This is a genomic window from Edaphobacillus lindanitolerans (genome assembly GCF_900156305.1).
Lineage (GTDB): Bacteria > Bacillota > Bacilli > Bacillales_A > Planococcaceae > Bhargavaea > Bhargavaea lindanitolerans.
The window spans coordinates 172,773-403,458 of the sequence record NZ_FTPL01000002.1 but is presented as its reverse complement, the minus strand read 5'-3'; the positions used below and the strand labels follow the sequence as shown (position 1 = coordinate 403,458).

General features: G+C 57.9%; 234 protein-coding genes, 1 tRNA gene, 1 other RNA gene, 1 pseudogene, 1 riboswitch and 3 other annotated features (2 of these 241 only partly in view). Of the genes and pseudogenes, 210 read left to right on the top strand and 27 right to left on the bottom strand.

Annotated features, from left to right (window positions below; genetic code table 11):
• From polX to B0B07_RS08080, 3 genes are all read left to right on the top strand, one after another.
• Positions 1-211 carry the 3' portion of a DNA polymerase/3'-5' exonuclease PolX gene (gene polX, locus B0B07_RS08090; RefSeq protein ID WP_076757942.1) on the top strand. 1,493 nt of this gene lie to the left of the window's left edge, so 211 of the gene's 1,704 nt are visible here — the last part of the coding sequence; its start codon lies beyond the left edge, outside the window; the stop codon is at positions 209-211.
• Between the two features lie 31 nt (positions 212-242).
• Positions 243-2,603, top strand: a complete 2,361-nt coding sequence (locus B0B07_RS08085) for an endonuclease MutS2 (protein WP_076757940.1) — start codon at positions 243-245, stop codon at positions 2,601-2,603.
• A 99-nt stretch (positions 2,604-2,702) separates the two neighbouring features.
• A complete protein-coding gene (locus B0B07_RS08080; RefSeq protein ID WP_076757939.1) occupies positions 2,703-3,116 on the top strand; it encodes a DUF350 domain-containing protein in 414 nt (137 codons plus the stop codon).
• Here B0B07_RS08080 and B0B07_RS15250 read toward each other — a convergent pair.
• A complete protein-coding gene (locus tag B0B07_RS15250) occupies positions 3,109-3,282 on the bottom strand; it encodes a hypothetical protein (RefSeq protein WP_159438434.1) in 174 nt (57 codons plus the stop codon). The two genes, B0B07_RS08080 and B0B07_RS15250, sit on opposite strands and share 8 nt — an antisense overlap.
• Positions 3,283-3,357: 75 nt before the next feature.
• Between B0B07_RS15250 and B0B07_RS08075 the strand changes: the two genes are divergently transcribed.
• From B0B07_RS08075 to B0B07_RS08040, 8 genes are all read left to right on the top strand, one after another.
• Complete coding sequence (locus B0B07_RS08075; RefSeq protein ID WP_076758422.1) at positions 3,358-5,070, top strand: AMP-binding protein; 1,713 nt, start codon at positions 3,358-3,360, stop codon at positions 5,068-5,070.
• 88 nt (positions 5,071-5,158) lie between these two features.
• The gene (locus B0B07_RS08070; protein ID WP_076757937.1) at positions 5,159-5,743 is read left to right on the top strand and encodes a TetR/AcrR family transcriptional regulator; all 585 of its coding nucleotides are present in this window, start codon (positions 5,159-5,161) and stop codon (positions 5,741-5,743) included.
• 16 nt (positions 5,744-5,759) lie between these two features.
• A complete protein-coding gene (locus B0B07_RS08065; RefSeq protein WP_076757936.1) occupies positions 5,760-6,533 on the top strand; it encodes an enoyl-CoA hydratase in 774 nt (257 codons plus the stop codon).
• Positions 6,534-6,555: 22 nt separating this feature from the next.
• Complete coding sequence (locus tag B0B07_RS08060; protein WP_076757934.1) at positions 6,556-7,329, top strand: electron transfer flavoprotein subunit beta/FixA family protein; 774 nt, start codon at positions 6,556-6,558, stop codon at positions 7,327-7,329.
• Between the two features lie 34 nt (positions 7,330-7,363).
• On the top strand, positions 7,364-8,341 hold the full coding sequence (locus tag B0B07_RS08055) for an electron transfer flavoprotein subunit alpha/FixB family protein (protein ID WP_076757932.1): 978 nt from the start codon (positions 7,364-7,366) through the stop codon (positions 8,339-8,341).
• Between the two features lie 285 nt (positions 8,342-8,626).
• Positions 8,627-8,941, top strand: coding sequence for a thioredoxin (gene trxA, locus B0B07_RS08050; RefSeq protein ID WP_076757930.1), 315 nt, complete (start codon positions 8,627-8,629; stop codon positions 8,939-8,941).
• 62 nt (positions 8,942-9,003) lie between these two features.
• The gene (uvrC, locus tag B0B07_RS08045) at positions 9,004-10,794 is read left to right on the top strand and encodes an excinuclease ABC subunit UvrC (RefSeq protein WP_076758421.1); all 1,791 of its coding nucleotides are present in this window, start codon (positions 9,004-9,006) and stop codon (positions 10,792-10,794) included.
• 15 nt (positions 10,795-10,809) lie between these two features.
• Complete coding sequence (locus tag B0B07_RS08040) at positions 10,810-11,178, top strand: DnaJ family domain-containing protein (RefSeq protein WP_076757929.1); 369 nt, start codon at positions 10,810-10,812, stop codon at positions 11,176-11,178.
• Between the two features lie 74 nt (positions 11,179-11,252).
• Here the strand turns inward: B0B07_RS08040 and B0B07_RS08035 are convergent, their stop codons facing one another.
• Complete coding sequence (locus tag B0B07_RS08035) at positions 11,253-11,669, bottom strand: DUF2507 domain-containing protein (RefSeq protein WP_076757927.1); 417 nt, start codon at positions 11,667-11,669, stop codon at positions 11,253-11,255.
• 240 nt (positions 11,670-11,909) lie between these two features.
• On the opposite strand from B0B07_RS08035, the gene B0B07_RS08030 reads away from it, so the two are divergent.
• The 21 genes from B0B07_RS08030 to B0B07_RS07930 all read left to right on the top strand — a co-directional run bounded on the left by B0B07_RS08030 (position 11,910) and on the right by B0B07_RS07930 (position 32,796).
• Positions 11,910-12,515, top strand: coding sequence for a succinate dehydrogenase cytochrome b558 subunit (locus tag B0B07_RS08030; protein ID WP_076757925.1), 606 nt, complete (start codon positions 11,910-11,912; stop codon positions 12,513-12,515).
• Between the two features lie 53 nt (positions 12,516-12,568).
• On the top strand, positions 12,569-14,317 hold the full coding sequence (gene sdhA, locus B0B07_RS08025) for a succinate dehydrogenase flavoprotein subunit (protein WP_076757924.1): 1,749 nt from the start codon (positions 12,569-12,571) through the stop codon (positions 14,315-14,317).
• A gap of 24 nt (positions 14,318-14,341) precedes the next feature.
• Positions 14,342-15,145: a succinate dehydrogenase iron-sulfur subunit gene (gene sdhB / locus B0B07_RS08020; protein ID WP_076757922.1), complete on the top strand. Its 804-nt coding sequence runs from the start codon at positions 14,342-14,344 to the stop codon at positions 15,143-15,145.
• Between the two features lie 150 nt (positions 15,146-15,295).
• Positions 15,296-15,769, top strand: coding sequence for an acyl-CoA thioesterase (locus B0B07_RS08015; protein WP_076757920.1), 474 nt, complete (start codon positions 15,296-15,298; stop codon positions 15,767-15,769).
• 98 nt (positions 15,770-15,867) lie between these two features.
• Positions 15,868-16,092, top strand: coding sequence for a helix-turn-helix domain-containing protein (locus B0B07_RS08010; RefSeq protein WP_040228984.1), 225 nt, complete (start codon positions 15,868-15,870; stop codon positions 16,090-16,092).
• 72 nt (positions 16,093-16,164) lie between these two features.
• Positions 16,165-16,665 (top strand): MarR family winged helix-turn-helix transcriptional regulator, encoded by a 501-nt coding sequence (locus tag B0B07_RS08005; RefSeq protein ID WP_076757918.1) that lies wholly within the window; start codon positions 16,165-16,167, stop codon positions 16,663-16,665.
• Between the two features lie 108 nt (positions 16,666-16,773).
• Positions 16,774-17,385: an XTP/dITP diphosphatase gene (locus tag B0B07_RS08000; protein ID WP_076757916.1), complete on the top strand. Its 612-nt coding sequence runs from the start codon at positions 16,774-16,776 to the stop codon at positions 17,383-17,385.
• Positions 17,382-17,906 (top strand): metallophosphoesterase, encoded by a 525-nt coding sequence (locus B0B07_RS07995; RefSeq protein WP_076757914.1) that lies wholly within the window; start codon positions 17,382-17,384, stop codon positions 17,904-17,906. The genes B0B07_RS08000 and B0B07_RS07995 overlap by 4 nt, the downstream gene beginning before the upstream one ends.
• Positions 17,907-17,967: 61 nt before the next feature.
• A tRNA-Arg gene (locus tag B0B07_RS07990) sits at positions 17,968-18,041 on the top strand.
• Positions 18,042-18,298: 257 nt separating this feature from the next.
• Complete coding sequence (locus B0B07_RS07985; protein WP_076757913.1) at positions 18,299-19,285, top strand: tetratricopeptide repeat protein; 987 nt, start codon at positions 18,299-18,301, stop codon at positions 19,283-19,285.
• A gap of 100 nt (positions 19,286-19,385) precedes the next feature.
• A complete protein-coding gene (gene tig / locus B0B07_RS07980) occupies positions 19,386-20,672 on the top strand; it encodes a trigger factor (protein ID WP_076757911.1) in 1,287 nt (428 codons plus the stop codon).
• Between the two features lie 191 nt (positions 20,673-20,863).
• Entirely contained in the window at positions 20,864-22,141 is a 1,278-nt protein-coding gene (gene clpX / locus B0B07_RS07975) for an ATP-dependent protease ATP-binding subunit ClpX (protein WP_076757909.1), read from the top strand.
• Between the two features lie 125 nt (positions 22,142-22,266).
• Positions 22,267-24,585 carry an endopeptidase La gene (lon, locus tag B0B07_RS07970; RefSeq protein WP_076757907.1) on the top strand — a complete coding sequence of 773 codons (2,319 nt, stop codon included), beginning with the start codon at positions 22,267-22,269 and terminating at the stop codon, positions 24,583-24,585.
• Between the two features lie 2 nt (positions 24,586-24,587).
• Entirely contained in the window at positions 24,588-25,172 is a 585-nt protein-coding gene (gene yihA / locus B0B07_RS07965; RefSeq protein ID WP_076757905.1) for a ribosome biogenesis GTP-binding protein YihA/YsxC, read from the top strand.
• Positions 25,173-25,573: 401 nt separating this feature from the next.
• Positions 25,574-26,935 carry a glutamyl-tRNA reductase gene (gene hemA, locus B0B07_RS07960; protein WP_076757903.1) on the top strand — a complete coding sequence of 454 codons (1,362 nt, stop codon included), beginning with the start codon at positions 25,574-25,576 and terminating at the stop codon, positions 26,933-26,935.
• 82 nt (positions 26,936-27,017) lie between these two features.
• Entirely contained in the window at positions 27,018-27,848 is an 831-nt protein-coding gene (locus tag B0B07_RS07955; RefSeq protein WP_076757901.1) for a cytochrome C assembly family protein, read from the top strand.
• A 23-nt stretch (positions 27,849-27,871) separates the two neighbouring features.
• Entirely contained in the window at positions 27,872-28,801 is a 930-nt protein-coding gene (gene hemC, locus B0B07_RS07950; protein WP_076757899.1) for a hydroxymethylbilane synthase, read from the top strand.
• On the top strand, positions 28,794-29,561 hold the full coding sequence (locus B0B07_RS07945) for a uroporphyrinogen-III synthase (protein WP_076757898.1): 768 nt from the start codon (positions 28,794-28,796) through the stop codon (positions 29,559-29,561). Before hemC ends, B0B07_RS07945 begins: the two co-directional genes overlap by 8 nt.
• The gene (gene hemB, locus B0B07_RS07940) at positions 29,558-30,538 is read left to right on the top strand and encodes a porphobilinogen synthase (protein WP_076757896.1); all 981 of its coding nucleotides are present in this window, start codon (positions 29,558-29,560) and stop codon (positions 30,536-30,538) included. Before B0B07_RS07945 ends, hemB begins: the two co-directional genes overlap by 4 nt.
• 1 nt (position 30,539) lies before the next feature.
• Positions 30,540-31,832: a glutamate-1-semialdehyde 2,1-aminomutase gene (gene hemL / locus B0B07_RS07935; RefSeq protein WP_076757894.1), complete on the top strand. Its 1,293-nt coding sequence runs from the start codon at positions 30,540-30,542 to the stop codon at positions 31,830-31,832.
• 208 nt (positions 31,833-32,040) lie between these two features.
• Positions 32,041-32,796, top strand: a complete 756-nt coding sequence (locus B0B07_RS07930) for a prolipoprotein diacylglyceryl transferase (protein ID WP_076757892.1) — start codon at positions 32,041-32,043, stop codon at positions 32,794-32,796.
• Here the strand turns inward: B0B07_RS07930 and B0B07_RS07925 are convergent.
• Complete coding sequence (locus B0B07_RS07925) at positions 32,755-32,946, bottom strand: hypothetical protein (RefSeq protein ID WP_076757891.1); 192 nt, start codon at positions 32,944-32,946, stop codon at positions 32,755-32,757. The genes B0B07_RS07930 and B0B07_RS07925 overlap by 42 nt on opposite strands.
• Before the next feature lie 63 nt (positions 32,947-33,009).
• Positions 33,010-33,232, top strand: a binding site (T-box leader).
• A 51-nt stretch (positions 33,233-33,283) separates the two neighbouring features.
• Here B0B07_RS07925 and B0B07_RS07920 point away from each other — a divergent pair.
• Both B0B07_RS07920 and B0B07_RS07915 read left to right on the top strand, forming a co-directional pair.
• On the top strand, positions 33,284-35,935 hold the full coding sequence (locus tag B0B07_RS07920; protein ID WP_076757889.1) for a valine--tRNA ligase: 2,652 nt from the start codon (positions 33,284-33,286) through the stop codon (positions 35,933-35,935).
• 221 nt (positions 35,936-36,156) lie between these two features.
• Positions 36,157-37,155: a nuclease-related domain-containing protein gene (locus B0B07_RS07915; RefSeq protein WP_159438433.1), complete on the top strand. Its 999-nt coding sequence runs from the start codon at positions 36,157-36,159 to the stop codon at positions 37,153-37,155.
• 190 nt (positions 37,156-37,345) lie between these two features.
• Here the strand turns inward: B0B07_RS07915 and B0B07_RS07910 are convergent, their stop codons facing one another.
• Both B0B07_RS07910 and B0B07_RS07905 read right to left on the bottom strand, forming a co-directional pair.
• Entirely contained in the window at positions 37,346-38,137 is a 792-nt protein-coding gene (locus tag B0B07_RS07910; protein ID WP_076757885.1) for an ATP-grasp domain-containing protein, read from the bottom strand.
• Positions 38,134-39,006 (bottom strand): ATP-grasp domain-containing protein, encoded by an 873-nt coding sequence (locus B0B07_RS07905; RefSeq protein ID WP_076757884.1) that lies wholly within the window; start codon positions 39,004-39,006, stop codon positions 38,134-38,136. Before B0B07_RS07905 ends, B0B07_RS07910 begins: the two co-directional genes overlap by 4 nt.
• A gap of 76 nt (positions 39,007-39,082) precedes the next feature.
• Between B0B07_RS07905 and B0B07_RS07900 the strand changes: the two genes are divergently transcribed.
• The 34 genes from B0B07_RS07900 to pheA all read left to right on the top strand — a co-directional run bounded on the left by B0B07_RS07900 (position 39,083) and on the right by pheA (position 70,192).
• A complete protein-coding gene (locus B0B07_RS07900) occupies positions 39,083-40,312 on the top strand; it encodes a bifunctional folylpolyglutamate synthase/dihydrofolate synthase (protein WP_076757882.1) in 1,230 nt (409 codons plus the stop codon).
• 93 nt (positions 40,313-40,405) lie between these two features.
• The gene (locus tag B0B07_RS07895; protein WP_076757880.1) at positions 40,406-42,103 is read left to right on the top strand and encodes a GGDEF domain-containing protein; all 1,698 of its coding nucleotides are present in this window, start codon (positions 40,406-40,408) and stop codon (positions 42,101-42,103) included.
• 18 nt (positions 42,104-42,121) lie between these two features.
• Positions 42,122-43,831, top strand: a complete 1,710-nt coding sequence (locus B0B07_RS07890) for a GGDEF domain-containing protein (protein WP_076757879.1) — start codon at positions 42,122-42,124, stop codon at positions 43,829-43,831.
• 112 nt (positions 43,832-43,943) lie between these two features.
• The gene (locus tag B0B07_RS07885) at positions 43,944-44,372 is read left to right on the top strand and encodes a prepilin-type N-terminal cleavage/methylation domain-containing protein (RefSeq protein WP_076757877.1); all 429 of its coding nucleotides are present in this window, start codon (positions 43,944-43,946) and stop codon (positions 44,370-44,372) included.
• Positions 44,369-44,866 (top strand): prepilin-type N-terminal cleavage/methylation domain-containing protein, encoded by a 498-nt coding sequence (locus B0B07_RS07880; protein ID WP_159438432.1) that lies wholly within the window; start codon positions 44,369-44,371, stop codon positions 44,864-44,866. The genes B0B07_RS07885 and B0B07_RS07880 overlap by 4 nt, the downstream gene beginning before the upstream one ends.
• 8 nt (positions 44,867-44,874) lie before the next feature.
• Positions 44,875-46,326, top strand: coding sequence for a DUF7305 domain-containing protein (locus B0B07_RS07875; RefSeq protein WP_076757873.1), 1,452 nt, complete (start codon positions 44,875-44,877; stop codon positions 46,324-46,326).
• 31 nt (positions 46,327-46,357) lie between these two features.
• Entirely contained in the window at positions 46,358-47,269 is a 912-nt protein-coding gene (locus B0B07_RS07870; protein ID WP_076757871.1) for an MFS transporter, read from the top strand.
• Positions 47,256-48,773: a VanW family protein gene (locus B0B07_RS07865; RefSeq protein WP_159438431.1), complete on the top strand. Its 1,518-nt coding sequence runs from the start codon at positions 47,256-47,258 to the stop codon at positions 48,771-48,773. The genes B0B07_RS07870 and B0B07_RS07865 overlap by 14 nt, the downstream gene beginning before the upstream one ends.
• Before the next feature lie 29 nt (positions 48,774-48,802).
• On the top strand, positions 48,803-50,458 hold the full coding sequence (locus B0B07_RS07860; protein ID WP_076757868.1) for a GspE/PulE family protein: 1,656 nt from the start codon (positions 48,803-48,805) through the stop codon (positions 50,456-50,458).
• An 11-nt stretch (positions 50,459-50,469) separates the two neighbouring features.
• A complete protein-coding gene (locus B0B07_RS07855) occupies positions 50,470-51,510 on the top strand; it encodes a type IV pilus twitching motility protein PilT (RefSeq protein WP_076757867.1) in 1,041 nt (346 codons plus the stop codon).
• Positions 51,510-52,715: a type II secretion system F family protein gene (locus B0B07_RS07850; RefSeq protein ID WP_076757865.1), complete on the top strand. Its 1,206-nt coding sequence runs from the start codon at positions 51,510-51,512 to the stop codon at positions 52,713-52,715. Before B0B07_RS07855 ends, B0B07_RS07850 begins: the two co-directional genes overlap by 1 nt.
• A 129-nt stretch (positions 52,716-52,844) precedes the next feature.
• Positions 52,845-53,306 (top strand): prepilin-type N-terminal cleavage/methylation domain-containing protein, encoded by a 462-nt coding sequence (locus tag B0B07_RS07845; protein WP_076757862.1) that lies wholly within the window; start codon positions 52,845-52,847, stop codon positions 53,304-53,306.
• Positions 53,307-53,344: 38 nt separating this feature from the next.
• A complete protein-coding gene (pilM, locus tag B0B07_RS07840) occupies positions 53,345-54,262 on the top strand; it encodes a type IV pilus biogenesis protein PilM (protein ID WP_076757860.1) in 918 nt (305 codons plus the stop codon).
• A gap of 2 nt (positions 54,263-54,264) precedes the next feature.
• Positions 54,265-55,080 carry a PilN domain-containing protein gene (locus B0B07_RS07835; protein WP_076757858.1) on the top strand — a complete coding sequence of 272 codons (816 nt, stop codon included), beginning with the start codon at positions 54,265-54,267 and terminating at the stop codon, positions 55,078-55,080.
• A complete protein-coding gene (locus B0B07_RS07830) occupies positions 55,077-55,760 on the top strand; it encodes a hypothetical protein (protein WP_076757856.1) in 684 nt (227 codons plus the stop codon). The genes B0B07_RS07835 and B0B07_RS07830 overlap by 4 nt, the downstream gene beginning before the upstream one ends.
• On the top strand, positions 55,757-56,512 hold the full coding sequence (locus B0B07_RS07825; RefSeq protein WP_076757854.1) for a prepilin peptidase: 756 nt from the start codon (positions 55,757-55,759) through the stop codon (positions 56,510-56,512). The genes B0B07_RS07830 and B0B07_RS07825 overlap by 4 nt, the downstream gene beginning before the upstream one ends.
• Positions 56,513-56,598: 86 nt before the next feature.
• On the top strand, positions 56,599-57,264 hold the full coding sequence (locus B0B07_RS07820) for a hypothetical protein (protein ID WP_076757852.1): 666 nt from the start codon (positions 56,599-56,601) through the stop codon (positions 57,262-57,264).
• Positions 57,265-57,358: 94 nt separating this feature from the next.
• Positions 57,359-57,967, top strand: a complete 609-nt coding sequence (locus B0B07_RS07815) for a Maf family protein (RefSeq protein WP_076757851.1) — start codon at positions 57,359-57,361, stop codon at positions 57,965-57,967.
• On the top strand, positions 57,964-58,659 hold the full coding sequence (radC, locus tag B0B07_RS07810) for a RadC family protein (RefSeq protein ID WP_076757849.1): 696 nt from the start codon (positions 57,964-57,966) through the stop codon (positions 58,657-58,659). Before B0B07_RS07815 ends, radC begins: the two co-directional genes overlap by 4 nt.
• A gap of 90 nt (positions 58,660-58,749) precedes the next feature.
• Positions 58,750-59,766, top strand: coding sequence for a rod shape-determining protein (locus B0B07_RS07805; protein ID WP_076757847.1), 1,017 nt, complete (start codon positions 58,750-58,752; stop codon positions 59,764-59,766).
• A gap of 18 nt (positions 59,767-59,784) precedes the next feature.
• Entirely contained in the window at positions 59,785-60,702 is a 918-nt protein-coding gene (mreC, locus tag B0B07_RS07800; protein WP_076757846.1) for a rod shape-determining protein MreC, read from the top strand.
• Complete coding sequence (mreD, locus tag B0B07_RS07795; protein WP_076757844.1) at positions 60,699-61,223, top strand: rod shape-determining protein MreD; 525 nt, start codon at positions 60,699-60,701, stop codon at positions 61,221-61,223. The genes mreC and mreD overlap by 4 nt, the downstream gene beginning before the upstream one ends.
• Positions 61,224-61,251: 28 nt before the next feature.
• Positions 61,252-61,923, top strand: a complete 672-nt coding sequence (minC, locus tag B0B07_RS07790) for a septum site-determining protein MinC (RefSeq protein ID WP_076757842.1) — start codon at positions 61,252-61,254, stop codon at positions 61,921-61,923.
• A 1-nt stretch (position 61,924) separates the two neighbouring features.
• A complete protein-coding gene (gene minD, locus B0B07_RS07785) occupies positions 61,925-62,725 on the top strand; it encodes a septum site-determining protein MinD (protein WP_076757839.1) in 801 nt (266 codons plus the stop codon).
• Positions 62,726-62,978: 253 nt separating this feature from the next.
• Entirely contained in the window at positions 62,979-63,974 is a 996-nt protein-coding gene (locus tag B0B07_RS07780; protein ID WP_076757837.1) for a nuclease-related domain-containing protein, read from the top strand.
• Positions 63,975-64,446: 472 nt separating this feature from the next.
• Entirely contained in the window at positions 64,447-65,013 is a 567-nt protein-coding gene (locus B0B07_RS07775; RefSeq protein ID WP_076757836.1) for a peptidoglycan DD-metalloendopeptidase family protein, read from the top strand.
• On the top strand, positions 64,974-65,684 hold the full coding sequence (locus tag B0B07_RS07770) for a site-2 protease family protein (RefSeq protein ID WP_084186611.1): 711 nt from the start codon (positions 64,974-64,976) through the stop codon (positions 65,682-65,684). The genes B0B07_RS07775 and B0B07_RS07770 overlap by 40 nt, the downstream gene beginning before the upstream one ends.
• Positions 65,685-65,743: 59 nt before the next feature.
• Positions 65,744-65,819: a sequence feature (ribosomal protein L21 leader region), on the top strand.
• 12 nt (positions 65,820-65,831) lie between these two features.
• Positions 65,832-66,140 (top strand): 50S ribosomal protein L21, encoded by a 309-nt coding sequence (rplU, locus tag B0B07_RS07765; RefSeq protein ID WP_008299799.1) that lies wholly within the window; start codon positions 65,832-65,834, stop codon positions 66,138-66,140.
• Positions 66,141-66,149: 9 nt separating this feature from the next.
• The gene (locus B0B07_RS07760) at positions 66,150-66,476 is read left to right on the top strand and encodes a ribosomal-processing cysteine protease Prp (protein ID WP_076757834.1); all 327 of its coding nucleotides are present in this window, start codon (positions 66,150-66,152) and stop codon (positions 66,474-66,476) included.
• A 12-nt stretch (positions 66,477-66,488) separates the two neighbouring features.
• Positions 66,489-66,779 (top strand): 50S ribosomal protein L27, encoded by a 291-nt coding sequence (gene rpmA / locus B0B07_RS07755; protein WP_076757832.1) that lies wholly within the window; start codon positions 66,489-66,491, stop codon positions 66,777-66,779.
• 153 nt (positions 66,780-66,932) lie between these two features.
• Positions 66,933-67,466 (top strand): Spo0B domain-containing protein, encoded by a 534-nt coding sequence (locus B0B07_RS07750; protein WP_159438430.1) that lies wholly within the window; start codon positions 66,933-66,935, stop codon positions 67,464-67,466.
• Positions 67,466-68,755, top strand: a complete 1,290-nt coding sequence (gene obgE, locus B0B07_RS07745; protein ID WP_076757829.1) for a GTPase ObgE — start codon at positions 67,466-67,468, stop codon at positions 68,753-68,755. Before B0B07_RS07750 ends, obgE begins: the two co-directional genes overlap by 1 nt.
• A gap of 72 nt (positions 68,756-68,827) precedes the next feature.
• Positions 68,828-69,283 carry an ACT domain-containing protein gene (locus tag B0B07_RS07740; protein WP_076758417.1) on the top strand — a complete coding sequence of 152 codons (456 nt, stop codon included), beginning with the start codon at positions 68,828-68,830 and terminating at the stop codon, positions 69,281-69,283.
• A 21-nt stretch (positions 69,284-69,304) separates the two neighbouring features.
• Positions 69,305-70,192, top strand: coding sequence for a prephenate dehydratase (gene pheA / locus B0B07_RS07735; protein WP_076757827.1), 888 nt, complete (start codon positions 69,305-69,307; stop codon positions 70,190-70,192).
• Positions 70,193-70,311: 119 nt separating this feature from the next.
• On the opposite strand, the gene B0B07_RS07730 is transcribed toward pheA, so the two are convergent.
• Positions 70,312-70,875 carry a transcription repressor NadR gene (locus B0B07_RS07730; RefSeq protein ID WP_234982305.1) on the bottom strand — a complete coding sequence of 188 codons (564 nt, stop codon included), beginning with the start codon at positions 70,873-70,875 and terminating at the stop codon, positions 70,312-70,314.
• 116 nt (positions 70,876-70,991) lie between these two features.
• Here B0B07_RS07730 and B0B07_RS15490 point away from each other — a divergent pair, with 116 nt between their 5' ends.
• The 8 genes from B0B07_RS15490 (at position 70,992) to B0B07_RS07695 (ending at position 78,581) form a co-directional block, all read left to right on the top strand.
• Positions 70,992-72,185, top strand: a complete 1,194-nt coding sequence (locus B0B07_RS15490) for a LysM peptidoglycan-binding domain-containing protein (protein WP_076757826.1) — start codon at positions 70,992-70,994, stop codon at positions 72,183-72,185.
• Between the two features lie 6 nt (positions 72,186-72,191).
• Positions 72,192-73,061, top strand: a complete 870-nt coding sequence (locus tag B0B07_RS07720) for a phosphotransferase (RefSeq protein WP_084186608.1) — start codon at positions 72,192-72,194, stop codon at positions 73,059-73,061.
• Positions 73,062-73,484: 423 nt separating this feature from the next.
• Entirely contained in the window at positions 73,485-74,090 is a 606-nt protein-coding gene (ruvA, locus tag B0B07_RS07715; protein ID WP_076757824.1) for a Holliday junction branch migration protein RuvA, read from the top strand.
• 137 nt (positions 74,091-74,227) lie between these two features.
• Positions 74,228-75,241, top strand: a complete 1,014-nt coding sequence (gene ruvB / locus B0B07_RS15040; protein ID WP_084186607.1) for a Holliday junction branch migration DNA helicase RuvB — start codon at positions 74,228-74,230, stop codon at positions 75,239-75,241.
• A 3-nt stretch (positions 75,242-75,244) separates the two neighbouring features.
• Positions 75,245-76,300: a tRNA preQ1(34) S-adenosylmethionine ribosyltransferase-isomerase QueA gene (queA, locus tag B0B07_RS15035; protein ID WP_084186606.1), complete on the top strand. Its 1,056-nt coding sequence runs from the start codon at positions 75,245-75,247 to the stop codon at positions 76,298-76,300.
• Positions 76,297-77,439, top strand: coding sequence for a tRNA guanosine(34) transglycosylase Tgt (tgt, locus tag B0B07_RS07705; protein WP_076757822.1), 1,143 nt, complete (start codon positions 76,297-76,299; stop codon positions 77,437-77,439). The genes queA and tgt overlap by 4 nt, the downstream gene beginning before the upstream one ends.
• 40 nt (positions 77,440-77,479) lie before the next feature.
• Positions 77,480-77,740: a preprotein translocase subunit YajC gene (gene yajC / locus B0B07_RS07700; protein WP_076757820.1), complete on the top strand. Its 261-nt coding sequence runs from the start codon at positions 77,480-77,482 to the stop codon at positions 77,738-77,740.
• 202 nt (positions 77,741-77,942) lie between these two features.
• Positions 77,943-78,581, top strand: a complete 639-nt coding sequence (locus B0B07_RS07695) for a DUF421 domain-containing protein (protein WP_076757818.1) — start codon at positions 77,943-77,945, stop codon at positions 78,579-78,581.
• A gap of 16 nt (positions 78,582-78,597) precedes the next feature.
• Here the strand turns inward: B0B07_RS07695 and B0B07_RS07690 are convergent, their stop codons facing one another.
• A complete protein-coding gene (locus B0B07_RS07690; RefSeq protein ID WP_076757816.1) occupies positions 78,598-80,109 on the bottom strand; it encodes a putative polysaccharide biosynthesis protein in 1,512 nt (503 codons plus the stop codon).
• A 91-nt stretch (positions 80,110-80,200) separates the two neighbouring features.
• Here B0B07_RS07690 and B0B07_RS07685 point away from each other — a divergent pair, with 91 nt between their 5' ends.
• The 7 genes from B0B07_RS07685 to dtd all read left to right on the top strand — a co-directional run bounded on the left by B0B07_RS07685 (position 80,201) and on the right by dtd (position 89,200).
• Entirely contained in the window at positions 80,201-80,530 is a 330-nt protein-coding gene (locus B0B07_RS07685; RefSeq protein WP_076757815.1) for a post-transcriptional regulator, read from the top strand.
• A gap of 133 nt (positions 80,531-80,663) precedes the next feature.
• Complete coding sequence (gene secDF, locus B0B07_RS07680) at positions 80,664-82,931, top strand: protein translocase subunit SecDF (protein WP_076757813.1); 2,268 nt, start codon at positions 80,664-80,666, stop codon at positions 82,929-82,931.
• 79 nt (positions 82,932-83,010) lie between these two features.
• Entirely contained in the window at positions 83,011-83,385 is a 375-nt protein-coding gene (locus B0B07_RS07675; RefSeq protein WP_076757812.1) for a LapA family protein, read from the top strand.
• 173 nt (positions 83,386-83,558) lie between these two features.
• Positions 83,559-85,907: a single-stranded-DNA-specific exonuclease RecJ gene (gene recJ, locus B0B07_RS07670; RefSeq protein WP_076757810.1), complete on the top strand. Its 2,349-nt coding sequence runs from the start codon at positions 83,559-83,561 to the stop codon at positions 85,905-85,907.
• Positions 85,898-86,410, top strand: coding sequence for an adenine phosphoribosyltransferase (locus B0B07_RS07665; protein ID WP_076757809.1), 513 nt, complete (start codon positions 85,898-85,900; stop codon positions 86,408-86,410). Before recJ ends, B0B07_RS07665 begins: the two co-directional genes overlap by 10 nt.
• Positions 86,411-86,539: 129 nt before the next feature.
• On the top strand, positions 86,540-88,735 hold the full coding sequence (locus B0B07_RS07660; protein ID WP_076757807.1) for a RelA/SpoT family protein: 2,196 nt from the start codon (positions 86,540-86,542) through the stop codon (positions 88,733-88,735).
• A 15-nt stretch (positions 88,736-88,750) separates the two neighbouring features.
• Positions 88,751-89,200 (top strand): D-aminoacyl-tRNA deacylase, encoded by a 450-nt coding sequence (gene dtd / locus B0B07_RS07655; protein WP_076757805.1) that lies wholly within the window; start codon positions 88,751-88,753, stop codon positions 89,198-89,200.
• Between the two features lie 262 nt (positions 89,201-89,462).
• Here the strand turns inward: dtd and B0B07_RS07650 are convergent, their stop codons facing one another.
• A complete protein-coding gene (locus B0B07_RS07650) occupies positions 89,463-91,019 on the bottom strand; it encodes an N-acetylmuramoyl-L-alanine amidase family protein (RefSeq protein WP_076757804.1) in 1,557 nt (518 codons plus the stop codon).
• Between the two features lie 117 nt (positions 91,020-91,136).
• Positions 91,137-91,370, top strand: a binding site (T-box leader).
• Between the two features lie 49 nt (positions 91,371-91,419).
• Here B0B07_RS07650 and hisS point away from each other — a divergent pair.
• The 4 genes from hisS to B0B07_RS07630 all read left to right on the top strand — a co-directional run bounded on the left by hisS (position 91,420) and on the right by B0B07_RS07630 (position 95,564).
• Positions 91,420-92,688 carry a histidine--tRNA ligase gene (hisS, locus tag B0B07_RS07645; RefSeq protein ID WP_076757802.1) on the top strand — a complete coding sequence of 423 codons (1,269 nt, stop codon included), beginning with the start codon at positions 91,420-91,422 and terminating at the stop codon, positions 92,686-92,688.
• 20 nt (positions 92,689-92,708) lie between these two features.
• A complete protein-coding gene (aspS, locus tag B0B07_RS07640) occupies positions 92,709-94,502 on the top strand; it encodes an aspartate--tRNA ligase (RefSeq protein WP_076757800.1) in 1,794 nt (597 codons plus the stop codon).
• A 35-nt stretch (positions 94,503-94,537) separates the two neighbouring features.
• Positions 94,538-94,717, top strand: a non-coding RNA gene (gene ssrS, locus B0B07_RS07635) — 6S RNA.
• 85 nt (positions 94,718-94,802) lie between these two features.
• Positions 94,803-95,564, top strand: a complete 762-nt coding sequence (locus B0B07_RS07630) for a tRNA threonylcarbamoyladenosine dehydratase (RefSeq protein ID WP_076758411.1) — start codon at positions 94,803-94,805, stop codon at positions 95,562-95,564.
• A 137-nt stretch (positions 95,565-95,701) separates the two neighbouring features.
• Here the strand turns inward: B0B07_RS07630 and B0B07_RS07625 are convergent, their stop codons facing one another.
• Positions 95,702-96,988, bottom strand: coding sequence for a replication-associated recombination protein A (locus tag B0B07_RS07625; RefSeq protein WP_076757799.1), 1,287 nt, complete (start codon positions 96,986-96,988; stop codon positions 95,702-95,704).
• 125 nt (positions 96,989-97,113) lie between these two features.
• Between B0B07_RS07625 and cymR the strand changes: the two genes are divergently transcribed.
• The 15 genes from cymR (at position 97,114) to mtnN (ending at position 111,910) form a co-directional block, all read left to right on the top strand.
• Positions 97,114-97,533 (top strand): cysteine metabolism transcriptional regulator CymR, encoded by a 420-nt coding sequence (gene cymR / locus B0B07_RS07620; protein ID WP_076757797.1) that lies wholly within the window; start codon positions 97,114-97,116, stop codon positions 97,531-97,533.
• 12 nt (positions 97,534-97,545) lie between these two features.
• Positions 97,546-98,709, top strand: a complete 1,164-nt coding sequence (locus tag B0B07_RS07615; RefSeq protein ID WP_076757795.1) for a cysteine desulfurase family protein — start codon at positions 97,546-97,548, stop codon at positions 98,707-98,709.
• Complete coding sequence (gene mnmA / locus B0B07_RS07610) at positions 98,706-99,827, top strand: tRNA 2-thiouridine(34) synthase MnmA (protein ID WP_076757794.1); 1,122 nt, start codon at positions 98,706-98,708, stop codon at positions 99,825-99,827. Before B0B07_RS07615 ends, mnmA begins: the two co-directional genes overlap by 4 nt.
• A gap of 11 nt (positions 99,828-99,838) precedes the next feature.
• The gene (locus tag B0B07_RS07605; protein ID WP_076757792.1) at positions 99,839-100,507 is read left to right on the top strand and encodes a tetratricopeptide repeat protein; all 669 of its coding nucleotides are present in this window, start codon (positions 99,839-99,841) and stop codon (positions 100,505-100,507) included.
• A gap of 19 nt (positions 100,508-100,526) precedes the next feature.
• Complete coding sequence (gene recD2, locus B0B07_RS07600; RefSeq protein WP_076757791.1) at positions 100,527-103,046, top strand: SF1B family DNA helicase RecD2; 2,520 nt, start codon at positions 100,527-100,529, stop codon at positions 103,044-103,046.
• A gap of 308 nt (positions 103,047-103,354) precedes the next feature.
• Positions 103,355-105,988, top strand: a complete 2,634-nt coding sequence (gene alaS / locus B0B07_RS07595) for an alanine--tRNA ligase (protein WP_076757790.1) — start codon at positions 103,355-103,357, stop codon at positions 105,986-105,988.
• 76 nt (positions 105,989-106,064) lie between these two features.
• A complete protein-coding gene (locus tag B0B07_RS07590) occupies positions 106,065-106,337 on the top strand; it encodes an IreB family regulatory phosphoprotein (protein ID WP_076758409.1) in 273 nt (90 codons plus the stop codon).
• The gene (gene ruvX / locus B0B07_RS07585; RefSeq protein WP_076757789.1) at positions 106,334-106,753 is read left to right on the top strand and encodes a Holliday junction resolvase RuvX; all 420 of its coding nucleotides are present in this window, start codon (positions 106,334-106,336) and stop codon (positions 106,751-106,753) included. Before B0B07_RS07590 ends, ruvX begins: the two co-directional genes overlap by 4 nt.
• Before the next feature lie 11 nt (positions 106,754-106,764).
• Positions 106,765-107,070 (top strand): DUF1292 domain-containing protein, encoded by a 306-nt coding sequence (locus B0B07_RS07580; protein ID WP_076757788.1) that lies wholly within the window; start codon positions 106,765-106,767, stop codon positions 107,068-107,070.
• Positions 107,071-107,180: 110 nt separating this feature from the next.
• Complete coding sequence (gene mltG / locus B0B07_RS07575) at positions 107,181-108,308, top strand: endolytic transglycosylase MltG (RefSeq protein ID WP_144264323.1); 1,128 nt, start codon at positions 107,181-107,183, stop codon at positions 108,306-108,308.
• An 89-nt stretch (positions 108,309-108,397) separates the two neighbouring features.
• Entirely contained in the window at positions 108,398-109,060 is a 663-nt protein-coding gene (locus B0B07_RS07570) for an O-methyltransferase (protein WP_076758404.1), read from the top strand.
• Positions 109,057-109,695, top strand: a complete 639-nt coding sequence (gene udk / locus B0B07_RS07565; protein ID WP_076757787.1) for a uridine kinase — start codon at positions 109,057-109,059, stop codon at positions 109,693-109,695. Before B0B07_RS07570 ends, udk begins: the two co-directional genes overlap by 4 nt.
• Before the next feature lie 108 nt (positions 109,696-109,803).
• Complete coding sequence (gene greA, locus B0B07_RS07560; protein ID WP_076757786.1) at positions 109,804-110,277, top strand: transcription elongation factor GreA; 474 nt, start codon at positions 109,804-109,806, stop codon at positions 110,275-110,277.
• Between the two features lie 184 nt (positions 110,278-110,461).
• On the top strand, positions 110,462-111,163 hold the full coding sequence (locus B0B07_RS07555) for a YrrS family protein (RefSeq protein WP_076757785.1): 702 nt from the start codon (positions 110,462-110,464) through the stop codon (positions 111,161-111,163).
• A 33-nt stretch (positions 111,164-111,196) separates the two neighbouring features.
• Positions 111,197-111,910: a 5'-methylthioadenosine/S-adenosylhomocysteine nucleosidase gene (mtnN, locus tag B0B07_RS07550; protein ID WP_076757784.1), complete on the top strand. Its 714-nt coding sequence runs from the start codon at positions 111,197-111,199 to the stop codon at positions 111,908-111,910.
• A gap of 134 nt (positions 111,911-112,044) precedes the next feature.
• Here mtnN and sigK read toward each other — a convergent pair whose 3' ends face one another.
• A complete protein-coding gene (gene sigK / locus B0B07_RS07545; RefSeq protein WP_076757783.1) occupies positions 112,045-112,776 on the bottom strand; it encodes an RNA polymerase sporulation sigma factor SigK in 732 nt (243 codons plus the stop codon).
• Positions 112,777-112,927: 151 nt separating this feature from the next.
• Here sigK and B0B07_RS07540 point away from each other — a divergent pair, with 151 nt between their 5' ends.
• From B0B07_RS07540 to B0B07_RS07490, 11 genes are all read left to right on the top strand, one after another.
• Positions 112,928-113,449, top strand: a complete 522-nt coding sequence (locus B0B07_RS07540; protein ID WP_076757782.1) for a YqeG family HAD IIIA-type phosphatase — start codon at positions 112,928-112,930, stop codon at positions 113,447-113,449.
• Complete coding sequence (gene yqeH / locus B0B07_RS07535) at positions 113,446-114,549, top strand: ribosome biogenesis GTPase YqeH (protein ID WP_076757781.1); 1,104 nt, start codon at positions 113,446-113,448, stop codon at positions 114,547-114,549. Before B0B07_RS07540 ends, yqeH begins: the two co-directional genes overlap by 4 nt.
• A 14-nt stretch (positions 114,550-114,563) precedes the next feature.
• Positions 114,564-115,427, top strand: a complete 864-nt coding sequence (aroE, locus tag B0B07_RS07530; protein ID WP_076757780.1) for a shikimate dehydrogenase — start codon at positions 114,564-114,566, stop codon at positions 115,425-115,427.
• A complete protein-coding gene (yhbY, locus tag B0B07_RS07525) occupies positions 115,390-115,686 on the top strand; it encodes a ribosome assembly RNA-binding protein YhbY (protein WP_076757779.1) in 297 nt (98 codons plus the stop codon). The genes aroE and yhbY overlap by 38 nt, the downstream gene beginning before the upstream one ends.
• Positions 115,679-116,275: a nicotinate-nucleotide adenylyltransferase gene (locus B0B07_RS07520; RefSeq protein ID WP_076757778.1), complete on the top strand. Its 597-nt coding sequence runs from the start codon at positions 115,679-115,681 to the stop codon at positions 116,273-116,275. Before yhbY ends, B0B07_RS07520 begins: the two co-directional genes overlap by 8 nt.
• A complete protein-coding gene (gene yqeK, locus B0B07_RS07515) occupies positions 116,250-116,822 on the top strand; it encodes a bis(5'-nucleosyl)-tetraphosphatase (symmetrical) YqeK (protein WP_076757777.1) in 573 nt (190 codons plus the stop codon). The genes B0B07_RS07520 and yqeK overlap by 26 nt, the downstream gene beginning before the upstream one ends.
• Positions 116,819-117,169, top strand: a complete 351-nt coding sequence (gene rsfS / locus B0B07_RS07510) for a ribosome silencing factor (protein ID WP_076757776.1) — start codon at positions 116,819-116,821, stop codon at positions 117,167-117,169. The genes yqeK and rsfS overlap by 4 nt, the downstream gene beginning before the upstream one ends.
• The gene (locus tag B0B07_RS07505; RefSeq protein ID WP_076757775.1) at positions 117,166-117,909 is read left to right on the top strand and encodes a class I SAM-dependent DNA methyltransferase; all 744 of its coding nucleotides are present in this window, start codon (positions 117,166-117,168) and stop codon (positions 117,907-117,909) included. Before rsfS ends, B0B07_RS07505 begins: the two co-directional genes overlap by 4 nt.
• Before the next feature lie 97 nt (positions 117,910-118,006).
• Positions 118,007-118,627 carry a helix-hairpin-helix domain-containing protein gene (locus B0B07_RS07500; protein ID WP_084186605.1) on the top strand — a complete coding sequence of 207 codons (621 nt, stop codon included), beginning with the start codon at positions 118,007-118,009 and terminating at the stop codon, positions 118,625-118,627.
• 68 nt (positions 118,628-118,695) lie between these two features.
• Positions 118,696-119,256, top strand: a complete 561-nt coding sequence (locus tag B0B07_RS07495; RefSeq protein ID WP_076757773.1) for a ComE operon protein 2 — start codon at positions 118,696-118,698, stop codon at positions 119,254-119,256.
• An 80-nt stretch (positions 119,257-119,336) separates the two neighbouring features.
• Positions 119,337-121,562, top strand: coding sequence for a DNA internalization-related competence protein ComEC/Rec2 (locus B0B07_RS07490; RefSeq protein WP_084186604.1), 2,226 nt, complete (start codon positions 119,337-119,339; stop codon positions 121,560-121,562).
• A 49-nt stretch (positions 121,563-121,611) separates the two neighbouring features.
• Here the strand turns inward: B0B07_RS07490 and B0B07_RS07485 are convergent, their stop codons facing one another.
• Positions 121,612-121,746: a YqzM family protein gene (locus B0B07_RS07485; RefSeq protein ID WP_076757772.1), complete on the bottom strand. Its 135-nt coding sequence runs from the start codon at positions 121,744-121,746 to the stop codon at positions 121,612-121,614.
• A 171-nt stretch (positions 121,747-121,917) separates the two neighbouring features.
• On the opposite strand from B0B07_RS07485, the gene holA reads away from it, so the two are divergent.
• The gene (gene holA / locus B0B07_RS07480) at positions 121,918-122,934 is read left to right on the top strand and encodes a DNA polymerase III subunit delta (protein WP_076757771.1); all 1,017 of its coding nucleotides are present in this window, start codon (positions 121,918-121,920) and stop codon (positions 122,932-122,934) included.
• Between the two features lie 265 nt (positions 122,935-123,199).
• Here holA and rpsT read toward each other — a convergent pair whose 3' ends face one another.
• Entirely contained in the window at positions 123,200-123,451 is a 252-nt protein-coding gene (gene rpsT, locus B0B07_RS07475; protein ID WP_076757770.1) for a 30S ribosomal protein S20, read from the bottom strand.
• A 161-nt stretch (positions 123,452-123,612) separates the two neighbouring features.
• Between rpsT and gpr the strand changes: the two genes are divergently transcribed.
• The 25 genes from gpr to recO all read left to right on the top strand — a co-directional run bounded on the left by gpr (position 123,613) and on the right by recO (position 149,193).
• Complete coding sequence (gene gpr / locus B0B07_RS07470) at positions 123,613-124,671, top strand: GPR endopeptidase (protein ID WP_076757769.1); 1,059 nt, start codon at positions 123,613-123,615, stop codon at positions 124,669-124,671.
• A 20-nt stretch (positions 124,672-124,691) separates the two neighbouring features.
• The gene (spoIIP, locus tag B0B07_RS07465) at positions 124,692-125,510 is read left to right on the top strand and encodes a stage II sporulation protein P (protein WP_084186603.1); all 819 of its coding nucleotides are present in this window, start codon (positions 124,692-124,694) and stop codon (positions 125,508-125,510) included.
• A 668-nt stretch (positions 125,511-126,178) separates the two neighbouring features.
• Complete coding sequence (gene lepA / locus B0B07_RS07460) at positions 126,179-128,005, top strand: translation elongation factor 4 (protein WP_076757768.1); 1,827 nt, start codon at positions 126,179-126,181, stop codon at positions 128,003-128,005.
• 169 nt (positions 128,006-128,174) lie between these two features.
• Positions 128,175-129,311, top strand: coding sequence for a radical SAM family heme chaperone HemW (gene hemW, locus B0B07_RS07455; protein ID WP_076757767.1), 1,137 nt, complete (start codon positions 128,175-128,177; stop codon positions 129,309-129,311).
• Between the two features lie 95 nt (positions 129,312-129,406).
• Entirely contained in the window at positions 129,407-130,429 is a 1,023-nt protein-coding gene (gene hrcA / locus B0B07_RS07450) for a heat-inducible transcriptional repressor HrcA (RefSeq protein ID WP_076757766.1), read from the top strand.
• Between the two features lie 26 nt (positions 130,430-130,455).
• Positions 130,456-131,061: a nucleotide exchange factor GrpE gene (grpE, locus tag B0B07_RS07445; protein WP_076757765.1), complete on the top strand. Its 606-nt coding sequence runs from the start codon at positions 130,456-130,458 to the stop codon at positions 131,059-131,061.
• A 52-nt stretch (positions 131,062-131,113) separates the two neighbouring features.
• Positions 131,114-132,934 (top strand): molecular chaperone DnaK, encoded by a 1,821-nt coding sequence (gene dnaK, locus B0B07_RS07440; RefSeq protein ID WP_076757764.1) that lies wholly within the window; start codon positions 131,114-131,116, stop codon positions 132,932-132,934.
• 116 nt (positions 132,935-133,050) lie between these two features.
• On the top strand, positions 133,051-134,196 hold the full coding sequence (gene dnaJ / locus B0B07_RS07435) for a molecular chaperone DnaJ (RefSeq protein ID WP_076757763.1): 1,146 nt from the start codon (positions 133,051-133,053) through the stop codon (positions 134,194-134,196).
• Between the two features lie 14 nt (positions 134,197-134,210).
• Positions 134,211-135,182, top strand: coding sequence for a 50S ribosomal protein L11 methyltransferase (gene prmA / locus B0B07_RS07430; protein WP_076757762.1), 972 nt, complete (start codon positions 134,211-134,213; stop codon positions 135,180-135,182).
• Positions 135,163-135,912: a 16S rRNA (uracil(1498)-N(3))-methyltransferase gene (locus tag B0B07_RS07425; protein ID WP_076757761.1), complete on the top strand. Its 750-nt coding sequence runs from the start codon at positions 135,163-135,165 to the stop codon at positions 135,910-135,912. The genes prmA and B0B07_RS07425 overlap by 20 nt, the downstream gene beginning before the upstream one ends.
• Positions 135,913-135,917: 5 nt before the next feature.
• Positions 135,918-137,261 carry a tRNA (N(6)-L-threonylcarbamoyladenosine(37)-C(2))-methylthiotransferase MtaB gene (gene mtaB, locus B0B07_RS07420; RefSeq protein WP_076757760.1) on the top strand — a complete coding sequence of 448 codons (1,344 nt, stop codon included), beginning with the start codon at positions 135,918-135,920 and terminating at the stop codon, positions 137,259-137,261.
• Between the two features lie 108 nt (positions 137,262-137,369).
• Complete coding sequence (gene deoC, locus B0B07_RS07415; RefSeq protein WP_076757759.1) at positions 137,370-138,041, top strand: deoxyribose-phosphate aldolase; 672 nt, start codon at positions 137,370-137,372, stop codon at positions 138,039-138,041.
• Positions 138,042-138,142: 101 nt separating this feature from the next.
• Complete coding sequence (rpsU, locus tag B0B07_RS07410) at positions 138,143-138,316, top strand: 30S ribosomal protein S21 (RefSeq protein WP_076757758.1); 174 nt, start codon at positions 138,143-138,145, stop codon at positions 138,314-138,316.
• 172 nt (positions 138,317-138,488) lie between these two features.
• A complete protein-coding gene (locus tag B0B07_RS07405; RefSeq protein WP_234982303.1) occupies positions 138,489-139,811 on the top strand; it encodes an NfeD family protein in 1,323 nt (440 codons plus the stop codon).
• Between the two features lie 11 nt (positions 139,812-139,822).
• Positions 139,823-140,824: a flotillin-like protein FloA gene (gene floA, locus B0B07_RS07400; protein WP_076757757.1), complete on the top strand. Its 1,002-nt coding sequence runs from the start codon at positions 139,823-139,825 to the stop codon at positions 140,822-140,824.
• A gap of 34 nt (positions 140,825-140,858) precedes the next feature.
• Positions 140,859-141,365, top strand: a complete 507-nt coding sequence (locus tag B0B07_RS07395) for a hypothetical protein (protein ID WP_076757756.1) — start codon at positions 140,859-140,861, stop codon at positions 141,363-141,365.
• A gap of 50 nt (positions 141,366-141,415) precedes the next feature.
• Positions 141,416-141,661, top strand: a complete 246-nt coding sequence (locus B0B07_RS07390) for a hypothetical protein (RefSeq protein ID WP_076757755.1) — start codon at positions 141,416-141,418, stop codon at positions 141,659-141,661.
• Positions 141,651-142,778 (top strand): sporulation protein YqfD, encoded by a 1,128-nt coding sequence (locus B0B07_RS07385; protein ID WP_076757754.1) that lies wholly within the window; start codon positions 141,651-141,653, stop codon positions 142,776-142,778. Before B0B07_RS07390 ends, B0B07_RS07385 begins: the two co-directional genes overlap by 11 nt.
• A gap of 55 nt (positions 142,779-142,833) precedes the next feature.
• Complete coding sequence (locus B0B07_RS07380) at positions 142,834-143,742, top strand: PhoH family protein (RefSeq protein WP_076758396.1); 909 nt, start codon at positions 142,834-142,836, stop codon at positions 143,740-143,742.
• A 272-nt stretch (positions 143,743-144,014) separates the two neighbouring features.
• Positions 144,015-146,132 (top strand): HD family phosphohydrolase, encoded by a 2,118-nt coding sequence (locus tag B0B07_RS07375; RefSeq protein WP_076757753.1) that lies wholly within the window; start codon positions 144,015-144,017, stop codon positions 146,130-146,132.
• A gap of 12 nt (positions 146,133-146,144) precedes the next feature.
• Entirely contained in the window at positions 146,145-146,636 is a 492-nt protein-coding gene (gene ybeY, locus B0B07_RS07370) for an rRNA maturation RNase YbeY (RefSeq protein WP_076757752.1), read from the top strand.
• Complete coding sequence (locus B0B07_RS07365) at positions 146,623-146,988, top strand: diacylglycerol kinase family protein (protein WP_076758394.1); 366 nt, start codon at positions 146,623-146,625, stop codon at positions 146,986-146,988. Before ybeY ends, B0B07_RS07365 begins: the two co-directional genes overlap by 14 nt.
• A gap of 14 nt (positions 146,989-147,002) precedes the next feature.
• A complete protein-coding gene (locus B0B07_RS07360) occupies positions 147,003-147,410 on the top strand; it encodes a cytidine deaminase (RefSeq protein WP_076757751.1) in 408 nt (135 codons plus the stop codon).
• Positions 147,397-148,308, top strand: coding sequence for a GTPase Era (gene era, locus B0B07_RS07355; RefSeq protein ID WP_076757750.1), 912 nt, complete (start codon positions 147,397-147,399; stop codon positions 148,306-148,308). The genes B0B07_RS07360 and era overlap by 14 nt, the downstream gene beginning before the upstream one ends.
• Before the next feature lie 60 nt (positions 148,309-148,368).
• Positions 148,369-149,193 carry a DNA repair protein RecO gene (recO, locus tag B0B07_RS07350; protein WP_076757749.1) on the top strand — a complete coding sequence of 275 codons (825 nt, stop codon included), beginning with the start codon at positions 148,369-148,371 and terminating at the stop codon, positions 149,191-149,193.
• 117 nt (positions 149,194-149,310) lie between these two features.
• Here recO and B0B07_RS07345 read toward each other — a convergent pair whose 3' ends face one another.
• Positions 149,311-150,690, bottom strand: coding sequence for a glycine--tRNA ligase (locus B0B07_RS07345; protein WP_076757748.1), 1,380 nt, complete (start codon positions 150,688-150,690; stop codon positions 149,311-149,313).
• 383 nt (positions 150,691-151,073) lie between these two features.
• On the opposite strand from B0B07_RS07345, the gene B0B07_RS07340 reads away from it, so the two are divergent.
• From B0B07_RS07340 to B0B07_RS07305, 8 genes are all read left to right on the top strand, one after another.
• On the top strand, positions 151,074-151,712 hold the full coding sequence (locus tag B0B07_RS07340; RefSeq protein ID WP_076758392.1) for a transcriptional regulator CcpN: 639 nt from the start codon (positions 151,074-151,076) through the stop codon (positions 151,710-151,712).
• Between the two features lie 12 nt (positions 151,713-151,724).
• Complete coding sequence (locus tag B0B07_RS07335; protein ID WP_076757747.1) at positions 151,725-152,537, top strand: pyruvate, water dikinase regulatory protein; 813 nt, start codon at positions 151,725-151,727, stop codon at positions 152,535-152,537.
• A 225-nt stretch (positions 152,538-152,762) separates the two neighbouring features.
• Positions 152,763-154,595: a DNA primase gene (gene dnaG / locus B0B07_RS07330; protein ID WP_327078177.1), complete on the top strand. Its 1,833-nt coding sequence runs from the start codon at positions 152,763-152,765 to the stop codon at positions 154,593-154,595.
• A gap of 29 nt (positions 154,596-154,624) precedes the next feature.
• The gene (gene rpoD, locus B0B07_RS07325) at positions 154,625-155,803 is read left to right on the top strand and encodes an RNA polymerase sigma factor RpoD (RefSeq protein ID WP_076757746.1); all 1,179 of its coding nucleotides are present in this window, start codon (positions 154,625-154,627) and stop codon (positions 155,801-155,803) included.
• Between the two features lie 263 nt (positions 155,804-156,066).
• The gene (locus B0B07_RS07320; protein WP_076757745.1) at positions 156,067-157,206 is read left to right on the top strand and encodes an acyl-CoA dehydrogenase family protein; all 1,140 of its coding nucleotides are present in this window, start codon (positions 156,067-156,069) and stop codon (positions 157,204-157,206) included.
• A 136-nt stretch (positions 157,207-157,342) separates the two neighbouring features.
• Complete coding sequence (cccA, locus tag B0B07_RS07315) at positions 157,343-157,738, top strand: cytochrome c550 (RefSeq protein WP_076757744.1); 396 nt, start codon at positions 157,343-157,345, stop codon at positions 157,736-157,738.
• 108 nt (positions 157,739-157,846) lie between these two features.
• On the top strand, positions 157,847-158,563 hold the full coding sequence (locus tag B0B07_RS07310) for a tRNA (adenine(22)-N(1))-methyltransferase (RefSeq protein ID WP_076758387.1): 717 nt from the start codon (positions 157,847-157,849) through the stop codon (positions 158,561-158,563).
• Entirely contained in the window at positions 158,541-159,659 is a 1,119-nt protein-coding gene (locus B0B07_RS07305) for a Nif3-like dinuclear metal center hexameric protein (protein ID WP_076757743.1), read from the top strand. The genes B0B07_RS07310 and B0B07_RS07305 overlap by 23 nt, the downstream gene beginning before the upstream one ends.
• Before the next feature lie 132 nt (positions 159,660-159,791).
• On the opposite strand, the gene B0B07_RS07300 is transcribed toward B0B07_RS07305, so the two are convergent.
• Both B0B07_RS07300 and vrrA read right to left on the bottom strand, forming a co-directional pair.
• Positions 159,792-160,769: a 4-hydroxy-3-methylbut-2-enyl diphosphate reductase gene (locus B0B07_RS07300; RefSeq protein WP_076757742.1), complete on the bottom strand. Its 978-nt coding sequence runs from the start codon at positions 160,767-160,769 to the stop codon at positions 159,792-159,794.
• A gap of 65 nt (positions 160,770-160,834) precedes the next feature.
• Positions 160,835-161,311 (bottom strand): VrrA/YqfQ family protein, encoded by a 477-nt coding sequence (vrrA, locus tag B0B07_RS15320; RefSeq protein WP_200805794.1) that lies wholly within the window; start codon positions 161,309-161,311, stop codon positions 160,835-160,837.
• A 209-nt stretch (positions 161,312-161,520) separates the two neighbouring features.
• On the opposite strand from vrrA, the gene B0B07_RS07290 reads away from it, so the two are divergent.
• Positions 161,521-162,825, top strand: a complete 1,305-nt coding sequence (locus tag B0B07_RS07290) for a DEAD/DEAH box helicase (RefSeq protein WP_076757740.1) — start codon at positions 161,521-161,523, stop codon at positions 162,823-162,825.
• Between the two features lie 2 nt (positions 162,826-162,827).
• Positions 162,828-163,715, top strand: a complete 888-nt coding sequence (locus B0B07_RS07285) for a deoxyribonuclease IV (protein ID WP_076757739.1) — start codon at positions 162,828-162,830, stop codon at positions 163,713-163,715.
• Positions 163,716-163,849: 134 nt separating this feature from the next.
• On the opposite strand, the gene B0B07_RS07280 is transcribed toward B0B07_RS07285, so the two are convergent.
• Positions 163,850-164,116: a hypothetical protein gene (locus B0B07_RS07280; RefSeq protein WP_234982301.1), complete on the bottom strand. Its 267-nt coding sequence runs from the start codon at positions 164,114-164,116 to the stop codon at positions 163,850-163,852.
• A gap of 74 nt (positions 164,117-164,190) precedes the next feature.
• Between B0B07_RS07280 and B0B07_RS07275 the strand changes: the two genes are divergently transcribed.
• From B0B07_RS07275 to B0B07_RS07265, 3 genes are read left to right on the top strand one after another with little or no spacing between them, the layout of a single operon-like run.
• Positions 164,191-164,961 carry a metal ABC transporter ATP-binding protein gene (locus tag B0B07_RS07275; protein WP_076757738.1) on the top strand — a complete coding sequence of 257 codons (771 nt, stop codon included), beginning with the start codon at positions 164,191-164,193 and terminating at the stop codon, positions 164,959-164,961.
• The gene (locus B0B07_RS07270) at positions 164,958-165,824 is read left to right on the top strand and encodes a metal ABC transporter permease (protein ID WP_076757737.1); all 867 of its coding nucleotides are present in this window, start codon (positions 164,958-164,960) and stop codon (positions 165,822-165,824) included. The genes B0B07_RS07275 and B0B07_RS07270 overlap by 4 nt, the downstream gene beginning before the upstream one ends.
• Positions 165,821-166,276 (top strand): Fur family transcriptional regulator, encoded by a 456-nt coding sequence (locus B0B07_RS07265; protein ID WP_076757736.1) that lies wholly within the window; start codon positions 165,821-165,823, stop codon positions 166,274-166,276. The genes B0B07_RS07270 and B0B07_RS07265 overlap by 4 nt, the downstream gene beginning before the upstream one ends.
• A 16-nt stretch (positions 166,277-166,292) precedes the next feature.
• On the opposite strand, the gene B0B07_RS07260 is transcribed toward B0B07_RS07265, so the two are convergent.
• The 4 genes from B0B07_RS07260 to B0B07_RS07245 all read right to left on the bottom strand — a co-directional run bounded on the left by B0B07_RS07260 (position 166,293) and on the right by B0B07_RS07245 (position 168,992).
• Positions 166,293-166,874: a hypothetical protein gene (locus tag B0B07_RS07260; RefSeq protein ID WP_076757735.1), complete on the bottom strand. Its 582-nt coding sequence runs from the start codon at positions 166,872-166,874 to the stop codon at positions 166,293-166,295.
• Positions 166,871-167,989, bottom strand: coding sequence for a flavodoxin-dependent (E)-4-hydroxy-3-methylbut-2-enyl-diphosphate synthase (gene ispG, locus B0B07_RS07255; protein ID WP_076757734.1), 1,119 nt, complete (start codon positions 167,987-167,989; stop codon positions 166,871-166,873). Before ispG ends, B0B07_RS07260 begins: the two co-directional genes overlap by 4 nt.
• An 83-nt stretch (positions 167,990-168,072) precedes the next feature.
• Positions 168,073-168,429 carry a hypothetical protein gene (locus tag B0B07_RS07250; RefSeq protein ID WP_076757733.1) on the bottom strand — a complete coding sequence of 119 codons (357 nt, stop codon included), beginning with the start codon at positions 168,427-168,429 and terminating at the stop codon, positions 168,073-168,075.
• A 23-nt stretch (positions 168,430-168,452) separates the two neighbouring features.
• Positions 168,453-168,992 carry a DUF1189 family protein gene (locus B0B07_RS07245; protein ID WP_076757732.1) on the bottom strand — a complete coding sequence of 180 codons (540 nt, stop codon included), beginning with the start codon at positions 168,990-168,992 and terminating at the stop codon, positions 168,453-168,455.
• A 196-nt stretch (positions 168,993-169,188) separates the two neighbouring features.
• On the opposite strand from B0B07_RS07245, the gene B0B07_RS07240 reads away from it, so the two are divergent.
• The 8 genes from B0B07_RS07240 to B0B07_RS07205 all read left to right on the top strand — a co-directional run bounded on the left by B0B07_RS07240 (position 169,189) and on the right by B0B07_RS07205 (position 177,578).
• Positions 169,189-170,820, top strand: a complete 1,632-nt coding sequence (locus B0B07_RS07240; protein ID WP_076757731.1) for a Na/Pi cotransporter family protein — start codon at positions 169,189-169,191, stop codon at positions 170,818-170,820.
• A 28-nt stretch (positions 170,821-170,848) separates the two neighbouring features.
• Positions 170,849-171,331: a DUF456 domain-containing protein gene (locus B0B07_RS07235; protein WP_076757730.1), complete on the top strand. Its 483-nt coding sequence runs from the start codon at positions 170,849-170,851 to the stop codon at positions 171,329-171,331.
• Between the two features lie 135 nt (positions 171,332-171,466).
• Positions 171,467-172,072, top strand: coding sequence for a superoxide dismutase (locus B0B07_RS07230; protein ID WP_076757729.1), 606 nt, complete (start codon positions 171,467-171,469; stop codon positions 172,070-172,072).
• Positions 172,073-172,184: 112 nt separating this feature from the next.
• A complete protein-coding gene (locus B0B07_RS07225; RefSeq protein ID WP_076757728.1) occupies positions 172,185-174,377 on the top strand; it encodes a peptidoglycan D,D-transpeptidase FtsI family protein in 2,193 nt (730 codons plus the stop codon).
• A gap of 156 nt (positions 174,378-174,533) precedes the next feature.
• A complete protein-coding gene (rpmG, locus tag B0B07_RS07220; RefSeq protein ID WP_040228798.1) occupies positions 174,534-174,683 on the top strand; it encodes a 50S ribosomal protein L33 in 150 nt (49 codons plus the stop codon).
• 58 nt (positions 174,684-174,741) lie between these two features.
• Positions 174,742-175,332, top strand: coding sequence for a 5-formyltetrahydrofolate cyclo-ligase (locus B0B07_RS07215; RefSeq protein WP_076757727.1), 591 nt, complete (start codon positions 174,742-174,744; stop codon positions 175,330-175,332).
• The gene (locus B0B07_RS07210; RefSeq protein ID WP_076757726.1) at positions 175,316-175,495 is read left to right on the top strand and encodes a YqgQ family protein; all 180 of its coding nucleotides are present in this window, start codon (positions 175,316-175,318) and stop codon (positions 175,493-175,495) included. Before B0B07_RS07215 ends, B0B07_RS07210 begins: the two co-directional genes overlap by 17 nt.
• A gap of 178 nt (positions 175,496-175,673) precedes the next feature.
• Positions 175,674-177,578, top strand: a complete 1,905-nt coding sequence (locus tag B0B07_RS07205; RefSeq protein ID WP_076757725.1) for an LTA synthase family protein — start codon at positions 175,674-175,676, stop codon at positions 177,576-177,578.
• Between the two features lie 111 nt (positions 177,579-177,689).
• On the opposite strand, the gene B0B07_RS07200 is transcribed toward B0B07_RS07205, so the two are convergent.
• Positions 177,690-177,869: a DUF2759 family protein gene (locus B0B07_RS07200; protein ID WP_076758382.1), complete on the bottom strand. Its 180-nt coding sequence runs from the start codon at positions 177,867-177,869 to the stop codon at positions 177,690-177,692.
• A 160-nt stretch (positions 177,870-178,029) separates the two neighbouring features.
• On the opposite strand from B0B07_RS07200, the gene B0B07_RS07195 reads away from it, so the two are divergent.
• Complete coding sequence (locus B0B07_RS07195; protein WP_076757724.1) at positions 178,030-178,671, top strand: MBL fold metallo-hydrolase; 642 nt, start codon at positions 178,030-178,032, stop codon at positions 178,669-178,671.
• Positions 178,672-178,776: 105 nt separating this feature from the next.
• On the opposite strand, the gene B0B07_RS07190 is transcribed toward B0B07_RS07195, so the two are convergent.
• On the bottom strand, positions 178,777-179,010 hold the full coding sequence (locus tag B0B07_RS07190; RefSeq protein WP_373604626.1) for a DUF2626 family protein: 234 nt from the start codon (positions 179,008-179,010) through the stop codon (positions 178,777-178,779).
• Between the two features lie 306 nt (positions 179,011-179,316).
• Between B0B07_RS07190 and comGA the strand changes: the two genes are divergently transcribed.
• The 10 genes from comGA (at position 179,317) to gcvPB (ending at position 187,913) form a co-directional block, all read left to right on the top strand.
• A complete protein-coding gene (gene comGA, locus B0B07_RS07185) occupies positions 179,317-180,324 on the top strand; it encodes a competence type IV pilus ATPase ComGA (RefSeq protein WP_076757723.1) in 1,008 nt (335 codons plus the stop codon).
• A gap of 16 nt (positions 180,325-180,340) precedes the next feature.
• On the top strand, positions 180,341-181,351 hold the full coding sequence (gene comGB / locus B0B07_RS07180) for a competence type IV pilus assembly protein ComGB (RefSeq protein WP_076757722.1): 1,011 nt from the start codon (positions 180,341-180,343) through the stop codon (positions 181,349-181,351).
• 12 nt (positions 181,352-181,363) lie between these two features.
• Complete coding sequence (gene comGC / locus B0B07_RS07175; protein WP_076757721.1) at positions 181,364-181,693, top strand: competence type IV pilus major pilin ComGC; 330 nt, start codon at positions 181,364-181,366, stop codon at positions 181,691-181,693.
• On the top strand, positions 181,668-182,117 hold the full coding sequence (locus B0B07_RS07170) for a hypothetical protein (RefSeq protein WP_076757720.1): 450 nt from the start codon (positions 181,668-181,670) through the stop codon (positions 182,115-182,117). Before comGC ends, B0B07_RS07170 begins: the two co-directional genes overlap by 26 nt.
• Positions 182,107-182,412, top strand: a complete 306-nt coding sequence (locus B0B07_RS07165; RefSeq protein WP_076757719.1) for a hypothetical protein — start codon at positions 182,107-182,109, stop codon at positions 182,410-182,412. Before B0B07_RS07170 ends, B0B07_RS07165 begins: the two co-directional genes overlap by 11 nt.
• On the top strand, positions 182,357-182,845 hold the full coding sequence (comGF, locus tag B0B07_RS07160; protein WP_159438429.1) for a competence type IV pilus minor pilin ComGF: 489 nt from the start codon (positions 182,357-182,359) through the stop codon (positions 182,843-182,845). Before B0B07_RS07165 ends, comGF begins: the two co-directional genes overlap by 56 nt.
• Before the next feature lie 191 nt (positions 182,846-183,036).
• The gene (locus B0B07_RS07155) at positions 183,037-183,558 is read left to right on the top strand and encodes a shikimate kinase (protein WP_076757717.1); all 522 of its coding nucleotides are present in this window, start codon (positions 183,037-183,039) and stop codon (positions 183,556-183,558) included.
• A gap of 172 nt (positions 183,559-183,730) precedes the next feature.
• Positions 183,731-183,822, top strand: a riboswitch (glycine riboswitch).
• 146 nt (positions 183,823-183,968) lie between these two features.
• Positions 183,969-185,066 carry a glycine cleavage system aminomethyltransferase GcvT gene (gene gcvT / locus B0B07_RS07150; protein ID WP_076758379.1) on the top strand — a complete coding sequence of 366 codons (1,098 nt, stop codon included), beginning with the start codon at positions 183,969-183,971 and terminating at the stop codon, positions 185,064-185,066.
• Between the two features lie 20 nt (positions 185,067-185,086).
• Positions 185,087-186,433: an aminomethyl-transferring glycine dehydrogenase subunit GcvPA gene (gene gcvPA, locus B0B07_RS07145; protein ID WP_076757716.1), complete on the top strand. Its 1,347-nt coding sequence runs from the start codon at positions 185,087-185,089 to the stop codon at positions 186,431-186,433.
• The gene (gene gcvPB, locus B0B07_RS07140; protein ID WP_076757715.1) at positions 186,426-187,913 is read left to right on the top strand and encodes an aminomethyl-transferring glycine dehydrogenase subunit GcvPB; all 1,488 of its coding nucleotides are present in this window, start codon (positions 186,426-186,428) and stop codon (positions 187,911-187,913) included. The genes gcvPA and gcvPB overlap by 8 nt, the downstream gene beginning before the upstream one ends.
• 1 nt (position 187,914) lies before the next feature.
• Here gcvPB and B0B07_RS15245 read toward each other — a convergent pair whose 3' ends face one another.
• Positions 187,915-188,088, bottom strand: a complete 174-nt coding sequence (locus tag B0B07_RS15245) for a hypothetical protein (RefSeq protein WP_159438428.1) — start codon at positions 188,086-188,088, stop codon at positions 187,915-187,917.
• Positions 188,061-188,441 carry a rhodanese-like domain-containing protein gene (locus B0B07_RS07135; RefSeq protein WP_076757714.1) on the bottom strand — a complete coding sequence of 127 codons (381 nt, stop codon included), beginning with the start codon at positions 188,439-188,441 and terminating at the stop codon, positions 188,061-188,063. Before B0B07_RS07135 ends, B0B07_RS15245 begins: the two co-directional genes overlap by 28 nt.
• Before the next feature lie 151 nt (positions 188,442-188,592).
• Here B0B07_RS07135 and B0B07_RS07130 point away from each other — a divergent pair, with 151 nt between their 5' ends.
• From B0B07_RS07130 to B0B07_RS07075, 13 genes are all read left to right on the top strand, one after another.
• The gene (locus tag B0B07_RS07130) at positions 188,593-189,426 is read left to right on the top strand and encodes a lipoate--protein ligase family protein (protein WP_076757713.1); all 834 of its coding nucleotides are present in this window, start codon (positions 188,593-188,595) and stop codon (positions 189,424-189,426) included.
• A gap of 204 nt (positions 189,427-189,630) precedes the next feature.
• Positions 189,631-192,192: a vitamin B12-dependent ribonucleotide reductase gene (locus B0B07_RS07125; RefSeq protein ID WP_076757712.1), complete on the top strand. Its 2,562-nt coding sequence runs from the start codon at positions 189,631-189,633 to the stop codon at positions 192,190-192,192.
• Positions 192,193-192,331: 139 nt separating this feature from the next.
• On the top strand, positions 192,332-192,757 hold the full coding sequence (locus B0B07_RS07120) for a hypothetical protein (RefSeq protein ID WP_076757711.1): 426 nt from the start codon (positions 192,332-192,334) through the stop codon (positions 192,755-192,757).
• A gap of 59 nt (positions 192,758-192,816) precedes the next feature.
• Positions 192,817-193,257, top strand: a complete 441-nt coding sequence (aroQ, locus tag B0B07_RS07115; RefSeq protein WP_076757710.1) for a type II 3-dehydroquinate dehydratase — start codon at positions 192,817-192,819, stop codon at positions 193,255-193,257.
• A 2-nt stretch (positions 193,258-193,259) separates the two neighbouring features.
• Entirely contained in the window at positions 193,260-194,324 is a 1,065-nt protein-coding gene (locus B0B07_RS07110) for a M24 family metallopeptidase (RefSeq protein WP_076757709.1), read from the top strand.
• Positions 194,325-194,343: 19 nt separating this feature from the next.
• Positions 194,344-194,901 (top strand): elongation factor P, encoded by a 558-nt coding sequence (gene efp, locus B0B07_RS07105; protein WP_076757708.1) that lies wholly within the window; start codon positions 194,344-194,346, stop codon positions 194,899-194,901.
• 202 nt (positions 194,902-195,103) lie between these two features.
• Positions 195,104-195,307, top strand: a complete 204-nt coding sequence (locus B0B07_RS07100) for a SpoIIIAC/SpoIIIAD family protein (RefSeq protein ID WP_076758377.1) — start codon at positions 195,104-195,106, stop codon at positions 195,305-195,307.
• A gap of 9 nt (positions 195,308-195,316) precedes the next feature.
• Positions 195,317-195,688 (top strand): hypothetical protein, encoded by a 372-nt coding sequence (locus tag B0B07_RS07095; RefSeq protein WP_076757707.1) that lies wholly within the window; start codon positions 195,317-195,319, stop codon positions 195,686-195,688.
• A 27-nt stretch (positions 195,689-195,715) separates the two neighbouring features.
• Positions 195,716-196,615 carry a stage III sporulation protein AE gene (locus B0B07_RS07090; RefSeq protein WP_076757706.1) on the top strand — a complete coding sequence of 300 codons (900 nt, stop codon included), beginning with the start codon at positions 195,716-195,718 and terminating at the stop codon, positions 196,613-196,615.
• A gap of 6 nt (positions 196,616-196,621) precedes the next feature.
• Positions 196,622-196,786 (top strand): hypothetical protein, encoded by a 165-nt coding sequence (locus B0B07_RS15240; RefSeq protein WP_159438427.1) that lies wholly within the window; start codon positions 196,622-196,624, stop codon positions 196,784-196,786.
• A 79-nt stretch (positions 196,787-196,865) separates the two neighbouring features.
• A complete protein-coding gene (locus B0B07_RS07085) occupies positions 196,866-197,279 on the top strand; it encodes a hypothetical protein (protein WP_076757705.1) in 414 nt (137 codons plus the stop codon).
• Positions 197,276-197,812: a SpoIIIAH-like family protein gene (locus B0B07_RS07080; RefSeq protein ID WP_076757704.1), complete on the top strand. Its 537-nt coding sequence runs from the start codon at positions 197,276-197,278 to the stop codon at positions 197,810-197,812. The genes B0B07_RS07085 and B0B07_RS07080 overlap by 4 nt, the downstream gene beginning before the upstream one ends.
• A 202-nt stretch (positions 197,813-198,014) precedes the next feature.
• On the top strand, positions 198,015-198,584 hold the full coding sequence (locus tag B0B07_RS07075) for a tetratricopeptide repeat protein (protein ID WP_234982299.1): 570 nt from the start codon (positions 198,015-198,017) through the stop codon (positions 198,582-198,584).
• 277 nt (positions 198,585-198,861) lie between these two features.
• On the opposite strand, the gene B0B07_RS07070 is transcribed toward B0B07_RS07075, so the two are convergent.
• Positions 198,862-199,203 (bottom strand): L,D-transpeptidase, encoded by a 342-nt coding sequence (locus B0B07_RS07070; protein ID WP_076758375.1) that lies wholly within the window; start codon positions 199,201-199,203, stop codon positions 198,862-198,864.
• A 215-nt stretch (positions 199,204-199,418) separates the two neighbouring features.
• Between B0B07_RS07070 and accB the strand changes: the two genes are divergently transcribed.
• From accB to B0B07_RS06995, 15 genes are all read left to right on the top strand, one after another.
• The gene (accB, locus tag B0B07_RS07065) at positions 199,419-199,937 is read left to right on the top strand and encodes an acetyl-CoA carboxylase biotin carboxyl carrier protein (protein WP_076757702.1); all 519 of its coding nucleotides are present in this window, start codon (positions 199,419-199,421) and stop codon (positions 199,935-199,937) included.
• Positions 199,938-199,949: 12 nt separating this feature from the next.
• Positions 199,950-201,308 (top strand): acetyl-CoA carboxylase biotin carboxylase subunit, encoded by a 1,359-nt coding sequence (accC, locus tag B0B07_RS07060; RefSeq protein WP_076757701.1) that lies wholly within the window; start codon positions 199,950-199,952, stop codon positions 201,306-201,308.
• 45 nt (positions 201,309-201,353) lie between these two features.
• On the top strand, positions 201,354-201,752 hold the full coding sequence (locus B0B07_RS07055; RefSeq protein WP_076757700.1) for an Asp23/Gls24 family envelope stress response protein: 399 nt from the start codon (positions 201,354-201,356) through the stop codon (positions 201,750-201,752).
• 354 nt (positions 201,753-202,106) lie between these two features.
• A complete protein-coding gene (gene nusB, locus B0B07_RS07050; protein ID WP_076758374.1) occupies positions 202,107-202,484 on the top strand; it encodes a transcription antitermination factor NusB in 378 nt (125 codons plus the stop codon).
• A 25-nt stretch (positions 202,485-202,509) separates the two neighbouring features.
• The gene (folD, locus tag B0B07_RS07045) at positions 202,510-203,370 is read left to right on the top strand and encodes a bifunctional methylenetetrahydrofolate dehydrogenase/methenyltetrahydrofolate cyclohydrolase FolD (protein WP_076757699.1); all 861 of its coding nucleotides are present in this window, start codon (positions 202,510-202,512) and stop codon (positions 203,368-203,370) included.
• A gap of 200 nt (positions 203,371-203,570) precedes the next feature.
• Entirely contained in the window at positions 203,571-204,941 is a 1,371-nt protein-coding gene (gene xseA, locus B0B07_RS07040; RefSeq protein ID WP_076757698.1) for an exodeoxyribonuclease VII large subunit, read from the top strand.
• Positions 204,941-205,189: an exodeoxyribonuclease VII small subunit gene (locus B0B07_RS07035; protein WP_076757697.1), complete on the top strand. Its 249-nt coding sequence runs from the start codon at positions 204,941-204,943 to the stop codon at positions 205,187-205,189. The genes xseA and B0B07_RS07035 overlap by 1 nt, the downstream gene beginning before the upstream one ends.
• The gene (locus B0B07_RS07030) at positions 205,182-206,066 is read left to right on the top strand and encodes a polyprenyl synthetase family protein (RefSeq protein WP_076757696.1); all 885 of its coding nucleotides are present in this window, start codon (positions 205,182-205,184) and stop codon (positions 206,064-206,066) included. The genes B0B07_RS07035 and B0B07_RS07030 overlap by 8 nt, the downstream gene beginning before the upstream one ends.
• A 106-nt stretch (positions 206,067-206,172) precedes the next feature.
• Entirely contained in the window at positions 206,173-208,077 is a 1,905-nt protein-coding gene (dxs, locus tag B0B07_RS07025) for a 1-deoxy-D-xylulose-5-phosphate synthase (protein WP_076758371.1), read from the top strand.
• Positions 208,074-208,898 (top strand): TlyA family RNA methyltransferase, encoded by an 825-nt coding sequence (locus B0B07_RS07020; RefSeq protein WP_076757695.1) that lies wholly within the window; start codon positions 208,074-208,076, stop codon positions 208,896-208,898. The genes dxs and B0B07_RS07020 overlap by 4 nt, the downstream gene beginning before the upstream one ends.
• Positions 208,899-209,168: 270 nt before the next feature.
• On the top strand, positions 209,169-209,618 hold the full coding sequence (ahrC, locus tag B0B07_RS07015) for a transcriptional regulator AhrC/ArgR (protein WP_076757694.1): 450 nt from the start codon (positions 209,169-209,171) through the stop codon (positions 209,616-209,618).
• A gap of 14 nt (positions 209,619-209,632) precedes the next feature.
• Positions 209,633-211,336: a DNA repair protein RecN gene (gene recN / locus B0B07_RS07010; RefSeq protein WP_076757693.1), complete on the top strand. Its 1,704-nt coding sequence runs from the start codon at positions 209,633-209,635 to the stop codon at positions 211,334-211,336.
• 736 nt (positions 211,337-212,072) lie between these two features.
• On the top strand, positions 212,073-213,035 hold the full coding sequence (locus B0B07_RS07005) for a SpoIVB peptidase S55 domain-containing protein (protein ID WP_084186598.1): 963 nt from the start codon (positions 212,073-212,075) through the stop codon (positions 213,033-213,035).
• Positions 213,036-213,260: 225 nt separating this feature from the next.
• Positions 213,261-214,049 carry a sporulation transcription factor Spo0A gene (gene spo0A, locus B0B07_RS07000; RefSeq protein ID WP_076757692.1) on the top strand — a complete coding sequence of 263 codons (789 nt, stop codon included), beginning with the start codon at positions 213,261-213,263 and terminating at the stop codon, positions 214,047-214,049.
• Between the two features lie 101 nt (positions 214,050-214,150).
• Positions 214,151-214,867: a glycerophosphodiester phosphodiesterase gene (locus B0B07_RS06995; protein ID WP_076757691.1), complete on the top strand. Its 717-nt coding sequence runs from the start codon at positions 214,151-214,153 to the stop codon at positions 214,865-214,867.
• 9 nt (positions 214,868-214,876) lie between these two features.
• Here B0B07_RS06995 and B0B07_RS06990 read toward each other — a convergent pair whose 3' ends face one another.
• The gene (locus B0B07_RS06990; protein ID WP_076757690.1) at positions 214,877-215,128 is read right to left on the bottom strand and encodes a DUF2627 domain-containing protein; all 252 of its coding nucleotides are present in this window, start codon (positions 215,126-215,128) and stop codon (positions 214,877-214,879) included.
• A 131-nt stretch (positions 215,129-215,259) separates the two neighbouring features.
• On the opposite strand from B0B07_RS06990, the gene B0B07_RS06985 reads away from it, so the two are divergent.
• Genes B0B07_RS06985 through B0B07_RS06960 form a run of 6 tightly spaced genes read left to right on the top strand, consistent with a single transcriptional unit; the run spans position 215,260 to position 223,238 of the window.
• Entirely contained in the window at positions 215,260-217,254 is a 1,995-nt protein-coding gene (locus B0B07_RS06985; protein WP_076757689.1) for a sigma 54-interacting transcriptional regulator, read from the top strand.
• A gap of 46 nt (positions 217,255-217,300) precedes the next feature.
• Entirely contained in the window at positions 217,301-218,398 is a 1,098-nt protein-coding gene (locus B0B07_RS06980; protein ID WP_076757688.1) for a Leu/Phe/Val dehydrogenase, read from the top strand.
• 35 nt (positions 218,399-218,433) lie between these two features.
• Positions 218,434-219,861, top strand: a complete 1,428-nt coding sequence (gene lpdA, locus B0B07_RS06975) for a dihydrolipoyl dehydrogenase (RefSeq protein ID WP_076757687.1) — start codon at positions 218,434-218,436, stop codon at positions 219,859-219,861.
• Positions 219,862-219,878: 17 nt separating this feature from the next.
• Positions 219,879-220,886, top strand: coding sequence for a thiamine pyrophosphate-dependent dehydrogenase E1 component subunit alpha (locus B0B07_RS06970; RefSeq protein ID WP_144264322.1), 1,008 nt, complete (start codon positions 219,879-219,881; stop codon positions 220,884-220,886).
• On the top strand, positions 220,886-221,869 hold the full coding sequence (locus B0B07_RS06965; protein WP_076757685.1) for an alpha-ketoacid dehydrogenase subunit beta: 984 nt from the start codon (positions 220,886-220,888) through the stop codon (positions 221,867-221,869). Before B0B07_RS06970 ends, B0B07_RS06965 begins: the two co-directional genes overlap by 1 nt.
• A 19-nt stretch (positions 221,870-221,888) precedes the next feature.
• Complete coding sequence (locus tag B0B07_RS06960; protein WP_076757684.1) at positions 221,889-223,238, top strand: dihydrolipoamide acetyltransferase family protein; 1,350 nt, start codon at positions 221,889-221,891, stop codon at positions 223,236-223,238.
• Between the two features lie 165 nt (positions 223,239-223,403).
• Here B0B07_RS06960 and B0B07_RS06955 read toward each other — a convergent pair.
• A pseudogene (locus B0B07_RS06955) lies at positions 223,404-223,610 on the bottom strand (tyrosine-type recombinase/integrase); the annotation flags it as partial.
• A 168-nt stretch (positions 223,611-223,778) separates the two neighbouring features.
• On the opposite strand from B0B07_RS06955, the gene B0B07_RS06950 reads away from it, so the two are divergent.
• The 5 genes from B0B07_RS06950 to B0B07_RS06930 all read left to right on the top strand — a co-directional run.
• Positions 223,779-224,735, top strand: a complete 957-nt coding sequence (locus B0B07_RS06950) for a DUF6602 domain-containing protein (RefSeq protein WP_234982291.1) — start codon at positions 223,779-223,781, stop codon at positions 224,733-224,735.
• Between the two features lie 640 nt (positions 224,736-225,375).
• Positions 225,376-227,070: a methylmalonyl-CoA mutase family protein gene (locus B0B07_RS06945; RefSeq protein WP_159438426.1), complete on the top strand. Its 1,695-nt coding sequence runs from the start codon at positions 225,376-225,378 to the stop codon at positions 227,068-227,070.
• Positions 227,057-229,213, top strand: a complete 2,157-nt coding sequence (gene scpA, locus B0B07_RS06940) for a methylmalonyl-CoA mutase (protein WP_076757682.1) — start codon at positions 227,057-227,059, stop codon at positions 229,211-229,213. The genes B0B07_RS06945 and scpA overlap by 14 nt, the downstream gene beginning before the upstream one ends.
• A 59-nt stretch (positions 229,214-229,272) precedes the next feature.
• On the top strand, positions 229,273-230,280 hold the full coding sequence (gene meaB, locus B0B07_RS06935) for a methylmalonyl Co-A mutase-associated GTPase MeaB (protein ID WP_076758363.1): 1,008 nt from the start codon (positions 229,273-229,275) through the stop codon (positions 230,278-230,280).
• A 71-nt stretch (positions 230,281-230,351) separates the two neighbouring features.
• On the top strand, positions 230,352-230,686 hold the 5' portion of the coding sequence (locus tag B0B07_RS06930) for a BrxA/BrxB family bacilliredoxin (RefSeq protein ID WP_076757681.1). It continues 106 nt past the right edge of the window; 335 of the gene's 441 nt are visible here — the first part of the coding sequence; its start codon is at positions 230,352-230,354; its stop codon lies beyond the right edge, outside the window.

Here is a 230,686-nt window from a genome sequence, read left to right as displayed (position 1 = left end):
GAATCCGTACCGGCTCGACATGGCGGAAGAATGGCTGGAGCTCGCACAGAAGAAAGGGGTTCCGATCGCCATCAACACCGATGCGCATAGCGTCGGACAACTCGGTTATATGGAAACCGGCGTCCGGTATGCCCAGCGTGCCTGGCTGAACCGGGACCTTATTGTCAATACATGGAGTCTGGAGCGGTTTCTCGGTCACTTGAAGGGCTGAGGGCCGCGATGCAAGAAAGGAAGTGGAGCAGATGGACCCCAGAGTCCTGAAAACTCTCGAATTCGATAAAATCCGTGACGGGGTGACGGCGCATTGCACGTCTGTTCTCGGGAGGAGCCGCATCTCCGAACTGGTCCCGTCCGGCGACATGGCGGAAGTGAAGGCGCTCCTGGAAGAGACGGACGAGGCACTCGCCATCTACCGGATCCGGGGCAATGTGCCGATGGGCGGCCTGTTCGACATCCGTCCGTATGCGAAGCGGGCTCAGGCAGGCGGCGTGCTTGGCGCCGTTGAACTGATGGAAACGGCAAGCTCGATACGCGCGGGCCGGATCCTGAGACAGTTTCTGGAGGCGATCGGGGAAGACGGCGAGATCGACATCCCGCTGTTCCTCGCGAAAAAAGAGGAAATGCCGGTCCTGACCGCGCTGGAGCATGAGATCAACGCCTGCATCGATGACAACGGAAAGGTCGTCGACAGCGCCTCATCCGCGCTCCGGTCCATCCGGCAGCAGCTGAGGGCCCAGGAAGGCCGGGTCCGGGACAAGCTCGAACAGTACACACGCAACAATGCAAAAATGCTGTCCGACTCGATCGTGACGATCCGGAACGACCGGTATGTCATCCCGGTGAAGCAGGAGTACCGGACGCATTTCGGCGGCATTGTCCATGATCAGTCATCATCGGGCCAGACGCTGTTCATCGAACCGGATGCCGTCGTCCAGGCGAACAATGAAATCCGCCGGCTGAAGATGAAAGAGCATGAGGAGATCGAGCGGATCCTCCGCATGCTGTCCGAACAGGTGCAGGGGCATTCACATGAATTGTTCATCCTCATCCGGATTCTCGGAGACATGGATGCGGTACTGGCAAAGGCAAAATACGGCATGGCCGAAAAAGCGACCATCCCGTCCGTGAACAACGACGGATACATCCGGCTCGTGAAGGCTCGGCACCCGCTGATCCCGAGGGAAGAAGCGGTGACGAATACGATCGAGTTCGGACGGGAAACGACGGCGATCGTCATCACCGGGCCGAACACGGGCGGAAAGACCGTCACGCTCAAGACCGTCGGGCTCTGCATGCTCATGGCACAGGCGGGCCTTCCGATCCCGGTGCTGGAGGGGTCGGAGACGGCCGTGTTCGACAAGGTGTTCGCGGATATCGGCGACGAGCAGTCGATCGAGCAGAGCCTGAGTACCTTCTCTTCCCATATGGTGAATATCGTCGGAATCCTCGAACGGTTCGACGAGCGGTCGCTCGTGCTGTTTGACGAGCTCGGTTCGGGCACCGACCCGCAGGAAGGGGCGGCGCTGGCCATCTCGATCCTCGACGAAGTGCATGGCCGGGGCGCCCGTGTCATGGCGACGACCCACTATCCGGAACTGAAGGCGTACGGCTACAACCGGCCGGGCGTCGTGAATGCGAGCGTCGAATTCGATGTGGAAACGCTCAGCCCGACCTACCGGCTCCTGATCGGGGTGCCGGGACGGAGCAACGCTTTTGAAATCTCGCAGCGGCTCGGACTGCCGGAACACATCATCCGCCATGCGAAAACATTCACGGGCGAAAACCGCCATGAAGTCGAAACGATGATCACCTCGCTTGAAGCGAGCCGGGTCCAGGCGGAGAAGGATGCTGAAGAAACGGCGAGGGTGCGGCGCGAGTCCGAGGCACTTAGGTCCGATCTTGAAACGCGTCTGTCCCAGTACGAAACAAAAAAAGAGTCGCTCGAAGAAAAGGCAAGGGAAAAAGCGAAGAAAATTGTTGAGGATGCACGCCGGGAAGCGGAGTCCGTCATTTCCGAGCTGCGCGCCATGCGCCTCAACGCCGGCGCGCAGGTGAAGGAGCACGAACTCATCGAGGCGAAAAAGCGTCTGGAGGGGGCTTCACCGGCAGAACCTCTTCATAAAAAGGCAAAAGGGAAGGCCAAGTCTCCGAAGCACGAGCTCCAGTCCGGCGACGAGGTGAAGGTGATCAGCTACGGCCAGAAGGGGACCCTCATCGAGAAGGCGGCGGACGGGGAGTGGCTTGTCCAGATCGGCATCCTGAAAATGCGGATCCATGAAACCGACCTCCAGTGGGTGAAGCCGGAAAAGGCCAAAGAGACGGTCACCGTCACGAACGTCCGCGGCCGGTCCGGAGACGGGGTCAAACTCGAACTCGACCTCCGCGGAGAGCGGTATGAAGAAGCGATCCGGCGGACAGAGAAATACATCGACGACGCACTCCTTTCAAACTACCCCCGCGTCTCGATCATCCACGGCAAAGGCACCGGTGCCCTGCGCGAAGGCATCCAGAAATACCTTCGGCGCCATCCGCGCGTCAAAAGCTATCGGTTCGGAGAAGCCGGCGAAGGCGGGTTCGGCGTCACGATCGTGGAATTGAAGTAAGCGCGGGCCGCTTGATCCGGACATGCTTTTAATTTAATCTGAAACCTTACCGGCGGTTCCGACGTATAGAAAGACTAAAACGGCAAAGGAGCCAACTGTATGCTGCTATCCGGCTTTTGGACACATCCGCTCGTTGAGTCGGCGGGCTACTTCAGCGTCACAGTTCTCTGCCTCATCGTGGCGATGGTGATATTTGAACTTGTGACGAAGTATAAGAACTGGGAAGAGATCCAGAACGGCAATCTCGCAGTGGCACTCGCGACCGGCGGCAAGATCTTCGGCGTCGCCAACATATTCCGCCACTCGATCCAGCAGCATTCCAGCCTGCCGGAAATGCTGCTCTGGGGGCTGTTCGGGTTCGGACTCCTCATCATGGCCTACTGGCTGTTTGAATTCCTCACCCCGAAGTTTCATATAGATAAGGAAATCGGCGAAGACAATCGGGCCGTCGGATTCATTTCGTTCATCATCTCGGTCGGCCTCAGCTTCGTCATCGGGGCGAGCATCACTTGATCACCCGATCTGCCGGTGAACGATCGAAAGGGCGGTAAATTGAATTGGATATGGTTAAACTTGCAAAACTGCTGCTTCTGATCTGTGCCGGATTCATCATCGTCGGCATCTGGTGGCTGTTCTTCAAATAAAAGCGCGGATTTCCGCGCTTTTCATTTTTGAGCATTGAAAGCGCCTTCAGACTTGTGTATTCTTAAAATAGGAATATTCTAACGATTGAAGAGGAGAAAGGAGATTGATCATGACGGCCAAACCATGGCTTAAGCACTACCCGCAGGAAGTTCCGCCGGTTGTCGATATTCCCGAAGAGCCGCTTCAGGCGGGCCTCACCCGATCGGCAGAACGTCACCCCGACAAAGTCGCCATCCATTTCCTCGGCAGGGAAGTGACATTCCGGGAGCTGTATGAGTCTGCGCTTCAATTCGGCAACTATTTGAGGAATCTCGGCGTGCGCGAAGGGGACCGGGTCGCCATCATGCTCCCGAACTGTCCGCAGAATGTCATGGCGTTCTACGGGATTCTCTATGCGGGCGGCATTGTGGTCCAGACGAATCCGCTGTACACGGAAAAGGAACTGGCCTATCAGATGAAGGATTCGGGCGCGAAGGTGATTGTCGGGCTGGACATTCTTTATCCGAGGATCGCCCGGATCATCGGAGAGACGGATCTGGAGCAGGTCATCATCACCGGCATCAAGGACTACCTCCCGTTTCCGAAGAATCTTCTGTATCCGTTCGTCCAGCGGAAAGAGTACGGCATGACCGTCAAGGTCGAGCACCGCGGCAGGAACCATCTGTTCACGGAAGCCGTCAAACGGTCGGAGCCGGAGCCGATCGCGCTCGACGGCCCTCAGCCGGATGATGTGGCGCTCCTGCAGTACACGGGCGGGACGACGGGATCGCCGAAGGGCGTCATGCTGACGCACCGGAATCTGACGGCGAACGCCAAGATGTGTGATGCGTGGATGTACAAGTGCACACCCGGAGAAGAGACCATCCTCGGAATCCTCCCGTTCTTCCATGTATACGGGATGACTACCGTCCTCGTCCTTGCCGTCTCCCAGGCCAACAAGATGGTGCTCGTCCCGAAATTCGATCCGGAAACGGTGCTGAAGCTTATCGACAAGCAGTCGCCGACGTTGTTCCCGGGTGCCCCGACGATCTATATCGGACTTCTGAACCATCCCGATCTCGGAAAATACGATATGTCTTCGATCAAGGCCTGTCTGAGCGGTTCGGCCCCGCTGCCGGTCGATGTCCAGGAGAAATTCGAAACGATCACGAAAGGGAAGCTCGTCGAAGGATACGGGCTGTCGGAAACGTCACCGGTCACGCACGCCAACCTGATCTGGGAAGACGGGGAGCGCAGGAAAGGGTCGATCGGCGTCCCTTGGCCGAACACGGAGGCCGCCGTGTTCCGGAACGGCACGACGGAACCGCTCGCTCCGGGAGAAATCGGAGAAATTGCGGTGAAGGGTCCCCAGGTGATGAAGGGCTACTGGAACCGTCCGGAAGAGACAGCAGCCACACTCAAGGACGGGTGGCTGCTCACCGGCGATCTGGGCTATATGAACGAGGACGGCTATTTCTACATCGTCGACCGGAAAAAGGACATGATCATCGCGAGCGGGTATAATGTTTATCCGAGAGACATAGAGGAAGTGCTCTATGAACATCCGGCCATCATGGAGTGTGTGGTGGCAGGCGTCCCGGATCCTTACAGGGGAGAGACCGTGAAGGCCTATATCGTCCTCAAGAAGGGACAGGAAGCAACGGAAGACGAACTCAATCAGTTCTGCCGGAAGCATCTCGCATCCTATAAAGTCCCGAGGCTGTATGAATTCCGTGAGGAGCTGCCGAAGACGGCGGTCGGAAAGATCCTCAGGCGCAAGCTCGTGGATGAGGAGAAAAAGAAGCTGGATCAAGAGCCGGACCCTGAAAAAGTCGGATCCTGAGATGGCTTGACACACACCTATATGCAGTCTAATATAGAAATATGAATGAATAGTCATTCATATTTCTTTTTCTTTGGTGGTGGAATCTTTGAAACGGAACAAACCGAAATACAAACAGATTGTGGACGCTGCGGTCATTGTGATTGCGGAGAACGGGTATCACCAGGCACAAGTTTCCAAGATTGCAAAACAGGCGGGCGTCGCAGATGGGACCATCTATCTTTACTTTAAGAACAAAGAAGATATCCTCGTTTCGGTGTTCCGCGAGAAGATGTCGATCTTCGTGGAAAACCTTCAGAAAATCCTCGAGGAGGATGTGTCTTCCGAGGAGAAGCTGTTCCGGATGATCGAGAACCATTTCCGTGTCCTCTATTCGGACCATCATCTTGCGATCGTCACGCAGCTTGAGCTCCGCCAGTCCAACAAAGATCTTCGGCATAAGATCAACAACGTGCTCAAGGACTATCTTGCACTACTGGACCGGATCCTTGCGGAAGGAATCGAGCGCGGGGAATTTGAAGAAGAGATGGATATCCGCCTGGCACGGCAGATGGTTTTTGGCACCATGGATGAAATTATCACCTCATGGGTGATGAATGAGCAGAAATATGATTTAATGAAACTGGCGCCGAATGTACATAGGCTGCTCATGAAAGGCATGAAAGCCGACTGAAGGGGATGAAGTTCGGATGGAATTCCTGAATGTGGAGAAGAAGGACGGACTGGCGATAGCCGCCATTTCGCGGCCTCCCGCGAATGCGCTTTCACAAGGGCTGATCCGCGAAATCGGGGAACTGCTCGACAGCGTTGAAAACGATTCCGAAGTACGGGTCATTGTCCTGCACGGGGAAGGACGTTTCTTCTCAGCGGGTGCAGACATCAAAGAATTCACGGAAGTCGAAACAGGCGAGGGGTTCAGCCGGCTGGCCGAAGGGGGCCAGCAAGTGTTCGAAAGGCTCGAGAACTTCCCGAAGCCGGTGATTGCGGCGATTCACGGTGCGGCGCTCGGCGGCGGCCTGGAACTGGCCATGGCCTGCCATATGCGGTTCGTCACGAACGGCGCAAAGATGGGCCTGCCGGAACTTTCACTGGGTCTGATCCCGGGGTTTGCCGGGACGCAGCGGCTGCCGAGGTATGTCGGCCCTGCAAAAGCGGCGGAGATGATGCTGACGGCCGAGCCGATCACCGGCGAGGAAGCCGTCAGCTGGGGACTCGCCAACCGGGCGTTCGGCGAAGAAGAGCTGCTTGACGAAACGCTTAAGACCGCACGCAAAATCGCCGGCATGAGCCCGGTGTCCGTGCGCGCGGCACTCCGCATGCTCCAGTATGGAAAACATGCTGGATTCCACGAGGGCGTGAAGGCGGAAGCCGGATCGTTCGGGGAAGTCTTCGTATCCGAAGACGCCAAGGAAGGCATCGCCGCCTTCATCGAAAAGCGGAAGCCTGAATTTAAAGGGAAATAACATTCGAAGGGGAGGATGGAATATGAACATCTATGCACTGGTGAAACGGACGTTCGACACGGAAGAGAAGATTTCCGTACAGAATGGTGAAATTGCAGAAGACGGGGCGGAATTCATCATCAACCCGTATGACGAATATGCAGTCGAGGAAGCGATCCGCGTGCGCGACGAGCACGGCGGGGAAGTGACGGTGCTTACGCTCGGGGGAGAGGATGCCGAAAAGCAGCTCCGCACGGCACTCGCGATGGGCGCAGACAAAGCAGTCCTGATCAACACGGAGGACGACCTGGATGACATCGATGAGTACACGGCTGCGGCGATCATCGCCGAGTACCTGAAAGACAAGGAAGCAGACCTGATCCTTGCCGGGAACGTGGCCATCGACGGCGGCTCCGGCCAGGTCGGTCCGCGCATCGCCGAACTCCTCGACATCAATTACGTGACCACGATCACCGAACTGAAGATCGACGGGGATAAAGCGAACATCGTCCGCGATGTCGAAGGCGACTCGGAAACGATCGAAGCGCAGCTCCCGCTGCTTGCAACGGCTCAGCAGGGCCTCAATGACCCGCGCTATCCGTCTCTTCCGGGCATCATGAAAGCGAAAAAGAAGCCTCTCGAAGAACTGGAGCTCGACGATCTCGATCTCGACGAAGATGATGTCGAAGCGAAGACGGAGCGAGTTGAGATCTTCCTCCCGCCTGAAAAGGCTGCGGGACGGATTCTGGAAGGGGATCTTCAGGACCAGGTGAAAGAGCTGGTCGGACTTCTCCGCACCGAAGCGAAAGTCATCTGATCTGAGCGGAATATTCGAACCAGGAGGGGTAATTATGTCCAATAAAGTGATCGTACTAGGAGAAGTGCGCGACGGCGCACTGCGGAATGTTTCTTTTGAAGCCATTGCAGCAGCGAAGAAAGTTGCCGGCGACGGCGAAATTGTCGGTGTTCTGATCGGCGACGACGTCCAGGGATCTGCACCGGAAATGATTGCTTACGGAGCGGACCGGGTTGTCACGGTCGAGCATCCGCATCTTAAACACTACACGTCCGACGGCTTCGGCCAGGCGTTCATGGCCGTCTATGAGCAGGAACAGCCGGAAGTGATCGTTTTCGGCCACACGGCGCAGGGCAAGGACCTGTCTCCGAAGATTGCGGCCAAGCTTCAGAGCGGCCTCGTCTCCGACGTGACCGAAATCGAAGGCGAAGGGGACGATGCCGTCTTCATCCGTCCGATCTACTCCGGGAAAGCTTTTGAAAAGGTCAAAATCAATGAAGGCCCGGTGTTCTTTACGATCCGCCCGAACAACATCCAGGCAGCCGAAAAAGACGGCAGCCGCTCCGGCGATGTTTCATCCGTGACGGCAGACATCCAGAACCTCCGCTCTGTCGTGAAAGAGGTCGTGACGAAAGCCACGGACGGAGTCGACATGTCCGAAGCGAAAGTGATCGTCGCGGGCGGCCGCGGCGTCAAGGGCCCTGAAGGCTTCGAGCCTCTGAAAGAGCTTGCGAACCTTCTCGGCGGCGCGATCGGCGCTTCCCGCGGTGCATGCGACGCCGATTACTGCGACTATTCCCTGCAGATCGGCCAGACCGGGAAAGTCGTCACGCCGGATCTGTACATCGCGGCCGGCATTTCCGGAGCCATCCAGCACCTTGCCGGAATGTCGAACTCGAAAGTCATCGTCGCGATCAACAAAGATCCTGAAGCCAACATCTTCAAGGTGGCGGACTACGGCATCGTCGGCGATCTGTTCGAAGTCGTGCCGATGATGATCGAAGAGATCAAAAACACCAAAGTGAATGCTTAATCCTTCCGGCCTCCGGGTATTTGACTACTCCGGGGGCCCCTTTTGTTCCGGTGATTCCGATCATTGGATGGTATGAAACGCACTGCCGCAAGTGCGGCAAGGGGAGCACGGCAACCGTGGGCAGAACATTCGCCCCGTCTTCGGGCCGCATGATATACTGTTTTCAGCGCTACTAAAAAGAGGCAGCTTTCCGCAACCGGCGGGAAGGGCGGCCGGATGCCGCAGACGCACCGGCATGACCTGATCGGTTGTGATCTTGCCTGATTAATAAGGAGGATCTCCAAATTGGCTATTCAACATGCAACAGACCAGGATTTCCAAAGCAAAGTTTCTGACGGGCTCGTCCTCGTCGACTTCTGGGCAACATGGTGCGGACCGTGCAAGATGATCGCGCCTGTGCTTGAAGAAGTGGATGCCGAAATCGGCAACAAAGTCCAGATCGTCAAAGTGGACGTCGATGAAAACCAGGAAACAGCCGGCAAGTACGGCATCATGTCCATCCCGACGCTCGTCCTCTTCAAAGACGGCGAAATCGTGGACAAAGTGGTCGGGTTCAATCCGAAAGAGAAGCTTGTCCAGTTCATTGAACAACACGCGTAACAGAAACGACGGAAACCGGGACCTTTTTGAGGGGCCCGGTTTTTTTGGCAGGTGATCAAATGATGAACGAACGCATTCAGCAAAAGCTGGCAATCTTGCCGGATCAGCCCGGCTGCTACCTCATGAAGGACCGGCAGGGGACGATCATCTACGTCGGCAAGGCGAAAGTCCTGAAAAACCGGGTCCGCTCCTATTTCACGGGATCCCATGACGCCAAAACCCAGCGGCTCGTCTCCGAAATCGAGGATTTCGAATACATTGTCACATCTTCGGATATCGAAGCGCTCATACTGGAACTGAACCTGATCAAGAAGCATGATCCGAAATACAACATCATGCTGAAGGATGACAAGACGTATCCGTATATTAAAATCACCGCCGAGCGCCATCCCCGGCTCATCATCACCCGCAAGGTGAAGAAAGACAAGGGGAAATACTTCGGCCCCTATCCGAATGCCTATGCGGCAAGCGAGACGAAAAAACTGCTCGACCGGCTTTATCCACTGCGCAAATGCCAAACTCTCCCGGACCGGGTCTGCCTGTATTATCACCTCGGGCAGTGCCTTGCCCCCTGCGTCAACGAAGTGTCCGCCGACACATACAAAGAACTGACGGACGGGATTGCGAAATTCCTGAACGGCGGCTACAAGGACGTCAAGCGTGAACTGACCGATAAGATGAACAAGGCCGCGGAGGAGCTGGAGTTTGAGCGGGCGAAGGAATACCGTGACCAGATCACCCATATCGAGACGGTCATGGAGAAGCAGAAGATGACGACGACCGACATGACGGACCGGGACGTTTTCGGCTATGCGGTAGACAAGGGATGGATGTGCGTCCAGGTGTTCTTCATCCGCCAGGGGAAGCTGATCGAACGGGATGTTTCGCTGTTCCCGATCTACCGGGATCCGGAAGAGGAGTTCCTTACGTACATCGGCCAGTTTTACAGCAAGTCCGAACACCTGCTGCCGAAGGAGATCTTCCTGCCTGAACGGACGGAAGTGGAGATCGTCCAGACTCTACTCGGCGTGAAAGTGAGCGTGCCCCAGCGCGGGAAGAAAAAAGACCTCGTCCGGCTTGCCTCCAAAAATGCCAGCATCGCGCTGTCCGAAAAGTTCCAGCTCATCGAGCGCCAGGAACAGCGGACGGTCGGGGCATGCGAAGAACTCGGGGAGGCGATGGGGATTGCCGTGCCTCTCCGCATCGAAGCCTTCGATAATTCCCATACTTACGGGGCGGAAGCGGTGTCCGCGATGGTGACGTTCGTCGATGGCCGCCCCGAGAAGAAAAACTACCGGAAGTACAAGACGAAGGCCGCTGCCCGGCATGACGACTACGGAGCGATGAGGGAAGTGGTCCGAAGACGATACGTCCGCGTATTGAAGGACGGCCTGCCGCTGCCCGACCTGATCCTCATCGACGGCGGAAAAGGGCAGATCAGCGCCGCCAGGGAAGTGGTGGAGGATGAACTCGGGCTCGATATCCCGATTGCCGGACTCGCGAAAGACGACAAGCACCAGACGGCACTGCTGCTTTACGGCGACCCGCCCGAAGTCGTGCCGCTGAAGCGGACGAGTGAAGGGTTCTATCTGTTGCAGCGGATCCAGGACGAGGTCCACCGGTTTGCCATCACCTTCCACCGTCAGCGCAGGGGAGCGAAGTCGCTCAGTTCCTCGCTCGACGGCATCCCGGGCGTCGGACCGAAGCGCAAAACCCAGCTGCTCCGGCATTTCGGATCGGTGAAGAAGATCCGGGAAGCGACGCCGGAACAATTGACCGAGGCCGGACTCCCGCAGACGGTTGCCGAAACGGTTGCCGGTTACTTCAGGGAACAGGATGCTGCAAAAGAGTGAACGGGAGGAAAGGGCATGAATTGGATCCTCATCGAAGACGCGATCCGGAAAGCAAGGGAAGAAGGCAAATTCGAACATCTGCCCGGGCGCGGCAAGCCGCTCCCGAAAGACGAGTTCGAACATCTGCCAGCGGACATCCGGATGGCGGTCCGGATCCTGAAAAACAGCGGATATGATGACGAAGCGATGTTTGTCCAGAAGGAAATGACCGAGCTGGGCAGCCGGATCAACCATGCGCCGGCAGACACCAAGACCGAACTGGAAGCGGCATACAACAAGCAGATGAAAAAGATGAACTCACTGCTTTCGAAAAAAGGCGTAAGTACGAACAGCAGCGCATTCAAAGAGTACAACCGCCAGATCCAGGACAAGCTGAAATGGTGACCGGAGACAGATGAAAAGAGGCCGTGCAGGGGAATCCCCCTGCACGGCCTTTTTGAATGTCATTCGTTAATGGGTCATTCCCAGACGAGCAGGAGCCGGACCCGGCCTGTTTTCCTGTCCGTTTCGGGCCGGCACTCGCAGACGCATTCATGGATCTTGCCGAACTGCCCGGACAGGAAACCGGCCTCGAGCATGTACGAACGGTTGCCGCGCCTGACATATTCCGGATCCGTGTCAAGCAGCCATTCGGCTTCTTTTCTGCTTTGCTGCCGGAGTGACAGCCCGCCCCATCCCGCTTCGCGGAAGAAGTCGGGTGCCTCGTCCATCTGGAACAGCGGGAAAGAACGTGAAAGTTCCTTCCCGGCCCAGTAAAGGATATCCTCCTCATGCTTGCCCAGCACGGACGGGAGCACATGGTCCCTGATCAGTTCATATCCGAAGCGGGGAACCCCGCCTTGTTCAGTCGTCCCGTTTTCCGAAGTCACTCTCATCGCCTCTTCCGTATTGATCCAAAAAACTCCCCCGGCACGGCTTTCTGCTGCCCCGGAGCCGGTTTGGCGGCTCTTGTCGAATTTGTGTCGGTCGCCTTGATTTCCCTAAGGGGGAGGAGTACAATGGTCATGTCCTAATATTGTAATCATGATGAAATAAGCAGTCAACGTCCGCTTCCGTCGACAGGCGGAGGCGTCGTCGCCTGCCTGTTTGTCACTATTAAGGGGGGTAAAGAATTCATGAGAGATTATGATTTTGGCCTGCGCCGGCTGCACTCGCTGCTCGGGATCATACCGATCGGCCTGTTCGTGACCCAGCACCTGATCGTCAACCACTTTGCCACCGGCGGTGAGGAAGCGTTCAACAAGGCGTCGGGCTTCATGGGCAATCTTCCGTTCGTCAACTGGCTTGAGTGGTTCATCATCTACATTCCGCTCATGTTCCACGCGTTTTTCGGCTTGTACATAGCGTTCACCTCGAAGCCGAACGTGAACCGATACAGCACGTACCGGAACTGGATGTTCCTGCTGCAGCGGATCACGGGTGTGTTCCTGGTCATCTTCATCGCATGGCACATCTGGCAGACGCGCATCCAGAAGGCGCTCGGCACGGAAGTGGACTTCGATATGATGGCGGACATCTTCTCCAGCCCATTGATGGTTGCGTTCTACGTGGTCGGCGTCGTCTCGGCGACATTCCACTTCGCGAACGGTTTCTGGTCGTTCCTCGTCACTTGGGGCGTCACCCAGTCGCAGCGTTCGCAGCGCATCTCGACATATGTCATGACAGTGCTGTTCATCGCCCTGTCCGTGATCGGCATCCGCGCAATCTTTGCATTCGTGTGAGCCGTTCCATAATTGTTGCTTAGTATTGAACGAACTGAGGAGTGAACTAAGAAATGGCGAAAAGCAAATTGATCGTCGTCGGCGGCGGTCTTGCCGGCCTGATGGCGACGATTAAGGCTGCCGAAGCTGGCACGCCGGTTGAATTGTTTTCATTGGTTCCCGTTAAACGTTCGCACTCCGTCTGCGCACAGGGCGGCATCAACGGTGCGGTCAACACGAAAGGGGAAGGAGACTCCCCGTGGATCCACTTCGATGACACCGTGTACGGCGGTGACTTCCTGGCCAACCAGCCTCCGGTCCTGAAAATGGCCGAAGCTGCACCTGGAATCATTCACCTGATGGACCGGATGGGCGTCATGTTCAGCCGGACGCCGGAAGGTCTTCTCGACTTCCGCCGTTTCGGCGGCACGATGCACCACCGCACGGCATTTGCCGGTGCAACGACGGGGCAGCAGCTCCTCTATGCACTTGACGAGCAGGTACGCCGCTATGAAGTCGAAGGGCTCGTCAAGAAATACGAGAACTGGGAGTTCCTCGGCATCGTAACGGACGACGAGGGTGTCTGCCGCGGGATCATGGCACAGAACCTCAAGACGATGGAAATCGTCTCCTTCCGTTCTGACGCCGTCATCATGGCGACGGGCGGACCGGGGATCATCTTCGGAAAGTCGACCAACTCAGTCATCAACACCGGTTCCGCTGCTTCCATCGTGTATCAGCAGGGTGCGACCTACGCGAACGGCGAGTTCATCCAGATCCACCCGACGGCAATCCCGGGGGATGACAAGCTTCGCCTCATGTCCGAATCGGCACGCGGTGAAGGCGGCCGGATCTGGACTTACAAAGACGGCAAGCCTTGGTACTTCCTCGAGGAGAAATACCCGGCATACGGGAACCTCGTGCCGCGTGACATCGCGACGCGTGAAATCTTCGACGTCTGCGTGAACCAGAAACTCGGCATCAATGGCGAAAACATGGTCTATCTCGACCTGTCCCATAAAGATCCGCATGAGCTGGACGTCAAGCTCGGCGGCATCATCGAAATCTATGAGAAGTTCACCGGCGATGACCCTCACAAAGTGCCGATGAAGATCTTCCCTGCAGTTCACTATTCGATGGGCGGCCTCTGGGTCGACTACGATCAGATGACCGATATTCCGGGACTCTTCGCTGCCGGCGAATGCGACTATTCGCAGCACGGCGGAAACCGCCTCGGTGCCAACTCCCTGCTTTCCGCGATCTACGGCGGCATGGTTGCCGGCCCGAATGCGGTCAAGTACATGGAAGGCCTGGACAAGCACGCCGAAGACATGTCTTCGACCCTCTTCGACGGCGCCGTCCAGCAGGAGCAGGACAAGTGGGAGAACATCCTGGGCATGGACGGCACGGAGAACGCATACGTCCTCCACAAAGAGCTCGGCGAGATCATGACGAAGAACGTAACGGTTGTGCGCTACAACGACCAGCTCCAGGAAACAGACTACAAGATCCAGGAACTGCTCGAACGCTACAACAACATCAACGTCAACGACACGCAGCGCTGGTCCAACCAGGGTGCGGCATTCACGCGCCAGCTCAAGAACATGCTCTACCTGGCACGCGTCATCACGCTCGGCGCCCTCAACCGGGACGAAAGCCGCGGCGCGCACTACAAGCCGGACTTCCCGAAACGGAACGACGAAGAATGGCTCAAGACGACGATGGCCAAGTTCGACGGCGTCTCCGCCCCGAACTTCAGCTACGAAGATGTCGATGTATCGCTCATCCCACCGCGTGAGCGCGACTATACGAAGAAGCATTGATCACGAAGAAAGGAGAGAGACAAGATGGCTGAACAAACTGCCGTTAAGGAACAGAACACGGCAACTGCAAAGAAAACAGTGCGTTTTGACATCCAGCGTCAGGACACACCGGATTCGAAGCCGTACTGGGAATCATTCGAGGTGGAATACCGCCCGAATATGAACGTCATTTCCGCCCTCATGGAAATCCGGCGCAACCCCGTCAACACGGACGGCGGCAAAACGACGCCGATCAACTGGGAAATGAACTGTCTCGAGGAAGTCTGCGGCGCCTGCTCGATGATCATCAACGGCCGTCCGCGACAGGCCTGCACAGCCCTCATCGACAACCTCGCGCAGCCGATCAAACTCGAGCCGATGCGCACATTCCCGGTCGTCCGCGACCTGGTTGTCGACCGCGAAGTCATGTTTGACTCGCTCAAGCGCGTCAAAGCATGGATTCCGATCGACGGCACATACGATCTCGGTGAAGGACCGCGCATGCCTGAGCGCAAGCGCCAATGGGCATACGAACTGTCGAAGTGCATGACATGCGGCGTCTGCCTGGAAGCCTGCCCGAACGTGAACGACAAGACGGACTTCATCGGCCCGGCCCTCATCTCACAAGTACGCCTGTTCAACACGCACCCGACCGGAGCGATGAACAAGGACGAGCGTCTGGACGCCCTTCTTCAGGACGGCGGCCTCCAAGAGTGCGGGAACTCGCAAAACTGTGTAGTTGCCTGCCCGAAAGGCATTCCGCTCACGACGTCAATCGCGGCGATGAACCGCTCTGCGACGATCCACTCGTTCAAGAACTTCTTCGGTTCCGACCACCTGGTCGACTGACCGATTCAAAACCCGCCATGCGGCCCGATTCCGGGCTGGGGCGGGTTTTTCTTTGTCCGGACGCTTTCCGGCTCTCTTTCAAACCGGTGCCCCATCTGCTATGATAGAGAAATGAATGGTTATTCATTTTAAGGGAAGCGGGGGAATGGCATGAAGGCACAGTATATAGGGGATTTCGACGAATGGAAAATAGGGTTCCGGTTTTCCGTTCCGGTGACCGTCCGGTTTTCCGAGACGGACATGTACGGCCATCTGAACAACACGGTCAATTTTGCATACTTTGAATATGCGAGGATTGAATTCCTGAAGCATATCGGACTGATGAACGACTGGCTGAGCCCGGATGGACAGAATATCCCGGTCGTGGCCGATCTTCAATGCGATTATCTGAAACAAGTCTTTTTCGATCAGTCCATCGACATCCATGTGAAGGCGGAAAAAATCGGAAGTTCATCGGTCGATCTCCATTACCTCGCGACGGATGAAAAAGGCGAACCGCTGTTTACGGGCCGGGGGACGATGGTGCAGATCAGCCGGAGAACAGGCAAGGGTTCGCCGTGGACGGACGGGGACCGGGAGGCATTTGTTGCCGTCCCTGCCGCCCATCAGGGGGAGCATCGATAAATGAATCGCGTCCCGCCCGTTTTGACCGGGCGAAAGCCCTCACCCGGAAGCAGTTTCCGACATACTCTGTGATGAAGAGTTGAGGGGAGGGGCGCTAAGTGGCGGATGAGCTGCATCATCGTTCATTGCTGACGAAAAGGGAGAGGGAAATCTTCCAATTGCTCGTGAAGGACAAGACGACAAAGGAAATTGCGGCCGGGCTCGGAATCAGTGAAAAGACCGTCCGGAACCATATTTCAAATACAATCCAGAAACTAGGGGTATCCGGGCGCGCTCAGGCGATTGTCGAGCTTCTTCGGCTGTCGGAACTCTCGCTTGACTAAAAGCCCCTTGCCATTCCGGGAGAAACTTGTCACAATATAGATATGCAAACGGTTTCGGGGAGTGGTAAGCAAATGGCTGGTTCCAACAGGGAACAAAAGCGGCACAATCCAGATGAGATCGCCTTCGTGGAAAAAGAGCTGCGTTATATCTCGGCGCTGATCAAGCAAAGCGGCCGTGAAATACTAGATAACTATCCGATCACGCCGCCCCAGTTCGTTGCGCTCCAGTGGCTGCTGGAGCACGGCGATATGACGATCGGAGATTTGTCGAATAAAATGTATTTGGCTTTTTCGACGACCACCGATCTAGTGGACCGCATGGAAAAGAATGAACTTGTAAAGCGTGTCCGCGACGAGCAGGACCGTCGGGTTGTCCGGATTCATCTTCTCGAGGACGGGGAGCGGATCATCGAGGAAGTGATCGAGAAGCGCCAGAACGACCTTCACGAAGTACTTTCCGATTTTACGTCCGACGAGGTGACCAACCTCTCCTCCATGCTGATCAAGCTCCATGAAGGGATGAAGGAAGGCAGGAAGCGGAGAAAACAGAACAAAGAAAATCAGTCCGGCTGATTAGAAGGCCCGGGGGCGGATGCCTCCGGGTTTTGGCGTTCTCTGGGCGGGATATGATACGATGGATGAACAGAATCCGGCAAAGCACCGAACAGGGAGGACGAGCAGATGAAAGACGTGATCATTGCAACGAAAAACCGGGGAAAGGCGAAGGATTTCGAGACCCTTCTCGCCCCATACGGAGTCCGCGTGCTCACGCTGCATGATGTGGCGGAAGACCTCGATGTGGAAGAGACGGGAACGACATTCCGTGAAAATGCCCGGCTGAAGGCCGAAACGGTCGCGGAGCGTCTCGGGAAGATCGTCATTGCGGACGACAGCGGGCTCGCCGTCGATGCACTGGACGGGAGACCCGGCGTTTATTCGGCCCGTTTCAGCGGAGAGGGAGCGACCGATGAGCGGAACATCGAAAAACTGCTCGGCGAGCTGAAAAAAGTGCCGGACGAAGAACGGACGGCCCGCTTCATCTGCGTGCTTGCCGTGGCAGGTCCGGGACTTGAAACGCGCTTCTTCGAAGGCGCCTGCGAAGGACGGATCATGCGGGCCCCCGCAGGGGACAACGGCTTTGGCTATGACCCCGTTTTCTATGTGCCCAATGAAGAGCGGACGATGGCCCAGCTGTCTCCCGAGGAAAAGGCTGCAGTCTCACACAGGGGAGCGGCGATCCGTCAGCTGGAAGAGGAAGCGCGCGGACTGTTTGGCACGGAAGAAGACCGATGAGCTGGAAAGTTGCGGTGCTGAGTGATACCCACGGCTACAGGGATGCGATCCGCCGTTTCCGGGGGGCGGAGGAGGGCTCCGCGGATCTGCTGATCCACTGCGGGGACAGCGAATTCGGCAAGGAAGATCCGGACATGGACGGGTTCCTTGCCGTCCAGGGCAACTGCGACCCGCCGGGTGCCTTTCCGGAAAGTCTGGAGGCGGAGGCGGGAGGCCTCCGGATCCTGGCCGTCCATGGCCATCTTGAAGGAGTGAAGGGGGGCATGCTCTCCCTCCGCTACAAGGCTTCAGAACTCGGCGCCGATATCGTTCTGTTCGGCCATACGCACGGTTACGGCGCCGAGGTGGACGGGGGCATCCTGTTCATCAACCCGGGAAGCCCCGTCCGGCCGTGGCCGGGCAGACCGCCGACATGGGCGAGGATCGAAGGAACCGGCGAAGGCGTGACCGTCCGCTTCGTGAATCCGGACGGCGGAGAAGCGGATGCAAGGAAATTCCCCGATTTTCCCGGGAGGCGTTGACTTTCCTCTGCGCGAATCATATAATAGTTTTTGTCTTGCGCAACTTTTCCGGTTGCCGCATGTCCCAGTAGCTCAGCAGGATAGAGCAACAGCCTTCTAAGCTGTCGGTCGCAGGTTCGAATCCTGCCTGGGACGTTTTCACAGCCAGTCTGCCGGCTAAGTGCCCGCAGGCTGGTTTTTTTGTTGATATAGAGACCGGCAGGATTTCCGATTGCATATTTCGAAGCTGTCGGTCGCAGGTTCGGATCCTGCCCGGGACGTTTTGCGGCCAGTCTGCCGGCTCCGTGCCCGCAGGCTGATTTTTGTTGAATTAAGACCGGCCGGATTTCCCGATTGCATATTTCAAACCAATCTCCGGCTATGCTATGATGAACAGACAAGAGGCGGAAGGGGTGGCATCGTTGCGCAGGAAAAAGAGAAATTTGAGGAAGCGGGGCAATGTCATCTATCTGCCCGGAACTTTCGAACGGCTGTATGCCGAAGGGATGCGCCTCGTGGCGGAAGAGCGCTTCGCCGATGCAACCCCGCTCATCCGCCAGGCGCTCGGGTACGAACCGGCCAACCCGAGGCTGCTCGGAGCGCTGGCCGTCTGCCTTTACGAACTCCGTGAATACGAGGATGCCAAGGAAGCGGCTGCACGGTACCTCCAGGCGGGCCCGGCCAAGTATGTGGAGGCGATGGAGATGTACCTGTCCATCTGCATTCAGCTCCGAGAATACCTGGAAGTGGAGGAGACGATCGGCGCACTTCTCGATGAGGGGGCGATCCCTCCGGAACGGCGCGAGAAATTCCTTTATCTCCAGGGGCTGAACCGCCGTCTGAAGGACCGGTACGAAAAGATGGAGGAATCTGAAATGGAGCCTCCGGAACTGGACGGATTCCTGGAGCTGCCGGAAGTCGAGCAGCACAGCCTCCTCTCGACTGCTCCGGAAGGGGAGATCGGCCGGTGGACACCGTTTCTTACGGAGCTGTGCGGCCGGCAGGATGCCTCTCCGCTTGTCATCACCTATGCGTTGATCCTTCTGTCCGGCGCCGGTTTCGCCCGCCCGGTGACAGTCCGGAAACTCGGCATGGAAGATTCGTTCGTCCCGGACCGGCTCCCCGGTCCCGACCAGCTGGAAAAGACCGGCGAAGTGGAGCGGCTGCTGCTTGACCGGTTTGCAAAGGACCCGTCGAAAGAGCAGATCGCCCTCCAGCTGATGAAGACCTACCGGTTCACCGCCTATCCGTTCGAGTGGCCGGGGCTTCCGGCCGAGGAAGTGGCCGATGCCTACCATACATATATCGAATGCTTATTTGAAGGCACTGACGCCGGAGCCCATCCCGTCATCGATCTGATCAACCGGATCGAGCTTGCCCACAGCGGGCGGCAGCTATGAAAGTGTTGAAACTGAGTGCATCTGTGCTATACTGAAAAAGTTGTCAAACAAGTGAACACAAGCGCAACCATGCGAATGATCATGTCTGGAGGTTACTAATATGACAGTTAATTGGGAAAAACAAGAAGGGAACCAAGGCGTCCTCACCGTCGAAGTTCCTGCTGAAAAAGTCAAGGAAGGCATCGACAAGGCGTTCAAGAAAGTCGTCAAGCAAGTGAACGTCCCTGGTTTCCGCAAAGGGAAAGTGCCGCGCAAGATGTTCGAGAACATGTTCGGCGTGGAATCGCTCTATCAGGATGCAGTGGATGAAATCCTTCCTGAAGCGTACTCCAATGCAATCGAAGAAGCCGGCATCGACCCGGTTGACCGCCCGGAAATCGAGATCGAGCAAATCGAACAGGGCCAGCCGATGATCTTCAAGGCAACGGTCACTGTGAAGCCGGAAGTGAAACTCGGCGACTACAAAGGCATCGAGGTTGAACGTCAGGACACGGAAGTGACCGACGAAGAGATCGAAGAGCAGCTGAATGACCGCCGCCAGGCAAACGTAGAATTCGTCATCAAAGAAGACGAGCCTGCAGCAAAGGGCGACACGGTCGTCATCGATTTCGAAGGCTTCTCGGACGGCGAAGCATTTGAGGGCGGCAAAGCGGAGGGCTATGAGCTCGAAATCGGCTCCGGCAGCTTCATCCCGGGCTTCGAAGAGCAGCTCGAAGGCGTGAAAGCCGGAGAAGAGAAAGAAGTCGAAGTGACATTCCCGGAAGAATATCATGCAGCTGAACTCGCAGGTAAGCCGGCCACATTCAAAGTGACGGTCCACGAAGTGAAATCGCCCGAAGTTCCTGAACTCGACGATGAGCTGGCGAAAGAGATCGACAGCGAAGTGGAAACACTCGACGAACTCCGCAGCAAGCTGAAAGAACGCACGGCTTCCGAGAAGAAGGACGCGGCTGAAGTCGCACTTCGCGACGAACTCGTCGAAACGGCTGCAAAGAACGCGGAAATCGACATTCCTGAAGTGATGGTCGAATCCGAAGTGGACCGCATGGTTCAAGAATTCGGCCAGCGGCTCCAGCAGCAGGGCATGACGCTTGACCTGTACTTCCAGTTCTCCGGCCAGGACGAAGCCGCCCTCCGCGCCCAGATGCACGATGATGCAGAAATGCGCGTACGCGTTTCGCTCGTTCTCGAGGCAATTGCCAACGCCGAGAACATCGAAGTGAACGAGGAAGACGTCCAGGAAGAACTGAAGACGATGTCCGAACAGTTCGGAATGGACACGGAGCAGATCAAATCCGTCCTCGGCGGAACAGATATGCTTGAAAATGACATCCGTTTCAAAAAGACGATCGAGTTCCTCGTCGACAACGCATCGATCAAAGAATAATCCAGCTGGCTGGAGACATAGACATAGCAGAACGAATAAGGCGCCGGGAATCCCAGCGCCTTATTTTCTACATAATGGGCTTCTCCTGCCGCCGGAAAACGGTTCCGCCGGCGACAGCAGGCAGAGGGCGAATTATTTGCCATCATATAGGCAATCTTGTAAGATTGTCACTTGATAAGGGGTGAACCACTTTGTTTAAATTCAATGATGAAAATGAAAACCTGAACTGCTCCTTCTGCGGCAAGCCTCAGGAACAGGTACGCAAGCTGGTAGCCGGACCGGGTGTATATATTTGTGATGAATGCATCGAGCTCTGCTCTGAAATCGTTGAGGAAGAAGTCGGCACCGAGGAAGGTTTCGAACTGAAGGATGTACCGAAACCACGTGACATCCAGTCCATCCTGGACGAGTATGTCATCGGGCAGGACCGTGCCAAAAAAGCGCTGTCCGTCGCCGTCTACAACCACTATAAGCGGGTCAATTCAGACAGCAAGATCGATGACGTCGAGCTGGCGAAGTCGAACATCGTGCTCATCGGGCCGACGGGCAGCGGGAAAACCCTCCTCGCCCAGACGCTTGCACGCATCCTCGATGTGCCGTTCGCCATGGCCGATGCGACTTCCCTGACGGAAGCGGGCTATGTCGGCGAAGACGTCGAGAACATTCTTCTCAAACTCATCCAGGCTGCCGACTATGACGTGGAGCGCGCGGAAAAAGGGATCATCTACATCGATGAGATCGACAAGGTTGCCCGCAAGTCCGAGAACCCGTCGATCACCCGCGATGTCTCCGGGGAAGGCGTCCAGCAGGCGCTCCTGAAAATCCTCGAAGGCACGGTTGCAAGCGTACCTCCGCAGGGCGGCCGGAAGCACCCGCATCAGGAATTCATCCAGATCGACACGACGAATGTGCTCTTCATCGTCGGCGGTGCATTTGACGGCATTGAGGACATCATCAAGCGCCGGGTCGGCCAGAAGGTCATCGGATTCGGTTCCGATCCGAACGAAAAGCCGGAAGAAGAGGAAACCCTCCTGTCGAAGCTGATTCCGGAGGACCTTCTCCGCTTCGGCCTCATTCCGGAATTCATCGGCCGGCTTCCGGTCTTGGCGAGCCTCGAGTCGCTTGACGAGGACACGCTCGTCCAGATTCTGACGGCGCCGAAAAATGCAATCGCGAAACAATACCAGAAAATGCTTGAACTGGACGGCGTCCGCCTGACGTTCGAGGACGAAGCCCTTCATGCCATTGCGGCCGAAGCGATCGAGCGGAAGACCGGTGCACGCGGCCTGCGGTCGATCATCGAAAAGATCATGCTCGATGTCATGTATGATCTCCCGTCGAGGGAAGATGTCGTCGACTGCATCATCACGAAAGCATCTGTCACCGAAGGGGCCGAGCCGATTCTCCTTGACAAGGACGGCAGCCCGATCAAGGACGACGATCCAAACAACGAAAAGACATCGGCTTGATTGAGTTGAAATGAGCCGGCATCCGCCCAGCCGCCGGACGGCAGGAGCGGACGCCGGCTTTTTCGCAACCGAAGATGTTTAAACTGACTTTAATCGGACATGAATACATGGAGGTGACTCCGGATATGCCCATAATCAAACAAACAGACATCCCATTCCTGCCGCTTAGGGGGATGCTCGTCTTCCCCAAAATGGTGCTCCATATCGATGTCGGCCGTGAACGGTCGATGGCCGCGCTGGAACAGTCATTGCTCGAAGACAGCAAGGTATTCCTCGGCAGCCAGCGGGATATTGCCGTCGAAAAGCCGGAGCGGGAAGATCTCTACGACATCGGAACGCTCGCCGAAGTGAAGCAGACGGTGAAACTGCCGAACGGAACGATGCGCGTCCTGATCGAGGGCATCGGCCGGGCCCGGCTTGAAGCGCTGCATGAAGGCACCGGCTACGATACGGTGGACATCGAAGTGCTCGATGAAGAGGAAGAGAAGGACCTGGAGCAGGAAGCGCTCATGCGTACGCTCCTGGAGCAGTTCAAAAAATACTCGAAGCTGTCCAAGAAAGTGACGGCCGAGACGTTCGAGTCGGTGTCCGATATTACGGAAGCCGGCCGGCTGGCCGACATGGTCGCCGCCAACCTGCCGCTCAAAGTGGCGGGCAAGCAGGAAGTCCTTGAAATTCTGGACGTGAACGAACGGCTTGAGTGGCTGATCAGCCGCCTGCTGAATGAGCAGGAAGTGCTCGGCCTCGAGAAGAAGATCAACGAGCGCGTCAAGGAAGCGATGGAACGGACACAGAAAGAGTTCTACCTGAGAGAGCAGATGAAGGCCATCCAGACGGAACTCGGGGATTCGGACGGAAAAGGCGGGGAGGTCGCGGAACTGCGCGAGCAGATCCTGGAAGCGGACATGCCGAACCACATCATGTCCGTCGCCCTGCGCGAACTTGACCGGTACGAGCGTCTTCCGGCCGCAGCCGCCGAAAGCGGGGTCATCCGCAGCTACATCGACTGGCTGCTCGTCCTCCCTTGGACGGATGCAACCGAGGACCGGCTCGACATCAACCGTGCCGAGCGCATCCTCGACCGCGACCATACCGGTCTGGAGTCGGTGAAGGAGCGGGTGCTTGAATACCTTGCCGTCCGGCAGATGACCAAATCACTGCGCGGACCGATACTCTGCCTGTCCGGGCCGCCCGGTGTCGGCAAGACATCGCTGGCCCGTTCCATTGCAGAATCCCTCGGCCGGAAGTTCGTCCGCATTTCGCTCGGCGGGGTGCGGGATGAATCGGAGATCCGCGGACACCGGCGGACTTACGTCGGGGCGATGCCGGGCCGGATCATCCAGGGGATGAAGAAAGCCGGCACGATCAATCCGGTATTCCTGCTGGATGAAATCGACAAGATGTCGAATGACTTCAGGGGCGATCCGTCTTCGGCGATGCTCGAAGTGCTCGACCCGGAACAGAACCACGATTTCAGCGACCACTACATCGAGGAACCGTACGACCTGTCGAATGTCCTATTCATCGCCACGGCGAACGACCTCGGCTCGATCCCCGGCCCGCTTCGCGATCGGATGGAAATCATCACGATCGCAGGCTATACCGAGCTCGAGAAGCAGGAGATTGCCCGCAACCATCTGTATCCGAAACAGCTGGAGGAGCACGGGCTGACGAAGAGCCAGCTCCGGATCACGGACGAGGCCATCCTTCATATCATCCGATTCTATACGAGGGAAGCGGGTGTCCGTTCACTGGAGCGGCAGTTCGCTTCCATCGCCCGGAAGGCAGTGAAGCGGATCGTCTCCGGCAAAAACAAGCGGGTGACGGTCAATCCGAAAACCGTGGAGGAGATGCTCGGAAAACCGAAATTCCGATACGGGATGGCCGAGCGTGAGAACCAGATCGGGGTCGCGACGGGCCTTGCCTACACGACAGTCGGCGGCGACACGCTGCAGATCGAAGTCGCCCTGTCCGAAGGGAAGGGCAAGCTGATCCTGACCGGGAAACTCGGCGACGTGATGAAGGAATCGGCTCAGACGGCGCTCTCCTATGTCCGCTCGCACGCCGGTGAACTCGGGATCGACCCGGCGTTCATCGATGAAACGGACATCCATATCCACGTACCTGAAGGAGCGGTTCCGAAAGACGGTCCGTCGGCGGGCATCACGATCGCCACTGCACTCGTCTCCGCCCTGACGAAAAAACCGGTCCGCCGGGAAGTCGGCATGACCGGGGAAATCACACTCCGCGGCCGCGTCCTCCCGATCGGCGGACTGAAAGAAAAGACGCTGAGCGCACACCGTGCGGGACTGACGACGCTGATCATCCCGGCAGACAACGAGCGGGACATTGATGACATTCCGGACAGTGTCCGGGAAGACTTGACTTTCCACCTTGTTCATTCGGCCGCCGAAGTGCTAGCCCATGCGCTGAAGGAGGCCTGACCATGAAAGTCAACCAAGCAGAAATCACAATCAGTGCCGTCAAGCCGGAACAGTATCCGGAAGACGGCTATCCGGAATTTGCCCTCGCCGGCCGTTCCAACGTCGGGAAATCGTCGTTCATCAACAAGATGATCGGCCGCAAGAGCCTGGCGCGGACGTCATCCAAGCCGGGCAAGACACAGACGCTGAACTTCTACAAGATCGAAGACCAGTTCTTCTTCGTCGATGTCCCGGGATACGGCTATGCAAAAGTTTCCAAGTCCGAGCGCGAGGCCTGGGGCAAGATGATCGAACGGTATATAACGGGACGCGAACAGCTCCGTGCCGTCATCCAGCTCGTCGACCTGCGCCATCCGCCAAGCCAGGATGACATCCTTATGTATGACTTCCTGAAGCACTACAACCTGCCGTGCGTCATCGTGGCCACGAAAGCCGACAAGATTCCGAAGAGCCGGCTGCAGAAACACCGGAAGATCATCAAGGAAACCTTGGATCTGGACCCGTCCGATCCGCTTATCCTGTTTTCATCGGAAACTGGACAGGGGAAGGAAGAGGCCTGGGCCGAGCTGGAAAAACGAATGAAGTAGTGCTCAAAGGGGCTGCCGCGTGCAGTCCCTTTTTATATGGACGGGGAATGGAGCGGAGAAGGCGGACGGCGGGGGATGGAAAGTGACAGCCAGCCCGTGCGCACCCGGTACCGGCACCGCTTCCCGGGTTCCCGAAGCTTCCGCAATTCGGACCGTGCCCATGCATAAGATACGAGACGCGGGGCAGATTATCCGTCAGGCGGGAAGGGTATGAGAACCCAAAGACGGTTGCTTTGATTTCGGGCGGCCGCTTTGCTATACTTAATTAGAATCATTACAAACAAGAGTTTTCAGGGAGCGCTGTGCGGTTCATTGCCTGTTCACAATTGGCAGGGAATCCGCGTGGCCTTCCGTGTTATAATGAGATACGTGAATCAGAACGTGAGAGGCGTGACATCCTTATGCATACGATTGTCGTCGGAGTCAACTACCGGACGGCGCCTGTGGAATTGCGGGAAAAGCTGAGCTTCCTTGAGTCGGAACTGCCGGCCGCGATGCAGGCACTTCAACAAGAGAAGAGCATTCTCGAGAACATCATCGTGTCCACCTGCAACCGGACCGAGCTTTATGTCGTCGGTGATCAGCTCCATACGGCACGCTACTACGTGAAGCGGTTCCTTGCCCGGTGGTTCGATATCCCGCTGGAGGAACTCGAGCCATACTTGATCATCGAAGAGCAGGACCAGGCCGCGGAGCATCTGTTCCGTGTCGCCTCGGGCATCGATTCGATGGTGCTCGGAGAGACCCAGATCCTCGGCCAGGTCAGGACGAGTTTCCTGCTTGCGCAGGAAAACTCGACGAGCGGGACGATCTTCAACGAGCTGTTCAAGCGGGCGATCACGACCGCAAAGAAGGCCCATGCCGAAACGGAGATCGGCAGCAATGCCGTATCCGTGTCCTATGCTGCCGTAGAGCTCGGCAAGAAGATTTTCGGGACGCTGGACAAGAAGCACGTCGTCATCCTCGGTGCGGGCAAGATGGGCGAACTCGCCATCAAGAACCTGCACGGGAGCGGCGCCGGAAAAGTGACGGTCCTGAACCGGACGTTCAGCAAGGCGGAGGCGATGGCGGCGGAGTTCGACGGCACGGCCAAGCCGATGAGCGAGCTCCAATGCACACTGCTCGAGGCGGACATCCTCATCAGCTCGACGGGAGCAAAGGATTATGTGATCGACCTGGAGCTTATGCAGTATGTCGAAAAGCTGCGCAAGGGCAAGCCGCTGTTCATGGTGGATATTGCGGTGCCGCGCGACCTCGATCCGCGCATCGGGGACCTGCCGAACGTCTTCCTTTATGACATCGATGACCTGCAGGGGATCGTCGAGGCGAACCTTGCGGAGCGGCGCCGCGCCGCCGACGAGATCATGGGCATGATTGCATCCGAACTCGATGCCTACAACGACTGGGTGGCGACGCTCGGTGTGGTGCCGGTCATTTCGGCGCTCCGCAAAAAGGCGCTCGCCATCCAGGCCGAGACGATGGACAGCATCCTGAACAAGATTCCGGATCTTGACGAGCGGGAGAAGAAAGTCCTCAGCAAACATACAAAATCAATCATCAACCAGATGCTGAAAGAGCCGATCCTTCAAGCGAAGGAAATCGCCGGTTCCCCGGATGCCGCCCGCCAGCTGGAACTGTTCCAGAAGATCTTCGGCATCGAGGAGAAAGTGGCCGAGGAGATCGCCATTTCCGCTGCGCAGGAACGGGAAAAGAGGGCGGCCGCCTCAACGGCCGCCAAGCTCGAACCAACAGCCGCACATTGAGTCTTAATAGGGGCGTTTGCGCATCTATGTGATACACTATAGACGCGGAAACGCCTTTTTCATATGAAAGCAGAGGAGTTCTATGACCGATATTGGGACGATGAGGCTGCATGAGGTGATGGTCGTCGTCTATGCGGTGAGCCTCGTCTTTTATTTCATCGATTTTCTAAATAGCAATGTGCGGCTCAGAAGGATTGCCGAATGGACGCTTATCCTGGTCTGGATTCTTCAGTCTGTCTTTTTGGGCATGGAGTTTCTTGAGGACCGGCGGCTTCCGGTGCTGAGCCTGTTTGAGGGCGTGAACTTCTATGCCTGGCTCATCATTTCCCTGTCGCTCGTCATCCACCTGTTCCGCAGGGCGGATTTTGCAGTCTTCTTCCTGAACGGGATCGGATTCGTGGCAGTCGTCATCGCCACGTTCGGTGCGGCTGGAGAGAAGGGTTCTGCGGTGGGGGACGCGCTCATCTCGGAATTGCTGTTCATCCATATCACGTCTGCGATGCTTGCATACACGGCGTTTTCCTTGTCGTTCGTGTTTGCGATCCTTTATCTGAGACTGTACAGGACGCTGAAGAAGAAGGACTGGAACAGCCAGTGGGGAAGGCTGCCGTCGCTGGAGCAGGCGAAGCGGGCGATGACGTTCTCGGTCATTGCCGGCGTGCCGATCCTGCTCGTCAGCCTCATTCTCGGCCTTCAGTGGGCATTCATTGCAGCCGGAGAGTTTCCGATATGGGATCCGAAGATCATCGGGTCGTTTCTTTTGATCATCATTTATTGTATCCTGCTATATATGCAGAGACGGGGCAGGCTGAACGGGCCGGACGTGGCGTGGGGGCACATCTTTGCCTTCCTCGCCCTCGTGGTCAATTTCCTCCTGATCAGCCGCCTGTCGGTGTTTCATTTCTGGTACTGACGTTTTGAAAGGACGGGGTCAATTTGAGAAAGATAGTCGTGGGATCCAGACGATCCAAGCTTGCGCTTACACAGACAAACTGGTTTATCGAACAGTTGAAAGAAGCGGGCGCACCGTTTGAATTTGAAGTGAAGGAAATCGTGACCAAAGGGGACCAGATCGTCGATGTCATGCTGTCCAAAGTCGGCGGCAAGGGACTCTTTGTCAAAGAGATCGAACAGGCGCTGATCGATAAGGAAATCGACTTTGCCGTCCATTCGATGAAGGACATGCCGGCCGAGCTCCAGGAAGGCCTGACGGTCGGCTGTGTCCCTGAACGCGAGGATGCGCGCGATGCGTTCATTTCGAACGGGAACGTGCGGTTTGAGGACCTGCCTGCCGGAGCGGTGGTCGGGACATCGAGCCTTCGCAGAAGCTCGCAGCTCCTCCTCATGCGTCCGGACATCGAGATTAAATGGATCCGGGGCAACATTGACACCCGGCTGAAAAAGATGCAGGACGGCGAATATGATGCCATTCTGCTTGCGGCAGCCGGCCTCAAGCGAATGGGCTGGAACGAGGAAATCGTCACCCAGTATCTGAGCGAGGAAGACTGCATCCCGGCGGTCGGCCAAGGGGCACTCGGCATCGAATGCCGTGCGGACGACGAGGAGCTCCTCGCCGAGCTCTCGAAGCTGACGGAAGAAACGACGCTTGATGCGGTTACCGCCGAGCGGACGTTCCTTTCGGCAATGGACGGCAGCTGCCAGGTGCCGATCGGCGGCCATGCGGTCGTCGAAGGCGGCCAGGTCCGCTTTACCGGATTCATCGCGAGCCCGGATGCGGAAGATGTTTTCCGTGCCGCTGCCGTGGATTCGGACCCGGTCAAGGCCGGATTGGAGGTAGCGCGCATGCTCAAAGAGCAGGGTGCAGACGAAGTCCTCCTGAAAGTGAAGGCGGAGCTTGATGAGTGATCCGTATCCACTCGCCGGTGAAACGGTCATCTTCACCGGCACGCCGAAAGCGAAGGAAGCGGTCGCGGCCGTGCGGCTCTATGGCGGCCGCCCGCTCATCCTGCCGCTGATCAAGACCGTCGAGCGCGTCGTGCCGACGGATTCCCTGCGGATGCAGACTTGCGTGTCCTATGAGTGGCTCATTTTCACGAGTGCCAATGCGGTCCGGGTGTTCGGCAGCAAGATGGAAGCCGAAGGCATGACTGCCAAAGACATTCCCGTGAAGATTGCGGCCGTCGGCAGCGAAACGGCGAAAGCGCTCGAAACGATCGGCTTCACGGCCGACTTCATCCCGGAAACGTACAGCGCTGACTTCTTCGTGGAGGAGTTTCCGGAAGTGTCATCCGAAGGGGAGCGCTGCCTGTTCGTCAAGGGGGCGCTCGCGGGTGATACGATCAAAGAAGGGCTCCCGAACGAAGTCGATGAATGGACGGTCTATGAGACGGTCCAGGACGATGACGGCATCCGGGAGCTCATCGGAGAGCTCGAAAGGGGGGACGGGAGGATTTCCGTCCTTTTCGCGAGCCCCTCCGCCGTGCGGACATTCGCCGAGCGGGTCGCCCCGGCAACCGGCTGGGACAGCTTCACGATCGGGGCGATCGGCCACGTGACGGAGCAGGCCCTCCATGAGGTGGGCGTCCGGGCGGATGTCACGCCGGCCAAATATACACTGCTCGATCTGGTGCAAGAACTTCGCAACCGAAAGGAAGGAATCTCATGAATCCACTTCAATTCTCACGCCACCGCCGCCTCCGAACTTCGGAAGCGATGCGCTCCATGGTCCGGGAAACGAAACTGCAGAAAGAAGACCTCATCTACCCGCTGTTCATCGCGGAAGGTGAGAACATCCGCCAGGAAGTGAGCTCGATGCCGGGCGTCTTCAATCTTTCGCTCGACCTTCTCGGGGAAGAGCTGGATGAGATCGTCTCGCTCGGAATTCCGGCAATCATCCTGTTCGGCGTTCCTGCCGACAAAGATGCGGAAGGGACGGGGGCCTACCACGACCACGGGATTGTGCAGGAAGCGACCCGCCTCGCGAAGGAGCGCCATCCGGAACTGCTCGTCATTGCCGACACCTGCCTGTGTGAATACACCGATCACGGCCACTGCGGCGTGATCGAGGGCGGCAAGATCCTGAACGATCCGTCGCTCGACCTGCTTGCAAGGACGGCGGTGAGCCAGGCGAAGGCCGGAGCCGACATCATCGCCCCGTCGAACATGATGGACGGATTCGTCTCGGTCATCCGCCATGCACTCGACGAAGCGGGCTTCGAAGACGTTCCGGTCATGTCGTATGCGGTTAAATATGCATCGGCCTATTACGGACCGTTCCGCGAAGCGGCCGGCAGCTCACCGCAGTTCGGCGACCGCAAGACTTACCAGATGGACCCGGCGAACCGCCTGGAGGCCATCCGAGAAGCCAAGTCCGACATCGAAGAAGGCGCAGACATGCTCATCGTGAAGCCATCGCTCGCCTACATGGACATCATGCGAGAGGTGAAGGACTTCTCGGGTCTTCCGCTCGTCGCCTACAACGTCAGCGGCGAGTATGCCATGATCAAGGCCGCCGCGCAGAACGGCTGGGTCGATGAGGAGAGAATCGTCATGGAGACGCTCACCGGCATGAAGCGGGCAGGCGCCGACATGATCATCACGTACTTCGCGAAGGACGCGGTACGCTATATGGAGGGGAACTGATTTGGCTCGTTCATACGAAAAGTCCCAACAGGCCTACAGGGAGGCCGTCAACCTGATGCCGGGCGGCGTCAACTCGCCGGTCCGTGCATTCAAGGCAGTCGACATGGACCCGATCTTCATGTCCGAAGGCAAAGGCGCGATCATCAAAGACATCGACGGCAATGAATACATCGACTACGTCCTGTCCTGGGGTCCGCTCATCCTCGGCCATACCGACGAGGATGTCGTGCGCGCCATCCAGGACCAGGCTACCCGCGGCTCCAGCTTCGGCGCCTCCACACTCGTGGAGAACGAACTGGCCAAGCTCGTCGTGGAACGGGTGCCGTCCATCGAGATGCTCCGCATGGTCTCATCCGGCACGGAAGCGACGATGAGCGCCCTGCGCGTGGCACGCGGTGTCACCGGCCGTGACAAAATCCTCAAATTCGAAGGCTGCTATCACGGCCACGGCGATTCCCTGCTCATCAAGGCAGGCTCCGGCGTCGCCACGCTCGGTCTTCCGGACAGCCCAGGCGTCCCGGCATCGATTGCAGGCAACACGATCACGGTCGCCTACAACGATCTCGAAGCCGTCCGCACGGCGTTCGAAAACTATGGCGAGGACCTCGCCGCAGTCATCGTCGAGCCTGTCGCAGGCAACATGGGCGTCGTCCCGCCGCAGCCGGGCTTCCTCGAGGGGCTCCGTGAACTGACCGAACAGAACGGCACCCTCCTGATCTTCGACGAAGTCATGACCGGTTTCCGCGTCGGCTACAACTCCGGACAGGGTCATTTCGGCGTGACGCCGGACCTGACGTGCCTCGGAAAAGTCATCGGCGGCGGCCTTCCGGTCGGTGCATTCGGCGGCAAGCGCGAAATTATGGAACAGGTCGCCCCGAGCGGTCCGATCTACCAGGCCGGCACACTGTCCGGGAACCCGCTCGCCATGAGCGCGGGGCTTGCCACCCTCAAGAAGCTCACGCCGGAATCGTACGACCATTTCAAGAAACTGGGTGACCAGCTTGAAGCCGGTTTCCGCGAAGCGGCCGAATCGAACAATATTCCGCACACGGTGAACCGTGCAGGCTCGATGATCGGCTATTTCCTGACGAACGAGGACGTTACCGATTTCGACAGCGCCCGGACATCCGATCTGGAGCTGTTCGGCAAATATTACTCACTGATGGCAGAGGAAGGCATCTTCCTCCCGCCGTCCCAGTTCGAAGGCGTCTTCCTGTCGATGGCACACACCGAAGAACATATCGCGCGCACGGTCGAAGCCTTCCATAAGGTGTTCCGCCAGCTGAAGCGATAATAAGATGAAAGCAGGTACGGAGTCCGTTGAGGGTCCGTACCTGTTTTTTGTTTGCGGTCTGATTGTCCGGTTTTTGCATGCCCGCCACCTGCCGTCCCTCCGGCAGTGATGCAATACGGGGTGCCGTCCAAATTAAATGGATTCGCCATAACCTTGCCTGTCCGCGCATATACTCCGGTATGCGGATTTTTTGAAGGAGGAGAGGCAGATGGGGATGTCGACTTGGTCGATGGAGCAGACGTTCCGGTTTCCGCAGTCTTGCGGGGAGCCGGTCCGGGCGGAGTCGGTGAACGTGACGCCGCAGTATTCGGATGAGCGGACGGACAATTCATACCGGCTCACGGGTGTTTACCACATGACGTGCATGACTGTGTTTGAGGGGGAAGAGGCCGCCCAGTTGCCGGAAGGCGCGACGATGGTCGAAGAGATCGAGATGGACGGGGAAACGGGTTACTTTGAATATGCCGTCCCGCTCTACATCGATTTGCCGGCGGACAAAACGGAAGCTGCCTCGCTGAAGGCGCATGACGTCCGGGCGCATGTGATGGATGACGGCGCGTTCTGTGTTTCATGGAAAGTGGACTGCGAGTGGGACGCCGAATCGGAAGAAGACCATGCAGAGGTACGGAAAGAAGAACGTGCAGTGTCACAGGAGGAGAAGCAGCCGGCTCGGGAAGAACTGGCGGCAGCTCCAAAAGAAAAGGCCTCCGCCGTTCCTGAGGAAAAGGCAGAAGCGCCGCTGAAGGCGGTCGTTGCAGAGCAGCCGGCACCGGAGCGGACGGCCTATGCGGCGGAATCTCCTTATGCGGAGTCGCCGACAGGCGCGGCCCGTGCAGACGATGTGTCCATGCCGGATGCACCGGATGAGGCTAAGGCGTTCATCGCCGGGCTGGAAGACACGTATACGGTGTTTTCCTATCCCTCATATAAAATCTTTGTGAAAAGCGAAAGCGATTCCGACTAACACGACAAGGAGGAGGAAGTCGCCCGTCGTCGGTACGATGAGGAGCCGGATGAGCTGGAAGCAGCAGATCGGAATGATGATGGCTTTGCAGTAGAACCGGATCTTCCTCAGGCAGGTCGGCAGAAGATAGGGGTTGTAGTTTCTTCTCATGATGATCACTCCTTTCGGCGGTTGACTTGCCTTCGCCGGTTTTGTACAATGAACGAAATGGATAACGATGCATCGAACGGGAAGAGTAGGCCCGGATGCTGTCTTCAGAGAGGGGGTAAAAGGTGAGAGCCCCCGGCAGCGCCGTCCGAATGTCGCCCGCGAGCAGCCTCCGTGAAGACAGTAGCGGAGCGCCGGTCCCAGACCGTTATCGTATTGAGCGCCGGCCGCTTCCCTTTGCGTGTCGGAACTAAAGGTGGTACCGCGAAATCAGCCCTTCGTCCTTTATCCAGGACGGAGGGTTTTTTGATTTCCCGGAAAGTGAAAAGGAGGAGAACCGATGGAACAGAACAATCAGCAGCCGTCGATGCCGACGAAGTACGACCCGCAGTCGATCGAGCAGGGACGCTATGAGTGGTGGGTGCAGGGCAAATTTTTCGAGGCGCAGCCGGAAAGCGGCAAGGATCCGTATACGATCGTCATCCCGCCGCCGAACGTAACGGGCAAGCTGCACCTCGGGCATGCATGGGATACGACGCTCCAGGACATCCTCATCCGCATGAAGCGGATGCAGGGCTATGACGCGCTCTGGCTCCCGGGCATGGACCACGCGGGCATCGCGACGCAGGCGAAGGTCGAAGGAAAGCTTCGCGAGGAAGGGAAGTCCCGCTACGACCTCGGCCGCGAGAAGTTCGTAGAAGAAACATGGAAATGGAAAGAGGAATACGCCGGCCACATCCGCAAGCAGTGGTCGAAGCTCGGCCTCGGCCTCGACTATTCCCGTGAGCGCTTCACGCTCGATGACGGGCTGTCGGAAGCGGTCCGTACCGTGTTCGTCAAGCTGTACGAAAAGGGCCTGATTTACCGGGGCGAGTACATCATCAACTGGGATCCGAAAACGAAGACCGCCCTGTCCGACATCGAAGTCATTTACAAGGACGTACAGGGTGCCTTCTATCATATGCGATACCCGCTCGCGGATGGCACGGGTTCGATCGAGATTGCGACGACCCGTCCGGAAACGATGCTCGGGGACACGGCCGTCGCCGTCCATCCGGAAGACGAACGCTACAAGCACCTCATCGGGAAGACGGTCACTCTTCCGATTGTGGGCCGTGAAATCCCGATCGTTGCAGATGACTACGTTGACATGGAATTCGGCAGCGGCGCCGTCAAGATCACGCCGGCGCATGACCCGAACGACTTTGAAATCGGCAACCGCCACAATCTCGAGCGCGTGCTCGTCATGAACGAGGACGGCACGATGAACGGCCGTGCCGGCAAGTACGAAGGCATGGACCGGTTCGAATGCCGGAAAGCGATCGTCAAGGACCTGCAGGACATGGGCGTCCTGTTCGAGATCGAAGAGCACCCGCATTCGGTCGGCCATTCCGAGCGGAGCGGCGCGGTCGTCGAGCCGTATTTGTCGACGCAGTGGTTCGTCAAGATGCAGCCGCTCGCAGACGAGGCGATCGAACTGCAGAAGGGCGAAGGGAAAGTCAACTTCGTTCCGGAGCGATTCGAGAAGACGTACCTCAACTGGATGGAGAACATCCGCGACTGGTGCATCTCCCGCCAGCTATGGTGGGGCCACCGGATCCCGGCCTGGTACCACAATGAAACCGGCGAAGTCCATGTCGGCATGGAAGCGCCGGCCGATCCGGAGAACTGGCATCAGGATGAAGACGTGCTCGACACCTGGTTCTCGTCCGCGCTCTGGCCGTTCTCGACGATGGGCTGGCCGGATGAGGACAACGAGGAATTCAAGCGCTACTACCCGACCGACGTGCTGGTCACGGGCTATGACATCATCTTCTTCTGGGTGTCGCGCATGATCTTCCAGGGAATCGAATTCACCGGCAAGCGCCCGTTCGAGGATGTGCTCATCCACGGACTCGTCCGCGCGGAAGACGGACGCAAGATGTCGAAATCGCTCGGCAACGGCGTGGACCCGATGGATGTAATCGACCAGTACGGGGCCGATTCGCTCCGCTACTTCCTCGCGACCGGTTCTTCGCCGGGCCAGGATCTCCGCTTCTCCAATGAGAAAGTCGAGGCGGTCTGGAACTTTGCGAACAAGATCTGGAACGCGTCCCGTTTTGCGCTGATGAACATGGACGGAATGACGTTCGATGAGATTGACCTCGGCGGCAAGAAATCCGCAGCCGATGCTTGGATCCTGACGCGCCTCAACGAAACGATCGAGACGGTCACGAAGCTCGCCGACAAGTATGAGTTCGGCGAAGTCGGACGCGCCCTGTATAACTTCATCTGGGATGACTTCTGTGACTGGTACATCGAAATGGCGAAGCTGCCGCTCTACGGGGAAGACGAAGCGGCGAAGAAAACGACGCGCTCGATTCTCGCCTACGTCCTCGACAACACGATGCGCCTGCTGCACCCGTTCATGCCGTTCCTTACCGAGGAGATCTGGCAGAATCTCCCGCATGAAGGCGAGTCCATCACCGTGGCCAAATGGCCGGTTGCGGATCCTTCTCTTTCCGATGAAGGCCGTGCGGACGACATGAAGCATCTGATGGATGCGATCAAGGCCGTCCGGAACATCCGCGCGGAAGTGAATACGCCGATGAGCAAGAAAGTCGCACTGATCATCCGCACGCACGACGAGGCGACGCAGGCGGCACTCGACGGCAACCGCGACTACCTCGAGCGCTTCTGCAATCCGGAGAAGCTCGAAATCGGACGCGACCTCGAAGCACCGGGCAAATCCATGAGCGCCGTCATCACCGGCGCCGAACTGTTCATGCCGCTGGAAGGCCTCATCAACATTGACGAGGAACTCGCACGGCTGCAAAAAGAACTCGGCAAATGGCAGGGCGAACTCAAACGCGTCGAAGGCAAGCTCTCCAACGAACGCTTCATCTCCAAAGCGCCGGCCAATGTCGTCGATGAAGAACGCGCCAAACAAAAGGACTACCAGGAAAAATACGACGCCGTCCAGAAAAGGATCGCGGAACTGAAAGAACTCTGAGTTGAATGCCCCCGCCGTGCATGACGTACGGCGGGGTTTTGTGTATGCGCTAAGACGGTTCTATCTATTCACGGTTGCTTTCTGTCTATTCAAGGCCTCTTTCTGTCTATTCAATGATGCATCCTATCTATTCACAGTTAAAACTGACTATTCTAATAATGTTAACGAATTTATGCTATGGTTAATAAAACTGGAAAGTGGGGGCTCGGGGGGAGATGACTTTGAATTCATTTGCCATGGAATGGGCGCTGAGGGAGGCCGCACATCGGATTTGGGGCAATGAAAGGAAACGAAATGAACTCGGAAAGCAATTAAGCAACCATCAGGCCGGAATGGCAGGTGAGCGCCGGGTCCTCGGCCTGCTTCATTCAATCCTGTTGCCGGAAGAGTGCCAGATCCTTCATGATCTTAACTTCCGGTTGCCGGGTGGCCAGCAATTCCAGGTGGACATACTGGCGATCTTCAAAAGCGGTGCAATTCTGCTTGAGACCAAGCAAATCGCCGGCAGGCTCAAGTTTTGCACATCGCCGGCGTCGTTGCAGAAACTGAGCGAAAACGGACAGGTCATTGCCTCGATGGAATGTCCGGCTGCCCAGTTGCATGATCAAATAGGGAATATGGCCGAGCTGCTTTACAGAAATAACATTCGTCTTCCGATTTCCGGAAGAGTCGTATTTGCCAATCACCCTATCATTGAGCAAATCCCCTCCAACTTGCCGGTGATCAAAGCAAGAGAACTTCGCAGATATATTCGAACGAAGCTTCAAGAGCCTGCCTGTCTGCAGAAAGGGGAGATTAACACCGTTGCGTCCGTTATACGAAGTCAGCAGGTTCATTATCTTCCTTTTCCGTTTTCCGAAAGGCATGGTTTCACAGACAGAGATTTTTATCTCGGTCCGCTATGCTCAAAATGCCGGGGCAGATTGACGAAGCAAACGGAACGAGCGTGGAATTGCGCAAGTTGCAATGCGGTTCATCGAGAACCATATGCAGAAACGCTTCTTGCCTATTTTGTTCTGATCAGCAACCGAATCACAGTCAAGCAATGTATGAAGCTCCTGCTCTTAAGAAGTTCCACACACGCCCGGAACATCATCAACCGGTTCGCAGTCCGGAAAGTGGGGCAAGGGAAACATACGGAATATGAGTTGGATTATGAGCAACAGTTTAAACGACTCTTCAATGACAAACGGACAGGCCTTCTATTGCTCAATGACTAGGATTATTCGAATAGATAGAATGACCGAATGAATAGATAGAATATCCTCACGAATAGATAGAATGCCCTCATGAACAGATAGAATAGCCGTCCGAATAGATAGAATGGCTGTGCGAACAGACCAAACACGATAACGGATGAAAAATTCGCTTAACGGGAAAACCCCTGTTCCGGCATGACCGGAATAGGGGTTAGTTCATTTGGTCTTTAATTCGCTCCATGATCTTCTCCGCGATGTCCACGTTGCTGGTGTCGTACAGGGAGCGTGAGCCGACGGGGTCTTCGATCTCGTTCAGTAGGAAGCCGCCGTCCGGGAGGAGGAGGAAGTCGACGCCGATGTAGTCGCTTTTCAGGGCCTGCGCGATTTTGGCGGCGGCTTCGGTCATGCCGGCGGACGGCACGAACGGGTCGGCGCGGCCGCCGAGGGTGTAATTGGATTTGAAGCCGTTGCTGCCGGTGCGTTTCACGGCACCGACGGCTTCTTCGCCGATCATGAACACCCGGACGTCAGCGGCGCCGGATTCGATGAACGGCTGTCCGATGATCCGGCGTCCGGCATGGCGCGAGAAGAACCAGCCGGCATCCATTTTGTCGAGGCACCGGCCGACTTCCGTGCCGCCGTGGCCGTCGATCGTCTTCAGGACGGCCGGGTACGAGCGGATTTCTTCGGGATGGGCGACCCGGCGTGTCGGGACGGTCGGGAGGCCGAGCAGGACCGCGAGTTCATATGTTGCGTATTTGTCGTTCGCAATCCGGTTCACCTGTGCGCGGTTGAACAGCCGGTGGCCGGCCGCTTCCAGTTCCTTCGCAAGTTCCGGGTCCCGGTCGCGGAACAGGACGAACTCTGAGGCCTCCGGAATCTCCCCGCGCTCAGTGGCCAGCTCCAGCCGGATTCCGCAACGTTCCGCCGACTTCTTCAGCATTCCGATGAAGCCGGCGTTTCGGACCGCTTCTTCCGGCCGGTAATAGACAAAGCCGTTCATGAAAGTTTCTCCAATATGTAGGCGATCATCCGGTCAGCGACATTCACACCGGTGACAGTCAGGATATTGCGGATATGGGCGGCCGCGTTCACTTCGCAGACGATCGGCTCACCGGTCGGCCCGAACAGCAGGTCAACGCCAGCGAACTCCGCCCCGACCGCTTCTGCAGCGGCGAGGGCGACCGTGCGCTGGTCCTCCGTCAGACCGACCGGCTCCGCAACGCCGCCGTTCGTAATGTTCGCGCGGAAGTCGATCTCGGAATGGCGGTACATCGCCGCCACAATTTCACGTCCGACGACGTTGACCCGGATGTCCCGGCCGCGGCTGGACGCGATAAATTCCTGGAAGACAAAATCCACTCCGCGGAGTGATTCGACCTTCTCGTGGAAGGCCTCTTCGGTCTCGATCAAGTATACCTTTGCGCCGAAGGATCCGTGGCCTTCCTTGATGATGAGCGGGAGTCCGAATTCTTCAAGGACACGCTCGAAATAGCCGGTGCCGGCAATCGTAAACGCCGGGTATACTTTCGGGGCGACGACCGTGCGCGGCATCGGCAATCCGGCCGCCGCAAGCCGGATGTACTGCTTCGCCTTGTTGTCGCAAGTCTCGATGACGTCCGGATCGTTGAATACCGGCACCCCGCATGCCTTCAGCCAGGATGCGAGCAGGATGTCCTTGTCCAGGAACATGACAAAATCCGGCCGTTCCCCTGCGGGCAGGCCCGCCTGCAGATCGACCATCACTTCATAATTCTTCCGGACCGCCGCCCGGATGCCCGCCCGCCGAGCGGCTTCCGCGAAAAGCCTGGCCTGGTCGGCGAATTTATCAGAAACGAGGCTTCCGTTATAAATGATCCAACAGCTGTTCATGGCGCTTCCTCCACCTACTGATGCTATACTAAATAAATCAATTCAAGCTAATCTTACCACATCGGAGGGAACGGCATTGATTCCGAAACTGGATTTGTACAAAGAGAAATATAGCATTGAATCGGCAGACGAAATCAGGCCGGGGCTCGAGGCGATGGAAGAGGCGATGCAGTCGCTCGGCCATCCCGAGAAAACCGGCCGTTTCATCCACGTCGCCGGCACGAACGGCAAAGGATCGACCGTTGCCTTCCTCGATTCGATCGCCCGAGCGCACGGGCTCCGCACCGCCGCGTTCACTTCACCGGCCGTCACCGATCTCCATGACCAGATCACCATCGGAGGCGAGCCGATCAGCGAGTCCGGACTTGATCGTGCGTTCAGCCAGATCCAATCCGCCAACCTGTCGGGCAGGCTGACCGACTTCGAACTGCTGACGACGGCTGCCTTCCTCGCGTTCAGGGAGGCGCAGCCGGATCTCATCCTGCTGGAAGCCGGGATGGGGGGGAGTCTGGACAGCACAAATGTCGTGGATCCGGAAGTGTCCGTCATCACATCCGTCGCCCTGGACCATACAGGATTCCTCGGCGGCACACTGTCGGAGATCGCCGCACACAAATCCGGCATTCTGAAACCGGGAAAGCCGGGTGTGATCGGCCCGCTGCCCGAAGAAGCAATGGAAGCAACGGTTTCATCCGCAAGCAAAATCGGAGTTCCTCTTCATGTATATGGAAGGGACTTCCGCCTTGACTGGCGAACCTTTACTAATAGCCGGACTTTTTGTAACCTCGAACCGGGTCTTGACGGCCCACACCAGCGACAGAATCTAGCGCTCGCCATTGAAGCGCTGCTGTTGGCCGGCATCCGGCTGGAGGAGGCCGCCGTCGTTCAGGGTGCAGGCAGTGCGTCAGTCCCGGGCCGATTTGAAGAGATCGCCCCGAATGTCTTTCTCGACGGTGCACATAACCCGGCAGCGGCTGAAGCACTCGTCCGGACAGTCCGGGAGAAGTTCGGCCGGGAAGCAAAGGTCCACTTCCTCATCGGCATGCTCGCGCGCAAAGATTATCAGACTGTGATCCGCCTCCTGGAACCTGTGGCGGAATCGATGACATTCGTCACGTTTCCCCATGGAGAGGCGGCGACGGCCGACCAACTCGCGGCGGCCGCCTCGCTCCCTTCGCGCCGAATCACGCTCGGGGAAGTCCAGAAAGCGGAAAGGTTCGCCACGTCCGCCCCGACTGTCATCACCGGATCCCTTTACCTGTTATCCGCCATCCGACCCTTATTTCTACAAAATACGAAAGATTAAGCCAAACGCGCAAGACAGAACCTTCAGAGTTTGTTAAAGTTGAATAAGAAGCCTGTCAGTTTTCTTTCATTTTGAATGCAGGGGGCGGGACGGATGGAAGAACGGAAACGTCGGATAAAATCTGTCATATTTATCATCTGGCTCCTGACCGTCCCGCCCGGGTTTGTTTGGCTTGCGGTCAACGGGACGTATGATCTGCCCTCGTTGACCGAATTTGTCAGCGTTACCTTGCTTTCGATGGCCGCGGTGTCGTTTCCGGTCATCCGAAATGGAATTCCGCTCCTGCTTGTCGGCTGGCTGACGATCCCCATGTTCTTCGGACACGGCCTGTTCGTCGAAGCCGCCATCATGCAGCTGGCTCTCCTGGCGGCGATTCCGCTGAACCGTAACGCGCCGGACCCGGTCCACCGGTTCTTCTTCAATTCACTCATGTTTTTCCTCCTCTCGCTGCTGTCCGCAGGTGCTTTCCGGCTTGCGGGCGGCGAGGTCGGAGCAGCCGGACTTTATACGCTTCTTCTGCCTGCCGCCGCCTACATGGCTGTCCATGCAGCCGGCAACACCGTACTTCTCCACGCCTATCAGCTCATCTCCGGCGTCCGGCTGCCGATCTGGTCCCAGATCAACCAACAGGACGCACTGACCGCGCTTGCCGTGTTCCCGCTTGCGCTCGCAAACTATTACCTGTTCCATGCCGTCGGACATTGGAGCCTGCCGCTCCTCGCCGTGCCGTTCTTCACCGTGACGCTGCTCATCCGGATGTATGACGCCTCCGAGCGTGTGAACACTATTTTGCTGGAGACGGTCAGCCTTGGCCATAAGCTGTCGGGCAAGCTCACCCAGCCCGAGGTGCTCGATCTGTTCGCGGAACGGGTGGCCACCTTGCTGCCGGTCGACTATCTGTATATCTTCGATATCCGCAACGGACGCATCGAGCCGCTCAAAATGATGGAGGAAGGCGAATTTGTCGACATCCGTCTGGAAAAAAGCGCTCCGGAAGAAGGGATCGGCGGCATGATCTACGGGTCGGAAAAAGGACGGATGTTCGGCAGCCAATCCGAATGGTCGATCTATGCGAATGACTATTATCCGCCGGAGGCCGAAAGCCTGATCGGCGTCCATATCGTACGGAACAAAAAAGTCGAGGGCATCCTCGGCGTCATGTCGAAGAGAAAAAATGCCTATGAAGAATATCAGCTCCGCATCCTCGAACTGCTCGGCTCCTATCTTGCCGTCGCGCTCGACAAAGCACGGCATGTGCAGCAGACGGTCAAGGAAAGCGAGCGCTGCGGGCTCACGGGGCTTTATAACTATCGTTATATGGAAAGGGCGCTCCGCCAGAACGTCGAGCGGGTGAACAGCGGGGAGCTTGTGCAGCTGTCCGTCATCATGCTCGACATCGACCACTTCAAGCAGATCAATGATGCATACGGCCACCAAGCCGGCAATGAAGTTCTCGTCGGGTTCGCGCGGCTGTTCGAGGCGATGGCAGAACCGGAATGGATCCTGGCGCGCTACGGCGGGGAGGAGTTCGTCGCCATCCTGCCGGAAACATCTAAGGACAGGGCGGTCCGCCGCGCGGAAGAAATCCGCAGGGTGACCGGTGACCATCCGTTCCTCGTTCATCCGGACGGCCAGGAGGGAGTGGAAGTGGGGGTGACCGTCAGCATCGGCATCTCGTCGGCTCCCGATGACGGAGAAGATGCCATGTCGGTCATCCGCAATGCGGACCGGGCGCTCTACACGGGCGCCAAAAGGGAAGGACGCAACAAAGTGGCCGCCTACAGTGGCTGATGGAAAGGAGCGACGGGAGTGGACATCAGCAAGAGAGAGCGCATTCTCGTTCCGGCCGCCTGGGGACTCATCGTTCCGGCCGGCTTCGCATTCATCGTCATGGAAGACGGATTCGGCGTCACTCCGGCGGATTGGCCGGCATTCGCCGGCCTCGCATTTCTCGCCGTGGTCACCGCCCTTTATCCGCTGTCATTCAAAAGCATTACGGTTTCGTTTCAGGGATGGCTGCTGATCCCGATTTTTCTCCAGTTCGGCCTCGGACCGGAAATCGTCGTTTCGCAGCTCATCACGATTACCACGATCATGGCAGCCAAGGGATCGATCCCGGCAATCCACCGGTTTTTGATCAATTCCCTGATTTTCTTTGCCAGTTCGGTCATTGCAGCTGGGGCGTTTTTCCTGGCCGGGGGGTCGATCGGCATGCTGGAACCCCTCCAGGTCCTTCTCCTCACCGGTTTGTACGCAGCCGTTTATATGGTCATCAACCATCTTTGTCTGTACGTCGATTCCCTGCTATCCGGCAGGTTTTACCGATTTCGCTCCATTGAGACATTCTGGGATTTCGGATCGATGCTCGTCATCTACCCGTTCGGGGCCGCCGCCTATTTCCTGGAGATGAAGTACGGCATCGCGGGCGTACTGACGCTAGCCATTCCGTTTTTCGTTGCGCTCGTCTTCGCATCGAAATACAACACGACCGAACTGATCAACCGTCGGCTCGCATCTGCTTCCGAAATCGGCTACGAACTGGCCGACCGTCTTTCGCAAGGGGAACTGATGGAACTGTTCACGGAGCGGCTCTGTGAGATGGAAGGGGCGGATGCGGTCTATGTCGTCGAATCGGCGGGCGGGCGGCTCGTCCCGGTTTGCGCGTATGAAGACGGCCACCATACGTCGGTTCCCCGCTTGTTTTCACTTGACACCGGGGGAGCGAGGGGGGCCGGACTCGACCGGTCCGATGTCCGCCAGTATGGGTTGTCCAAGGACTGGCAGCGGGACTTGCCGATCAGGATGCCCGACTGGATGGAAAGCATCATGACGGCGCCGATCCGTCGTGATGAGGGGCAGACCGGCTGGGTGATTGTCGGTTCCCACCGGCGGAATGCATTCAGCCGGGAGGACCGGCCGATCCTTGAACTCATCTGTACGCACTTTCGTGTTTCGCTCGAGAAGGCGCAGTTCCTCGAGACGGCCCTTACTGAAAGCGAACGCTGTGCGCTAACGGGGCTTTATAATTTCCGGTGGTTTGAAAAAGAACTGAACCGGCGGATGTCCCTCGTGAGCGGAGGCGCGCTCAGCCGGCTCTCGCTCATCATGCTGGACATCGACCACTTCAAGAAACTCAACGACACATACGGCCATCAAAGCGGGAACGACATCCTGAAGGGCCTTGCGGGAATTCTGGAGCGCGAATGCACCGGACAGGGAAGCGTCGCCCGGTTCGGCGGGGAGGAATTCGTGATCCTGTTGCCGGGATGGCTGAAAGATGAAACCAGAAACTTCGCCGAGCATCTGAGGCGGTATATCGAACAGTCGGTCTTCGAAATCAATCCGGATCTCGGGATGGAGAGGAAGCCGGTGTTCGTCAGCATCACCGTTTCGATCGGGGTCGCCACCGCCCCCGAGGATACGGACGAAGCATTGGGTCTTTTGCGCAATGCCGACCGCGCGCTTTATGTCGGCGGGAAGCAGGCAGGCCGGAACCGGGTGGGTGTCTATGGCACCTAAGACCCGTTTCCGGCTTTTTCGTGTTTAGAGGTGCGAAACAGGGAAAAAGGGGAATGACAAAACTTGTCGAAAGATTGATAATGAGTAGAGATTAAGAGAGGCGAGGGGCCGGATGGATAGAAACCGCAAGCATGAAAAAGGTCTGACCCTGGTGGAGGTCATCGCTTCGCTGGCACTGATTTCAATCATTATCATCGGCGTGATGGCCTTCTTCGCCACCGCCGTGAAAACAAATGACGCTTCGGAGACCCTGCTCGATGCCTCCTATGTGAATCAACGCTATATGGAAGAAATCTATCAGCTTGCCGATACATCCTCGGATAACGAACGGGACAACCAGCTGAGGAACGCCGGATGGGCCAAAACGACTGCCGGCCGTTATACACGGCAAGCGTCCGGCTATTATCTTGAGCTTTCGATCACCGATGCCAGGCCCGCCACTACCCTGAAGAACATTTCGCTGAATGTGTACAAGGATCCCGAACACAGGCGGCTCGCTTCGCAGATGGAGACGAAAAGACAATGGGAGCCGAAGTCATGAAACAGCTGAGAGCCAATCGTGAAAAAGGCATGACACTGGTCGAACTCCTCGCTGCGCTCGTGCTCGTTTCACTCGTCGTCATCCTCATCAACAGCGTCTTCCTCTTCACGGAAAAAAACGCGGACTCCTTATCCAAGGAGACGGATGTCCAGCAGAATCTGCTGCTCGGCATGAAAGTCCTGACGAAAGATGTCCGATCAACGGATGGTGAACAGGTCACCGTCGAAAAAAACCGGCTGCTCCTCGGCTCCGACGAGTATGCGGCAAAGAACGGACAGTTGCTGAAAAACGGTCAGCCCGTCGCCGGTGACATTCAGTCATTTGAAGTGTGCCGTCCGCCGAAAGGGGCGGTTTACAGGGAAGACGAGCTCGCTTGCAAACCGCTCATTGCAGGAGAAGCGGATGAAAACAGAATCATCGTCATCCTGGAGGGGACGGCAAACCGGGCGGGCAAATCCCGGCGGCTTTCCGCGATGATCAACATGGAGAGGTAGGGGGAGAAATGGGAAAATACTCGAACGATAAAGGGTACGCACTCGTCCTCGTCCTCCTTTTCGTCATGGTGATCGCCATCACGATGGCCGGACTGTCGCTGAAAATGACGAATGACCTCAAGCAGACCGACCATGAACAGGACTCCCAAGGCGCCTATTATGTCGCAGAAGGCGGGGTGGCCGATGTGATGCAGACGGTTGAAGCGAGGGTACCGGAAATTGCAGCAGGTGAAAAAACGAGCACTGCGTTTTTTACGAAATTTGAAAGTGAATTTTTGAAGACGAGAGAGGTTACAAGCTTCCAACCGAACAACGGGGAAAGCCCGAAAGCCGCTGTGACGATCACCAAAGTGGACAACAAGATTCCGCGGGCCTACAAAATCGAATCCGTCGGGTCGATCGGCAACAGGGTGAGGAAAGTGTCCGGCATCTTTTCTCTGAATTTTGAAGAAGGGAAATCAGGAATCTCATTCCCTCCCGGCATGGGGGTCTTTGCCAAAACGAGCATCAATTTAAACAACGGCCTCATCAAAGGAAACATCCTGATCGACAGTACAGGCAAATCCGTTTACGTCGGCGGAAACCCGACCATCCAAGGCAATATCGTCTTGCCGGTCGGAAGCGGGAATGACATATTCAGTGCACCCGACTGGTGGATCAAACAAAAAGCCCCGACCATCATCAAAAACAACATCAACGGGGACTATCCGCTTCCCGACTTTCCCGATTTTCCGTCCTATCCGCTCCCACCGAACCTGTCGGCAAGCGGTCATGATATTCTCAAAGACGGCAATCTGAACATCAATCATTGGTCCGTTTCCAACTATACGTATAAGCTGACCCAAGATGTTCAATTCAAAAATATCAACCTGTCTTCCAATTACCGCCTGACTTTTGACACCGGCTCCAAAGACCGTTCCATTGTCGTAAATACGATTCAGGGAAGCGGGCATATCGACATCAAAGGCACCGGGAACCTGACGATCTACATAAAAGATAACATCTCGATCAGTGGTTCGTTCAATGAAGCAAACAAAGTCAGGGCGTATCTTTACGTAGGCCCTTCATCCAATCCGTCTTCCCCGAAGACCATCAACAGTACAAGCTACGAGAAATTCAACGCTTCGCTGTATGCCTACGACGCGAACATCAATATCGGAGGGTCTGCCGGCATCAACGGACACATCATCACCGGCGGGAAGAAAGTGAATGTATCAGGGGGGTCATCCGCGTCGGCGGGAAGCGGCGGCAATATTGTCTATGCACCGAATGCCAGCGTTTATCTGGACGGTGGCGGACAGCTGATCGGATCTGTGATTTCGAACTCATTCACGATCAGCGGCGGCGGATCCGTCATTTCGAAGGAGATCAATTACGACGACAGTCCCTTCTTCCCATCTCCAGGCAATGAGCCGGCAGAAGCAAAATTAAACAAGCCCAACTTGAAAGAAGTCGACTGATTGATCGAAGATCGTTTAAAGGAGGTCCGTCATGCTTGCGTACATATTTCTTGTGATCGGCGCCATCATCGTCTTCCCGGTGCTGTATTATCTGATGACAAAGGGAAAGGCGGGGAAATCGGTCGTCGTCATGACGGCCGCCGGGTTTATCATCGCCTTGGTCGGCATCTACCTTCAGGACCATTTCGGCTTTTATTATGCAGGGCTGGCCATGCTCGGCCTGGCGTTCGCCGCCGGCGTCGTCATCGACAAGCGGTTCGCGGACGAAACGGTCGCCGATGGGGTAGAAGAAGTTGTCCGGTCACCGATCCGGCTTGGCCCCGATCCTGAACAGGCAGCGGAACTCGACGAGACCCCGGTCATCACGCCTGCGGATGTGCGTGCGGCGATGCGTGAAGAGAACAGCGGGACGATCAGCCCGCTCGATTCTGAACTTGATTCAGAACTCAATCCCATGGAAAAGAATCACGCTGAACCAGATGTGGCGGACGTGCCGGGCATGGAAGAAATCGTCCTTCCGGGCACGGCGGATATCGTCCACCCGCCCCAGTTCGGAGACGACGGTCCGAAGAAGGCCAATCCTGCCGCAGTCGCCGAGGCAGCCGGTAAGGCCGGACGGTACGACTACAATGATGGACCGGACCTGATCGGTAAGGAAAAGCTGAAGGAGACCCCCGTTGAGGAAACGGAATCCATTTCTCTCGGTGACGATGATTTCATCAATCCGGCCGAGGTTTCAGTGCCCCCTGCTCCTGATAACGAAGACGAGCTCCCGGCAGAGGAGGAGCTGGAGTCATGGCTGTCTGCCCGTCCCGTGATGGAGGAGGAGCCGGACGGCATGTCCGGGGCGGAGCCGGATGATGTGCGGATGGACTATAATCCGTTCGATCTGCTGGATGACGAAGACTTTATCGCAGAGGAGGAAGAGGATGGAAAACAATAAACGAACCTTCACTATGGTTCTCGGCGTGCTTGTTTCAACCGTCTTCTTCTACTTGTTCGCATCCGGCGGCTCCCTTCTGGCGGGGAACTGGCTGTTTCCGTCAAAAGACTTCGGCGACAATACATATATCGGTCCGTACGACGTGTCGGACCTCAAGGAAGCCCAGACGACAAAAGTGCTGAGCGACGGCGTGACCGACCTGGAAGGGCGCTTTGACGTGGATGTCCAATACCAGGACGCTTCATTCAAGCTCCCGCCCGAGGCCGTCTCGTTCGATGTTCAGGGGACCATTGACGGGGCCAATTCAGGAGCGGAAAACCCCCTCGTCGTCCATGTGAAGAACGAATCGATCCGGACGCTGCTTGACCAGAACTTCGGCATGCTCGACTTCACGGATGAGGAAGTGGCTGCCGTTACGCGCGGCATCGAGCGCCGGCTCCGAAACGGGACGATGCCGGCCAACGTGCAGATTTCAGATTTCCTGGACGCTTCCCGTGCAGAGGGAAGCGAGCCGGTGTCAGAAGCCACGTTTGCCGGAATGCCGATGACGGAAGGCTTCCGGGATGCACTTGCTGCGATTGAAGGTTACCGGATCGAAGCCGGCTCATCGGTCTCTTTCCTGCAGATGATGGAAGATGCCCATGCCGGCTCCCTTACGCAAGAAGAGATGACCCGTCTGGCTTCACTGCTTTATGCATCGATCCTCAAGACGAACTTCATCATCGACGAGCGCACGATCAGTGACCGGCTCCCTGAAGGCGTACCGGTCGGATACGAAGCGGCGGTCAATCCGCTGACCGAAGTCGACTTCATGTTCACGAATCCGAACAGCACGTCGTTCACCGTCTCGGCGGGAGCGGATGGGGACGCCGCCACGCTTTCGATCAATGGCCTGCCGTTCTTCTACGAATATGAGATCCGTGTTTCGGGAATGGAAAATTACAAGCCCCGGACAATCAGGCAATACAGTGAAAACGTGAAAACCATCACTCCGCGGATCGAGGAGGCGGGCGCAGCCGGAATCCGCGCGACCGTCCTGAAACAGGTTTACAACGGGCCGTTCGAGGAGCGTATGGAGGAAGTATCGACCGATTTCTATCCGCCTGTCCATCGCATCGAAGTCCACCGTCTGAAGCCGGTGCAGCAGCCGGCGGACGCGGGTGACGGAAATGGCGGAAGCTCATCCGCAGACGGCGGAAACAGCAGCGGCTCGTCCGGCGGAACCGGGGACGGCCAGGACAATGCCGGATCATCCGGTTCCGGTGGCAATCCTGGAACGGGATCCGGGAACGGTTCCGGATCAGGCAATGACGGAACGGGCTCAGGCAGTTCATCAGGGTCAGGAAACGGCTCCGGCGGCAAAAACGGCGGCTCGGGCAATTCCGGCTCCGGAAACGGCTCCGGCCAATCCGGATCAGGAAGCAACAATGGCCAGTCCGATTCCGGAAACGGCAGCAACGATGAAGTCGAATATGACAAGGGCGGGAACCCGATCAAGCCCTGATCGGGGTACGCCGGAGGAAGGTGAGGAAGATGCCTCAGACAAGGAAGCGGCTCGGGGACATCCTCATGGAATCGGGATTGATCACGGCCGAACAGCTTGAAAAAGTGTTGAAAGAAAAGCCGAAGGAGCAGCGGCTCGGAGATGCGCTGCTTGAACGCGGACTCATCACGGAACTGCAGCTTGTCGAGACGCTCGAGATCCAGCTCGGTATCCCGCACGTCAACCTGTACCGGTATCCGTTCGAGCCTCAGATCTTTTCCCTTGTGTCCAAGGAATATGCGAAGCGGAATCTGCTCGTCCCGCTCAAGACGGAAGGGGACAAGCTGTTCGTCGCGATGGTCGACCCGATGGATTACATTGCGATCGAAGACCTGCGACTGTCTACCGGATTCCAGATCGAGCCGGTCATCGCCTCAAAGGACGATATTCTCCGGACGATCGCAAAGTATTACGAGGAGTCGTTCGATGAGCTGTTCCTGGAGACGGAGAAGCTCCAGCGGGCGGAAGAGGAGAACCTGACCGACCTGGATTCCCCGGTCGTCCGCCTTGTGAACCAGCTGTTGTCCGCAGCCGTCATCCAGAAAGCGTCCGATATCCACATCGACCCGCAAGAGCACCAGCTGCTCATCCGGTTCCGGATCGACGGCATGCTTCATGACGAGCGGGTGCTCCCGAAGCATATGCAGCCGATGATCAATGCCCGGATCAAGATCATGTCCAACCTGGACATCACCGAGCACCGGGTCCCGCAGGACGGGCGGATCAAGACGAATGTCGACTTCCGGCCGATCGATTTGCGGGTGTCGACCTTGCCGACGGTCTACGGAGAGAAGATCGTCATGCGGATCCTCGACTTGAGCAGCACGCTCTCGGATCTCGGCCACCTCGGATTCAATCGGATCAACCTTGAACGGTTCATGCGGGAGATCACGAAGCCGAGCGGCATCGTCCTTATCTCCGGACCGACGGGCTCCGGGAAATCGTCCACGCTCTACGCGGCGCTCAACAAGCTGAACCGTGAGGAAGTGAACATCGTGACGGTCGAGGACCCGGTCGAGTATCAGCTGGAGGGCATCAACCAGGTCCAGGTGAATCCGAACGTCGGCATGACGTTTGCGGCAGGACTGCGTTCGATTCTCCGCCAGGATCCCGACATCGTCATGGTCGGGGAGATCCGGGATTCCGAGACGGCGGAAATCGCGGTCCGGGCATCGCTTACGGGCCACGTCGTCCTGAGCACGATCCATACGAATGATTCGATCGCGACGATCACCCGGCTGCTCGACATGGGTGTCGAGCCGTTCCTCGTCACCGCGTCGCTCAACGCGGTCGTTGCCCAGCGGCTCCTTCGCCGCGTGTGCCGCGACTGCAAGGCGGAGGAGCCGGCGACCGAGCGGGAAAAAGAGATCGCCTCAAAACGGGGGATCAAGATCGACACCGTCATGCGGGGCAAAGGCTGCCCGTCCTGCAACATGACCGGCTACCGCGGCCGGATCGCCATCCACGAGGTGCTCGTGATGGACGAGGCGATGCGGGGCGCGATCAACAACGGGGCGAGCGTGGTGAAACTGCGCGAAATCGCCGTCCGGAACAAGACGATCTTCCTGCTTGATGACGGACTGCTGAAAGTAAAACAAGGCATCACGACGACGGAAGAAGTGTTCCGCGTCGCCATGCTCGACTAAGGTGGGATCCCATGAAACAGACGATTGACGCATTGCTGACGGCCGCCTTCCAGCTGAAGGCATCCGACATTCACCTGACGGTCGGCGTACCGCCCGTTTTCCGGATCCACGGAGACCTGAAGCGGTACGGCAAGGAACCGAACACGCCCCAGTTCACGGCGGACGTGGCCAAATCGGTCATCCCCGAAAAGCTGTACGATGATTTTCTCCAAAACGGGGAACTGGACTTTTCCTATTCGGTGCCGGGCGTTTCCCGTTTCCGCGTGAACGCCTATCATCAGCGCGGCTCGGTGTCGCTCGCGTTCCGGACAATCCCGACGAAGATCATGAGCGTCGAGGAGCTCGGCATGCCGGACACGCTGAAGCGCCTCGCCGACACGCCGCAGGGGATGATCCTCGTGACAGGCCCGACCGGCTCGGGGAAGTCCACGACCCTCGCGGCGATGATCCGGCACATCAATGAAACGAGCCGGAAGCACATTATCACGCTGGAGGATCCGATCGAGTTCGTGCACAACCACGGTGCCTCGATCATCGACCAGCGGGAAGTCGGCTTTGACACCGGTTCGTTTGCGAACGGCCTCCGCGCCGCGCTCCGGCAGGACCCCGATGTGATCCTCGTCGGGGAGATGCGCGACCTCGAGACGATCTCAATCGCGATCACGGCGGCGGAGACCGGCCACCTCGTGTTCGGGACGCTGCACACATGGAGCGCCGCCTCGACGATCGACCGGATCATCGACGTGTTCCCGCCTTCCCAGCAGACGCAGATCCGGGTCCAGCTGGCCGGCGTCCTGACGGCGGTCGTCTCGCAGCGCCTGTTCAAGACGGCGGACGGCAAGGGGCGCCGCGCCGCAACGGAGATCATGATCAACAACCCGGCGATCGGCAACCTGATTCGAACCGAGAAGATCCATCAGATTCCGAGCATCATCCAGACGAACCGGGCGGCGGGCATGCACACGATGGAATCGTCGATTCAAAAACTCGTCGATTCCGGCGCGATTTCCTATGATGTGGCCAAGCCGTATCTTGAAGGGGACGAGCACTGATGCCGCGCTTCCAATATGAAGGCCGCGACCGGAAGCGGGTGAGGCGAGGAACGATCCAGGCGGACACGAAAAGGGACGCCGTCATGAAGCTCCGCGATCAGGGGGTCCGGGTGCTGGATCTGACCGAATTGCCGGAAACGACGCTGACGAAGGAAATCTCATTCGGGAAGCCGGTGAAGCGCGCACAGCTCATCATGTTCCTTCAACAGTTTTCGACGCTGCTCCGCGCCGGCGTCACGATCGTCGATGCGATCAACATCCTTTCCCAGCAGGTGGAATCCAAGCCGTTCCGCCGCATCCTGACAGAAATCGATGCCGATCTGCGATCGGGAAGCTCGCTGAGTGACTCGATGGCCAAGCACCCGAAGGCATTCGAGCCGCTTACGCTGAACATGATCGCGGCTGGGGAGGCGTCGGGGAACATCGACGATGCGCTGGACCGGCTTGCGGTCCACTATGAAAAATCGTTTGCCACGAGGCAGAAGGTGACATCGGCTATGGTGTATCCGGTCGTCGTCCTCGTGCTCGCGGCAGGCGTGGTCATCTTCCTCCTGACCACGATCATTCCAATGTTTGTCGACATGTTCGAAAGCCTGGATGCCGAACTGCCGCCGATCACGCTGTTCGTCCTCGGGGCGAGCGACTTCATGCGCCATTACTGGTACATCCTGATCGGATTGGTGTTGCTGATCGTGCTCGGCATTTACATGATGTACCGGAACCCACAGGGCAAGTACATGATGGATACCCTCCTGCTGCGCATCCCGCTCATCGGGGACCTGATGAAAAAGTCCACGCTCGCCACGATGACCCGGACGCTCAGCTCCCTGTTCACGAGCTCCGTCCCGATTATCCAGGCCGTCGCCATGGTCGAACGGGTCGTCGACAACGAAGTGATCAAGCGGGTCCTCCGGCAGTCGAGGGACCAGCTGCAGAAAGGGAACTCGATCGCCGGGCCGATGACGGGCCACTGGGCGTTCCCTCCGCTTATCCCGCATATGATCGCCATCGGGGAGCAGACCGGATCGCTCGACAAGATGCTCGCGAAGGTGGCGGACTTCTATGAGAAGGAAGTGGACGCGTCCACAGAGCGCCTGAAGTCGCTCATCGAGCCGCTCATGATGATTTTCCTCGCCGTCATCGTCGGGACGATCGTGCTCGCCATCATGGTGCCGATGTTCAGCATGTATGAGCAGGTCGGCTGAGTGTGTAATCGTTCTGTAACATTTGAAATCTATTTGAAAATATATTTTCTGGGAATCTATCGCGCTTTTCGGGGTATTGGTATAATAGTATTGTAGAATACTACAAGATTTTCCAAGGAGGAATCATTTATGCGGAAATTCGTCAAATCTAAACTGAAAGAGGAAAAAGGGCTCACCCTCATCGAGCTCCTGGCGGTCATCGTCATCCTCGGCATCATCGCGGCAATTGCCATTCCGGCGATTGGGAACATTATCGAAAATAGTAAGTACAATGCTGTGAAGTCGGATGCATTGAATGCTCTGAGTGCTGCTAATTTGGTTGAAGCTGACGATCCAAAGGCCTTAGAAGCTACAGATGGAGTAACAATTAAGAAATTGGTTGATGATGGGTATTTGGACAATGCTGGTAAACTGGCGGATTCAATGACTGTAAAAAAAGTTAACAAATCATTGGTTATAAACGGAACAACTACAGCGTATTCAGGATCAAAAACAGTAACGTTTAATAATGCAACTGTAAAAATAATTAATGATGACAATCAAAAAGGAAGCGCAGCTAACAACAAAACTATTCCTAAAGCTGCCTCATAATGGTGATCAAAAAATTATACATGAGGAGCTGACACCCCATGAACAATCCATTCCGTCGAAGACAGCGCATCATCTCCATCACGATCGATGAAGACGCGATCCGTTTTGCGGAGCTGCGCTCGGCCGATCCGCTCACTGTTGAGCGGGCAGGCGAGCTGCCGGTTCCGGAGGGGGTCGTGGATGAGGGCAAGGTGATGGATGCAGCGGCGCTTGAGGCGGTTGTGGAGGGGGCGGTTGCGGAGTGGGGGCTGCGGCGCAAGCGCGTCCGGTTCCTCGCGCCCGACCAATATGTCATGATCCGGAAAGTGGATACCCCGGCCGATGTCCCTGAAGATGAGCTGAAAGGCTACTTCTTCATTGAGATCGGCTCTTCTCTTTATCTGCCGTTCGATGACCCGCTGTTTGATGTTGTGCCGTACGACAGTGGAAGAGAAGAGAAGGAATCGATCATCATTGCGTCGAAGGAAGAGATCATCCGACAGTACGAACACGTCCTCGACGAGGCGAAGCTGAAGCCGGTCGAATGCGACATCGCGCCGCTTGCGCTATACCGCCTTGCGTACGTGCTGCATGATATGGATTCGCACGACAATGTGCTCATCGCGGATTTCCGGGGCTCGGAGCTGACCGTATCGATCTTCAACCGTCACCACCCGCTGTTCATGCGCCCGATCGAATTCCACGACGGGGAGGAAGAGGTGACCGGCATCGCCTTCCGGGAAATCGGGAAGCTCATCAATTTTTATACATATAATATGATGGACGGACTTGAGACGGTCGACTGCCTGTTCATCGCCGGTGAGTACGACGGTGCGGAGGAGCTGGCCGGACTGTTCCGCGACCAGATGGGCATCGATGCAAGCCCGCTCATGAAAGAAGCCATCCCGGCTGCGGATGGCCATGAACTGCCCGCCCGGTACGACCGAGTGATCGGCCTGGCGCTGAAAGAGGTGTGAGGATGCTCGTCGATATCAATTTATTGCCCGGACGGGAACGGGAACGGTCGAAGGCGCTCATCGTCTCGATTGCCATCCTCCTGTCGGCGCTGATTTTCTGGCTCGCCCTGTTCCTGATGGCGAACCGGAACGCCGATGAGGCAAAGCTTGCGGATGTCCGGACCGAGGAGCTGAGAGCGGAACAGCAGGCACTCCAGTCCCGCCTTCAGGGGACCGAAACGATGGCCGACCGGCAACAGCTCGAGAAGACGGTCGAGTGGGCGGAGTCCTACCGGTTCAGCACGGCACCGTTGCTCCGCCATCTCGTCTCGCTCCTGCCCGTCAGGGGCTTCATCACGGAATTTACATATACCGGGCCGCACACGGCCGAACTGTCTGTCCAGTTTGATACATATGAACAGGCCGCCCATTATCTGGCGCGGCTGAAGGCTGCCGCCATGGTTGACGCAGCCTCAATGAATGAAGTGACCGCCTCCCATCCCGAAGAAGACACGGACGAGGCGGGGAATCCGGTTGTTTCCGATGAAGTGGTCGTCCCGCGCTACGTTGCCTCGTATACGATCGATTTCACCGATCCGCGGTCCGGGGCCGCAGGCACGGCGGGAGAACCGGGAGACGGAGAAGCCGCGGATGATGCAGACGCAACCGGCGGAACGGATGCCGGCACCGGTACCGAAGAAGATGCGGGTACAGAAGACTCAACGGATACCGGAACGGACGCAACGGACAGCGGAGATACGGACAACGTAGAAAATGGCGATTCCGAATCGACGTCCGTCAATGAGCCCGGCGCCGAGGAAGGGGGCGGGGGGCAATGAACCGGCTGAACCTGAACCGGAAAGAGACGATCCTGCTCGTGCTGTCGATCCTGTTCTTCATCTCACTCCTTCTATATTCGTATTACCTGCTGTTCGAGCCTGCGCGCGAGCAGCTGCAGCAGTCGCAGGACAATATGCAGGCGGAGCGCCAGGTGCTGTCCACCCTCCAGCAGCAGGCAACGCCGGATGAGGATCGCGAGCCTGCGAGCTCCCTTCCGCACCAGCGCAAGGTCCCGGTCGAACCGGTCGAGGAGACCATCCTCCTACGGCTTGGTGAAGCGGAGACTGTTTCCGGTACGGAAATCGAGAATGTCGCCTTCACGACAGGCGAGATGGTCATCGAAAACCCGCCGGAAGGAGTAGAAAACGTGCAGGAACTCCTGACGACCGTCACGATCCTGTCTGCGGATTATGAGGGCATTGCCACGTTCATCGAAGAAGTGGAACGGATGGACCGCATCACGGTGATGGATTCCATCTCCTTCGCCGGTCCTCCGGAAAAGGTCGATGAGGCCCAGGAAGAAGAGCCGATTTCCCTCGAGGTCACGTTCTCGTCGTTCTATCGGCCGGATCTCGAGTCGCTCCGGGGTGAAGTTCCGAAGGTCCCGGCTCCGCCGGCCTCGCAGAAAGAAGATCCGTTCCCATTTGAAGACGATACGGAACAGGGGGCCGGGCAATGACGTGGCTGTGGGCGGTCCTGTTCTTCATCTATGGCCTCGTGTTCGGCTCGTTCTTCAATGTGGTCGGGCTGCGCGTGCCGAAGGGCGAGTCGGTCGTCGCCCCGCCGTCGCACTGTCCGAACTGCGGCAGGCGGCTGACGGCGGCCGACCTCGTCCCCTTTTTTTCATTCGTCTGGCTGAAGGGGCAATGCCGGGAGTGCGGCTCGGCAATTCACTGGACCTATCCGGTGATGGAGCTGTTGACGGGCGTCGCGTTCGCCCTCAGCTATTTGCGGTTCGGCTTTTCCGGTGAATTGATCATCGCGCTGCTCTTCATGTCGCTTCTCGTCATCATCACGGTGTCGGATCTTGCCTACATGCTCATTCCCGACAAAATCCTTCTCCTGTTCGGAATTCCGCTCCTGTTGCTCCGTCTGGTCTTCCCGCTCGAACCGGGGTGGGACAGTGCGGTGGCGGCCGTCGTGCTGCCGGGAGTGCTCCTGCTGACGGCGGTCGTGTCAAAGGGCGGGATGGGCGGAGGGGACATCAAGCTGTATGTCGTGATCGGGCTCGTGCTCGGCACCGTGCACTCGTTCGTGTCGCTGTTCATCGCCGCGCTCGTCGGGGCGATTATGGGATTCCTTCATCTGAGGCGTCAGGGGAAAGGGCGGCGGACGCCGATCCCGTTCGGCCCGTGGATCGCGCTCGGTGCGGCGGTCGCCTATCTGTATGGCGGCCGGATTGTCGGCTCGTATGTAAATCTGTTCTTTTAACCCGATATCTTTTGTGGACAAGACGACAAACGTCTTGTCCTTTTTCATGGGCCGAATGGTATCTTCGCCTATAAAGGGGTGGTCTCATGCGGTTCAAAAAGAAATATACGACGGGCGCACTCGCCATGGCCGTCTTCCACGGGTTCCTCATGGGGATCGGCGGCGTGCTCCTGTTCGGGTTCATCGTCATGTCGGGGGACGGTCAGGGCAGCAAGGCGAAGGGGGATGACACGGTTCCCGTGGATGCGCCGGCGAAACCGGAAAAGGGGGAGGCCGGAAAGAAAGGGGATGCAGCCGGAGAGCCGACCGCGAACCGGCGGACCGCGTTCTTTGCCGTCCAGCACGGCATGTTTTCGACGGGGGAGGCGGCACAGTCGTTCCTGGCGGCCGATGCGAATCTGCGCAATGCGGCGATTTTCCCGGTCGGTGACAAGTTTTACCTGTGGTCATCCGTCCACCTGACCGATTCCGAAGCGAAGGACGCGCTGACTGCCGACACGTTCGTCAAGCCGTTCACACTGGATGCGGCGGCCTGCCCGCCAGAGGGGGAAGGGAAACTGCCGGTTTTGCTGGCTGCGAAGGAACCCGCAAGTTTGAAATTTGAAGACGCCGCACAGGCTGCCGGCCTGCCGAAGGACTGGAATCAGAATATCACCGCCGTTGAGCAGATTTCAGGAGAAATCGGGGTCATCCGGCTGCAGCTGATCAGCCATTATGTGCCGAATTCCGGCTGTCTCAAAATTGAATTTTGAAGCCCTTTTCTTGCCCAAAAATGAAAAATGGACAATTTCCCGTTTTGTTGCTTTCGGCTATGATGGACGCATAGCAACGAAGGGGGAATGAACAATGAAATTCAAGACGACCAAGCCGGTGATCCTCGCATCCGGATCGCCAAGAAGACGTGAACTGCTCGAACTCGCCGGGATCCCGTTCAATGTTTTGGCGACGGATGTGTTCGAACCGCCGATCAGGGAAGGGGAGACGCCGGCTGACTACTCGGTCCGCCTGGCGTCCCTCAAAGCCGAAACCGCCGCTGCAGAGGTTCCGGACGCCGTCGTGATCGGCTCTGACACCGTCGTCCATCTCGGGGGGAGCGTGTATGGAAAGCCGTCCGGACCGGAGGAAGCGCGGGTTTACCTAAAGGAGCTGTCGGGCCGGACACATTCCGTTTCGACGGGCGTCTGCATCATTGACGGAAACGAAGCACGGACTTTCGGCAAAAGCACCGAAGTGGCATTTCGCGAGATTCCGGACCGGCTCATCGATGCCTATGTGTCGTCCGGAGATCCGCTCGACAAGGCGGGGGCGTACGGGATCCAGACGGGCGGCGCGCTGTTCGTGAATGAAATCCGTGGCGACTACCATGCCGTCGTCGGCCTGCCGGTCGCAGACGTATTCCGTGAACTGGACGAAATGGGCATCATCGCGCGGGAACCCGGGAAGGACGAGCCATGACGCTGGATCTGTATGTGCCGAAGATCAGCGAGCTGCACATCGCCGACCGGCCGCGGGAGCGGCTTCTCCGGCAAGGTGCGGAAAGCCTGTCCAACCAGGAACTGATCGCCATCCTCCTCAGGAGCGGCACCCGGTCGGAATCCGTGCTGCAGATTGCCAACCGGGTGATCGGGTTCTACGACAAGATTCAGGACCTGCAGCATGCGACGGTCGAGGAGATGACGTCGGTCAAAGGGGTCGGGGAGGCGAAGGCGGTCCAGCTCCTGGCCGCGGTCGAGCTCGGCAAGCGGCTGGCGAGGAAGCAGTCGAATGACCGGTATGTCATCCGGTCTCCGGAAGACGCGGCGGCCTACCTCATGCCGGACATGGCTTCACTGACCCAGGAGCATTTTGTCGCGCTGTTCCTGAATGTGAAAAACGAAGTTCTGCATAAGAGCACGATTTTCATCGGCAGCCTGAACTCATCGATCGTCCATCCTCGTGAAGTGTTCCGCGAGGCGGTGAAGCGCTCGGCGGCGTCGATCATCTGTGCGCACAACCACCCGAGCGGAAACCCGGCGCCGAGCCCGGAAGACATCGAGGTGACGAAGCGCCTGGCGGAGGCGGGGCGGATCGTCGGGATCGACCTGCTCGACCATTTGATTATCGGCGATCACCAGTTTCTCAGTCTCAAAGAAGGTGACTTCATATAACATTGCCACTTTCGCACGATTTCCGTTATAATGATGTGTATGATTTGAAACCGGCGACATTAGACGGCCGTGCAGAAAGGGAGTAAAACCGTGTTTGGATTGGGATCGAAAGATGTCGGGATCGACCTCGGCACCGCAAATACACTAGTTTTCATCAAGGGTAAGGGAATTGTCCTCAGGGAACCGTCGGTCGTTGCCAAAAATGTTCAGACGGGAGACATCGTTGCCGTTGGTAACGATGCAAAGAACATGATCGGCCGGACGCCGGGCTCGATCGTCGCCACGCGTCCGATGAAAGACGGCGTCATCGCAGACTTTGAAACTACGACGAAAATGATTGAGTACTATTTGAAAGAGGCGCAGAAAGCCTCCGGCGGATCATGGAAAAAGCCGAATGTCATGATCTGTGTGCCGTATGGCATCACGTCTGTCGAACAGCGTGCGGTCATCGATGCTTCCCGCCATGCGGGCGCGAAGGATGCCTTCACGATCGAAGAGCCGTTCGCCGCTGCGATCGGAGCGAATCTGCCGGTGTGGGAACCTACGGGCAGCATGGTCGTCGATATCGGTGGCGGTACAACCGAAGTTGCAGTCATTTCCCTCGGCGGCATCGTGACGAGCGAATCGATCCGCGTCGGCGGCGACGCGATGGACGGGGCGATCATCACGTACATCCGCAAGACGTATAACCTGACGATCGGCGAACGCACCGCAGAGCAGATCAAGATTGAGATCGGTTCGGCGAAAGTGGCGGACAAGCCGGAGAAGATGGAAATCCGCGGCCGCGACTTGCTGACGGGTCTTCCGAAGACGATCGAAATCTCGTCCGAGGAAATCGCGGAAGCGCTCAAGGAAGCCATCACGGCCATCGTGGACGGGGTGAAGAAGACGCTCGAGACGACCCCTCCGGAACTGTCCGCGGACGTCATGGAACGCGGCATCGTCCTGACGGGCGGGGGCGCACTCCTGAGCAACCTGGACAAAGTCATCTCCGAGCAGACGAACATGCCGGTCTTCATCGCGGACGATCCGCTCGACTGCGTGGCCATCGGTACGGGCAAGGCACTCGACAACTTCGACGTCATCAAGAAACAGCAAGCCAGATAATCTAGGAGGGACGGCAACATGCCGCAGTTTTTCACGAACAAACGGCTGATCCTCCTTCTCGTCGGTGTCATCGTCCTCGTGGCATTGATCTTCTTCACGCTGAAAGACCGGGAAAACGCGAGCGTCCCCGAACAGATTGTAAAAGATGCAGTCGGCTTCGGACAGTCCGTCTTTTCGAAGCCGGCGCAATACATAACGGATTTGATCGACGACGTGGACCTCCTCCTGAACACGTACGAGGAGAACAAGCGGCTGAAGTCCCGGCTGGCGGAATATGCCTCTGTCCAGGCGGAGCTGAGTGATGTCCGGCTGGAGAACGACAGGCTCCGCAAGGCCCTCGGCAAAGAAGAAGACCTACGGGACTATGAGCCGGTCCAGGCGACCGTGCTTGCACGGAATCCGGACCAATGGGAAGAAAAAGTCGTCATCGACCGCGGGGAAGTGCACGGCGTGAAAAAGAACATGGCGGTCATGACGGCGGAAGGGCTGATCGGGAAAGTTATCCTGACGACCCCGTTCACGTCCACCGTGCAGCTGCTCGCGACGCAGGACCCGACTTACCGGGTGTCCGCACTCGTCACCGGCAAGCCTGAGGCGTTCGGCCTGATCGAAGGCTACGACACGGAGCGGCACGAGCTCATCATGAAGCGGATCGACTCGACGTTCGACATCAAGCCCGGCCAGAAAGTCATCTCATCGGGACTCGGCGGCATTTTCCCGAAAGGCCTCCTGATCGGAGAGATCACGGAAGTGACGACGGAGGACTACGGGTTGACCAAACAGGCGTACATCAAGCCGGCCGCCGACTTCTCGATGCTCGAGCATGTCATCATCGCCAAGCGCACATCGATGGCGGTCGACGGCTCGGATGCAGGCAATACGGGTGAGGCGATGGACGAAGCGGCGGATGAGGCGGAAGGCGGGAGCGGATCATGATCCGGCTCGCCATTCCGCTCATTGCCGTCGTTTTGTTCTTTTTGGAGCCGGTATTCGGCCTGTTTTCACCGATCGAGATTGGCGGGGAATACTATTATCTCGTTCCGCGCTTTTTGATCATGTTCCTCATTTTCGTCGGCGTCTACTACAGCCGGCAGCGGGCAGTCGTCTACGGGATCGTCTTTGGACTCTTGTACGATATGTTCCACATTGATATTATTGGACTATACGCCTTTCTGTATCCGGTGCTCTGCCTTCTTGCGTGCTGGATCGTGAAGCATATCCACCAGCATGTCGCCGTCGTCACGGTCATCTCGCTTTTGCTTGTGGCACTGCTTGAGACCGCGCTCTACTCGTTCTTCACGCTTATCGGCTTCGTCTCGATCGGCTTCGACGAGTTCCTGAAGACACGGCTGCTGCCGACCATGATCGCGAACGCCGTGTTCCTGGTCATGTTCGGGTGGGTGTTCAAGATGCTGATCGACCGGAGAAGCATCCTGAACAAAGAAGGGATTTCGTAAACATGGAGGAGAATGCGGGGTGACACAAATGACGAAAAAGCAGCTGGTCATGATCAAAGGGACGAAATCGGGCCTGGTACTGCGCCTTGATGACCAATGCTCCTATGCCGAACTGCTCGGCGAAATGGGGCAGAAAGTCGGGGAGGAAGCGCTCGAGGGCATGGCGGAAGTCCAGCTCCACCTCGGCAACCGATACTGCACCGATGACCAGGTGAAGGAGCTGATCGGCATTGTTCAGGAGTCCCCCCATCTCCGTGTGTCGAAAGTGCAGAGTGACGTGATCCGGATGGAGGAATGCAACCGCCGGATCATCGAGAGCCAATCGGAGACCTATGTCGGAATCATCCGCTCCGGACAAATCGTCAAGGCGGACGGCGACCTGGTCATCATCGGGGACATCAACCCGAACGGAAAGGCCATTGCGAACGGCAATATTTTCGTGCTCGGCCGGCTGAAGGGCATTGCCCATGCCGGTGCGGGCGGCAATCATGACGCAGTCATCGCGGCCTCTTGGCTTGAAGCGACCCATTTGATGATTGCCGATAAAATAGAAACGATGACGGACGAACTGACCGTTCTGTCCGAAAGCCCGGAGATGGAATGTGCATACATCCACCAGAACGGCTTCATCGCCATCGACCGCCTGCAGGAACTGCGCAACCTCAGGCCGAACCTATCTACATTCAAGGGAGGAAGCTAATGTGGGAGAAGCCATCGTTGTGACATCAGGGAAGGGGGGCGTCGGCAAAACGACGACGACCGCCAACCTTGGGACTGCATTGGCCCTTCAAGGCAAGAAAGTCTGCCTCATCGACACCGATATCGGCCTGCGCAACCTGGACGTCGTTCTCGGACTCGAGAACCGGATCATCTATGATCTCGTCGACGTCGTCGAAGGCCGCTGCCGGGTCAACCAGGCACTCGTCAAAGACAAGCGGTTCGACGACCGACTCTTCCTTCTGCCTGCCGCGCAGACTACCGACAAACTCGCCGTCTCGCCGGAGCAGATGAAGGAACTGGTCACCGAACTCAAGCGCGAATATGACTTTGTTCTGATTGACTGCCCGGCCGGCATTGAACAAGGATACAAAAACGCCGTAGCCGGTGCTGACCGCGCGATCGTCGTCACGACGCCGGAAATCTCCGCCGTCCGGGACGCCGACCGCATCATCGGACTTCTCGAACAGGAAGAGGGCATCGAGCCGCCGAAGCTCATCATCAACCGGATCCGGCGTCACCTCATGGACACCGGCGAAGCGCTCGATGTGAACGACATTACGACCCACCTGTCGATCGACCTGCTCGGCATCGTCATGGACGACGAAAATGTCATCTCTTCCTCGAACAAAGGCGAACCGGTCGTCATGGACCCGTCCAACCGGGCCGCCATCGGCTACCGCAACATCGCCCGCCGCATCCTCGGCGAATCCGTCCCGCTCATGTCGATGGACGACAAGCAAAAAGGATTCTTCGGCAAGCTGAAATCCCTGTTCTCCAAGTGATTGGCAGGCAGCGGGTTTCCCGGGAAATGATTGCAGTATAATAGATGAGGCAAGGATTGAACAGCGACCCCCATCGCATGCTTTTTGAGCATGCGGCGGGGGTTTTTGTTGTTTAGAGGGAGCGGGGGTGAATGGGGGTTCCATCATAGGGGGAATGGACGCTTCAGTATCGGGTGGAGGAGAGTTTTTGGGCAGGCAGCTTGAACATGGAGTGAATACGAGTTTTGTCATGTAGTGAAAGGGGATGGAGGGAATGAAATCGAGAAGGGAAGTCCCGGAACGGCTCACGGCACTTGCCGTTCTCCAGTCGCGTGTGCCCGCCCGGCATGAACAAAGGGGTCGGATCCGGCAAGATTGCCGGAATCGGCTTGCGGGATATGCCGGCGAAAAGCGGGCGGATTTCTTCATGGCCGAAGCGAGGATGCGCGAAAGGCCGATTGTCTTGAGGGATGTGGAACTGCCTGGTGTCATGACGCCGATCCAAACAGACACTCTCATTCTTCACCCTGCGTTTATTTTGGTTCTTGAAATCAAAAACATTGCGGGGGAGTTATTCTTTGACGAACTGTCCGGGCAATTTTATCGGATGCAATCCGGAAAACGGGAAGGAATGCGAAACCCAGAAGACCAGCTCAACCGAGCCATAGCCGCACTGGAGAATCACTTCGCTTCCATCGGCATCCCTCTTCCAGTTGAGGGCGCCATAGTAATGGCGAGTTACAAAAGTGTATTGCAAAGAGCGCCCATCACTCAACCGGTGATCACGGTTGACAGACTCCCGGTACATCTTGAGAACCTTGAAAAGGCGGGATGCCTAACACTGGATCGCCCCCAACTCATCAAAATGCGGGATAGTCTGTTGGTTAACAGGAAAAAACCTCATGACAAATACCTTAACTGGTATGGCTTAGCGAAAGCAGACATCATGACGGGTGTACGCTGTCCTGGCTGCTTTGTTATTGGCATGCAACGCGGACGAGGCCAGTGGATCTGTAATCTATGCGGAGTTATATCCAAAGATGCCCATTTGGCAACGCTGCAGGAATATCGTTTATTGTTAGGAGAAATGATTTTCAGTAATGAAGTAAGATGGTTTTTAGGGCTTGATAATCTGGCAATGGCCATGCGCATCATTAACGACTATGGAATTTATAATGGTCATTTCAAAAGAAATCGAGCATTTGCCCTTCCTCAGGAGCGTTTCAGGCTGGAATCGTATGTCCATCACTTATTGTATAAGAGTACTTAAAGTCTTTGTTTCAACATTACAACAGCGGTGCATATGGATGGCCTATTAAATTCATTAGGAAAAGTCATAACGACTCTCTAAATGCATAAAACGGATTCGTAATTCACAACGACTGCTCATAATTCATAAAGCGACTCCATAATTCAGAACGGGTCTCCTTAATTCATAACAGGAGTCCATAATTCACAACGGCCTTCCATAATTCATAAGGGAAGTTCATAATTCACAACAGCCTTCCATAATTCATAAGGGGAGTCCATAATTCACAACAGCCCTCCATAATTCACAGGGGGCCTCCATAATTCATAAAGCGGGTCCATAATCCACAGTGCCGGGACTACCGTCATTACCGGGTGCGTCCTATACTAAACTCCAACCACCGTCCGTCATCTTCTTCACCGACTCTACTTCCCACTCATCACTCCGGCCTCGTCCTCATATAGTAGAGAAAACAAATTTCGGGGTGGGTGCGATGAAGTGGCGGGATAAATGGATTGCGGCGATTGTGATCACGGGCGTTCTGTTCGGGGTGGCGAAGCTGGAGGAGCATGAGGTGATGAAGACGCAGGTCACGCACCTCGTGCGGTCGGGCGAGGAGCTGGTCGTCATGAAGCGTTGGGTGATGTCGTTTGTGGAGGACAGGCGGCCGGATCAGACGGTCCCGGTGTCCGCGGACACTGCGGAGCCGGCGATCGCCCGGTTTTCGACGCTGCAGCCGTTCCGTGAGGGCGTGCTGCTGTCGTACGATGCAGCGGTGCCGGTGTCGGCGAAGGGCGACGGCCTCGTCATTTATACAGGGCACACGCGCCAGACCGGAAAGACGGTGACGGTGCTGTATGACGACGGGGACACGGTCACATACGGCTTCGTCGGGAAGTTTCTCACGTTGCCGTATACAGCGGTCGTTGCCGGCCAGCCGATTGCGGAGCTGGAGACGGGCGCGATGTTCCTTGGGGTGGAGCAGGACGGGAAGATGCTGGATGCCGAAGGAGTGAAGGAGTGGCTGTCGCTGCTGCGAAACGCCGAAGAGGAGAATTAAGCTCAGCCGGCACGATCTCCGCGTCCCGTGCATCGGCCGAGTCCGGCGGAAAACGTCCGTTCTGGCGCATCCGGGACCGCTCCCTCCACATCCGGCTTCATCCGGTGATGATCCCGTTTCTGCTCGCGATCATCGCGACCGGCAATGTCTCGGTCTACGCCGTCATCCTCGGGTCGCTGCTCGTGCATGAGGCGGGGCATCTGATCGCCGCCCGGCTCACCGGGACGCGTGTGCAGCGGTGCACGATCACACCGTACGGCGGGGAGATCGACATACCGCTGTTTTCGCGCCTGCCGCAAAAGGACAGGCTGTTCATCGTGGCGGGCGGCCCTGTTGCCACGGGCATCCTGCTGCTGCTCGCCATCGGGTTCCCCGTTCCGGGCCAGCCGCTCATCATCTCGGTCCAGCTCGTCCTGCTCCTGCTCAATCTTCTTCCGGTCCTTCCGCTCGACGGGGGCCGGGCGCTTGCCATTCTCCTGCCGGGCATCCGGTACAGCCTCATCCTCTCATCGATGGTGTTCTCCGCAGCAGCCGGCGCCGCCGCGCTTTTTCATCTTCCGGGGGCAGCCCCGTACGTGTTCTTATCCTTTTTTTTATTTTTCCAGAACGTGCGTCACTGGCGCCTGAGGAAATACGAGCAGGCGGTCGAGCGGCTGCACGGAAAATATTAGCCTGTCCATTGACCGCACCATCCGTCTATGGTAATATTCATATGTTGGTTTGTAGCGCACCCGTGCTACAACCGCACCGACAAGGTGTTAAGCATCCGCAACGGATCGCCTTGAAGGGCGAGTCTTAGTCCAAGAGGAGGTGCAGGCATGTACGCAATCATTGAAACAGGCGGCAAGCAAGTTAAAGTTGAAGCGGGCCAGGAGATCTACATCGAAAAGCTCGCAGGTGACGTTGATGAAACGATCACATTCGACAAAGTATTGTTCGTCGGCGGGGACGACGTGAAAGTCGGAGCTCCATTCGTGGAAGGCGCTACCGTAACAGGGAAGATCGCCAAACACGGCCGCGGCAAGAAAATCGTTGTATTCAAATACAAGCGCCGTAAAAACTACCGTAAAAAACAAGGTCACCGTCAACCGTACACGAAAGTCGTCATCGACGGCATCAACCTGTAAGGGTCGGCCGTGATTGAAGTCAACGTGAATGAGACACCCGGAGGCCGGATCACCTCTTTTGAGATGTCCGGCCATGCGGATTTTGATGAGTACGGAAAAGATCTTGTCTGTGCGGCGGCTTCGGCCGTGTCGTTCGGCGCCGTGAATTCGGTGTTCGAACTGACCGGGACGGAGCCCGGCGTGGAGCAGGGCGAGGACGGCGGCTTTCTGGCCGTCTCCTTCCCCGAATCCGAAGACGACGATGCCGTCCAGCTCATCATGAGATCGATGGTCGTTTCATTGCAGACGATTGAACGGGACTATGGCGAACATATCCGAGTAACGATAAACCGATAGGAGGTGGACTTAATGCTACGTTTGGATCTCCAGTTTTTCGCATCGAAAAAAGGTGTAGGTTCCACGAAGAACGGCCGTGACTCCGAAGCGAAGCGCCTCGGCGCAAAGCGTGCGGACGGCCAGTTCGTTTCCGGCGGTTCCATCCTGTACCGCCAGCGCGGGACGAAAATCCACCCGGGCGAGAATGTCGGCCGCGGCGGTGACGATACCCTTTTCGCAAAAGTTGACGGCGTCGTACGCTTCGAGCGTCTTGGCCGCGACAAGAAAAAAGTGAGCGTTTACCCGGTTGCGCAAGAAGCGTAATCCAGGCTCGGCGGGCTGCATGGCGACATGCGGCCCGCTTTTTTTATTCGGCCGGTGCGATTCCAATCCGTCGATCAGCTTGAAAGCGACGGGGGAGGAAATGGTATACTGTACGTATGGAATGAACACGATCAACAGGACGGGGTGTTGAGCATGGAAAGCAGGATGACGGCCCAGGAGCTGCTGAAGCACGCCAGGCATGATTATATGAACACGCTTCATCTGCTGCAGATGCAGCTGGACCTCGGCATGGATGACAGCGTCCGCGAGACGATTGATGCGGCGGTCGAGAAGGGGCGGCATGAGTCGATGCTCGCCGGACTGGACATGCCGGCGACGGCGGAGTGGCTCCTCACATTCGGCTGGCGGTTTCCCGAGTATGAGCAGGCGATGACGGTGACGGTCGAAAGCCCGGGGAATCCGGACGCGGACCGGTGGACCGAACGCTTTCTGGAAGCACTGTTCGGGACCCTCTCGGACAGGCTGAGCCCGTATGCCGAATACCGGGCCGGCATCCATGTGGAATCCAGGGAACCCGGCTGGCTGATCGAGTTTGATCTGGAGGGGCCGTTCGGGATGGAAGGCGATCTGCCCGAACCGGGCGATGATGCGCCGTTTGAGGTTGAACTGAATTCTTCGGAAGAAGGACTAAAATTGATTGTTGCAGGAAGGAAGGTGGATCGCTGATGTTTGTCGACCACGTCAAGATCTATGTGAAAGGCGGAGACGGAGGCGACGGAATGGTCGCTTTCCGCCGCGAGAAATATGTCCCGAACGGCGGACCGGCCGGCGGGGACGGAGGACACGGGGCCGATGTCATCTTTGAAGTGGATGAAGGCCTGCGCACCCTCATGGACTTCCGCTATCAGAAGCACTTCAAGGGGCCGCGCGGAGAGCACGGCATGAGCAAGAGCAAGCACGGCAAGAACGCACAGGACATGATTGTCCGTGTCCCGCCGGGCACCATCGTGACGGAAGCGGAAAGCGGCGCGATCATCGCCGACCTGACCGAAAACGGACAGCGCGCGGTCATCGCGAAAGGCGGACGGGGCGGACGCGGGAATATCCGGTTTGCGACCCCGGCCAATCCGGCGCCGGAAATCTCCGAAAAAGGCGAGCCGGGCCATGAGCTGGAAGTCGTCCTTGAACTGAAAGTGCTTGCGGATGTCGGACTCGTCGGATATCCGAGCGTCGGAAAATCGACGCTCCTGTCGGTCGTTTCCGCGGCAAAACCGAAAATCGGCGATTATCATTTCACGACGATCGTGCCGAACCTCGGCGTCGTCGACACCGGCGACGGCCGCAGCTTCGTCATGGCCGACCTGCCGGGACTCATCGAGGGTGCACACGAGGGCGTCGGACTCGGCCACCAGTTCCTGCGCCACATCGAACGAACGCGGGTCATCGTCCATGTGATCGACATGTCCGGCATGGAAGGGCGCGACCCGTACGAGGACTGGGTCACGATCAATGAAGAGCTGGAGCAGTACAATCTGCGGCTCACCGAGCGTCCGCAGATCATCGTCGCCAACAAGATGGACATGCCGGACTCCGAGATCAATCTCGCCGAATTCAAAGATCAGGTGCCGGCGGATATGAAGATCTACCCGATTTCCGCGGTCACGCGCCAGGGCCTTTCCGAACTGCTCTATGCAGTGGCGGACCTGCTCGACGAGACTCCGGAATTCCCGCTCCACGACCCTGCCGAAGTGGAAGAATCCCGCCATGTTCTCTATAAGTTCGAAGGGGAGAAGGAAGACTTCACGATCACGCGTGATGACGATGGCGCCTATGTTGTAAAAGGGGCAGGCGTGGAACGACTGTTCAAAATGACCGACTTCAGCCGTGAAGAATCCGTCCGCCGCTTCGCACGCCAACTGCGCGGGATGGGCGTGGATGATGCCCTCCGCCAGCGGGGCGTGACGAACGGAGACGCCGTGCGCATCATGGACTTCGAATTTGAATTCGTGGAATGACGGAATGCTCGGTCCCGGATGCCGGGAAAGGGCATTACCGGACAGATTTCCGCGGAAGGGGAGCTGAGCCACGTGAAAGATGTTTCGGATGAAAGTTATTTCCTCGTCAGGGAAGACGTCCTGACTGAATCCATGCAGAAGACGCTCGAGGCGAAGCGTCTTCTGCAAAACGGCGAGGAATCGACAATCTGGGATGCGGTGAAGCGCGTCGGTCTGTCGAGGAGTGCGTTCTACAAATACCGCGACACTGTTTTTCCGTTCCATTCGGTTGTGCAGGAGAGGATCCTGACGATCTTCCTGCAGCTCGAGGACAGGGAAGGGTCGCTGGCAGAACTGCTCAGGACCGTTGCGGAAGCGAAATGCAATGTGCTGACGATCCACCAGACGATCCCGATCCAGGGCCGTGCGAACGTCACGCTGTCGCTCGACGTGACCGGCATGACCATCGAACTGAATGCATTCCTCCAGAATCTGAAGCGCCTGGCGTTCGTCGAATCGGCGGACGTCGTCAGTTCCGGAGCCTACTGAACGGAAGAGGAGGGAACACCGATGGAGAAACAACCGATCCGCGTGGCCTATCTTGGGCCGGAAGCGTCGTTCACCCATCTCGCGTCGGACGGGATGTTCCACGGGGAATGGCTCGTCCCCCATGCGACCATCCCCGAGGCGATCGAGGCGGTGTCGGAGGGCCGGGCGGATTATGCAGTCGTCCCGATCGAGAATGCGCTGGAAGGAGCCGTCTCCCTGACAGTCGACTATCTGTACCATGAGGCGGAACTTTACATAGCGGCGGAAATCCTGTCGCCGATCGAGCAAAACCTCATGATGCATCCGTCCCAGGCCGACGGGTGGGAACAGGTGGAGTCCATCCATTCGCACCCGCAGGCGCTTGCGCAGTGCCATAAGTATCTCCACTACCGGTTCCGGGGCGTGCCCCTCGTTGAGATGACGTCCACTTCGGGGGCGGCACGCTTCGTTTCGGAAAATCCCGACAGACGGATTGCGGCGATCGGCAACCGGTTTGCGGCGGAGAAATATGGACTTTCAGTCGTCCAGGACAACATCCACGACTTCCATTTCAACCGGACGCGCTTTGTCGTCCTGTCGAAGACGGAAGGGGCGCTCGGGGTGCCGGGCGGCAGCACGAAGCCGAAGACGACACTGATGATCAATCTGCCGAAGGACAACCGGTCCGGCGCTTTGCATCAGGTGCTGTCCGTTTTCACCTGGCGCCGCCTGAACCTGTCGAAGATCGAATCCCGGCCGTTGAAAACGGGTCTTGGCGATTACTTCTTCATCCTGGATGTCGACGAGTCGATGGAGGTGCCGATGATGAGAGGCGCCCTTGAAGAACTTGCCGCACTCGGATGCATCGTCAAATCGCTCGGCACTTACCATACGTACGAAAAAAAACCGGCCCCGCGCGTCATCAGCTGACGCGGCGGACCGGTTTTTTCATTGCTGCAGATGCCGGGTGCCCCAAATTTTGGCGCACTTTTTTGTTGCAGTTTCCCTTCCCCTGCAGCCAAGACGCAAAACAAGACGTCGTTTGGCGATTACGATTCGTCCGTCAAATATCCTCTTTCCCGCAAGGCCTGCTGCGCGCGGTCGAGGATCTCTTCGCTGTCCGCCGTAATCGTGTGGAGGTGAGGGCCGCCGGTCAGCTCAAGCAGGAACGGAGAGTCGGTCTGCTGCACCCGCTTCAGAAATTCCCGGACATCATGCCGGTTGGCAGCGAGGATATTGGCGGTCAGCTCACCGTACACCGGATGTTCGACGGTCACATCCTTTATCGCAGCGCCTGAATCGACGATTGCATGCAGTTCGTCTTCAGCTTCCTCCGGCCTGTGTGTGCAGGCGAGTTTGCGCTCAAACATGCCCCGTCCGGCATCCACGGAAGAAACTTCTTGATAAATGTACCCTGCACTCGTCGCGATGACCGGTTCTCCGCCGGCCTTGAGCAGGTTGATGTCTCCGACGATCACCTGGCGGCTCACGCCGGCATCGCGGGCGAGGTCGGCCCCTTTCACAGGACCCCCGGCTTTCTTCAATAATGCGAGCAGCGCCATGCGCCGCTCGTCCCCCTTGCGTTTTTGCACGTTCTCGTCTCCTTCCGTCATAACACCGGCCTCTTGATTCATAGCTTATTTTGAGGATGAACGGCTACATTGTCAAAGTTTCGGTGTCAATGCCCATGGTGGGCTCATACGATAGACCGATGGAAGGGGGAACACGCATGCATGTGCATATTGTGCAGAAGGGAGACACCCTCTGGAAAATTTCCAGGCAATACGGGGTGCCCTTTGAAGAAGTGAAGCGGCTTAATGCCCATCTGGCAAATCCCGATTATATCGTTCCCGGGATGAAGATTTTCCTGCCGGATCATGCGAAAAAAGGGAAGACGGAAACACCGATGGACCATCCTTACAAGGACGGTAAACCGAAAAAGCCCACCCGGATGCCGCCTGCATCAGAGAAGCCGGGCCATAAACCGGAGCACAAACCCGAACACAAACCGGAGCACAAGCCAGAGCACAAACCAGAACATAAACCAGAGCACAAACCGGAGCACAAACCACAAAAGCCGGTGGCACCGCCACCACCTCCGCCGCCACCGCCTCCTGCAATGAAGCCGCAAGTTCCGCCTAAGCTTCCGGAAATGCCAAGTATTCCTCCGGCTGCGGAAATGCCGATGCCCGCTCCGCCGCCACCGCCTGAAATTCCGGTGCAGGAACTCCCGCCGCCGCCTCCGGAGTTGCCGGTACAGGAAATGCCGGCTCCCCAGCAGCCGGTCCAGATGATGCCGATGCATTACTGCTGGATGCCGGTGTACGACATGGAATGCCATCCATGCCATTGGCCGATGCATCATTATCCGATGCACCAGATGCCGATGCATCAGATGCCGATGTACCAGATGCCAATGGAGCAGATGCCGATGTACCAGATGCCGATGCAGCAAATGCCTGCGGAGCAAATGCCCGCATATTCCGAGTCCCCTGGAGAAATGCCGCCGGCCCCGCCGATAACCGGTTCCGTCCAGATGGAAGAGTCCTCGTCGTTCCCGGGAGCTGAATATCCGGATACTGGATGGCGAATGGGCGAATCCACTTCCCGCGAGTCATCCCTGATGAATTATCCGAACCGTCTGTCCGTGCCGGCCGAGATGCCGATGTACCAGGGCCCGGCCGAAATGCCGATGATGCAACAGGGCAAAGCGGATTGCGGTTGCGGTTGCGGGGATGGAGGCGGCCAGATGCATGTGCCGCATGCAGTCCAGGGCGCTGCATGGCCATATTGGCCATCACACTTCCCGGCAGCCGGCGGCCATTACGGCGGATGGCCTTCCTGTCACGGGTGCGGCATGCCTTATCAACACGGGTGGAACGCATGCATGATGTGCGGGTCCCCTTATCACGGAGGCTACTGACCGGCCATGGCCGCCGGCGGAAACTTCCGGCAGATCAAACCAAATGTTTGGAAATGGGACGTGGCGGGCAAGGGGTATTCATTAAAGAAATATGATTCCTACGAAGTGGCAGCGAAAGTCCGGAGGATCCACACGGAGCTCGGAAAGGTCGGGTTTCCGCACATCCTTCCGGTCGTCGGTGCCGCAGATGAGCGGACGGTGATCCAGCCGTGGCTTGAAAATGCACGGCCTGCGGACTACTCCACGAGGAACGGCAGGGCCCGTACGCTGGCAGTTCTGAAGGCGCTGCATGCGACATCCGCCGTCGTCGACTGGCAGTCCGTCCCGGGACTGAGATCCTATCCGCTCATTGCCAAGTGGGAAGACCGCCTCGACCGTTTCCGGTCTCGGCGGAAGGAACTCGAGCCCTATATCGGCAGCTCCGCGTTCGAAACGACGGTGTTCCATGCGGAAGAAGCCTTGAAGACGATCCGCAAATCATACGAACCCGAGGAAGGGTGCACGCTTCTCCACGGCGATGTCGTCCATCACAATTTCCTGAAAGGGAAGGACGGCCGTTACGTCCTCATCGATTTCGATCTTGCCTGCACCGGACCTCCGGGTACGGAAACCGCCCTCTGGATGCATCGTGTCCTGCCGCACGTCGGCTATGATTTCGATTATCTGGCTGGAGAGCGCCCGTCGCTTGCCCGGCTTTCCCGCTCATCGCTCGACCTGATCCTCTATCCGAACGAAGTGCTGCGGGAATGGCTGTATCTGCTTTCATTGGATGAAGAAAAGCGTCCCATCCTTGCCGGACGGCTCATCCAGTATACGGAAAAGGCCCTTTCCCGCTGGATCCCCCTCTGCTTCCAGGTCACCCAGGCCGGAAAGTAGGGTAGGACCTGGCCATGTACAGAACGGCAACTGCCGTTCTGTTTTTTTGTGTTCAACGGGCATCTGCACAGTGCATAGGGGGAAGCCGGAGTGGGCTTCATAAGGAGGTGTGTACCTTCTGAACGCCTCAGTCTGATGGATAACTATATTTTCGTAAGTCCAGTGTCCATATTTCAAATTCCCGTTCCATATCGCAAATCGGTCGTCCATACTTCAAATTCCCGTCCCACACCACCAACTCGAGTTTCACACGTCACTTTTCTTGAAAGAACCGCACGGCCGGAAGCCGGACGTGCGCCAAGGCGGGGGATTCGCCGCCCTTCTGAATGATTGAATCCTGAGGGCTTCCCTCCATGTCTGTCCGGATGCGGAAAGGCGAACACCTATGCTATAATCAATTAGATGTGACAGGGGGAGAACGGATTGTACGATTACATAAAAGGGCAGATCACGAGAGTGACGCCCGAGTACATCACGGTGGAACAGGGCGGGATCGGCTACCAGATCATGACGCCGAACCCGTATGCATTCCATGCAGGAAGCGGCGAACAGCAGATCTTCACCCATCTGCACGTGAGGGAAGACGTCATGCAGCTGCTGGGATTCCGCACGGCGGAGGACCGGGAGCTGTTCCGCAAGCTGATCACCGTGACCGGCGTCGGACCGAAGGGGGCACTCGCCATCCTCGCCGGCGGGATGACCGCCCAGGTCGTTTCGGCCATCGAGTCGGAAGACGAGAAGTTCCTCGTGAAATTCCCGGGGGTCGGTAAAAAGACCGCACGGCAGATCATCCTCGACCTGAAGGGCAAACTGGAAGGCGTGGCAGAAGGCCCGTCTCTGTTCCGGCCGGATGCCCCGGAGCCGGGGATCGGAGCGAATCAAGATCTTGAAGAGGCGATGCTTGCACTGGCCGCCCTCGGATACTCCGAGCGTGAACTTGCCAAGATCCGTGCGCGTCTTGAACAAGAGGAACACAACACGGAAGGCTATATGAAACGGGCGCTTGCCCTGCTGCTCAAGCAGGGCTGAGCAGACGGCCTGACAATGGCTGGCAGCCGTCCTGACAATCGATGAACGAACAGCCTGACAATGGCTGAACGGACGGAATGAATGGATCACCGGTTCGCCGGAGATGAATGGGAAACCGGAAAAAAGGAGGTGCCGGCATGGATGGACGCGTCATTTCAGGGGAGATTTCCTCGTTCGATGAACGTTTCGAGCAGTCGCTGAGACCGCAGATGCTCGGACAGTATATCGGCCAGGAGCGGATCAAGCACAACCTCGGCATTTTCATCGAGGCGGCAAAAGGCCGGGAGGAATGCCTGGACCATGTGCTGCTCTACGGCCCTCCGGGACTCGGGAAGACGACACTCGCATCGGTGATCGCCAATGAAATGGGCGTCAATTTCCGGACGACGAGCGGGCCGGCGATCGAACGGCCGGGAGACCTGGCGGCGATCGTCTCTTCTCTCGAGCCGGGCGATGTGCTGTTCATTGACGAGATCCACCGCCTGAGCCGCGCGGTCGAGGAAGTCCTCTATCCGGCGATGGAAGATTTTTCGCTTGATATCATCGTCGGAAAAGGTCCGGAAGCCCGCTCGATCCGGCTCGACCTGCCGCCCTTCACGCTTATCGGGGCGACGACACGTGCCGGGTCGCTCTCTGCCCCGCTGCGCGACCGTTTCGGCGTGCCGCTGCGACTGGATTATTATGACCGCGGTTCGCTTGCCGAGATTGTCGTCAGGAGCGCGGAAATCTTCGGCGCCCCGATCGACCGGGATGCGGCGGAGGAGCTCGCGATGCGTTCGAGGGGAACCCCGCGCATCGCGAACCGGCTGCTGAAGCGCGTCCGGGATTACGCACAGGTGCGCGGGAACGGAAGCATCACGCTCGAGAGCGCGCAGGAAGCGCTCGAGATGCTCCAGGTCGACTCGCACGGCCTCGACAGCATCGACCACAAACTGCTGACATCCATGATCGAGCGGTTCCGCGGCGGACCGGTCGGCCTCGACACGATCGCTGCAAGCATCGGGGAAGAATCCGCCACGATCGAGGATGTATACGAGCCCTATCTTCTGCAGATCGGATTCCTGCAGCGGACGCCCCGCGGCCGGGTGGCCACGCACGCCGCTTATGAACACTTCGGCATCGACATGCCAGAAGAACGGAAGAAGGAATGAATCATGAACATCGAAGACTTTGACTTTGACCTCCCGGAAGAGCTGATCGCCCAGACCCCGCTCTTGGACCGGACAGGCTCCCGCCTCATGGTCGTGGACCGCATGACCGGCGGTGTGGAAGACCGGCAGTTTCCGGACATCCTGGATTATCTGGAGCCGGGCGACTGCCTCGTCCTGAACGACACGAAAGTGCTGCCCGCACGGCTTCTCGGCACGAAGGAGGAGACCGGCGCCACGATCGAGGTGCTCCTCCTGACCGATAAGGGCGGCGACGAGTGGGAGACCCTCGCAAAGCCGGCGAAGCGCGTCCGGCCCGGCACCGTCATCGAATTCGGAGACGGGCTGCTGAAAGCCGAATGCACCGGCGTCTCCGATCACGGAGGCCGGACATTCAAGTTCACTTATGACGGGATTTTTTACGAAGTGCTCGACCGGCTCGGAGAAATGCCGCTGCCGCCGTATATCCATGAAAAACTCGATGACCAGGACCGGTACCAGACGGTCTTTGCGAAAGAGCGGGGATCCGCGGCTGCGCCGACCGCCGGCCTTCATTTCACCGAGGAGCTGCTCGAAAAGATCCAGGACAAGGGCATTGAGCTGGTCTTCATCACGCTCCATGTCGGCCTCGGAACATTCCGGCCGGTGAGCGTGGACTCGATCGAAGAGCATGAAATGCACTCCGAGTACTACAGCGTGTCAGAAGAGGCGGCATCGGCCATCCGGCGCGTCAAGGAAAGGGGCGGAAAGGTCATTTCCGTCGGAACGACCTCCACCCGCACGCTCGAGACGATCGCATCCGAAAATGACGGCGAAATCGTCGCTGCGGGCGGATGGACGTCGATCTTCATCTATCCGGGCTATGAATACAAGGCGATCGACGGCCTGATCACCAATTTCCATCTGCCGAAATCGACCCTCATCATGCTCGTCTCCGCACTGGCCGACCGTGAAACGATCCTCAGTGCCTATCGCCACGCAGTCGAGGAACGATACCGATTCTTCAGCTTCGGCGATGCGATGTTCATCAAGCCGCCAAACAGGAAAGGAAGAACCAAATGACTCCAGCAGTCACTTATGAACTGATCAAAAAAGACAAGCAGACCGGCGCCCGCCTCGGCATCGTCCATACGCCGCACGGCTCCTTTGAAACGCCTGCGTTCATGCCGGTCGGCACGCAGGCGACGGTCAAGACGATGTCGCCCGAAGAACTGAAAGAAATCGGTTCGGGCATCATCCTGAGCAACACCTACCATCTCTGGCTTCGCCCCGGCCACGACATCATCGGGGAGGCGGGCGGTCTCCACAAGTTCATGAACTGGGACCGGCCGATCCTCACAGATTCGGGCGGCTTCCAGGTGTTTTCACTGAGCGACATGCGGAAGATCGAGGAGGAGGGCGTGCATTTCCGCCATCATCTCGACGGCAGCAAGCTGTTCCTCAGCCCGGAGAAGTCGATGGAGATCCAGAATGCACTCGGATCGGACATCATGATGGCGTTTGACGAATGCCCGCCTTACCCTGCGTCGCACGACTACATGAAGGCGAGCGTCGAGCGGACGTCCAGGTGGGCGGAACGCTGCCTCGGCGCGCACTCCAGACCGGAAGACCAGGGGCTGTTCGGCATCGTCCAGGGCGGGGAGTACGAGGACCTGCGGAGACAGAGCGCGGCCGACCTCGTCTCGCTCGACTTCCCGGGCTATGCGGTCGGCGGCCTGTCGGTCGGAGAACCGAAGGATGTCATGAACCGGGTGCTTGAGTTCACGACTCCGCTGCTGCCGGAGGGCAAGCCGCGCTATCTCATGGGCGTCGGCTCGCCGGATGCGCTCATCGACGGCTCGATCCGCGGCATCGACATGTTCGACTGCGTCCTGCCGACCCGGATTGCCCGCAACGGCACGCTCATGACGAGCCAGGGCCGGCTCGTCGTGCGGAACGCCAAGTTCGCACGAGACTTCGGCCCGCTCGATCCGAACTGCGACTGCCACGTCTGCAAAAACTACAGCCGTGCCTACATCCGGCACCTCATCAAAGCGGAGGAATCGTTCGGCATCCGGCTCACGTCCTACCACAATCTGTATTTCCTTCTCAACCTGATGGAACAGGTTCGGCAGGCGATCCGTGAAGACCGGCTCGGCGACTTCCGGGAGGAATTTTTCGAGCAGTATGGCTACAACAAACCGAATGCAAAAAACTTCTGAACACTGTATACTTGTACCATGCAGGAAAGGGGGAGAATGAATGGAAACACTAGTAGCACTTGCACCGCTTATCCTCATGTTCGCCGTCATGTGGTTCTTCTTGATCCGCCCGGCGCAGAAGCGGCAGAAATCTACACAGAAAATGCAATCTGAACTGAAACGCGGCGACGAAGTGGTCACGATCGGCGGCCTTCACGGCACCATCGATGCAGTAGACGACTCGACCGTTTTCCTGAAATGCTCGGACGGCTCCCGTCTCCAGTTTGAACGCGCGGCTGTCGGCCGTGTCGTCAACCAGTGATCCGGCACCAGAGAGAAAAAAGATGAAAGCTGCACGGCCACAAGGACTCTTCGTCCAGGCCGTGCAGCTTTTTATTTTTTCAGGTAACCGTTCCCCTGTAATCCCCGTCAGCAAAAAAGGCACAAGCCCCGACCGAACCGGCATCCTTCCGCATGTTTTCCGGCGGCTTCACCCATACTGTGTTAGGAAAGGGGTGGCCGGGATGGAAGACTTTCTGACAATCGTATGGAGAACCATATTCCTTTATGTGCTGATCATCATCGTCCTGCGCCTCATGGGGAAGCGGGAGCTCGGACAGCTCAGTGTCATCGACCTCGTCATTTCGGTGATGATCGCAGAAGTGGCGGCATTCGCGATCGAAGATCCGGATTCAAATCTTGTGCTTTCCGTCACGCCGGTCCTGCTGCTTCTATTCATCCAGGTGACCGCATCGTTCATTTCACTCAAAAGCAAGAAGTTCAGGGACCTCGCGGACGGAGATCCGGCCGTGATCATCCGCCAGGGCGTCATCGATGAACAGGAGATGAGGGAACAGCGATATAACATCGATGACCTGCTCCAGCAGCTGCGCGAACAGCAGATCGGTTCGGTGACGGAAGTGGAGTACGCCATATTGGAGCCGTCCGGGAATCTGTCCGTGTTCAAGAAGGACGGCAGTCCGCCGATCCTTCCGCTCGTCACGGACGGACTCGTCCAAAATACCCATCTGGCGCTCATCGGTAAAGATCCGGAATGGCTGCTGGACGGACTCCGGGAGTACGGATTTGACGGACCGGACGATGTGTTTTTCTGTACGTTCGAAAACGGACGGCTTCACATCCAGCAAAAGCAGTCCGGGTGACCGGACTCAGGAGCCGTCAGAACCGTTTGGCCAGCTTCCGGAGCATCATCAGGTCGGACAGCCGGAAATAGCGGAAGAGGAACAGCAGGATGATGAGGAAGCCGGAGGTGACCACAATGTCCCCGAGCATGCCGAACGGCACTTCCTCGATGAGCAGCGGTCTCCCCGCCGCCGTGATGATAAAGCTCAGATACGGGATGAAAAACATCGAGAAGCCGGCCGAAGCCTCCCGCTTTTTCCGCAGCGTGGCAATGTGGAGGAATGAGGTGACGAGCACACCGAAGCCGATCGCCATCACTGCGCCTGCTTCCTGCAGTCCCGGCTGGGAGGCGAGGATGAACATCACCGCCAGCTTCCCGATACCACCGTAAATCGAGTTCATCATCGCGGCTTTCGCTTCCTGCATCGCCTGCAGGATCGAATGGAGCGGCCCCTGGATATAGTAGAAAAAGAAGATCGGGGCGAGCATCAGCATGTACTTTGCGCCGTCCGATATATGGAACAGCTTGACCGCAAGTTCTTCTCCGTGAAGGAAAAAGACGGCCGCCGCGATGCTGCCCGTGATGGCCGATACACGGAGCGAGAGATGGACCCGTTCCCGCAGAAGCCGGATGTCATTGAGCGCCGCAGCACCGGAGACGGCCGGGACGAGTACGACGGACAGGGCATTCGGGATGAATGCGGGAAAGAGCAGCAGAGGGATGAGCACCCCGGAGATCACCCCGTACAATGAAGTGGCGGCTACCACCCCGACGCCGGCCATGCCGAGTGCCCAGATGAACACGATCGGCTCAAGGAACCAGGTGAACGAACCGAACAGCCGGCTGCCGGATGAAGGCAGTGAGATGGAGAGCAGCGGACGCAGCGGGTAGCCGCCCTTCGGGGCAGCCGGGTTGCGCCGCTTGACTTGTTTATATTTGATCCAGAGGTAGGCGAGTGTCGCCAGCTCTGCCCCGCCGGTAATCGCCATCGCGTAGCCGGCGGTCAATGCAGGGCGTGCAGGATCGGCAATCATTGGAAGAAGCCAGCTGATCAGCGCAATCCGGACCGTCTGTTCCAGGATCTGTGACCAGGCGGTTTCTTCGATTCTGGCGATTCCCTGGAAGTAGCCCCGGATCAGACCCGACGCCATGGCGACCGGAAGTGCGGCCAGAGATATATACAGTACGATGGAGGTTTCGGGGTTGCCGAGGAGCTTGCCGGCGAGCGGCGGGATGAGCAAGATGAAAACAGGCATCAGAACGATGGATGCCGCAACAGACAGGACGACAGACGTCCGCATCACCTGTGACTGGCGGGCGCGCTCCCCCCGTGCATGGAGCTCAGCCACAATCTTGGCGACGCCGATCGGAAGTCCGAGCTGGATCAGGGCCAGGAAGAAGATGAAGGCCGGATAGGCGGTCATGTATGTCCCGACCGCCTCTTCCCCGGCGGTCCTCATGAACTGCATCCTGTAGATGAATCCGAAGAACTTGGAGAGGAACACGGCACCCATCAGAACGAGCGTGCCTCTAAAAAATGACGACAATTGTTCACATCCTTCTCATGATGGCCGAAATCCTATACAATATCCGTATGCGGGCGAACGAGCCCTTACAACTCGGAAAGGCGGGGAAGGGATGGGGGAGGCACTCGACAGGGAACAGTTCAACCGGCTCAAGCCGGCGCTTTCCAGCAAAACAGAAGAGTTCCGCATCTACCATTACGGATCGGTGACGGAAGAGGACCTCTGGGCGTATTGCGTGAAAAAGCTCTGGCGGAAGAAAGACCCGGCAACCATGCCGCTCCACGAAATGGTCGGGGATATCCTTTCCATCTCGCCTGCCCGGTACATGACGTTTTCCCAGGTGGAGGGTCTGAAGACGGCATCGGAACCCGGTGCTTTCGGCGGTCTAGACGCGGATGAATTCAAGGCGCTTCTGGCCCCGAGGGGACCTGCTTCCGGGTGAGGAACGGCATGAAACCAAATTGACACGCTTTGCAACGTGTTCCATAATGAAACTGTTGCTTTTTTTGTGCGTCTTACATATGTGCCCATTTAAAAGACGCGTTTCGTGCCGCAAATGAATAGGGGGAACCAAAATGAAAACAAGAGGGCGCATCGTCGCTTTTCTATTGCTGCTGCTGCTGTTTGCCGGGACGATTGGCGGAACCGCAAAGCAGGTTGCAAAAGATGTCAACCTCGGCCTTGACCTGCAGGGCGGGTTTGAGGTTCTCTATCAGGTCGAGCCTCTGCGCGACGGCCAGAAGATCACGGAAGATGTCGTATCCGACACCGCCCGTGCGCTCACGAACCGGATTGACGTGCTCGGTGTCAGCGAGCCGAGCATCCAGATCGAATCCGGCAACCGGATCCGAGTCCAGCTTGCGGGGATCGAAGATCAGGAATCGGCACGGGAGATGCTCTCCACACAGGCCAACCTGACGTTCCGCGATACGAACGACAAGCTGCTGCTGGACGGGGATGACCTGGTCGCCGGCGGCGCCAAGTCCACATTCAACGACCAGGGCCAGCCGATTGTCACGCTCCAGCTGAAGGATGCGTCGAAATTCGGCGAAGTCACGTCCCAGGTGAAGGACATGTATCCGAACAACCAGCTCGTCATCTGGCTTGATTTCGAGGAAGGCGTCGATTCGTATGCGGAAGAAGCCAAAAAGGCGGAACCGAAGTTCATTTCTGCGCCGAATGTCAGCAAGACGATCATGTCCTCGGATGTGGAGATTTCGGGTTCGTTCACCGTGGATGAGACGAAACACCTTTCCGGCATCCTGAATGCCGGCGCACTTCCGGTGAAGCTGGACGAGATCTATTCGACGTCCGTCGGTGCCCAGTTCGGTGAGCAGGCGCTCAACAAGACCGTCTTCGCCGCGGCGATCGGCATCGGGATCGTCCTCCTGTTCATGCTGCTTTATTACCGGGTGGCCGGATTCGTGGCAGCCATCACGCTGTCCGTCTATGTGTATCTCGTGCTCGTCGTCTTCAATCTGCTGAACGGTACGCTTACGCTTCCGGGCATCGCGGCCGTCGTGCTCGGGGTGGGGATGGCGGTCGACGCGAACATCCTGACCTACGAACGGATCCGTGAAGAGCTCAGGATCGGCGCCACCGTGAAAGAGGCATTCCGTGCAGGGTCCAAGTCATCGTTCACGGCGATCCTGGATGCGAACATCACGACGCTTCTTGCGGCTGTCGTCCTGTTCATCTTCGGGACAAGCTCGGTCAAAGGGTTCGCGACGATGCTCATCCTGTCGATCCTGCTCAGCTTCCTCACGGCAGTGTGGGGTTCGCGGATGCTGCTCGGACTACTCGTCCACAGCAATCTGCTGGACGGCAAACCGGGTGCGTTCGGACTTTCGCGCAAATGGATTCATGCGAAGGATGAGCACGTCGACGTGCTGGAGCTGACCACTCGTTTCGACCGCTTCGACTTTGCCCATAACCGGCGCAAATTCTTCACGTTCTCGATCGTGTTCATCATCGCCGGGGCGATCGTCCTCTCCCTGTTCCGGCTGAATCTCGGCATCGACTTCTCCCAGGGCACACGGGTGGAGATGCTTTCCGACAGCCCGCTGACGAAAGAGGAAGTCGTGTCCACGCTCGATAAGGCCGGACACCCGTCGGATGATGTCCTGATCTCCGGGGACAAGTCCGATATCGCGGTCATCCGCTACAAAGAGGACTTCTCACAGGATGAGATCAACGAGATCAAGGCAGACCTCAGCGCCGAGTACGGCCACGAGCCGAACATCAGCACCGTATCACCGACGGTCGGGCGCGAACTGGCAATGAACGCAATCAAGGCGCTTGCCATCGCGATGATCGGGATCATCATCTATGTGGCATTCCGGTTCGAATGGCGGATGGGCGTGGCCTCGATCGTCTCGCTCCTGCATGACGCATTCTTCATGGTTGCGCTGTTCAGCCTGCTGCGGCTGGAAGTGGACATCACGTTCATCGCGGCCGTCCTGACGATCGTCGGGTACTCGATCAATGATACGATCGTCACGTTTGACCGGATCCGCGAAAACCTGCACAAGATGAAGAAGCTCGAAACGGAAGAGGACCTGGCGAATGTCGTCAACAAGTCCCTCCGGCAGACGCTCGGCCGGTCGGTCAATACGGTATTCACCGTTCTGGTCGTTGTGCTGGCGCTCATGCTGTTCGGAGCCGAGTCGATCCGAAACTTCTCGATTGCACTCTTTGTCGGACTGATCGCGGGTACCTACTCTTCGATCTTCATCGCCGCCCAGCTGTGGCTCGTGCTGAAGAAACGGGAGATCAAGAAAAAAGGTTCGCTCGACGTGAAGAAGAAAGAACGGGAATGGGGCTCGGACGAACCAATCGTCTGACCGGTTTCCGGATAGGGAAAGACAGGGTATACGACATGTATACCCTGTCTTTTTTCTATGGACGGAAAGGAGGGCTTCATTGAAATCCCAATGGGCATTGTTGCTCGGTCTCGTGTTTGCCATCATCGTCGCCTGGTTTGCCATCGTGAACGTAGAAGCGGTCCCGGTCAACTGGGTGTTCGGGACTTCGGACTGGCCGCTGATTCTCGTGATCCTCGCTTCTGCTCTGCTCGGCGCAGCGGCAAGCGGGCTCATCGCGATGTTCCGGGCAGTCGTGATGCAAAGGAAAATCCGGGGGCTTGAAAAAGAAGTGAATGAAAAGGAACTCAAGATTGCAGAGCAACAGAATGAAATCGCCAGCCTGCAACAATACGCTAGTGCTTTTGCCGACACGGAAGCGGAGCGCCGCTCCGCTGCTGGAGATGACGGGCCGGACAAACCGCTTGAGAAGTGACTCATGAACATGGAGCAAACAAGAGAAACCACCAGTGAAAACGGCTCGTGCGCATGCCGCGGTGCAGAATTCAATCTGCGCCGCGGCATGTTTTTAGTTCTGCCCCCTCTCCATGGAAAGGCAAGACGCTTCCAGCCGATGGATGCTATAATAGTTTCCGAGGAAGTGATGGAATGATTGATTCGAAGAAACGCTGGCGGACTCCGGAAACAGATGCCCGCGCCGTGCAGGCATTAACGGATTCGCTCGGCCTGTCACCGATTGCGGCCAAAGTGCTCGCAGCCCGCGGATTCACAGAGCCGGAAGCGGCTGAAGCGTTTATCAATATGGACTTAAGCAGCTGGCACGATCCATTCGGGATGAAGGACATGGACATCGCGGTCGGGCTGATCCAACAACATATCCGGCAGGGGAGCCGCATCGCGGTTTACGGAGACTATGATGCGGACGGCGTGACGAGCACGTCGGTCATGATGAAGGCGCTCCTGTCGCTCGGTGCGGATGCGTTCTATGCGATTCCGAACCGGTTCAGGCACGGCTACGGCCCAAACACCGAGCTGTTTACGGAAGTCTACGAAAAGGGTGCCTCGCTGATCGTGACGGTCGACAACGGGATTTCCGGCGTCGAGCAGATCAAGGCTGCGAAGGCGCTCGGCATGGACGTCATTGTCACCGATCACCACGAACCCGGTGAAATCCTCCCGGATGCGGATGCCATCATCCATCCGCGCCATCCGGACGGAGACTATCCGTTCGGCGATCTTGCCGGAGTCGGAGTCGCACTGAAGGTGGCCCATGCCCTGACCGGGGATTTCCCGGCTGACTCGGTTTACCTGGGCGCAATCGGCACGGTCGCCGACCTCGTGCCGCTACACGGGGAGAACCGGCTCATTGTCAAGATGGGGATCGACCGGCTCCGGCACTCTGCGGAGCCCGCCGTGAAGGCACTCTGCAAAGTGGCGGACGTGCAGCAGCCGAATATCGATGAAGAAACGATCGGCTTCGGCTTTGGCCCGAGGATCAATGCGCTCGGCAGGCTAGGCGATGCGGACCCGGCCGTGCGGATGTTCCTGACGGAGGATCCTGCAGAAGCGGGGATGCTCGCTTCGACGCTCGATGACCGGAACCGGGAGCGGCAGAAAATGGTCGCCTCCATCGCCGACGAAGCGATCGCCTGGGTCGAGGATACATACGGCGACGCGCTGCCCGCCGTGCTGACGGTGGCGGGGGAGGGCTGGAATCCGGGGGTTGTCGGCATTGTGGCCTCCAAGCTCACGGAGCGATATTACCGCCCGTCGCTCGTCCTGTCGCTGGATCCCGAAAAGGGGATTGCAAAAGGGTCTGCCCGCAGTATCGAGGGCTTCCATCTATACAAGGAGCTCGCGAAAAATGCGGAACTGATCCCGCACTTCGGCGGCCACCCGATGGCGGCCGGTCTGACACTTCCGATCGTCAACGTCGGACAGCTCCGCGATAACCTCATCCGCCAAGGTGAGGAGACGCTCTCCGACGAGGACCTGATTCCGGTCATCGACATCGATGTCAGGCTGGCGCTTGACGAAGTGGATCTGGCCTCGATCGAGTCACTCCGCGCGCTTTCCCCGTTCGGATCCGGGTTTGCGAAGCCGGTGTACGGCCTTTCGGATCTTTCGGTTGAATCAAGCCGGAAAATCGGTTCGATGCGGAACCATCTGAAGCTCACCGTGACCGATGGGCGAAGCCAGCTCGATGTCGTCGGATTCGGGCTCGGACACATCGACGATGAACTGACGCCCGATGCAAAAGTGAGCCTGGCCGGCGACCTTCAGATCAATGAATGGAACGGCAGGAAAAAACCGCAGCTCCTCCTGAAAGACCTGAAATCGTCGGGATGGCAGCTGTTCGATGTGCGCGGCGAGCGCGTGCTGTCCCGCTGGCTTCCGGCCATCCCGGAAGACGCACTGTTCGTGGCATTCAAGAAAGAGAATGCCGATAAGTTCCGTGCAGATACCGGGAAGGAGATCCTGCTCACCAGCCAGGTGCAGCCGGAACGGGCTTCGTCGCTCGTCATCCTCGACCTGCCTGATAATATGGGCGAACTGGAAGGGCTTCTCGGTTCTTGCAGTCCTTCCCGCGTCTATACTCATTTCCACGTTCCGGAGTCCCGCTATTTCATGGGGATGCCAGACCGCAAGCAATTCGGCTGGTATTACACGTTCCTGAAGCAGAAGGGCACTTTCCATGTCATGCGTGAGGTGGACGGGCTGGCCAAGCACAGGGGCTGGAGCCGGGACACAATTATCTTCATGACAAAGGTGTTTTTCGAGCTCGGGTTTGTTACAATGGAGAACGGGTTTGCCGTCGCAGTCGGCAATCCGCCCAAGCGGGACCTTTCGGAATCCGGGAGCTACCGGGGGATGGAACGGCAGATTGAGATCGAACAGGCATTGTTATATTCGCCTTATATGGAATTACGGCGGGTCATCGGTGCGATACTGGATGCTCCGGACACCGCCCGGGAGGAGCAGCAACTATGGATTTAAAGCAATACGTGACAATCGTGGACGATTACCCGAAACCGGGAATCAGCTTCAAGGACATCACGACGATCATGGACAATGGTCCGGTCTATAAATATGCCACGGACCAGATTGTGGAATATGCAAAGAAGGTCGGGGCCGAGATCATCGTCGGGCCGGAAGCCCGCGGGTTCATCATCGGCTGTCCGGTCGCCTACGCACTGGAGATCGGCTTTGCGCCTGTCCGCAAGGAAGGGAAGCTACCGCGCGAGACGATCAAAGTCGAGTACGGCCTCGAATACGGCAAGGATGTCCTCACCCTCCACAAGGATGCCATCAAGCCGGGGCAGCGGGTCCTCATCGTCGATGATCTGCTCGCAACCGGCGGGACGGTCGAAGCGACCGTCAAGCTCGTCGAAGAGCTCGGCGGCGTGGTCGCGGGCTGTGCGTTCCTCATCGAACTCGGCTATCTGGACGGCCGCGAGAAGCTAAAAGGCTACGACGTCCATGCGCTCATCCAATATTGATATGAACCATCCCTCCGGCTTTTTGCCGGAGGGATTTTTGCAAAGAGAACGTCTTTTTGCAAACTGACGCTTTTTTGATTAGAATAATCTTATTCGACAAAAAGCGAGATCGGAAGGAAGGTGTACGGAATGGCGAAAAATACGGTAATGACGGTGGAAGACGTTTTCGCTTCTGTCGCTTCCTATATGAATGAAGACCATGTGCGCTTCGTGAAGGAGGCCTATTCGGTCGCCGAAAACGCACACCGCGGCCAGACGAGAAGTTCAGGCGAGCCGTATATCACCCATCCCGTACAGGTCGCAGGCATCCTTGCCGACCTTCAGATGGATCCCGAGACAGTGGCTGCCGGCTTCCTGCACGATGTAGTGGAGGACACGCCTCTCACACGGGAAGAACTGGTCGCCAAATTCGGCGAGGAAGTCGCCGCGCTCGTCGACGGCGTGACGAAACTCGAAAAGCTGAAATACATGTCAAAAGAAGAAAAACAGGCGGAGAACCACCGCAAGATGTTCCTCGCGATGGCCCAGGATATCCGCGTCATCCTCATCAAGCTGGCGGACCGCCTGCATAATATGCGCACGCTGAAATTCACCAGTCCGGAAAAGCAGCGGCGGGTTTCCGCGGAAACGCTTGAAATCTTCGCACCGCTCGCGCACCGGCTCGGGATTTCAAAGATCAAATGGGAACTCGAAGACACCGCGCTCCGGTATCTGAACCCCCAGCAGTACTATCGCATCGTGAACCTCATGAAGCGCAAGCGGACCGAACGTGAGGCCTATCTCGATAAAGTGATGGAGACGATCCGGGAAGAGCTGGGCCAGGTGAACATCAAGGCAGAGTTCTCGGGCCGGCCGAAGCACATTTACAGCATCTACCGCAAAATGGTCATGCAGAACAAACAGTTCAACGAAATCTATGATCTTCTCGCCGTCCGCATCATGGTATCGAGCATCAAGGACTGCTATGCGGTCCTTGGGATCATCCATACGCTGTGGAAGCCGATGCCGGGCAGATTCAAGGATTATATCGCCATGCCGAAGCAGAACCTGTATCAGTCGCTGCACACAACGGTCGTCGGTCCCCAGGGGGATCCGCTCGAGGTGCAGATCCGGACGGAAGAGATGCACCGGATTGCCGAATACGGGGTCGCGGCACACTGGGCTTACAAGGAAGGCAAGAATGTCCAGGACAACAAGGACACCCTCGATTCGAAGCTGACGTGGTTCCGCGAGATCCTCGATTTCCAGAACGAATCGTCCAATGCCGAGGAGTTCATGGAATCGCTGAAATACGATCTGTTCTCGGACATGGTCTACGTCTTCACCCCCCAGGGGGATGTGCTTGAACTGCGTGCGGGCTCCGTGCCGATCGACTTTGCCTACCGGGTCCACTCGGAGGTCGGCAACAAGATGATCGGCGCCAAGGTGAACGGCAAGATCGTCCCGCTCGACACGGAGCTGAACACGGGCGACATCGTCGAGATCCTTACATCCAAGCAGTCATTCGGCCCGAGCCGGGACTGGCTGAAAATCGCGAACACGTCCCAGGCGAAGAACAAGATCAAGCAGTTCTTCAAAAAACAGCTTCGCGACGAAAACATCATCAAGGGCCGCGAAATGATCGAGCAGGAGCTCAAGTCGCGCGGCCTGGACAAGAAAGAAGTGCTGACGGACGAGAACATCCGGCGGGTGTGTGAGAAGTTCAATTTCGCAAGTGAAGAAGATATGCATGCGGCGGTCGGCTTCAACGGCATCACCGCCCAGCAGATCGTCAACCGGCTGACGGACAAGCTCCGCAAAGAGAAAGAAGCCGAGGAGCGGCTTGAGAAGATCACACAGGAGATGGCCGCGCCGCAGCCGAAGAAGGAGACCGAGTCCGGAGTCATCGTGCCGGGAATCGAGAACCTGCTGATCCGGCTGTCCCGCTGCTGCAGCCCCGTACCGGGAGACGAGATCGTCGGCTATATCACAAAAGGCCGGGGCGTCTCCGTGCACCGGGCGGACTGTCCGAACGTGGCGCTCGAGAACGACGAGGGCCGCCTCATTGATGTGGAATGGGCGAACGGCAGCACGGCCAAGCCGAAAGAGTATCAGGTGGACATCGAGATCTCCGGCTTTGACCGGCCGGGCCTCCTGAACGAAGTGATGCACATCATCAACGACCTCAAGACCGTAATCACGGCGGTCAGCGCACGGAGCGACAAAAACAAGATCGCGACGATCAACATGACGCTCCTCATTACGAATATTACGCATCTTCACCGGATCGTTGAGCGCATCAAACAGATCCGGGACATCTATTACGTCCAGCGGGTCACTAACTGAACGGGGGGACCGATCATGAAAGTCATCATCCAGAGAAGCCGGGAAGCCTCCGTCACGGTCGCCGGGGAAGTGACCGGCGAAATCGATCACGGTTATGTGCTCCTCGTCGGCCTCACGCACGGGGACGACGAAGCGGATGTCCGCTGGGTCGCCGACAAGATCGCCAATCTCCGCCTGTTCGAGGACGGGGAAGGGAAGATGAACCGGTCGATCCTCGACACGGGCGGCAGCATCCTGTCGGTGTCCCAGTTCACACTGTATGCGGACACGAGAAAAGGACGCCGTCCCGGCTTTTCCGATGCCGCTCGTCCGGAGAAGGCCGAGCTGCTGTGGAACAGGTTCAACGAAGAACTCCGCACACTCGGCTTGCGGGTGGAGACCGGCGTATTCGGCGCAATGATGGATGTCCGCCTATTGAACGACGGCCCCGTCACCGTGATTGTGGAGTCGAAACCGAAGGAATGAATGAAAAAGGAAAACGGCGGTCCCGGAGTAAAGGGGCTGCCGTTTTTTAGGCAGCCCGGAATGGTTAACATAATATAATTATCAAAAGAATAGTTGCATCCATGTGCAGGCGCCGGATCACCAGGCAATCCAGGGGGGAAATTGGACCAGACGGGGCGGGAAATGCTTTTCCCATCCAGTCATCCAGTTCCCAATCAGACCCGACCGGCACAATTGCCGACCCATTCAAAAATGCCGCCTCCCGTCAGGAAGCGGCACTCGGTCAGTTCTTCAGTTGTGCATCAAAATAATCGATGAGGCCCCGGTAGATCCCGTCAGTCGCTTTTTCGCGGAACGCCGGATCGGCGACCCGGCGTTCTTCCGAGAGATTGCTCAGGAAACCGAGTTCAATCAGGATGGCGGGCTGCCGGTTTTCGCGGAGGACGAGGAAGTTCCCTTTCTGGACGCCCCGGTTCCGGAAGTCCATTTCGCCCGCCAGTCCGGAATGGACGGCTTCTGCCAAATCGAGCTGGTTGCGGTTCAGGTAGTATGTCGTGAAGCCGTCGACCGAGTGGTCGTGGGTTGCATCATAATGGAGGCTGATGAAGGCATCGGCCCCGGTCTGGTTGCTGATGGCCACCCGCTTGCGCAGGCCGACATACCGGTCGTTGTCGCGGCTCATGATGACATCGGCGCCTGCTGCGCTGAGCTTGGCCGCCAGCAGTTCAGCGGTCGGCAGCGTCAGGTCTTTTTCATCGGTTCCTCGGATCCCCGTCGTCCCGCGGTCGTTCCCGCCGTGTCCGGCATCGACGACGATCGTGAGGCCTTTCAGCGTGCCGGGTTTCCGCTTTGCCGGCTTGGCGGTCTTGTCCGTTTTTCCGGAGGAACCGTCGCCCGAGGAGACGACCCAGCCGGCGACGAAGGCTTCCGTCCCGTCTGCCAGGCTGACCCGGTACCAGTCATTCTCGGCGCCGAGCACCGTGAGTGTCTGGCCGGCGGATGCCCGCGCGACGACCTGCCCGGAGGTGGACGGCTGCGAGCGGACATTCGTGCCGTCGTAGAGGACGGTCACCGATCCGCCGCTTCCGCTGCCGGACGGGTTTCCGGCCTTGGCGGTGCCGGTTTGTGCCTGATCTGAAAGGGTCCCGTGGAATGAATAGACCCATCCTTCCTTGCCGCCGCCAAGCGAGAGCAGGACCCAGTTGTGCTCCTGGCCGATCACCGGGTAGGACTCTCCCTTGCGGATGACGCCCGCTTTCCTGGTCGACTGGTCCGGTCCTTTGCGGACGACGAGCGCACCGACGGATACGGTGAACTGTCCGCCTTTCGCGGCGGCCGGTTCAGGTTTTCCGGATTCCTGCTCCGCGCTTTCGGTTATGTATCGGCTAGCAACCCAGCCGCGCTCCCCGTTCCATTCGATCTCTGTCCAGCCGTTTGAAGTGCCGTAGGAGACGGCGCCGTCCCCTTTGTTCATCTTGGACAGAACGGCTGCGGAAGTGGAAGGCTGTGCCCGGACATTCAGCCGGTCGACCTGGGAAATGACGGAGGCTGCCGGCGCCGCGCCTTGCCGGCCGGTCGTCAGCCAGGAAGCGACCCAGCCGTTTCCGGCCCCCGATTCCACCCGAAGCCAGTCGCCTTCGGATCCGGTCACCGTGAGCCGGTCACCCTTCCTGAGCGAACCCGTGATGTCATGGGACAGCCCCGGGCCCGACCGGATGTTCAGCGTTTCCCCGCTGACGACCGCGGTTCCGGAGGCGGCGAGCGGGGCATCGCTTCCCGGACCGGCAACAAAGGCCGCCGCGAGCAAGATGATTATAATGGCAATTGAACGTTTTCTCATGGACTCCCCCCTCAATGAATAGTTTACGGGTGGGGGAATGAAAATTCTATACCTTTTTCGAAAACGGTTGACAGTTGGTTCCTTTGTCATTAACATAATGGGTAATCTATACTGGAATCAACGCCAATGACCGGAAAAGTAATGATGCGCACTCCTGAAAAGAGAGGATGGGACCCCGGCTGAAATCCCGTCTGCAGGAACGCATCATGAAAAACACCCGAGAGGCTTTTCTTCGAAACGGGAAACCGCGTAGGAGAAGACGGAGCCGGCCGTTATCCGGACCGAGTGGGCACCGGCTTTTGGTGCCAATCAGGGTGGAACCGCGGTGGCCAGGAGGCCCTCGTCCCTTGCAGCAATGCAGGGACGAGGGCTTTTTTTATTTGGAAAGGATGGGATTTCATTGATGTTCAAAGTGCCAAGAGGAACGAAGGATCTCCTCCCCGGAGAGACGGGGAACTGGCAGGCGGTCGAGTCGCTCATCCGGGAGACTTGCCGGGTTTACCGGTACGAAGAGATCCGCACGCCGGTTTTCGAGCAGACGGAACTGTTCACTCGCAGCGTCGGCGACACGACGGATATCGTGCAGAAAGAGATGTACACATTCCAAGACAGGGGCGGCCGTTCGCTGACGCTCCGCCCGGAAGGGACTGCTCCGGTCGTCCGGGCGTTCGTCGAACATAAGCTGTTCGGGCAGCCGGACCAGCCGGTGAAGCTGTATTATATGGGACCGATGTTCCGCTATGAGCGCCAGCAGGCCGGACGCTACCGGCAGTTCGTCCAGTTCGGCGTGGAGGCGATCGGCAGTGATTCGCCGGCGATTGACGCCGAAGTGATCTCCCTTGCGATGGATGTGTATCGCCGGGCCGGACTGGAGAACCTGAAGCTTGTGATCAATTCGCTCGGGGACAAAGAAACCCGCAACGCCCACAGGGAAGCGCTCATCCGGCACTTCGAACCGTCCATCGGGGAGTTCTGCAGCGATTGCCAAAAGCGGCTGGAAAAGAATCCGCTGCGCATCCTGGACTGCAAGGTGGACCGCGACCACCCGCTCATGAAGACTGCACCGGCGCTGACCGATTACCTCAATGAGTCGTCCGCGCAATATTTTGCGGAAGTGAAGGAAGCGCTCGACATGCTGGGCATCCCCTATGAGGTCGATCCGAACCTTGTGCGCGGCCTGGATTACTATAATCACACGGCGTTTGAAATCATGAGTACGGCAGACGGCTTCGGTGCCATCACGACACTGTGCGGGGGCGGCCGCTACAATGGACTGTCCGAAGAGATCGGCGGTCCCGAGGCGCCCGGCATCGGATTTGCGATGAGCATCGAGCGCCTGCTCATGGCGCTGGATGCGGAAGGCGTGAAGCTCGGGGACAGCGAAAAACCGGATGCGTTCATCGTCGCGCTCGATGAACCGTCACGGCTTGAGGCGGTCCGCCTGCTCGGCGAGCTACGCTCGGCGGGCATTGCGGCGGACATGGATTATCTGGGGAGGAAGATGAAGGCCCAGATGAAGGCGGCAGACCGCATCGGCGCGAAGTTTGTCATCATGATCGGTGAAAATGAACTTGAGCAGGGGGCAGCCACCGTCAAGAATATGGAAGCCGGCACCCAGGAAGCGGTGCCATTCCGCGAGATCGCAGCAGCAGTGAAACAGCCATCATGACTCGGAAGGACGAGATAGAGATGAAAAGAACGGACTATTGTGGTGAAGTGACGGAACAGCAGGTCGGACAAGAGGTTGTCCTGAAAGGATGGGTGCAGAAGCGACGCGACCTCGGCGGGTTGATCTTTGTCGATCTGCGTGACCGGACGGGCATCGTCCAGGTCGTCTTCAATCCGGACTTTTCCGGAGATGCGATGGAGAAGGCGGACCGGCTCAGAAGCGAATTCGTCGTGGAGATCAGCGGCAAGGTGTGTGCCCGCGAAGAAAATCAGGTGAACCCGAACCTGGCAACCGGCCGGATCGAAATCCAGGCAGGCCAGGTGGACATCATCAATGAATCCAAGACGCCGCCGTTCGTCATCCAGGACGCGACGGATACGAGCGAGGAAATCCGGCTGAAGTACCGTTACCTGGACATGCGACGTCCGGCCCTCTATAAGACGTTCAAAATGCGTTCGGACATCATGAAGACCGTCCGGAACTTCCTGGCGGACGAAGGATTCCTTGAAGTGGAAACTCCGTATCTGACGAAGTCGACGCCGGAAGGGGCGCGTGATTATCTCGTTCCGAGCCGGGTTCATGAAGGGGAGTTCTACGCATTGCCGCAGTCTCCGCAACTGTTCAAGCAGCTCCTGATGGTGTCCGGATTCGACAAGTACTACCAGATCGTCCGCTGCTTCCGGGATGAGGACCTGCGGGCCGACCGCCAGCCGGAATTCACCCAGATCGACATGGAGATGAGCTTCGTCGGGATGGAGGACATCATTGCCCTGAACGAGATTCTCATGCAGAAAGTCATGAAGGACATCAAGGGGATCGACATGCCCATCCCGTTTGACCGGATCACGTACGATGAGGCGATGTCCCGGTTCGGCTCCGACAAGCCGGACGTCCGGTTCGGTCTTGAGCTGAAGGACATCTCGGAAATCGTGAAGGGCTCACCGTTCAAAGTGTTCTCCGGCGCCGTCTCGTCCGGAGGCCAGGTGAAGGGGATCAATGTGAAGGGTGCTGCGGCGGATTATTCGCGGAAAGACATCGATGCACTCGGCGAATATGCGGCGCGGTACGGTGCGAAAGGGCTTGCCTGGCTGAAGGTCGAGGAAGAAGGGCTCAAAGGCCCGGTCGCGAAGTTCTTCGAAGGAGAAACGGCAGACGGCTTGGTCAGTGCGCTGGAAGCGGAACCGGGAGACCTTCTTCTGTTCGTCGCGGACAAACGGGCGGTCGTCGCGGATGCACTCGGTGCGCTGCGGCTGAAGCTCGGCAAAGAACGCGGCCTGATCGATGAATCTCGGTTTGCCTTCATCTGGGTGACCGACTGGCCGCTGTTTGAATACGACGAGGAGGACGGCCGGTTCTATGCGGCCCACCATCCGTTCACGATGCCGGTGCGCGAAGACCTGCCAAAACTGGAGACCGAGCCGCAATCCGTCCGGGCGATGGCCTATGACCTCGTCCTGAACGGCTTCGAACTCGGAGGGGGATCGCTCCGGATCTACGAGCGGGACATCCAGGAAAAAATGTTCTCGGCACTCGGCTTCACGAAAGAAGAGGCCAATGAACAGTTTGGATTCCTGCTCGATGCGTTCGACTACGGCACGCCGCCGCACGGTGGAATTGCATTCGGCCTCGACCGGATCGTCATGCTGCTTTCCGGTGCGCAAAGCCTGCGTGACGTCATCGCATTTCCGAAGACGGCCAGTGCCAGCGACCTGCTCGTGGAAGCTCCGTCCCGGGTTTCGGGCAGCCAGCTGGAAGAGCTGGGCATAAAGGTCCTGCCCGAAAATGAGCCGGAAGTATCTGACGCGGAGAATTGATTTCTGAAATCTCGTATGTTATGATATCTTCAATACAGATCCTGATGTGTTCGTTATTTGCTTAACAGTTTTGACCGAACAATCAAATCGTCGGGAGCCCGTATTCCGGCATTGCTGGCACGCCCGTTTGGGACGCCAAACGTGCCGGATAGGGCACCCACCTGCTCAGTGCGGGTTCAAAACGATCTCCCAAAGACGGCACGATCGGGATCTGTCCCTCTGATGAATACTGATCCTCCCGCCCATGCGGGAGGTTTTTAATTGGCGGCGGAACCGCCGGAAGGAAGGAAGGTATTTCTCATGCTGCACCAGTTTTCCCGCAATGAACTATCGATCGGAAAAGAAGGGGTGGGCCGCTACCGGGAAAAGACGGTCGCCGTGCTCGGCGTCGGCGGCGTCGGCTCATTCGCTGCGGAGGCATGCGCCCGGTCCGGAATCGGCCGCATCATCCTCATCGACAAGGATGAAGTGGACATCACGAACATCAACCGCCAGCTGGTCGCCTATATGTCGACAATCGGCCGGAAAAAGGCGGAAGTGATGAAGGAGCGGATTGCGGACATCAATCCGGACTGCGAAGTGGTCACGCTGAACATGTTCTATACCGAAGAGACGGCGGAGCAGCTGTTCGAGCTGAAACCGGACTATGTGATCGACGCTTCAGACACGATCGCCTACAAAATCCACCTGATCAAGGAATGCGTCCGCCGGGGCATCAAGGTCATCTCCAGCATGGGGGTCGCCCGCAAAAACGATCCGACCCGTCTGCAGATCACCGACATCTCGAAGACCCATACCGATCCGCTCGCAAAAGTGATCCGGACGACGCTGCGGAAGGAAGGCATCCGCAAGGGCGTCCCGGTCGTCTTTTCCGACGAGAGCCCGATCATCGCGAGGGAAGAAGTGACGGAAGTCGTCGGCAAGCCGGATGCGGCGGTTCGGAAGGCGAAAATGCCGCCGGCCTCCAACGCCTTCGTCCCGTCGACCGCGGGACTGTTCTGTGCCAGCTGGGTGCTCAATGATATCGTGAAGGACATTCCGCTGCAGCGTGTGAAGGGCTGAGCCTGTCCCGTCGTTCCATCCGTGACATTCAGTGGAATCGGCGACGCCGGGATCCTGTCTCTGCACCTTCATCATTTTGAAACACTTACAAAAAACGGACCTTCCGGAGCGAGCCTGCCCCCGGAAGGTCCTTTTCTTTATTTCTTGTGTGAGTACTCCTTCAGTTTCCGGTGGATGCCGGCCATCTTCTTTTCTTTCCCCGAGACGACCGGCTTGTAGAACGCTTCATCCTTGACCGGATCGGGCAGGTACTGCTGGGCGACCCATCCGCCGAATTCCCCGATCGGCGTGTCGTGCGGATATTGGTAGCCGGTGTGTCCGAGCGCGGCGGCACCGGCGTAATGGGCGTCCTTTAGGTGGGAAGGAATTTCGCCCGTGCTGCCGGCGTGGATCCGGGCCGCCGCCGAGTCGAATGCCTTGTAGGCCGAATTGGATTTCTCGGACAGGCACATTTCGATGACGGCGACCGAGAGCGGAATGCGGGCTTCGGGCATGCCGAGCCGTTCCGCCGCCTGGGTGGCGGCGAGGACATGGGCGCCGACTTCCGGATTGGCAAGGCCGATATCTTCGTAGGCCATCACGAGCAGGCGCCGGCAGACCGCGATCAGGTCCCCGCTTTCGAGCAGATGGGCCAGATAAAAGACGGCGGCATCCGCGTCGCTTCCCCGGACGGATTTTTGGAGTGCCGACAGCAGATTGTAGAAGTGGGAACCTTTCTTGTCCCCGAATACGCCGCTCCTGCCGATCAAGCTGTCGAGGATCGGGTCCTCGACCGTCGTCACGCCGCCCTCATCATCCGATGCCATGACGGCGGATTCGAGCATCGTCAGTGCCTTGCGCGCGTCGCCGCCCGAACCTTCCGCCAGCCGGCCGATCTGTCCGTCCGAGATCCGGATGTCCATCCGGCCGAGCCCCCGGTCCGGATCATCCAGCGCCCGCCGGATGAGCTGCCGGATGTCCTGTTCATCGAGCGGCTTCATCTGGAGGATTTCGCCGCATCTTGACCGGATGGCGGGATTGACATCGTGGAACGGATTTTCCGTCGTCGCGCCGATCAGCACGATCGATCCGTTCTCGACATGCGGCAAGAGCGCGTCCTGCTGGAGCTTGTTGAACCGGTGGATCTCGTCGAGGAACAGGATCACCTTGCCGGTCATCCTGGCTTCCCCGACCACCTGCTCAACATCTTTCTTTCCGGAGGTCGTGGCGTTGAGGGCGATGAAGGGCAGTCCGCTCGTCCCGGCGATCGCGTGGGCGAGGGAAGTCTTGCCGATCCCCGGCCTGCCGTACAGCAGCATGGACGGGACATGTCCGTTTTTGATCATCCGGTAAAGGGCCGTGCCTGTGCCGATGATGTGCTCCTGCCCGGCGACTTCGTCGATCGAGCGGGGGCGCATCCGGTAGGCGAGAGGTTCATTTTGCACAAAATCATCCCTTTCTTCCGTTACAATTTCTATTATACATGCCGGGTCCGGAGTCTTCATGCACGGGGTGAAAGCCGGATATGCTATAATGTCCGTTAGAAAAGCGCAGGCAGCGGGGTGTACGGATGAAAATATCAACCAAGGGCCGGTACGGGCTCGCCATCATGATCGAGCTCGGCCGGCAATACGGGAACGGCCCGGTGCCGCTCCGGAAAATCGCAGAACTGAATCATTTGTCGGAGGCTTACCTGGAACAGCTCGTTCCGCCCCTCCGGAACTCGGGGCTCGTCAAAAGCGTCCGCGGGGCATACGGCGGCTACAAGCTGGCCAAACCGCCGCACCTCATCTCGGCGGGGGACGTGATCCGTGTCCTGGAAGGACCGATCCAGCCGGTAGAGGGGATCGAGGATGAGCCACAGCCCCAGCGCCAGCTGTGGGGCAGGATCCGGGATGCCGTCAAGGATGTCCTGGATACCGTGACGATCGAAGATCTGGCGAACATGGACGACAGCGCCGGTGACAACGGCTATATGTTTTATATATGAAGGAGTTTTACAATGAACAGAATTTATTTGGACCACGCGGCGACGACACCGGTCCGGCCGGAAGTGGCCGAACGGTTTTCGGAGCTTCTGATGAATTCCTACGGCAATCCGTCCAGCATCCACGGGACCGGACGGGAAGCCAGGAGGATCCTTGATGAAAGCAGGTCCGCAATCGCCCGCCTCCTCGGGGCCGAGCCGTCTGAGATCATCTTCACGGGCGGCGGAACGGAAAGCGACAACCTCGCCATCTTCGGCACAGCCGAGGCGAGGAAGGAGGAAGGGCGCCACATCATCACGAGCACGATCGAGCACCATGGTGTGCTGAATGCGGTCCAGAAACTTGAGGCGGCCGGCTTCGAAGTGACATGGCTGCCGGTGGACCGCGAAGGAAGGGTATCGCCGGAAGACGTGCGGTCCGCCCTCCGGATGGACACGATCCTCGTGACGATCATGACGGCGAACAATGAAGTCGGAACGATTCAGCCGATCAGGGAAATCGGTGAAATCCTGAAGGATCATCCGGCCTCCTTCCATACCGACGCCGTACAGGCATTCGGTGAAATTCCGCTGGATGCCGATCTGCTCGGGGTTGACCTGCTAAGCGCGTCCGCCCATAAGATCAATGGGCCAAAGGGGACGGGCTTCCTGTACCAGCGGACCGGGACGAAGCTGTCGCCGGCCACGGCGGGCGGCGAGCAGGAGCGCAAGCGCAGGGCCGGCACCGAGAATGTGCCGGCCATCGGGGCGTTTGCACGCGCGGCGGAGATCGCCTGTGAAACGATGGAAGACCGTGCCGCGGAGCACGGCATGTTCAAGCGCCTCATGTCGGATGCGCTGATGGGAGAGGGCATCCGCTTTAAGATCAACGCGGAGGAAGCCGAAACGCTGCCGCATATCCTGAACATCAGCTTTCCGGATACGGACATTGAGCAGCTGCTCGTCAACCTGGACCTGGCGGGAATCGCCGTCTCAAGCGGATCCGCCTGCACGGCCGGTTCGATCGATCCGTCCCATGTCCTCGTCGCCATGCACGGGGAAGGGGCTCCGGAACTGCGCAACTCGGTCCGGTTCAGCTTCGGCTACGGCCTTGAAGGAAAAGATATACGTGACGCGGCGGCCAGGACGGCCGACGCCGTCAGGAGATTGACGCGGATACAGAAAGGTGAACAACTATGACAGCAACCAAATCACCGGCGGACACACGGGTGGTCGTCGGCATGTCCGGAGGGGTCGATTCATCCGTCACGGCCTTGCTTCTGAAGGAACAAGGCTACGACGTGATCGGCATCTTCATGAAAAACTGGGACGACACCGACGACTCCGGCTTCTGCACGGCGACCGAAGACTATGAAGACGTCATCCGGGTGTGCAACCAGATCGGCATCCCGTACTACGCCGTCAATTTCGAGAAACAATACTGGGACAAAGTATTCACGTACTTCCTCGACGAATACCGGGCGGGCAGGACGCCGAACCCGGACGTCATGTGCAACAAAGAGATCAAATTCCGTGCGTTCCTCGACCATGCCATGAGCCTCGGTGCAGATTATCTGGCTACCGGCCACTATGCGCGTGTCGAACAACGCGACGGACAGACCCTCATGCTCCGCGGAGTCGACGAAAACAAAGACCAGACCTATTTCCTCAACCAGCTCACGCAGGATCAGCTCTCGAAGGTGATGTTCCCGCTCGGCCATCTCGAAAAGCCGGAAGTCCGCGAAATCGCAGAGCGTGCGAATCTCGCCACGGCCAAGAAGAAGGACTCGACCGGCATCTGCTTCATCGGAGAACGCAACTTCAAGGAGTTCCTGTCGGGCTACCTGCCCGCGCAGCCGGGACCGATGGAAACGATGGACGGCAAGCGGATGGGCGACCATGACGGCCTCATGTACTATACGATCGGACAGCGGCACGGCCTCGGCATCGGCGGTGCCGGCGATCCGTGGTTCGTCATCGGCAAGGACTTGGACCGGAATGTCCTGCTCGTCGGCCAAAACTTCCATAACGACGCCCTCTATTCCGACAGCCTGAAGGCGGTAAATGTGAGCTTCACGACGGAACGGCCGAAATCCGGCACATTCCACTGCACGGCCAAATTCCGCTACCGCCAGCCGGACACGGGGGTTCACGTGGAGCTGGCCGGTGACGGAACGGCGATCGTCACATTCGATGAGCCGGTCCGTGCCATCACGCCTGGGCAGGCAGTCGTCTTCTATGACGGGGATGTGTGCCTCGGAGGCGGAACGATCGATGATGTATACAAAAACGGCGTCCGGCTCGAATATGTCGGCTGAGGAGGGGCAACATGGATCATAACGCGGAAGGGATCGAAGCGATCCGGAACGAAGATTATGAAACGGCGGTGAAGGCATTTTCGGCCGCCATTGAAGAGAATCCCGAGGATCCGATCGGCTACATCAATTTCGGCAACCTCCTCGCGACTCTCGGCCGGCCGGACGAGGCCGAAAAGGCGGAGCGGTTCTTCCAGAAGGCGCTCTTCCTTGACCCGTCTTCCATGACGGCCGTCTACGGGCTGGCCGGCCTTTACTACAACGCCGAGCGCTATGAAGAAGCGGCAAAGCTGTACGAACGGGCGGTCCGCGGCGGCATCGACGGAGCGGACGCGCCTTACATGCTCGCGAAATCGCTCGAGCGCTCGGACAACGCGAAGCTTGCGCTTCCATACATGCAGCGGGCGGCAGAGCTCGCGCCCGGGGACATCCAGATCCGGCTGTCCTACGGCATCCTGCTCGCCTCGCTCGAAATGTTCGGACCGGCCGCGGATGAACTCCGGCATGTGGTCGGGCAGGATCCGGAAAACGCGGATGCGCATTATAATCTCGGCGTACTCTACGCCGTGTCCACCCAGCAGAAGGAAGACGCGCTCCGTCATCTGGAGCGGGCCTTCACAATTGATCCGGACCATATCCAGGCCCGGTATGTATTTGACATGATCAATCAGGCGGAACAATAAGCGGAAGGAGGCGCGGACTATGGCGGGGCAGCTGGATCTGTTCGAAGAGGGAAAACAATTTGTCACCGGCAGGCCGATCGTTTCGGTCTTCCATAATCCGCAGAACCTCTTTTCGATCATCAAACTGAAGGTCGAATCGACCGATACCGGCTATGACGGCAAAGAAATCATCGTCGCCGGACATTTCCCCCCGCTTGAGGGGGAAGATACATATCAGTTCACCGGACGGATTGTCGACCATCCGAAGTACGGAACCCAGTTCAAGGCGGACGTATTCAAGAAAAACGTCCCCGATACGGAAACCGGCCTCATCCATTACCTGAGTTCGGATCTTTTCCCGGGGATCGGCCGCAAGACCGCCCAGTCGATCGTCAGCGTGCTCGGCAGGGACACCATCTCCATGATCCTGAACGACTCCGGCTGCCTCGACCGGGTGCCGAAGCTGTCGGATGACCGGAAAGAGACGCTCGTCACCGTCCTGCAGGAGAACATGGGACTCGAGCGGATCATGATCAGCCTGAACGAATGGGGCTTCGGTCCGCAGCTCGCCATGCGGATCTACCAGACCTACCGGGAAGAGACGGTCCGGCTGCTGTCCGAGAACCCGTACAGGCTAATCGGCGAAGTGGAAGGCGTCGGCTTCCAGCGGGCGGACGAACTGGGCTCGAAGCTCGGACTGACGGGCGCCCACCCCGACCGCATCAAGGCGGCCGCCCTCCACATCCTGAACACGGCTGCACTGTCGGAGGGCCATGTCTTCATGGAGGCCGAGGCGCTGCTGCCGGAAGCGAAGCGGATGCTTGAGGCCAGCCAGCCGGAAAAAATCCCGTTTGAAGCCATTTCTGAAGCGATCATCGGGTTGGGGGAGGAAAGCAAGATCGTCGTGGAGGAAAAGCGATGCTATATGCCGTCGCTTTATTTCTCCGAGGTCGGAATCGCCGCCCGGGTCACGTCCCTGCTCGACGATGATTCTCACGAGGAGGCGTTCCCGGACTCCGAGATCAAGATCGGCCTCGGCGAAATCGAGGAGCGGCTCGGCGTCGAGTACGCCGAAACCCAGGCGGAAGCGATCGCGCTTGCACTCCGCTCGTCTCTCATGATCCTGACCGGCGGCCCCGGAACGGGCAAGACGACCGTCATCCGGGGGCTGGTCGAACTGTATGCCGAGCTGCACGGCCTTTCGCTCGACCCGATTGACTACAAGGGCAAGGAAGAGGCGTTCCCGATCGTACTGGCCGCTCCGACCGGCCGTGCCGCAAAGCGCATGGCCGAATCGACGGAGCTTCCGGCAATGACGATCCACCGGCTCCTCGGCTTCAACGGCCAGGACCGGGAAGAAGAGACAGAGCGGGAACTGGACGGGCGGCTGTTCATCATCGATGAAGTGTCGATGGTCGACACATGGCTTGCCCACCAGCTGCTGAAGTCGATCCCCGACGGGGCGCAGGTCGTGCTGGTCGGGGACCAGGACCAGCTTCCGCCCGTCGGCCCCGGCCAGGTGCTGAAAGACCTGCTCGCTTCGGGCAAAGTGCCGACAGTCGAACTCACGGATATTTACCGTCAGAGTGCGGGGTCGACGATCATCGAGCTTGCGCATGGCGTCAAAAAGGGCCGGGTCCCGGACGACATGGAGAAGAAGACATCCGACCGCTCGTTCATCCGGGCAGGTGCCGAACAGATTCCCGATGTGGTCGAGAAAGTCCTCAAAAGCGCCCTGGCAAAAGGGCAGTCGATCCACGATGTGCAGGTGCTCGCCCCGATGTACAAAGGGCCGGCTGGAATCGACAGCCTCAACCGGATGATCCAGGAAATGGTCAACCCCCATGCGGAAGGCCGGAAGGAAACCGTCTTCGGTGACGTGACCTACCGGATCGGCGACAAAGTCCTCCAGCTGGTCAATCAGCCTGAGAGCAATGTCTTCAACGGCGACATCGGCGAAGTGGCCGCGATCATGAAGGCGAACGAGACGGTCGACAAAAAAGAAATCGTCGTCGTATCGTTCGACGGGCTGGAAGTCACCTATGAACGGAAGGACCTGAATCAGCTGACGCTCGCCTACTGCATCTCGATCCATAAATCGCAGGGCAGCGAATTCGGGACGGTCGTGATGCCGGTCGTCCGGACGTACCGCCGGATGCTCAGGCGGAACCTTCTGTATACGGGACTCACGAGGGCGAAGAACTTCCTCATCCTGCTCGGGGAGCCCGGGGTGTTCAGGGAGGGGATTGCCCGGACGGACGATCTGAGCCGCCGCACGACGCTCCGCCAGCGGATATCCGGGAAAGACGGACAGCCCGGGACAGAGGTCGCCGCTTCCGTCCAGGATTCCCCGCGGAAGGAAGGTCCGCAGTCTGCGGACGGCCGGGCGGGGGACAGCCGGCCAGCGCCCGCAGGCCAGCCGGCTGCCGGATCCGCGGGCGGCGGGGTGTCCGTACCGCCTGCCTTCCCCGCCGCGCTCACGGCCGGGAACGCCGCAACGATCGACCCGCTCATCGGGATGGACGGCGTCACGCCGTACGATTTCATGGACGGGCGTTGACAAGAGGCCCCCGGTTTTTTTATAATGCAGTTAATATGACAATGCGTTGACGGAGAAAGTACGCACTGCGCCCGTACAGAAAGGGTTCCCCCGGCTGAAAGGAACCCCGCAGGCAAGGATGCGGAAAGCTACTCCGGAGTGCAGCTCATCCCTGCCGTTGGCCGCGTTAAGGCGATTTGAGAGACAGCCGCTCTGCGGCTGTAATCAGGGTGGTACCGCGAATTCAAGCCTTCGTCCCTATTTTGGGGCGGAGGCTTTTTGTTTTCGCCGGAACCGGCTTGCAGTCATAAAAAGGAGGATGTACAAACATGAAATCCTATTCATCAGCTGAACTGCGCGCGATGTTCCTTGAATTCTTCAAAGAGAAGGGGCATGCCGTCGAACCGAGCGCCTCGCTCGTCCCGGTCGACGATCCGTCGCTCCTCTGGATCAACAGCGGCGTCGCGACCCTGAAGAAGTATTTTGACGGCCGGGTGGTCCCGGCGAACCCGCGCATCGTCAACTCGCAGAAGGCGATCCGCACGAACGACATCGAGAATGTCGGAAAGACGGCCCGCCACCACACGTTCTTTGAAATGCTCGGGAACTTCTCGATCGGGGACTATTTCAAGCGGGAGGCGATCCTCTGGGCATGGGAATTCCTGACGGACGAAAAGTGGATCGGGTTTGACCCGGAACGGCTCTCCGTCACCGTCCATCCGGAGGACGAAGAGGCATACACCATCTGGAAGGACGAAGTGAAGATACCGGAAGAGCGGATCATCCGGCTGGAGGGGAACTTCTGGGACATCGGGGAAGGCCCGTCCGGACCGAACTCGGAAATCTTCTACGACCGGGGCGCATCATACGGTGACGACTTCTCGGATCCGGAGCTGTACCCGGGCGGGGAGAACGAACGGTATCTTGAAATCTGGAACCTCGTGTTCTCGGAGTTCAATCACAATCCGGATCATACGTACACGCCGCTGCCGAAGCAGAACATCGATACCGGGATGGGACTGGAGCGGATCGCATCGGTCGTCCAGGACGTCCCGACGAACTTCGACACCGACCTGTTCATGCCGATCATCCGCCAGATCGAAGAGATCTCGGGAGTAAAATACGGCGAGGACAGCGGGAAGGACACCGCATTCAAAGTGATTGCCGATCATATCCGCACCGTCGCATTTGCGGTCGGGGACGGGGCCTTCCCGTCCAACGAAGGACGCGGCTATGTTCTCCGCCGCCTGCTCCGCCGGGCCGTCCGGTATGCCAAGCAGCTCGGCGTCGACAAGCCGTTCATGTACCGGCTCGTCCCGGTCGTCGGCACGATCATGGAAAGCTATTACCCGGAAGTCGCAGGCAAATCCGAATTCATCCAGCGGGTGATCAAGAACGAAGAGGACCGCTTCCACGAAACACTCCATGAAGGCCTGTCCATCCTGGAAGGCATCATCGGACGGATCGTCGGGGAAGGCGGCTCCGTCATCCCGGGCAAGGACGTGTTCAAGCTTTACGACACATTCGGGTTCCCGGCGGAACTGACCGAAGAGTATGCGGAAGAGCACGGCCTCGGCATCGACGAGGACGGGTTCCGCGAAGAAATGGAGCATCAGCGCGAACGCGCCCGGGCGGCCCGCCAGGACGTCGGTTCCATGCAGGTGCAGTCCGGCGTGCTCGGCAGCTTCCATGAAGAGAGCGAATTCATCGGCTACGATCACCTCGTCTCCGGATCACGGGTGATCGCCATCCTCCGGGACGGTGCGTTTGCACAAGAAGCGGAAGAAGGCGAAGAAGTCCGGGTGATCCTGGACAAGACACCGTTCTATGCAGAGAGCGGGGGCCAGATCGCGGACCGCGGCACCATCACCGGGGACGGGTTCCGTGCGGGCGTGCAGGACGTCCGGAAAGCCCCGAACGGCCAGAATCTCCACACGGTGAAAATCGAGGCTGGAACGATGCGCCTGAACGATTCCGTCAAGGCGGAAGTCAATGCGGAGCTCCGCCTCCAGACGGTCAAGAACCATACGGCGACCCACCTGCTGCACCGTGCACTGAAAGACGTTCTCGGCGAGCATGTCAACCAGGCCGGCTCCTATGTCGGCCCCGACCGGCTGCGGTTTGACTTCAGCCACTTCGGCGCGATGACCGGAGAGGAGCTGGACCGCGTCGAACGCATCGTCAACGAGCAGATCTGGGCGGGCACCGGTGTCGGTACGGCGTATCACGGCATCGAGGAAGCGAAGAAAATGGGCGCGATGGCCCTGTTCGGCGAAAAATACGGGGATGTTGTCCGGGTCGTCTCGATCGGCGACTATTCGCTTGAACTGTGCGGCGGCTGCCACGTCGGCAATACAGCGGAAATCGGGCTGTTCAAGATCTTGTCCGAAGGCGGGATCGGTGCCGGCACGCGCCGGATCGAAGCCCTCACCGGAAAAGAGGCATTCCTTCATCTGGACGGCCGGGAAAGGACGCTCGAAGAGGCCGCATCGCTCGTCAAGGCGAAGCCGGACGACCTTCCGGCCAAGCTTGCATCGGTCCTTGAAGAACAGAAAGGGCTGCGCAGCCGGATCGAATCATTCGAAGCCCAGAAGGCGCACGGCCAGCTGGATGAAATCCTGAAGGCCGCCCGACTGGAGGGCGATGTCACGGTCATTGCCGCCAAAGTCGACGGCGCGGACGGCAACACGCTCCGGACGATGCTCGATGAGCTGAAGCAGAAGGTCGACAAGGGGGTCATCGTCCTCGGAGCCGCCGGGGAGGGCAAGGTCACCCTTGCTGCGGGCGTGACGAAAGACATCGCCGGGAAGGAATACCATGCCGGCAACCTCGTCCGCCACGTCGCCGAAATTTGCGGAGGAAAGGGCGGAGGCCGGCCGGATATGGCGATGGCCGGCGGGAAAGACTCTTCTAAACTTGATGAAGCCCTCCAATCCGTGTATGATTTAGTCAAATCCGTTTAAATGGCGGATCGGTTCGTCCATAATGGGAGGCATGGCCGCCGAGCCCATGCCTCGAGGTGAAAGCGGGGTGCTGATCTTGGATTCATTCGACAAGACGATGAAGTTCAACTTTCCCGAAGAGCCGATGGAAGATGAAGTGCGCACAGTCATGCTCAAGGTCCATGCCGCTCTGAAAGAGAAAGGTTACAGTCCGATCAACCAGATCGTCGGTTATCTTCTTTCGGGGGACCCGGCATATATCCCGCGGCACGACGATGCGCGCAACATGATCCGGAAGCTGGAGCGCGACGAGATCATCGAGGAACTCGTAAAATACTACATCGCCGGCCACGACGGAAAACGTTCGTGAGGGCAATGGGGTTTGACGTCGGCACGAAGACGGTCGGCGTCGCCGTCAGCGATGCGCTCGGCTGGACGGCACAGGGAATTGAAACGGTCAAGATCGACGAAGAAGCAGGTGAGTTCGGGCTTGCGCGGATCCGGGAACTTGTTTCCGAATACCGTGTAACCTCGTTCGTAGTCGGGTATCCGAAGAATATGAACAACACTGTCGGCCCTCGCGCGGAGGCTTCGGAACGGTTTGCCGAGATGCTGGAAGAGGAATTTTCCTTGCCCGTCGAGCTCTGGGACGAGCGTCTGACCACGATGGCGGCAGAACGCATGCTCATCGAAGCGGACGTCAGCCGGAAAAAACGGAAAACCGTGATCGACAAAATGGCGGCCGTCATGATTCTGCAAGGGTGGCTGGACAGAAAAAACGGATGAGGTGATCAGAGATGGAACACGGAGAAGCGAACATCACGATCGTGGATGAAGAAGGAAACGAGCAGCTCTGCGAAGTGCTCTTCACATTTGATGCCGAGCAGTTCGGCAAATCCTATGTCCTGTACTATCCGGTCGGGGCGGAGGAAGATGAGGATGAAACGATTGAAATCCTCGCATCCTCTTTCGTGCCGGGCGAAGACGGGGCGGAAGGCGAACTGAAGCCGATCGAAACCGACGAAGAGTGGGACATGATCGAAGAAATGCTCAACACCTTCCTTGCCGAAGATGAAGACGAGGATGAAGATCCGGAGGAATAAGCGCCGGAGATTGCAGGGAAAAGCGGGCCCGGATCCAAACGGGTCCGCCTTTTTCTTTTCCGGGGGTTCATGTATAATAACCTCGATATGAAAGTGGGTGAAACCAGTCTGTGGACAAGCAAACAAAACGGCAGGTCATGATTGACCGGATGACAGAAAAGAAAAAGGAAGTCCGGACAGTGCGGCGAATCGTCCTGATCGTATTCCTGGCTGCCCTGCTTCTGCTGATCGTCGGGGGAACCGCTGCATATACATACGTTTCGGGCGCGCTGAAGCCGGTCGATCCCGAGTCGGAGAAGGTAGTGGAAGTGGACATCCCGATCGGCTCCAACCTGGATTCGATTGCAGAGGTCCTCGAGAAAAACGGCATCATCAAAAACGCAAAAATCTTCAAGTACTACGCGAAGTTCAACAATGAAGGCGAATTCCAGGCCGGCAAGTACGGATTGACGAAGGCCATGACGCCGGATGAACTGATCGAAAGCCTGAAAACCGGGAAGGTGTACAGGACGCCTGTGTTCACGATCACCATTCCGGAAGGGCTGACGCTCGACCAGATCTCCAAGGTTGTCGAGAAAAAGACGAACCATACCGCCAAGCAGTTCATGGATCTCGTCCAGGACAAAGAGTTCATCAACCGGATGATTGAAATGCATCCGGACATCCTGACCGACGAGATCCTCAACGAACACATCAAGTTCCCGCTTGAAGGGTATCTGTACCCGGCCACCTATCCGGTGTTCGAGGAAGACCCGTCGCTTGAATCTCTCGTCATGATGATGCTCGATTCGACCGACAAAGCAGTATCGCCATATGCGGAGGCGCTGGCCGAGCAGAAACACAGCGTCCACTGGCTGATGACGTTCGCGTCGCTTCTCGAAAAAGAAGCGACCGCCGAAACCGACCGGAAGGCGATCGCAAGCGTGTTCTATAACCGGATGGAGGAAGGCATGCCGCTCCAGACGGACCCGACGGTGGCCTATGCGCACGGAGAGCATCTCTCCAAGACGATGTACAGCGATCTGGAAATCGACGATGCGTACAACACCTACAAGAACCCCGGCCTTCCGCCCGGCCCGATCGCCAATGCCGGCATGAGCTCGATCGAAGCCGTGCTCGACCCGGTCCAAAGCGATTATCTGTACTTCCTCGCCGACAAGGACGGCAACAACCATTTTGCCAAGACCTATGAGGAACACTTGAAAAACCGTGACAAATATATCACAAATGCAAAGTGATCGGCTGTGAAGAGAAGGGGGCGCACTCGCTTTCCTTCTCTTTTCATGGTATTATGGTCGGGGATTTTTTGGAGAAGCAGGTGGACCTGATGGAACATGATTACAGCGGCTACACGGCCGGCCTGATCCGGTCGAGGCCGGATCATATCCAAGTACTTGAACAATATGCGCAGGAGCACCGGGTCCCGATCATGCAGCCGGAAGGGATGGAGGCAATCCTCCAGATGCTCCGGATCCAGCGTCCTGCGAGGATTCTCGAGATCGGCACGGCCATCGGCTATTCCGCCATCCGCATGGCGGAGGCGCTTCCGGATGCCGCGATCGTGACGATTGAACGGGACGGTGAGATGCAGGAGCGCGCAAAAGAGAATTTCCGGGACATTCCTGCCGGCAGGCGGGTCAGGCTGATCGCGGGTGATGCCCTCGACCTCGGGGACCAAATGCCGGAAGGCCCGTTCGACGCGCTCTTCATCGACGCGGCGAAAGGACAATACCGCAAGTTTTTCGATCTGTTTTCGCCGCTTCTCGGAGAGCGGGCAGTCGTTTACTGTGACAATATGTTCATGCACGGCCTTGCGGCTGAGCAGCCGGAAGATGTGCCGAAACGGAACCGGTCCATGATCCGCAAGCTGAAGGAATTCACCGAATGGATCATGGATCATCCGGACTACGACTCGGCATTGCTGCCGGCCGGTGACGGCATCCTCGTCAGCGTGAAAAAAGAAACAACCCGGGAAGGTGCAGGAATATGACGAAACAGCGGCCGCTCATCATCGGAATCGCAGGCGGGTCGGGTTCCGGAAAAACGAGTGTCACCCGTTCCATCTACAACGTGGTGAAAGAGCATTCGGTCGTCGTGATCGAACATGATTATTACTATAAGGACCAGTCACATCTGGCATTCGAGGAACGGCTGAAGACGAACTATGACCACCCGTTCGCGTTCGACACCGACCTGCTGATCGAGCACATCAACGAACTGCTCGAAGGGAAAGCGGTGGACCGTCCGGTGTATGACTATGCGCTTCATACCCGGTCGGACAAGACGGAGGTCATCGAGCCGAAGGAAGTCATCATCATCGAAGGGATCCTCGTCCTCGACGATGCCCGTCTCCGGGAGCTGATGGACATCAAGCTGTTCGTCGACACGGACGCCGACCTGCGGATCATCCGCCGGCTCCAGCGCGACATCACCGAGCGGGGACGATCGATCGATTCGGTCATCGGCCAGTACCTGTCGGTCGTCCGGCCGATGCACAATCAGTTCATCGAACCGACGAAGCGCTATGCGGATGTCATCATCCCCGAAGGCGGGGAAAACAAGGTGGCCATCGACCTGATGGTGACGAAAATAAAAACAATTCTTGAATCTACACAAAAAATGTAATATGATGACAAAGGATTAGCCCAATATTTTTTTAACTATGTCGCATTTCTGGAAACAGGGCGGCATAGTATTATTTTTATGACGGCTGGCACGAAGGAGAGATGAGAAATGGCAAATGAAAAAAAATTCCCGATGACAGAAGAGGGAAAACAGAAACTCGTCGACGAACTTGAATACTTGAAAACGGTTAAACGCAAGGAAGTGGTCGAGCGGATCAAGGTCGCCCGCAGCTTCGGCGACCTGTCCGAGAACTCCGAGTATGATTCGGCCAAGGAAGACCAGGCCTTCATCGAGGGCCGGATCTCCACGCTCGAATCGATGATCCGCAATGCCGAGATCATCGAGGACAACGGCAATGACGACCGTGTGCAGCTCGGCAAAACGGTCACATTCAAGGAGATCCCGGACGGCGACGAGGAGTCCTATACGATCGTCGGATCCGCCGAGGCAGATCCGTTCGAAGGGAAGATCTCGAATGACTCCCCGATCGCCAGGGGCCTCCTCGGCAAGACGATCGGCGACCGGGTGAAGGTCATGACACCCGGCGGCGAAATGGACGTTGAAATCGTGTCCATCGGCTAAAACGGCAAAAACCTCCCTTCACGGAAGGTTCCAGACTGCAGGCAGCGAGCGTCCCTCTCTGCCTGCAGTTTTTCTTTTGAGCCCGGCCGCCATGAAAACGAGATGAAAATGAAACATTGCAGTAATCTTTTCGTCAAATCAGGGGAAATCGATTATGATAGAGTAAGACAGGGGAGGAGATGGCATGGACCAACGCAATCTTTCCAGGGTGGAACGGAACCAGCAGAAATCAAACCGGATCCTCAACATCCTTATTGCAATCGTATTTACCCTGATCCTGATCACGGCAGCCGGCATCTTCATGACGGGCGGCAAGGACCATGCCGGCGGCAAAGGTGCGGCTGAAGGCGGGCCTTCCTCAGGCGGCGATCCGGAATCCGGACTCGCGGCCGGAAGCGGGGAAGACGAAAAAGACAAAGACGGCGAAGAATCCGGATCGGACGGGAAGAAAGCCGGCGAACAATCAGATACCGGAGAAGCCGGGCAATCCGACAGCCCCGCCAACGGGGAAGACGGAGAAGCTACCGGGGAGCCGGGAAAAGTGATCCGCACCCCTTCCGAGGACGGCATCGTCGATGAGACGATCGTCGATACCTCCTGGAAACCGATCGGGACCGAACAGACCGGCGAGCACCGGTCGGTCTACGATAAAACGCATATCGACTGGCAGGAGAAAGTGGAAGCGATCGAATACGCCACCGGAATACCGGAAAGCGACCTCGTCGTCTGGTATTTGAAAAACGGCGGCGGGCCGGACAAATCGGTCGGGACCGTCTCGACGAAGGACAAGAAGAAAAAATATAATGTATATCTGGAATGGCTGGACGGAGAAGGCTGGAAGCCGGTCCGCCTGGACAAACTCAATTCTTTGGACGGGGCCTGGTAAGCTTCAAACCCCCGTCCGAAACGGAGGAACAACATGAAAATTGCAGTGATCGGCGCGATGGAGGAAGAAGTCGAACTCCTGCGCAGCCGGATGGAGAACGCGAGCACAACCGTGATTGCCAACAGTGAGTTCACAGAAGGGCGTCTTGCAGGGCAGGATGCGGTCTTGCTCAAAAGCGGGATCGGCAAGGTGAATGCGGCCATGTCTACGACCGTCCTGCTCGATCGCTTCAAGCCGGACGCCGTCATCAACACCGGTTCGGCCGGCGGCTTCCATCATGACCACGAAGTCGGGACCGTCGTCGTATCGACCGAAGTGCGTCATCACGACATGGATGCCACGGCATTCGGCTATGAGCCCGGGCAGGTTCCCCAGATGCCGCCGGCGTTTCCGGCAGATCCGGAACTTCTGCGGATTGCGGCAGAAGCCGTCGAGGAAATCGGGGAGCATCCGCATGCGGAAGGGCTGATCGTCACGGGAGACGTGTTCATGTCTGACCCGGATCGCGTGGAAGCGGTCAGGAAGCAGTTCCCCGGCGTCCTGGCCGCGGAGATGGAGGCGGCGGCAGTGGCCCAGGTCTGCCACCAGTTCGAGGTGCCGTTTGTCGTCATCCGTGCGCTTTCGGATATCGCCGGCAAGGACTCGGCCGTTTCATTCGATGAATTCCTACCGGCGGCAGCCACACATTCGGCCGAAACCGTCATCGCGGCCATCTCGAAACTTGCGGGCTCCCGTGGTATACTATAAACGGTAACCAAACGGAACTTTTCGGACAGGGAGTGAACAGCATGATCTATATTATGGCAGGAGCAATTGTCCTGACAGGTGTTCTCGGTGCCGTCATGATGGCACAGCTCGGTTCCGAGCGCGAATAAAGCCGGTCAGTCGGCCCTTCTTCCGCTTCCGGCGGGAGAGGGGCCTCTTTCATGCTTGAACTGCTGATACAGTTTCACGAGCGCACGCTTTTCGATGCGTGATACATAGCTTCTTGAAATATTGAGCTGCGCGGCGATCTCCTTCTGGGTCATCGGGACGTCATCCAGAAGGCCATACCGCCGCTGGATGATTTCAAGTTCCCGGGCATCGAGTTTCGTCAGATGGCGGTAGAGCCGGTCGAACCGCTCTTTCCGCTCGAGTCTTTCGTCTGCCGTCGATTCGTCGATTTTGAGGATATCCGTGATCTGGAGAGAGTAGCCGTCCTTGTCGGTGCCGATCGGCTCATAGAGGGAGACGTCTTTCTGCACTTTCTTCTGTGCCCTCAGATGCATGAGGATCTCGTTCTCAATGCAGCGGGCCGCATAAGTGGAGAACTTCGTCTTTTTGTCCGGCGTGAAACTGCCGACCGCCTTCATGAGCCCGATGGTCCCGATGGAAATGAAATCGTCGAGCTGCTCATGCTTCGGATGGAACTTCTTCACGATATGTGCCACAAGCCGCATATTCCGCTCGATGAGGATATCCCGGGCATCCTCATCCCCTTCGGCGACCCGCCGGAGACAGTCCGCCTCCTCTTCGGCATTCATCGGCTTCAGGAACGCCTGGCCTTTCAAGTACCCGAACATCGCGGGGATTTCGATCCAGAGCTGGAGCAGCGCTGCAAACATCCCGCTCACGGGAACACCTCCGTCATCGTTTCTGTCACCATATGTCAGGAAGCGCCGATTCATGAGGCATGTGGCGACAGGAGAATTCCTTCCGGGATGAGCGTTCTGCGGGGGCTATGGTATAATCGGGAAAGAATTTAGAGTCAATGGAGTGGATCGGGTGTATCGTCTTTTTTTACCGAGTGAATATGTCAAGAATGTATTCCGGGTCACGCCGGAAAAACTGAAGGAAAACGGAATCCGGGGAATCATCACCGATCTCGACAACACGCTTGTCGAATGGGACCGCCCGGATGCTACCGAGGAAATCATCGAATGGGCGGAGAAGCTGAAGAAAGCCGGAATCCGGGTCACCATCGTCTCGAACAACAACGAAGGCCGGGTGAAGGCATTTGCCGATCCGCTAGGGATCCCGTTCATCCATAAAGCGAGGAAGCCGATGGGACATGCATTCCGGCGCGCACTGCGCCAGATGGGCATGGAGAAAGATGAAGTGGCGGTCATCGGGGATCAGCTGCTGACCGACATCTTCGGCGGCAACCGGAGCGGGCTGCACACCATCCTCGTCGTGCCGGTCTCCTCAAAAGATGGATTCGTCACGAAATTCAACCGGCAGATCGAGCGCCGGATCATGAATAAGCTGAAGCGCAACGGGCTTCTCGACTGGGAGGATGTCAAATGACTGAACCGATCGCATGCACCGGCTGCGGTGCGATCCTGCAGACGGAAGACGAGAAGGCGCCCGGCTTTGCGCCGGCTGCCGCACTGGAAAGTGAAATGCCGCTCTGCAGGCGCTGTTTCCGGCTCCGTAACTACAATGAGATCCAGCCGGTCCCGCTGACCGACGATGACTTTCTGAAAATCCTCAACACGGTCGGCGACTCGAAGGGGCTCGTCGTATATGTTGTGGACATCTTCGACTTCAACGGCAGCTGGATTCCCGGACTGCACCGCTTTGCAGGGAAAAATCCGGTTCTCCTGGTCGGCAACAAGGTCGATCTGCTTCCGAAGTCCGTCAAGGAACAAAAACTGAAAAACTGGATGAAGGCCGAAGCGAAGAAGCTCGGACTGCACGCCGAGGACGTCCTGCTCGTCAGTTCCTTCAAAGGGACCGGCATCGGGCAGGCCATCGAGGAGATCGACCGGCTTCGAGAAGGCGGGGATGTGTTTGTCGTCGGCTGCACGAACGTCGGAAAATCGACATTCATCAACCGGATCATCAAACAGGTCGCGGGGGAAGGGGACATCATCACGACCTCCCATTTCCCGGGCACGACGCTCGACATGATCGACATTCCGCTTGATGACGGCAAATCGATCTTCGACACGCCGGGCATCATCAATCATCACCAGATGGCCCATTATCTCGATCCGTCCGAACTGAAGGCGATCACGCCGAAAAAAGAGATCAAGCCGAAAGTGTTCCAGCTCAATGAAGGCCAGACGCTCTTCCTCGGCGGGCTCAGCAGGTTCGACTATCTGCAGGGCGGAAGAACCGCATTCACGGTCCACATCTCCAATGCACTGGAGATCCACCGGACGAAGCTGGAAAATGCCGATTCGCTGTACTCCAGGCACCTCGGGGAGATGCTGGCGCCGCCGTCCGGAAAATCACTGGAGGGCTTCCCCCGGCTTGTGAGACATGAATTTTCGATCAAGGAAGGGAAAACGGACATCGTCATCTCGGGACTCGGCTGGATCACCGTCCAGCAGCCCGGCAAAGTGATTGCCGTCCATGCTCCCGAGGGCGTAGAGGTCATGCTTCGCCCGTCCCTGATCTGACTGGAGGGGCCGCAATGAAAAAATGGTACGCCGTGCTCGGCGATCCGGTGTCGCATTCCAAGTCACCGGCCATGCACGAGGAATGGTTCCGCGAAAATGGAATCGATGCCGGCTATGTCCCGGTCCACGTCCCTGCCGGAGAGATCGGCGAAGCCGTTGCCGCACTCAAAACACTCGGTGCATCCGGATGGAATGTCACCGTTCCACACAAGCAGGACATCATTCGGCATCTCGACCGTCTTGACCCGCTGGCCCGGGAAATGCAGGCCGTCAACACGGTCCGCGTGCTGCCGGACGGGAAACTGCTCGGGCTCAACACCGACGGCCCGGGCTTTGTCCGGTCGCTTGAGCAGGGTGCGGGCCCGGACAGGAAAGAAGAGCCGGTCCTCATCATCGGGGCGGGGGGCGCTGCCAGCGGCATCGCCCTTGCCCTCGTGCAGGCCGGCTACCGGAGCGTCTCCGTCTGCAACCGGACGGTGGAAAAGGCGGAGAGGATATCAAGCCGTACAGGCGGGGAGGCGCTCTCGCTGGCAGAAGCCGAAAAACGGCTCGGCGAGTATGGCACCGTCATTCAGACGACTCCCGTCGGCATGTCGACCGGCACGCCGGGCCTTCCGATCGGCCTGGAACACCTGTCGCCGGACGCTGTCGCCGCAGACATCGTTTATAGCCCGCTCCATACCGAATTCCTGACCGCCGCCGCTTCCAAGGGCTGCCGGATTGTGGACGGACTCGGCATGTTCGTCTTCCAGGGAGCGCTCGCCTTCCGGGAATGGACGGGAGTCATGCCGGATACTGAAAAAATGAGAGATCGATTACTGACTGAAATGGGGTATGCAGATGTTAACCGGAAAACAGAAAAGCTATTTGAGAAGTGAGGCCCACCACCTGCAGCCGCTGTTCCAGGTAGGCAAGCACGGGGTCAACGAGGAGCTGGTCACCGGCGTGGGCGATGCCCTTGAAAAGCGGGAACTGCTCAAAGTGAGCATCCTCCAGAATTGCCCGGAAGACCGCGGGGAAGTGGCGGAGAAGCTCGCGCACGGCACGGGTGCCGAGCTCGTGCAGACGATCGGCAATACGGTCGTCCTGTACCGGGAGTCGAAAGAAAACAAGCGGCTCATGCTGCCGCGTGGCTGAACAGGGTAAAAAGGTCGGCATCCTCGGCGGAACGTTCAATCCGCCGCACGCGGGGCATCTGCTCATTGCGGAAGGAGTGCGTGATGCATGCGGGCTGGATGAGATCCGGTTCATGCCGAACGCCGTCCCCCCGCACAAGGCCGGGACGGGAGATGCAGATGCGCCCCAGCGTCTGCGCATGACCGAGCTGGCCATCGGCACAAACCCGGACTTCGCGATCGAGCGGATTGAAATTGATGCGGGCGGGATTTCATATACGTCCAGGACGATGGACATCCTGAAAGAGAAGGAACCGGAGACCGAATTTTACTTCATCATCGGCGGGGACAGTGTGGACCACCTCGGCCAGTGGTATGACATCGACGGCCTGATGAAAAAAGTCTCCTTCATCGGGGTCGGTCGGCCCGGCAGCCGGGGGATCACCCAATATCCGGTCCGGATGGTCGATGTTCCGCAGATTGACCTGTCGTCGACTGAAATCCGCCGCCGTCTGTCCGAAGGCCGGTCCGTCCGGTATCTTCTGCCGGATCCGGTCATTTCATTCATCCGGAAGGAGGGCCTGTATGGATCCGGAAAAACTGAAAGCTGAAGTCAAGCGGAGGCTTCCGGAAGGCCGCTTCCGCCATGTGCTGAGGGTGGCCGATACTGCTGTGGAAATGGCCGTCCGGTTCGGCGCGGATCCGGAAGACGCGAGGACTGCCGCACTCCTCCATGACGTGGCGAAGGCCATGCCGAAGGAGGAACTCCGGGAGCTCGTCCTGTCCGAGGGAGATCCCGCAGGAGTGCTCGGCTTCCACCACGAACTGTGGCATGCCCCCGCCGGTGCGATCATCGCCGAACGGGAATTCGGGATCAGCGGCGGGGCCGTCCTGGATGCGATCCGGTTCCATACGACCGGCCGGGCAGGCATGGGCGTGCTCGAGCAGATCATCTACGTGGCGGACATGACCGAACCCGGCCGGGATTTTCCGGGAGCGGAAGAACTCAGGCAGGAATCCCTGCAGTCCCTCTCCGGCGGGCTGACCGCCTGTTCGGCCCATACGATCCGCTATCTGGCGGGCAAGAGGGCGCAAATCCATCCCGAAACGCTCGCCTGCTACAATGACAGTCTTCACCGAAAGGATATGAATTCATGACAAACGAGACACTGCTTGAAACGGTCTACCGCGCTGCGGATGACAAAAAAGCCGCAGACATCGTCGTACTCAACATGCAGGGCATTTCACTGCTCGCCGATTATTTCCTCATCTGCCACGGGAACTCCGAGCGGCAGGTTCAGTCCATTGCACGGGAGATCAAGGACAAAGCAGAAGAAACGGGTTCCGAGGTCAAACGGATCGAGGGGTATGACGCCGGCCGCTGGGTGCTCGTGGACCTGGGGGATGTCGTCGCGCATGTTTTCCACAAAGACGAGCGGTCCTACTATAACCTGGAGCGGCTCTGGGGCGACGCCCCCGAACTGGATCTGGGCGGCGTCAGATGAGCGTCGGGTCCTACCGGGCGTTCGCTTCCGTCTATGACAGCCTGATGGAGGACATTCCGTACAGCACCTATGCAGAACTGATCCGAGGGCTGGCCGGACCCGGAGAGGGACGCCCGCTGCTCGACATCGGTTGCGGGACCGGCGTGCTGTCAGCGATGCTGGCAAGGGAAGGATACGCGGTGACGGGAATCGACAGTTCCCCGGAAATGCTGGCCATCGCCCGGGAACGATTTTCGGGACTCGGACTTGAGGGCCGGTTCTATGAACAGCGGATGGAAGAGCTGGACGGGCACGAAGGATATGAGGTGGCCGTGATCGCAATCGATTCCCTGAATTATGTGGCCGGCCCGGATGAGGTCAGGGCCGTGTTCCGGGGAGTCTGGGAATCGCTGGCTCCAGGCGGGCATTTCATCTTTGACGTGCATTCCCCGTTCAAGATGACCGATCTGTTCCTGGATGGCCCGTTCACGGCGGACATGGAGGACGTATCATACATCTGGCATACCTATCCGGGCGAAGAGCCGCTGTCCGTCGAGTCGGAACTGAGCCTTTTCATCCGAAGGCCGGACGGTCTCTACGAACGCCGGGAAGAATACCATCTTCAGCGGACATACCCGCCGGAATTCTATGAGGCCCTGCTGGGCGAACAGGGATTTTCCCCGGTCCGCGTCACGGCCGACTGGACTGACGGGCCGCCGGCGGAAGACAGTGAACGCCTGTTTTTCCATGCGGTGAAATGAGGGCTTCCTTCCCCTCTGCAAATCGGGTATAGTGGAGGGGACTCCATGGCCCGCCGCCCGAGGGAAGGACTGAACCTTCATCGCGGCCTGGCTGAAGATGTACTGGAGGAAGCTGATCCCCCTTGCCGCAGCTTCCATCCTCGTTCTCTGCATCATCCTGTATACAATGTCAAGCCGGTCCGCGGTACAGCCGACGGATCTGTTCATCGCTTCCGATGAAGGGATGTCCGGCGAGACTGCCGATGACCGGGCGGAGCCATCCGCTGCGGTCATTTTTGTCGATGTGAAAGGGGCGGTCGGAAAACCGGGAGTCTACCGGGCGGAGGAAGGAGACCGGGTGATCGATGCCATTGACAGGGCGGGCGGGTTTCTTCCTGATGCGAATCCGGATGCGATCAATCATGCGGAGCGGCTCCGTGATGAAATGGTCGTGTTCGTGCCGCTCCTGTCCGATGAACCGGACGAAGGGGATCCGCCGTCCCTTCCCGTGCAGCCGGGATCAGCCGGATGGGGCCAGCCGGACGGCCGAGTGAACCTCAACACGGCCGATGCCGCGGAACTGATGACACTTCCCGGCATCGGCCCTGCAAAAGCGGAGGCCATCATCGCGCACCGTGAGCAGAGCGGGCCGTTCGGCAGCCCGGAGGATCTCATGGACGTCTCCGGCATCGGGGAAAAGACATTCGCCCGGCTCGAAGAGCTGATCACGGCGAAATAACGGGTTGCCGGCTGCCGGGGCAACCGATACACTTGAATGAATCAATCTATCAACGGGAGGCGCACTCCATGGAGCGAATAACGTGGGATCAATTTTTCATGGCGCAGAGCCATCTGCTGGCCCTGCGCAGTACATGCACACGACTGGCCGTCGGGGCGACGGTCGTCCGGGACAACCGGATTGTTGCCGGCGGCTACAACGGATCGATATCGGGCGGTGACCATTGCATCGACAAAGGATGCTACGTCGTCGACAACCACTGCATCCGGACGATCCATGCGGAGATGAACGCCCTTCTCCAGTGTGCGAAATACGGCTCGTCTGTAGCAGGCGCTGAAATTTACGTCACTCATTTCCCGTGCCTTCAATGCACGAAGTCGATCATCCAGGCCGGCATTTCCAAGCTGGTCTACGCGAAGGACTACAAAAATCATGAGTATGCCGTCGAACTGCTCGCCCAGGCCGGTGTCCAGGTGATCAAAGTCCCGTTTGACGAAGGGAAAATCGATTTTCTGGCAGAAAAGAAGCTCGGACTCTATGAAGAGCTGATCGGCCGCCTGGAAGAAGCGGGGGCGGATCCCGGTACGGTGGCCGACTATGAGAAGAGGGTGAAGGAACTATTCGTCTGAAAATATGGGACAACCCGGTCGTCTTCCTTGCGTTGCCGACCATAGCAGCCGCGGCTTCCGCGGCAGGATCAACGGTTTATATGCTGCTGGTCCTGCCCGCGGCGGCCGTTCTTCTTTTCGGCCGTGAGCCCCCTTCGGCATGGCTGTCCGCCGCTGCCGTTCCTGCAGTCATCTATTGCCTGATGCTCGCGGGAAAAGAGCCGCCTCCGGCACCGGACGAGGTGCCGGTGCTGATTGAATGGACAGACCGGATCCGCATGGACGGGGACACGCTGCGCGGGTTTGTGCGGGATGAAGGCGGGACGCGCTGGTACGCGGTCTTCCGCTTCCGGTCCGCCGAAGAAAAGGCGGCATGGATCTCCGCCGGCGCCGCGGGCAACCGGTTTCACGTAACGGCCTTAAGGACGGTGCCCGACCGTCCCGCACACCGGTATGCGTTTGACATGCAAAAATGGCTCCGGTCCGAAGGGGCAGCGGGGACGATCGAGATTGCGGCCGCGCGGAACGCAGGCCCGGCTCCGGGCCCCGCCGCCGCACTGAGGAGGCACCGCGGGAAGCTCGGAAACCATATCCGTTCGGCGTTCCCCGGTCCGGTCGCTGCCGAAGCCGAAGCCCTCCTGATCGGGGAGCGGTCGTCGGTCGACCCGGACGACGAACGGGCGTACCGCCGGCTCGGCATCACCCACCTGTTCGCCATTTCCGGCCTTCATGTCGGCATCCTGACCTATCTCCTCAGGGAAGGGCTGCTCCGTCTCCGGGTCAGGACGCACACGGTCCGCCTTCTTTTGCTCCTGTTCCTGCCGTGCTATGCAATGCTTGCAGGCGGCGCCCCGTCCGTCTGGCGGGCAGTGATCATTGCGTCGCTCCTGCTTGCGGGCGGCGGCTCCGACCGATTGCGGCGGCTTGACCTCATGCTGTCCGCCGGCATGCTCCTGTTCCTGCTCATCCACCCCCACGCCGTCTTTCAGCCCGGCTTCCAGATGAGCTATGCGGCAGCTTTTGCCCTGATCCATTCCAAGGCAATCCTGTCGCGTGCCCGCAACACTCTCCATCAGTCATTCCTCGTCACGGCGGTCTGCCAGATCGCCGTCACCCCCATCCTGTTATTTCATTTCTTTGAAACCTCCATTTCTGCTTTCCTGGCGAATCTCGTATTCGTCCCGCTGTTCTCGGTGATCATCCTTCCGGCCAATCTGCTGCTGCTCATTTTCAGCATGCTCGCCCCGCCTGTCGCGGACGGGCTGTTCACCGTGTACGTACCGCTCCGCGGCGTTCTGGCGGAGTGGATCCGCATGGCGGGCGACCTGCCGCTGTCGGTCTGGATATCCGGCAGGCCGGCGCTTCCAGGCCTGCTGCTGCTCACCGGAGGAATCCTCCTCTTTTTCGTGCTCGCGGAAAACAACCGGAGCCTCCTTAAAGCTGCGTGGACCGCGCTGGTGCTGCCGGTGCTCGTCCTGCATTTCTGGCATCACTGGAGTCCGTCCCTGACGGTCACCTTCCTGGACGTCGGGCAAGGGGATGCGGCCGTCATTGAACTGCCATACCGCCGGGGCGTGCTGCTTGTGGACACCGGCGGCGTGCTCCGTTTCGGTCCCGAAGAAGAATGGAAGAGGGGTTCCGGCGGTTTTGAAGTCGGCTCCCGCATTGTCGTCCCGTTCCTGAAAGGCCGGGGAATCCGTTCGATTGACCGGCTCATCCTGTCCCATCCGGATGCGGACCATGCGGAGGCGGCCGACCAGGTGATCCGCGAAATGAAAGTCGGGGAAATCCACATCGGACCGGATACGTACGGGGACGCCGGCTACGCGGAGATGGCCCGGGCTGCCGCCGCCAGAGGCGTGCCCGTCCGCGAAATGGGGGAAGGGGCCGGCTGGAGCCGGGCGGGTGTGCGGTTCCGTTACATCAGCCCGGCTCTGCAGAAGCATTATGAAGGAAACAACGATTCGCTCGTCCTGCATGTTGAAAAGGGGGCTCACCGGTTTTTATTTGCGGGGGATCTGGAGTTGGCAGGGGAGGAGGCGATCACGGAGAGGTATGGGAGAACTCTTTTCCCGCTCACCGTACTGAAGGCAGGGCACCACGGCAGCAGGACGTCGAGCGGGGAAGGGTTCCTGGAGTCCGCTGCGCCGGAACTGACGATCTTTTCTGCTGGACGCGGAAACCGTTACGGTCATCCCCATCCTGAAGTGGTGCAGCGGTTCGGCGATCTCGGCCTGTCGGCCGTCTCGACCGCTGATTACGGGACGGTCACCGTCAAGTCGAAGCGGGGGACGCTGACCGTCGAGACGACTGCGGTCCCCGACTGATGTGCACAAAAAAACAGGAGCCCCGGAATTTCCGGAAGCTCCTGTTTCATCAGCGTGCAACGAGTTCGACAACCGTAGCGATGACAAAGATGAGTGAAAAGAAAACAAATGACACGACAAAGCCTATGCCGGAATCGATGACGTCGTTGCGCTTCGTTTGCGGATCGTGTTCGAATTCGTTCATTGCTACCCCTCCTAATTCAACCCTAATTATAAGGGATGGATCCGAAAAAAGCTATATCGTTCGGCCGGTTCGGTCCCTGTTCGGAAAGCGTTCATGAATTATTCACAAACTCCGTGCTCCGGCGCTCATGTATAATGGAAGGATAACAAGCCGGAAATGGAGTGTGGAACCATGATCACGGAACAGTGGAGGAACATCGCGGCAGGGAAGATTGCCCCCGTTTACCTCCTCAGCGGAACGGAAATGTATTTTTTCGACGAAACGGTCCGGCGGCTGAAAGAGGCGCTACCGGATGCGGCTTCTTCGGAACTCACGATCTTCGATCTCGATGAGACCCCGGTGGAAGCAGTGATCGAGGAAGCCGACACCATCCCGTTTTTCAGCGAGCGGAAACTCATCATCGCGAAAAACGCAAATTTCCTGAAGGCCGCCGACAAGTCCAAGGAAAAGGTCGTCCATGATCTCGACCGGCTGGCCAACTGGCTGGAGCAGCCGCCGGAGAGTGCGGTGACCCTGTTCCTCGCACCCTACGAAAAGCTGGATGCCCGGAAAAAGATCGTCAAGCAGTTTAAAAAACAAGCGGTCTGCCTGGAGGCCGAGCCGCTGAAGACCCACGACATCGAGACCTGGGTCAAGCAGGAGGCTTCCCGGCAAGGAAGCCGGATCACAGATGGTGCCGTCCGGACCCTCATCTCGCGGGCGGGCGAGGACATGCTCAAGCTCGGCGTTGAAATGGAAAAGCTCGTCCTCTATGCCGGGGAGGGACGGGAGATCGACGAGGAGACGGTGAACCTGCTCATCGCCAAGACCCCCGAAGACGATGCATTCAAGCTCCTCGACGCCTACATCGGCGGGCGCACGGGGGAGGCCCTGTCGATCTACCGCGACCTGCTGCGGAACAGGGAGGAGCCGATCCGGCTCAATGCACTGCTCGCCAACCAGGTCCGCCTGCTCATCCAGGTCGGTGCATTGAAACGGAAAGGCTATCAGCAGCATCAGATCGCCAAACAGCTGAAAGTCCACCCGTACCGGGTGAAGCTCATTATGGAAAACCGCCGGCTGGCCGATGAAGCGCAGCTGCTGGAAGTGCTGTCCCGGCTGGCGGAGGCAGACCTCCGGCTCAAAACCGTCTCCGGCAACCGGGAGCGCGTCCTGGAACTCGTCCTGCTCCACCCGGTGTCGGGCTGACGGCCGTGCTGCCGCCGGCAGTTTCAAATCCGGCAGCCCATCCGCCGTTTGCACGGTGAGTACGGGTCAGTCCGGAACGTACCGGAAAGCCCAGGGAGTAAAGTGGCCGCGAAAAGTGCCTAAGCGGACGCGAAAAGTCCCCGGCCAGTTGCCAACCCCGCACCTTGGGAAAAACAGCCGCTAAAAGAGCCGCAGCGGCCGGCTTTTCTGCCATGCACAAAAACACCCCGTCCGGATGAACCGGACGGGGTGTTCCCGCACAGAATTATTGAGCTTTTTTCGTCAGGCGGGATTTTTGGCGGGCAGCCGTGTTTTTGTGGATCAGCCCTTTATTTGCCGCTTTGTCGAGTTTCTGGACAGCGTCTTTCAGAAGCTCGTTTGCATTTTCATCGTTGTTTTGAAGAGCAGTTTCAGCTTTCTTCATTGCCGTACGCATAGCAGATTTCTGCATGGAATTCTGTACATTCACAGCTTCGTTCTGGCGTACGCGCTTGATCGCTTGTTTGATGTTTGGCAATGGATTCACCTCCATTCAGGGTCAGGTAAAGTAGCCCGTTTCGGTTCATGCCGTTTCCGTGCAACAAAAGTTATTCTACCAAAAGCGCGTCCCGATTGCAATAAACAAACCGCAAGAATATTTCCTTGACAGCGGGGCACAATGAAACGGAGGTGAAATGCATGGCAATCAGCTTTGGCAGGACGGACCTGCTTGATGAATCGGAAGAAATGGTACGGCACAGAACCGAACGGGAAAAAGACAAACTCACAAAAGCGGGCGGCATCGAGTTTGAGGAGAACCGGGAAGGACGGTTCATCGTCACTTCGATCCGGGTGGATGATGAAGGCGGGGAGAAAATCGGCAGGAAAGCCGGAACCTACGTCACGCTGACCGCGCCCGGCCTCACTGCCGACGATGCGGAGGGCTTCGCGGATCTGGAAGCGATCCTGTCAGAGAAACTGGAAGAGATGCACCGGCCGCTCGGACTTCCCGAGTCGCCGAAAGTGCTGGTCGTCGGGCTTGGCAACCGCTCCGTCACCCCGGACGCGGTCGGGCCTTATGCGATCGACCGCCTTCAGGAGTCCGTGCCGATCGTTCCGGCCGATGAACGGACGATCATTGCATATGCTGCCGGCGTCACCGGACAGACGGGGTTCGAGACGAGCGAATTTGTCGCGGCACTCGGCGAACGGATCAATCCGGACCTCATCATCGTCATCGATGCGCTGGCCGCCCGAGACAGCACCCGGCTCTGCCGGACGATCCAGATCACCGACACCGGCATCCATCCGGGGTCCGGCGTCGGCAATTCCAGAAAGGAAATCTCGAGAGAAGTGCTCGGAATTCCGGTGACGGCGATCGGAATCCCGACCGTTGTGGACGGACCGGTCATGGTATCGGACGCCATCGAGTCGGTGTTCAATTATATTGCCCAAAAAATCGAGGAGACGAGCGCCCCGTCTTCCGCGCTGGCCGTCACGCCCTGGCTGCATGACAAATCCAAGCCGGCCGACAAGGAAGTGCTGAAGCCGATTTTCGGCGAATGGTCCCAATGGTCGAAGGAAGACAAGCAGCAGCTGTTCGAGGAAGTCCTTTCTACGGAAGAGCAGGGGATGTTCGTCACTCCGAAAGAGACGGACGCTTGGATCCTTCAATACGCGACGCTCATTTCTGCCGGCCTCATCAAATGGCTCGCCCCCGGACCGCCGGGTTCTGAAACCCCTTCTCCCGCCATATAGTGCGGGAGGAGGGGATTTTTATGAAGAAATCATGGCAGTTCCATACATTGTTCATTCTGTTCCTCTTCCTGTTGCCGATCCTCATCATCCATTTCCCCGGACCGCAACAGCCGGAAAGCCGGCAGGCCGCCCCCGATACGGGCCGGCTCGTCTATGCAGCGAACCTGTTTGACTATGAGGAGGAAGCGGAGGAATCAGACCCGGTTCCCGTCTCCCTGACGGAGGCCAAGGGAGATGTCCTGATGTACTTCACCCACTCCCATGAAGCGTTCGCCCCGATCGTCAAAGCGAAACACGGCAAAGTGGCCGTCTTTCATGAGAAGGACAACATCATGAGCCTCGGGGCAGTGTTTTCCTCCCACTTTAAAATGAACGGCCATAATCTGGACGTATTGAATTACGACAACGGCGGGGCGAGCAGCAAGGCCTACGGCAAGATACGCCCGCATGTCAGCAAGCTCATGTCCGAAAAAGATTACGGACTCATCCTCGATATCCACCGGGACGCGCTCGGTAGAGCCAAAACGACCGTTTCCGGCAAGGACGGCTCCTATGCAAAAGCGGCGTTCGTGATCGGGCTCGAGCATCCCGGCCAAAAGAAAAACCGTGCCCTTGCCGAGCAGGTGTCCGCCCGTATGAATGAGCTCGTGCCCGGCATTTCCCGGGGAATCATCACGAAGGGCGGTCGCGGTGTGAACGGCGTCTATAACCAGGACCTGTCCCCGAATCTGCTGCTCATCGAAATGGGCGGCACCGAGAACACCGAAGATGAACTCAACCGGACGGCCGCCGTGATTGCCAAGGCCGCCGCCGAAGTGCTCGCAGAAAGAAACCAATAATCCCATCATGAAGGCTGCCGCCCGCGGCAGCCTTTTGCGTTGGACCGGTTTATCCTAATATCAAACTTCGGAAAACTCAGTACCCGCCGGGGAAAGTTCGGGCCCATTCGGTAAAACTCAGGGCCCGTCAGGTAAAACCCGGTACCCGCCGGGAAAAGTTCGGGGCCCATTCGGTAAACTCAGGCCCGAGGTAAAGCTCGGTGCCCATCGGGTAAAGCTCAGGACCCATTCGGTAAAACTCAGGCCCCAAGGTAAAGCTCGGTACCCATCGGGTAAAGCTCAGGACCCATTCGGTAAAACTCATGGCCCGAGGTAAAGCTCGGTGCCCGCTGGGAAAAGTTCGGGCCCTATTCGGTAAAACTCATGGCCCGAGGTAAAGCTCGGTGCCCATCGGGTAAAGCTCAGGACCCATTCGGTAAAACACAGGCCCCATCAGGTAAAACTCGAGACCCCATTAGGTAAAACAAAGCCAGCCACCGAAGCGGTAAACGACTGTCAGCCGCGTAAATCCGGACAGGCCCTTTCCGGAAGGGGAGCGGCCGGATTGCCGCAATTACCGGCACATGCGGAAGCCGCCCGGAAAACTGCCGGCAGCCCGGGCACACAGCGGATTGATGTCTCGGTTGTCCGCTGTTATAATTCAAATAGTTTGTAGAGGAGTGGACAGCATGAACCCTGAAGAACGCATCGCCCGGCGCGACCATATCCGGAATTTCTCGATCATCGCACACATCGATCACGGGAAATCCACGCTTGCGGACCGGATTCTTGAAAAAACCGAAACACTGACCTCCCGTGAGATGAAAGACCAGCTCCTCGACTCAATGGACCTGGAGAGGGAACGGGGCATCACCATCAAACTGAATGCCGTCCAACTCACGTACACCGCCAAAGACGGAATCGAATATATCCTTCACCTCATCGACACGCCCGGGCACGTCGACTTCACCTACGAAGTCTCCCGGAGCCTGGCGGCCTGCGAAGGCGCCATCCTTGTCGTCGATGCCGCACAGGGGATCGAGGCCCAGACGCTCGCGAACGTATACCTTGCGCTCGACAACGATCTGGAGATCCTTCCGGTCGTCAACAAGATTGACCTGCCTGCAGCGGATCCGGAACGGGTGAAGCAGGAAATCGAAGATGTGATCGGCCTGGACGCATCGGAGGCCGTCCTGGCATCCGCCAAGGCTGGGATCGGCATCGAGGACATCCTGGAGCAGGTCGTCGAAAAAGTGCCTGCACCGACGGGGGATCCGGAAGCACCGCTCAAGGCGCTCATCTTCGACTCGCTGTACGACCAGTACCGCGGGGTCGTCACGTACATCCGGATCATGGAAGGCACCGTCAAGCCCGGTGACAAGATCCGGATGATGGCGACGGGCAAAGAGTTCGAAGTCGTCGAAGCCGGCGTCTTCACACCGCGCGCCACGGCAAGGAAAGAACTGACCGTCGGAGATGTCGGGTACCTGACGGCCTCCATCAAGAACGTCGCCGACACACGCGTCGGTGATACGATCACATCCGCAGTCCATCCGGCAGACGAACCGCTGCCGGGCTACCGGAAGATGAACCCGATGGTGTTCTGCGGGCTGTACCCGATCGATACCGCCAAGTACAACGACCTCCGGGAGGCACTCGAGAAGCTGGAGCTGAATGACTCTGCGCTCACGTATGAGGCCGAGACCTCCCAGGCGCTCGGATTCGGATTCCGCTGCGGCTTCCTCGGATTGCTCCATATGGAGATCATCCAGGAGCGGATCGAACGCGAATTCAACATCGACCTGATCACGACCGCACCGAGCGTCATCTACGACGTTGTCCTGACCGATGGCACGGTCCTCAAAGTGGACAACCCGTCCATGATGCCGGATCCGCAGAAGATCGAAGAGGTGCAGGAGCCGTATGTCAAGGCGTCCATCATGGTGCCGAATGACTATGTCGGTGCCGTCATGGAGCTGAGTCAGCGCAAGCGCGGGCATTTCGTCACGATGGACTATCTGGACGCCTCGCGTGTCAACATCATCTATGAAATCCCGCTTTCCGAAATCGTCTATGATTTCTTCGACCAGCTGAAGTCGAGCACGAAGGGCTATGCCTCCTTCGATTATGAACTGATCGGATACCGGACGAGCAAGCTCGTCAAGATGGACATCCTGCTCAACGCCGAAAAGGTCGACGCCCTCAGCTTCATCGTCCACCGCGACTTTGCCTATGACCGCGGCAAGGCGATCGTCGAGAAGCTGAAGGAACTCATTCCGAGACAGCAGTTCGAAGTTCCGGTGCAGGCCGCCATCGGCAATAAAATCGTCGCCCGTTCGACGATCAAGTCGATGGGCAAGAACGTCCTGGCGAAATGCTACGGCGGCGACATCTCCCGTAAACGGAAACTGCTTGAAAAGCAGAAGGCCGGGAAAAAGCGGATGAAGCAGGTCGGTTCCGTCGAAGTGCCTCAGGAAGCGTTCATGGCCGTCCTCAGCATGGACGAAGACAAATAACGTCAACATCAATGAAAAGAAGAAGGCGGGCGCCTGCATGCGTTTTGCATGACCCGCCGCAAGGCCCAGGCGGCAAGCCGATTCGGGCCGGGCAAACGTCCCGGCCCGTTCTTGCCGCTTTATTTTATGTTCTGCAGCCGGTTTTGACGATTGAAAGAAGGAATGCATCATGACGGACGGATTGTACATCCATATCCCGTTCTGCCACCAGATCTGCAACTACTGCGATTTCAACAAAGTGTTCTTCAAGAACCAGCCGGTGGACGGCTATCTTGACGCTCTCGGCGAGGAGCTCCGGATGATGGAAGATCAGGGAATCTTCGGCGAAGGCCCGCTGACGATCTTCATCGGGGGCGGTACGCCGACCGCGCTGAGCGTCGGCCAGCTTGAAAAATTGTTCGACAGCATTGCCCGTTCCGTTCCGAAGGGGCGGCTCATCGAGTTTTCGACCGAAGCGAATCCCGACGAACTGACACCCGACAAACTGGCACTGCTCAAGGAAAAGGGTGTCGGGCGGCTGAGCATCGGAGTCCAGTCATTTGACGAAGGCCTGCTCCGGCGGCTCGGCAGGACACACGGCCCCGCAGATGCGGAGCGGGTGGTAAGGGATGCCCGGGATGCCGGGTTTGAAAACTTGAGCATCGACCTCATGTACGGCCTGCCCGGCCAGACGATCGAGCAGTGGGAAGACACGCTCGACCGTGCGCTTGCGCTCGATCTTCCGCATTACTCGGCTTATTCGCTCATTGTCGAGCCGAAGACGGTCTTTTACAACCTGATGAACAAAAACCTGCTGCCGCTGCCCGGGGAAGACACGGAAGCGGATATGTTCCGCATGCTCATGGAACGGATGGAGCAGAAGGGGATCCGTCAGTACGAGATCAGCAACTTTGCGGTTGACGGGTTCCAGTCGGTGCACAACAAGCTTTACTGGCAGAACCGGACCTATGCGGGTGCCGGCGCCGGTGCACACGGCTACTCGGACGGCGTGCGTTACTCCAACCACGGCCCATTGAAGAAGTACATGAATGCCGTGGCGGAAGGACGCCGGCCGGTGTTCGAAACCCACAACGTGACGCCCGAAGAGGAAATGGAAGAAGAAATGTTCCTCGGACTCCGGATGATCGCCGGCGTGTCGGCGGATGAGTTCCGGAAACGTTTCGGCCGGGAGGTAGGCGACGTATACGGAAAACAGATCCGGCAGCTGGAGGAAGAGGGGCTCCTTTCGGCGGAAGACGGGCGGATCCGCCTGACGGACAAAGGCGTTTTCCTCGGCAACGAAGTGTTTGCCCGCTTCATCGGCTGAAGCATGCAGTTTGTTTGACGGACGGTTCCGCTTTTGATAAATTTGAAACATAGCTTAGCACTCGGTTGCAAAGAGTGCTAACAGAGGTGATGATCATGATGACAGAGCGTCAGTTGCACATATTGCAAGCGATCGTCGACGGGTTCATCCAGTCGGCACAGCCTGTCGGATCGCGCCAATTATCAAAGCTGGAGACGGTGCCGTTCAGCGCGGCGACCATCCGGAATGACATGGCCGACCTCGAGGAACTCGGGTTTCTCGAAAAGACCCATACGTCTTCGGGGCGGGTCCCGTCCGAAAAAGGATACCGTTTCTATGTGGACCATCTTCTTGAAAAAGAGCATTTGAAAAAAGAGGATCTCGGACGGATCCGCAGCATTTTCAACGACCGGCTCCTGGAGACCGAACTGCTCATCCGGAAGACGGCCGGCATCCTGTCCGACCTCACGAACTACACGTCCATCCTGCTCGGCCCGGACGTCAAGCAGCACAGGGTGAAAAGGTTTCAGATCATCCCGCTTTCGCAGGATTCGGCCGTGGCGATCATCGTCACGGACGGCGGCCATGTCGAGCACCGGACGTTCCACGTACCGGAACAGGTCCATCCGGCGGATATCGAGCGGATGGTGAATCTCCTGAATGACCGTCTCGTCAACATCCCGCTGCATGAGCTGGATGCCCGGCTCGGCCATGAAATGGCAAGGCTTCTGGAACGGCACGTCGGCAGGTACGGCGAAATGTTCTCTTCTTTCCGGGAAGCCGTCAGCTCGGCACACGACGAGCAGGTCGTGTTCGGCGGAATGCTCAACATGCTGTCCCAGCCGGAGTTCCACGATCCGGACAAAGCGCGCCAGGTCATCCACTACATGGAAGATGCGCCGCTTGCGGGCATGCTCCTCGACCTGGGCAAGGAAGGGATCCACATCCGGATCGGATCCGAGAACGGCCATCTGGCCATGGAAGACTGCAGTGTCATCACTGCTTCTTATACAGCGGGAGAAGGACGCAAGGGAGCCATCGCCATCATCGGACCGACCCGGATGGACTATGGAAGGGTCGTCTCGATCCTCGACTATTTGAGCCGGGGGCTCTCCCGCGAACTAGGCCGGCTCCTTTGAGAAGCCGGGATGAAGGAGGAGTTTTCATGTCCGCAGAGGAAAAGAAAGACCCGAACGTAGAAAATCTGAACGAAGAAATCCTGCCGGAGGATCCGGCGGAAGCAGTCCAGGACCCGGAGGGCCGGGAACCGGCTGAAACCCCGGCGGAAGCCGGAGCCGAAACAGCCGGGGCCGGCCCGGACGCAGAGCGCATCAAAGAACTTGAGGAAGCCCTTGAAAAGAGTGAAGACAAGTATCTGCGCCTGCTCTCGGATTTCGAGAACTACAAGCGGAGAAGCGCTGCCGAACTGCAGGCTTCGGAGAAATACCGTTCCCAGCGACTCATGGCGGAGCTGCTTCCCGTGCTTGACAACTTCGGCCGGGCATTCGCCGCCGAAGTGACTTCCGAAGAGGCCCTTGCCTTGAAGAAGGGCATGGAAATGATCTATCAGTCGTTCCGCACGGCGATGGAAAAGGAAGGCCTCGTCGAAATCGAAGCCGAGGGCAAGGAATTCGATCCGAATTTCCACCATGGCGTCATGCATGGCGAGGATGACAGCAAGCCGTCCGGCACCGTTTTGGAGGAACTCCAGAAAGGGTATATGCTGAACGACCGGATTCTCAGACCTGCAATGGTGAAAGTGAACCAATGATCCAGCCGCCGCTTTGCGGCGGAGCGACTTGTGATTCTAGGAGGAATGGATAATGAGCAAAATCATCGGTATTGACCTTGGTACGACAAACTCTTGCGTCGCTGTCCTGGAGGGCGGCGAACCGAAAGTGATCCCCAACCCGGAAGGCAACCGGACGACTCCGTCCGTTGTTTCATTCAAGAACGGCGAGCGGCAGGTCGGTGAAGTGGCCAAGCGTCAGTCCATCACCAACCCGAACACGATCATGTCCGTCAAGCGCCTGATGGGAACAGACAAAAAAGTGTCCGCGGAAGACCGGGATTACACGCCTCAGGAAGTATCTGCGATGATCCTTCAATACCTGAAGGGCTACGCGGAAGATTACCTCGGCGAAAAAGTCACGAAGGCGGTCATCACGGTGCCGGCCTACTTCAACGACGCTGAGCGCCAGGCGACGAAAGACGCCGGCCGCATTGCGGGCCTTGAAGTGGAGCGGATCATCAACGAGCCGACGGCGGCGGCACTCGCATACGGCCTCGAGAAAACCGACGAGGACCAGACGATCCTCGTATATGACCTCGGCGGCGGCACATTCGACGTTTCGATCCTTGAACTCGGCGACGGCGTGTTTGAAGTCCGCGCGACTGCCGGGGACAACCGTCTCGGCGGCGATGACTTCGACAATGCGGTCATCGACTACCTCGTCCAGGAGTTCAAAAAAGAAAACGGCATCGACCTGTCGAAGGACAAGATGGCGATGCAGCGTCTTAAAGATGCAGCCGAAAAGGCGAAGAAAGACCTTTCCGGCGTCACATCGACGCAGATCTCGCTTCCGTTCATCACAGCCGGCGAAGCCGGACCGCTCCATATGGAACTGTCGCTCAGCCGGGCGAAGTTTGACGAACTGACAGCCAGCCTCGTCGAGCGGACAATGGTTCCGACACGCCAGGCGCTCAAAGATGCCGGCCTTTCCCCGAACGAGCTTGACCAGGTCATCCTCGTCGGCGGCTCGACCCGGATCCCTGCGGTCCAGGATGCAATCCGCAAAGAGACGGGCAAAGAGCCTCACCGCGGCGTGAACCCGGATGAAGTCGTGGCGATGGGTGCAGCGATCCAGGGCGGTGTCCTCTCCGGGGACGTCCAGGATGTCGTGCTGCTCGATGTCACACCGCTTTCCCTCGGCATCGAGACGATGGGCGGCGTCATGACGAAGCTGATCGACCGCAACTCGACGATCCCGACTTCAAAATCGCAGGTGTTCTCGACTGCCGCCGACAACCAGCCGGCCGTGGACATCCACGTCCTGCAGGGTGAGCGCCCGATGGCCGCCGACAACAAGACGCTCGGCCGCTTCCAGCTGACCGACATTCCGCCGGCACCGCGCGGCATTCCGCAGATCGAAGTCACATTCGACATCGACAAGAACGGCATTGTCAACGTCAAGGCGAAAGACCTTGGCACCGGCAAGGAACAGAACATTACGATCCAGTCCGACACATCGCTCTCCGATGACGAGATCGACCGGATGGTCAAAGAGGCCGAAGCGAACGCAGAAGCCGACCAGAAACGCAAAGAAGAGGCCGAGCTCCGGAACGAGGCCGACCAGGCTGTATTCATGACAGAGAAGACCCTCAAGGATCTGGGAGACCAGGTTTCCGAAGAGGAGAAGAAAAATGCCGAGGATGCGAAAGACGAGCTGAAGTCGGCAATCGAAAAAGGCGACATCGACGAGATCCGCACGAAAAAAGACAAGCTCATGGAAATCGTCCAGCAGCTGTCCGTGAAGATGTACGAGCAGGCGGCACAGCAGGCCCAGCAGGAACAGGGCGGCACCGCCTCCGATGACGGGGTCGTGGACGCAGACTTTGAGGAAGTCGACGACCAAAACAAATAATCCGTTAGCGGAAAGCCAAAGTCGGTTTCGGCTTTGGCTTTTCTTCTGCCTATTTTGAAAGTCCATTTTCACCGTGATACAATATCCCTTATGCGAGTCAGTCAGGAGTGTGAGAGATGAGCAAGCGAGATTACTACGAAGTGCTCGGATTGAGCAAATCCGCCACAAAAGAAGAAATCAAGAAAGCGTATCGCAAACTTTCGAAACAATATCATCCGGACATCAACAAAGAACCGGGTGCGGACGAGAAGTTCAAAGAAATTTCCGAGGCCTATGAAGTGCTCAGCAACGAGCAGAAACGGGCGCAGTATGACCAGTTCGGACACACGGACCCGAATGCCGGTTTCGGCGGAGGCGGTTTCGGCGGCTTTGGCGGCGCGGGCGGAGGTGCCGGCTTCGACTTCGACGACATTCTGAACACTTTCTTCGGCGGAGGCGGAAGCCGCAGGCGCGACCCGAATGCCCCGCGCAAAGGGAGCGACCTGAGCTATTCGATGACGATCGATTTCATGGATGCCATCTTCGGCAAGGAAACGGAAGTTGAAATCGACCGGGAGGAAGAGTGCGGCACCTGCCACGGAGACGGGGCCAAGCCGGGCACCAAGGCCGAGACGTGTTCGGAATGTTCCGGTACGGGCCAGATCAGCGTGACCCAGAACACGCCGTTCGGCCAGATGGTCAACCGGCGCGCCTGCCCGACCTGCCAGGGCACCGGGAAAATCATCCCGGAAAAATGCCCGGAATGCCACGGGCGCGGCCGGGTGACAAAACGGAAGAAGATCCGTGTGACGATACCGGCCGGTGTGGACGACGGCCAGCAGCTCCGGGTGGCGGGCCAAGGCGAGCCTGGCGTGAACGGCGGACCGTCCGGAGACCTGTATGTTGAATTCCGCGTGAAGCCTCACGAGAAGTTCATCCGGGACGGAGACGATATTTATCTGAATCTCCCGGTCACCTTCCCGCAGGCATCGCTCGGCGATGAAGTGGAAGTGCCGACGGTGCACGGTAAAGTGAAGCTGAAGATCCCGGCGGGCACACAGTCCGGCACCAAATTCCGGCTCAAAGGAAAAGGCGCGCCGAATGTCCATGGTTACGGAACCGGCGACCAGCATGTGATCGTCAACATCGTGACCCCGAAAAAACTGACGGAAAAGCAGAAGCAGCTGCTTCGGGACTTTGCCGAAATCAGCGGGGACGAAGTACCGGATGAATACGAAAGCTCGCTGTTTGACCGGCTGAGACGGAAAGTCAAAGGCGACTGAAGGGGCGGATCAGATTGAAATGGTCGGAAATTGCAGTTCATACGACAAACGAAGCGGCAGAGGCCGTATCGAACATCTTGCATGAGGCTGGCGCAAGCGGCGTGGTCATTGAGGATTCCTGCGAGCCCGACCTCGAGCGCGAAGACCGCTTCGGGGAGCTCTACGACCTTGACCGGGAGGATTATCCGGAGGACGGCGTCATCCTGAAGGCCTATTTGCCGGTATCCAGTTTCCTGATGGAAACGATCGGCTCGCTTAAACGGAAAATCACCGGCCTGTCCGAGTACGGCCTGGACACCGGGCGCAACACGGTTTCGATGAGCGAAGTGGATGAAGAGGACTGGGCGACTTCCTGGAAGGCCTATTATCATCCGGTGAAGGTATCCCGGCGTTTCACAATCGTCCCGACTTGGGAAGACTATGAGCGGCTCGGATCCGACGAGCTGATCATCGAACTCGATCCGGGGATGGCATTCGGCACCGGCACGCATCCGACGACCGTGCTCTGCCTGCAGGCACTGGAGAAAACGGTCCGGGAAGGGGACGTGATCGTGGACATCGGCACCGGTTCGGGGGTACTGTCCATCGGCGCCGCCCTTCTCGGGGCAGGAAAGGTGACGGCTCTCGACCTGGACGAAGTGGCCGTGAAGGCGGCGAAGGACAATGTGGCGCTCAACGGACTGTCCGATGAAATCGATGTCCGCCAGGGAAATCTGCTTGAAGCGTTCGAAGGCACGGCGAATATCGCGGTTGCCAACATTCTCGCCGAAGTGATCGTCACATTTACCGACGATGCATACCGGGTGCTGGAGCCCGGCGGACTGTTCATCACATCCGGCATCATTTCCCGCAAAAAGGATGAAGTGAAGGAAGCGCTCCGCGACTCCGGCTTCGAGATCGAGGAAGTGATGGTGATGGAAGACTGGACGGCCATCATCGCGAAAAAACCGTCGGCAGGTGACACGGATGCAGCGCTACTTCCTTGAAGATCCGTTCGGCCCTGACGGTTCGGCCGTGATCAGCGGGGACGACGCACACCACATCGTCAAAGTGATGCGCATGCAGCAGGGGAACCGGGTCATCGCGGTTTCCGGAAGAACGGCTTTTGAATGCGTCATCGAGAATCTCGGAGACCGCACGGTCACGGTCCGCAAAGACGGGGACGCGCTGCCGGACAATGAAATGCCGGTGCCGGTCACGATTGCGGCAGGCCTTCCGAAGGGTGACAAGCTGGATCTGATCGTCCAGAAGGGGACCGAGCTCGGCATGCATTCCCTCATCCCGTTTTCCGCCGAACGGTCCATCGTCAGGTGGGACGGCGGCAAAAGCGGAAAGAAGATCGCCAGGCTGCAGAAAATCGCCAAGGAAGCTGCGGAGCAGTCCCACCGCTCTGTCATCCCGGAGATTTCCGGATTGCTCGATCTGGACGGGCTGATCGGGCTGTCCGGCGAGTACGACCTTCTGCTCATGGCGGATGAGGAATCGGCAAAGGACCGGAGCGGGCGGCCGATTGCCGGTCTTCTGGAAAACGTGTATCATGGACAAAAGGTGCTGGCGGTATTCGGGCCGGAAGGCGGAATCAGCCGGGAAGAGGCGGAACGCCTGCGGCAGGCCGGGTTCATCCCGGTCTCCCTCGGTCCGCGCATCCTGCGCGCGGAGACCGCGCCGCTATACGCGCTGGCCGCCATATCCAGTGAATTAGAAGGAAAGAGGTGAGCCCCATGTCGACAGTCGCTTTTCATACATTGGGCTGCAAAGTGAACCACTATGAGACGGAGGCGATCTGGCAGCTGTTCAAAGACGCCGGCTACGACCGGACCGACTTCGAACGGCGTTCGGACGTGTACGTCATCAATACATGCACGGTCACGAACACGAGCGACCGGAAAAGCCGCCAGGTCATCCGGCGGGCCATCCGTTCGAATCCGGATGCCGTGGTCTGCGTGACGGGCTGCTATGCCCAGACATCGTCCGCGGAAATCATGGAGATCCCGGGCGTCGACATCGTCGTCGGCACACAGGACCGGACGAAGCTGATCGGCTACATCGACCAGTTCCGCACGGAACGGCAGCCGATCAACGCCGTCGGCAACATCATGAAAAACCGGGTTTATGAGGAACTGGACGTGCCGTCCTTCACGGACCGCACGCGTGCATCCCTGAAGATCCAGGAAGGCTGCAACAACTTCTGCACCTTCTGCATCATCCCCTGGGCACGCGGGCTCATGCGGTCCCGGGACCCTCAGGAGGTCGTGCACCAGGCACAGCAGCTCGTAGATGCAGGCTACCTGGAGATCGTCCTCACCGGCATCCATACGGGCGGCTACGGCGAAGACCTGAAAGACTATAACCTCGCCCAGCTGCTGCGGGACATCGAGACGAACGTCAAAGGCCTGAAGCGCCTCAGGATCTCTTCGATCGAGGCGAGCCAGCTGACCGACGAAGTGATCGGGGTCCTGAAGGAATCGGAGATCGTCGTCCGTCACCTCCATATTCCGATCCAGTCGGGCTCCGACACCGTCCTCCGGCGGATGCGCAGGAAGTACACGATGGCGTTCTTCGCCGAGCGGCTCGAACGGCTCCGCGAGGCCCTGCCGGATTTCGCGCTGACGTCGGACGTCATCGTCGGGTTCCCGGGAGAGACCGAGGAAGAGTTCATGGAGACGTACGAGTTCATCCGCGACCACCGGTTTGCGGAGCTTCATGTGTTCCCGTATTCCCAGAGGATCGGGACACCCGCCGCCCGCATGACCGACCAGATCGACGAGCAGGTGAAAAACGAGCGGGTCCACAGGCTGATCGGCCTGAACGACCAGCTTGCGAAAGAATATGCCTCCGCCTACGAAGGCCAGGTGCTGGAAATGATTCCGGAAGAACCGTACAAGGAAGATCCGGAAAGCGGCCTGTATGAAGGCTATACGGACAATTACCTCAAAGTGGTCGTGCCGGCGGACGAATCGATGGTCGGCAAGATCGTCCGGGTGAAGATCAAAAAAGCGGGCTACCCGTACAACGAAGGCGTGTTTGTCCGGGTTCTTGAGGACAACCCCGAACCGGCAGTCTGACCGGGACCGCCCGCCTGACCGGCAGGGGAGCGGCGCGAAACCGCGTCCGCCCTCTGCTTTTTCATTTAAATCCAGAGCGGCCCGCCGCATCTACAGGAGGAATTTAGAATGACATCCAATATCGCATCCTACATCGACCATACACTCCTCAAAGCCGAAGCAACCGCGGAACAGATCATCGTTCTCTGTGCGGAAGCGAAGGTTCATTCTTTCGCCTCCGTGTGCGTAAACCCCGGATGGGTGGAAACCGCCGCACGGGAGCTGGAAGGCTCCGACGTGAAGGTCTGCACGGTCATCGGCTTCCCGCTCGGTGCGAACACGAAAGAAACGAAAGCATTCGAAACGGCCGATGCCATCGCCAAAGGCGCCGGCGAGGTCGACATGGTCATCAACATCGGCGCACTGAAAAGCGGGGACGAGCAGACCGTTGAATCGGACATCCGCGCGGTCGTCGAGGCGGCATCCGGAAAGGCGCTCGTCAAAGTGATCATCGAGACGAGCCTCCTGACGGACGATGAGAAAATCACCGCCTGCCGCCTTGCGAAGCAAGCAGGAGCGGACTTTGTCAAAACATCCACAGGATTCTCGACGGGCGGCGCGACGGTGGAAGACGTGGCGCTCATGCGCCTGACGGTCGGCGAAGAGATGGGCGTCAAGGCATCCGGCGGCGTCCGCAGCCTGGCAGACGTGGAGAAGATGATCAAGGCCGGCGCCACCCGGATCGGCGCCAGCTCCGGCGTCTCGATCATGCAGGGACTCGAGTCCTCTTCCGACTATTAATTTGTAAGATAATGATTGACCCGGTCGCCGGATTGGGCTATAATTCTTGAGTACATGAGTTATTCATGTACCGAAGTGTGCTCGGAGGGAGGGGAAAAGACATGACAAAAACTGTCGTTCGTAAAAACGAATCGCTCGAAGATGCTCTTCGCCGCTTCAAACGTACCGTTTCCAAATCCGGTACGATTCAAGAGGTCCGCAAACGCGAGTATTATGAAAAGCCAAGCGTAAAACGGAAGAAGAAATCCGAAGCTGCCCGCAAGCGCAAGTATTGATCCCCTCGGTCACCTCTGCGTCCGGAATGGCAAACCTTCAAACGAATGAACGAATATGACGAAACCGGAAATTCCCTCAGGGATTTTCCGGTTTCTTTTCATATGGGTGAAACTTTGGGCCGATTCCATCCGTAGAATAGACTATAATGGAATCAGGAATGGGGGTGAAGTCTTGAAAGCAGTCCGGTTTGTCCGGATGGTCCTTTTGCTGGTTGCTGCCGTACTCCTGTTCGCGCCGGCTGCCGGCGCCAAGGGGAAAACGGTGTTCCATGTCCCGCTGGAGAACGAAGTCGAACGGGGACTGTATGAGTTTCTTGAACGGTCCATCGCGGAAGCCGAGAAGGCCGGCGCCGATACCGTCATCCTGGAGATCAACACGCCAGGCGGCTTCGTGGACGCTGCCGGGAAGATCGCCAAGCTGATGGACAATGCGAATCCTAAAATCATCGCTTACATCAACCGGGACGCACTGTCCGCAGGGGCGTTCCTCGCGCTTCATGCCGATGAGATCTATATGGATCCCTCCGGCAGGATCGGTGCCGCACAGGTGATTGACCAGTCGGGGAATGCCGCGGACACGAAGGCGGACAGCGCCTGGCGCACGGCGATGCAAAATGCGGCGGAGTCTTCGGATCAGAATCGGGATCCGAAATACGCCCTCGCCATGGCGGACCCTGACCAGGACCTGCCCGAATACCGTGCAGGCAAGGGGCAGCTGCTCACCCTTTCCGCAAAGGAAGCCGAAAAAGTGGGTTACAGCGAAGGGACCGTCTCTTCATTTGACGAACTGCTCGAAAAGACAGGCCTGAGCGGGGCAGAGGTCGTCAATATGACCGAAACGTTCAGTGAGAAGCTAGCACGGTTCATCACAAATCCGGTCGTCGTGCCGATCCTGCTGTCGATTGCAGGACTCGGACTCATCGTCGAATTGTATTCGCCGGGATTTGGTGTGCCGGGTACGATGGGCGTGTCGGCAATCCTGCTGTTCTTCTACGGTCACCTTGTTGCCGGCCTCGCCGGATATGAAGCGATCCTGCTGTTCGTTCTCGGGATCGGCCTCCTTGTCGCCGAACTGTTCGTATCGGGCGGCATCCTCGGAGTCGCCGGTGCGGCGGCCGTCGTCGGCGGGATCATCATGGCGGGCGGAGACCCGCTCGTGATGGGTGTGTCCGTCGCGATCGCGCTCGTCATCATGGTAATGGGAATGGTGATCCTCATGAAATTCTTCGGTAAGCGGCTGCATCTGTTGAGCAAGCTTGTGCTCATGGATTCGACCGACACGGAAAGCGGCTACGTCTCAAACAAGAACCGGCTGGAGCTGATCGGCAGAAAAGGGGTCTCCCTCACTGCGCTCCGCCCGTCCGGCGCCGTCCGGCTCGACAATGAAATGCTGGACGTCGTCACGGAAGGAAGTTTCATCGAAAAAGACAAAGAAGTACAAGTGATCAAGGTGGAAGGTTCCCGTATTGTTGTCAGGGAAGTGAAAGCCGACTAGGAGGAAAAAGAATGTTAGGTTTCGGAACAATCGGGCTGATCATCGTCGTATTTCTGGTGATCATCGCCCTGTCCATCTTCTTCACGTTCGTGCCGGTGGCACTGTGGATCTCTGCGCTTGCCGCGGGCGTGAAGGTGAGCATCTTCACGCTCGTCGGAATGCGTCTTCGCCGGGTCATCCCGAGCAGGATCGTCAATCCCCTCATCAAGGCGCACAAAGCCGGCCTGGATGTCGCCATCAACCAGCTGGAGAGCCACTATCTCGCCGGAGGTAACGTGGACCGGGTCGTCAACGCGCTCATCGCGGCGCACCGTGCAAACATCGCCCTGTCCTTCGAGCGGGCTGCGGCCATCGACCTTGCCGGACGCGACGTGCTCGAAGCCGTCCAGATGTCCGTCAACCCGAAAGTCATCGAAACGCCGTTCATCGCCGGTGTCGCGATGAACGGGATCGAAGTGAAGGCGAAAGCCCGGATCACCGTCCGTGCGAACATCGACCGCCTCGTCGGGGGTGCCGGCGAAGAAACGATCGTTGCACGTGTCGGCGAAGGCGTCGTCTCGACAATCGGTTCCGCACAGCACCACAATGTCGTACTTGAGAACCCGGATATGATCTCCCAGACGGTCCTCGCCAAAGGACTTGACTCCGGAACGGCTTTTGAAATCCTGTCCATCGATATCGCGGACGTGGACATCGGCAAGAACATCGGTGCAGAGCTCCAGACCGAACAGGCGGAAGCCGACAAGAAAATCGCCCAGGCGAAAGCCGAAGAACGCCGTGCAATGGCGGTTGCCGGCGAGCAGGAAATGCGCGCCAAAGTCGGAGAGATGCGCGCGAAGGTCGTCGAGGCGGAGGCCGAAGTTCCGCTCGCCATGGCGGCTGCGCTCCGGGACGGCAACATCGGCGTCATGGACTATGTGAATTACCATAATATCCAGGCGGACACAACGATGCGCGAAGCGCTCGGCAAAGTGGGCACAGACCAGTCATCCGGAGCAGGCAGGGACAAATAATTGACCCGGATCCGGATAGAAAGGGGATGAGGCCATGGAACCAATCATCCTTCTGATCATTTCCCTCATCGTGGGTTCCCTGATGAAGGGGAATGACAAAAAGAAAGCGCCCGGCAAGCCCGGCCCGGTCCAGACCAAGCCGGTTCCCAAACCGGCGCGTAAACCCGAACAGCCCGCCGGCGGGCTCAGGGAACTGACCCGCCAGCTGTACGAAGATCTTCAGCAGGAAGTCAAGAAGGAAATGAAGGAGTTCCGTGAAGATCCGCGGGAAGAGCGGAAAACAGAGACGGAGCAGAAGAAACGGACGGAAAAGCCGCAGCTTCCGAAGACGGCCGAGCCCCAGAGGAAGAAAGGGCGCGAGCCTTCCCAGCGAAGGAGTGCGGTCCATGCAGATGACCTGACGGCAGACCGGCCCATCGATGATCCGATCACACTCGGGGAAATCGGGTCTTCCCGGCTTCTTCCGGAGACGAGGGACGACCTCGTCCGCGGCGTCATCTTCTCGGAGATTCTCGGACCGCCAAAAGCGCGGCGCAAATAATCATGCAACCCCCTCGGCTTTCATAAAATGAAGGCCAAGGGGGTTTTTCTATGCGCAGATTTTTAAAAATGGTCCCGTTCCTGGAAATTGAAGACCACCGGACGCTCCGTCTCAACGGTGTTTTCAAGGTGGAAAAGATCGGGTCGAGATTGGTGAATATACGGATTGCACCCTATGCCCTGTCGCTTGAAGGCGAAGAGGTGGTGGTCGATGAAATCGGGGAGGAAGCCGCCCTCATCACGTTCGGCCGGCTTGACCGGCTCACATTGATCCGGACGAGAGACCATGCGGACTGACGTGCTGAGACGGCCGGGCAGGATCCTCGTCGAGGTCAGGGGAGATCACGCGGACGCCTTCCTGTCCGATGCGGCGGCCAGGGGGATCGGTGTCCGGAATGTCCGGCGGGAGGAGGAAGTGCTCCTCTTCTCCGCCAGGAAGGCGGACATGCCCGCACTCCGGAAACTCAGGAGAAGGCACCGGGTCCGGCTCCGCCTTTTCGGCGAATCAGGGCACATGGAGCGGTTCCTGTCTTGGCAGAGCCTCTCGGGGTTTGTGCTGTTCCTCCTGCCGCCGCTCATTCTCTCCATGTTCATCTGGACGGTGGATGTCGCCGGCGGCGTGCCGGAGAGGGAGGAGCGGATCAGTGAGTGGCTGGGCAAGCAGGGCATGACCGCCCCGATGAGGATGGGGCAGGTGCCGGATGAGGGGAAGATCCGGAACGCGCTCATGTCCGCGGACCCCGGCCTGGCATGGGTGCGGGTGGAGCTGAGGGGCGGCAGGCTGACCGTCCATGCCATCGAGGCGCCGAAAGCCGGGACCGGTTCGGGCCAAAAAGAAGCGCCTGCCCATCTGGCAGCCTCCCGGCGTGCGGTTGTCACGAGATTTGAATTGACGAGCGGCGTCCGGAACGTCCTGCCGAATACAACAGTGGAAAAAGGGGACATACTGGCATCAGGCATCGTCACACAGGGGGACAAGTCTGTCATGACCGGCGCCGAAGGCAAGGTATACGGCGACTACTTCCAGGAGATGCACTTCTCGATTCCGGCACGTGTCCGATACTCGCAGCTCAACGGCCGCGAATTCAAGATCGCCCTAGGGGAGAGCAGAGAGAAATCCGCCGACGGAAACTGGCGGCAGCTCCGGCTCCCCCGGCCCCTGTCCGGCATGCTGTCCATCGGCGAGACATCGGCCGTCCGCCAGCGGTCTTTCCAACTGGAGGAAGAGAACGGGGAAGAACTGATCCTCGGGATCCTGAGGGAAAAACTTCGCCGCTCGCTGACACCCGGCGCAAAGGTAAAAGATGAAAAAATTTTGCGTGTGGATTATGATAATGATAAAGTAGAGGGGACCATATTATTTCTCATAAATGAAAATATTGCCGTAAGAAAACAGGTAGCCCAAGGAGACTGATCATTTGGAAGACAACACGGTACAACTGCATGTGGAGGACCCGAATGAAGCGGTCATGCTGCTCGGCATTTCCGACCAAAACATGAAGCTGCTGGAGGCGGAGCTCGGCGTCCGGATCCTCACCCGCGGAGGCGTCATCACGGTCCAGGGGGACGCGGAAGCGTCCGGGACAGCGAGAGAAATGCTCGGCCAGCTGCTGAAGGTGATCCGAAAAGGGATCAATATCGGACTGCGGGACGTTTCCACTGCGCTGGAAATGACGAAGAACGGGACAATTGAATATTTTGCGGAACTATATGACGAAGAAATTGCCCGCAACACGAAAGGCAAGGCGATCCGGGCCAAGACGATCGGCCAGCGGGAGTATATCCATGCCATCCGCGGCCAGGACATGGTGTTCGCAATCGGGCCGGCGGGGACGGGAAAGACGTATCTGGCTGTGGTCATGGCCGTACAGGCGATGAAAAACGGGCAGGTCAAGCGGATCATCCTCACGAGGCCGGCCGTGGAAGCCGGGGAAAACCTCGGCTTTCTGCCCGGGGACCTCAAAGAGAAGGTCGACCCTTATCTGCGTCCGCTCTACGATGCGCTGTACGATGTGCTCGGATCCGAGCAGACCGAGCGCCTGATGGAGCGGGGGACGATCGAGATCGCACCGCTCGCGTACATGCGCGGACGCACGCTCGACGATGCGTTCGTCATCCTGGATGAGGCACAGAACACGACAAAGGCCCAGATGAAGATGTTCCTGACGCGGCTCGGATTCGGCTCAAAGATGGTCGTGACCGGTGACAAGACCCAGATCGATCTGCCGCGAGGCACGGAATCGGGCCTCATGGTCGCGGAGAAGATACTTGCCGGGGTCCAGGGGATCCATTTTCAGGAGTTCGAACAGGGAGACGTTGTCCGCCATCCGCTTGTCGCCCGAATCATCGAGGCGTACGAGAAAGCGTCGGACCGTTAACTGAACAGTCGTTCATGATTGCCGCAGAGGGCAGGGTGCATGGCATCTGCAGATCAACCGGTCGGGAAGACCCTGACACTGTCATGGCAGGCCGGCAGCCGGAGCGACGGCTGTCCGGGCTGACTGGGACAGCGGGGCACCGAGCCGGTGCATCTTCAGAGTCCGGATGCGATCCTGCCCTCTGCTTCTTTTTGTTTCAGCGATTTTTGCGTTAAACGGTATGTCAAAGGGGCAGAGAGAGAGACCCGCATGCCGCAAAAGGGGGGATATCCATGCTTCAGAGCCTGAGGCGCCTGCTCGACCGCTTTTCATTTGCAGGTCTTTCTGCAGCCGGTCTTTCATTGGCGGCGGTTCTGGCGTTTGTCGTCATGCTTGGCAGCGTGAAGGACGAAACCTATGACATCCGGCTTTTCCAGCTGGCCAACGAGACGATCCGTGCCCCGAAGACGGTGGAAGATCCCGTCAAGACGGAGGAGGAGCGGGAACGGGCCGCCTCGGAGATCACACCGGTCTATGATTTCGACGAAGAGGCGGCAAAGAACCGCTCTGCGCTTGTGCGTTCCATCTTTGATTTTGCCATCGAGGCAAAAGGAGAAGGGAAGCCGGATGACAAGGACACTGCATCGGGCGCTTCGGCCAAGCAGCTCGATCTCCTGAAGGACAAGCTGTCCCACCTGGAAGATACGGAAGGATCGTTCAGCCTGGATGACGGCATGCTCAAGAGCCTGATCACGGCCGATAAAGAGGAACTGGAATCAGCAAGGGATTCCGTTTCCAACATTGTCGGCCGGGTGATGGAACAGCCGGTCCGGGAAGGGGAGCTGACCGAGGCCAAGGCGGAGACGGAACGGATGATCGCCAGGGCCGCGGTTGCCGAAACGCTCCGGGACACGGCGACCGCCATCGGACGGGAGAGCATCATCGCCAACGACAGACCGGACGAAAGCAAGACGGAGGAACGGATCGGCCAGGCAAAGGCATCCGTTGAGCCGACGCGGATCCTTCAGGGACAGGTCATCGTGCAGGAAGGGCAGATCATCGACCGTGAAGTATACCGGCAGCTCGAGCTTGCCGGCCTGCTCAACGAGAAATCATCTTCCCGTCCCGCCGCTGGACTCGCTTTGTTCACCGGCCTGACGTTCTGGTTCATTTACAGGCATTTCAAGAGGATCGATGACCCGGACCGGGTGAAGAAGAAATGGCTCGCCATCGTCCTCGTCATCTATTTCCTCATCCTGACCGCAATGAGGATCCTTGCCGGACTGGAGAAGGATTTTGACATGACGGTCGCCTATGCGTTCCCGACCGCTCTCGTCCCTCTGCTGCTCCGATTGCTGGCGGACCGGAAACTTGCGTTGATCATGACCGTCCTCATCGCCGTCACCGGCGGGCTTGTCCTGCATGAAGGCTATTCCTCCGTCATCAACATGGAGTTTGCCCTCTATATGTTATTCGGCGGACTCGCGGGCTATTATCTCATCCAGGAAGACGGCAGGCGATCGAGCATCCTGGCGACCAGCCTCGGCGTGTCGGTCGTCAACGCCATCTATATCCTGTTCCACATGCTCATGCTCCGCTCCCAGTTCGATGTGACCGAACTGACGATTTACATGGCGGCGGCCCTCGTGTCGGGGCTACTTTCCGGGGCGCTCACGATCGGGACGATGCCGTTCTTCGAGTCCCTGTTCGGGATCCTTTCCGATATGCGTCTTGTGGAACTGTCCAACCCGAACCACCCGCTGCTCAAAAAAATCCTGACCGAAACGCCGGGCACCTATCACCATAGCGTGATGGTGGCGAACCTGTCGGATGCAGCCTGCGAGGCCATCGGGGCGAACGGCCTCCTCGCGCGGGTCGGCAGCTATTATCACGATATCGGGAAAACGGTCCGGCCCGCGTTCTTCATTGAGAACCAGATGAACGGGGTCAATCCGCATGACGCGCTTCCGCCGGACAAGAGCCGGGACATCATCATCGCCCACGCGTCGGACGGCGCCTCGATCCTGAGCGCGCAGAAAATGCCCGAAGAATTGGTGGACATCGCCAGGCAGCACCACGGGACGAGCCTCCTGAAGTTTTTCCTCGTAAAGGCGAAAGAGACGGACCCGGATGTCCCGGAACAGCATTACCGGTACCCGGGACCGAAGCCGCAGACGAGGGAAATCGCCGTCATTTCGATTGCGGACAGCTGCGAGGCGGCTGTTCGGTCGATGAAGAACCCGACGCCCGAAAAGATCGAAAAACTTGTCTGGACGATCATCCGCGATAAAATGAATGACGGACAGTTTGATGAATGTGACCTGAGCTTCAAGGAATTGAAGAAGGTCGGGGATGTCATCTGTACGACACTGAACGGAATATTCCATAACCGGATCGAGTATCCGGAATAAGAGGTGAACAAAATGGCGCTCATGATTGATTTGATGGACGAAACGGGAAGTCTCCGCCAGCAGGACGAAGAGCTGATCCGCGGTCTTCTCCGCCATGCGGCCGAGATAGAGGAGATTCACGGGGAGGCCGAACTGTCGGTCTCATTCGTGGATGACGAGGCGATCCGGGAAGTGAACCGGGACTACCGGGACAAGGACCGGCCGACCGATGTCATTTCGTTTGCAATGGAAGAGACGGTCGAGGGCGAAGAGCCTGTGGCGGAGCCCGAGGGAATGCCGAGAATGCTTGGCGATATCATCATCTCCGCGGAAACGGCCGAGCGCCAGGCGGAAGAATACGGCCATTCGCGCGAACGGGAGCTCGGCTTCCTCGCCCTGCACGGCTTCCTCCATCTGCTGGGCTATGACCACATGACGGAAGCGGACGAACGCAAGATGTTCGGAAGGCAGGACGCCATTCTGGATTCGTTCGGACTGGGACGTGGACAGGATGGACGTCCGTAAGCTGTTCCGTTCATTCCGGTATGCGGGCAAGGGATTCGTGCAGACGGTCCGTGCCGAACAGAACTTCCGGTTCCATCTCCTGTCGGGCGCAGCAGTGCTGTTCGCCGGATGGCTGACGGGCCTCTCGAAGGCCGAGTGGATGATCATCCTCCTGCTGATCGCGGGGATGCTCTCCCTCGAACTGGTGAACACGGCAGTGGAGCGGGTCGTCGACAAGGCGTCTCCCGAACCGCATCCGCTGGCGGGGCAGGCAAAGGATGCGGCGGCCGCGGCGGTGCTCGTGTTTGCAACGTCGAGTGCCGTCATCGGATTTATGATCTTTCTGCCGAAGTGGTGGAATCTATTTAATTGAAGGTGGGAACGGCCATGGAAAAACATCAATTGATCGAACAGGCAAAAACGGCCCGCGAGCGGGCATACGTGCCGTACTCGAAGTTTCCGGTGGGAGCGGCGCTCCTGACTAGGCACGGGCAGGTTTACAAGGGCTGCAACATCGAAAACTCCGGATTCAGCATGACAAACTGTGCGGAGCGGACGGCCTTTTTCAAGGCGATCTCCGAAGGCGACACGGAATTTGAGGCGCTGGCGGTCGTGGCGGACACGCCCGGGCCCGTCTCCCCGTGCGGCGCCTGCCGGCAGGTCATTTCAGAATTCTGCCCCGGTGACATGCCGGTTTACCTGACAAACCTGCAAGGGGATGTCCAGGAAACGACCGTAGCAGAACTGCTCCCGGGGGCGTTTAAATCGGAGGATATGCATCATGGGACAAAATGACGGATTCCGCTCGGGCTTCATTTCGATCATCGGCCGGCCGAATGTCGGCAAGTCGACTTTCCTGAACCGGGTGGTCGGCCAGAAAATCGCGATCATGAGCGACAAGCCGCAGACGACGAGAAACAAAGTCCAGGGTGTCGTGACGACCGGAGACAGCCAGATGATCTTCATCGATACGCCGGGTGTCCACAAGCCAAAGCACAAGCTGGGCGATTTCATGATGAAAGTCGCGAAAAACACGCTCAAGGAAGTCGATGCCGTCCTGTTCATGGTGAACGCGGACGAGCGGATCGGCAAAGGGGACCGGTTCATCATCGAGATGCTTGCGGAAAGCAAGACGCCGATCATCCTCGTCATCAACAAGATCGACCTGGTCCATCCGGATGAACTGATCGAGATCATCGGGTCGTACAAGGACCTGCTGGCGTTCGCTGAAGTCGTTCCGATCTCGGCACTTCAAGGCAACAACGTCGACCGGCTGCTGGATGTCGTGAAGGCATACCTGCCGGAAGGCCCGCAGTATTATCCGGCCGACCAGGTGACCGACCATCCCGAACGGTTCATCATCTCCGAACTGATCCGGGAAAAGGCGCTCCATCTCACCCGCGAGGAGATTCCGCATTCGATTGCCGTCGTGATCGAGCGGATCGCAAAGCGCGAAGGCGAGGAAACGGTCGACATCCAGGCGACGATCATCGTCGAACGGGACTCCCAGAAGGGAATCGTCATCGGGAAGCGCGGCGCACTCCTGAAGGAAATCGGCACGCGTGCCCGCAAAGACATCGAGATGCTGCTCGGCAGCAAAGTGTACCTCGAACTTTGGGTGAAAGTGCAGAAAGACTGGCGGAACCGGCAGTCCCAGCTTAGAGAGTACGGTTTCAGGGAAGACGAATACTGACGGGGCGCGGGCGGCTTGCCCGCGCTTTTCAACATCCCGCAGTGCGGGGGAGGGAAGAACATGCTGAATAAATGGGAAGGAATCATCCTCCGGACCGGCCCCTACGGCGAATCCAATAAAGTGGTCACGATGCTGACCCGGGAGGCGGGCAAGATCTCGGCGATGGCCAGAGGGGCGAAAAAGCCCGCAAGCCGGCTGGCCGGCGTCACGCAGCCATTCACACACGGCCTCTATCTGGTCAGATCCGGCCGGGGGATGGGGACGCTTCAGTCCGGGGATCCGCTTGAACCGATGCGATTTTTGCACCAGGATATCACGGCCGCGGCATATGCCAGCTACATCGCGGAGCTGATGGACAGGCTGGTCGAGGACGGCCGTCCGGCACCGGCGGAGTTCGGGCTGCTCCTGCAGGCTTTTCATGCGATCAACGAGGAGTATGACCCCGAAGCCATCACCCTGTTCGTCGAATGGAAGATGCTCCCCGTCGCCGGGGTGTATCCCGTCCTTCATCAGTGCGCGAACTGCGGGGCGACGGAAGGGGAATTCGCCTATTCGTTCAGGGAGAACGGCTTTCTCTGCCACCGCTGCTTCGAACTGGACCGGCATCTGGTCCGGCTCAGTCCTGCGCAGGTCCGGCTCATCCGGACGTTTTATACGGTACCGATCGAGCAGGTCGGCAAGCTGACCCTGAAGCCCGCCACCAAGGCATTCATGAGGAAGCTTGTCCGCACGATCTACGATGAACAGGTCGGCATCCGGCTCAAGTCTGCCGCTTTCCTGGACCAGCTTTCCCGGATGCCCGAATTCAGGAGGGACGCACCCGCGGCAGAGGATGAACCGGAAACGGAAAGCAGCGAACAGGAACCGCAGGGCGGGGAGGAGTGATCTCCCGCCCTGCGTTTTTTCGTGTCATGACTTCCGGTGACAACCCGGAAAAACAGGACACCAAAAAGCCTGCCGTGCACAATCGCACGGCAGGCTATATTTATCCGTAGGAATCGATCAGAATTCCAGGTGCTGCTCGATGAATCCTTTCACTTCGCCGATCGGCATGCGGACCTGCTCCATCGAATCGCGGTGGCGGACAGTGACCTGGCCGTCTTCCTTGGAGTCGAAATCATAGGTGATGCAGAACGGCGTGCCGATTTCGTCCTGGCGGCGGTAGCGCTTGCCGATCGACTGGGAATCGTCGTAGTCACAGGCGAAATGCTTTCGGAGCTCGGCCCAGACTTCGCCGGCCTCATCGGAGAGCTTCTTGGAAAGCGGGAGGACGGCCGCCTTGAACGGTGCGAGTGCCGGATGGAAGCGCAGCACCGTCCGGCTGTCGTTTTCGCCGACTTCCTCTTCGTCATACGCATCGCACAGGAAGGCGAGCGTCACGCGGTCCGCGCCGAGGGACGGTTCGATGCAATACGGAACGAACTTTTCTCCGCTCTGCGGGTCGGTGTAGGTGAAGTCCTCGCCGGAATGTTCCATGTGGCGCTTCAGGTCAAAATCGGTCCGGTCAGCGATGCCCCACAGTTCGCCCCAGCCGAACGGGAATTTATATTCGATGTCGACCGTGGCATTCGAGTAGTGGGACAGCTCTTCCTGATCATGCTCACGCAGGCGGATGTTGCCGTCGGACATGTTCAGGTTCGCGAGCCAGTTCTTGCTGAAGTCCCGCCAATACTCGTACCACTTCAGGTCTTCGCCCGGCTTGCAGAAGAATTCAAGCTCCATCTGCTCGAACTCGCGGGTGCGGAACGTAAAGTTGCCGGGGGTGATTTCGTTCCGGAAGCTTTTGCCGACCTGTGCAATGCCGAACGGCATCTTCTTGCGCATCGAGCGCTGGACGTTCTTGAAGTTGACGAAAATGCCCTGGGCGGTTTCCGGACGTAGGTAGATGTCATTCGAAGAAGAATCCGTCACGCCCTGCGATGTTTTGAACATCAGGTTGAACTGGCGGATGTGCGTGAAATCCTGCGCGCCGCAGTCGGGGCACGTGACATGGTGCTCCTGGATCAGCTCTTCCATTTTGTCGAACGGCATGCCGTCGACGACCATTTCGATGCCTTCCTCCTCGAGCTTGTTCTCGATCAGCTTGTCCGCGCGGTGGCGGGATTTGCACGCCTTGCAGTCGATCATCGGGTCGTTGAAGTTGCCGACATGGCCGGAAGCTTCCCACACCCGTGTGTTCATGAGAATCGCGGCGTCGAGCCCCACGTTATACGGGGACTCCTGCACGAATTTCTTCCACCATGCTTTTTTGATGTTATTTTTCAGTTCCACGCCGAGCGGGCCGTAGTCCCATGTGTTGGCCAGCCCGCCGTAGATGTCGGATCCCGGGAAGACGAACCCCCGGTGCTTTGCCAGATTGACGATCGTTTCCATTTGAGCCATGACAGATTCCTCCTTGTGAATTAAAAAGCACCCGTCCCCGGACATGACGTCCGGGGACGGGTGCATAATGCCCCGCGGTTCCACCCCGATTGGCCGAAAAGGCCCTCTTTCAGAAGTTCGGCTCGGGGGTGCCGCTTCATATCCATGCAGGCTTTCACCGTCCCTGCTCGCTGTCGTCGGATACTACTTGATTGTCCCGTCGTTGCCGTATGGACTTTGACAACATTGTAGCATGCGGGCAATCGTTTCGCAATCGGGGGCCGAATCGGATATAATGAACGAGGCTACAGATGCCGGGTGCACTGCCCGGCCGGTACATAATAAACTAAGAGGTCGGCAATGGCCTTCGGTCGTTGGGCGGTCCGGTTGCCGACGGATGGGTGGTGAGTCGAATGGAACTCAATAAACGCCAGGATGAAATATTGGAGATTGTCAAAGCGGAAGGGCCCATCACCGGCGAACAGATCGCCGAACGCCTGAGCCTCACACGCGCCACGATCCGGCCCGACCTCGCCATCCTGACGATGGCCGGATTCCTGGATGCCCGTCCCCGTGTCGGTTATTTTTATTCGGGCAAAAAGAAAGAGCAGCAGCTTTCCGAGAACATGATGAACATGAAGGTCAGGGATTTCCAGTCGATCCCGGTGGTCGTCCATGAGTCGCTGTCCGTATATGATGCCATCACGCAGATGTTCCTCGAGGATGTCGGGACGCTGATCGTCGTGGACGAGAAATCATTCCTGTCGGGAATCCTGTCGAGGAAAGACCTTCTCCGGACGGCGATCGGGACGACGGAGCTCGAGAAGATCCCTGTCCATATGATCATGACCCGCATGCCGAACATCTCGTACTGCAAGAAAAACGAGACGCTCGTGCAGGCGGCAAAACTGCTCATCGAGCGGCAGATCGATGCACTGCCGGTGGTGGAAAGCACAGACGGCGGGCTTGCCGTTGTCGGCAGGCTCACAAAGACGAACATCACAAAAGCATTTCTGTCCCTGGCAGAGAACCACGATTTCTGAAAGAGGTGCCGAATGAACCACTTGAACATATTCATCGTCTCCGACTCGATCGGCGAAACGGGCGACCTCGTGGCAAAGGCGGCGATCAGCCAGTTCCGGCAGAATTTCGAATCAACCGCGGTGAAAAAGATTCCCCACGTGGAGTCGGTCGAGCAGCTGCGGGAGGTTTCGGTGATCGCCTCCGGTCAGGGAGCCATCGTTCTATATACACTCGTGAAACAGGAAATGCGCGAATACCTCAAAAGGGAATGCGAGCGGCTCGGCATCCCGGCAGTGGACCTCCTCGGACCCGTCATCGGGGTGATCGGGGAGACGCTCGGCGAATCTCCGTCGGAGGAACCCGGCCGCGTCCGTCTCCTGGATGAGGATTACTTCAAAAAGATCGAAGCGATCGAGTTTGCCGTGAAATACGATGACGGCCGGGATCCGCGGGGCCTTCTGCTTGCGGACATCGTGCTGATCGGGGTTTCCCGGACATCCAAGACCCCGCTTTCGCAGTTTCTCGCGCACAAGCGGCTGAAGGTCGCCAACGTTCCGCTCGTCCCCGAAGTGGAGCCGCCGGAGGAGCTGTTCAACGTGAATCCGGACAAATGCTTTGGGCTCGTCATCTCCCCGGAGAAGCTGAACACGATCCGCAAGGAAAGGCTGAAGGCGCTCGGCTTGAAGGATGATGCGAACTATGCGAGGATTGAACGGATCAAGAAGGAGATCGATCACTTCTACAAAGTGGCCGACCGGATCGGATGCCATGTGATCGACGTAACGAACCGGGCCGTCGAAGAAACGGCCAACGTCATTCTCGGTATCCGCCAGAACAAGAACTGACAGACCCAGCACCCAGAAAAGATCAGAGCCGGCATCCTCTGCCCGGCTTTTTCGAATGGCCGGCTATAATGCTGGCAATCTTGCAGACGAAAGATTATAATCAGTAATTGTGATTAAAATGCGCAAAGTGGGCGTTCTACTCCCTTCTGCGCACTTTTTTGTCGAATGATGAAGGAATTGAGCCTTGAATCTCGAATTCAAGAGTAAGACAAGAAAGTGTGGGTGATGTCGATGAAGCGGATTCCGGAAGAGAAGATCGAGGAGATCCGTTCCGCTACGGACATCGTCAGTCTAATCGGCGAGTATGTCCAGCTGACCAAGCGGGGACGGAACTGGTTCGGGCTCTGCCCGTTCCACGAGGAGAACTCGCCGTCATTCTCCGTTTCAGGAGACAAGCAGATGTTCCACTGCTTTGGCTGCGGGGCGGGCGGGAATGCGATCACGTTCGTCATGGACGTCGAGAACGTCCCGTTCACCGAGGCGGTCGCGAAACTGGGCAGCCGGACCGGCGTGGAGGTCGAAGTCCCCGAGTCCGGGGAACAAGGCCGGGAAAGCATGCCCCCCCAACACCGCAGGCTGCTGGAGGCCCACACATTTGCCGCTGAATTTTATCAGCATTTGCTGCTGAATACGGTAGAAGGGGAGGAAGCGCTCGAATATCTGACAGGCAGGGGATTCACGCCTGAGGCGATTGAGAGGTTCGGCGTCGGCTACTCACTGGGAAACAGTGATTCGCTCGCCCGGCTGCTCGCAAGGAAAGGCTTTTCGGAAGAAGAAATGGCGGAGGCCGGCCTGGTCATCGTGCCGGAGCATGGCGGCAAGCCGTTTGACCGGTTCAGGAACCGGATCATGTTTCCGCTGCATGACCCGAATGGCCGGACCGTCGGGTTTTCGGGGAGGGTCATCCAAAAGGCGGACAATGAGCCGAAATACCTGAACAGTCCCGAAACACCGATCTTCAATAAAGGAGAAATTCTATACAATTATCACAATGCCCGACTTGCAGCCCGGAAATCGGGTAATGTAATATTGTTCGAAGGATTCATGGATGTCATTTCCGCAGACTTGGCCGGCATACAATCCGGCGTGGCAATCATGGGGACGGCCCTGTCGGACAAGCATCTTGCCCTGCTCGGACGGATCACCCGCCAGGTCGTCATCTGTACAGACGGCGACGACGCCGGATGGGAAGCGGCACGGCGCTTTTCGCGCCTGTTCAAGTCCGGGCGGACGGATGCGACGGTCGCCGTCATTCCTGACGGCATGGACCCTGATGACTACATCCGCAAATACGGAGGCGGGCAGTTCCGGGAGCAGGTGATCGGACAGCCGCATACTCTTCTGTCATTCGCCATGATGTATGCCAAGAGAGGCAAGAACCTGAACAATGAAAATGACATTCTTCAATATATACATGAAGTGCTGGCAGAACTGGCCGGCAACACGACGCCGGTGGAGCGCGATCTCTACCTGAACCAGCTGTCGAGGGAGACCGGTGTTTCGGCCGAGGCGCTCACCGCGCAGTTCCGCAAAGCGGAGGCCAGGCAGGTCAGGACGGACACCCGGCATGAGGACAGGCAGGACAGGCAGGGGGACCAGCGCCCGAAACCGGGTCCGAAAGTCCGGAATACGCCCGTTTCCAGGGCGGAACGCATATTATTGTCGCATCTATTGCGGGATGGCGCCGTGTTCGCCGGTATACGGGATTCAGAAGAAGGGAATCCTTTCTTCCATGATGAATATACAGCGATATACGTCAATCTTGCAGGATTTTATGAGGAATATGGCGAACCGGATGTACATCGATTCGCAGAGACGCTGCAAGATCCGGATTTACGCCGGATTGTCATGGAGACCGTGATGTCCGAACTGTCGGAGGAGCATGTCGGCGAAGAAGTGCAGGACTGTCTCCGTCATATCAGGAAATATCGGATTGAGATGGAAATCCGGGAAAAACTGCAACAGTCCAGGGAAGCCGAGAAGCTGCACGACCATCTCCGCGCCCTTGAATTATCCAAGCAGATCATTGAGTTGAAGAAATCCCTTTCAGCGGTATAGGGGAGCCGGCTTCTAGGAGGAGGAGTAAAATGGCGGAACTTTCAGGGCAACCGAAAGACCACGAACATGAAATGACGATTGAAGAAATGAAGGCACAGCTGCTCGAGCAGGGCAAGAAGTCGGGAGAGCTCTCATTTGACTACGTAACGGAGAAATTGTCTGCATTCGACATGGAGCCGGATCATTTCGAGGAATTCCTCGACCAGCTCGAGGAGCAGGGCATCGAGCTTGACCGGAACGCCGGCGGGAGCGGAGACGACAAAGAGGAAGAGGAATTTGATCTGAACGACCTGAGCGTGCCTCCCGGCGTCAAGATCAATGACCCGGTCCGCATGTATCTCAAGGAGATCGGACGGGTCGACCTCTTGTCCGCCAAAGAAGAGATCGAACTCGCAAAGCGGATCGAGGCGGGTGCGGCTGCCCAGAAACAGATCGAAGACGGTGCAGAGAGAACGCCTGAGATGGAACTGGCGATCGACCGCGGCGACATGGCCAAGAAGAAACTGGCTGAAGCCAACCTCCGCCTGGTCGTATCGATCGCGAAGCGCTACGTCGGACGCGGCATGCTGTTCCTTGACCTCATCCAGGAAGGGAACATGGGCCTCATCAAGGCCGTCGAGAAATTCGACTATGAAAAAGGCTTTAAATTCAGTACGTATGCGACCTGGTGGATTCGTCAGGCCATCACCCGCGCGATTGCGGATCAGGCCCGTACGATCCGGATCCCGGTCCACATGGTGGAGACGATCAACAAACTGATCCGGGTCCAGCGGCAGCTTCTCCAGGACCTCGGCAGGGAACCGTCGCCGGAGGAAATCGGCGAGGAAATGGACCTTCCGGCAGAAAAGGTCCGTGAAATCCTCAAGATCGCCCAGGAACCCGTTTCCCTGGAGACGCCGATCGGGGAAGAAGACGATTCCCACCTCGGGGACTTCATCGAAGACTCGGATGCACAGTCCCCGTCTGACCATGCGGCGTATGAGCTGCTCAAGGAGCAGCTCGAGGATGTGCTGGACACGCTGACGGACCGTGAAGAGAACGTCCTGCGTCTCCGCTTCGGACTGGACGACGGCCGCACCCGCACCCTTGAAGAAGTCGGCAAGGTCTTCGGCGTCACCCGGGAACGCATCCGGCAGATCGAGGCGAAGGCGCTGCGGAAGCTCCGCCATCCTTCCCGCTCGAAGCGGCTCAAAGACTTCCTTGAATAATAATAACAATTGGGCAGCAAATGCCCTGAAGCCGTTCCGGACCCTTCCGGAACGGTTTTTTTGCCGTCCGCACACGCGTGCAGCGGGCGAGTTTACTTTATCGGCGGGCGGGCTTCCGCAGGTCCTTTCCGCCGTGCCGGACCGTCATGAACAATCTTGAAAGGTCGGACAATATAGAATAGATTGCGGTTTTGGTTGTGGAGCGAGCGCTCGTTCAGTTATAATAATAGATGAAAGCGCATTCACGAAGGGGGCTGTTCACCATGAATTTCGACCTGACACAAGAGCAGGAGATGATCCGGCGGACGATCCGCGAATTTGCGGATGAAGTGGTCGCACCGGGAGCGATCGAGCGCGATCGCACGAAGGAGTTTCCGAGGGAAATTTTCCGGCAGCTGGCCGATATGGGGATGATGGGCCTGCCGTTTGATGAGCAATACGGGGGAGCGGGCGCCGACACGGTCAGCTTTGCCATCGTGACCGAAGAGCTGAGCCGGGCCTGCGCATCGACCGGCATCACATACTCTGCCCATATTTCACTCGGCGGGGCGCCGCTCAGCCTGTTTGGCACGGAAGATCAGAAGGAGAAATACCTGACGCCGATCTGCACGGGGGAATCGTTCGGGGCATTCGGCCTCACTGAGCCGAATGCCGGATCGGATGCAGGCGGAACCCAGACAACGGCCAAGACCGACGGGGATGAGTATGTCATCAACGGCGGCAAAGTGTTCATTACAAACGCCAGCTACGCAAAGCATCTGGCACTCACCGCAATCACGGGAGAGCAGGACGGCAAGAAAGAGATCAGCGCGATCATCGTGCCGACCGACGCAGAAGGATTCAAGGTGATCGACAACTACGAGAAGATGGGCCTGAACGCCTCCAATACGACGGAATTGGTCATGGACAATGTCCGGGTGCCCCAGGAAAATCTCCTCGGCAAGCGCGGCAACGGATTCCGCCAATTCCTCGTGACGCTTGACGGGGGCCGGATCGGCATCGGTGCGATGGCGGTGGGGATTGCACAGGCTGCCTATGACCGGGCACTCCGCTACTCCAAGGAGCGCAAGCAGTTCGGCAGGCCGATCTCTGATTTCCAGGTGAACCAGTTCAAGCTTGCGGACATGGCGCTGAAGATCGAGCTTGCGCGGACGATGGTGCACAAAGCCGCCTGGCTGAAGGATCAGGGCCGTCCATTTTCGAAAGAAGCCGCCATGTGCAAGCTGTACGCATCCGAAATCTCCATGGAAGTGGCCGACGAGGCGATTCAGCTCCACGGCGGATACGGCTATATGAAAGAGTACGAAGTGGAACGGTATATGAGGGATGCAAAACTTCTGGAGATCGGTGAAGGCACTTCCGAAGTGCAGCATATGGTCATCGCGCGCCATATCGGGGTGTAAATCGGATCTTTGTCCATTTTGTCACAAACGCGCAAAACTTACCGGCTAATACTTTCAGTTTCCCTCATAATGAAGTACAATATGAATTGTTCACTGTATTGTACAGGGTATCTCATGGAAAAGGGGGTTTTAGTCGATGAACAGAAATCCTATTGTACCTTATATCTTGATCATGGCCCTCGGTATCGGCCTTATCTTCTTCATGTCCCTTTACGGGCTTGATAAAAAGGAAGAGATTGCAGCTGATCACGAAGAGACAGAACAAGGCGGAGACGGCAACGCGGCAGAAGGCGGCGATGAAGCAGACTCCGGCGACTTCGACCCTCAGGCATTCGCCGAAGGCAAATGCGTATCGTGCCACGGTCAAAACTTCGAAGGCTCGGTCGGTCCGAACCTTCACGATATTAGTGATGACAAGGACACAATCAAGGATGTTCTGAAGAACGGTAAAGGCGCCATGCCTGGCGGCCTCGTGCCTGATGAGAATCTCGATGCCATGACGGATTGGGTCCTCTCTCTTCAAGAATCTTGATATGAAATGAATGGAGCCCTTATCCGGCATGCCGGATAAGGGCTTTGGCATGCAGGGAAACGGCCGGCATGCCGGGAATTAAACAAAGAGAAAGGGGTTGGATTGCGCTTGAATGCAAAACGATTATCCGGCCGTCTGGCGGCGGTGGCCGCCTATGTGGACGAGGGCGCCTCGCTGGCCGACATTGGGAGCGACCATGCCTATCTGCCGTGCCATCTGGCACTGTCCGGCAAAATCCTCAAAGGGATCGCGGGAGAGGTGGCAGCCGGACCCTATGAATCCGCAGTCCAGACCATCCATGAAGCCGGTCTCGGGGAGAAGGTACAGGCAAGGCTGGCCGACGGCCTGGCGGCCATCCGTCCGGAAGACCGGATCGATACCGTATCCATTGCAGGCATGGGAGGACCGCTCATCGCCTCCATCCTGGAGAACGGGAAAGAACGGCTTGAAGGCGTCAGCCGGCTCATCCTCCAGCCGAACATCAATGCACGGTCGATCCGGGAATGGGGGATGGCGAACGGCTGGGTGCTGGCTGCAGAAGAGATCCTGAAAGAAGACGGCAAAATCTATGAGGTGCTCGTGCTTGAGCGGGGCGAAGCCGTCTACGGGGAAAAAGAGCTGCTGTTCGGCCCGTTCCTGATGACCGGTCAAAATGAAGCTTTCCGGGAAAAATGGGAGCGGGAGCGGAAATCCTGGCAGGCGATCCTCAGGCAAATGGAACAATCGTCAAGGGACGAGGAAATCAGCGATCGGAAAGAGGGCCTCAGGCAGGCCATCCATCTGGTGACGGAGGTGCTTGGAGATGGGACAAACGAAGGTAAGTGACATCATCGGGCTGATGGAAGAGTGGGCACCCAAAAAATTCGCTTATGACTGGGATCCCGTCGGGCTGCAGATCGGCCGCCCCGACGCCGTGATCGACCGTGTGCTCGTGACGCTTGACGTGACCGAGGAAGTCGTCAAGGAAGCCGCAGAAAGCAGTGCCGGACTGATCATTGCCCACCACCCGCTCATTTTCAGGCCGATGAAGTCGGTCCGGACAGACACGCCGCAGGGAAGGATTGTCGAGGCGTGCATCAGAAACGGGATTTCGGTTTTTGCAGCACACACGAACCTCGACGTCGCACCGGGCGGGGTCAATGACATGCTGGCTGAGCGGCTCGGACTCAGGGAGACGGCCATCCTTACGGAAACGTATGTGGAGCCGCTGTACAAGCTGGCGGTCTACACGCCGCATGACAGCGTGGACAAAGTCCGCGAAGCGCTCGGCAAGGCCGGCGCCGGCGCGATCGGGGACTATGTGAACTGCACGTACGAGATCGAAGGGACCGGTCGGTTCACGCCGGCAGAGGGCGCCGACCCGTACATCGGAAAAATCGGGAAATCCGAAGCAGTGGAAGAGACGAAAATCGAAGTGGTGCTGACGGCTTCCATCCGATCGAAAGTCGAGCAGGCGATGATCGAAGCCCATCCATACGAGGAACCGGCCTATGACTTCTTCGTCCTTGACCAGCGGCTCGAGGAATACGGGATCGGCAGGATCGGCAAGCTCGGCCGCCCGATGTCCCTCCAGGAGTTCGCAGAACATGTGAAAGAGCGGCTCGGTGTTCCGGTTCTCCGCGTCGTGGACGGGGGGAAACCGGAAATCCGGACGGTCGCGGTCCTCGGAGGCTCGGGAGGGAAATATACGGCGGATGCGGCAAATCGCGGGGCGGATGTCCTCGTAACGGGCGACATCGATTTCCATACCGCACAGGACACGGCGGCACTCGGCCTGTCGATCGTCGATCCGGGCCACCATATCGAACGGATCATGGTTGGCGGCGTCGCGGAACGGCTTGGACGCGCTGCCGGAGAAAAGGGGCTGGCCTGCACATTCATCGAATCGGGCATCATCACGGAACCGTTCCGGTTCATCTGAATCATCCGGCCGCATCCCGGAAACGAAGCCGCCGGACCCGGTGCCCGTCGGGGAATCAGGTCCACATCCGATCGCAAATATACCCGAACAGAAAAACGCCCGGAAAGCGCAATGGCTTTCCGGGCGTTTCCGTCAGGATACCGTGTAGGGTTCAATCCGGTTGACGGGTTTCGGGTTTTTAATGTTCGGCAGGATCTTTTCGATCGCCACTTTGGAAGAATGATCGTGTGTGGACGGATCCTCCGGATCAAACTGTTCCAGGAACTGGATGACTTCCTTTACGATCGGGGTCGGTGTAGAAGCCCCGGCCGTGACGCCGACCGTCTCCACGCCTTCCAGCCATTCGAGATTGAGGCCGGATATATCGGAGATCCGGTAAGCAGTGGTGCCGGCGATTTCGGCCGACACCTGCGCCAGCCGGTTGGAGTTGTTGCTCTTCGGGTCCCCGACGACGATCAGCAGGTCCGTTTCGCCCGCCTGTTTCGCCACCGCTTCCTGGCGGACCTGGGTGGCCATGCAGATCTCCCTGTGGACTTCGAGCTGCGGGAATCGTTCCTGCAGCCGCTCCATGATATGGGCGACGTCCCACTGGCTCATCGTCGTCTGGTTCGTGACGATGAGCTTTTCGGCACGGACTTCCAGGGTTTCTGCATCTTCCATCGTCTGGATCAGGTGGACCTTATCCGGTGCGACGCCGATCGCCCCTTCGGGTTCCGGGTGGCCGTCCTTCCCGATATAGATCACTTCATAACCTTCGGCCGTCTTTTCACGGATCAGATCATGTGTGGATGTGACGTCCGGGCAGGTGGCATCAATGGAGACGAGCCCCTTGCGGCGTGCGAGATCCCGGACTTCAGGTGAAACACCGTGAGCCGTGAAAATCACGGTTCCGCTGTTGACCTTCTCGAGGATCTCCTTCCGGTTCGGCCCGTCCAGCGTAATGATTCCGTCTTCCTCGAACGCATCCGTGATGTGCTTGTTATGGACGATCATGCCCAATATATATATCGGCCGGGGAAGCGATTTGTCCATCGCGGCGTTGCGGGCAATGACCATGGCATCCACAACTCCGTAACAGTATCCGCGCGGCGTGATTTTATTGACTTTCATGGAATCCACTCCTTAAAGGAATCGCTCATTCCATTATAGCCGAGCCGGGCGGCGGTTTCAAAGATTCACGAAGGCGGCTGGAAGATCCGGGGGACGGACAGGCCATTTCCGGCCGGGGCTGCCGCAGCTGCGGCAACTCCGGTATCCCCGGCCCCTGAAGCGGCAGCGCCGGCAGCGGCTGCCGGCGCTCCGGAGAAGCCGCGGTAGATCTGCCACAGGGCAGGCAGGTTCTGCATCATGGGGGAAATCTGGTTGATCAGCGGGGACAGTTGCTGGGCGGTGGTCAAAAACTTATCCGCCGTGCCCATGAACGATTCGAGCCGAGACGGCCCCTGCGCTCCGCCGCCGAATCCGCCGCCGAAGCCCCTGCCTCCCCCAAAGCCTCTGCCCCTGCCGAACCCGCCTCCGCCGGGCCCGCCGAATCCGCCTCCGCCAGGCCCGCCAAACCCGCCTCCGCCCGGCGGGCCAAATCCTCCGCCTCCCGGTCCGCCGAACCCTCCCATAGGGAACTGCCGTGCCTGCGGAATAGTAGCGCCCGGCATCCCGGGAGAACTTCCTCTTGCCGAAAATGGATAAAATGACTGATATCTCATGGCGCGGGCTCCTTTCTGAATTGTTCTCCTCCACTGCATCATATGCAGCAAGCGCCTCTTTGCCACCCGCCCGGGCGCCGCCTCAAGAATATTTGCCTCTCCCGCATGAACTTCTTGCCGATTGCTGATAAAATAGGAGGACATGAGGAGGAAAACGAATGCCTAACTTTAGTGAAATGAATTTGAAGCCGTTCCTGCAGGAGGCCATCCGCAGCATCGGTTTCAGGGAGCCGACCCCGATCCAGGAGGCGGTGATCCCGCTTGTCCTGAAGGGCAAGAGCACAATCGGACAGGCCCATACGGGGACGGGGAAGACACACAGCTTCCTCATCCCGATCATCGAGCGGACCGATTCTTCGGCCGCCGGGGTCCAATCGGTCATCACGGCACCGACAAGGGAGCTCGCGGAGCAGATCCATGCCGAGCTGCTGCGGCTCGTATCCGGGACCGAAATCCGGACCGGCCTGTTCATTGGAGGAACGGACAAGCAGCGGTCGATCGAAAAGCTGAAAACCCAGCCGCATATCGCCGTCGGGACGCCGGGGCGTCTATGGGATCTCGTGAACGGAGGCGCGCTCCTCGTCCACACCGCCAATATCCTGGTCGTCGACGAGGCCGATCTCGCGTTTGACATGGGATACGTCGAAGACATTGACCGGATCGCCAGCGGAATGCCGAAGAACCTGGAAATGTACGTGTTCTCCGCAACGATACCGGAGAAGCTGAAGCCGTTCCTGAAAAAGTATATGGAATCGCCGGAGCACATCAAAATCGGTGAACGCCGTCCGGTTGCGGAAGGGATCACATTCCCGCTCGTCCCCGTGCGCGGCATGGACCGGAAGAAAAAGCTCCTTTCCGTCATGGAAGCCCTCAACCCGTACCTGGCCATCATCTTCACGAACACGCGGAAAGAAGCCGAGGAAATTGCGTCCTGGCTGTCCGAAAGAGGCATCCAGGCGGGACAGATCCACGGTGACCTGAACCCCCGTGAACGCCGGAAGATGATGAACCGTGTCCGGTCGCTGGACTATCAGTACATCGTGGCCACGGACCTGGCTTCCAGGGGCATCGACATCCCGGGCGTCAGCCATGTGATCAACTTCAACCTTCCGGAGAATCTGGAATTCTTCGTCCATCGCTCTGGACGGACGGCGCGGGCGGGGCTTGAAGGCACCGTCATCACCCTGTATGAACCATCCGATGACGACGCACTCGTCAGAATCGAGAAGATGGGCGTTCCGTTCATCCACCGTGACGTGAAAAACGGCGAATGGATCGAGCTGAAGGAGCGCCATTCCCGTGCGAACCGCCAGAAGACCGACCGGGCGCTCGATGAAAAGGCGCGCAGGCTCGTGAAAAAGCCGGCCAAGGTGAAGCCGGGCTATAAAAAGAAGATCGAAAAACAAGTTGCCGAAATCCGGCGGAAAGAAAAGCGCCGGGACAGGCAGGGCAGGGGGAAATAAACATGCTGATCGGATCACACGTATCCATGAGCGGGAAGAAGATGCTTCTCGGGGCTAGTGAGGAAGCGGCATCCTACGGGGCCTCCACGTTCATGATTTACACGGGTGCGCCCCAGAACACGAGGCGGAAGGCGATCGAGGAGCTGAACATCGAAGCCGGCCGTCAGCATATGGCGGAAAACGGCCTGTCGAACATCGTCGTCCACGCCCCGTATATCATCAACATCGCGAATACGGTGAAGCCCGAGACATTTGCGCTCGGCGTCGAGTTCCTCCAGAAGGAAATCGAGCGGACTGCGGCGCTCGGGGCGGACCAGATCGTCCTTCATCCCGGTGCACACGTCGGTGCGGGCGCTGAAGAAGGCATCAAAAAGATCATCGAAGGCCTCAATGAAGTGCTTTCGGCGGATATTCCGGTGCGGATCGCATTGGAGACGATGGCGGGGAAGGGCTCGGAGTGCGGGCGGACGTTCGAGGAAATCGCGCGGATCATCGACGGCGTGGAGAATAACAGCCGGCTGTCGGTCTGCTTTGATACGTGCCACGTCCATGACGCGGGCTACGACATCGTCCATAACCTCGATGGCGTGCTGAAGCAGTTCGAGCAGACCGTCGGGCTTGACCGGATTTCGGTCGTCCATGTGAACGACAGCAAAAACATTTGCGGGGCCGCCAAGGACCGCCATGAAAACATCGGATTTGGCGAGATCGGCTTCGAGGCGATTGCAGAGATCGTCCATCTCCCTGAATTCAAGGCGCTCCCGAAGATCCTGGAGACACCTTGGGTCGGTCCGGACAAGGCAAGCCGGAAGGCACCCTACAAAAGTGAAATCGCCATGCTCAGGGAAAAGGCATTCAACCGGGAGCCGATCGAATCCCTCATGGTCTGAATTCCGACAGTTAAAGACGAAAAGGCCGGAACGCTGCACTCAAACCGAGTCACGGCGTTCCGGCCTTTTGCCTGGAGAAAGGGCTCCAGTCTCCGGGATACGTGCGGGGGCGCAGGGATTCCTGCCACGGCCGCTCAAAGATATTTGTCAATCAGTTCCTGTGTCCGCTCGTCGCCGATGACATTCCTGACTTTCCAGATGAATGCATCGGGCACGCCGGTCAGGATCCAGGCGGGCGAGACTTCGTCCAGGAGCGGACGCAGCCGTTTCACTTCACGTGAAGACAGGCTGATCCCGTATTGTGAGGCAAGTTCTCGGAGCTCATGGTCCTGCATCCGCTTCATCGCGGCGATGGTTCCATGCAGACTGATCGGATTTCCCTCCCTGAAGTTGTTTTCCATTTACAAACGGCGGTCTTCATACTATACTCTTTAAGTTAAATCGTAATGATTCCGAATTGAAAAGAGGAATAGATATGCCGGATGTATTGATTGAACTGGAGGATGTCTCTTACCGGTACGGCGATGAAACGGCACTTGAACACGTCTCCCTGCAGGTGAGGAAGGGCGAGTTCTGGGCGGTCATCGGCCCGAACGGCTCCGGTAAATCAACACTGATCAAACTGATCCTCGGACTGATCGCCCCGCAGACGGGACAGGTGCAGTTGTTCGGTAAGCCTGTCGGGACGTTCCGGAACAAAGAGAGGATCGGCTATGTGTCACAGAAGTCAAATGCTTTCAACAGTGCGTTTCCGGCAACGGTGAGTGAAGTGGTCAAGAGCGGCCTCGTCAAAAAGACGGGCATGTTCCGCCGATATCCCGAGGATGCGGACGAAAAGGTGATGCGGGCGCTGGACGCCGTCGGCATGGCAGAATATGCCGGCAGGAGCATCGGCCGGCTGTCCGGCGGCCAGCAGCAGCGGGTGTTCATCGCGCGTGCGCTCATCAGCGGACCGGAACTGCTCATCCTGGACGAACCGACCGTCGGCATTGACCGGGAGCATATGGAATCGTTCTATGATATGCTCGGCAGGCTGAACCGTGAAAAGTCGATCGCCATCCTTCTCGTCACCCATGACGTGGACACCGTTTCCGAACTCGTCACGCATGTAGCGTGCGTGAACCGGTCGATCCATTTCCACGGTCCGCAAGAAGAATACAACAGGCGGGAAGAGCGCATCCGGAATGACTGGTACGGACATCCGGTCCGCCGGATCCGCCACCCGAAGGGGGAGGGAGAAAAGTGATCTCTGCAGTTTTCGAGTACAGTTTCCTCCAGAACGCCTTCGCGTCGGGTCTCGTGATCGGGATCATCGCGCCGATGCTCGGCCTGTTCATCGTTGTCCGGCGCCTGTCGCTCATCGCGGATGCGCTGAGCCACGTGACGCTCGCCGGCATTGCGGGCAGCCTTTATCTGAGCCAGTCCTTCCTGTCACTGGCGTCGCTGAACCCGATCTATCTCGGCATCGGCTCTTCAGTGGCAGGTTCGCTGCTGATCGGCCGGCTCCGCGAGACGTATAAAAGCTATGAAGAACTGGCCATCCCGATCATCATGTCCGGTGGCATTGCCGTCGGTGCCATCTTCATCTCGCTCGCACAGGGATTCAGTTCCGACCTGATGGGCTATCTGTTCGGCTCCGTTTCGGCGGTCGGCCGGGGGGACCTCGTGACCATCGTCCTCGTCGGCGTCGTGACGGCGGCGTTCATCGGTCTGGCGTATAAAGAGCTGTTCACGATTTCGTTCGATCCCGAATATTCACGGGCACAGGGACTTTCCATGAAACGGATCAATTTCTGGTTCATGATCGTGACGGCGCTCGTCGTCGCTTCCTCGATGCGGGTCGTCGGCATCCTGCTCGTGTCTTCGCTCATGACGCTTCCCGTGGCGGCCGCGATGCAGGTGGCGAAAGGATTCAGGCAGGCGCTCATCTGGTCGGTCGTCTTCGGAGAACTGTCGGTGATCGGCGGCCTGTTTTCGGCCTTCCACCTGGACATTGCACCGGGCGGGACGATCGTCGTCATCTCGGTCCTGATCCTGCTCATCATCATGGGCTTCAAGCGGCTCCGTCCCCGGGCCAGGGCCATACAGACGGGAGGGGATTCAGCATGACCTTTGAAGAAGCGATCCGTCGGCTGCGGGAACAGGGCCTGAAGAGGACGCCCAGCCGGGAGTCCATCCTGCGGCTTTTCGCCTCGGACGGACGGTATCTGTCCGCGTCGGATGTGCGCGAGGCACTTGCCTACGAGCATCCGGCCATGAGCCTCGATACGATCTACCGGAATCTGTCCTCGTTTGCCGGCCTGGATATTCTCGAGGAAACCGAGCTGGGGGGCGAGCGGAAGTTCCGGATGCACTGTGACCGGGACGGCCACCACCACCATTTCATCTGCATGGCATGCGGGAGGACCGAAGAGCTCGACCTCTGTCCGATGGACCAGGTGTCCGCCCTGCTGCCCGGTTCGGTGATCGAGGACCACAAGTTCGAAGTATACGGCCGTTGCCCGGCCTGCAGCACGGGAGCAGACGCCGAGCTTCCCGGATCCACACAAGAAAAAGCGTGAGGCCCTGAACGGGCACTCACGCTTTTTCTGTTGCATATTCGCTTTTCAGCCAAGCATCCGCTTCCCGCCAATCATGGATGCGGATGACGCCGTCCGGAATCGGCATCCGGTTGTACGGAGCATCGAACAGGAGGACGGGGATCCCGACTTCCTCATGGATGTCGACGGCGTTGTCATGCTTGTCCTCGAAGAACACATCGACCCCGAGCCGTCTCGCCGCTTCGATTTTCCGGTGCGAACCGGTCAATTCGATATGGTGGTAGGGAATGCCGTGCTCCCCGAACCATCCGAACGTCACGTCCTTCACTTCCAGTCCGCGTGCTGAAATGTAGAACAGCTCGTGGACCTCGTTCCAGGCGGAAAGGATCTCCCGTGCGTAGGCGTGAGCCGGGGAAGTTCTGTAGATCTCGGCTTCCGCTTCCTTGTACCAGGCGTTGAATTCTTCTGCATCCAGCATCGGGAAGGATTCGGTCAGACTGTAGGCCGTGATGTCGTCCAGGACAAAGGCCGAATTGAACCGTTTGTTGATGTGGGGAAGGAGCGACTCCGGACTGGTGACCGTCCCGTCGATGTCGATCCCGAGACGGAGCGGCTTCATTCCGCCGTTTCCTTCTGAAGTTCTTCCTGGCGCTGTTTTTCGAAGTACTCTTCGGCAATGATGTCGATCTCTTTCTTGAGTTCATCGACCATTGTCGCTTCCGGGACTTTCCGGACGGTCTTGCCGTGCCTGAACAGCAGGCCTTCGCCGCGTGCGCCGGCGATGCCGATGTCCGCTTCGCGGGCTTCACCCGGTCCGTTGACCGCACACCCGAGCACCGCCACCTTGATCGGCGCCTTGATCGTCGAAATGTATTCCTCGACTTCATTTGCAATCGAAATGAGGTCGATTTCGATCCGGCCGCAAGTCGGGCAGGAGATGAGTGTGGCGGAGTTGGATGAAAGGCCGAACACTTTCAGGAGCTCGCGGCACACTTTGATCTCTTCAACCGGGTCCGCGCTCAGCGAGACGCGCATCGTGTTCCCGAGGCCCATGCTGAGCAGTGCCCCGAGGCCTGCTGCACTCTTGATCGAGCCGGCGAACTGGGTGCCGGATTCGGTGATGCCGAGGTGGAGCGGATAATCGAACGCCATCGAAGCTTTTTTATAGGCTTCGATCGCCAGCTGGACATCGGAAGCCTTCAGCGACACGATGATGTCATGGAAGTCCAGGTCTTCAAGGATCTTGATGTGGTGCAGGGCGCTTTCCACCATGCCGTCCGCAGTCGGATATCCGTACTTTTCAAGGATATGCCGTTCAAGCGAGCCGGCGTTGACGCCGATCCGGATCGGAATGCCTTTTTCCTTGGCCGCCTTGACGACCGCCTCGACTTTTTCCCGTTTGCCGATGTTGCCCGGGTTGATGCGGATTTTGTCGGCGCCCTGTTCGATGGCGATCAGGGCCAGTCGGTAATCGAAGTGGATGTCGACGACGAGCGGGATATTGATCTGTTCCTTGATCGCGCCGATGGAGCGGGCTGCGCGTTCATCCGGGCAGGCCACCCGGACGATCTGGCATCCGGCTTCCTCGAGCCGTTTGATCTGGGCGACGGTCGCCTCGACATCGTGCGTCTTGGTTGTGGTCATACTTTGTATGAAAAGTTCGTTGCTGCCGCCGATCGTCAAGTTTCCGACTTTCACGGGGCGGGTGTTCGAACGGTGTGTCATCTGGGTCATTTTATTGGTCTCTCCTTTGCAGGCAGTGCCTTCACTGTTGTTTATTCTATCAATGCAGGGCAGGTTATGACAAGTGAGCCACACTAGGCGCCGGCCCCGTCACCGGCCTCTTTGCCGCATTCCGCATCTTTGGGGGAAAGGGGAAGGAGGATCACTTCGCCTTCTGCAGGGTCCCTCTTCCTGAGATGCGGATTCAACCGGTAATAGGCGGACAGGCGCTCCAGCAGGTCCATTTCGTCCGGGTAGAGGGCGAACAGCGACCTGACCGTATCGCCGGCCACGACGGTCACCGGGATCGAATCGGATTCAACGTTCTCCGTGCAGGCCGTCTCTTCTCCGTCTGAATAGAAGGCGGCCATCGGAATGGTCCCTTCCCGCAAGTCGGTCCGGATGAACCAGGAAATGATGAGGATGAGTAGGGCAGAGAAGACGATCCGCATGGAAAAACCCCCTTTCCACTATTCTATGAGCGGGAAGGGGGATTATGAGCCATTCTCTTTTTCGGTGCCGCATTGGGATAATAGCCGAGCGCCAGCCAGATATAGACGAGGGCGGCTGCCGCGGACAGGGCCGATGCATACGGGATCCCCGAAGGAAGGAGATCGTCGAGCAGCAGGATGAGGGTCGGGACGGTGAGCGAAATCGCCGACGTCCGCCACAGATGCCGGTACTCCCCGCGTTTCTTCCGGACCTTCAGGAACCCGAGGCCGGCAAGTGCCGCGATGCTTGCCTTTACATAGAAGTACACCGTGGCGATCAGGAACTGCAGGACGAACGCCCCCGGGTACAGGAGCGGACCGATTCCCTTCAATTCTTCCACGGGCATGTCCGTGCCGCTGATGACGGTATCCGCAGTCAGTGCGAACTTGATGAACGAAAGAAGCGCAGTGAGCAGCACGAAGACAAATATGTACCTGACGACTTTGCCGAGCGGCAGCATCCGGAAGGCGGCCAGTTTTTTCGGCTCATGGAACGCGGCCTTGAACAATTGGTGAAATTTCATCGAATCGCCTCCAGCTAACGTCTAGTTTATCATGGGAACCCGTTTTCCCGTCAGGAAAGTTCAACAGTTGTTTGAACCATGGACGGCCCAATGTTAACGTATTGTAAATTTTGTTCGCGGCATCTTTACATTCAGCGGGAATAATCAGCATAATGGGAACGCGTGATTATCTGTTGAAATGGGGTTGAATTCAAACGTGGAACTAAACTGGCAGGAAATGCTTTTCCAATTTCTTGGCGGGCTCGGGATTTTCCTGTTTTCCATCAAATATATGGGGGACGGCCTGCAGAAGGCGGCGGGTGACCGGCTGAGAGACATCCTCGACCGCTTCACGACGAATCCGTTCATGGGTGTCCTCGTCGGGATCGTCGTCACCGTGCTCATCCAATCGAGCTCCGGCACGACCGTCATCGTGGTCGGTCTCGTCAGCGCGGGGTTCATGAAGCTCCGCCAGGCGATCGGCGTCATCATGGGCGCGAACATCGGGACGACCATCACGGCGTTCATCATCGGATTCGATGTCGGCGCCTATGCATTGCCCATCATGGGCCTGGGGGCGTTCCTCCTCTTCTTCTTCAAGAACGACAAGCTGAAGAACCTCGGTGAAGTCATCTTCGGCTTCGGCGGACTGTTCCTCGGCCTCGAGCTGATGAGCGGCGGCATGAAGCCGCTCAGCAGCCTGCCGGCATTCCTCGACATGACCGTCACAATGAGCGAGCATTCGCTGCTCGGCGTCGTCGTCGGAACGGTGTTCACACTCATCGTCCAGAGTTCGAGTGCGACGGTCGGCATCCTGCAGGGGCTGTACGCGGAAAACCTCATTGACCTCAAGGGCGCGCTTCCGGTCCTGTTCGGGGACAATATCGGAACGACAATCACGGCCATCCTCGCAGCCCTCGGTGCATCGGTCGCTGCCCGCCGTGCCGCCGCCACGCATGTTCTGTTCAACGTGCTCGGCACCATCGTCTTCATGATCTTGCTCGTGCCGTTCACGGCATACATCTCCTGGCTGAGCGGGACGCTCGGCCTGGAGCCGAAAATGCAGATTGCATTTGCCCACGGGACGTTCAACGTCGCCAATACGATCATCCAGTTCCCGCTCATCGGGATGTGGGCCTACATCGTGACGAAAATCATTCCGGGTGAAGAAGTCACGATCGAGTTCAGGCCGAAGCACCTGGACCAGTCGTTCATCCATCAGTCGCCGTCCATCGCGATCGGCCAGGCGAAGGAAGAGATCCTGAGGATGGGCGAATATGCGGTGCGCGGGCTCAACGAAACGTATGATTACTTGAAGACGAGCGACAAAAAGCATTCCGAGACGGCCTACCAGCTCGAGGATGCGATCAACAGCCTGGACCGCAGCATCACGGACTACCTTGTCCAGATTTCGGCCGAATCGATCAGCGCCGTCGAGTCGGAGCGGCATGTGATCCTCATGGAAACGGCACGGGACATCGAACGGATCGGGGACCACTTCGAGAACATCATCGAACTGATCGATTACCGGGAAGCGCACCGGGTCGTCATGACCGAAGGTGCGATGGCCGACCTTGATGAAATGTTCACCCTGACGATCGACACGGTCAGACGCTCTCTTGAAGCGCTCGACCAGCACGATGCGGAAGTGGCGCGCGAAGTTGCCGAGAAGGAAGACCTGATCGACAAGATGGAGCGCAAATTCCGCAAGAAGCATATCCAGCGTCTCAATGAAGGCGAATGCTCCGCACAGGCCGGAATCGTCTTCGTCGACATCGTGAGCAACCTGGAACGGATCGGGGACCACGCGGTCAACATCGCGGAAGCCATTCTCGGACGCCACGTCTGAGGACAGGCTGTGAAAGGGGAGAAGCCTTGTGGCAATCGTTGCCTGGACACTGATCATCATCAGTTTCATCATTGCATTTGTTGGATTGGTCTATCCGATCATCCCCGCCTCGCTGTTCGTATTTCTCGGATTCATCCTCTACGGACTGTTCTTCTCGTTCGGAGAGTTGCCGTGGTGGTTCTGGACAGCGGAAATCCTGTTCGCCGTCCTGCTTTTCGGCGCGGACTTCCTGGCAAATGCGGTCGGGGTCAAGCGCTTCGGAGGGTCCAAAGCGGGCATGTGGGGAAGCACGGTCGGCCTGATCGCCGGCCCGTTCCTCATCCCTGTCTTCGGGATCCTCGCCGGCCCGTTTATCGGGGCTGTCGCAGCAGAGCTCATCTTCAACCGGATGACGCCGGGACGGGCACTCAAGAGCGGGGTCGGCTCGCTCGTCGGCTTCCTGACATCGGTCGCCGCAAAAGGGGCCATCCAGCTTGTCATGATCGTCCTGTTTGTCATTGTCGTATCATAAAGGAGCGCACGGCGACAGCCTTCTGCGCTGCCGGGATGCACCGCCAAAAAGGCGGTGCATTTTGTTTGAAGGCATGCGGGTATTTTGATAATGTTGAATTGTACTCATCATTTAACGACCGGGAGGAATGTTGAAATGGCTTTCAAATTGCCTGAGCTTCCATACGCATATGATGCGCTGGAGCCTCACATCGACAAAGAAACGATGGAGATCCACCACACGAAGCACCACAATACGTACGTGACGAACCTGAACGCTGCGGTTGAAGGAACGGACCTCGCAGACAAATCGATCGAAGAAGTGCTCCGCAACTTCGATTCCGTACCGGAAGAGAAAAAGACGGCTGTCCGCAACAACGGCGGCGGCCATGCGAACCACTCTCTGTTCTGGCAGCTCCTTTCGCCAAACGGCGGCGGCGAGCCGGCAGGCGAGCTTGCAGAGGCGATCAGCAAGAAGTTCGGCAGCTTCGACAAGTTCAAGGAAGAGTTCGAAACAGCTGCAAAAGGCCGTTTCGGTTCCGGCTGGGCATGGCTCGTCGTAAACAACGGCGACATCGAAGTCGTTTCGACTGCCAACCAGGATTCCCCGCTCATGGAAGGGAAGACGCCGATCCTCGGACTTGACGTATGGGAGCACGCCTACTACCTCAAGTACCAGAACCGCCGTCCTGAATATGCTGCGGCATTCTGGAACGTCGTCAACTGGGACGAAGTGGCAAAACGCTACGAAGAAGCAAAATAATCCGCTCAAGCGGAAACCAGGCACACACCGGGCCCGTCCCAATGGTGTGTGCTTTTTTTGTCGGATTGCGTTACAATCAACTTTGTGAATCTATCAGAAAAGGGGGAGGCGGGTGAACAAGAAACGCCGATCGAAACAGGACTCGCCGAAACAAAAACTTAGAAAAAATACTCAGTTCCGGATGAATGTCCTGTTCTTTTCCATTTTCCTGCTGTTTTCGTCATTGATCCTCCGCCTCGGCTATCTCCAGATCGTCAAAGGAGAAGACTTCAAGCGGGAGATCGAGCGGACTGAGGAGATCTCGGTCAACACGAGTGTCCCGCGCGGCAGGATCTATGACCGCACCGGCCAGATCCTCGTCGGCAATGAACCGAAAAATGCCATCACGTACACAAAGCAGCAGCGAACCACTGCGGAAGATATGCTGGATACCGCCCGGAAACTGGCGGGGATGATCGAAAAAGACACCTCCTCCGTCACGATCCGGGACAAAAAGGACTTCTGGATCCTCAACAACAAAGAGAAGGCCTACGACAAAGTGTCCGAAGCCGAAAAGAAAAAGATCAACGGCAGCGAAACCAAGTCGAAGTCCGAACGGCAGCGCGAACTTGATGACCTCGTCCGGGAGCGGATCACCGATGAAGAGGTGAACTCATTCTCGCCGGAAGAACTGGAAGTGCTCGCCATCTACCGTGAAATGGCATCCGGCTACAATTACTCACCTCAGATCATCAAGAGCGGCGATGTGACGGAAGATGAGTATGCGCTCGTCTCCGAACGGCTCGGCGATCTTCCGGGCGTCAACACGACGACGGACTGGGAACGCGTCAGAAATTCCCCGCTGGCGGTGCTCGGGACAACGACCACCCCGAAAGAGGGGATTCCCGCAGAGAAACTCGATTTCTATCTCTCGCGCGGCTATTCGCGGAATGACCGTGTCGGAAAAAGCTATATCGAGCAGCAGTACGAGTCGGTTCTCCAGGGACAAAAGACCGTCGCGAAGAACATCACCGACCGGTCAGGCACCGTCATCGACACCGTCCCGGTCCAGGAAGGCCGTCCCGGCAAGGACCTCGTGCTGACGATCGACAGCGAACTGCAGGCAGAAGCGGAGCGCATCGTCTCCGAGAAGCTCCTGGCGCTCAAACGGAACTACGGTTCCCAGATCCTCGATCGCGCCTTCTTCGTCATGGTGAACCCGAACAACGGGGAAGTACTGGCGATGGTCGGGAAGCAGATCGTAAAGAACGAGGACGGAAAAAATGAAGTCATCGACATCTCGTTCGGTACATACGGCATGGCCTATGAAGTCGGCTCCACCGTCAAGATGGCGACCGTGCTGACGGGTTACCAGTACGGTGCTGCGAAGATGGGCGAAGTGAAAATCGACGAACCGCTCTGGATCGGGGGACTTAAAAAGTCGTCCCTGTTCAACCCGACAGACTACAACCGGGTTCCGATCAACGACATGATGGCCCTCACCCGGTCTTCCAACGTGTACATGTTCAAGATCGCCATCGCCCTCGGCGGCGGCGAATACAAACGGAGAGCCGGCCTGTCCCTTGCCCCGGACACGATCAACAAGTTCCGGTCCTCCTTTGCATCGTTCGGTCTCGGCAACCGGACCGGCCTCGATCTTCCGAATGAATTCACCGGCCAGAAGGGCATCGATCCGAAGCCGGGGAACGTCCTTGACTATGCCATCGGGCAGTATGACACGTATACGACGATGCAGCTTGCCCAGTACGTCTCGACAGTGGCAAACGGCGGCTACCGCATCGCCCCCCATGTTGTAAAAGAAGTCCGGGAGCCGTCCGCGGACGGACACACGCTCGGGCAGCTTGCGGAGGAGATCAGGCCGACCGTGCTGAACCGGATCTCCAACAGCGACAACGAGATCAAGCGGATCCAGCAGGCCATGTATTCGGTCTACTACAACCAGCGGGGTACGGCTTACAAGGAATTCCATGACACGAAATACAAAGCGGCGGGCAAGACGGGAACCGCCCAGAAGAAATACTACGACGATCCGGACAGCCCGTTCTATACGAAGGACACCGTAACCGTCTCCCATGTCGGCTATGCACCTTATGACAATCCGGAAATCGCCTATGCGGTCCTCGTGCCGAACATCACGACAGTCCCGTCAAAAGTCCCTCACCCGAACAACGAGATTGCACGCCATATGTCCGACTACTACTTCGAACTTCAGGAAAAGCGGATGAAGGAAGGGGATTCGGCCCCTGAAGTGGACTACACGCTGACCGAGCCGGAGGACGGGGAAGCGATCCGGGAAGGCGAATGACCGCCCGAGAATGACATGCCTCACTTCCGCATATTATTTTGTGGACATCCGGCCGGCTTGTGCTATAATGGAACAGTCGTATAAATCTTGCTCAACAATTCATGCTCTTGAATCATGCTCAACTCTTCGATCCTGTATGAGTGGGAGGGAAATCGAATGCGCGTTAATGTGACACTTGCTTGCACAGAATGCGGCGAGCGCAACTACATTACAACGAAAAACAAGCGGACCAACCCGGAACGCATTGAAATGAAGAAATTCTGCTCGCGTGACAACAAACAAACTCTGCACCGTGAAACAAAATAATGCGGATACTGCCAAAACCCTTACCGGTTTTGGTTTTTTCGTTGGAGGGGTGGGACAGATGGACAAAAGGGAAATCCGGAAGGCCGTCCTTGGCCGGCTGAAGGAACTGCCTGAAGCGGACCACCGGGAAAAGGGCCTCCGTGCAGCAGGGCGTCTCATCAAAGGCATGGAGTTCGAACGCGCCAGGACGATCGGGATCACCATTTCCAGGCATCCGGAGATCGACACCCGGCCGGTCATTCTCGCGGCATGGGCTGCGGGCAAGCGGGTGGCGGTCCCGAGGTGCAGTCCGGCGGACCGGGGGATGCAGTTCCGGGAACTGGGTTCGTTCTACGACCTGGAGACCGTCTATATGGATCTCCTGGAGCCGGTCGAGAACCGGACGGAACCTGTTGAGAAAAATGAAATTGACCTGATCATCGTGCCGGGCGTCGCTTTTTCCGAAGCCGGATACCGGATCGGATTCGGCGGCGGCTACTATGACCGCTATCTGGCGGGCTACCGCGGTCGGACAGTTTCCCTTGCGCTTGAAGTCCAGCTCGCCGGGGAACTGCCGGCCGAGTCCCACGATGTCCCCGTCGGCACGCTGTTCACGGAAGAACGGTTGATCGATTGCCGGGAGGGTGCCGCGGATGAAAACGGTCTTTGATGTCATGCAGCTCCTGAAGAGGTACGGAACCTATGTGTACACCGGGGACCGGAACGCCGATCTCATCCTGCTTGAGATGGAACTGAGGGAGCTCCGGGAGAACGGCATGATCAGCAGCGAGGAATTTATGAGGGCTATCCTGATCCTTCGGAGGGGAGAATGAGTTCCTCCAATTCTTAAGAATTGTTGAACATTCATCGAAAGTGAAACCTGAAGCTGTTTGTCTTCGTCTTAATAAGGGTATTCGGATATAAGCGCACTCCAGGAAAATTTAGAGAAACCCGCCATCATTCAGCATCCGGAAATTCCGGAGCATCATCCAGAAAGGGGTTAGACCAGCAGTGACACAACCAAAAAAGTCAAAGATACTGCCTTTGCTGCTTATCGCAGTAGTGGCGACTTGGCTGAAGACATATCTCACCTATAAGACGAGCTTCAACCTGAATATCGACAACCTGATGCAGGAACTGATCCTTTTCATCAACCCCCTCAGCTTTTTGCTGTTCATCTACGGCATTGCCTTCTTCATGAAGACATGGAAAGGGGCGTCCCGGTATCTGATCACCGTCAGCTCGATCCTGACCGTCATCCTGTACGGGAATGTCGTGTTTTACAGGTTCTACAATGACTTTATCACGTTGCCGGTGCTGTTCCAGACGAATAACTTCGGCGACCTCGGCTCTTCCGTTACATCGAGCCTGCGGATCCATGACCCGCTCTACTTTGCCGACATTTTCATCATCTGGCTGGCAGCCCGCAAACTGAAGGACAACGGGGAGTACCGGGTTGTCCGCCCGATGCTCCGCCGGATCTATTTCGTCGGGACTGCGGCGCTGCTCGTCCTGAACCTCGGCCTTGCCGAGACGGAACGGCCGCAGCTTCTCACCCGCAGCTTTGACCGCGAGCTCCTCGTGAAAAACCTGGGGACCTACAACTACCATCTCTACGATATTTACATCCAGTCCAAGTCCCATGCACAGCGGGCCCTTGCGGACGGCACCGAACTCGCGGAGATCGAGAACTACACCGCAGCGAATTACGCAAAACCGGACAAGGACATGTATGGCGTGGCGAAGGGACGCAACCTCATCGTCGTTTCCATGGAGTCGCTCCAGAACTTCCCGATCAACAATGAAATGAACGGCAACGTGGTGACGCCGTTCCTGAACAGCCTGACAAAGGACAAGGACACGTTCTACTTCCCAAACTTCTACCACCAGACCGGCCTCGGAAAAACGTCCGACTCCGAGTTCCTCTTTGAGAACTCCATGTATGGCCTCGGCGGGGGAGCCGTGTTCTTCACGCACGGCGGCAACACGTACAACTCGCTTGCCGAGAAGGTCGGCGAATACGGCTATTCTTCGAATGTCATGCATGCCAACGGCAAGAGCTTCTGGAACCGGGACATGATGTACAAAGCGCTCGGCATCGACAAGTTCTATGACATCGACAGCTATGAAGTCGGGGAAGGCCAGGCCGTGAACTGGGGCATGAAAGACATGCCGTTCTTCGAGCAGTCGGCTGCCCACCTCGGGCAGATCAAACAGCCGTTCTATGCCCGTCTCACGACACTGACCAACCACTATCCGTTCACGCTTGATGAGGAAGACAAATATATCCCTGAATACGATTCGAACTCGAAAACGCTGAACCACTACTTCCAGACCGTCCGGTACATGGACGAGTCGCTGAAACAGTTCTTCGATGATCTGAAGGAACAGGGCCTGTATGACAACTCGATCATCGTCATGTACGGAGACCACTACGGAATTTCGGAAAACCACAACAAAGCGATGAGCAAGTACATGGGCGAAGAAATCACGCCGCTCGTCTCGGCCGAACTGCAGAAGGTTCCGCTCTTCATCCACATCCCGGGCTACGGAAAGGGAGAGGAAGTCGACACGCTGGCCGGCCAGATCGACCTTCGTCCGACGGTGCTCCACCTCCTCGGGATGGACACGAAAAACGACATTCAATTCGGCACGGACATCTTCTCGCCGGAACATGATCAGTTTGTCGCATTCCGTGACGGCCGCTTCGTGGCGCCGGACCATATCTATGCGGGGGACACTTGCTACCGCACCGATACGAGGGAAGAAGACGAAAATGCTGAAGCCTGCCAGGACGGCATTGACAAGGCACGGGAGGACCTCATGTATTCGGACAAGGTCATCAACGGAGACCTGCTCCGCTTTTACGATGACGACCCGGAAACAGGAGAAACGAAACTCCAGGAATCCAAATGAACAAAAAACGGGGCGCCCGAAGCAGACGATGCTTCCCGGGCGCCCCGTTCTTTTTGGTTTGGAAAACAAGGCATAAAAAAGACCGGCACAGATTCTGTGCCGGTCTTTTTCTCAGTGCAGTTTTGGCGGGTAGCCTTGGAAGGCGATCGTCAGGACGACGAATGCTCCGAAGACGACGAATGAGACGAGATTGAAGATGATGCTCAGAACATTTCTTTGTTTGAAGCCCTGAACGGTGCCAACGGCTGCCAGAATGGCGATAAGGCCGAAAAAGACCATCAATAGGTTCATCGGTGACACTCCTTCCGACATGATTCATCATAATAAAATACCGCAATAAACTCCTCTTCTATTGTAATGTTTGGCCACCCGTTTGTCGAGGAATATTCGTGACGAATGTATGAACATGGAACGGCCTCCGGCATGCTACAATGGGGGCGGAGGTGTCGTCATGATCAAATTCCATGCATTGCCGCTCGGGCCCGTCCAGGCCAACTGCTATATCGCCGAAGGGGAAGGCGGGGACTGCCTCGTGTTCGATCCGGGCGGGGAACCGGACCGGCTCCGGGCAGAGCTCGGGAGGCTCGGACTCCGGCCGCTCGCCGTCTATCTGACCCATGCCCATTTCGACCATATAGGGGCGCTGGACGCGCTCCGTGCCGAATACGGGATGCCCGTCCATCTGCATGGGCAGGAGCGGGACTGGCTCTCTGAGCCGATGCTGAACGGCTCGGGCCGCTATCCGGCGCTGCCGCAGGTCCGGATCCCCGGACCCGACTTCCTGATCGAAAAAGAGGAAGAACGGTCGGAAGGTCCGTTCCGCTTCAGCATGCTGCATGTGCCGGGGCATTCCCCGGGCAGCGTGGCGTTCCATTTCCCGGCCGAGGGGGTCGTCGTGGCGGGGGACGCGCTGTTCCAGGGGAGCATCGGCAGGACCGACCTGCCCGGCGGCGACCATCCATTGCTCATCCGGTCCATCCACGACAAGCTGCTATCATTGCCCGAAGAGACGGTCGTCCTTCCGGGACACGGCGGTCCGACGACGATCGGCGACGAGATGGCCTCAAATCCGTTCCTGAACGGATTCGGCTGAGAGGAACGGAAAGAGGCAAACAAAAAACTGCAGGGGGAGGAGATGCTCCCGCCTGCAGTTTGTGGCCGCCGGCATGCCGGCGGTCTTTTATGTACCGTTTTTGGATCAGTGGCCTGCGCCGGGTACATGAATGAAGTTCGTATAATAGCTGAATCCGACCATAAAGACCATCAGATACGCCCCGAGGATGTACATATACATACGTTCTGTCAGGTTCATGTAACCAAGAAGAATGAAGAAGCCGGTGCTCGCCAGCATAAGCAGCGATGGCGTCATCATGCCGCCGACATAGAACATAACAGCAAAGATGCCTGTCCAGAAGCCCATGAGCTTGTACATATTATCCACGCGCGTTCCCTCCTTTATCAGCGGTGCAATAATCTCCTGTTCATTATATCGGTTTTCCCCCCGGGGTGCAAACTGAATCCGTTCCGTCTTTGTGACAAATGAATGGCTTCCCTTAAAGTTCGGAAATCCGATTTTGGGGCCATTCCGGATGCCGAATTTCAAATTCGGCATCAAGATTGGGTCCATTTTGCAAAGTTGCCGGGTTGACTACCCCGCGGGGCATCCGCCGCCTATACTCAAGATGACGGGGAAGAGCGGTCCTTCCTTGTCGGACAACCGTTCCGGGGAGGAGTGGGGATGGACAATTTCATTGAACAGAAGGCGAGGGAACTGCTCGGCAGTGCACTTGACGGAGGCGCCACGGATCTGCACCTGAACCCGTTTGACGGCGGGTATGAAGTCCAGCACCGGAAGGACCGCCGGATCATCACGGCTTCAGAAATACCGGAAGGGCTGGGGGAACGCATCATTTCGTTCTACAAATACTTATCCTCGCTCGATATCGGGGAGAGGAGGAAGCCGCAGAGCGGCGCATTCACGATGACATTCGGGCAGGATGACTATTCCTTCCGGATTTCGACGCTGCCTTCCGTGAACATGAGGGAAAGTGCGGCGGTCCGGTTCCAGCTGCAGGCCGCCGCCCTGCCGGTCCGGCGGCTGACGGGCGACCCGGAGAGCGCCCGGCTGCTCCAGGAAGCATCCGGCCTCCGTCAGGGGATGATCTTCTTCACGGGGCCGACCGGATGCGGAAAGACCACGACGATGTATGCGATCACGAGACATTGCGCGTCTGTGCTCAGCCGGCATGTGATCTCCCTTGAAGATCCGGTCGAGAGCACACAGCCTCACCTGCTTCAGGTGCAGGTGAATGAGCGGGCCGGGATCACTTACTCTGCTGGTCTCAAGGCGATTCTCCGGCATTCGCCGGATGTGATCATGATCGGCGAGATCCGGGACGCCGAGACGGCGAAGGTCGCCGTGCAGGCTGCACTGACCGGACACCTGGTCATGGCGACGGTCCACTCGAAAGACTCGGTCGGCAGCCTGTTCCGCATGATGGAGTTCGGCATCCAGCTGGAGGAACTGCGACAGACCGTCGAGATGATCTGTGCACAGCGGCTCGCCGGGAAAGAGAACGGCCGGCAGGCGATCTATGAAATCCTTCACGGCCGGCTCCTGGACGACGCATTCGGATCACTGAGGGAGAACCGGCCGTTCTCGGTGCCCCGGCATCTGTCTCTGGACTGGAAGGAGGCCGCCCTTGAACAGGGTCAGGAAACTTACAGCCGGAAGGCTCAAAACTAGAAGGCGGAAAAAGGGAATGAGGATTGCGCAGCCGGAACGGCTGCTTGAACGGACATCCGGACTCATGCTCGAAGGTTATACGTTCCATGACTCCGTCCGGATGCTGCTGCCGCATCACCTCGGGGAGCCTGGCCCGGCCCTCCGTCTCCTTGAACGGAATTTGAGATCCGGTCTCGGCCCGGTGGAAATCCTCGAGGGGGTCGGATTCAGCCGGACTTCACTCATGCCGGTCGGAATCGCAGTGGCTCACGGAAACCTGCCCGAGGCGCTCGGCGGGATGGCGGACAAGCTGAGAAGACGGGGAAAGACCATGGAAAAGCTTAAAAAGGCCACTTTGTATCCGGCCGTGCTGTTCGGCTTCGTCTCCGTCCTGTTCGTGCTGTTCCGCCTGTTGTTCATGCCGAACATGGAACGGCTGCTCGGGAGCCGGGGAGGAGGCGGCAGGGCCCTCCATCTGTCCGGCCTCCTGCTCAGATTGCCGGATCTTCTGATCGGGCTTCTGCTGCTTGCAGCGCTCGCGGCCGTTCCGGGTTACCTTTACTGGCGCCGCCAGCCGGCGAACAGGCGGCATGATCTGGCCATGAAGGTGCCGCTCGCCGCCAGATGGCAGCGGATGGCACATACCGCCGTGTTTTCGAGGGAGATGGGGACCCTGCTGCTCGGCGGAATCTCCCTGCAGCAGGCGCTGGCCATCATGACCGAGCAGTCTCCCGGTTCGATGCTGGAGTTTCTCGTGGAGCGCGTCCGCTCTGAGGTGATCCAGGGCCTGCCATTCCATGAAGCGGTCTCGCGCGGGGGCGGCTTTACGGGCGACTTTTCTTCATTCATCCGCCACGGGGAAGAGGGCGGACATCTTCCGAGAGAGCTGCTCATCTACGGAGAACTGCTCGACGACCAGATCGAGTCGGAGTCGGAACGGCTCATCTCCATCGTCCAGCCCGTCCTGTTTTCCATTCTCGCCGTCTGCATCCTCGGTGCCTACATGGCCCTGATGCTCCCGGTCTATAGCATGATCGATGTCCATTGAGAGGAGAAGAAGATGCTGAAACGATTGCTTGCAAGAGAAGACGGATTCACCCTGATTGAAATGATGATCGTCCTGCTCGTCATTTCGGTGCTCATCCTCATCGCCATCCCGAACGTGATGAAGCGCGCCGAGACCATTGACGACACAGGGTGCGAGGCGCTCGTGAAGATGGTGGAAGGCCAGGTGCAGGCCTACCGCCTGGAACTCAGAAAAACGCCGGCCAATGCGGGCGAGCTCATCGCCGCCGATTTCCTGGATGACAATCCGGATGCGCTGACCTGCTCGGACGGCCGAACATTGGCGGTGAACAATGGCAATGTCATCATCAACGCGGCGCCGTGACGCCGGATTCACGTTCACCGAAGTGCTGCTCGTCCTGCTCGTCGTAACGGCAGTCACTTCCGCCGTTGCCGCAGCGGCCGGCCGTCTGCCGCCTGCAGGAGATGCGACGATGTTTTTCGAGGAGCAGCTCAAGATGGATGTCCAGGCGGTCCAGGCGTACGCCATGGCCAACCGGGTCCGCGCACGCCTCGTCTTCAGCCGGGACCGGCAGGAATACACGGCAGCCGGTCCGGGCACGGAGATCGTGTTCAGGAGGAAACTCCCGGAAGGCGTGGGCGTGGCCGATTTCGGAACATTGAACTCCATTGAATTCAATCCCCACGGATCGATCGTCGCTTTCGGGAAGATGCACTTCAGCACGCCTTCGGGCCGGCGGACGATGATCGTCCATATCGGAAAGGGCCGGGTCTCCTTTGAGGGATGAAAACGGGTACTCCTGGCCCGAAGCGATGCTCAGCCTGCTCGTCGTGTCCGTGATCTGGCTGACGCTCGTTCCGCTGGCGGACCGGATGACGCTCAGGCTGGATGAGCGCCGGCTGTCGGCTCAGGCCGCCTCCGTCGCATCCGATGCAGTGGATGCATGGTCGGCCTACGGTGTAAGCGAGGGCACCCTGCAGATAGACGGCACGCACTTTGACTGGAGGATGGAGGGGGATGGGGTCTGTGTGTCCTATAAATCACTGTCCGGCTGGCAGGCGCTCTGCATCGGGCCCGAATAGCCGTGAAGGCGGCTACACGTTCATTGATGCGCTTCTGCAGCTCACGGTCTTCGCGGCTTTCTGCATGTTTTCACTTGCCTTCCTCACCTGGGCGGCACAGACTGCCGGCCGGATGACGGATGATTCGGCGGTGGAGTGGGAGCTGTTCAGAAGGGAACTGTCGGCCTATTTACAAAACGCCGACGGTGTCGACATCCTCGGCCTGGGAGAGGGCGTTTCCGTCCGCCGCGGCGGAAGCGTGACGGACATCGAGCGCTACGGGCAGCTCATCCGGAAGCGGGTGGACAACAGGGGGCATGAACAGATGTTGCTGAATGTGGAACGCATCTCCTTCAGCTTGGACGGTCACCTGCTGGTGCTCGAGGTCATGTTCCTGAACGGACGGGAAAGGAGGACGGCCCATACGATCACTTATGAGGACCCTGGACAATGAGTCGGGTGCTTCCTTGCCGGCCGCGCTGTTTCTTCTTCTCCTGGCCGCGGCCTTCTTCTTTTCGGCGACCGCGGCGTATGTGAGCCAGCTGCATGCATATACGTTGTTGGAATCGGTGTCCACTCGTGATACGATAATGAAAATCGAAACGGGTTCACGAGAATCGGATTCACGAGCAGGCAGGTGGGAAGATGAAGAAGGTGTATCTGATCGGATACATGGGATCCGGGAAATCGGCGATCGGCAGGAGGCTGAGCTACGCGCTCAAGATGCCGTACTACGACATGGACCGGGAGATCGAGCGGAAGATGGGGATGAAAATACCCGAGATTTTCGAAACATTCGGGGAAGAATACTTCCGGACCCTGGAGACGGAGTTCCTGCTCAACTTCCGTGATGAATGGTGCATCATCTCAACGGGAGGCGGGACGCCCATGAGGAAGGAGAACCGGGAGATCCTGAGGGCGACCGGGCTCGTCCTTTTCCTCAATGCGCCGTTTCATGAGATCTGGAGACGGATCCGGACCGACCGGAACCGGCCGATCGTCCAGCGGTCCACCCGAGAGGAGCTCCAGAAGCTCTATGCCGAGCGCAAGAAGGTCTATCGGCGGACCGCCCATATCTCGGTCAATACGGAAGGAAGGTCCCTGCGCCAGGCAACGGAATATGCCGCCCGGCAGGTGAGGCGTCTCAAAGGAAAGCAGCCGAATTGATTTCTGAGCAACATCCGAACGAAAAACCTGAATCCGGAGATTTCATTCGTTTATGAACCCGTCTTGAAAAAAGATTGCGCAATCTGCATATTCAATGTTAGGATATAGGCAAAGCGGCAGACGCTTTGAAGTAATCCGACAGTTGAATAAAGCGGCGCTTTGCGCCGGGCGGATGATTGTACGGGGAGAGAACGCGAATGCGTCGCCGAAGGAGCAAATAACAGCTGTTATGAATCTCTCAGGCAAAAAGACTCGTACAGGACGCATCTCTGGAGAGCGCCGGACAGGCCGGCCACCAACGAGGAAAACCGATCAGGAAAACTTTCAGGTGACAGGACAGAGGACCCGAAACAAGGGGCCTCTGTCTTTTTTTATCTGGAAAAAGGGAGGAAAACGGAGTGACCGAAAAGATGTTGCTGCGCACCCCGCTGTTTGATCTGTATTCAGCGCACGGGGCAAAAACGATCGATTTTGGCGGATGGGACCTGCCCGTCCAATTTTCCGGCATCAAGGCGGAACACGAGGCGGTCCGCAACCGCGCCGGGCTTTTTGACGTCTCGCACATGGGCGAAGTGCTCGTGGAAGGGCCGGACAGCACGTCGTTCCTTCAAAAGCTCGTCACCAACGATGTTTCCAAGCTGACGGAAGGACGTGCCCAGTACACCGTCATGTGCAACGAGCAAGGCGGGACTGTGGATGACCTGCTCATCTATAAGATGTCGGACCGCAAATACTTCGTGGTCGTCAATGCGGCCAACACGGAGAAGGACGTCCGCTGGATGAAGGAACACGCGGAAGGTGACGTCACCGTCACCGACGTCTCTTCTGACTATGCGCTGCTCGCACTCCAGGGGCCGCTCGCGGAAAAAATCCTTTCCGCGCTCACGGACGAACCGCTGGAAGAGATCAAATTCTTCCGGTTCCGCGAAGGCGTCGACATCGCCGGGCGCAACGTGCTCATTTCGCGCACGGGCTACACCGGTGAGGACGGGTTTGAAATCTACGCAAGCCCGGAAGACGCCCGCGCGCTCTGGGAGGAGATCCTCCGCGCCGGAGAGTCCGACGGCCTCGTGCCGGCCGGCCTCGGCGCACGCGATACGCTCCGCTTTGAAGCGGGCCTCCCGCTGTACGGCCAGGAGCTGTCCGATTCGATCTCCCCTCTGGAAGCTGGCCTCGGATTTGTCGTGAAGCTCGGCAAGGAAGAAGCCTTCATCGGCAAGGCTGCGCTCGCCCATCAGAAAGAGGAAGGCGTGCCGCGCAAGCTCGTCGGCCTGGAAATGATCGACAAGGGAATCCCGCGCACCGGCTATGCCGTCTACCGGGGAGAGGAAAAGGTCGGGGAAGTCACGACCGGCACCCAGTCCCCGACACTTGGAAAGAACATCGGAAATGCGCTCATCCTGACCGAATTCGCGATTCCGGGCGAAGAGCTTGAAGTGGAAGTGAGAAAGCGCCGCCTGAAGGCGAAAATTGTGGAAACCCCGTTCTACAAGCGTTCGAAATCCTAATGAAGAGAGGTCCAGATCCTATGAAGCACCGCTATCTGCCGATGACCGAAACTGATAAGAAGGAAATGCTTGGCACGATCGGCATCGAATCGATTGATGAACTGTTTGCCGACATCCCGGAGAAAGTCCGCTTCCAGCGCGACTATGACATCAAACCGGCCCTTTCGGAAACCGACCTGCTCAAGGAAATGACCGCACTTGCGGCCCAAAATGCGGACAGCCGCTCCCATGCATCTTTCATCGGCGCGGGCGTCTATGACCACTACAAGCCGGTCATCGTCGATCATGTCATCTCCCGTTCCGAGTTTTACACGGCCTACACGCCCTACCAGCCGGAACTGTCGCAAGGCGAACTCCAGGCGATCTTTGAATTCCAGACGATGATCTGCGAACTGACCGGCATGGCGATCGCGAACTCGTCGATGTACGACGGGGGAACATCCCTTGCCGAGGCAGGCACGCTTGCCGCCGGCCACACACGCCGCAAAAAGCTGCTCATCTCCGAAGCCGTGCATCCCGAATACCGCGACGTCGTCCGCACCTATGCGGCGGGCCAGTCGATTGAGGTCGTTGACATCCCGCTCAAAGACGGAAAGACCGACGAGGACGCTCTGGCGTCCATGATTGACGGCGATACGGCTGCAGTCATGGTCCAGTACCCGAACTTCTTCGGCCAGATCGAAGATATCGGCCGGTTCGCCGATATGGCGCATGAGCACAAGGCGCTGTTCGTCGTGTCCGCCAACCCGCTTGCACTCGCCGTCCTTACACCGCCGGGCAAACTCGGCGCCGACATCACGGTCGGGGATGCCCAGCCGTTCGGCATACCGGAATCGTTCGGCGGCCCGCACTGCGGCTACTTTGCCGTGACCGAGAAACTGATGAGGAAAGTCCCGGGCCGGCTCGTCGGCGAAACGACCGATGAGGAAGGCCGCCGCGGCTACGTGCTCACCCTGCAGGCGCGCGAGCAGCACATTCGCCGCGAAAAAGCGACTTCGAACATCTGCTCGAACCAGGCGCTCAACGCATTGGCCGCTTCCGTGGCCATGACCGCGCTCGGCCGCCAGGGGGTCCGTGAGATGGCGATCCAGAACATCTCGAAAACCCGTTACGCGATCGAAGCATTCAAGAATGCCGGGTTCGATGTGAAATTCAAAGGCCCGAGCTTCAATGAATTTGTCGTGGACTTCAAGGAACCGGTCGGACAGGTCAACAGGCGACTTCTCGACTCGGGCATCATCGGCGGCTATGACCTCGGACTCACTTATCCTGAGCTCCAGGGTCATGCGCTCATCGCCGTGACCGAGAAGCGGACGAAAGAAGAAATCGATGCATTTGTGCAGGAAATGGAGGCCATCCATGCATAACGAAAATCAGCCGCTCATTTTTGAAATCAGCAAAGAAGGCCGGATCGGCTACAGCCTTCCGGAACTGGACGTGCCGGAGGCGGATCTTTCGTCCGCCATCCCGGCCGGACTGCTCCGGGAAGAGCCGGCCGCGCTTCCTGAAGTATCGGAACTGGACATCATGCGCCACTACACGGCGCTGTCCAACCGGAACCACGGAATTGATTCCGGATTCTATCCGCTCGGCTCCTGCACGATGAAATACAATCCGAAGATCAATGAATCGGTCGCCCGCCTATCGGGCTTCGCCGACATCCATCCGCTTCAGGATGAGTCGTCGGTCCAGGGTGCCATGGCACTCATGCATGATCTCCAGGAGCATCTCGTGGAGATCACGGGCATGGACGAAGTGACACTCCAGTCCGCGGCCGGCGCGCACGGTGAATGGACGGCGCTCATGATGATCCGGGCGTTCCATGAGTCCAACGGCGACCACCAGCGCACGAAGGTCATCGTCCCGGACACCGCGCACGGCACGAACCCCGCATCCGCCTCGGTTGCCGGCTTCGATACGGTCACGGTCAAATCCGGGGAGGACGGCCTTGTCGACCTCGATGACCTCCGCAGAGTGGCGGGCGAGGATACGGCCGCGCTCATGCTGACGAACCCGAACACGCTCGGCCTGTTCGAGGAGCACATCCTGGAGATGGCAGAAATCATCCACGGCGTCGGCGGGAAGCTCTATTATGACGGGGCCAACCTGAACGCGGTCATGTCCAAGGCGCGTCCGGGGGACATGGGCTTTGATGCCGTCCACCTGAACCTGCACAAGACATTCACCGGCCCTCACGGCGGCGGCGGCCCGGGTTCCGGCCCGGTCGGCGTGAAGAAGGAACTCGTTCCGTTCCTGCCGAAGCCGCTCCTCGTGAAGAAGGAAGACCTCTATACGTTCGACTATGACCGTCCGCAGGCGATCGGCCGCGTCAAGCCGTTCTACGGCAACTTCGGCATCAACGTCCGCGCGTATTCGTACATCCGGTCGATGGGTGCGGAAGGCCTGAAGCTCGTTTCCGAATATGCCGTGCTGAATGCGAACTACATGATGCGCAGGCTCGCGCCGTACTATGACACGCCGTACGAGCAGCACTGCAAGCATGAATTCGTCCTGAGCGGCCGCCGCCAGAAGAAACTCGGCGTCCGCACGCTCGACATCGCGAAACGCCTGCTGGACTTCGGATTCCACCCGCCGACCGTCTACTTCCCGCTCAATGTCGAGGAAGGGATGATGATCGAACCGACCGAAACGGAGTCCAAGGAGACCCTCGACGCCTTCATCGACGCGATGATCCAGATCGCCAAGGAAGTCGAGGAAACGCCGGAAGTCGTCCAGGAAGCGCCGCACACCACGGTCGTCAGCCGTCTGGATGAAACGAAGGCAGCCCGGAAGCCCGTCTTGAAATACGTTCCAAAAGAGCAATCCGAACCGGTTGCGGTGAACTGAATCAGCACTTGAAAGAAGCCTGCAGGCGATCTGCCTGCAGGCTTTTTGCGTTGGAACGGAATGCCGGACCGGAGGGGGCTTGCCCGTTGGCTGCGGCATGAAAAAAGCCGTGCAGGGAGAGATCCTCCTGCACGGCTTTTCCGTCATTCATTTCGATTTGACCTTGCCGGTCCATTGGCGGAATCCGCCTTTGAGCATATAGAGCTCGGTGCATCCGTGCTTTTTCAGGAACAATGCCGCACGGCCGCTCCGGGAGCCGTTCTGGTCATACAGATAGACAGGCTTGTCCGGGCGGATTTCCTTGCTCCGCTGGCGGAACTGGGTGAGCGGGATGTTCCGCGCACCGAGGATGTGCCCCGCATCGAAATCCTTCGGTTCCCGGACGTCGATGAGCTGGGCCTTCCGGTAGCCCGCGATGAATTCCTCCTGGGTGAGCGTGGACACCGCTCCGCGTGTTCTCAAAACAGTGACGAGCATATAGACGATCAGCGCAAACAGGATCGCCGCAATCAAATACAGTGAAGTCACAGCCGTTTTCCCCTTTCTCTCTTCAGAACGATTATAAAAGAAGTGGCGCATTCCGTCCATGCCCGCAAAATTTATTCACCGGATGGGCAAAAAATCGGCGCCGAATTATGATAAACTGGAACCATTGTGTTTCCGAAAGGAGATGTGGACAATGACAGAAAAGTGGCTGTTCATCAATTCCGGACCGAAGAGCCCTTCATACAATATGGCGCTCGACGAAGCGCTGCTCGACCTTCACAGCCGGGGGGAAATCCCTCCGGTCATCCGTTTTTATGAATGGAATCCGCCGACCTTGTCGATCGGCTATTTTCAGGAAGCCGAGAAGGCGGTGGACCTGGATCAGGTCCGCAGGCAGGGGCTCGGATTCGTCCGCCGTCCGACAGGCGGCAGGGCCGTCCTGCATGACCGGGAGCTCACCTACAGCGTCATCGTCTCGGAATCCCATCCGGACATGCCGGAAACCGTGACGGAAGCCTACCGGGTGATCAGCGCCGGGCTGCTCCACGGCTTCAGGAATCTCGGACTGGACGCGGAATTGTCCGTCCCCGCGGGCAGGGAAGAACGGGAGACGCTGAGAAAGCCGAAGAGCGCGGTCTGCTTTGATGCACCGAGCTGGTATGAACTGGTCGTCGGCGGCAGGAAAGCGGCCGGCAGCGCCCAGACCCGGCAGAAGGGGGTCATCCTCCAGCACGGGGCGATCCCGGTCGGCATGGACCTGGACAAGCTCGTGTCGGTGTTCCGGTTTTCGTCGGAAGAGCGCCGTTCAGAGATGAAGCGCAAGCTGGAAGGGAAAGCCGTGTCGATCGAGGGACTGCTCGGACGCACGGTCTCAATGGCCGACTGTGCGGAAGCTTTCCGGGAAGGATTCCGCGAAGGGCTCGGCATCGATCTCGTCAATTTTGAACCGACGGAGGAGCAGCTGGCACTCGTCCGGAAACTTGAGGAAGAAAAGTATGCTTCGGACCTATGGAATTTCAGAAAGTGAATCGGGCCTTTCGGCTCATTTTTGTTCCCCTTGTTTTTTCCATTCTCTCATGAATGCATGTGCCGCAAAGGGCTCCGCTGCATCGCAAAATGTCAAGCCCGAATTTCGATTCTTGTACCTGAGTTTCAATATGTAGTAGAGTTGGGAAGTACATAAGCACAACATGTTGTATCCAAACAGAAAAAGACAATAGGAGGTCATTTTATGGTCATCGCCTCTCAGCAGAACCCGCCGGTCCTGGACAAGCAGAAACTGAACGCAGACATCTCGCTGTTCCCTCAGGTACATCCGGTGACGGAAGATATGAAAATCACCCACAAAGGGGTTTCAAGGCTGGTCATGATCGACCGGTATTCGTTCAAGGACATGGAGAAGAAGACATTGGACAAAGGGGACTTTGTCGTCCTCACGGTCAAGGAGGATCCGAAGTTCCCGGCACGCGGGCTCGGCTACATCCTTTCCGTCGACAGGGAAGCCGGACGGGCGGACATCTGGATCGAACCGGAATACCGCACCGCCATCGACAATCCCGCCGAACAGGAGAAAGGCATCGTCTCCCGTCCGCTCGAAGTGATCGAGAAGCCGCTTGAGGTGTACTACGAGCAGATCGCCCTCCGAAACGCGACTGGCCTGGCGTCCGTCGAACAGGACGAAGAGAAGCGCAAGGAGTCGTTTGACCGCTTCTACCGCGAGCTCGTCTCGCTGAACTTCATCCCTGCCGGCCGGGTCCTCTACGGAGCGGGCGCCGACACGGACGTCACTTACTTCAACTGCTACGTCATGCCGTTTGTGCCGGATTCCCGGGAAGGCATCTCCGACCACCGCAAACAGGTCATGGAAATCATGAGCCGGGGCGGCGGGGTCGGCACGAACGGATCGACGCTGCGGCCGCGCAACACACTGGCACGAGGCGTCAACGGGAAATCGTCGGGCTCCGTCTCGTGGCTCGATGACATTGCCAAGCTGACCCACCTCGTGGAGCAGGGCGGATCGCGCCGCGGCGCACAGATGATCATGCTGGCCGACTGGCATCCGGATATTGCGGAATTCATCATCTCCAAGATGCAGAACCCGCGGATCCTGCGCTATCTTGTCGAAAACACGAACGACGAACACATCCGGAAGCTGGCGAACGAGAAGCTGAAGTTCAAGCCGTTCACCCAGCAGGAAGAAGCGATGTACCAGGGGATCATCAACTACAAGAACATCCCGGGGCACGGCGGCTTCAATGAAGGCATCTTCCGGGATGCCGAGCAGAAACTGCGGGACGGCGGCACTTATTCCGTGCACAATCCCGAATTCCTCACGGGCGCGAACATTTCGGTGACCCTGACCGATGACTTCATGAAAGCGGTCGAGGAGGACGGGGACCACCTGCTCCGCTTCCCTTACGTCGAGCAGTACACGCCGGAAGAGATGGCGGTGTACAACGAGGAGTGGCACCAGAGCGGGGATGTGCGGGACTGGGAGAAGCGCGGATTCTCCGTCCGGACATACCGGACGATGAAGGCCCGTGATCTCTGGAACCTGATCAACATCTGTGCGACGTACTCCGCAGAGCCGGGGATCTTCTTCATCGACAATGCAAATTCGATGACGAATGCGAAAGCCTACGGACAGCAGGTCGTTGCGACGAACCCTTGCGGGGAGCAGCCGCTCGCACCGTACTCGGTGTGCAACCTGGCTGCCGTCAACCTCGCCGAGATGGCGGACCGGGACACGATGGAAGTCGACTTCGAAAAGCTGGAGCAGACGGTCCGGACCGGCGTCCGCATGCAGGACAATGTCATCGACGCCACGCCGTACTTCCTGGAGGAAAACGAAAAACAGGCGCTCGGCGAACGGCGGATCGGCCTCGGCGTGATGGGGCTTGCCGACCTGCTCATCTATTGCGGCAAACGATACGGTTCCGACGAGGGCAACCAGCTCGTGGACGACGTGTTCCGCACGATCGCAACGACGGCCTACCGCGAATCGATCGAACTGGCGAAGGAAAAGGGCAGCTTCCCGTTCCTCGTCGGAGAGACCGACAAAGAGACGATGGAGCTGCGCGAGCGCTTCATCAACACCGGCTTCATGAAGAAGATGCCGGAGGACATCCGCAGCGGCGTCCTGGAGCACGGCATCCGCAACTCGCACCTGCTGACCGTTGCGCCGACCGGCAGCACCGGAACGATGGTCGGTGTCAGCACGGGTCTTGAGCCTTACTTCTCATTCACCTACTACCGCAGCGGCCGGCTCGGCAAATTCATCGAAGTGAAGGCGGAAATCGTCGAGGAATACCTCGCGAATCATCCGGAAGCCGATCCGGACAACCTGCCGGACTGGTTCGCAACATCGATGGATCTGACGCCGGAAGAACATGCGGACGTCCAGTGCGTCATCCAGCGCTGGATCGACAGCTCGATCTCCAAGACGGTGAATGCGCCGAAGGGCTACAGCGTCGAACAGGTGGAGAGCGTCTACGAACGTCTTTACCGCGGCGGTGCGAAAGGCGGCACGGTCTATGTGGACGGATCGCGCGATTCCCAGGTCCTGACGCTCAAGGCGGAAGAGAATGACATGGATGAACGGATCGAGGAGAAAGTGGAAGAGAAGCGCCCGGTCGTCCTCGTTGACACGATCCAGGATCTCCGTTCGACGAACGTGACGATCGGTTCCGAGATCGGCAACACCTGCCCGGTCTGCCGGAAAGGCACCGTGGAAGAACTCGGCGGCTGCAATTCCTGCACGAACTGCGGCGCCCAGCTGAAATGCGGTCTCTGAACCGTACAGATCTCATCCTATAAATAGACGAAGCGGATGCGCCCGGACGGCGCATCCGCTTCTGTGTGCGTCAAGGTATATTTTCGGCGGGATCGAGGGAGGATGGACAAAAGACTGAGTTCGGAAGGAATGATGGTCAATGTTCAAGATTTTGCCCTTCTGGACAGCCGGAGCCGCAGCACTCCTCATCTGCCTGGGACTGAGATTCCTGCAATACTTCAAATTCATCCACTGGCACCCGGCCGGATGGACCCGCCGGATCGGCATCCAGGACGGTCCGTGGTACGTCGACTGGGGACTCCTGTTCGCCGGCATCTTTTTGGCCGGTTTGGTTCTCTACCTCCTGTCCATGCTTCTGGCCAAATGGCCGCCCGCCGTCACGGCTGCCGTGATCGGCCTCGTCATCGCTGCCGCCGTGGAGTGGATGGTGCTCAGACCCGGAAGCCTGACCGGATTCAAGGACCGTCTGTCCATCCCGTTTTTTGTGCTCGTCCTCATGGCGACCCGGTTTATCATGGAAACGGCCGTTTTTCAGAAAAAACAGCAGCACAGCTCCCCGAAATGAGTTGTCGGGGCCGCGCCTTATGATAAAATGGGAGGGAAACTGCGGAAGGGGGAGGGCATATGGAAATCCTTTGCCTGAACGGGCCGAACTTGAACCGGCTCGGAAAAAGGGAGCCGGGGATATACGGGACCGAGACGCTCAGTGACGTGGAGGACCGGCTGGCGGCCGCGGCTGCGGAGCACAACAGCCGCATCGCTTTTTACCAGTCCAACCATGAAGGGCTGCTCATCGACCGGATCCACGAGGCGGCGGACGACGGAACCGGAGGGATCATCTTCAATCCGGGGGCGTATACCCATACGAGCGTGGCGCTGCGGGATGCGCTGGCTTCCGTCGATATTCCGGCAATCGAAGTCCATATATCGAACATACACACCCGTGAAGAGTTCCGTCACCGGTCGCTGATCGCGGCGGTCTGCATCGGCCAGATTGCGGGGCTCGGTACATATGGATATGACCTTGCGCTGCTCGCCCTCCTTCGGCATGGAAAAGGGGAATGATCATGGACAGACTGAAGGCGTTTCGCAGCACGTTCGATGAAAACGGGGTCGACGGCTTTCTCGTGACCGGACCGTTCAACCGGCGGTACATGACCGGATTCACCGGGACGGCAGGCGTCGCCGTCATCTCAAGGGATGACGCGGCGTTCGTCACCGACTTCCGATACACCGAGCAGGCGGCCGGCCAGGTGAAGGGCTACCGGATCGTCGAGCAGTCCGGCGCACTGACGGACGAAGTGGCGAAAGTGATCGGTGAAATGGGCATCACAAAAATCGGCTTCGAGCAGGATACGCTGCCGTATGCGGAATATGACCGCTTCCGGAAGGCCGCTGCCGGCACGCAGTTCGTTCCGGTTTCGGGGGTCATCGAAAAGTTCCGGATGTACAAGACGGAGGAAGAGGCGCAGGTGCTCCGCGAAGCGGCTAGGATTGCGGATGCCGCCTTCGGCCATATCGTCAAGTTCATCCGCCCGGGCATCACCGAGCTGGACGTGTCCAACGAACTGGAATTCTTCATGCGCCGGCAGGGGGCGACGTCCTCGTCGTTTGACATCATCGTCGCCTCGGGCAAGCGCTCTGCGCTGCCGCACGGCGTCGCCACGGACAAGGTGATCGAGCAGGGGGACATGATCACACTTGACTACGGGGCACTTTACAACGGATACATCTCTGATATCACACGGACGGTCGCGGTCGGCGAGCCGCCTGAAGAACTGAAGAAAATCTACGGGATTGTGCTCGAAGCGCAGAAACGTGCATTGGCCGCACTGAAACCGGGTATGTCGGGAATAGAGGCGGACGCCGTTGCGCGGGATTATATCAAGGAACATGGATACGGCGGGGCATTCGGCCACTCCACCGGGCACGGAATCGGCCTGGAAGTGCACGAAGGCCCGGCGCTGTCTTTCCGTTCCGACATGAAGCTTGAGCCGGGCATGGCTGTCACGGTCGAGCCGGGCATCTATGTACCGGGGCTCGGCGGCGTCCGTATCGAAGATGACGCGCTGATCACGGAAAACGGTGCCGAAGTGCTCACTTCATCCCCGAAAGAGCTTATCATCCTATAACACCATTGGAGGAACAAACATGATTTCAGTGAACGATTTCAAGACCGGACTGACCATCGAAGTCGACGGAGACATCTACCGGGTGCTGGACTTCCAGCACGTCAAACCGGGCAAGGGTGCCGCGTTCGTACGCTCCAAACTGCGCAACCTGAGAAACGGCAACGTCACCGAAAAGACGTTCCGCGGCGGCGAGAAAGTCGAGCGCGCCCAGATCGACAACCGGCGCATGCAGTATCTCTACGCCAACGGCGACGAGCATGTGTTCATGGACACGGATTCGTACGAGCAGATCGAATTGAACGAATCCCAGATCGAATACGAGCTCAAGTTCCTCAAGGAGAACATGGAAGTGCACATCATCCAGTACCAGGCCGAGACGCTCGGCGTCGAATTGCCGGCAACCGTCGAACTCGAAGTGACGGACACGGAGCCCGGCATCAAGGGCGACACGGCTAGCGGCGGCTCCAAGCCTGCGACCATGGAGACAGGACTCGTCGTACAGGTTCCGTTCTTCGTCAATACCGGCGATAAACTGATCATCAACACATCAGAAGGAGACTACGTCTCCCGGGCTTAACCGGCCCTAAGGCCCCCGCATCCCGCGGGGGCCTTTTCATATGCATAAAAACGGGGACATACATTGGACAAAGCGGCGGCCGCCCATTTTTGCGGCCGGGTTTGTGCGGAGGAGCCTCCGGTGCCCTTCGAACGATTTTCCGGGCCGGTTCCGCTCACCGTCCCGCTCATCGGCCGAAAATAATAAACGGGAGGTCTTCCGTTTGGAACTCCAGGATATTCTCCGGGTGGCCGGCATCGGGCTGGTCATCGCCTTTCTCCATCTGTTCTTCGAACATACGGGCAAGAAGGAGTTTTCGTTTTTCCTGTTCTTCATCGCCTATCTGTACATCACCATCGAGATGCTCCGGTTTCTCCGGCTGTTTTTCAATGAAATCGTTTCGTTTTTTCAGTGGCTGGCTGCGTGAGGTTTAGGGATGGAGATCATCTTGACGGCGGTCATCGCAGCGTTTTTCCTGATTCTGATCCAGTCGCATGCCCCGGGGCTTCTGCCCTTCTTCCTGTTGATCTTCTATTTCCTCCTCCTCGCCCAGCTGACGATGAAGCTGCTCATCCCGGCCATCCGGACCATCGCGGGCGCGGGGCTTCCCGCCGGCGGGCTGGTGGCCTTGCTGGCAGGATCGGCACTGGTCTATCACCTGTCCGATTCGTTCAGCCGGATGCTGGAGGATGCCGGCTTCGGCCCGATCGGGCGGATCTCACACACCGCAGCCAAGCTGCTCATCCTCGCTGCCTGGTCGGACCGGCTGCTCGAGGCGTCAAAAACGGTTCTCGGGCTGCTGCCCTGATGCCGGAATGCGAAAGGGGGGTCTTCTTTGTGGGAGGTTGTGCATACGGCCGCTGCGCCGGTCATCCGGCTTTTCCAGGCTGTCCTCGTCCTGTGTGCGGCGGGTCTGGTGGCGGATTTCTTGTTTCCTGCTTTCAGGGAGTGGACAAGGGTCCTGCTTTTCATCGCCGCCGGCACGATGGCGCTCGGTCCCGCGGTGGAGGCTCTCCGGCTGCTGGACGGGCTGACCGGGAAGATGGCGGGGCTGTTCCTCGGGGTGTATCCGCTTCTGACTGCCGGCATGGCATCGGCGGGCGGGGCGCTGACGATCGCCGGCTGGAATCCGGCGGTGTTCCTGTTTGTTCAGGGGGCGGTCGTGTTCGGCGGGAAATGGCTGATCCCGCTGCTGACGGCCAGTTTTTTGTTTGACTACCTGTCGCGCCTCGTGCCGGATGTGCCGTTCACGAGGATGGCGGAGATGATCCGCGTGACGGTCATCGGGGCCGTGTCGGTCATCGCGGCATGCTATACGCTGTTCATCACGTCCACCGGAATCATGGCCTGGGCGGGTGCGGGCGCCGCGGGGGAACCGCTGAAAGTGCTGCTGCGCCAGAACATCCCGCTGGTCGGCTCGTTCGTCACGGACGCACTCGGCGTGTTCGGCAAATACTCCGCCGGAACGGCCGCGATCGCAGGCAGCTGGCTCATCGGGACGATCCTGGTCATCTGCCTCATCCCGGCGGCACAGGTGCTGCTCACCGCCTTTTTCTACAAGTGGCTGGCCGCACTCAGCGAGCCGTTTGCGAATGAGGAACTGTCCGGGCTTTTCGATGATCTCGGAAAAACGATGTTCGTCCTGTGCGGCATCACGTTCATCATCGCTTTTGCGGTGTTCTATACCGTGCTGCTCGCTGTTATTTTGATCAAGGTCATCGCGGGAGCGGGGTGAACCGATTTGCTCGGAGAATTCATGGGCGGCCTCGTCACGATCCTGTTTGCCGCCGCCGTGCTGCCGCTGTTCCTGGGGGAGGACCAGCAGGATCGTCTCCTGCCACTCGTCCGGCTCGCAGTCCTCCTGTGGATGATCCGGTGTGCGGCTTCCGTGTTTGCGGGTTCATAGGTCATAGCTTGTACGGGGACGGCATACATTGTCTCAGGATGGATCACCATGGCGGAAGGGACGGGAAGCGTGGGATGACATGGAAAAGATGCAGAAGCGATACGGACTGCCGTTCCTGCTTGCCGGATGCGCGGCATTGCTCATCCTGTTCCCGGCGCTGACGGGCTGGGACAAGGGCGGCAAGGAGCAGGAAGCCGTCCGGACCGAACTGGAATCGGTCCTGTCGGAGATCCGGGGCGTCGGCTCTGTCCGGATCTACCGGCAGGACGGGGAACAGGCGGAAGACGGGGGCATGCTGTCCCTTGCCGGCTATTTCGGGAGCAGTCCCGCAGGCGGCGGGGACACGCCCTCCGGCGGAGTCCTGGTCGTGGCGGAAGGGGCCGGTGACCCGGCAGTCCGCAATGAGCTGGCCCGGATCCTGTCCGGCGTGCTCCAGCTGCCTGAGCACCGGATCGTCGTGGTGGAAATGAAAAAAGAGGGGGAAGACCGATGAAGGTTAGGAAAAGAGGCGTCTGGCTGCTCACACTGCTCAGCCTGACGGCGGTGATCGGCGTGTATTATCTGCTTGAAAAGGCACCGAAGCCGTTCGACGGCATCACGATTTTTTCGGACGATACGATCGAAGGGACCGAGCTCGGAGAAGCTGGAAAAGATACGACGCCGGTGTTCGCGGAAAGCTACCTGTTCGAGGAAATGCGCATGGAAGTCCGCAACGAACGGAGCCAGCTCCGTGAGCAGCTCACCCAGAAGATCACGTCCGACGACATGACCGCAGAAGAGCGCAACGCCGCGTTCGACGAGATGCAGTCGCTGACAAAGCGGGAAACGGCAGAGGCGATGCTGGAGATGCTCATCAAGGATCTCGGCTATGAGGACGCGGTTGTCCGTGCGGAGGACGGCGGCGTGAAAGTGAGCGTCATTGCAGCCGAAATGTCACCGGCACAGGCCGACCAGATCGTCTACACCGTCAAGAGCGAATGGGAAGACGCCCGGACCGTGCAGGTCGACTTCAAATCAGGGAAATGACAAGGCCTTCCTCGGAAGGCCTCTTTTTTTTAAAAAGCATCGGAATCCCGCGGCAGAACCGCTTGTCCGTCCCGGTTGGACGGGGTGCCCGGCTTGCCGGCTGCACGGGAAGTTGTTCAACATGGCCTTGCCTGCATGCAGCCGTTGTCTCCGGTGAAGCCAAAACTGATACAATCGATGGAGCGAATGAGGAGGGATGCCGGTGGGCTCATCAGAAATCACATATAATCTGGATTATCATTTTGATGAAAATTTAAGGGAAGTGCCGGTCTCAAGAACGGACATGTTGTGTTATGTTAAGCATCTCAAAAGCAGGAGTGAGCAAATCTGCGAAAACGATGAAGAATTGGCGGGGACCTATAGCCTCATCGGCGTGTATTCGAGGATGCTCGGCCATATGGAAGACAGTAAAAAATATCTCCGCCTGGCAATCGGGATGAACAACCGATCAGGCGACCTTGAGCGCTTATTTGTCAACGAGCTCCGCCTCGCATATGCGTACCAATGGGAACACGACTACCTTAGATCAAATGAACTGTTTGAGAAACTGATGGTGCAGTCGGAAACCGATCGCGAACATCGCATTTATCAGGACTTTGTCTATCAGCATCACGGAAAAAACCTGTTTGACCAAGGCGATTATCAGTCGGCCTTAACCTACTTTGAACGGGCCCTCGGCATCAGACAGGAAAAAGCGAATGAAGAACTGATCGATTCTACGGAATTTGCCATCAGGATTTGCAAAGAAAAGATCCGGCAGGGCAAGGGCTGATCAAAAGTGCCGGCATTCAGCGAATTCTTTTAGAGCCTGTTCATATACCTTGTGAATCATCTCTGCGGTGTTGTCCAGGCGCTTGGCGACAACCGCGGCGTTGACTGCCTGCTTGAACATAGAGTGAAATAAGGACACAGGGCGGGGCGCTTAAACCCTGAGAAGCACACGTTCGGCTTGGCGGTTAAAAGAAAAGCCCGGAATAGGGCTGTTCATTTTACCGGCCGCAGCTTCATGACCCTCAGATTCTTTATTTGTCTTTCGACAGAAGCCGGGATTATCTGTGAATCGCAACCCTGGTGCCGATTGGTACTTGTGTGGACAATTCTAAAACATCGCGGTTATGCATTCGAATGCATCCATGTGATACATACTTGCCGATTGAATTCGGATCATTGGTGCCGTGTATACCGTAATGAGGTTTGGACAACCCCATCCAAAACGCTCCAAAAGGTCCTCCGGGATTACGCTGTTTATTCATGATTGTATAGGTCCCGCGTGGTGTGGGTGTCAATATTCTACCCACTCCAATACGGTAAACTTTTAAAAGCCTTCTTCCGTCAAAAAGCTTTAATTGACGCTTGGATACAGATACGTCAATCCATTTCGCGACGGAGATCAACTCCTTTTTGTAAAGTGTATGTTGATCTGTATGGGGAAATAAATAATCGCTGGAGGAACAACCGAGGCGTTGACTAAACCACCTGTGGAGGGTGTTGGCCGGCGTCATATTATCAACTCTATCCATGCAGCTTTCTCATAGAGGTTTCAAAAAGTCAGAGAAACGTCTAAAATGGAAGGGTACACATCTCATTAGTAAGAGGAGTCGTCGAAATGCTGAAAATCCAGGAAATCCGAGAAATCATCAAACTCATCGACCAATCGGGGATCGAGGAATTCAAGTACAAGACGGAAGAAGGGGAGATCAAGCTCAAAAAAGGCGGCGCGTTCACGATGACGTCCGCTGAGCACACAACCCCTGCCGTCCAGGTAGCGCCTCCCGCCGTCCAGGCTCCTGCAGCGCCGGTACCACCGGCTGCAGCGGCACCGGCCGCCCCGCAGGAACAGCAGCCAAAGAACGAGCAACCGGCCGAGGTCTCCGCAGATGAAGGTCTGGAAGAGATCAAATCGCCGATGGTCGGAACGTTCTACCAGTCTCCGTCCCCGGATGCATCCGCATTCGTCCAGCCAGGGGACAAGGTGAAGCAGGACAGCGTCGTCTGCATCGTCGAAGCGATGAAGCTGTTCAATGAAATCGAAGCGGAGATGAGCGGGGAGATCGTCAAGATCCTCGTCGAAGACGGTCAACTCGTCGAATACGGCCAGCCTCTTTTCCTGGTCAAACCGGAATAAGGAGGAACTGCCATGTTGAAAAAAGTACTCATCGCCAACAGGGGAGAAATTGCAGTCCGCATCATCCGGGCATGCCGGGATCTCGGGATCGGGACGGTCGCCGTCTATTCCGAGGCGGACCGGGAAGCCCTGCACGTCGAGATGGCGGACGAAGCGTACTGCATCGGTCCGAAACTGTCCAAAGACAGCTATCTGAATTTCACGAACGTCATCAGCGTCGCGAAAATGACCGGCTGCGACGGCATCCATCCCGGTTATGGATTCCTCGCGGAAAATGCCGACTTCGCCGAGCTGTGCGAAGAAGTGAATGTTGAATTCATCGGCCCGACGGCGGATGCGATCGCCAAAATGGGAACGAAGGACGTGGCACGCGAAACGATGCGTGCGGCCGGTGTCCCGGTTGTTCCCGGCTCAAAGGGCATCGTAGACGGACCCGAGGGAGCGCTTGAAGTGGCCCTGGAGATCGGCTTCCCGGTCATCATCAAGGCGACGGCGGGCGGAGGCGGCAAAGGCATCCGCGTAGCCCGCGATGAAGCCGAGCTGCTCAAAGGCGTTGAAATCACACAGAAGGAAGCCGCTGCAGCATTCGGCAATCCGGGCGTCTACATCGAGAAGTTCATCGAGAACTTCCGCCACGTCGAGATCCAGGTGCTTGCCGATAAATACGGAAATGTCATCCACCTCGGCGAACGGGACTGCTCGATCCAGCGCCGGATGCAGAAGCTCGTCGAGGAGGCGCCTTCACCGGCGCTCTCCCAGGAAACCCGCGAAAAGATGGGGGATGCGGCCGTCAAGGCTGCCGAAGCCGTCGGATACCGTGGGGCCGGCACGGTGGAATTCATCTACGATCATCTTCAGGACAAGTTCTACTTCATGGAGATGAACACCCGGATCCAGGTGGAGCACCCCGTGACCGAGATGGTCACCGGCATCGACCTGATCGTCCAGCAGCTGAAAGTCGCCTCGGGCGAGCCGCTCGGAATCCGTCAGGAAGATGTCCAGATCCGCGGATGGGCCATCGAGTGCCGGATCAATGCGGAAAACCCGATGCGCAACTTCATGCCTTCTCCGGGCAAGGTGGAGATGTACATGGCGCCGGGCGGCAATGGCGTCCGGGTCGATTCTGCCGTTTACACCGGTTACTCGATCCCGCCGTTCTACGATTCGATGGTCGCCAAACTCATCACGTTCGCTGACACGCGTGAAGAGGCAGTGGCCCGGATGAAACGGGCACTGTCCGAATTCGTCGTCGACGGCGTGGACACGACCATTCCGTTCCATTTGAACCTGATGGACCACGAGGTGTTCAAGTCAGGGGATTTTGATACGAAGTTCCTCGAAAAGTATGATGTGATGGCCGAAGAGGCCTGAACAGGCCTGTACAGGCAGAACGATACCGAGAAGGGGATGAACCGGATGGCTGAAAAGTCGATACCTTCTATTGAATACGCAGCTGCATCTGAAAAGGAAGAACTCGGAAAAGTGGAGCTGGCCCCCGAAGTTCTCGAAGTGATTGTCGGAATTGCCACGACGGAAGTGGAAGGCGTGGCCGACACGCGGGGCTCATTTGCAAGCGGCGTGGCCGAGCGGCTCGGCAAAAAGGTACACGGGAAGGGCATCAAACTCGATTACGGGGATGAAGGGCTCTTCATCGATATCTATTGCACCGTCCTTTACGGCCATGCGATTCCGGCAGTCGCCAGAGAGATCCAGCAGTCGGTCCGCCAGACCGTCCAGAACATGACGGCGATCGAAGCGCAGGAAGTGAACGTCCATATCACCGGCATCCAATTCGATCCGCCGGCCGACAAGTAAACGGAAGGGGCTGTCCGGAACACAGGGACAGGCCCCGGGACAAAGCAGAAAGCAAGGACGCCAGGAGGCTCCTGCGGGAAAGCCGGTTGTCCGAGACCCCAATCACGGGATGCTGCGCCAGGATTCAACTCCAAGCGCAGCCGCCCGTCCTCTGATTGGCGGCTCGGCAGGCAGCCCGGGGAAATCGGCCGGAGTCCTTGCTTTTTTTGCTTTTCCTAGCCGGGGCGGCCTTCCCGGGCAGCCCGTTCTCCGCGATGCCGCCCCCGGGCGGTTTTTTCGGCAAAGTGCCGGATGTCCAAGCGGAAATGTGCTATCATAAACCAGAACGAAGAAAAAGAGGAGATCTGCCCGATGATGAAACGACATGAAGCACGCGAGAAGGCCATGCAGACGCTGTTTCAGCTGGATAGTACCGAAATGAGCCCGGAAGAGGCAATGACGCATATCGTCGGAGAGGAGCAGGATCCTTTCTACGCACAACTGGTCAACGGCACATTTGACAACCGGTCCGAAATCGATGAGTCGCTGCGGACGAAGCTTGAGAAATGGACGCTTGACCGTCTGCCGAAAGTGGAGCGCACCGTCCTCCGGATGGCAGTGTATGAATTGCAGTACATGGAAGAAACTCCCGCAAAAGTCGTCCTGAACGAAGCGATCGAGCTGTGCAAGACGTTCGGCGATGAGAACTCGGGCCGCTTTGTCAACGGAGTCCTTTCCAAATACAACGATTGAATCCCTACAGCTTGGAGTGAATACAGTGGACGGCAAGATCATTGACGGAAAAGAAATCAGCAGGCAGATCAAAGAAGAAGTGAAGCAGGAAGTGGAACAACTCAAGGCGGAAGGCTGCACCCCCGGGCTTGCCGTCATCCTGGTCGGAAATGACCCCGCTTCCGCATCCTATGTAGGCAGCAAAGAACGGACCGTCCAGGCGCTCGGCATGCATTCCGAAGTGATCCGCATGGATGAAGCGACGTCCGAGGCGAAATTGCTCGGCGAGATCCGGCGCCTGAATGATGACCCTGCCATCCACGGCATCCTCGTCCAGCTGCCGCTGCCCGACCAGATCGATGAGCAGCGGATCATTTCCGAAATCGCGCCCGAAAAGGACGTGGACGGGTTCCATCCGGTCAATGCCGGCAAGCTGATGGCCGGACTTCCCGGTTTTGTGCCGTGCACGCCGCTCGGGATCATGGTGATGCTCGAACGCAGCGGAGTGGTGCTGGAAGGCAAGCACGCCGTCGTCGTCGGGCGCAGCAACATTGTCGGCAAGCCGATGTCGATGCTGCTCCTGCAGAAAAACGCGACGGTCACGGTCTGTCACTCCAGGACGGCGGACCTGCCTTCGATCACGAAGCAGGCGGACATCCTTGTCGCGGCTGTCGGCAGGGAAGGCATGATCGGCGGGGAACACGTGAAGGAGGGCGCTGTCGTGATCGACGTCGGCATCAACCGGGGAACAGATGGCAAGCTGCACGGAGACGTCGACTTTGACGCGGTTCTTCCGATTGCGTCCAAGATCACGCCCGTTCCAGGCGGCGTCGGCCCGATGACGATTGCGATGCTGATGGCCAATACGCTGGAAAGCGCCAGAAACGCCTGCCGGCAGAACGGCTGACCGGCAACCGGAAGCAAGGTCATCCGGACAATTTAAAAACGGCAAGGAAGCCGGTGAATTTCAGCGGATAACCGGCCGGGACCCGGATGCTGCGCGAGGCAGCCAATCCATACATTGGCAGCGGTCCGGCGGCACCGCCGGAATCATCCGGCCCCTTGCCGTTTTTTTGCCCGTTCACGAGGTATCCGAAGTTCACGGAAATGAAGGAGGAAAAGGCATTGGACAACCCGTACTTGTCCGTGGCGGCCCTCACCCGCTACATCAAGCGCAAATTCGAGGCAGACATCCATCTGCGCGATGTATACGTGAAGGGGGAGCTGTCCAACGTCAAGCACCACTCGAGCGGACATATTTATTTCACCCTGAAGGACGAGCGGTCCCGGATCAATGCCGCCATGTTCCGGGGAAATGCATCCAAGCTGAAATTCCGGCCGGAGGAAGGGATGAATGTCCTCGTCCGGGGAGACGTGAATGTCTATGAGTCAGCCGGACAATACCAGCTTTATGTGAATTCGATGCAGCCGGACGGCGTCGGGGAGCTCTATGTCGCCTTTGAACAGCTGAAGGAGAAGCTCGGGAAGGAAGGCCTGTTCAATCCGCAGTGGAAGCAGCCCATCCCGGCATTTCCGGAGCGGGTCGGCGTGATCACCGCGCCGACGGGAGCGGCGGTCCGTGACATCTGCACCACATTGGCCAGGCGGTATCCGCTGGCGGAAGTCTATCTGTTCCCTGCGGTCGTCCAGGGGGAGAACGCGGTGCCGTCCATCACTTCCGCCATCCGGAGGGCCAATGCATTCGACGGGATCGATGTGCTCATCGTCGGACGCGGCGGGGGCTCGATCGAGGACCTGTGGGCCTTCAACGAGGAGCAGGTGGCACGGGAGATCTTCTCCTCCAAGATCCCGGTCATCAGTGCAGTCGGCCACGAAACCGATACGGTCATCTCCGATTTTGTTGCGGACCTCCGCGCCCCGACGCCGACTGCCGCTGCGGAGATGGCGGTGCCCGACAGCGTGGAGCTCGCCAGGCGGATTCTGGAGACGAAGTCCCGCATGCATCAGAGTCTGCTTGCGCAAATGCGCCAGGAAAAGCGGAGGCTGGAACGGCTCGAGTCGTCCTACCCTCTGCAGTTCCCCGAAAGGATCTACCGCCCGTTCGCCGAGCGGCTGGACGGCCTGGAGGAGCGTTTCCGCCAGTCGGCCGGCCGGCTCATCGAAAGCCGCAGGCTCACCGCCGCCCATCTGGACACCCGTCTTCACGCAAGAAGCCCGGTCCTCCTCATCGAATCGGCGAAGGAGCGGACCGACCGGCTGAGCCGCGAACTGGAACGGAACACGCGTGAAATGGTGCAGTCACACGGAAAAACATTCGCCTCTGCCGTGAGGACACTTCAGGCGCTCAGCCCGCTTGCCGTCATGGAACGCGGGTACAGCATCGTCAGGAGCGGCGACCGGGTCGTCAAATCGGCGGCAGCACTGGAGCCGGGCGAGCGGATTGCGATTTCATTCAGGGACGGGATGACGGAAGCCGAGGTCATTTCGACAGCAGAAGGAAAGGACGGGAATACATAATGAAAGAGACTAAGCAAGAGATCAAATTCGAAGAAGCGATTTCGCGCCTCGAAGAGATCGTTCGCCGGCTGGAGTCGGGAGACGTGCCCCTTGAGGATGCGATCAGCCTTTACAAGAAAGGGATGGAACTGTCCGCGGTCTGCCACGGCAAGCTTCAGTCGGCGGAGAAGCAGCTCGTCACGCTGATCGGCGAAGACGGCTCGCAGGCACCGTTCAACCCGGCAAACGGAGGGATGAGGGATGAATGATTCGCTGCGCCGTTTCATGGAAAGCCGTGGGGAAGACCTCGTCCCCGTCCTCGAAGAGTCGGTCCGGCGGCTCAATGCGCCGACCGTCCTGAAGGAATCGATGCTGTATTCGCTCATGGCCGGCGGCAAACGGATCCGTCCGCTTCTCGTTTCTGCCGTCCTGCATGACCTCGGAAAGGTCCACCCGGGGGAGCTGCATGTCGGCGCGGCCGTCGAGCTCATCCATACGTACTCGCTCATACATGATGATCTTCCGAGCATGGATGACGATGACCTCCGCCGCGGAAAGCCGACAAACCACAAAGTCTTCGGGGAAGCAGCCGCCGTCCTGGCCGGCGATGCCCTGCTCACGGAGAGCTTCGGCCTGATCGGCCGGGCGCCCGCTCTCCCGGACGGTGACAAAGTCACGCTCATCCTGGACCTCGTCCGCGCATCGGGTGCAGAAGGGATGGTCGGCGGACAGATCCTCGACATCGAGTCAGAGGACAAGACGCTGTCGGAGGAAGGGCTCGAGCAGGTCCACCGCCTGAAGACCGGCGCACTGCTCGCGTTTTCCGTCGGTGCCGGGGCGGTCCTGGCAGGGGCGACTGCGCAACAACAGGAAAACCTGAAGCGCTATGCCCGCCATATCGGCCTGGCCTTCCAGATCCAGGACGACATCCTGGACGTCGAAGGGGACGAAGCGCTTGCGGGCAAGAAGCTCCGCACAGACGCCGCGCACGGGAAAAACACCTACCCTTCGCTCCTGACGCTCGAAGGGGCGAAACAGAAACTGATCCACCATCACACCGAGGCCGTGAAGGCAATCTCGTTCCTGAAAGAACCCGAACCGATGCTCGGACTTCTGGCCGATTACATCGTCGAGCGGTCCTCTTGAACGGCTGTATAATTTGTACAATGGGCGGACACTGCTATAATGGACAAAGAATGTATACGAGAAAAAGGTATACCATTTATATAAACGATAAAGGTGAGTGATGGCGATGGATTTGACTGCAATTTCCGATCCATCCTTTCTTAAGGATCTCAGCAATGACGAATTAGAGGCGCTGGCAACGGACATCCGGGCATTCCTCATCAATGAGCTGTCGGCCACCGGCGGACATATCGGCCCGAACCTCGGAGTCGTCGAGCTGACGATCGCCCTTCACCGGGCATTCGACAGCCCGAAGGACAAGATTCTCTGGGATGTCGGGCATCAGGCGTATGTTCATAAAATCCTGACCGGGCGTGCGTGCGATTTTGACACCCTGCGCCAGTACAAGGGATTGTGCGGTTTCCCGAAACGGATCGAAAGCGAACACGATATCTGGGAGACCGGCCACAGTTCCACATCCCTTTCCGCAGCGATGGGGATGGCTGCTGCCCGCGATATTAAACGGATGAACAACTATGTGGTCCCGGTGATCGGCGACGGTGCACTGACCGGCGGCATGGCGCTCGAGGCGCTCAACCATATCGGCTCGGAAAAAACCGACATGACGGTCATCCTGAACGACAACGAAATGTCCATCGCCCCGAACGTCGGCGCCCTTCATAACGTGCTCGGACGCCTTCGGACGGCCGGCAAATACAATAAGGCGAAGGACGAGCTGGAATTCCTGCTCAAGAAAGTGCCGGCAGTCGGCGGAAAGCTGGCCGCGACGGCCGAGCGGGTGAAGGACAGCCTGAAATATCTGCTCGTCTCCGGCGTCTTCTTCGAGGAACTCGGATTCACCTATCTCGGACCGGTGGACGGCCACAGCCTGGACGACCTGGAAGCCCATCTGAACTATGCGAAAAAGATGGACGGTCCTGTCCTGGTCCACGTGATCACGAAAAAGGGCAAAGGATTCCGGCCGGCCGAAGAAGACAAAATCGGCACTTGGCACGGAACCGGCCCATACAAGCTTGAAACGGGTGCATTCGTGAAGTCTCCGGCTTCAGGCCCCGCATGGAGTGCGCTCGTCTCGGAGACGGTCCGCCGGATTGCGAGGCAGGACCGCCGGGTCGTGGCGATCACGCCGGCGATGCCGGTCGGCTCCAAGCTCGAAGGCTTCGCATCGGAGTTCCCTGACCGGATGTTCGACGTGGGGATCGCAGAGCAGCACGCGGCCACGATGGCGGCCGGAATGGCCGCCGAGGGCATGAAGCCGTTCCTTGCCATCTACTCGACATTCCTGCAGCGCGCCTATGACCAGATGCTCCATGACATCTCCCGGCAGAACCTGAATGTCTTCGTCGGGATCGACCGTGCCGGGCTCGTCGGGGCGGACGGGGAGACGCATCAGGGCGTCTTCGATATCGCATTCCTCCGAAGCATGCCGAACTTCACGATCATGATGCCGAAGGATGAGAACGAAGGCCAGCATATGGTGCGCACGGCCATTTCATACGACGGCGGACCGATCGCCCTGAGATATCCGAGGGGCAACGGCATCGGTGTGCCGATGGACGAGGAATTGCGTGAGATTCCGATCGGCTCCTGGGAGATCCTCAAGGAAGGCAAGGATGCGGCCATCCTGACATTCGGAACGACCATTCCGATGGCCTTCGCAGCCGCTGAACGGCTTGCGGAAAAAGGGATCGATGCGGAAATCGTCAATGCCCGGTTCATCAAGCCGTTTGACGAGGAGATGATGATCCGGCTGCTCGACCGGGAGATTCCGATCATGACCGTGGAGGAAGCGGTACTGGCCGGCGGATTCGGTTCGGCCGTGCTGGAGTTTGCCCACGATCACGGCTACCAGGATTCTGTGATCGGCAGAATGGGGATACCGGATCAGTTCATCGAGCACGGCAACGTGAACGAGCTGCTGAAGGAAATCGGCATGACGGACGAAAATCTGGCGGTCCAGGTCGAGGAATTGATCGGTTCGTCCCGTCAGGAAAGGACGAAGGTCCTGTGACGGAGCGGATACCGAAAGAACGCATTGACGTCCTGCTCGTCGAACGCGGGCTGTTCGGGTCCCGCGAGCAGGCGAAGCGGGCGGTCATGGCGGGAATCGTGTTTTCCGGTGACCGGAGGATCGACAAAGCGGGAGAGAAAATCCCGGGGGATGCAGACATCCGGGTCAAGGGCGAACGGATGAAATACGTCAGCCGCGGTGGGCTCAAGCTTGAAAAGGCGCTCGCCGTCTTTGACCTGTCCGTGGAAGGGAAACGGTTCCTCGATATCGGGGCGTCAACCGGCGGCTTCACCGACTGCGCCCTGCAGAACGGCGCCGTCCACGGATATGCGCTGGATGTCGGGTACAACCAGCTTGCGTGGAAACTTCGGGAAGATCCGAGGGTCACGGTGATGGAGCGCGTGAATTTCCGCCATGCGACCCCGGACATGTTCACCGAGGGAGCCCCGCAGTTTTCCACGATTGATGTATCGTTCATCTCCCTCGGACTGATCCTGCCCACACTCAAGTCGATCCTCATCCCGGGCGGGGATGTCATTTCCCTCGTCAAGCCACAGTTTGAGGCGGGACGGGAGAAAGTCGGGAAGAAAGGGATCGTCCGGGATCCGGCGGTCCATCTCGAAGTGCTTGAAAAAATCGCCGGCGTTGCGGCAAACAGCGGATTCGACCTGATTGCCGCAGACTATTCGCCGGTGACCGGCGGCGAGGGGAACATCGAGTTCCTCTTCCACCTCCGTTCCTCCGATGAACCTGCCGTCCGCCTCGAGGATGGACGTCTGGCGGAGGTCGTCCGGGAAGCACACACTCAACTGGATCAATAAAAGCCGGGAGAACCGGCATTATCCATAATTGACGGCAAGTGACCGCCGCTGCGGCCGGTATGACTCCGGCCCGGCGGCGCCCTTGCCGTTTATTGTGCCGTCCGGTGTTTTCCGGAGCGGCCGGGCAACGTCCGGGAGACCGATCGCTATCCAGAGTTGCACCGATCGGTGACGGGCGCCGGCGATTCTTATTCATTGTCCGGAAAAATGGATAATGGTACATTCATATTAGAAATTATGTATTGCAGCAAACCGACCGGAGGGAAAAACGTGAGCAAAGGGCAACGGCATATCCGTATTCGCGAAATCATCGCCCATAATGAAATTGAGACGCAGGACGAGCTGGTCGACCGGCTCAAGGCAGAAGGGTTCAATGTCACTCAGGCCACCATCTCCCGGGACATCAAGGAACTTCACCTCGTCAAGGTCCCTTCCAGGGACGGGCGTTATAAATACAATCTTCCTGCAGAACGCAGCTTTGATCCGAGCAGGAAGCTTCACCGGGCACTGACGGACGCATTCATCAGCATCGACGGGGCAGGCCATTTCCTCGTCATGAAAACGCTCCCGGGCAATGCCCATGCGATCGGTTCCCTGATCGACCAGATTGAGTGGGAAGAAGTGATCGGCACCATCTGCGGGGACGATACCATTCTAATTCTGTGCCGTGACAGTGAGCAGAGTTCCGAACTCAGGGAGAAACTGCTCGGCATGCTTTGATCGGAGGTGAACGGATGCTTCGCGAACTATCCATCAAAAATTTTGCGATCATCAGTGAGTTGTCCATCAGTTTTGACGCCGGTCTGACCGTCCTAACCGGAGAAACAGGGGCCGGAAAATCGATCATCATCGATGCGGTCCAGCTTCTTGCAGGCGGCCGGGGCTCCAGTGAGTTTATCCGGCACGGGGAAAAGAAAGCGGAGCTTGAGGGGATGTTCGTCCTCGACAATCCGGATCATCCGGTTTTCCGGAAGCTGGAGGACAACGGGATTTTGCACGAGGAAGGCGCGGTCATCCTCCGGCGCGATATTTCCCAGTCGGGAAAAAGCACCTGCCGGATCAACGGCAAGCTGGTCACCATCGCCATCCTGCGGGAGATCGGCGCCTCGATCATCGACATCCACGGGCAGCATGAGACCCAGGAGCTGATGGACGAGCAGCGGCATGTCCTGTTGCTCGACCAGTTCGGCGGGGAGGCGATCGCACCGGCAAAAGACAGCTACACGAAGCTGTACGACCGATATGTGAAGCTTCGCCGCCGGCTCGCGCAATATGAGGACTCCGAACAGCAGATCGCCCACAAAATCGATCTGTACCGGTTCCAGCTCGGTGAGATCGATGATGCCGGGTTCCAGGAACAGGAAGAAGAGGAGCTGACGGAAGAGCGGACGCGACTGAAAAACTTCCATACGATCTATGAGCGGGTCGCATCGGCGTACGAAGCGATCCAGGGCGAATCCAAGGGACTTGACTGGACCGGTGCGGCGATGAGCGATCTGGAACATGCGGCTTCGGTCGATCCCGCAGTCGGTGAACAGTCAACCGCCGTCTCCGATGCGTTCTATACGCTCCAGGATGCGGCATTTTCCCTGAAGTCGCTTCTTGACGAGATGGAATTTGATCCGGTACGGCTCGAGGAAGTCGAACAGCGGCTTGCGCTGCTTCAGTCCATGAAGAGGAAGTACGGGGCGACGGTCCCGGATATTCTGAGCTACCGGGACCGGATTGCCGCAGAACTGGAAAAGCTGGAGAACCGCGACGAGCGGCTTCAGCACGACAGGGAAGAGATCGAGGCACTGGAGGAGGACCTGCAGGTGGAAGCGGAAGAATTGTCCGTTCTCCGCCGCAGGGCATCGGAACAGCTGTCCGAAGCGATCCACCGGCAGCTGAAGGAGCTCTACATGGAGAAGGCGGAGTTCAGCGTTTCATTCAATCCGCGGGGACGATTTGACCGGGACGGGGCCGAGGACGTCACCTTCCTGATTTCGGCCAATGTCGGAGAACCGCTCAAGCCACTGGCCAAGGTGGCTTCCGGAGGCGAACTGTCGCGGATCATGCTGGCGCTGAAGTCGATTTTCTCCAAACACCAGGAAGTCACGTCGATCATCTTTGACGAAGTCGACACGGGCGTAAGCGGACGCGTCGCCCAGGCGATCGCCGAAAAAATTGCAGCGATCAGCATCCATTCCCAGGTGCTCTGCATCTCCCATCTGCCTCAGGTGGCGGCGATGGCCGATCATCACCTGCTCATCCGCAAAGACGTCAAGGGCGAGCGGACGACGACCACGGTCCTCGAACTCGAAGGCTTCGGGCGCACGGAAGAACTGAGCCGCATGATGACCGGGACCGAAATGACCGAGCTGACGAAACAGCATGCAGACGAACTGCTGCGCATGGCTTCCGAACGAAAAACGGAGCTTGCCGGGCACGCACAATGAGTGCGTGCTTTTTTTGTTGGGAAATGATAAAGGTCCCGGGCTATGGATCACAATTGCGCTCTGCAGCGGCCGAAAACGCACACCCCGGGTGACTCAGTCATCCGGGGCGTGCGTTCCATATTGAAAATCGGAGGTCCATATTTCAAATTCGCGTTCCATATTGTAAATTGGGTAGCCATACCTCAAATTCACGTTCCATATTGAAAATCGGAGGTCCATATTTCAATTTTGCGTTCCATACTGCAATTCGGAGGTCCATATTTCAAATTCACGTTCCATATTGCAAATCGAAGGGCCATATTTCAAATTAGCGTTCCATATTGAAAATCGGAGGTCCATATTTCAAAATCACGTTCCATATCGCAAATCGGAGGTCCATGTCTCAAATTTGCATCCCATATTGAAAATCGGAGGTCCATATCTCAATTTCCCCTCCCATATTGTAAATCGGGGAGCCATATCTCAATTTCCCGATCCATATCGCAAATCGCGTTCCATGCGTCAACTTTCTTGCAGACTTACGGACAGTTTTCCCTGGCCGTGTTTTTGCGTTTATCCAATCCGATTTCCGGCCGTTCATCCCTCCGCAAAAATATCGCAATCGGGTGGTATATCGGGTAGGCACGCGGGTTCGCAGCTGATTGGACAGCGATTGACGAACCTGCTTAAAAGTACCGGACATAACAGAAGCGGCCGCGAGCATCATAACGGTACGACGGTAAATAGGAGGTGAAACATGCGATGGATTAGCCGGAAACTGTTGTTGCCGGTCCTCCTTTTGTTTTTGATGCTTCCGTCAGCAGCCGCACTGGCTGCGGTACCGAAAACGCTCATACCGATGGGGCACTCGATCGGGATCCATCTTGACCTGGGCAGGGTGATGGTGACCGATGATGTGATGGTCGGGAGCGGAAATTGGCTCAGGGCAGGCGATTTTGTAGAATCGCTTGACGGAACGCAAGTCACCGGGACGGCCGGCCTGATCAAAATTGCCGGCGGTCTGAAGGACGGGGCCGAAGCGGAATTGACCGTGGAGCGGATGGGAGAATCCGTCGTCGTCCAGGCGGACAAAAAAGAACTCGAGAACCTGCCGGCCTTCATTAGAGAAAGAACGGAAGGTGTCGGCACCCTCTCGTATATCGACCCGCAGACCGGAGAATATGGTGCACTCGGCCATCAGATCATCGACCGTGCACTGGATGGCCCGCCTCCATTTGAAGGCGGATCGATCCACCTGGCGGAAATCGAACAGATCAAGAAAAGCGAACCGGGCGCTCCAGGGTATAAAATTTCTTCGGTCGAAGCCGGCGCCAAATTGCTCGGAGACATCCGGAACAATGATGTATACGGGATTTTCGGCAAATGGACATCATCATTAACAGGAGCATTCCCGGAACCGCTCGGTGTTATGCGGCCGGACGAAATCCGGGAAGGTGATGCGGAGATTCTCACGACCGTCGAGGGAGTGGAAATCGGCAAGTACAGCATCCGGATCACTTCCACGGCAGGCAACGCGTTCCGGTTCACCGTGACAGACACCAAACTGATCAAAAAAACGGGCGGGATCCTGCAGGGGATGAGCGGAAGTCCGATCGTGCAGGACGGGAAGTTTGCAGGCGTTGTCACTCATATGTTCGTCGAAGAGCCGACAAAGGGTGCAGGTCTTCCCGTCGAGGAAATGACAAAGAAAAAACCGTAAAAAGATCTTGTCGACCATACCGGATTAGGTATGGTCTTTTCCTGATATTTCATTATAATGAAGGTGTAACATCGCAGAAGCGAATTGTGGAATTTCGTCGGATTGTGTCAAAAACGTCCTTCAAAGGTCTCAATTTATGACGGCGTGAAGGGGAGAGTCCGCCAATGTCGAATTACACGGGTAAGTGCCTGGGATGGGTCTTCACCAAAAAGGGGGAACAGTAAATTGGATAAAATTAAGGTCGCGATCGCTGATGATAACCGTGAATTGGTAAAAACCATGCTGCAATATTTCGAAAACCACCCTGAAATCGAAGTGACCGGGACGGCCGCAAACGGCAAACTCTGCCTGTCGATGCTGGAAGAACAGTCGCCGGATGTCCTCCTTCTCGACATCATCATGCCGCATCTGGACGGAATCGGGGTGCTCGAGGAACTGCGGGCCGACGGCCGTGCGGAAAATATGGACATCATCATGCTGACAGCGTTCGGACAAGAAGAAATCATGAAACAGGCTGCAGAACTCGGAGCTTCCTACTTCATCCTCAAGCCGTTCGAATTTGAACGGCTCGTCCACCAGATCCTCCAGATGAAGGGCGGACGGACGGTGAAACAGCCGACGTCCGTACTGGATTCCGGCAGGCAGCAGACCGTCAGCAAAAAAGCGATCGACACGGCCGTCACGGCGATCATCAAGGAAATCGGCGTGCCCGCGCACATCAAGGGTTATGCATTTTTGCGCGAGGCCATCACGATGGTGTACAACGACGTCGACCTGCTCGGTTCGGTGACGAAAGTGCTTTATCCGGAGATAGCCGAGAAATTCTCCACGACCCCTTCCCGCGTCGAGCGGGCGATCCGCCATGCAATCGAGGTCGCGTGGAACCGGGGCAACTACGAAGTCATCTCGAAAATGTTCGGGTATACGGTTCACCATATGAAGAGCAAGCCGACGAATTCGGAGTTCATCGCGATGGTATCCGACCGGCTGCGCCTGGAGTTCATGACGGCGTAAAGGGTCTGTTCGCTGCACGGCCGGCCGGTTAGCACGCTCCGACCGGCGGGTATACAGCCGGTAAGGCGTAATTCTTCGCCCGGAAGGACGGTTGTATATAGATGAGAGTTTTTGCCCACAGGGGGGCATCCGGGTCTGCATTCGAAAATACCCGGCATGCATTTGAAGAAGCGGTCCGTCTCGGGGCGGACGGGATCGAGACCGACGTGCAGCTGACGAGCGACGGCGTGCCGGTCATCGTCCATGACGCCGATCTGTACCGCGTCACCGGCATGCGAAAGTTCATCACCGAGCTGACCGCGGAGGAGGCGATCCGGGTCCGGCTCGGGAAAAACAGATGGAAGCGGCTGTTCGGGGAGCGGCTGATGACGCTCCGGGAACTCGTCTCCTGGGCATCGGAGAGGCCGGGGATCGCATTCAACATCGAAGTGAAAGAAACATTTCTCGAGCGCCCCGAGGCACTCGGGGAAGTAATCGGCCTGTGCCGGAAGCTCGGCAACGTCCACCTGTCTTCGTTCCATTACCCGCTGCTCGTCAAGGCCAAATGGCTGGACCCGGCAATGGAAACCGCACTTATCGCAACAAAGAAGTCAAACTGGGACAACCTGTCGGAGTACAGTTCGGCAGATGCGTTCCATATTCATAAACGGCTCTGGTCCGGCCGCTATCTGGAGGCGATCGGACGCAGCGGGAAAGTGGCCAGGGTGTACGGCGTGGACGGGACCGAACCGTTCATCGCGCGTCCCGAGCCATTTGTAAGCGGGTGGATCACCGACTATCCGGAGCAGGTCCACAAGGCAATGAAAAAGGGTTCCTGACGGAAAGCGTCAGGAACCCTCTTTTTTGCGTTTGAACCGGTCTTCCGGTATCTTGCCTTTTCTCTGGTCCCGCCTCAGCAGGAACCCAGCGAAGAAGCCGATGCAGATGATCAGCAGGGCAAGGCCCGCCAGAAACTGCAGCCACACCCACGGGAACAGGCCGAACCGGATTCCAAAGAAGGAATCCCGCATCAGTTTGATTCCCCACGCGGCGCCGATACCGGGAATGAGCAGAACGATAAAAGCGGCAAGCCGCTGCATGCTGATCTCCCCTTTTTCTATCGTTCTCATTTTCCGATGCAATGTGAGGATTGTCAAGAAAGGCGCCATCGGGTATGATGAGAGTGGTATTGCAATGCTTTGCATAAATCATACGAAGGGCCTGAACGATTTTGCAGAATGTGCTTATCGTCGGTGCCGGAGCTGGCGGTACCGCCATACTGAAACTGATGCTCCATCTGGACTACATGCGGGTGACCGGCATGGTGGACCCGAATCCTGAAGCGCCGGGCCTCGGCCTTGCCAGGGAGAACGGGATCCCGACCGGTGAGGATTGGAAGGGCTTTCTTGCCCATGACCTGCATCTGATCTTTGATGTGACCGGGGAGCAGGGCGTGTTCGGCGAACTCGTGAAGTCGCGACCCGCCCACGCCGTCGTCATCCCCGGGACGATCGCCCGCCTCCTCGTCAGCCTGCTGGAGGAGAACGGGCAGTATATCCGGCAGCTTCAGACGGAATCGTTCCGCAACCGGATGATCTTCAACTCGCTCGATGAAGGCATGATCGGGATCGACACAGCCGGAACCGTCCTGTTCTTCAACCGGAGCGCCAGCCTGATCACCGGTTTTCCCGCGGCAGAAGCGATCGGCCGCCGGATCGAGGAAGTGATCCCGGACAGCGGACTGCTGCGGGTCGCCGAAACCGGCATGCCCGAACTGAACCGGGAGCTGACTTTGGCAAACGGCGTCCGGGTCCTCACGTCCAGGCGCCCGCTCCAGGACAGCAGCGGCAGGCGGACCGGGGCATTTGCCGTTTTCCGGGACGTGACCGGCATCCTTGAACTTGCAGAGGAGATCACCAACCTGCGGGAGATCCAGTCGATGCTCACCGCAATCATCCAGTCGAGCGATGATGCGATTTCGGTCGTGGATGAAGAAGGACGCGGAATTCTTGTGAATCCCGCCTATACACGCCTTACCGGCCTGCATGAAGAGGATGTCATCGGAAAACCGGCGACCGTGGACATCACCGAGGGTGAGAGTATCCACATGAAAGTGCTGGAGAGCGGAAAGCCGATCCGTGGCGTAAGAATGCGGGTCGGTCCTTCCCGCAGGCAGGTGGTCGTCAATGTCGCCCCGGTCCTCGTCGGGGACAGATTGAAGGGAAGCGTCGGGATCATCCATGACCTGACGGAGATCCGGTCGCTTTCCGAGGAGCTCGATCAGGCGAGACGGCTGATCCGGTCGCTGGAAACCCGCTACACCTTTGACGACATTGCCGGGGAATCCCCGGAGATGAAGCTGGCGATTCAGCAGGCCAGGCTCGCTTCGTCCATGAACGTGCCGATCCTCCTCCGCGGGGAGTCGGGGACGGGCAAGGAAGTGTTCGCCCAGGCCATCCACAATGAATCGGAAGGCGGCAAATTCATCCGCGTGAACTGTGCGGCACTTCCCGGAGACCGGCTGGAACGCGAGCTGTTCGGCGAGGACGGCGCGGAAACGCCCGGCCTGTTCGAAGAGGCGGAAGGCGGCACCCTGTTCCTTGATGAGATCGGGGAGCTTCCGGCTGCGGTCCAGGCCGGTCTCATCCGGGCGCTGGAGGAAAAAGAGATCCACCGCATCGGGGGCAGCAGACCCTTCCCGGTCACGGCGCGGGTCATCGCGGCCACAAACACCAATCTGGAAAAGCTGATGAAGGAAGGCCGTTTCCGGGAAGACCTGTTCCACAGGCTGAACCGGATGCCGGTCCATATCCCGCCACTGCGGAACCGCAGGGAGGATATCCCGCTGCTCGCCGAGAAACTGCTCCCGCGCCTGAACCGGGACCTCGACAGGGCGGTGGAGGAGATCAGCGCTGAAGCGGCCGGCCTCCTCATGCAGCACGAGTGGCCGGGGAATGTCAGGGAACTGGAAAACGTGATCAGCCGCGCCCTGATCTTCATGCAGCCGGCGGACAGGATCCTCGGCCGGCCCGAACTGGCCGCCGTATTCCGTGCGGAAGGCGAGGGGGCATCCGGAACGCTCGCAGAGCAGCTGGATGCCCACGAAAAATCCATTCTCAAGGAAGCGCTTACATCCGGCGGGGGGAACAAATCGGAAGCGGCCAAGAAACTCGGCATTTCCGTCCGGGCGCTGTACTATAAACTGGAGAAACACAATCTGCTTTAAGCGGAGAACAGGCGGTCTGCCTGTACATAAAAGGAGGAGAACGATGATGGAACTGTTTAAATACATGGGTGAACACGATTACGAGCAAGTGGTCTTCTGCCAGGATGAAACATCGGGACTCAAGGCGATCATCGCCATCCATGACACGACGCTCGGGCCAGCGCTCGGCGGCGCCCGCATGTGGACCTATGCTTCCGAAGAGGAAGCGGTCGAAGACGCCCTGCGCCTCGCACGCGGCATGACGTACAAAAACGCGGCTGCCGGGCTGAACCTCGGCGGCGGGAAGACCGTCATCATCGGCGATCCGAAGAAAGACAAGAGCGAAGAGCTGTTCCGTGCGTTTGGCCGGTTTGTCCAGGGGCTCAATGGCCGCTACATCACGGCTGAAGATGTGGGCACGACAGAAGCCGACATGGACCTCATCCATCTCGAAACCGATTTCGTCACGGGTGTTTCCCCGACGACGTCCGGCTCGTCGGGCAACCCGTCCCCTGTCACGGCCTACGGCGTATACCGCGGGATGAAGGCGGCTGCGAAGGAAGCATTCGGCACGGACTCGCTTGAAGGCCGCACGGTGGCCGTCCAGGGTGTCGGGAATGTGGCATTTGCCCTCTGCCGCTACCTCCACGAGGAAGGTGCCAAACTCATCGTCACCGACATCAATGAACAGGCGGTTCAGCGTGCCGTCGAGGAGTTCGGTGCGGAAGCGGTCGGCATCAACGACATCTACGGTGTCGAGGCGGATATCTATGCACCGTGTGCACTCGGTGCCTCAATCAACGACGAAACGATCCCTCAGTTCAAGGTGAAGGTCATCGCCGGTTCGGCGAACAACCAGCTGAAGACGACGGAGCACGGCGACCGCATCCACGAAATGGGCATCGTCTATGCACCGGACTACATCATCAACGCAGGCGGCGTCATCAACGTCGCGGATGAGCTGGACGGCTACAACGAGGAACGCGCGATGAACAAAGTCGAGAAAATCTATGACACGATCGAAAAGGTCATCGAAATCTCCAAACGCGACGGAATCCCGACTTATGCAGCGGCAGACCGCCTGGCAGAAGAGCGCATCGCCAACGTGGCGAAGTCGCGTAGCCAGTTTCTCCGGAACGGCAAGGACAGCCTGTCGAACCGCTGATCCTGTCCGTCCCTGTTACGAAAGGAGTCTAACCAATGGCAGTTGAATATGATGTCGTCATCCTCGGCGGAGGAACCGGCGGATATGTGGCGGCGATCCGTTCCGCACAGCTCGGCCTGAAGACCGCGATCGTTGAAAAAGGAAAGCTCGGCGGCACCTGCCTCCACAGGGGCTGCATTCCGTCCAAAGCCCTTTTGCGCAGCGCGGAAGTGTACCGTCTCGCAAAACACGACGCCGATAATTTCGGTGTTTCGACGGGCGATGTAACGCTTGATTTCGGAAAGGTCCAGAGCCGGAAGGATTCGATCGTATCCGGTCTTCACAAAGGCGTCCAGGGTCTCATGAAAAAAGGGAAGATCGATGTCTTTGAAGGCACGGGGCGCATTCTCGGCCCTTCGATCTTCTCCCCGATGCCGGGGACCATTTCCGTCGAATACGAGAATGGCGATGAAAATGAAATGCTCATCCCGAACAATGTCATCGTGGCGACCGGCTCCCGGCCGCGCACGCTGCCGGGACTGGAAATCGACGGCGAGCATGTGCTGACCTCCGACGAGGCACTCGGCATGGAAAGCCTGCCGAAGTCGATCATCATCATCGGCGGCGGCGTCATCGGCATCGAATGGGCGTCCATGCTCAATGACTTCGGCGTCGAGACGACGGTCGTCGAATATGCCGACCGGATCCTCCCGACGGAAGATGCGGACATTTCCAAGGAAATGGAGAAGCTGCTGAAAAAACGCGGCGTCAAGATTTTCACTTCCGCCAAAGTCCTGCCGGACACACTCGACAAGGGAGACGGACCCGTTTCCATCTCGGCGGAAACCGGCAGCGGCCAGGAACAATTCCGGGCGGAAAAGATTCTCGTAAGTGTCGGCCGCCAGGCGAACACCGAAGGGATCGGCCTGGAAAACACCGACATCGAACTCGAGCGGGGCTTCATCAAGGTGAAAAATACGTACCAGACGAAGGAATCCCATATTTATGCGATCGGCGACGTCATCGGCGGACTCCAGCTGGCGCATGTCGCTTCGCATGAAGGCATCGCCGCGGTCGAACATATCGCCGGCGAGCCTGCAGGCCATGTCGATGCGGAATTCGTGCCGCGCTGCATCTATTCCAGTCCGGAAGCCGCATCCGTCGGCCTGACGGAAGCAGAGGCGAAGGAACGGGGACGTGATGTGAAAATCGGCAAATTCCCGTTCAAGGCGATCGGCAAGGCGCTTGTCCACGGCGAATCGGAAGGATTCGTCAAAGTCATCGCCGACAAAGACACCGACGACCTGCTCGGCGTCCATATGATCGGGCCGCATGTGACCGACATGATCTCCGAGGCGGGCCTTGCCAAAGTCCTCGATGCAACACCTTGGGAAATCGCTTCGCTCGTCCACCCGCACCCGACGCTCAGCGAAGTGATGGGTGAGGCTACACTGGCCGTCGACGGCAAAGCGATCCATATGTGATGAAGGGGGAAAATCAAGTGACCAACAACCGTCATGAAGAGCTGGGGCTGTCCAACGGGGACGTCCTGCAAATGTACGAGACGATGCTGACGGCACGCCGCCTCGATGAGCGGATGTGGCTGCTCAACCGTTCGGGGAAGATCCCGTTCGTCATCTCCTGCCAGGGCCAGGAAGCGGCACAGGTCGGCGCGGCTTATGCGCTCGATAAAGACAAAGACTATATCGCCCCGTATTACCGCGACATGGGCGTCGTGCTCCATTTCGGCATGACGCCGAAAGAGCTCATGCTGAGCGCATTCGCGAAAGCGGAAGACCCGAACTCGGGCGGTCGCCAGATGCCGGGCCACTTCGGGCAGAAAAAGAACCGGATCCTCTCCGGTTCCTCTCCCGTCACGACCCAGCTGCCGCATGCGGTGGGCGTGGCGCTCGCAGCGAAGATCCAGAAGCAAGACTTCATTACGTTCGTGACGCTCGGGGAAGGCTCCTCCAACCAGGGGGATTTCCATGAGGGCGCGAACTTTGCAGGTGTCCATAAGCTGCCGACGATCATCATGGTCGAGAACAACAAATATGCCATTTCCGTGCCGGTCGAGAAGCAGCTTGCCTGTGAAAACGTATCGGACCGCGCGATCGGCTACGGCATGCCGGGCGTCACCGTGGACGGAACCGATCCGCTTGAAGTGTACAAAGTGATGAAAGAAGCGGCGGACCGCGCACGCAGCGGGGAAGGCCCGTCGCTCATCGAAACGATCTGCTACCGCCTGACCGCCCACTCGTCCGATGACGATCACCGTGCGTACCGGTCGGAAGAAGACTTGAAGGCGGAACGCGAGAAAGATCCGATTCCAAGATTCGCCGCATATCTGAAGGAAACGGGCGTCCTCGACGAAGAGTCGGAAAAAGCGCTTGAAGAGAAAGTGAAGAAAATCGTCAACGAAGCGACCGACTATGCGGAAGCGGCTCCTTATGCGCAGCCGGAGGACGCACTGAAGTATGTGTACGCGGAGAAAGGGGGAGACGAGTGATGCCGGTCATGTCCTATATCGATGCCATCACACTCGCGATGAAGGAAGAGATGGAGCGAGACGAAAACGTCTTCATCCTCGGCGAAGACGTCGGCAAAAAAGGCGGTGTCTTCAAGGCGACCCAGGGGCTTTACGACAAGTTCGGCGAAGAGCGTGTGATTGACGCGCCGCTGGCCGAGTCTGCCATTGCTGGGGTCGCCATCGGAGCGGCCATGTACGGCATGCGCCCGATTGCAGAAATGCAGTTCGCCGACTTCATCATGCCGGCGGTCAACCAGATCATCTCCGAAGCGGCGCGCGTGCGCTACCGCTCGAACAATGACTGGAGCTGCCCGCTCGTCGTGCGTGCACCGTTCGGCGGCGGCGTCCACGGTGCGCTTTACCACTCTCAGTCGGTCGAGGCGGTCTTCGCGAACCAGCCGGGGCTGAAGATTGTCATCCCGTCCACCCCGTATGACGCAAAGGGCCTGCTGAAGGCGGCCATCCGCGACGAGGATCCGGTCCTGTTCTTTGAACACAAACGTGCCTACCGCCTGATCAAGGGCGACGTGCCGGCCGAAGATTACACCCTGCCGATCGGCAAGGCGGACGTCAAGCGCGAGGGCGACGACATCACCGTCATCACGTATGGCCTGGCCGTCCACTTTGCCCTTCAGGCAGCAGAACGCCTGGCGGAAGACGGCATCTCAGCACATATCCTCGACCTTCGGACGGTGTACCCGCTTGACCGCGAAGCGATCGTCGAAGCGGCGTCCAAGACAGGGAAGGTCCTGCTCGTCACGGAAGACAACAAAGAAGGCAGCATCATGAGCGAAGTGGCGGCGATCATCGGCGAAGAATGCCTGTTCGATCTGGATGCACCGATCCAGCGGCTGGCGGGACCGGATGTACCGGCGATGCCTTACGCGCCGACCATGGAGAAGTATTTCATGATCAACCCGGATAAAGTGGAAAAGGCAATGCGGGAGCTTGCCGAATTCTAAATCGGACGGAGGGTTACCATTGGCGACCGAACAGATTAAAATGCCCCAGCTCGGAGAATCCGTAACAGAGGGCACAATCGAGCGATGGCTCGTAAAGCCGGGCGACACCGTTGAAAAATACGATGCGCTCGCAGAAGTGAACACAGACAAGGTAACGGCGGAAATTCCTTCGTCATTCTCCGGAACGATCAAGGAATTGCTCGCAGGGGAAGGCGAGACGCTTGAAGTCGGCGCACCGGTCTGCACGATCGAGACGGAAGACGCCGGAACGGAGACCGAAGCGGCTCCGGCAGCTGATGAGCCGGCGAACGAAATGCCGGCCGCCGGTTCCGATAAACCGGATAACCTGTCCGGCACGAGAGGCACCAACAGTTCACCGGCTCCGCAGAAACAGGCGGGCGGACGCTATTCGCCTGCCGTTCTCCGGCTTTCGCAGGAACACGGGATCGACCTGTCCCAGGTGGAAGGATCCGGCAAAGGCGGCCGCATCACGCGGAAAGACCTGCTGAGCCTGATTGAATCCGGCAACATTCCGACAGAAGGCAGCCGCCCGGCTGCAGAACCGGCGAAAGAAGCGGCACCTGCCCCTTCACAACCGGCTGCGTCCCAGCCTGCCGCTTCATCCAAACCGGCGGAGCGTCCTGCAGCAGGTGTCGAGACCGCAGCAGGCGACATCGAGATTCCGGTGACCGGCGTGCGCCGCGCGATCGCGAACAACATGCTGCGCTCGAAGCATGAAGCGCCGCATGCGTGGACGATGGTCGAAGTCGACGTGACAAACCTCGTCAGCTACCGGGATTCGCTCAAAGCCGACTTCAAGAAGAAGGAAGGCTTCAACCTGACGTACTTCGCCTTCTTCGTGAAGGCGGTCGCACAGGCACTGAAGGAATTCCCGATGATGAACTCGATGTGGGCAGGCGACAAGATCATCCAGAAGAAGGCGATCAACATCTCGATCGCCGTCGCAACGGAAGACGCCCTCTTCGTCCCGGTCATCAAAGACGCCGACGAAAAGACAGTCAAGGGCATCGCACGCGAAGTGAACGAACTCGCGTCGAAAGTCCGCTCCGGCAAGCTGAAGTCCGATGAAATGCAGGGCGGCACATTCACCGTCAACAACACCGGCTCGTTCGGATCCGTCCAGTCGATGGGCATCATCAACTACCCACAGGCAGCCATCCTGCAGGTGGAATCGATCGTCAAGCGGCCGGTCGTCATGGACGGCGGCATGATCGCCGTCCGCGACATGGTCAACCTCTGCCTGTCGCTTGACCACCGCGTGCTCGACGGCCTCGTTGCAGGAAACTTCCTGGCGCGGGTGAAGGAGATCCTGGAGAATATTACGGCGGAGAATACTTCGGTTTACTGATTGATTGAATAGGATTATTCACGAATTACGATTGAAGATAGTTTTAGCTGATGGCATGGGCGGCATGATGTAAGGAAAACTCTAAGCCCTTGATATACCAAGGGTTAGAGCACTTCTCTTCATACCGTGGTCATTTTATTGGTCATAAGCGCCGAAAAAATCACTCTAAATATGGAGGTCTCTCATTAATTCACTGAATTTTTGAGAGGCCTTTTTTTCTAGTCCTCGTGTTAGGTGTCCATATATTTCATCGGTCGTAGAAACGGATGAGTGCCCCAATCTATGCGAAATTACTTTCATGTTTACATTTGCTTCGATTAATAGTGAAGCATGTGTATGTCTGAACGAATGAGGAGTAATATGCTTGTTAAGGACCATAACGAAGTGGCTGGTTGGTGAAACATATGTTACGCAATCAGAATAGTGTTAAAATAAAAGGACGTATGAGAAGCCCAGAAAAATATGAGAAAAAGCTAATATCCTAAATAAAAAAGGAAGATAGTTGATGACTTGTTGTATTAGTTTTAAGGAGGTATATTATTGAAATCCAATGACTTATTTGAATTTATGCTGTCGGCTACAAGGGAAATGAATGAAGAATATCAACGTATACAAAAACGTGCTACTGAAGATCCCGGGACTGCAGGTGATCAAGGTGAAGAGAATTGGGCAACTTTATTCAGAGATTGGTTACCTCCAAACTTTCAAATAGTGACAAAAGGGAGGATTTTAAGTCACGAAGGTAAAGCAAGCCCTCAAATAGATATTCTTATATTAAAACCAGAATACCCAAAAAAGCTTCTTGATAAAAAGCTTTACTTAGCTGGAGGTATTATTGCAGCCTTTGAGTGTAAAGTTACATTAAAATCTAATCATATAAAAGAAGCTATTCAAAATTCTTCTAGAATTAGACAATTACTCCCCGAGAGAAAAGGTTCTCCTTATAAAGAATTGAATAGTTCGATTATTTATGGTTTACTTGCGCATTCACATTCATGGACTTTGTCTGGATCTAAACCTCTTGAAAATATTGAAAGGAATCTCTGGGAGTCTGATAAGGGAAGTGTGACTCATCCTAGGGAAATGCTTGATATTATTTGCGTATCAGATCTAGCAGTTTGGAGAGCAAGTAAAATGGTTTATATAGGCCCACCTTATGTATCTAGGTCTTCTGAACTCCAGAAAATTTATGGACGAGATGGATCAACTACTACATCATATATTCTGCACTCATATGAAATAGAAAATCAGATTAATGAATTTACACCAATTGGTGCAATGCTTTCATCCCTTTTCGAAAAAATTGGATGGGAGTATCCAGGGATAAGAGGGTTATCAGATTACTATAGATTAGTAAATATAGGTGGTTCAGGTCACGGAAGCATGAGATTATGGAATACAAGTGATGTTTTCTCTAATGAAGTTCTAAAGCCTATTTTTTCTGGACAGTTAAAAAATGGTGTGCCATGGAGCGAATGGTCTATTGCTTTTACTTAATTCATAAAAATTTCCATTAAGGGCGCTATCCGGGAACAAGGATAAGCGCTTATTTTTCATTTTAGGTCCATTTAATGGAATAAAATCCTTGAAGAAAATAAAATATTTATCTTAAAGGATAGAGACGATTGTAAGAGGCTGCACTTAAAGTATCGGGGACCGGTTAGTTTAAGAATTTCTTGTTAAATTAATCGTTGGTTTAGACTTAATTTATGCTTTTTGTAAAGTTTAATTTTATTCAAAGAGCTTAGAATAAGACAAATTTTTGGAAATCTAAACCATTAACATTACATATCTAGTAAAATGATTAAGAGTTTAGAAAAGTTAGCTTAAAAGAATTGAATTGGTAAAGGGAGATGTTATTTTTTGACGTCTAAAGCTTCGCCAATAGTTTCTTATCCGTACCCGAAATTGATGTTTCGTTGTCATTACTAGCACCTTTAATGAAATTTAAAACTGTTACTAGAAAAAGGATGTCATTCATTATTAGTAGAGTGATTTCTATGGGCGGCATGAAGTAAGGCGATCCAATTCTATCTCCGGGTAGAACCGGATTCGCCTGTTTTCGTGTTTCAACTTTCAAGCTGCTGAAATCTCCGGTAAAATGAATATAGGAAAAATTCGAATCGGGGGGAAGCAGATGACCATCCAAGAGATGAAAGACACATCGTTTGATTCGTCGTCCCTAGAGGAATGGCGGGAGACGGCCGAAGCTTCGCTGAAAGGGAAACCGCTTGCAGCGCTCGAGACCGAAACACCCGAAGGGATTACACTGAAGCCGCTATACACGGCGGAAGATCTTTCTGTCGGAACGGAAGAGCGCATTTCTGCCATCCGGGAGGGGATAAAAGGGCCGGACTGGACCATCCTTCAGGAAACATTCTCTGAGGATCCCGCTGCATTCCTTGAGCGGACGAAGGAGTCGATCAGCCGGGGCAACGGCGCAGTCGTCTATACGGGCGGGTGGACAGCTGAAGGGGACAAGCCGATCCTGAAGGAATTGGCCGGACTGATCACCGAGTGGCCGGTCTATGTCCGATGCGCCCCTGACGATCCGTTCCTTGGTGTATTCGGCGCGGTCGATGAGGGACGCCGCCATCTCGTTATCGGCTATGCGGACGTCGAGCGGTCGGCAGATCTGTCGCGGCTGTTCCCGGCACTCCGGACAATCGGCGTAAGCACGCTGGACGAGCAGCTGCAGGGAGCGGATGCCGTGACCGAGCTTGCCGTTGCGTTTTCTAAGGCGGCGGGCATCGCTGCAGGGGAAGACGACTTCACGGCCATGGCGGACCGTCTGTTTTTCTCGTTCGCAGTGGATACACATTTCTTCACCGAAGTGGCGAAACTGCGGGCATTCCGGCTCATGTTCAGATCTTTTGCAAGCGCATACGGGGTGGAAGAGCCGCCCGCCGTGCCGGTCATCGCATGCACCTCGCTCCGGACCTACACGCTGGCGGATCCGTACGTCAACCTGCTCCGTTCCGCGAACGGGGCGTTCTCGGCATCAGTCGGCGGTGCGGATGCCATTTCGGTGGCGCCGTTTGACCGGCTGACGGGCGGCACGGCGTTTTCCGAACGGGTTGCCCGGAACGTGCAGCATATTTTAAAGGAAGAAGTCCATGCCGACCGGGTGCTCGATCCGGCAGGCGGCTCGTATTACATAGAGGCACTGACGGAAGAGCTTTACCGGAAAGCCTGGGCCCGTTTCGTTGAATTCGAAGAAAAGGGCGGGTTTGACTCCATTTCGGCCGACGGGACATTGGCCGATCTCCTGTCCGGCCTCCAGGAACAGCGCATCCGGCGGCTCGCCCTCCGGAAAGATTCCCTCATCGGGACGAACCAGTATGCGGATCCGGATGAATCGATTCAGGCGGCTGCGGCCGGAAGCTCAGCGGACGCTCGTCTGGCCGGACCGTTCGAAGAGTTGCGGCTCTCACTCCAGGGGAAGGCCGTCCACCTGCTGCAATTCGGATCACTCAAAGACGTCAAGCCGGTGTCCGACTTCACGGCGGGCGTGCTCGCGGTCGGCGGCATCCGCCCCGAGCTGTCCCCGCTGTTTGACAGCACGGAAGAAGCGCTTGACTATGTCCGGGAAAACGCGGTCGGCTATGCGGTCGTCTGCGCCCCGGCCGCTCAGGAGGAAACGGTGGTCGCCGGATTGCTACGGGACAAGCCGGACGGGCTCAGGCTCGATGCGGCCGGACGCTTTAAGGACGAGCCTGCGCTCTTGGAAGCCGGGCTGTCCGGGTTCTACCGGCGCGGGCAGGACATCCTCGCCAAGCTGGAAGAGCTGAAAGGGATTCTTAAAGGGGGTACGCAACATGGACAAGCCTGATTTTTCGAAGGTGGACCCATCCGCGGTGCAAAAGGGAGCGACCCGGGCAGCGGAGGCCGCAGCACCTGTGGAATCCTATGAAGGAATCCAGATCAAGCCGGTGTATTCAGAACAGGATCTGGACGGGCTCCACCATCTGTTCGACCTGCCGGGCATCGCGCCGAACACGCGCGGGCCGTATCCGACGATGTACGTGTCCCGCCCGTGGACCGTCCGGCAGTATGCCGGCTTCTCGACAGCGGAGGAGAGCAACGCGTTCTACCGGCGGAACCTCGCGATGGGCCAGAAGGGGCTGTCCGTCGCATTCGACCTGGCGACCCACCGCGGCTATGATTCCGATCATCCGCGCGTGTCCGGCGACGTCGGGAAAGCGGGCGTCGCAATCGATTCCGTCGAGGACATGAAGATTCTGTTCGACGGCATCCCGCTTGATCAGATGTCGGTGTCGATGACGATGAACGGGGCAGTCATCCCCGTCATGGCGTTTTACATCGTCGCGGCGGAAGAGCAGGGCGTCCCTCCGGAAAAGCTGTCCGGCACGATCCAGAATGACATCCTGAAAGAATACATGGTCCGCAACACATACATTTATCCGCCGGAGATGTCGATGCGGATCATTGCGGACATTTTCGAATACACGTCGAACCACATGCCGAAGTTCAACTCGATCTCGATTTCCGGCTATCATATGCAGGAAGCGGGGGCGACCGCGGACATCGAGCTCGCCTATACGCTCGCCGACGGACTTGAATATGTGCGGACCGGCCTAGCTGCGGGAATTGATATCGATTCATTCGCCCCGCGGCTCAGCTTTTTCTGGGCGATCGGCATGAACTACTTCATGGAAGTGGCGAAAATGCGGGCGGCGCGCCGGATCTGGGCACAGCTCATGAAGTCGTTTGATCCGAAAAATCCGAAATCCCTTGCGCTGCGGACCCATTCGCAGACATCGGGCTGGAGCCTGACGGAACAGGATCCGTTCAACAACGTCACCCGGACGCTCATCGAGGCGAATGCGGCGGCGATGGGGCATACGCAGTCGCTCCATACGAACGCGCTCGACGAGGCGATCGCGCTGCCGACCGACTTCTCGGCCCGCATCGCCCGCAACACGCAGCTGTTCCTGCAGGAAGAGACGCAGATGACGAACGTCATTGATCCGTGGGGCGGGTCTTATTACGTGGAGAAGCTGACGGATGAGCTGATGGAAAAGGCCTGGTCGCTCATCGAAGAAATCGAGGAGCTCGGCGGAATGGCGAAGGCGATCGAGACCGGCTTGCCGAAGATGAAGATCGAGGAAGCTGCGGCGAAGCGCCAGGCACAAATCGACTCCGGCGCCGAGTCCATCATCGGTGTGAATAAATACCGTCCGGACGAGGAAGATCCGATCGAGATCCTCGACATCGACAACACCGAAGTCCGGCGCAAGCAGATCGAGCGGCTCGAGAAAATGAAGGCTGACCGCGATGAGGCGGCTGCCCGAATGGCACTTGATAAGCTGTCGGAAGCGGCGGGGAGAGGAGAAGGGAACCTTCTGGCGCTTGCCGTGGACGCGGCCCGTGCCCGGGCTTCGATCGGGGAGATCTCCGATGCGATCGAAAAGGCATCCGGCCGGCATAAAGCCGTCATCCGTTCCATCAGCGGCGTGTACAGCACGAACTACTCGGACTCCGAGGCGATCCGTGAAGTGAAGGAAATGACGGATGAGTTCCTGGAAAACGAAGGCCGGCGCCCGCGCGTCATGGTCGCCAAGATGGGCCAGGACGGCCACGACCGGGGTGCGAAAGTCGTCGCCACCGCATTTGCGGACCTCGGCTTTGACGTCGACATCGGCCCGCTGTTCCAGACGCCTGCAGAAACCGCGCTTCAGGCGGCTGAAAACGACGTGCACGCAGTCGGCGTCAGTTCACTTGCGGCCGGGCACAAGACGCTCGTTCCGGAATTGATTGCGGAGCTGAAGAAGCTCGGCCGTGAGGACATTGTCGTCTTTGCGGGCGGCGTCATCCCGGCGAAGGACTATGAGTTCCTATACGAAGCGGGCGTGGCGGCGATCTTCGGACCGGGCACCGTCATCCCGGTCTCCGCCCAGAAAGTGATCGAGTCGATCTACGAGCGGCTCGGGTACGAGGCGACGGCCGATTGACGGGACATTTCGGCGGTGGGGAGAGGCCTGCCGGCGGCGGTGTTCCGCCGCATGACGGAATGGCGGCAGGTCCCCGCAGGCGTTTTGTGAAAAAGAAGCGGCAGGTGCCCGTCGCAGAACTGAGCCATGACATCCGCGACGGTTCCCGACTGGCGCTCGCCAGGGGAATCACCCTGCTGGAAAGCCGGGCTCCGGAAGACCGGGCCGCAGCCCAGGAGCTGCTGCTCGGCCTGCTGCCGGAGTCCGGCAACAGCATCCGGATCGGGATCACCGGCGTGCCGGGTGCGGGCAAGAGCACATTCATCGAGTCGTTCGGACTCATGCTCGCCGAAGCCGGACACAAAGTCGCGGTGCTTGCGATCGACCCGAGTTCGACGGTTACGGGCGGCAGCATCCTCGGCGACAAGACGCGGATGGAAGAACTGGCCAGGCACCCGAATGCGTTCATCCGGCCATCCCCGTCATCGGGCACGCTCGGCGGCGTCCACCGGAAAACCCGGGAGACGATGCTGCTGTGCGAGGCGGCAGGCTATGACGTCATCCTGATCGAGACGGTCGGGGTCGGGCAGAGCGAGACGGCGGTGCGCGGGATGGCGGACTTCTTCCTCCTTCTCGTGCTCACCGGAGCGGGTGACGAGCTGCAGGGCGTGAAAAAGGGGATCATGGAGCTCGCCGACGGCATCATCGTCCATAAGGCGGACGGCGACAATGTGCTCGCCGCCAAGCGGACGGCGAGGGAATACAAGCAGTTTCTCCGGATGTTGCAGCCGGCGACGCCCGGATGGCAGACGTCCGTGCTGCCGGTGTCGTCCGTCATCCCTGAAGGGCTCGAGGATGTCTGGGAAACGATCAGGCAGTTCCGCCGGCAGCTGGAAGCGTCCGGCGGATGGGAGACCCGGAGGAACGGGCAGCTGAAGGAATGGTTCCGGGCCGCCATCGAAGACCGGCTCATCGAGCGCTTCTTTGCGGAAGACGGCCAAAAAGAACGGGTCGGCGACCTGGAGGAGGAAATCCTCCGGGGAAAACTGACCGTCACAGCGGCACTGGACCGCCTCTTCGGCGACTGAGACCGGTCCTTTGCAGTCCCGCGGACAAACTGGTAAAATTCGATTGAACGAACCGAAAGGGGTAGGCAATCATGAACATGGATATGAACCTGTTTATGCAAGATATGATCCGTCAGGCACGGAGCGAGATGGAAGCATCCGGCTACGAACAACTGAAGACACCGGAAGAAGTCGAAGAAGCAGTGAAGCGCGAAGGCACAACTCTCTTCATGGTCAACTCCGTATGCGGCTGCGCAGGCGGCATCGCGCGTCCGGCTGCGGCACACGCGGTCCACTATGACAAGCGTCCGGACCACCTCGTCACGGTCTTTGCCGGCCAGGACAAGGAAGCGACGGCACAGGCACGCATGCACTTCGGCGATGACCACCTGCCATCGTCACCGGCATTCGTCCTCATGAAAGACGG

Bases quoted from the DNA above. Each gene is read 5' to 3' on its own strand.
- B0B07_RS07895 (WP_076757880.1), top strand. From the start codon at position 40,406: ATGGAAGAACGGAAACGTCGGATAAAATCTGTCATATTTATCATCTGG.
- B0B07_RS07650 (WP_076757804.1), bottom strand. From the start codon at position 91,019: ATGAGAAAACGTTCAATTGCCATTATAATCATCTTGCTCGCGGCGGCC.
- dtd (WP_076757805.1), top strand. From the start codon at position 88,751: ATGAAAGTCATCATCCAGAGAAGCCGGGAAGCCTCCGTCACGGTCGCC.
- B0B07_RS07030 (WP_076757696.1), top strand. From the start codon at position 205,182: ATGAATGATTCGCTGCGCCGTTTCATGGAAAGCCGTGGGGAAGACCTC.
- B0B07_RS07390 (WP_076757755.1), top strand. From the start codon at position 141,416: ATGCGCAGATTTTTAAAAATGGTCCCGTTCCTGGAAATTGAAGACCAC.
- B0B07_RS08065 (WP_076757936.1), top strand. From the start codon at position 5,760: ATGGAATTCCTGAATGTGGAGAAGAAGGACGGACTGGCGATAGCCGCC.
- B0B07_RS15490 (WP_076757826.1), top strand. From the start codon at position 70,992: ATGCATGTGCATATTGTGCAGAAGGGAGACACCCTCTGGAAAATTTCC.
- B0B07_RS07605 (WP_076757792.1), top strand. From the start codon at position 99,839: ATGGATCATAACGCGGAAGGGATCGAAGCGATCCGGAACGAAGATTAT.
- holA (WP_076757771.1), top strand. From the start codon at position 121,918: ATGATCACGGAACAGTGGAGGAACATCGCGGCAGGGAAGATTGCCCCC.
- B0B07_RS07835 (WP_076757858.1), top strand. From the start codon at position 54,265: ATGCTCGTCGATATCAATTTATTGCCCGGACGGGAACGGGAACGGTCG.
- B0B07_RS07860 (WP_076757868.1), top strand. From the start codon at position 48,803: ATGCCTCAGACAAGGAAGCGGCTCGGGGACATCCTCATGGAATCGGGA.
- B0B07_RS07505 (WP_076757775.1), top strand. From the start codon at position 117,166: ATGAGCGTCGGGTCCTACCGGGCGTTCGCTTCCGTCTATGACAGCCTG.
- gpr (WP_076757769.1), top strand. From the start codon at position 123,613: ATGGCAATCAGCTTTGGCAGGACGGACCTGCTTGATGAATCGGAAGAA.
- secDF (WP_076757813.1), top strand. From the start codon at position 80,664: ATGAAAACAAGAGGGCGCATCGTCGCTTTTCTATTGCTGCTGCTGCTG.
- B0B07_RS07780 (WP_076757837.1), top strand. From the start codon at position 62,979: ATGAAATCGAGAAGGGAAGTCCCGGAACGGCTCACGGCACTTGCCGTT.
- yihA (WP_076757905.1), top strand. From the start codon at position 24,588: ATGAAAGTCAACCAAGCAGAAATCACAATCAGTGCCGTCAAGCCGGAA.
- B0B07_RS06995 (WP_076757691.1), top strand. From the start codon at position 214,151: ATGAGAGTTTTTGCCCACAGGGGGGCATCCGGGTCTGCATTCGAAAAT.
- lpdA (WP_076757687.1), top strand. From the start codon at position 218,434: ATGGCAGTTGAATATGATGTCGTCATCCTCGGCGGAGGAACCGGCGGA.
- B0B07_RS08060 (WP_076757934.1), top strand. From the start codon at position 6,556: ATGAACATCTATGCACTGGTGAAACGGACGTTCGACACGGAAGAGAAG.
- comGA (WP_076757723.1), top strand. From the start codon at position 179,317: ATGGACAATTTCATTGAACAGAAGGCGAGGGAACTGCTCGGCAGTGCA.
- mreD (WP_076757844.1), top strand. From the start codon at position 60,699: ATGATCCGGCTCGCCATTCCGCTCATTGCCGTCGTTTTGTTCTTTTTG.
- meaB (WP_076758363.1), top strand. From the start codon at position 229,273: ATGGCGGCAGGTCCCCGCAGGCGTTTTGTGAAAAAGAAGCGGCAGGTG.
- ispG (WP_076757734.1), bottom strand. From the start codon at position 167,989: ATGACCCAGATGACACACCGTTCGAACACCCGCCCCGTGAAAGTCGGA.
- B0B07_RS07110 (WP_076757709.1), top strand. From the start codon at position 193,260: ATGGACAGACTGAAGGCGTTTCGCAGCACGTTCGATGAAAACGGGGTC.
- B0B07_RS07665 (WP_076757809.1), top strand. From the start codon at position 85,898: ATGGATTTAAAGCAATACGTGACAATCGTGGACGATTACCCGAAACCG.
- B0B07_RS07190 (WP_373604626.1), bottom strand. From the start codon at position 179,010: ATGTACAAGCTCATGGGCTTCTGGACAGGCATCTTTGCTGTTATGTTC.
- pilM (WP_076757860.1), top strand. From the start codon at position 53,345: ATGAACAATCCATTCCGTCGAAGACAGCGCATCATCTCCATCACGATC.
- aroE (WP_076757780.1), top strand. From the start codon at position 114,564: ATGAAAAAATGGTACGCCGTGCTCGGCGATCCGGTGTCGCATTCCAAG.
- B0B07_RS07490 (WP_084186604.1), top strand. From the start codon at position 119,337: ATGCTGCTGGTCCTGCCCGCGGCGGCCGTTCTTCTTTTCGGCCGTGAG.
- B0B07_RS07375 (WP_076757753.1), top strand. From the start codon at position 144,015: ATGCTTCAGAGCCTGAGGCGCCTGCTCGACCGCTTTTCATTTGCAGGT.
- pheA (WP_076757827.1), top strand. From the start codon at position 69,305: ATGGAGAAACAACCGATCCGCGTGGCCTATCTTGGGCCGGAAGCGTCG.
- B0B07_RS07005 (WP_084186598.1), top strand. From the start codon at position 212,073: ATGCGATGGATTAGCCGGAAACTGTTGTTGCCGGTCCTCCTTTTGTTT.
- B0B07_RS07280 (WP_234982301.1), bottom strand. From the start codon at position 164,116: ATGGAAAACAACTTCAGGGAGGGAAATCCGATCAGTCTGCATGGAACC.
- B0B07_RS08040 (WP_076757929.1), top strand. From the start codon at position 10,810: ATGAATTGGATCCTCATCGAAGACGCGATCCGGAAAGCAAGGGAAGAA.
- B0B07_RS07300 (WP_076757742.1), bottom strand. From the start codon at position 160,769: ATGAAAGTCAATAAAATCACGCCGCGCGGATACTGTTACGGAGTTGTG.
- B0B07_RS07365 (WP_076758394.1), top strand. From the start codon at position 146,623: ATGGACGTCCGTAAGCTGTTCCGTTCATTCCGGTATGCGGGCAAGGGA.
- uvrC (WP_076758421.1), top strand. From the start codon at position 9,004: ATGAACGAACGCATTCAGCAAAAGCTGGCAATCTTGCCGGATCAGCCC.
- lon (WP_076757907.1), top strand. From the start codon at position 22,267: ATGCCCATAATCAAACAAACAGACATCCCATTCCTGCCGCTTAGGGGG.
- B0B07_RS07850 (WP_076757865.1), top strand. From the start codon at position 51,510: ATGCCGCGCTTCCAATATGAAGGCCGCGACCGGAAGCGGGTGAGGCGA.
- mreC (WP_076757846.1), top strand. From the start codon at position 59,785: ATGCCGCAGTTTTTCACGAACAAACGGCTGATCCTCCTTCTCGTCGGT.
- lepA (WP_076757768.1), top strand. From the start codon at position 126,179: ATGAACCCTGAAGAACGCATCGCCCGGCGCGACCATATCCGGAATTTC.
- B0B07_RS07720 (WP_084186608.1), top strand. From the start codon at position 72,192: ATGGCCGCCGGCGGAAACTTCCGGCAGATCAAACCAAATGTTTGGAAA.
- dxs (WP_076758371.1), top strand. From the start codon at position 206,173: ATGGATTTGACTGCAATTTCCGATCCATCCTTTCTTAAGGATCTCAGC.
- B0B07_RS07055 (WP_076757700.1), top strand. From the start codon at position 201,354: ATGGCTGAAAAGTCGATACCTTCTATTGAATACGCAGCTGCATCTGAA.
- B0B07_RS07660 (WP_076757807.1), top strand. From the start codon at position 86,540: ATGGCGAAAAATACGGTAATGACGGTGGAAGACGTTTTCGCTTCTGTC.
- B0B07_RS07820 (WP_076757852.1), top strand. From the start codon at position 56,599: ATGCGGTTCAAAAAGAAATATACGACGGGCGCACTCGCCATGGCCGTC.
- B0B07_RS07265 (WP_076757736.1), top strand. From the start codon at position 165,821: ATGACCTTTGAAGAAGCGATCCGTCGGCTGCGGGAACAGGGCCTGAAG.
- tgt (WP_076757822.1), top strand. From the start codon at position 76,297: ATGACTCCAGCAGTCACTTATGAACTGATCAAAAAAGACAAGCAGACC.
- B0B07_RS07095 (WP_076757707.1), top strand. From the start codon at position 195,317: ATGGAGATCATCTTGACGGCGGTCATCGCAGCGTTTTTCCTGATTCTG.
- B0B07_RS07200 (WP_076758382.1), bottom strand. From the start codon at position 177,869: ATGAACCTATTGATGGTCTTTTTCGGCCTTATCGCCATTCTGGCAGCC.
- B0B07_RS08055 (WP_076757932.1), top strand. From the start codon at position 7,364: ATGTCCAATAAAGTGATCGTACTAGGAGAAGTGCGCGACGGCGCACTG.
- B0B07_RS07120 (WP_076757711.1), top strand. From the start codon at position 192,332: ATGTTCAAGATTTTGCCCTTCTGGACAGCCGGAGCCGCAGCACTCCTC.
- dnaK (WP_076757764.1), top strand. From the start codon at position 131,114: ATGAGCAAAATCATCGGTATTGACCTTGGTACGACAAACTCTTGCGTC.
- efp (WP_076757708.1), top strand. From the start codon at position 194,344: ATGATTTCAGTGAACGATTTCAAGACCGGACTGACCATCGAAGTCGAC.
- B0B07_RS07395 (WP_076757756.1), top strand. From the start codon at position 140,859: ATGGAACCAATCATCCTTCTGATCATTTCCCTCATCGTGGGTTCCCTG.
- accC (WP_076757701.1), top strand. From the start codon at position 199,950: ATGTTGAAAAAAGTACTCATCGCCAACAGGGGAGAAATTGCAGTCCGC.
- B0B07_RS08000 (WP_076757916.1), top strand. From the start codon at position 16,774: ATGAAAGACGTGATCATTGCAACGAAAAACCGGGGAAAGGCGAAGGAT.
- B0B07_RS07290 (WP_076757740.1), top strand. From the start codon at position 161,521: ATGCCTAACTTTAGTGAAATGAATTTGAAGCCGTTCCTGCAGGAGGCC.
- B0B07_RS06965 (WP_076757685.1), top strand. From the start codon at position 220,886: ATGCCGGTCATGTCCTATATCGATGCCATCACACTCGCGATGAAGGAA.
- B0B07_RS07885 (WP_076757877.1), top strand. From the start codon at position 43,944: ATGGATAGAAACCGCAAGCATGAAAAAGGTCTGACCCTGGTGGAGGTC.
- gcvT (WP_076758379.1), top strand. From the start codon at position 183,969: ATGTTGCTGCGCACCCCGCTGTTTGATCTGTATTCAGCGCACGGGGCA.
- B0B07_RS07085 (WP_076757705.1), top strand. From the start codon at position 196,866: ATGGAAAAGATGCAGAAGCGATACGGACTGCCGTTCCTGCTTGCCGGA.
- obgE (WP_076757829.1), top strand. From the start codon at position 67,466: ATGTTTGTCGACCACGTCAAGATCTATGTGAAAGGCGGAGACGGAGGC.
- B0B07_RS07775 (WP_076757836.1), top strand. From the start codon at position 64,447: ATGAAGTGGCGGGATAAATGGATTGCGGCGATTGTGATCACGGGCGTT.
- B0B07_RS07130 (WP_076757713.1), top strand. From the start codon at position 188,593: ATGACAGAAAAGTGGCTGTTCATCAATTCCGGACCGAAGAGCCCTTCA.
- rsfS (WP_076757776.1), top strand. From the start codon at position 116,819: ATGACAAACGAGACACTGCTTGAAACGGTCTACCGCGCTGCGGATGAC.
- B0B07_RS08005 (WP_076757918.1), top strand. From the start codon at position 16,165: ATGGCTGGTTCCAACAGGGAACAAAAGCGGCACAATCCAGATGAGATC.
- B0B07_RS07275 (WP_076757738.1), top strand. From the start codon at position 164,191: ATGCCGGATGTATTGATTGAACTGGAGGATGTCTCTTACCGGTACGGC.
- rpsU (WP_076757758.1), top strand. From the start codon at position 138,143: ATGACAAAAACTGTCGTTCGTAAAAACGAATCGCTCGAAGATGCTCTT.
- B0B07_RS07495 (WP_076757773.1), top strand. From the start codon at position 118,696: ATGGAGCGAATAACGTGGGATCAATTTTTCATGGCGCAGAGCCATCTG.
- B0B07_RS07335 (WP_076757747.1), top strand. From the start codon at position 151,725: ATGAACCACTTGAACATATTCATCGTCTCCGACTCGATCGGCGAAACG.
- B0B07_RS07245 (WP_076757732.1), bottom strand. From the start codon at position 168,992: ATGAAATTTCACCAATTGTTCAAGGCCGCGTTCCATGAGCCGAAAAAA.
- B0B07_RS07925 (WP_076757891.1), bottom strand. From the start codon at position 32,946: ATGAGAAGAAACTACAACCCCTATCTTCTGCCGACCTGCCTGAGGAAG.
- gcvPB (WP_076757715.1), top strand. From the start codon at position 186,426: ATGCATAACGAAAATCAGCCGCTCATTTTTGAAATCAGCAAAGAAGGC.
- greA (WP_076757786.1), top strand. From the start codon at position 109,804: ATGGCAAATGAAAAAAAATTCCCGATGACAGAAGAGGGAAAACAGAAA.
- B0B07_RS07035 (WP_076757697.1), top strand. From the start codon at position 204,941: ATGAAAGAGACTAAGCAAGAGATCAAATTCGAAGAAGCGATTTCGCGC.
- B0B07_RS08080 (WP_076757939.1), top strand. From the start codon at position 2,703: ATGCTGCTATCCGGCTTTTGGACACATCCGCTCGTTGAGTCGGCGGGC.
- aspS (WP_076757800.1), top strand. From the start codon at position 92,709: ATGAAAAGAACGGACTATTGTGGTGAAGTGACGGAACAGCAGGTCGGA.
- mnmA (WP_076757794.1), top strand. From the start codon at position 98,706: ATGACAGCAACCAAATCACCGGCGGACACACGGGTGGTCGTCGGCATG.
- B0B07_RS06990 (WP_076757690.1), bottom strand. From the start codon at position 215,128: ATGCAGCGGCTTGCCGCTTTTATCGTTCTGCTCATTCCCGGTATCGGC.
- sdhA (WP_076757924.1), top strand. From the start codon at position 12,569: ATGGCGAAAAGCAAATTGATCGTCGTCGGCGGCGGTCTTGCCGGCCTG.
- B0B07_RS06945 (WP_159438426.1), top strand. From the start codon at position 225,376: ATGACCATCCAAGAGATGAAAGACACATCGTTTGATTCGTCGTCCCTA.
- yqeK (WP_076757777.1), top strand. From the start codon at position 116,250: ATGGATCCGGAAAAACTGAAAGCTGAAGTCAAGCGGAGGCTTCCGGAA.
- yhbY (WP_076757779.1), top strand. From the start codon at position 115,390: ATGTTAACCGGAAAACAGAAAAGCTATTTGAGAAGTGAGGCCCACCAC.
- recJ (WP_076757810.1), top strand. From the start codon at position 83,559: ATGATTGATTCGAAGAAACGCTGGCGGACTCCGGAAACAGATGCCCGC.
- dnaG (WP_327078177.1), top strand. From the start codon at position 152,763: ATGTCGATGAAGCGGATTCCGGAAGAGAAGATCGAGGAGATCCGTTCC.
- hrcA (WP_076757766.1), top strand. From the start codon at position 129,407: ATGATGACAGAGCGTCAGTTGCACATATTGCAAGCGATCGTCGACGGG.
- queA (WP_084186606.1), top strand. From the start codon at position 75,245: ATGAACATCGAAGACTTTGACTTTGACCTCCCGGAAGAGCTGATCGCC.
- B0B07_RS07995 (WP_076757914.1), top strand. From the start codon at position 17,382: ATGAGCTGGAAAGTTGCGGTGCTGAGTGATACCCACGGCTACAGGGAT.
- minC (WP_076757842.1), top strand. From the start codon at position 61,252: ATGACGAAAAAGCAGCTGGTCATGATCAAAGGGACGAAATCGGGCCTG.
- B0B07_RS07825 (WP_076757854.1), top strand. From the start codon at position 55,757: ATGACGTGGCTGTGGGCGGTCCTGTTCTTCATCTATGGCCTCGTGTTC.
- B0B07_RS07260 (WP_076757735.1), bottom strand. From the start codon at position 166,874: ATGAAGCCGCTCCGTCTCGGGATCGACATCGACGGGACGGTCACCAGT.
- rpmA (WP_076757832.1), top strand. From the start codon at position 66,489: ATGCTACGTTTGGATCTCCAGTTTTTCGCATCGAAAAAAGGTGTAGGT.
- B0B07_RS07320 (WP_076757745.1), top strand. From the start codon at position 156,067: ATGAATTTCGACCTGACACAAGAGCAGGAGATGATCCGGCGGACGATC.
- B0B07_RS07155 (WP_076757717.1), top strand. From the start codon at position 183,037: ATGAAGAAGGTGTATCTGATCGGATACATGGGATCCGGGAAATCGGCG.
- B0B07_RS07385 (WP_076757754.1), top strand. From the start codon at position 141,651: ATGCGGACTGACGTGCTGAGACGGCCGGGCAGGATCCTCGTCGAGGTC.
- B0B07_RS07080 (WP_076757704.1), top strand. From the start codon at position 197,276: ATGAAGGTTAGGAAAAGAGGCGTCTGGCTGCTCACACTGCTCAGCCTG.
- B0B07_RS07945 (WP_076757898.1), top strand. From the start codon at position 28,794: ATGAGTGATCCGTATCCACTCGCCGGTGAAACGGTCATCTTCACCGGC.
- B0B07_RS07380 (WP_076758396.1), top strand. From the start codon at position 142,834: ATGCTGCTCGGCATTTCCGACCAAAACATGAAGCTGCTGGAGGCGGAG.
- B0B07_RS07360 (WP_076757751.1), top strand. From the start codon at position 147,003: ATGGAAAAACATCAATTGATCGAACAGGCAAAAACGGCCCGCGAGCGG.
- rpoD (WP_076757746.1), top strand. From the start codon at position 154,625: ATGGCGGAACTTTCAGGGCAACCGAAAGACCACGAACATGAAATGACG.
- rpmG (WP_040228798.1), top strand. From the start codon at position 174,534: ATGCGCGTTAATGTGACACTTGCTTGCACAGAATGCGGCGAGCGCAAC.
- B0B07_RS07855 (WP_076757867.1), top strand. From the start codon at position 50,470: ATGAAACAGACGATTGACGCATTGCTGACGGCCGCCTTCCAGCTGAAG.
- B0B07_RS07210 (WP_076757726.1), top strand. From the start codon at position 175,316: ATGAAAACGGTCTTTGATGTCATGCAGCTCCTGAAGAGGTACGGAACC.
- B0B07_RS08030 (WP_076757925.1), top strand. From the start codon at position 11,910: ATGAGAGATTATGATTTTGGCCTGCGCCGGCTGCACTCGCTGCTCGGG.
- B0B07_RS07195 (WP_076757724.1), top strand. From the start codon at position 178,030: ATGATCAAATTCCATGCATTGCCGCTCGGGCCCGTCCAGGCCAACTGC.
- B0B07_RS07880 (WP_159438432.1), top strand. From the start codon at position 44,369: ATGAAACAGCTGAGAGCCAATCGTGAAAAAGGCATGACACTGGTCGAA.
- radC (WP_076757849.1), top strand. From the start codon at position 57,964: ATGACGCTGGATCTGTATGTGCCGAAGATCAGCGAGCTGCACATCGCC.
- B0B07_RS07170 (WP_076757720.1), top strand. From the start codon at position 181,668: ATGTCATCATCAACGCGGCGCCGTGACGCCGGATTCACGTTCACCGAA.
- xseA (WP_076757698.1), top strand. From the start codon at position 203,571: ATGAAGGAGGAAAAGGCATTGGACAACCCGTACTTGTCCGTGGCGGCC.
- B0B07_RS07285 (WP_076757739.1), top strand. From the start codon at position 162,828: ATGCTGATCGGATCACACGTATCCATGAGCGGGAAGAAGATGCTTCTC.
- B0B07_RS07865 (WP_159438431.1), top strand. From the start codon at position 47,256: ATGGAAAACAATAAACGAACCTTCACTATGGTTCTCGGCGTGCTTGTT.
- B0B07_RS07695 (WP_076757818.1), top strand. From the start codon at position 77,943: ATGGAAGACTTTCTGACAATCGTATGGAGAACCATATTCCTTTATGTG.
- B0B07_RS15250 (WP_159438434.1), bottom strand. From the start codon at position 3,282: ATGCTCAAAAATGAAAAGCGCGGAAATCCGCGCTTTTATTTGAAGAAC.
- B0B07_RS07750 (WP_159438430.1), top strand. From the start codon at position 66,933: ATGGAAAGCAGGATGACGGCCCAGGAGCTGCTGAAGCACGCCAGGCAT.
- hemA (WP_076757903.1), top strand. From the start codon at position 25,574: ATGCATACGATTGTCGTCGGAGTCAACTACCGGACGGCGCCTGTGGAA.
- aroQ (WP_076757710.1), top strand. From the start codon at position 192,817: ATGGAAATCCTTTGCCTGAACGGGCCGAACTTGAACCGGCTCGGAAAA.
- mtaB (WP_076757760.1), top strand. From the start codon at position 135,918: ATGTCGACAGTCGCTTTTCATACATTGGGCTGCAAAGTGAACCACTAT.
- rplU (WP_008299799.1), top strand. From the start codon at position 65,832: ATGTACGCAATCATTGAAACAGGCGGCAAGCAAGTTAAAGTTGAAGCG.
- sdhB (WP_076757922.1), top strand. From the start codon at position 14,342: ATGGCTGAACAAACTGCCGTTAAGGAACAGAACACGGCAACTGCAAAG.
- udk (WP_076757787.1), top strand. From the start codon at position 109,057: ATGACGAAACAGCGGCCGCTCATCATCGGAATCGCAGGCGGGTCGGGT.
- B0B07_RS07830 (WP_076757856.1), top strand. From the start codon at position 55,077: ATGAACCGGCTGAACCTGAACCGGAAAGAGACGATCCTGCTCGTGCTG.
- B0B07_RS07730 (WP_234982305.1), bottom strand. From the start codon at position 70,875: ATGACGGAAGGAGACGAGAACGTGCAAAAACGCAAGGGGGACGAGCGG.
- recN (WP_076757693.1), top strand. From the start codon at position 209,633: ATGCTTCGCGAACTATCCATCAAAAATTTTGCGATCATCAGTGAGTTG.
- B0B07_RS07345 (WP_076757748.1), bottom strand. From the start codon at position 150,690: ATGGCTCAAATGGAAACGATCGTCAATCTGGCAAAGCACCGGGGGTTC.
- B0B07_RS07125 (WP_076757712.1), top strand. From the start codon at position 189,631: ATGGTCATCGCCTCTCAGCAGAACCCGCCGGTCCTGGACAAGCAGAAA.
- B0B07_RS07230 (WP_076757729.1), top strand. From the start codon at position 171,467: ATGGCTTTCAAATTGCCTGAGCTTCCATACGCATATGATGCGCTGGAG.
- spoIIP (WP_084186603.1), top strand. From the start codon at position 124,692: ATGAAGAAATCATGGCAGTTCCATACATTGTTCATTCTGTTCCTCTTC.
- B0B07_RS08015 (WP_076757920.1), top strand. From the start codon at position 15,296: ATGAAGGCACAGTATATAGGGGATTTCGACGAATGGAAAATAGGGTTC.
- B0B07_RS07845 (WP_076757862.1), top strand. From the start codon at position 52,845: ATGCGGAAATTCGTCAAATCTAAACTGAAAGAGGAAAAAGGGCTCACC.
- B0B07_RS15245 (WP_159438428.1), bottom strand. From the start codon at position 188,088: ATGGACCGGCAAGGTCAAATCGAAATGAATGACGGAAAAGCCGTGCAG.
- B0B07_RS07570 (WP_076758404.1), top strand. From the start codon at position 108,398: ATGGAACATGATTACAGCGGCTACACGGCCGGCCTGATCCGGTCGAGG.
- B0B07_RS07920 (WP_076757889.1), top strand. From the start codon at position 33,284: ATGGAACAGAACAATCAGCAGCCGTCGATGCCGACGAAGTACGACCCG.
- B0B07_RS07500 (WP_084186605.1), top strand. From the start codon at position 118,007: ATGTACTGGAGGAAGCTGATCCCCCTTGCCGCAGCTTCCATCCTCGTT.
- B0B07_RS07630 (WP_076758411.1), top strand. From the start codon at position 94,803: ATGCTGCACCAGTTTTCCCGCAATGAACTATCGATCGGAAAAGAAGGG.
- B0B07_RS07905 (WP_076757884.1), bottom strand. From the start codon at position 39,006: ATGAACAGCTGTTGGATCATTTATAACGGAAGCCTCGTTTCTGATAAA.
- accB (WP_076757702.1), top strand. From the start codon at position 199,419: ATGCTGAAAATCCAGGAAATCCGAGAAATCATCAAACTCATCGACCAA.
- comGB (WP_076757722.1), top strand. From the start codon at position 180,341: ATGAGGATTGCGCAGCCGGAACGGCTGCTTGAACGGACATCCGGACTC.
- tig (WP_076757911.1), top strand. From the start codon at position 19,386: ATGACAGTTAATTGGGAAAAACAAGAAGGGAACCAAGGCGTCCTCACC.
- B0B07_RS07580 (WP_076757788.1), top strand. From the start codon at position 106,765: ATGGAACACGGAGAAGCGAACATCACGATCGTGGATGAAGAAGGAAAC.
- B0B07_RS08075 (WP_076758422.1), top strand. From the start codon at position 3,358: ATGACGGCCAAACCATGGCTTAAGCACTACCCGCAGGAAGTTCCGCCG.
- recO (WP_076757749.1), top strand. From the start codon at position 148,369: ATGCTGAATAAATGGGAAGGAATCATCCTCCGGACCGGCCCCTACGGC.
- B0B07_RS07875 (WP_076757873.1), top strand. From the start codon at position 44,875: ATGGGAAAATACTCGAACGATAAAGGGTACGCACTCGTCCTCGTCCTC.
- vrrA (WP_200805794.1), bottom strand. From the start codon at position 161,311: ATGCCGGGCGCTACTATTCCGCAGGCACGGCAGTTCCCTATGGGAGGG.
- comGC (WP_076757721.1), top strand. From the start codon at position 181,364: ATGCTGAAACGATTGCTTGCAAGAGAAGACGGATTCACCCTGATTGAA.
- B0B07_RS08035 (WP_076757927.1), bottom strand. From the start codon at position 11,669: ATGAGAGTGACTTCGGAAAACGGGACGACTGAACAAGGCGGGGTTCCC.
- B0B07_RS07555 (WP_076757785.1), top strand. From the start codon at position 110,462: ATGGACCAACGCAATCTTTCCAGGGTGGAACGGAACCAGCAGAAATCA.
- B0B07_RS07425 (WP_076757761.1), top strand. From the start codon at position 135,163: ATGCAGCGCTACTTCCTTGAAGATCCGTTCGGCCCTGACGGTTCGGCC.
- B0B07_RS08085 (WP_076757940.1), top strand. From the start codon at position 243: ATGGACCCCAGAGTCCTGAAAACTCTCGAATTCGATAAAATCCGTGAC.
- cymR (WP_076757797.1), top strand. From the start codon at position 97,114: ATGAAAATATCAACCAAGGGCCGGTACGGGCTCGCCATCATGATCGAG.
- B0B07_RS07250 (WP_076757733.1), bottom strand. From the start codon at position 168,429: ATGCGGATCGTCTTCTCTGCCCTACTCATCCTCATCATTTCCTGGTTC.
- B0B07_RS07870 (WP_076757871.1), top strand. From the start codon at position 46,358: ATGCTTGCGTACATATTTCTTGTGATCGGCGCCATCATCGTCTTCCCG.
- ruvB (WP_084186607.1), top strand. From the start codon at position 74,228: ATGGATGGACGCGTCATTTCAGGGGAGATTTCCTCGTTCGATGAACGT.
- yajC (WP_076757820.1), top strand. From the start codon at position 77,480: ATGGAAACACTAGTAGCACTTGCACCGCTTATCCTCATGTTCGCCGTC.
- alaS (WP_076757790.1), top strand. From the start codon at position 103,355: ATGAAATCCTATTCATCAGCTGAACTGCGCGCGATGTTCCTTGAATTC.
- B0B07_RS06980 (WP_076757688.1), top strand. From the start codon at position 217,301: ATGGAACTGTTTAAATACATGGGTGAACACGATTACGAGCAAGTGGTC.
- era (WP_076757750.1), top strand. From the start codon at position 147,397: ATGGGACAAAATGACGGATTCCGCTCGGGCTTCATTTCGATCATCGGC.
- dnaJ (WP_076757763.1), top strand. From the start codon at position 133,051: ATGAGCAAGCGAGATTACTACGAAGTGCTCGGATTGAGCAAATCCGCC.
- mtnN (WP_076757784.1), top strand. From the start codon at position 111,197: ATGAAAATTGCAGTGATCGGCGCGATGGAGGAAGAAGTCGAACTCCTG.
- yqeH (WP_076757781.1), top strand. From the start codon at position 113,446: ATGACTGAACCGATCGCATGCACCGGCTGCGGTGCGATCCTGCAGACG.
- scpA (WP_076757682.1), top strand. From the start codon at position 227,057: ATGGACAAGCCTGATTTTTCGAAGGTGGACCCATCCGCGGTGCAAAAG.
- nusB (WP_076758374.1), top strand. From the start codon at position 202,107: ATGAAACGACATGAAGCACGCGAGAAGGCCATGCAGACGCTGTTTCAG.
- B0B07_RS07955 (WP_076757901.1), top strand. From the start codon at position 27,018: ATGACCGATATTGGGACGATGAGGCTGCATGAGGTGATGGTCGTCGTC.
- cccA (WP_076757744.1), top strand. From the start codon at position 157,343: ATGAACAGAAATCCTATTGTACCTTATATCTTGATCATGGCCCTCGGT.
- B0B07_RS07485 (WP_076757772.1), bottom strand. From the start codon at position 121,746: ATGAACGAATTCGAACACGATCCGCAAACGAAGCGCAACGACGTCATC.
- deoC (WP_076757759.1), top strand. From the start codon at position 137,370: ATGACATCCAATATCGCATCCTACATCGACCATACACTCCTCAAAGCC.
- B0B07_RS07910 (WP_076757885.1), bottom strand. From the start codon at position 38,137: ATGAACGGCTTTGTCTATTACCGGCCGGAAGAAGCGGTCCGAAACGCC.
- hemB (WP_076757896.1), top strand. From the start codon at position 29,558: ATGAATCCACTTCAATTCTCACGCCACCGCCGCCTCCGAACTTCGGAA.
- B0B07_RS07930 (WP_076757892.1), top strand. From the start codon at position 32,041: ATGGGGATGTCGACTTGGTCGATGGAGCAGACGTTCCGGTTTCCGCAG.
- hemW (WP_076757767.1), top strand. From the start codon at position 128,175: ATGACGGACGGATTGTACATCCATATCCCGTTCTGCCACCAGATCTGC.
- ybeY (WP_076757752.1), top strand. From the start codon at position 146,145: ATGGCGCTCATGATTGATTTGATGGACGAAACGGGAAGTCTCCGCCAG.
- B0B07_RS07215 (WP_076757727.1), top strand. From the start codon at position 174,742: ATGGACAAAAGGGAAATCCGGAAGGCCGTCCTTGGCCGGCTGAAGGAA.
- floA (WP_076757757.1), top strand. From the start codon at position 139,823: ATGTTAGGTTTCGGAACAATCGGGCTGATCATCGTCGTATTTCTGGTG.
- grpE (WP_076757765.1), top strand. From the start codon at position 130,456: ATGTCCGCAGAGGAAAAGAAAGACCCGAACGTAGAAAATCTGAACGAA.
- B0B07_RS07815 (WP_076757851.1), top strand. From the start codon at position 57,359: ATGAAATTCAAGACGACCAAGCCGGTGATCCTCGCATCCGGATCGCCA.
- B0B07_RS07615 (WP_076757795.1), top strand. From the start codon at position 97,546: ATGAACAGAATTTATTTGGACCACGCGGCGACGACACCGGTCCGGCCG.
- B0B07_RS07685 (WP_076757815.1), top strand. From the start codon at position 80,201: ATGGGGGAGGCACTCGACAGGGAACAGTTCAACCGGCTCAAGCCGGCG.
- recD2 (WP_076757791.1), top strand. From the start codon at position 100,527: ATGGCGGGGCAGCTGGATCTGTTCGAAGAGGGAAAACAATTTGTCACC.
- B0B07_RS07305 (WP_076757743.1), top strand. From the start codon at position 158,541: ATGGGACAAACGAAGGTAAGTGACATCATCGGGCTGATGGAAGAGTGG.
- gcvPA (WP_076757716.1), top strand. From the start codon at position 185,087: ATGAAGCACCGCTATCTGCCGATGACCGAAACTGATAAGAAGGAAATG.